This is a genomic window from Mesorhizobium sp. ES1-4, from assembly GCF_020164745.1.
Lineage (GTDB): Bacteria > Pseudomonadota > Alphaproteobacteria > Rhizobiales > Rhizobiaceae > Mesorhizobium.
This window is the reverse complement of the sequence record NZ_JAIUGV010000003.1, coordinates 284,687-478,820: the sequence shown is the minus strand read 5'-3', so window position 1 is coordinate 478,820 and position 194,134 is coordinate 284,687. Positions and strand designations below refer to the sequence as shown.

The 194,134-nt window shown below is 62.8% G+C and carries 190 protein-coding genes, 1 tRNA gene and 3 pseudogenes (1 of these 194 only partly in view); 88 read left to right on the top strand and 106 right to left on the bottom strand.

Going from position 1 to position 194,134, the window contains the following annotated elements; all coding sequences use genetic code 11:
• Nucleotides 1-201: 201 nt before the first annotated feature.
• Nucleotides 202-2,370 (top strand): malate synthase G, encoded by a 2,169-nt coding sequence (locus tag LB556_RS08280; RefSeq protein ID WP_224565914.1) that lies wholly within the window; start codon nucleotides 202-204, stop codon nucleotides 2,368-2,370.
• An 84-nt stretch (nucleotides 2,371-2,454) separates the two neighbouring features.
• On the opposite strand, the gene LB556_RS08275 is transcribed toward LB556_RS08280, so the two are convergent.
• The 4 genes from LB556_RS08275 to LB556_RS08260 form a co-directional block, all read right to left on the bottom strand.
• Nucleotides 2,455-3,987: a YifB family Mg chelatase-like AAA ATPase gene (locus tag LB556_RS08275; RefSeq protein WP_224565986.1), complete on the bottom strand. Its 1,533-nt coding sequence runs from the start codon at nucleotides 3,985-3,987 to the stop codon at nucleotides 2,455-2,457.
• A 186-nt stretch (nucleotides 3,988-4,173) separates the two neighbouring features.
• A complete protein-coding gene (gene gshB / locus LB556_RS08270) occupies nucleotides 4,174-5,115 on the bottom strand; it encodes a glutathione synthase (RefSeq protein ID WP_224565912.1) in 942 nt (313 codons plus the stop codon).
• Between the two features lie 122 nt (nucleotides 5,116-5,237).
• On the bottom strand, nucleotides 5,238-5,612 hold the full coding sequence (locus tag LB556_RS08265; RefSeq protein WP_224565910.1) for a GtrA family protein: 375 nt from the start codon (nucleotides 5,610-5,612) through the stop codon (nucleotides 5,238-5,240).
• A 3-nt stretch (nucleotides 5,613-5,615) separates the two neighbouring features.
• Nucleotides 5,616-6,617: a glycosyltransferase gene (locus LB556_RS08260; RefSeq protein ID WP_224565908.1), complete on the bottom strand. Its 1,002-nt coding sequence runs from the start codon at nucleotides 6,615-6,617 to the stop codon at nucleotides 5,616-5,618.
• Between the two features lie 164 nt (nucleotides 6,618-6,781).
• Between LB556_RS08260 and LB556_RS08255 the strand changes: the two genes are divergently transcribed.
• The 7 genes from LB556_RS08255 to LB556_RS08225 all read left to right on the top strand — a co-directional run bounded on the left by LB556_RS08255 (nucleotide 6,782) and on the right by LB556_RS08225 (nucleotide 14,728).
• Nucleotides 6,782-8,575, top strand: coding sequence for a GtrA family protein (locus LB556_RS08255; protein WP_224565906.1), 1,794 nt, complete (start codon nucleotides 6,782-6,784; stop codon nucleotides 8,573-8,575).
• Nucleotides 8,576-8,785: 210 nt separating this feature from the next.
• Entirely contained in the window at nucleotides 8,786-10,135 is a 1,350-nt protein-coding gene (locus LB556_RS08250) for a putative bifunctional diguanylate cyclase/phosphodiesterase (RefSeq protein ID WP_224565904.1), read from the top strand.
• Between the two features lie 167 nt (nucleotides 10,136-10,302).
• Nucleotides 10,303-11,070 carry an SDR family NAD(P)-dependent oxidoreductase gene (locus LB556_RS08245; RefSeq protein WP_224565902.1) on the top strand — a complete coding sequence of 256 codons (768 nt, stop codon included), beginning with the start codon at nucleotides 10,303-10,305 and terminating at the stop codon, nucleotides 11,068-11,070.
• Complete coding sequence (locus tag LB556_RS08240) at nucleotides 11,067-12,026, top strand: 2-dehydro-3-deoxygalactonokinase (RefSeq protein ID WP_224565900.1); 960 nt, start codon at nucleotides 11,067-11,069, stop codon at nucleotides 12,024-12,026. Before LB556_RS08245 ends, LB556_RS08240 begins: the two co-directional genes overlap by 4 nt.
• Entirely contained in the window at nucleotides 12,023-12,661 is a 639-nt protein-coding gene (locus LB556_RS08235) for a 2-dehydro-3-deoxy-6-phosphogalactonate aldolase (RefSeq protein WP_224565898.1), read from the top strand. The genes LB556_RS08240 and LB556_RS08235 overlap by 4 nt, the downstream gene beginning before the upstream one ends.
• Complete coding sequence (locus tag LB556_RS08230; protein WP_224565984.1) at nucleotides 12,661-13,536, top strand: SMP-30/gluconolactonase/LRE family protein; 876 nt, start codon at nucleotides 12,661-12,663, stop codon at nucleotides 13,534-13,536. The genes LB556_RS08235 and LB556_RS08230 overlap by 1 nt, the downstream gene beginning before the upstream one ends.
• Nucleotides 13,537-13,669: 133 nt before the next feature.
• Nucleotides 13,670-14,728 (top strand): D-alanine:D-lactate ligase-like protein, encoded by a 1,059-nt coding sequence (locus LB556_RS08225; RefSeq protein ID WP_224565896.1) that lies wholly within the window; start codon nucleotides 13,670-13,672, stop codon nucleotides 14,726-14,728.
• Nucleotides 14,729-14,781: 53 nt separating this feature from the next.
• On the opposite strand, the gene LB556_RS08220 is transcribed toward LB556_RS08225, so the two are convergent.
• The 6 genes from LB556_RS08220 to dnaK all read right to left on the bottom strand — a co-directional run bounded on the left by LB556_RS08220 (nucleotide 14,782) and on the right by dnaK (nucleotide 20,428).
• Nucleotides 14,782-15,069 (bottom strand): DUF1330 domain-containing protein, encoded by a 288-nt coding sequence (locus LB556_RS08220; protein WP_224565894.1) that lies wholly within the window; start codon nucleotides 15,067-15,069, stop codon nucleotides 14,782-14,784.
• Between the two features lie 29 nt (nucleotides 15,070-15,098).
• Nucleotides 15,099-15,797 (bottom strand): orotidine-5'-phosphate decarboxylase, encoded by a 699-nt coding sequence (gene pyrF, locus LB556_RS08215; RefSeq protein ID WP_263485164.1) that lies wholly within the window; start codon nucleotides 15,795-15,797, stop codon nucleotides 15,099-15,101.
• Nucleotides 15,798-15,808: 11 nt separating this feature from the next.
• Complete coding sequence (locus LB556_RS08210) at nucleotides 15,809-16,405, bottom strand: NADPH-dependent FMN reductase (protein ID WP_224565890.1); 597 nt, start codon at nucleotides 16,403-16,405, stop codon at nucleotides 15,809-15,811.
• 45 nt (nucleotides 16,406-16,450) lie between these two features.
• Entirely contained in the window at nucleotides 16,451-17,056 is a 606-nt protein-coding gene (gene pmtA, locus LB556_RS08205; protein WP_224565888.1) for a phospholipid N-methyltransferase PmtA, read from the bottom strand.
• Nucleotides 17,057-17,160: 104 nt separating this feature from the next.
• Complete coding sequence (dnaJ, locus tag LB556_RS08200) at nucleotides 17,161-18,291, bottom strand: molecular chaperone DnaJ (RefSeq protein WP_149908401.1); 1,131 nt, start codon at nucleotides 18,289-18,291, stop codon at nucleotides 17,161-17,163.
• Between the two features lie 220 nt (nucleotides 18,292-18,511).
• A complete protein-coding gene (dnaK, locus tag LB556_RS08195; protein WP_224565886.1) occupies nucleotides 18,512-20,428 on the bottom strand; it encodes a molecular chaperone DnaK in 1,917 nt (638 codons plus the stop codon).
• 485 nt (nucleotides 20,429-20,913) lie between these two features.
• Here dnaK and LB556_RS08190 point away from each other — a divergent pair, with 485 nt between their 5' ends.
• The 5 genes from LB556_RS08190 to LB556_RS08170 all read left to right on the top strand — a co-directional run bounded on the left by LB556_RS08190 (nucleotide 20,914) and on the right by LB556_RS08170 (nucleotide 30,341).
• A complete protein-coding gene (locus LB556_RS08190) occupies nucleotides 20,914-22,896 on the top strand; it encodes a hypothetical protein (RefSeq protein ID WP_224565884.1) in 1,983 nt (660 codons plus the stop codon).
• A 10-nt stretch (nucleotides 22,897-22,906) separates the two neighbouring features.
• A complete protein-coding gene (locus LB556_RS08185; protein WP_224565882.1) occupies nucleotides 22,907-26,770 on the top strand; it encodes a DUF11 domain-containing protein in 3,864 nt (1,287 codons plus the stop codon).
• 186 nt (nucleotides 26,771-26,956) lie between these two features.
• Nucleotides 26,957-27,634 (top strand): ribulose-phosphate 3-epimerase, encoded by a 678-nt coding sequence (rpe, locus tag LB556_RS08180; RefSeq protein ID WP_224565880.1) that lies wholly within the window; start codon nucleotides 26,957-26,959, stop codon nucleotides 27,632-27,634.
• Nucleotides 27,635-27,929: 295 nt separating this feature from the next.
• Nucleotides 27,930-28,673, top strand: a complete 744-nt coding sequence (locus tag LB556_RS08175) for a GntR family transcriptional regulator (RefSeq protein ID WP_224565878.1) — start codon at nucleotides 27,930-27,932, stop codon at nucleotides 28,671-28,673.
• A gap of 153 nt (nucleotides 28,674-28,826) precedes the next feature.
• Nucleotides 28,827-30,341 (top strand): malonate--CoA ligase, encoded by a 1,515-nt coding sequence (locus LB556_RS08170; protein WP_224565876.1) that lies wholly within the window; start codon nucleotides 28,827-28,829, stop codon nucleotides 30,339-30,341.
• Between the two features lie 57 nt (nucleotides 30,342-30,398).
• Here the strand turns inward: LB556_RS08170 and LB556_RS08165 are convergent, their stop codons facing one another.
• The 6 genes from LB556_RS08165 to LB556_RS08140 all read right to left on the bottom strand — a co-directional run bounded on the left by LB556_RS08165 (nucleotide 30,399) and on the right by LB556_RS08140 (nucleotide 37,521).
• The gene (locus LB556_RS08165; protein WP_224565982.1) at nucleotides 30,399-32,471 is read right to left on the bottom strand and encodes an ABC transporter ATP-binding protein/permease; all 2,073 of its coding nucleotides are present in this window, start codon (nucleotides 32,469-32,471) and stop codon (nucleotides 30,399-30,401) included.
• Between the two features lie 69 nt (nucleotides 32,472-32,540).
• Complete coding sequence (locus LB556_RS08160; RefSeq protein WP_224565874.1) at nucleotides 32,541-33,653, bottom strand: NAD(P)/FAD-dependent oxidoreductase; 1,113 nt, start codon at nucleotides 33,651-33,653, stop codon at nucleotides 32,541-32,543.
• Between the two features lie 10 nt (nucleotides 33,654-33,663).
• Nucleotides 33,664-34,836, bottom strand: a complete 1,173-nt coding sequence (nagA, locus tag LB556_RS08155) for an N-acetylglucosamine-6-phosphate deacetylase (protein ID WP_224565872.1) — start codon at nucleotides 34,834-34,836, stop codon at nucleotides 33,664-33,666.
• Nucleotides 34,833-35,867, bottom strand: a complete 1,035-nt coding sequence (locus LB556_RS08150) for an SIS domain-containing protein (RefSeq protein WP_224565869.1) — start codon at nucleotides 35,865-35,867, stop codon at nucleotides 34,833-34,835. The genes nagA and LB556_RS08150 overlap by 4 nt, the downstream gene beginning before the upstream one ends.
• On the bottom strand, nucleotides 35,864-36,646 hold the full coding sequence (locus LB556_RS08145; protein ID WP_224565867.1) for a GntR family transcriptional regulator: 783 nt from the start codon (nucleotides 36,644-36,646) through the stop codon (nucleotides 35,864-35,866). The genes LB556_RS08150 and LB556_RS08145 overlap by 4 nt, the downstream gene beginning before the upstream one ends.
• Nucleotides 36,643-37,521, bottom strand: coding sequence for a BadF/BadG/BcrA/BcrD ATPase family protein (locus LB556_RS08140; RefSeq protein ID WP_224565865.1), 879 nt, complete (start codon nucleotides 37,519-37,521; stop codon nucleotides 36,643-36,645). Before LB556_RS08140 ends, LB556_RS08145 begins: the two co-directional genes overlap by 4 nt.
• Nucleotides 37,522-37,720: 199 nt before the next feature.
• Between LB556_RS08140 and LB556_RS08135 the strand changes: the two genes are divergently transcribed.
• The 6 genes from LB556_RS08135 to LB556_RS08110 all read left to right on the top strand — a co-directional run bounded on the left by LB556_RS08135 (nucleotide 37,721) and on the right by LB556_RS08110 (nucleotide 44,158).
• On the top strand, nucleotides 37,721-38,671 hold the full coding sequence (locus LB556_RS08135) for an N-acetylmuramic acid 6-phosphate etherase (protein WP_224565863.1): 951 nt from the start codon (nucleotides 37,721-37,723) through the stop codon (nucleotides 38,669-38,671).
• 117 nt (nucleotides 38,672-38,788) lie between these two features.
• The gene (locus LB556_RS08130) at nucleotides 38,789-40,048 is read left to right on the top strand and encodes an ABC transporter substrate-binding protein (RefSeq protein ID WP_224565861.1); all 1,260 of its coding nucleotides are present in this window, start codon (nucleotides 38,789-38,791) and stop codon (nucleotides 40,046-40,048) included.
• Between the two features lie 239 nt (nucleotides 40,049-40,287).
• Nucleotides 40,288-41,217, top strand: a complete 930-nt coding sequence (locus tag LB556_RS08125) for a carbohydrate ABC transporter permease (protein ID WP_224565859.1) — start codon at nucleotides 40,288-40,290, stop codon at nucleotides 41,215-41,217.
• A gap of 10 nt (nucleotides 41,218-41,227) precedes the next feature.
• Entirely contained in the window at nucleotides 41,228-42,067 is an 840-nt protein-coding gene (locus LB556_RS08120) for a carbohydrate ABC transporter permease (protein WP_224565857.1), read from the top strand.
• On the top strand, nucleotides 42,064-43,143 hold the full coding sequence (locus tag LB556_RS08115) for a Gfo/Idh/MocA family protein (RefSeq protein WP_224565855.1): 1,080 nt from the start codon (nucleotides 42,064-42,066) through the stop codon (nucleotides 43,141-43,143). Before LB556_RS08120 ends, LB556_RS08115 begins: the two co-directional genes overlap by 4 nt.
• Nucleotides 43,144-43,159: 16 nt before the next feature.
• Nucleotides 43,160-44,158, top strand: coding sequence for an ABC transporter ATP-binding protein (locus tag LB556_RS08110; protein ID WP_224565854.1), 999 nt, complete (start codon nucleotides 43,160-43,162; stop codon nucleotides 44,156-44,158).
• 191 nt (nucleotides 44,159-44,349) lie between these two features.
• Here LB556_RS08110 and LB556_RS08105 read toward each other — a convergent pair whose 3' ends face one another.
• The 7 genes from LB556_RS08105 to gcvA form a co-directional block, all read right to left on the bottom strand.
• A complete protein-coding gene (locus LB556_RS08105) occupies nucleotides 44,350-45,828 on the bottom strand; it encodes a mannitol dehydrogenase family protein (protein WP_224565853.1) in 1,479 nt (492 codons plus the stop codon).
• 174 nt (nucleotides 45,829-46,002) lie between these two features.
• The gene (locus tag LB556_RS08100; RefSeq protein ID WP_224565851.1) at nucleotides 46,003-46,773 is read right to left on the bottom strand and encodes an L-iditol 2-dehydrogenase; all 771 of its coding nucleotides are present in this window, start codon (nucleotides 46,771-46,773) and stop codon (nucleotides 46,003-46,005) included.
• Nucleotides 46,774-46,785: 12 nt separating this feature from the next.
• Nucleotides 46,786-47,790: an ABC transporter ATP-binding protein gene (locus LB556_RS08095; RefSeq protein WP_224565849.1), complete on the bottom strand. Its 1,005-nt coding sequence runs from the start codon at nucleotides 47,788-47,790 to the stop codon at nucleotides 46,786-46,788.
• A 51-nt stretch (nucleotides 47,791-47,841) separates the two neighbouring features.
• Nucleotides 47,842-48,666: a carbohydrate ABC transporter permease gene (locus tag LB556_RS08090; protein WP_224565847.1), complete on the bottom strand. Its 825-nt coding sequence runs from the start codon at nucleotides 48,664-48,666 to the stop codon at nucleotides 47,842-47,844.
• 11 nt (nucleotides 48,667-48,677) lie between these two features.
• Complete coding sequence (locus tag LB556_RS08085) at nucleotides 48,678-49,550, bottom strand: carbohydrate ABC transporter permease (protein ID WP_224565844.1); 873 nt, start codon at nucleotides 49,548-49,550, stop codon at nucleotides 48,678-48,680.
• Between the two features lie 122 nt (nucleotides 49,551-49,672).
• Nucleotides 49,673-50,983: an ABC transporter substrate-binding protein gene (locus LB556_RS08080; protein WP_224565842.1), complete on the bottom strand. Its 1,311-nt coding sequence runs from the start codon at nucleotides 50,981-50,983 to the stop codon at nucleotides 49,673-49,675.
• Nucleotides 50,984-51,211: 228 nt separating this feature from the next.
• A complete protein-coding gene (gcvA, locus tag LB556_RS08075) occupies nucleotides 51,212-52,117 on the bottom strand; it encodes a transcriptional regulator GcvA (RefSeq protein WP_224565840.1) in 906 nt (301 codons plus the stop codon).
• 110 nt (nucleotides 52,118-52,227) lie between these two features.
• Here gcvA and LB556_RS08070 point away from each other — a divergent pair, with 110 nt between their 5' ends.
• Entirely contained in the window at nucleotides 52,228-52,413 is a 186-nt protein-coding gene (locus tag LB556_RS08070; protein WP_224565980.1) for a hypothetical protein, read from the top strand.
• Nucleotides 52,414-52,438: 25 nt separating this feature from the next.
• Here the strand turns inward: LB556_RS08070 and LB556_RS08065 are convergent, their stop codons facing one another.
• On the bottom strand, nucleotides 52,439-53,398 hold the full coding sequence (locus LB556_RS08065) for a sugar-binding transcriptional regulator (RefSeq protein WP_224565838.1): 960 nt from the start codon (nucleotides 53,396-53,398) through the stop codon (nucleotides 52,439-52,441).
• A 244-nt stretch (nucleotides 53,399-53,642) separates the two neighbouring features.
• On the opposite strand from LB556_RS08065, the gene LB556_RS08060 reads away from it, so the two are divergent.
• Entirely contained in the window at nucleotides 53,643-54,275 is a 633-nt protein-coding gene (locus LB556_RS08060; protein WP_224565836.1) for an HAD family hydrolase, read from the top strand.
• A 3-nt stretch (nucleotides 54,276-54,278) separates the two neighbouring features.
• Here the strand turns inward: LB556_RS08060 and LB556_RS08055 are convergent, their stop codons facing one another.
• From LB556_RS08055 to ureC, 8 genes are all read right to left on the bottom strand, one after another.
• Nucleotides 54,279-55,046, bottom strand: a complete 768-nt coding sequence (locus tag LB556_RS08055; protein WP_224565834.1) for a class II aldolase and adducin N-terminal domain-containing protein — start codon at nucleotides 55,044-55,046, stop codon at nucleotides 54,279-54,281.
• 79 nt (nucleotides 55,047-55,125) lie between these two features.
• Entirely contained in the window at nucleotides 55,126-55,767 is a 642-nt protein-coding gene (gene ureG / locus LB556_RS08050; protein WP_224565832.1) for an urease accessory protein UreG, read from the bottom strand.
• Nucleotides 55,764-56,204, bottom strand: a complete 441-nt coding sequence (locus LB556_RS08045; protein ID WP_224565830.1) for a DUF3995 domain-containing protein — start codon at nucleotides 56,202-56,204, stop codon at nucleotides 55,764-55,766. The genes ureG and LB556_RS08045 overlap by 4 nt, the downstream gene beginning before the upstream one ends.
• The gene (locus LB556_RS08040; protein WP_224565828.1) at nucleotides 56,201-56,872 is read right to left on the bottom strand and encodes an urease accessory protein UreF; all 672 of its coding nucleotides are present in this window, start codon (nucleotides 56,870-56,872) and stop codon (nucleotides 56,201-56,203) included. The genes LB556_RS08045 and LB556_RS08040 overlap by 4 nt, the downstream gene beginning before the upstream one ends.
• Complete coding sequence (locus tag LB556_RS08035; protein ID WP_224565826.1) at nucleotides 56,865-57,440, bottom strand: urease accessory protein UreE; 576 nt, start codon at nucleotides 57,438-57,440, stop codon at nucleotides 56,865-56,867. The genes LB556_RS08040 and LB556_RS08035 overlap by 8 nt, the downstream gene beginning before the upstream one ends.
• Nucleotides 57,437-58,042 carry a glutathione S-transferase family protein gene (locus tag LB556_RS08030; RefSeq protein WP_224565824.1) on the bottom strand — a complete coding sequence of 202 codons (606 nt, stop codon included), beginning with the start codon at nucleotides 58,040-58,042 and terminating at the stop codon, nucleotides 57,437-57,439. Before LB556_RS08030 ends, LB556_RS08035 begins: the two co-directional genes overlap by 4 nt.
• A 44-nt stretch (nucleotides 58,043-58,086) precedes the next feature.
• Nucleotides 58,087-58,680: a hypothetical protein gene (locus LB556_RS08025; protein ID WP_224565822.1), complete on the bottom strand. Its 594-nt coding sequence runs from the start codon at nucleotides 58,678-58,680 to the stop codon at nucleotides 58,087-58,089.
• A gap of 98 nt (nucleotides 58,681-58,778) precedes the next feature.
• Nucleotides 58,779-60,491, bottom strand: a complete 1,713-nt coding sequence (gene ureC / locus LB556_RS08020) for an urease subunit alpha (RefSeq protein WP_224565820.1) — start codon at nucleotides 60,489-60,491, stop codon at nucleotides 58,779-58,781.
• Nucleotides 60,492-60,658: 167 nt separating this feature from the next.
• Here ureC and LB556_RS08015 point away from each other — a divergent pair, with 167 nt between their 5' ends.
• Together LB556_RS08015 and LB556_RS08010 are read left to right on the top strand one after the other, a co-directional pair.
• Nucleotides 60,659-61,051, top strand: coding sequence for a hypothetical protein (locus LB556_RS08015; RefSeq protein WP_224565818.1), 393 nt, complete (start codon nucleotides 60,659-60,661; stop codon nucleotides 61,049-61,051).
• Between the two features lie 114 nt (nucleotides 61,052-61,165).
• Entirely contained in the window at nucleotides 61,166-61,678 is a 513-nt protein-coding gene (locus tag LB556_RS08010) for a hypothetical protein (RefSeq protein ID WP_224565817.1), read from the top strand.
• 68 nt (nucleotides 61,679-61,746) lie between these two features.
• On the opposite strand, the gene LB556_RS08005 is transcribed toward LB556_RS08010, so the two are convergent.
• Genes LB556_RS08005 through LB556_RS07985 form a run of 5 tightly spaced genes read right to left on the bottom strand, consistent with a single transcriptional unit; the run spans nucleotide 61,747 to nucleotide 64,100 of the window.
• Complete coding sequence (locus LB556_RS08005; RefSeq protein ID WP_224565815.1) at nucleotides 61,747-62,052, bottom strand: urease subunit beta; 306 nt, start codon at nucleotides 62,050-62,052, stop codon at nucleotides 61,747-61,749.
• Between the two features lie 6 nt (nucleotides 62,053-62,058).
• Entirely contained in the window at nucleotides 62,059-62,646 is a 588-nt protein-coding gene (locus tag LB556_RS08000) for a HupE/UreJ family protein (RefSeq protein ID WP_224565813.1), read from the bottom strand.
• A gap of 15 nt (nucleotides 62,647-62,661) precedes the next feature.
• Nucleotides 62,662-62,916: a DUF1272 domain-containing protein gene (locus tag LB556_RS07995; protein WP_224565811.1), complete on the bottom strand. Its 255-nt coding sequence runs from the start codon at nucleotides 62,914-62,916 to the stop codon at nucleotides 62,662-62,664.
• 10 nt (nucleotides 62,917-62,926) lie between these two features.
• Nucleotides 62,927-63,229 (bottom strand): urease subunit gamma, encoded by a 303-nt coding sequence (locus LB556_RS07990; protein WP_224565808.1) that lies wholly within the window; start codon nucleotides 63,227-63,229, stop codon nucleotides 62,927-62,929.
• Between the two features lie 28 nt (nucleotides 63,230-63,257).
• Entirely contained in the window at nucleotides 63,258-64,100 is an 843-nt protein-coding gene (locus LB556_RS07985) for an urease accessory protein UreD (protein WP_224565806.1), read from the bottom strand.
• Nucleotides 64,101-64,300: 200 nt separating this feature from the next.
• Between LB556_RS07985 and LB556_RS07980 the strand changes: the two genes are divergently transcribed.
• From LB556_RS07980 to LB556_RS07970, 3 genes are all read left to right on the top strand, one after another.
• Nucleotides 64,301-64,555 (top strand): acyl carrier protein, encoded by a 255-nt coding sequence (locus LB556_RS07980; RefSeq protein ID WP_224565804.1) that lies wholly within the window; start codon nucleotides 64,301-64,303, stop codon nucleotides 64,553-64,555.
• Nucleotides 64,556-64,559: 4 nt separating this feature from the next.
• Nucleotides 64,560-65,768: a beta-ketoacyl-[acyl-carrier-protein] synthase family protein gene (locus LB556_RS07975; protein WP_224565802.1), complete on the top strand. Its 1,209-nt coding sequence runs from the start codon at nucleotides 64,560-64,562 to the stop codon at nucleotides 65,766-65,768.
• Nucleotides 65,769-65,944: 176 nt separating this feature from the next.
• Nucleotides 65,945-66,649, top strand: a complete 705-nt coding sequence (locus LB556_RS07970; RefSeq protein WP_224565800.1) for a glutathione S-transferase N-terminal domain-containing protein — start codon at nucleotides 65,945-65,947, stop codon at nucleotides 66,647-66,649.
• A gap of 27 nt (nucleotides 66,650-66,676) precedes the next feature.
• On the opposite strand, the gene LB556_RS07965 is transcribed toward LB556_RS07970, so the two are convergent.
• From LB556_RS07965 to LB556_RS07955, 3 genes are all read right to left on the bottom strand, one after another.
• Nucleotides 66,677-67,018 (bottom strand): hypothetical protein, encoded by a 342-nt coding sequence (locus LB556_RS07965; protein WP_224565798.1) that lies wholly within the window; start codon nucleotides 67,016-67,018, stop codon nucleotides 66,677-66,679.
• A gap of 95 nt (nucleotides 67,019-67,113) precedes the next feature.
• A complete protein-coding gene (locus LB556_RS07960; RefSeq protein ID WP_224565796.1) occupies nucleotides 67,114-67,725 on the bottom strand; it encodes a nucleoside triphosphate hydrolase in 612 nt (203 codons plus the stop codon).
• 127 nt (nucleotides 67,726-67,852) lie between these two features.
• Nucleotides 67,853-68,962 (bottom strand): hypothetical protein, encoded by a 1,110-nt coding sequence (locus tag LB556_RS07955; protein WP_224565794.1) that lies wholly within the window; start codon nucleotides 68,960-68,962, stop codon nucleotides 67,853-67,855.
• 238 nt (nucleotides 68,963-69,200) lie between these two features.
• Here LB556_RS07955 and LB556_RS07950 point away from each other — a divergent pair, with 238 nt between their 5' ends.
• The 8 genes from LB556_RS07950 (at nucleotide 69,201) to LB556_RS07915 (ending at nucleotide 76,039) form a co-directional block, all read left to right on the top strand.
• Complete coding sequence (locus LB556_RS07950; RefSeq protein WP_224565792.1) at nucleotides 69,201-70,094, top strand: D-alanyl-D-alanine carboxypeptidase family protein; 894 nt, start codon at nucleotides 69,201-69,203, stop codon at nucleotides 70,092-70,094.
• 173 nt (nucleotides 70,095-70,267) lie between these two features.
• Nucleotides 70,268-71,191: a DUF1003 domain-containing protein gene (locus LB556_RS07945; protein WP_224565790.1), complete on the top strand. Its 924-nt coding sequence runs from the start codon at nucleotides 70,268-70,270 to the stop codon at nucleotides 71,189-71,191.
• 300 nt (nucleotides 71,192-71,491) lie between these two features.
• Nucleotides 71,492-71,568 (top strand) — tRNA-Arg (locus LB556_RS07940).
• Nucleotides 71,569-71,880: 312 nt separating this feature from the next.
• Nucleotides 71,881-72,138, top strand: a complete 258-nt coding sequence (locus LB556_RS07935; RefSeq protein WP_224565788.1) for a helix-turn-helix transcriptional regulator — start codon at nucleotides 71,881-71,883, stop codon at nucleotides 72,136-72,138.
• 185 nt (nucleotides 72,139-72,323) lie between these two features.
• The gene (locus tag LB556_RS07930; RefSeq protein ID WP_224565786.1) at nucleotides 72,324-72,989 is read left to right on the top strand and encodes a conjugal transfer protein TraG N-terminal domain-containing protein; all 666 of its coding nucleotides are present in this window, start codon (nucleotides 72,324-72,326) and stop codon (nucleotides 72,987-72,989) included.
• A gap of 151 nt (nucleotides 72,990-73,140) precedes the next feature.
• A complete protein-coding gene (locus LB556_RS07925; RefSeq protein ID WP_224565784.1) occupies nucleotides 73,141-74,862 on the top strand; it encodes a DUF927 domain-containing protein in 1,722 nt (573 codons plus the stop codon).
• Nucleotides 74,863-74,980: 118 nt separating this feature from the next.
• A complete protein-coding gene (locus LB556_RS07920; RefSeq protein ID WP_224565782.1) occupies nucleotides 74,981-75,583 on the top strand; it encodes a hypothetical protein in 603 nt (200 codons plus the stop codon).
• A 12-nt stretch (nucleotides 75,584-75,595) separates the two neighbouring features.
• Nucleotides 75,596-76,039 carry a hypothetical protein gene (locus tag LB556_RS07915; RefSeq protein ID WP_224565780.1) on the top strand — a complete coding sequence of 148 codons (444 nt, stop codon included), beginning with the start codon at nucleotides 75,596-75,598 and terminating at the stop codon, nucleotides 76,037-76,039.
• 165 nt (nucleotides 76,040-76,204) lie between these two features.
• Here the strand turns inward: LB556_RS07915 and LB556_RS07910 are convergent, their stop codons facing one another.
• Nucleotides 76,205-77,437: a hypothetical protein gene (locus tag LB556_RS07910; RefSeq protein ID WP_224565778.1), complete on the bottom strand. Its 1,233-nt coding sequence runs from the start codon at nucleotides 77,435-77,437 to the stop codon at nucleotides 76,205-76,207.
• Between the two features lie 155 nt (nucleotides 77,438-77,592).
• Between LB556_RS07910 and LB556_RS07905 the strand changes: the two genes are divergently transcribed.
• The 4 genes from LB556_RS07905 to LB556_RS07890 all read left to right on the top strand — a co-directional run bounded on the left by LB556_RS07905 (nucleotide 77,593) and on the right by LB556_RS07890 (nucleotide 79,940).
• Nucleotides 77,593-78,123 carry a hypothetical protein gene (locus tag LB556_RS07905; protein ID WP_224565776.1) on the top strand — a complete coding sequence of 177 codons (531 nt, stop codon included), beginning with the start codon at nucleotides 77,593-77,595 and terminating at the stop codon, nucleotides 78,121-78,123.
• Between the two features lie 310 nt (nucleotides 78,124-78,433).
• Nucleotides 78,434-79,042 (top strand): hypothetical protein, encoded by a 609-nt coding sequence (locus LB556_RS07900; RefSeq protein ID WP_224565774.1) that lies wholly within the window; start codon nucleotides 78,434-78,436, stop codon nucleotides 79,040-79,042.
• Nucleotides 79,043-79,104: 62 nt separating this feature from the next.
• Nucleotides 79,105-79,512, top strand: coding sequence for a DUF3768 domain-containing protein (locus LB556_RS07895; protein ID WP_224565772.1), 408 nt, complete (start codon nucleotides 79,105-79,107; stop codon nucleotides 79,510-79,512).
• A complete protein-coding gene (locus tag LB556_RS07890) occupies nucleotides 79,512-79,940 on the top strand; it encodes a hypothetical protein (protein ID WP_224565770.1) in 429 nt (142 codons plus the stop codon). The genes LB556_RS07895 and LB556_RS07890 overlap by 1 nt, the downstream gene beginning before the upstream one ends.
• A 91-nt stretch (nucleotides 79,941-80,031) precedes the next feature.
• On the opposite strand, the gene LB556_RS07885 is transcribed toward LB556_RS07890, so the two are convergent.
• The gene (locus LB556_RS07885) at nucleotides 80,032-80,295 is read right to left on the bottom strand and encodes a helix-turn-helix transcriptional regulator (protein ID WP_224565768.1); all 264 of its coding nucleotides are present in this window, start codon (nucleotides 80,293-80,295) and stop codon (nucleotides 80,032-80,034) included.
• A gap of 184 nt (nucleotides 80,296-80,479) precedes the next feature.
• On the opposite strand from LB556_RS07885, the gene LB556_RS07880 reads away from it, so the two are divergent.
• From LB556_RS07880 to LB556_RS07865, 4 genes are all read left to right on the top strand, one after another.
• Nucleotides 80,480-81,475, top strand: a complete 996-nt coding sequence (locus tag LB556_RS07880; protein WP_224565766.1) for a hypothetical protein — start codon at nucleotides 80,480-80,482, stop codon at nucleotides 81,473-81,475.
• Nucleotides 81,476-81,558: 83 nt separating this feature from the next.
• Nucleotides 81,559-82,236: a DUF4339 domain-containing protein gene (locus LB556_RS07875; RefSeq protein WP_224565764.1), complete on the top strand. Its 678-nt coding sequence runs from the start codon at nucleotides 81,559-81,561 to the stop codon at nucleotides 82,234-82,236.
• Between the two features lie 8 nt (nucleotides 82,237-82,244).
• A complete protein-coding gene (locus LB556_RS07870; protein WP_224565762.1) occupies nucleotides 82,245-82,754 on the top strand; it encodes a superinfection immunity protein in 510 nt (169 codons plus the stop codon).
• A gap of 996 nt (nucleotides 82,755-83,750) precedes the next feature.
• The gene (locus LB556_RS07865) at nucleotides 83,751-84,353 is read left to right on the top strand and encodes a hypothetical protein (protein ID WP_224565760.1); all 603 of its coding nucleotides are present in this window, start codon (nucleotides 83,751-83,753) and stop codon (nucleotides 84,351-84,353) included.
• A gap of 1,363 nt (nucleotides 84,354-85,716) precedes the next feature.
• Here the strand turns inward: LB556_RS07865 and LB556_RS07860 are convergent.
• The 6 genes and pseudogenes from LB556_RS07860 to LB556_RS07840 form a co-directional block, all read right to left on the bottom strand.
• Nucleotides 85,717-85,980, bottom strand: a complete 264-nt coding sequence (locus tag LB556_RS07860; RefSeq protein WP_224565758.1) for a hypothetical protein — start codon at nucleotides 85,978-85,980, stop codon at nucleotides 85,717-85,719.
• Between the two features lie 186 nt (nucleotides 85,981-86,166).
• On the bottom strand, nucleotides 86,167-86,289 hold the full coding sequence (locus tag LB556_RS31590) for a hypothetical protein (protein ID WP_263485134.1): 123 nt from the start codon (nucleotides 86,287-86,289) through the stop codon (nucleotides 86,167-86,169).
• Between the two features lie 12 nt (nucleotides 86,290-86,301).
• Nucleotides 86,302-86,649: a hypothetical protein gene (locus LB556_RS07855; RefSeq protein ID WP_224565756.1), complete on the bottom strand. Its 348-nt coding sequence runs from the start codon at nucleotides 86,647-86,649 to the stop codon at nucleotides 86,302-86,304.
• 5 nt (nucleotides 86,650-86,654) lie between these two features.
• Entirely contained in the window at nucleotides 86,655-86,864 is a 210-nt protein-coding gene (locus LB556_RS07850) for a hypothetical protein (protein ID WP_224565754.1), read from the bottom strand.
• An 11-nt stretch (nucleotides 86,865-86,875) separates the two neighbouring features.
• The gene (locus LB556_RS07845; protein WP_224565752.1) at nucleotides 86,876-87,331 is read right to left on the bottom strand and encodes a hypothetical protein; all 456 of its coding nucleotides are present in this window, start codon (nucleotides 87,329-87,331) and stop codon (nucleotides 86,876-86,878) included.
• 140 nt (nucleotides 87,332-87,471) lie between these two features.
• Nucleotides 87,472-88,176, bottom strand: a pseudogene (locus LB556_RS07840) (SOS response-associated peptidase).
• A 101-nt stretch (nucleotides 88,177-88,277) separates the two neighbouring features.
• Here LB556_RS07840 and LB556_RS07835 point away from each other — a divergent pair.
• A complete protein-coding gene (locus tag LB556_RS07835; RefSeq protein ID WP_224565750.1) occupies nucleotides 88,278-88,520 on the top strand; it encodes a hypothetical protein in 243 nt (80 codons plus the stop codon).
• Between the two features lie 241 nt (nucleotides 88,521-88,761).
• Entirely contained in the window at nucleotides 88,762-89,772 is a 1,011-nt protein-coding gene (locus tag LB556_RS07830; protein ID WP_224565748.1) for a patatin family protein, read from the top strand.
• Here LB556_RS07830 and LB556_RS07825 read toward each other — a convergent pair.
• From LB556_RS07825 to LB556_RS07750, 16 genes and pseudogenes are all read right to left on the bottom strand, one after another.
• Complete coding sequence (locus LB556_RS07825; RefSeq protein WP_224565746.1) at nucleotides 89,756-91,852, bottom strand: protein kinase domain-containing protein; 2,097 nt, start codon at nucleotides 91,850-91,852, stop codon at nucleotides 89,756-89,758. The genes LB556_RS07830 and LB556_RS07825 overlap by 17 nt on opposite strands.
• A 313-nt stretch (nucleotides 91,853-92,165) precedes the next feature.
• Nucleotides 92,166-92,714: a recombinase family protein gene (locus tag LB556_RS07820; protein WP_224565744.1), complete on the bottom strand. Its 549-nt coding sequence runs from the start codon at nucleotides 92,712-92,714 to the stop codon at nucleotides 92,166-92,168.
• Nucleotides 92,715-92,850: 136 nt separating this feature from the next.
• A complete protein-coding gene (locus tag LB556_RS07815; protein WP_224565742.1) occupies nucleotides 92,851-93,873 on the bottom strand; it encodes an NAD-dependent epimerase/dehydratase family protein in 1,023 nt (340 codons plus the stop codon).
• Between the two features lie 477 nt (nucleotides 93,874-94,350).
• Nucleotides 94,351-95,379, bottom strand: a complete 1,029-nt coding sequence (locus LB556_RS07810) for a hypothetical protein (RefSeq protein WP_224565740.1) — start codon at nucleotides 95,377-95,379, stop codon at nucleotides 94,351-94,353.
• A gap of 848 nt (nucleotides 95,380-96,227) precedes the next feature.
• Nucleotides 96,228-96,893: an HNH endonuclease gene (locus LB556_RS07805; protein ID WP_224565738.1), complete on the bottom strand. Its 666-nt coding sequence runs from the start codon at nucleotides 96,891-96,893 to the stop codon at nucleotides 96,228-96,230.
• Nucleotides 96,890-98,131 (bottom strand): AAA family ATPase, encoded by a 1,242-nt coding sequence (locus tag LB556_RS07800; protein WP_224565736.1) that lies wholly within the window; start codon nucleotides 98,129-98,131, stop codon nucleotides 96,890-96,892. The genes LB556_RS07805 and LB556_RS07800 overlap by 4 nt, the downstream gene beginning before the upstream one ends.
• A 54-nt stretch (nucleotides 98,132-98,185) precedes the next feature.
• Nucleotides 98,186-98,539 (bottom strand): annotated as a pseudogene (locus tag LB556_RS07795) (aldehyde dehydrogenase family protein); the annotation flags it as partial.
• A gap of 137 nt (nucleotides 98,540-98,676) precedes the next feature.
• Nucleotides 98,677-99,456 carry a TIM barrel protein gene (locus LB556_RS07790; protein ID WP_224565734.1) on the bottom strand — a complete coding sequence of 260 codons (780 nt, stop codon included), beginning with the start codon at nucleotides 99,454-99,456 and terminating at the stop codon, nucleotides 98,677-98,679.
• 6 nt (nucleotides 99,457-99,462) lie between these two features.
• Nucleotides 99,463-99,771 (bottom strand): MocE family 2Fe-2S type ferredoxin, encoded by a 309-nt coding sequence (locus tag LB556_RS07785; RefSeq protein ID WP_224565731.1) that lies wholly within the window; start codon nucleotides 99,769-99,771, stop codon nucleotides 99,463-99,465.
• 10 nt (nucleotides 99,772-99,781) lie between these two features.
• Entirely contained in the window at nucleotides 99,782-100,741 is a 960-nt protein-coding gene (locus LB556_RS07780; RefSeq protein ID WP_318011263.1) for a sugar phosphate isomerase/epimerase, read from the bottom strand.
• Nucleotides 100,738-101,742 carry a Gfo/Idh/MocA family oxidoreductase gene (locus LB556_RS07775; RefSeq protein ID WP_224565729.1) on the bottom strand — a complete coding sequence of 335 codons (1,005 nt, stop codon included), beginning with the start codon at nucleotides 101,740-101,742 and terminating at the stop codon, nucleotides 100,738-100,740. Before LB556_RS07775 ends, LB556_RS07780 begins: the two co-directional genes overlap by 4 nt.
• An 89-nt stretch (nucleotides 101,743-101,831) precedes the next feature.
• Complete coding sequence (locus LB556_RS07770) at nucleotides 101,832-102,677, bottom strand: ATP-binding cassette domain-containing protein (protein ID WP_224565727.1); 846 nt, start codon at nucleotides 102,675-102,677, stop codon at nucleotides 101,832-101,834.
• 66 nt (nucleotides 102,678-102,743) lie between these two features.
• Nucleotides 102,744-103,766 carry an ABC transporter permease gene (locus LB556_RS07765; RefSeq protein ID WP_411908572.1) on the bottom strand — a complete coding sequence of 341 codons (1,023 nt, stop codon included), beginning with the start codon at nucleotides 103,764-103,766 and terminating at the stop codon, nucleotides 102,744-102,746.
• On the bottom strand, nucleotides 103,763-104,707 hold the full coding sequence (locus LB556_RS07760; RefSeq protein WP_224565974.1) for an ABC transporter permease: 945 nt from the start codon (nucleotides 104,705-104,707) through the stop codon (nucleotides 103,763-103,765). The genes LB556_RS07765 and LB556_RS07760 overlap by 4 nt, the downstream gene beginning before the upstream one ends.
• A 207-nt stretch (nucleotides 104,708-104,914) precedes the next feature.
• A complete protein-coding gene (locus LB556_RS07755) occupies nucleotides 104,915-105,880 on the bottom strand; it encodes a sugar ABC transporter substrate-binding protein (RefSeq protein ID WP_224565725.1) in 966 nt (321 codons plus the stop codon).
• A 94-nt stretch (nucleotides 105,881-105,974) separates the two neighbouring features.
• On the bottom strand, nucleotides 105,975-107,021 hold the full coding sequence (locus LB556_RS07750; protein WP_224565723.1) for a sterol desaturase family protein: 1,047 nt from the start codon (nucleotides 107,019-107,021) through the stop codon (nucleotides 105,975-105,977).
• A 194-nt stretch (nucleotides 107,022-107,215) separates the two neighbouring features.
• Here LB556_RS07750 and LB556_RS07745 point away from each other — a divergent pair, with 194 nt between their 5' ends.
• The gene (locus tag LB556_RS07745; protein WP_224565721.1) at nucleotides 107,216-108,250 is read left to right on the top strand and encodes a LacI family DNA-binding transcriptional regulator; all 1,035 of its coding nucleotides are present in this window, start codon (nucleotides 107,216-107,218) and stop codon (nucleotides 108,248-108,250) included.
• 522 nt (nucleotides 108,251-108,772) lie between these two features.
• Here LB556_RS07745 and LB556_RS07740 read toward each other — a convergent pair.
• Nucleotides 108,773-109,003: a hypothetical protein gene (locus LB556_RS07740; RefSeq protein WP_224565719.1), complete on the bottom strand. Its 231-nt coding sequence runs from the start codon at nucleotides 109,001-109,003 to the stop codon at nucleotides 108,773-108,775.
• A gap of 344 nt (nucleotides 109,004-109,347) precedes the next feature.
• On the opposite strand from LB556_RS07740, the gene LB556_RS07735 reads away from it, so the two are divergent.
• From LB556_RS07735 to LB556_RS07725, 3 genes are all read left to right on the top strand, one after another.
• Entirely contained in the window at nucleotides 109,348-110,112 is a 765-nt protein-coding gene (locus LB556_RS07735) for an SDR family NAD(P)-dependent oxidoreductase (protein ID WP_224565717.1), read from the top strand.
• Nucleotides 110,113-110,268: 156 nt separating this feature from the next.
• Nucleotides 110,269-110,580 (top strand): ArsR/SmtB family transcription factor, encoded by a 312-nt coding sequence (locus LB556_RS07730; RefSeq protein ID WP_224565714.1) that lies wholly within the window; start codon nucleotides 110,269-110,271, stop codon nucleotides 110,578-110,580.
• A gap of 2 nt (nucleotides 110,581-110,582) precedes the next feature.
• Nucleotides 110,583-111,068 (top strand): SRPBCC family protein, encoded by a 486-nt coding sequence (locus tag LB556_RS07725; RefSeq protein ID WP_224565712.1) that lies wholly within the window; start codon nucleotides 110,583-110,585, stop codon nucleotides 111,066-111,068.
• Nucleotides 111,069-111,102: 34 nt separating this feature from the next.
• On the opposite strand, the gene LB556_RS07720 is transcribed toward LB556_RS07725, so the two are convergent.
• Nucleotides 111,103-111,903 carry a class I SAM-dependent methyltransferase gene (locus tag LB556_RS07720; RefSeq protein ID WP_224565710.1) on the bottom strand — a complete coding sequence of 267 codons (801 nt, stop codon included), beginning with the start codon at nucleotides 111,901-111,903 and terminating at the stop codon, nucleotides 111,103-111,105.
• A 124-nt stretch (nucleotides 111,904-112,027) separates the two neighbouring features.
• Complete coding sequence (locus tag LB556_RS07715) at nucleotides 112,028-113,161, bottom strand: LacI family DNA-binding transcriptional regulator (RefSeq protein ID WP_224565708.1); 1,134 nt, start codon at nucleotides 113,159-113,161, stop codon at nucleotides 112,028-112,030.
• 641 nt (nucleotides 113,162-113,802) lie between these two features.
• On the opposite strand from LB556_RS07715, the gene LB556_RS07710 reads away from it, so the two are divergent.
• The 3 genes from LB556_RS07710 (at nucleotide 113,803) to LB556_RS07700 (ending at nucleotide 117,475) form a co-directional block, all read left to right on the top strand.
• A complete protein-coding gene (locus tag LB556_RS07710) occupies nucleotides 113,803-114,765 on the top strand; it encodes a sugar-binding protein (protein WP_224565706.1) in 963 nt (320 codons plus the stop codon).
• Nucleotides 114,766-114,888: 123 nt separating this feature from the next.
• Entirely contained in the window at nucleotides 114,889-116,427 is a 1,539-nt protein-coding gene (locus LB556_RS07705; RefSeq protein WP_224565972.1) for a sugar ABC transporter ATP-binding protein, read from the top strand.
• A 52-nt stretch (nucleotides 116,428-116,479) separates the two neighbouring features.
• Nucleotides 116,480-117,475, top strand: a complete 996-nt coding sequence (locus tag LB556_RS07700) for an ABC transporter permease (protein WP_224565704.1) — start codon at nucleotides 116,480-116,482, stop codon at nucleotides 117,473-117,475.
• A gap of 8 nt (nucleotides 117,476-117,483) precedes the next feature.
• On the opposite strand, the gene LB556_RS07695 is transcribed toward LB556_RS07700, so the two are convergent.
• From LB556_RS07695 to LB556_RS07625, 15 genes are all read right to left on the bottom strand, one after another.
• Complete coding sequence (locus LB556_RS07695) at nucleotides 117,484-117,699, bottom strand: hypothetical protein (protein ID WP_224565702.1); 216 nt, start codon at nucleotides 117,697-117,699, stop codon at nucleotides 117,484-117,486.
• Complete coding sequence (locus tag LB556_RS07690) at nucleotides 117,696-118,451, bottom strand: COG4280 domain-containing protein (protein ID WP_224565700.1); 756 nt, start codon at nucleotides 118,449-118,451, stop codon at nucleotides 117,696-117,698. The genes LB556_RS07695 and LB556_RS07690 overlap by 4 nt, the downstream gene beginning before the upstream one ends.
• An 81-nt stretch (nucleotides 118,452-118,532) precedes the next feature.
• Complete coding sequence (locus LB556_RS07685) at nucleotides 118,533-119,576, bottom strand: ABC transporter ATP-binding protein (protein WP_224565698.1); 1,044 nt, start codon at nucleotides 119,574-119,576, stop codon at nucleotides 118,533-118,535.
• Complete coding sequence (locus tag LB556_RS07680; protein WP_224565696.1) at nucleotides 119,573-121,402, bottom strand: ABC transporter permease; 1,830 nt, start codon at nucleotides 121,400-121,402, stop codon at nucleotides 119,573-119,575. The genes LB556_RS07685 and LB556_RS07680 overlap by 4 nt, the downstream gene beginning before the upstream one ends.
• A gap of 16 nt (nucleotides 121,403-121,418) precedes the next feature.
• Nucleotides 121,419-122,423, bottom strand: coding sequence for an ABC transporter substrate-binding protein (locus tag LB556_RS07675; protein WP_224565694.1), 1,005 nt, complete (start codon nucleotides 122,421-122,423; stop codon nucleotides 121,419-121,421).
• A gap of 75 nt (nucleotides 122,424-122,498) precedes the next feature.
• Nucleotides 122,499-123,401, bottom strand: a complete 903-nt coding sequence (locus LB556_RS07670) for a MurR/RpiR family transcriptional regulator (RefSeq protein WP_224565692.1) — start codon at nucleotides 123,399-123,401, stop codon at nucleotides 122,499-122,501.
• Between the two features lie 222 nt (nucleotides 123,402-123,623).
• On the bottom strand, nucleotides 123,624-124,253 hold the full coding sequence (gene phnN / locus LB556_RS07665) for a phosphonate metabolism protein/1,5-bisphosphokinase (PRPP-forming) PhnN (RefSeq protein ID WP_224565690.1): 630 nt from the start codon (nucleotides 124,251-124,253) through the stop codon (nucleotides 123,624-123,626).
• Complete coding sequence (locus LB556_RS07660) at nucleotides 124,250-125,389, bottom strand: alpha-D-ribose 1-methylphosphonate 5-triphosphate diphosphatase (RefSeq protein ID WP_224565687.1); 1,140 nt, start codon at nucleotides 125,387-125,389, stop codon at nucleotides 124,250-124,252. The genes phnN and LB556_RS07660 overlap by 4 nt, the downstream gene beginning before the upstream one ends.
• A gap of 28 nt (nucleotides 125,390-125,417) precedes the next feature.
• Entirely contained in the window at nucleotides 125,418-126,125 is a 708-nt protein-coding gene (locus LB556_RS07655) for a DUF1045 domain-containing protein (protein WP_224565685.1), read from the bottom strand.
• 253 nt (nucleotides 126,126-126,378) lie between these two features.
• Complete coding sequence (iolB, locus tag LB556_RS07650; RefSeq protein WP_224565683.1) at nucleotides 126,379-127,191, bottom strand: 5-deoxy-glucuronate isomerase; 813 nt, start codon at nucleotides 127,189-127,191, stop codon at nucleotides 126,379-126,381.
• Between the two features lie 3 nt (nucleotides 127,192-127,194).
• Nucleotides 127,195-127,413 carry a DUF3329 domain-containing protein gene (locus LB556_RS07645; RefSeq protein WP_224565681.1) on the bottom strand — a complete coding sequence of 73 codons (219 nt, stop codon included), beginning with the start codon at nucleotides 127,411-127,413 and terminating at the stop codon, nucleotides 127,195-127,197.
• 43 nt (nucleotides 127,414-127,456) lie between these two features.
• On the bottom strand, nucleotides 127,457-128,374 hold the full coding sequence (iolE, locus tag LB556_RS07640; protein WP_224565679.1) for a myo-inosose-2 dehydratase: 918 nt from the start codon (nucleotides 128,372-128,374) through the stop codon (nucleotides 127,457-127,459).
• Nucleotides 128,375-128,415: 41 nt separating this feature from the next.
• Nucleotides 128,416-130,257, bottom strand: coding sequence for a 3D-(3,5/4)-trihydroxycyclohexane-1,2-dione acylhydrolase (decyclizing) (gene iolD / locus LB556_RS07635; protein WP_224565676.1), 1,842 nt, complete (start codon nucleotides 130,255-130,257; stop codon nucleotides 128,416-128,418).
• Nucleotides 130,258-130,291: 34 nt separating this feature from the next.
• On the bottom strand, nucleotides 130,292-132,226 hold the full coding sequence (locus LB556_RS07630) for a bifunctional 5-dehydro-2-deoxygluconokinase/5-dehydro-2-deoxyphosphogluconate aldolase (RefSeq protein ID WP_224565674.1): 1,935 nt from the start codon (nucleotides 132,224-132,226) through the stop codon (nucleotides 130,292-130,294).
• Nucleotides 132,227-132,380: 154 nt separating this feature from the next.
• Nucleotides 132,381-133,226 (bottom strand): MurR/RpiR family transcriptional regulator, encoded by an 846-nt coding sequence (locus LB556_RS07625; protein WP_224565970.1) that lies wholly within the window; start codon nucleotides 133,224-133,226, stop codon nucleotides 132,381-132,383.
• A gap of 155 nt (nucleotides 133,227-133,381) precedes the next feature.
• On the opposite strand from LB556_RS07625, the gene LB556_RS07620 reads away from it, so the two are divergent.
• Nucleotides 133,382-134,491 (top strand): Gfo/Idh/MocA family protein, encoded by a 1,110-nt coding sequence (locus tag LB556_RS07620; protein WP_224565672.1) that lies wholly within the window; start codon nucleotides 133,382-133,384, stop codon nucleotides 134,489-134,491.
• A 3-nt stretch (nucleotides 134,492-134,494) separates the two neighbouring features.
• Here the strand turns inward: LB556_RS07620 and LB556_RS07615 are convergent, their stop codons facing one another.
• On the bottom strand, nucleotides 134,495-135,193 hold the full coding sequence (locus tag LB556_RS07615) for a helix-turn-helix transcriptional regulator (protein ID WP_224565670.1): 699 nt from the start codon (nucleotides 135,191-135,193) through the stop codon (nucleotides 134,495-134,497).
• Between the two features lie 127 nt (nucleotides 135,194-135,320).
• Here LB556_RS07615 and LB556_RS07610 point away from each other — a divergent pair, with 127 nt between their 5' ends.
• Nucleotides 135,321-135,956: a LysE family translocator gene (locus LB556_RS07610; protein WP_224565668.1), complete on the top strand. Its 636-nt coding sequence runs from the start codon at nucleotides 135,321-135,323 to the stop codon at nucleotides 135,954-135,956.
• A gap of 51 nt (nucleotides 135,957-136,007) precedes the next feature.
• On the opposite strand, the gene LB556_RS07605 is transcribed toward LB556_RS07610, so the two are convergent.
• Complete coding sequence (locus LB556_RS07605; RefSeq protein ID WP_224565665.1) at nucleotides 136,008-137,099, bottom strand: 3-deoxy-7-phosphoheptulonate synthase; 1,092 nt, start codon at nucleotides 137,097-137,099, stop codon at nucleotides 136,008-136,010.
• Nucleotides 137,100-137,176: 77 nt separating this feature from the next.
• Here LB556_RS07605 and LB556_RS07600 point away from each other — a divergent pair, with 77 nt between their 5' ends.
• Both LB556_RS07600 and LB556_RS07595 read left to right on the top strand, forming a co-directional pair.
• Nucleotides 137,177-137,614, top strand: a complete 438-nt coding sequence (locus tag LB556_RS07600) for a type II toxin-antitoxin system VapB family antitoxin (RefSeq protein WP_224565663.1) — start codon at nucleotides 137,177-137,179, stop codon at nucleotides 137,612-137,614.
• On the top strand, nucleotides 137,611-138,036 hold the full coding sequence (locus LB556_RS07595; protein ID WP_224565661.1) for a type II toxin-antitoxin system VapC family toxin: 426 nt from the start codon (nucleotides 137,611-137,613) through the stop codon (nucleotides 138,034-138,036). Before LB556_RS07600 ends, LB556_RS07595 begins: the two co-directional genes overlap by 4 nt.
• Before the next feature lie 37 nt (nucleotides 138,037-138,073).
• Here the strand turns inward: LB556_RS07595 and LB556_RS07590 are convergent, their stop codons facing one another.
• From LB556_RS07590 to LB556_RS07560, 7 genes are all read right to left on the bottom strand, one after another.
• Nucleotides 138,074-138,868 carry an SDR family oxidoreductase gene (locus LB556_RS07590; protein ID WP_224565659.1) on the bottom strand — a complete coding sequence of 265 codons (795 nt, stop codon included), beginning with the start codon at nucleotides 138,866-138,868 and terminating at the stop codon, nucleotides 138,074-138,076.
• Between the two features lie 29 nt (nucleotides 138,869-138,897).
• Nucleotides 138,898-139,893, bottom strand: a complete 996-nt coding sequence (gene iolG, locus LB556_RS07585) for an inositol 2-dehydrogenase (protein WP_224565657.1) — start codon at nucleotides 139,891-139,893, stop codon at nucleotides 138,898-138,900.
• A 116-nt stretch (nucleotides 139,894-140,009) separates the two neighbouring features.
• Nucleotides 140,010-140,777 (bottom strand): ATP-binding cassette domain-containing protein, encoded by a 768-nt coding sequence (locus tag LB556_RS07580; RefSeq protein WP_224565655.1) that lies wholly within the window; start codon nucleotides 140,775-140,777, stop codon nucleotides 140,010-140,012.
• A gap of 2 nt (nucleotides 140,778-140,779) precedes the next feature.
• Nucleotides 140,780-141,856 carry an ABC transporter permease gene (locus LB556_RS07575; RefSeq protein WP_224565653.1) on the bottom strand — a complete coding sequence of 359 codons (1,077 nt, stop codon included), beginning with the start codon at nucleotides 141,854-141,856 and terminating at the stop codon, nucleotides 140,780-140,782.
• Nucleotides 141,857-141,965: 109 nt separating this feature from the next.
• A complete protein-coding gene (locus LB556_RS07570; RefSeq protein ID WP_224565651.1) occupies nucleotides 141,966-142,907 on the bottom strand; it encodes a sugar ABC transporter substrate-binding protein in 942 nt (313 codons plus the stop codon).
• Nucleotides 142,908-143,260: 353 nt separating this feature from the next.
• Nucleotides 143,261-143,860: a hypothetical protein gene (locus LB556_RS07565; RefSeq protein WP_224565649.1), complete on the bottom strand. Its 600-nt coding sequence runs from the start codon at nucleotides 143,858-143,860 to the stop codon at nucleotides 143,261-143,263.
• Between the two features lie 270 nt (nucleotides 143,861-144,130).
• Nucleotides 144,131-145,162 (bottom strand): LacI family DNA-binding transcriptional regulator, encoded by a 1,032-nt coding sequence (locus LB556_RS07560; protein WP_224565648.1) that lies wholly within the window; start codon nucleotides 145,160-145,162, stop codon nucleotides 144,131-144,133.
• A 137-nt stretch (nucleotides 145,163-145,299) separates the two neighbouring features.
• Between LB556_RS07560 and LB556_RS07555 the strand changes: the two genes are divergently transcribed.
• The 3 genes from LB556_RS07555 to LB556_RS07545 are packed head-to-tail and all read left to right on the top strand — an operon-like array spanning nucleotide 145,300 to nucleotide 147,977.
• A complete protein-coding gene (locus LB556_RS07555) occupies nucleotides 145,300-146,391 on the top strand; it encodes a fatty acid desaturase family protein (protein WP_224565647.1) in 1,092 nt (363 codons plus the stop codon).
• A gap of 36 nt (nucleotides 146,392-146,427) precedes the next feature.
• Nucleotides 146,428-146,742, top strand: coding sequence for a MocE family 2Fe-2S type ferredoxin (locus tag LB556_RS07550; RefSeq protein ID WP_224565644.1), 315 nt, complete (start codon nucleotides 146,428-146,430; stop codon nucleotides 146,740-146,742).
• Nucleotides 146,739-147,977, top strand: coding sequence for an NAD(P)/FAD-dependent oxidoreductase (locus LB556_RS07545; RefSeq protein WP_224565642.1), 1,239 nt, complete (start codon nucleotides 146,739-146,741; stop codon nucleotides 147,975-147,977). Before LB556_RS07550 ends, LB556_RS07545 begins: the two co-directional genes overlap by 4 nt.
• Nucleotides 147,978-148,055: 78 nt before the next feature.
• On the opposite strand, the gene LB556_RS07540 is transcribed toward LB556_RS07545, so the two are convergent.
• The 5 genes from LB556_RS07540 to hslV form a co-directional block, all read right to left on the bottom strand.
• Nucleotides 148,056-149,015 carry a DUF1402 family protein gene (locus LB556_RS07540; RefSeq protein WP_224565640.1) on the bottom strand — a complete coding sequence of 320 codons (960 nt, stop codon included), beginning with the start codon at nucleotides 149,013-149,015 and terminating at the stop codon, nucleotides 148,056-148,058.
• Nucleotides 149,016-149,188: 173 nt separating this feature from the next.
• On the bottom strand, nucleotides 149,189-150,499 hold the full coding sequence (gene hslU / locus LB556_RS07535; protein WP_224565638.1) for an ATP-dependent protease ATPase subunit HslU: 1,311 nt from the start codon (nucleotides 150,497-150,499) through the stop codon (nucleotides 149,189-149,191).
• 4 nt (nucleotides 150,500-150,503) lie between these two features.
• On the bottom strand, nucleotides 150,504-151,103 hold the full coding sequence (locus LB556_RS07530) for a DUF2585 domain-containing protein (protein WP_224565636.1): 600 nt from the start codon (nucleotides 151,101-151,103) through the stop codon (nucleotides 150,504-150,506).
• A gap of 8 nt (nucleotides 151,104-151,111) precedes the next feature.
• Entirely contained in the window at nucleotides 151,112-151,627 is a 516-nt protein-coding gene (locus LB556_RS07525) for a GNAT family N-acetyltransferase (protein WP_224565633.1), read from the bottom strand.
• Between the two features lie 86 nt (nucleotides 151,628-151,713).
• Entirely contained in the window at nucleotides 151,714-152,265 is a 552-nt protein-coding gene (gene hslV / locus LB556_RS07520) for an ATP-dependent protease subunit HslV (RefSeq protein WP_224565631.1), read from the bottom strand.
• A gap of 233 nt (nucleotides 152,266-152,498) precedes the next feature.
• On the opposite strand from hslV, the gene hisB reads away from it, so the two are divergent.
• The 9 genes from hisB to coaA all read left to right on the top strand — a co-directional run bounded on the left by hisB (nucleotide 152,499) and on the right by coaA (nucleotide 158,274).
• Nucleotides 152,499-153,098 carry an imidazoleglycerol-phosphate dehydratase HisB gene (gene hisB, locus LB556_RS07515; protein ID WP_224565629.1) on the top strand — a complete coding sequence of 200 codons (600 nt, stop codon included), beginning with the start codon at nucleotides 152,499-152,501 and terminating at the stop codon, nucleotides 153,096-153,098.
• Between the two features lie 4 nt (nucleotides 153,099-153,102).
• Nucleotides 153,103-153,579: a DUF2628 domain-containing protein gene (locus LB556_RS07510; RefSeq protein ID WP_224565627.1), complete on the top strand. Its 477-nt coding sequence runs from the start codon at nucleotides 153,103-153,105 to the stop codon at nucleotides 153,577-153,579.
• A 1-nt stretch (nucleotide 153,580) separates the two neighbouring features.
• Complete coding sequence (gene hisH / locus LB556_RS07505) at nucleotides 153,581-154,231, top strand: imidazole glycerol phosphate synthase subunit HisH (protein WP_224565625.1); 651 nt, start codon at nucleotides 153,581-153,583, stop codon at nucleotides 154,229-154,231.
• 5 nt (nucleotides 154,232-154,236) lie between these two features.
• On the top strand, nucleotides 154,237-154,527 hold the full coding sequence (locus LB556_RS07500) for a DUF1330 domain-containing protein (RefSeq protein ID WP_224565623.1): 291 nt from the start codon (nucleotides 154,237-154,239) through the stop codon (nucleotides 154,525-154,527).
• Nucleotides 154,528-154,531: 4 nt separating this feature from the next.
• On the top strand, nucleotides 154,532-155,281 hold the full coding sequence (gene hisA / locus LB556_RS07495; protein WP_224565621.1) for a 1-(5-phosphoribosyl)-5-[(5-phosphoribosylamino)methylideneamino]imidazole-4-carboxamide isomerase: 750 nt from the start codon (nucleotides 154,532-154,534) through the stop codon (nucleotides 155,279-155,281).
• The gene (locus LB556_RS07490; protein ID WP_224565619.1) at nucleotides 155,278-156,114 is read left to right on the top strand and encodes an arginase family protein; all 837 of its coding nucleotides are present in this window, start codon (nucleotides 155,278-155,280) and stop codon (nucleotides 156,112-156,114) included. Before hisA ends, LB556_RS07490 begins: the two co-directional genes overlap by 4 nt.
• Nucleotides 156,111-156,905 carry an imidazole glycerol phosphate synthase subunit HisF gene (gene hisF / locus LB556_RS07485; RefSeq protein WP_224565968.1) on the top strand — a complete coding sequence of 265 codons (795 nt, stop codon included), beginning with the start codon at nucleotides 156,111-156,113 and terminating at the stop codon, nucleotides 156,903-156,905. Before LB556_RS07490 ends, hisF begins: the two co-directional genes overlap by 4 nt.
• Before the next feature lie 61 nt (nucleotides 156,906-156,966).
• On the top strand, nucleotides 156,967-157,290 hold the full coding sequence (locus LB556_RS07480; RefSeq protein WP_224565617.1) for a phosphoribosyl-ATP diphosphatase: 324 nt from the start codon (nucleotides 156,967-156,969) through the stop codon (nucleotides 157,288-157,290).
• Between the two features lie 24 nt (nucleotides 157,291-157,314).
• The gene (gene coaA, locus LB556_RS07475; protein WP_224565615.1) at nucleotides 157,315-158,274 is read left to right on the top strand and encodes a type I pantothenate kinase; all 960 of its coding nucleotides are present in this window, start codon (nucleotides 157,315-157,317) and stop codon (nucleotides 158,272-158,274) included.
• Between the two features lie 89 nt (nucleotides 158,275-158,363).
• Here the strand turns inward: coaA and LB556_RS07470 are convergent, their stop codons facing one another.
• From LB556_RS07470 to LB556_RS07455, 4 genes are all read right to left on the bottom strand, one after another.
• A complete protein-coding gene (locus LB556_RS07470; protein ID WP_224565613.1) occupies nucleotides 158,364-159,911 on the bottom strand; it encodes a DegQ family serine endoprotease in 1,548 nt (515 codons plus the stop codon).
• Between the two features lie 187 nt (nucleotides 159,912-160,098).
• Nucleotides 160,099-160,818 (bottom strand): MBL fold metallo-hydrolase, encoded by a 720-nt coding sequence (locus LB556_RS07465; protein WP_224565966.1) that lies wholly within the window; start codon nucleotides 160,816-160,818, stop codon nucleotides 160,099-160,101.
• Between the two features lie 35 nt (nucleotides 160,819-160,853).
• On the bottom strand, nucleotides 160,854-162,020 hold the full coding sequence (locus tag LB556_RS07460; protein WP_224565611.1) for a diphosphate--fructose-6-phosphate 1-phosphotransferase: 1,167 nt from the start codon (nucleotides 162,018-162,020) through the stop codon (nucleotides 160,854-160,856).
• Between the two features lie 211 nt (nucleotides 162,021-162,231).
• Complete coding sequence (locus tag LB556_RS07455) at nucleotides 162,232-163,002, bottom strand: L,D-transpeptidase (protein WP_224565609.1); 771 nt, start codon at nucleotides 163,000-163,002, stop codon at nucleotides 162,232-162,234.
• Between the two features lie 273 nt (nucleotides 163,003-163,275).
• On the opposite strand from LB556_RS07455, the gene LB556_RS07450 reads away from it, so the two are divergent.
• The 3 genes from LB556_RS07450 to xylB all read left to right on the top strand — a co-directional run bounded on the left by LB556_RS07450 (nucleotide 163,276) and on the right by xylB (nucleotide 166,904).
• Nucleotides 163,276-163,899: a LysE family translocator gene (locus LB556_RS07450; RefSeq protein ID WP_224565607.1), complete on the top strand. Its 624-nt coding sequence runs from the start codon at nucleotides 163,276-163,278 to the stop codon at nucleotides 163,897-163,899.
• A 149-nt stretch (nucleotides 163,900-164,048) separates the two neighbouring features.
• Nucleotides 164,049-165,371 carry a tetratricopeptide repeat protein gene (locus LB556_RS07445; RefSeq protein ID WP_224565605.1) on the top strand — a complete coding sequence of 441 codons (1,323 nt, stop codon included), beginning with the start codon at nucleotides 164,049-164,051 and terminating at the stop codon, nucleotides 165,369-165,371.
• Between the two features lie 78 nt (nucleotides 165,372-165,449).
• Complete coding sequence (gene xylB / locus LB556_RS07440; protein ID WP_224565603.1) at nucleotides 165,450-166,904, top strand: xylulokinase; 1,455 nt, start codon at nucleotides 165,450-165,452, stop codon at nucleotides 166,902-166,904.
• Nucleotides 166,905-167,089: 185 nt separating this feature from the next.
• Here the strand turns inward: xylB and LB556_RS07435 are convergent, their stop codons facing one another.
• Nucleotides 167,090-167,452, bottom strand: coding sequence for a nuclear transport factor 2 family protein (locus tag LB556_RS07435; protein ID WP_224565601.1), 363 nt, complete (start codon nucleotides 167,450-167,452; stop codon nucleotides 167,090-167,092).
• Between the two features lie 113 nt (nucleotides 167,453-167,565).
• On the opposite strand from LB556_RS07435, the gene xylA reads away from it, so the two are divergent.
• Together xylA and LB556_RS07425 are read left to right on the top strand one after the other, a co-directional pair.
• The gene (gene xylA / locus LB556_RS07430; RefSeq protein ID WP_224565599.1) at nucleotides 167,566-168,891 is read left to right on the top strand and encodes a xylose isomerase; all 1,326 of its coding nucleotides are present in this window, start codon (nucleotides 167,566-167,568) and stop codon (nucleotides 168,889-168,891) included.
• 209 nt (nucleotides 168,892-169,100) lie between these two features.
• Entirely contained in the window at nucleotides 169,101-169,310 is a 210-nt protein-coding gene (locus LB556_RS07425) for a hypothetical protein (protein ID WP_224565597.1), read from the top strand.
• A 7-nt stretch (nucleotides 169,311-169,317) separates the two neighbouring features.
• Here LB556_RS07425 and LB556_RS07420 read toward each other — a convergent pair whose 3' ends face one another.
• The gene (locus tag LB556_RS07420; protein ID WP_224565595.1) at nucleotides 169,318-170,298 is read right to left on the bottom strand and encodes a GlxA family transcriptional regulator; all 981 of its coding nucleotides are present in this window, start codon (nucleotides 170,296-170,298) and stop codon (nucleotides 169,318-169,320) included.
• Between the two features lie 77 nt (nucleotides 170,299-170,375).
• Between LB556_RS07420 and LB556_RS07415 the strand changes: the two genes are divergently transcribed.
• From LB556_RS07415 to LB556_RS07385, 7 genes are all read left to right on the top strand, one after another.
• The gene (locus LB556_RS07415) at nucleotides 170,376-171,293 is read left to right on the top strand and encodes a 3-keto-5-aminohexanoate cleavage protein (RefSeq protein WP_224565593.1); all 918 of its coding nucleotides are present in this window, start codon (nucleotides 170,376-170,378) and stop codon (nucleotides 171,291-171,293) included.
• Between the two features lie 24 nt (nucleotides 171,294-171,317).
• On the top strand, nucleotides 171,318-171,947 hold the full coding sequence (locus LB556_RS07410; protein WP_224565590.1) for an HD domain-containing protein: 630 nt from the start codon (nucleotides 171,318-171,320) through the stop codon (nucleotides 171,945-171,947).
• On the top strand, nucleotides 171,944-173,038 hold the full coding sequence (locus LB556_RS07405; RefSeq protein WP_224565588.1) for a carnitine 3-dehydrogenase: 1,095 nt from the start codon (nucleotides 171,944-171,946) through the stop codon (nucleotides 173,036-173,038). Before LB556_RS07410 ends, LB556_RS07405 begins: the two co-directional genes overlap by 4 nt.
• Before the next feature lie 4 nt (nucleotides 173,039-173,042).
• Nucleotides 173,043-174,206, top strand: coding sequence for an acyl-CoA dehydrogenase family protein (locus tag LB556_RS07400; protein WP_224565586.1), 1,164 nt, complete (start codon nucleotides 173,043-173,045; stop codon nucleotides 174,204-174,206).
• 2 nt (nucleotides 174,207-174,208) lie between these two features.
• Entirely contained in the window at nucleotides 174,209-176,287 is a 2,079-nt protein-coding gene (locus tag LB556_RS07395) for an acetate--CoA ligase family protein (RefSeq protein ID WP_224565584.1), read from the top strand.
• Entirely contained in the window at nucleotides 176,280-177,062 is a 783-nt protein-coding gene (locus LB556_RS07390; protein WP_224565582.1) for a carnitinyl-CoA dehydratase, read from the top strand. The genes LB556_RS07395 and LB556_RS07390 overlap by 8 nt, the downstream gene beginning before the upstream one ends.
• Nucleotides 177,063-177,137: 75 nt before the next feature.
• On the top strand, nucleotides 177,138-178,079 hold the full coding sequence (locus LB556_RS07385) for an alpha/beta hydrolase (RefSeq protein WP_224565964.1): 942 nt from the start codon (nucleotides 177,138-177,140) through the stop codon (nucleotides 178,077-178,079).
• A gap of 18 nt (nucleotides 178,080-178,097) precedes the next feature.
• Here LB556_RS07385 and LB556_RS07380 read toward each other — a convergent pair whose 3' ends face one another.
• Nucleotides 178,098-178,799, bottom strand: a complete 702-nt coding sequence (locus LB556_RS07380; protein ID WP_224565580.1) for a GntR family transcriptional regulator — start codon at nucleotides 178,797-178,799, stop codon at nucleotides 178,098-178,100.
• A gap of 224 nt (nucleotides 178,800-179,023) precedes the next feature.
• Here LB556_RS07380 and LB556_RS07375 point away from each other — a divergent pair, with 224 nt between their 5' ends.
• From LB556_RS07375 to LB556_RS07345, 7 genes are all read left to right on the top strand, one after another.
• The gene (locus tag LB556_RS07375; RefSeq protein ID WP_224565578.1) at nucleotides 179,024-180,064 is read left to right on the top strand and encodes an ABC transporter substrate-binding protein; all 1,041 of its coding nucleotides are present in this window, start codon (nucleotides 179,024-179,026) and stop codon (nucleotides 180,062-180,064) included.
• A gap of 74 nt (nucleotides 180,065-180,138) precedes the next feature.
• Complete coding sequence (locus LB556_RS07370; RefSeq protein ID WP_224565576.1) at nucleotides 180,139-181,224, top strand: ABC transporter ATP-binding protein; 1,086 nt, start codon at nucleotides 180,139-180,141, stop codon at nucleotides 181,222-181,224.
• Nucleotides 181,221-182,147, top strand: coding sequence for an ABC transporter permease (locus LB556_RS07365; protein WP_224565574.1), 927 nt, complete (start codon nucleotides 181,221-181,223; stop codon nucleotides 182,145-182,147). Before LB556_RS07370 ends, LB556_RS07365 begins: the two co-directional genes overlap by 4 nt.
• Nucleotides 182,144-182,944 carry an ABC transporter permease gene (locus LB556_RS07360; protein ID WP_224565572.1) on the top strand — a complete coding sequence of 267 codons (801 nt, stop codon included), beginning with the start codon at nucleotides 182,144-182,146 and terminating at the stop codon, nucleotides 182,942-182,944. The genes LB556_RS07365 and LB556_RS07360 overlap by 4 nt, the downstream gene beginning before the upstream one ends.
• Nucleotides 182,945-182,989: 45 nt before the next feature.
• Nucleotides 182,990-184,576, top strand: a complete 1,587-nt coding sequence (gene ggt / locus LB556_RS07355) for a gamma-glutamyltransferase (protein WP_224565570.1) — start codon at nucleotides 182,990-182,992, stop codon at nucleotides 184,574-184,576.
• A gap of 76 nt (nucleotides 184,577-184,652) precedes the next feature.
• The gene (locus tag LB556_RS07350; RefSeq protein ID WP_224565569.1) at nucleotides 184,653-186,179 is read left to right on the top strand and encodes an acyl--CoA ligase; all 1,527 of its coding nucleotides are present in this window, start codon (nucleotides 184,653-184,655) and stop codon (nucleotides 186,177-186,179) included.
• A 253-nt stretch (nucleotides 186,180-186,432) separates the two neighbouring features.
• On the top strand, nucleotides 186,433-187,413 hold the full coding sequence (locus LB556_RS07345) for a 2-dehydropantoate 2-reductase (protein ID WP_224565566.1): 981 nt from the start codon (nucleotides 186,433-186,435) through the stop codon (nucleotides 187,411-187,413).
• A gap of 766 nt (nucleotides 187,414-188,179) precedes the next feature.
• Here the strand turns inward: LB556_RS07345 and LB556_RS07340 are convergent.
• Nucleotides 188,180-189,346 (bottom strand): sulfite oxidase, encoded by a 1,167-nt coding sequence (locus LB556_RS07340; protein ID WP_224565564.1) that lies wholly within the window; start codon nucleotides 189,344-189,346, stop codon nucleotides 188,180-188,182.
• Nucleotides 189,347-190,097: 751 nt separating this feature from the next.
• Nucleotides 190,098-191,597 carry a winged helix-turn-helix domain-containing tetratricopeptide repeat protein gene (locus tag LB556_RS07335; protein ID WP_224565562.1) on the bottom strand — a complete coding sequence of 500 codons (1,500 nt, stop codon included), beginning with the start codon at nucleotides 191,595-191,597 and terminating at the stop codon, nucleotides 190,098-190,100.
• A 123-nt stretch (nucleotides 191,598-191,720) separates the two neighbouring features.
• Here LB556_RS07335 and LB556_RS07330 point away from each other — a divergent pair, with 123 nt between their 5' ends.
• On the top strand, nucleotides 191,721-191,978 hold the full coding sequence (locus LB556_RS07330; RefSeq protein WP_224565560.1) for a DUF1127 domain-containing protein: 258 nt from the start codon (nucleotides 191,721-191,723) through the stop codon (nucleotides 191,976-191,978).
• Between the two features lie 16 nt (nucleotides 191,979-191,994).
• Nucleotides 191,995-192,192, top strand: a pseudogene (locus LB556_RS07325) (integrase); the annotation flags it as partial.
• 325 nt (nucleotides 192,193-192,517) lie between these two features.
• Here LB556_RS07325 and LB556_RS07320 read toward each other — a convergent pair.
• Nucleotides 192,518-194,134: the 3' portion of a putative bifunctional diguanylate cyclase/phosphodiesterase gene (locus LB556_RS07320; RefSeq protein WP_224565558.1), read on the bottom strand. It continues 126 nt past the right edge of the window; the window shows 1,617 of its 1,743 coding nt (coding positions 127-1,743); the start codon falls outside the window, past its right edge; its stop codon occupies nucleotides 192,518-192,520.

Genomic DNA, 194,134 nt, shown 5'->3' with positions numbered 1-194,134 from the left:
CTTCATTGGACTGCCTTCCCAAAGAATCTCTTCTCAGGCCAATTTCAAGCCCAAAAACCCCATATGCGATTCCCCTGCCCTCGAGGGGGGAGATATGCAGTTCCGCCGCAGCAAAATATCCCCTTCATCTTTAGCCGAATTGACCCTGGCGCCCTGACATGCCAAAGGCCCGGCCAAGCCTTTCGCCTGGAGAAAGCCCTGATGACCGATCGCGTCGAAATCGCTGGATTGCGGATTGCCCGCGAGCTGCATGACTTCGTCGTCGACGAAGCGCTGCCCGGTACCGGCATCGAAGCCGACGCGTTCTGGGGCGGCTTCTCAGCGATCGTCCATGACCTCGCGCCCAGGAACCGGGCGCTGCTGGCTAAACGCGATGCCATGCAGGAAAAGCTCGACGGCTGGTATCGCGACAATGGCGCGCCCGTCGACATGGAGGTCTATAAGGCGTTCCTGAAGGAGATCGGCTATCTCGCCCCGGAAGGGCCGGCCTTCAGCGTGTCGACCGACAATGTCGACCCGGAAATCGCCGTCGTCGCCGGGCCGCAGCTCGTCGTGCCGGTGATGAACGCGCGCTATGCGCTCAATGCCGCCAATGCGCGCTGGGGCTCGCTCTACGACGCGCTCTACGGCACCGACGCCATCGCCGAAACCGATGGAGCGCAGAAGGGCAAGGTGTTCAACCCGGTGCGCGGCGCGAAGGTGATCGCCTGGGCCAAGGACTTTCTCGACCAGTCGGTGCCGCTCACCTCGGGCAAATGGGCAGGGGTTAACGGCCTGTCGGTGGCCAACGGCACGTTGCGGCTCGGCGAAGGCGCCGGCTCCACCACGCTCGCCGACCCGAAACAGTTCGTTGGCTATCGCGGCGACGCCGCCAACCCGGAAACCGTGTTGCTGGTGAGGAACGGGCTGCATGTCGAGATCGTCATCGACCGCGCCAACCAGATCGGCCGCACCGACCCGGCCGGCATTGCCGATGTCATCCTGGAATCGGCGCTGACCACCATCCAGGACTGCGAGGATTCGGTCGCGGCGGTGGATGCGCAGGACAAGGTCGTCGTCTACCGCAACTGGCTCGGCCTGATGAAGGGCGACCTGGCCGAGGAAATCACCAAGGGCGGCAAGACTTTTACCCGCAAGCTCAACCCCGATCGCGCCTACACGGCGCCGGCCGGCGGCACGCTCACCGTGCCCGGCCGCTCGCTGATGCTGGTCAGGAATGTCGGCCACCTGATGACCAATCCGGCGATCCTCGACCGCGACGGCAGCGAGGTGTCGGAAGGCATCATGGACGCAGCCATGACGGCGCTGATCGCGCTGCATGACGTCGGCCCGAAGGGCCGGCGTGCCAATTCCCGCGCCGGCTCGATGTATGTCGTGAAGCCCAAGATGCACGGGCCGGAGGAAGTCGCCTTCGCCGTCGAGATCTTCGATCGTGTCGAAGCGCTGCTCGGCATGGCCCGGAACACCATCAAGATGGGCATCATGGACGAGGAGCGGCGCACCACGATCAATCTCAAGGAGGCGATCCGCGCCGCACGCGAGCGCGTGGTGTTCATCAACACCGGCTTCCTCGACCGCACCGGCGACGAGATCCACACCTCGATGGAAGCCGGCCCGATGATCCGCAAGGGCGACATGAAGCAGGCCGCCTGGATTTCCGCCTACGAGGCCTGGAATGTCGACACCGGGCTCGAATGCGGCCTCGCCGGCCACGCCCAGATCGGCAAGGGCATGTGGGCGATGCCCGATCTGATGGCGGCCATGCTGGTCGAGAAGATCGCCCACCCCAAGGCCGGCGCCAACACTGCCTGGGTGCCCTCGCCGACAGCGGCGACGCTGCACGCCACGCATTATCACAAGGTCGATGTCCACGCCGTCCAGGCGGCGCTGAAGAACCGGCCGAAGGCGAAACTCGACGATATCCTGTCGGTGCCGGTGGCCGTGCGGCCGAACTGGACGCCCGACGAGATCCAGCGCGAGCTCGACAACAATGCGCAAGGCATTCTGGGCTATGTCGTGCGTTGGATCGACCAGGGCGTCGGCTGCTCCAAGGTGCCCGACATCAACGATGTCGGCCTGATGGAAGACCGCGCCACGCTACGCATCTCCTCGCAGCACATAGCCAACTGGCTGCGCCACAAGGTCTGCTCGGAAATCCAGGTCAGGGATTCCCTGCAGCGCATGGCCGCCATCGTCGATCTGCAGAATGTCGGCGATCCGCTCTACCGCCCGATGGCGCCGGATTTCGACCAATCGATCGCCTTCCAGGCCGCCTGCGACCTGGTGTTCAAGGGGACGAGCCAGCCCAACGGCTACACCGAGCCGGTGCTGCATAGGCGGCGGCTGGAGCTGAAGGCGAAACAGGGCTGAGCTGGCGCAAACGCGACCGGCATTGGTATCCAGCCGCGCCGATCAGAAGGGCGTGGCGACCCGCGTGACCGCCGCGGACAAGGCCTACGCCGCCTGCGCCATCCGCTCCGAGCTCATGCGATAGGAAATCGCCTCGGCCAGATGGATGCGGCCGACGGTCTCGCTGGCGTCGAGATCGGCCAGCGTGCGCGCCACTTTCAGCACGCGATGATAGGCCCGAGCGGAAAAGGCGAGCTTTTCGCTGGCATCCTTGAGCAGCGACAGCCCGGCGGCGTCCGGCATGGCTATGGCCTCGATGACTGCCGGAGAACAATGCGCGTTGGTGGTGGCGCTGTTGACGCCGAGCCGTTCGAAGCGCTCGCGCTGGATATTCCTGGCGCGCGCCACGCGCAGCGCGACATCGGCGCTCTTCTCCGCCCGGTCGGGCCGGATCAGGTCGCTGGCCGAGACCGCCGGCACTTCGATCCTGAGATCGATGCGGTCGAGCAGCGGGCCCGAGATGCGCGCCTGGTAGTCGGTGCGGCAGCGCTCGCCGCGCAGGCAGCGATAACCCGGCTCGCCGGCCATGCCGCAGCGGCACGGGTTCATCGCCGCGACCAGTTGGATGCGTGCCGGATAGGTGACGCGGTGGTTGGCGCGCGCGATCATGCAGTCGCCGGTCTCAAGCGGCTGGCGCAGCGCATCGAGCGTCTGCGGCGTGAATTCGGGGAACTCGTCGAGAAACAGCACGCCGTGATGGGCCAGCGACACCTCGCCCGGCCGCGCCCGTATGCCGCCGCCCACCATAGCCGCCATCGAGGCCGAATGGTGCGGTGCGCGGAATGGCCGCCGGTCGGTCAGCTTGCCTTCGCCGAGCTCGCCCGCAACCGAGGCGATCATCGAGACTTCGAGCAATTCCTTCGGCGCCAGCGGCGGCAGGATCGAGGGCAGGCGCTGCGCCAGCATCGACTTGCCCGAGCCAGGCGGGCCGACCATCAGGAGGTTGTGGCCACCGGCGGCCGCGACTTCCAGTGCCCGCTTCGCCGTCTCCTGGCCCTTGATGTCGGCAAGGTCGGGCAGGTCGCGGGCCGAGGCGTGGACGCCGGCCTCGGGGCGTGACAGCACCTGCGTGCCGCGGAAATGGTTGGCGATGGCAATCAGGCTGCGCGGCGCGAGGATATCGAAGTCCTTGCCGGCCCAGGCCGCTTCCGGCCCGCAGGCGAAGGGGCAGATCAGGCCTTTGCCCTCGGCATTGGCGCCGATCGCCGCCGGCAGCGCCCCGGCCACCGCCGTGATGGTGCCGTCGAGCGACAGTTCGCCGAGCACGACATAGCCGGCCAGCATGTCGCCCGGAATGGCGCCAAGCGCGGCCATCAGGCCAAGCGCGATCGGCAGATCGTAGTGGCTGCCTTCCTTCGGCAGGTCGGCGGGCGCCAGATTGACGGTCACCTTCTTCGACGGCATCGACAGGCCCGATGCGTGCAATGCGGCCTGCACCCGCTCGCGGCTTTCGGCCACCGCCTTGTCGGGCAGGCCGACGATGTGCATGTTGACCTTGCCGGGCGCGATCATCACCTGCACGTCGACCGGCACGGCCTCGATGCCCTGGAAAGCGACCGTACGAACCCGCGCCACCATCGTGTTGCCCCCGATATGAGCTGGCCCCCAGCCCCATGCGATCAGACCAGCAGTGGCCTTCTCGGCAGACAATCACAGTTCTTTGATCAGATCAAGAACATTTCGGGAACATGTAGTCGTGGAAGTTGCAGCCGAATTGTATCCGGTTGCAAAACCGGAACATGGTTAACGCAAACTGAAAACAGGTTAGGTCCGCTTCTCTTCCACCACATCCCAGAACAGGCTGGCGATGTCGGCGCCGCCGAAGCGTTGAACTTCGCGCACACCTGTCGGCGAGGTCACGTTGATCTCGGTCATGTAGTCGCCGATGACGTCGATGCCGACCAGGATGAAGCCGCGCTCTCTCAGCGACGGACCGATGCGGGCGCAGATTTCGCGCTCGCGTTCGGTCAGCTCTGTCTTCTCGGCGCGGCCGCCGACATGCATGTTGGAGCGGGAATCATGGTCGGCCGGCACGCGGTTGATGGCGCCCACCGGCTCGCCGTCGATCAGGATGATGCGCTTGTCGCCCTTGCGCACGTCCTTCAGATAGCGCTGCACGATATAGGGCTCGCGAAACAGCTGGCCGAACATTTCGAGCAGCGAGGCGAGGTTGCGGTCGGCCTCGTGCAGATGGAAGATGCCGGCGCCGCCATTGCCGTAGAGCGGCTTGACGATGATGTCGCCGAACTCCTTGCGGAAGGCGGCGACCTCGAGCGGATCCTTGGTGATCAGCGTGTCCGGCATCAGGTCGGAAAACTCGGTGACGAAAATCTTTTCCGGGCTGTTGCGCACCCAGGCCGGGTCGTTGACCACCAGCGTCTTCGGGTGGATTCGCTCCAGTATATGCGTCGTCGTGATGTAGTTCATGTCGAAGGGCGGATCCTGGCGCAGCAGCACCACGTCCATCTCAGACAGGTCGGTGCGCACCTGTTCGCCCAGCGCGTAGTGGCTGCCCTTCTCGTCGCGCACCTGCATCGCCTCGATGCGGGCAAACACCTTGCCGTCGCGCAGCGACAGCCGGTCGGGCGTGTAGTGGTAGAGTTCGTGGCCGCGGCGCTGCGCTTCCAGCGACAGCGCGAACGAGGTGTCGCCGGCGATCGACACGGTGGAGACATGGTCCATCTGGACGGCGATTTTCAATTTCATGGCGGGTCCCCGGCGCGATTGGAGCGGCGTGCATCCCCTTGGATGCACAAACTACGCTCCAACACTCTTGAATTGACAGCGATATAAGGGTCGCGGCGCCTTCTGCCAATCGGGCCACGCCGTTAACGGTCGAAGACCAGCCGCGAGTAACCCAGGAAGGACAGCGCCATGGCCACGAGCGACGCGATGGCAAGCGCGCCCAGGGGCGTCGCCGCCGGCAGCACCAGCAGGATAGCCGAGTAGACGGCGTAGTTGACGATGCTGGTGGCGATGCCGACGCCGCCATAGCGGGCGCCTTCCTGTGTCATTCCCCTGCTCGAGGGCGAGAACGTCAGATGCCGGTTGATCTGCCAGGTGACGCAGAGCGCAAAGCCGATCGACAGGATGCGGCCGATGAAGGGCCCGAGCGGCGTGACGGCCAGCAGCAGCCAGAGTGCCGCCGCGTCGGCGACGAAGCCGATGCCGCCTGCGAAGACAAAGCGGACGAGGCGTTGCATCGGTCAGGCCGCGCGCGAGGCCTTGCGCCGTTCCGGCTTCTGAACCAGGTCGCCCGTGCGGCGCTCGACACGGCCCGGCGGCATGGAGAGATAGAAGATCCGCTTCTGCTCGGCGCGCCCGCGCGAGACCGAATCGAGGATCAGCCCGGTCACCGCCGCCAGCATCGACAGAAGCAGCAGGCCGACCGACAGCACCCATGTCGGCATGCGCGGGACAAGGCCGGTTTCGGCGAATTCGACCAGCACCGGGGCCATCAGGAACAGGCTCGAGGCCAGGAAGAACAGCGAAAAGGCGCCGAAAAAGCGCAGCGGCTGCGTCTCCTTCATCAGCATGGCGAACATCCACAGGATCCTGGCGCCGTCGCGGAAGGTCGACAGCTTCGACGACGAGCCTTCCGGCCGGCGGCCGTAGTCGAGTGCGATTTCGCTGACCGGCAGTTTGAGCTGCGAGGCGTGCACCGACATCTCGGTCTCGATCTCGAAGCCGCCGGAGACGGCGGGAAAGCTCTTGACGAAACGCCTGGTGAAGACGCGGTAGCCGGAGAAGATGTCGGTGAAATCGCTGCCGAACAGCCCTTTGTAGAGGCTGTTGAACACGCGGTTGCCGAAGGCATGGCCGGCCCGGCCGGCATCGTCGGTGACGCCGCGCCTAGTGCCCACCACCATGTCGCATCGTTCGGTCAACAGCGTGTTGATCAGCTGCGGCGCGTCTTCGGGGGCGTAGGTGCCGTCGCCATCGGCCATCAGGTAGATGTCGGCGTCGATGTCGGCGAACATGCGCCGCACCACATTGCCCTTGCCCTGGCGCGGCTCGCGAATCACGATGGCGCCGGCCGCGCGGGCGCGCAGGGCCGTCAGGTCCTTCGAATTGTTGTCGTAGACATAGATGGTTGCCGCGGGCAGCGTCTCGCGGAACCGCCGCACCACCTCGGCGATGGTCAGCTCCTCATTGTAGCAAGGCAGGAGCACGGCGATGACGGGTTCATGGCTGATGTCTTGCGGCATTTTCGTCTCCGAATGCCCTTTCGACCATGCGGTCGCGCTCCGGAAGCCGGCCGCGTTCAGGCGGTTTTACTATTTATTGAAGCCGTTAAGGCTAGGTTTAAGACCGACTTCATGAGTGCCGATTGGCCTGGAAAGGCCCGGCATTCCCGCCAAGGGCGATCGGGATGGGCACAGCAAGGGGAACTTCCACCTGGAAGTCCGATATCGCGTTCGCGCTGCTTGCCGCCTTGCTGCTGCTGGCGCTCGAGGCCTTGCAGGGATTCCCGCAACTGGCCAATCCGGCGGGCGACAATGACAGCCTGCTGCAACTGGTCGAAGTCCGCGACCTGCTGGCGGGCCAGGGCTGGTTCGACCTGCACCAGTACAGGATGGGCCTGGAAGGCGGCTTCGTCATGCATTGGTCGCGGCTGCTCGATGCGCCGCTGGCGCTGAGCATGCTCGCGGTCACTCGCCTGACCGGCAGCCCCGCCCTGGCCGAACAGATCGTGCAAATCGTCTGGCCCACCTTGCAATTCTGGCTGGCGATCTTCTTCCTCGTCCGCGCCGCACGGGCTTTTGCCGGCGCCCCCGCCGTGCTGCCCGCCGCCGTCGTCGGCGGCGCGGCCCTGTATTACATCGGCATTTTTTCTCCCGGCGCGCTCGACCATCACAATGTCCAGCTGATGCTGACGCTGGCGAGCCTCGCCTTGCTGCTCGAGGCGCCCACGCATCGGCCGGCCGCGCTTGTCGCCGGCGTCTGCACCACGCTAAGCCTGGCCATAGGCATGGAAAGCGCGCCCTATGCCGGCGCCCTCGGCACCGTCGTCGCGCTGTTGTTTCTTGGCAAGGGTGACGGCGAAAGGCTGATAGCCAGGGATTTCGGCCTCGGCGTCACCGGCGTCTCGGCTCTCGTCTTCGCCGCCACCATCCCCGTCTCGTCCTGGGGCCAGGCCCAGTGCGACACCTTCTCGATCGTGCAGTTCGCCGTCACCGGGCTGGCCGGCACCGGTCTGGCAATCATTGCTTCATGGCGGGCCGCCAACGCGACCGCCGCCCGGCGCCTGATCTCGCTTGGCCTGCTTGCCGTCACGCTCGTCCTCGTCGTGGCGTTGCTGTTCCCGCAATGCCTGGCGGCGCCCTATGCCCATCTCGACCCGCGTCTGCAGCGGATGTGGCTTGGCTATATCGAGGAGGCCCAGTCGATCGTTCAGCTGGTCTCCGATGATCCCGCCCGGGCCGTGGCGCGTTTTGCGACGCCGCTGCTGGCGATCATCCTGATGGCGCTCCGCTTCAGCGGTGGCGGCTGGCGGCGGCAGGACAGCCTCGTCGCCGCGCTGCTGATGGTTGCGGTCCTGGTCAGCGCCTGGGAAGTGCGCGGCTCGACCTTCTCCATCGTCTTCGCGGCGATCCCGCTTTCGGCCTGGATCGCCAAATGGCGGCAGCGGGCCGAAACCAGTCCGTCCAACGGTTCCATGCTCAGGATGGCCGCGGCCTGGCTGGTCTCGGTCAATGCCATCTGGGCGGGTGCCGCCCAAGCCGCATCGAGCGTCTTCGAAACCGCTGCCCCCGCCAGGGCGGCCGGCATCGACGCACCCTGCAACAGCAAGGCCTCGTTCGCCGTGCTTGGCGCGATGGCACCCACCACGGTGCTTGCCGTCTCCAATCTTGGCTCGCCGATCCTCGCCTTCACCGGTCACCGCGTGTTCGCCGGCCCCTACCATCGCAACGTCGCTGGAAACCTGCTCGTCTTCGATGCCTTGCTGGGTTCGGCCAGCGATGCCAAAACCATCGTCGAGAGCCATCATGTCGGCCTTGTCGCGCTCTGCCGCGACAACCCGGAAAGCCGGCTGTTCGCAACCCGGGCGCCGGACGGCTTTCTGGCCGCACTGATGCGCGGCAGCGTGCCCGATTGGCTGGAACCGGTGGCTGAGACCAGCGGCACCCCCCTGGAACTCTATCGCGTCAGGCCAAGCGGTTGAAAATACACGTGATTTACACACCGTGTAGCCGGCTTCACAAAGGTTTCCGACTTCCTGTTTGGGCACGGTTTCAAGGCGAAAGCCGGATGCCATTTTCCGGGATTGTACTTCGGCTACAAAAATCGGTTCACGCGATACGTTTCCTAAAGGGTTTGCTGCCAGTCTCGCAATAAATTCCGACGACAAGAGCAGGGACGAACAGGGACACCGATGCAAACTCCGTTTGGCACCGGTCAGGCAAACAGGGAAAGCACGGATCTGGCATTCACCGATCCGTTGACCGGGCTTGGCAATCATCGCCGCTTCTTCGACAAGGTCGATCGCCTGATCAGTGATCGCGCCGACGATCCCGCGCCCTTCACCGTCGGCATCCTCGACCTCGACGGATTCAAGCCGATCAACGACCTGTTCGGCCACAAGGCCGGCGACGACATCCTTGTCCAGGTCGCGATGCGGCTGCGCGCCTCGATGGACGGCCATTCGACGGTCTGCCGCATCGGCGCCGACGAATTCGCCTTCCTCTACCCGCTGGTGTTCTCGGAGGATGCGGCGGCCGAAAAGTCCCGCATGCTGATCGAGATCCTGTCGGCGCCCTACGATGTCGGCGAGCGCACCGCCAGGCTCTCGGCCTCGGTCGGCTGCTCGCTGTTCTATTCCGGCGACGAGACCACCGAGATCCTCATCAACAAGGCCGAAACGGCGCTCTACCATGCCAAGCGTTCCGGGCGTGGCCGCGTCGTCGTCTACACCCGTGAGATGGAAGAGGCCGCCAAGCGCGTCACCCGCATCGAGCAGGCGCTGCGCCGGGCCGTCTCCGCCGGCGAGGTGGAGCCGCATTTCCAGCCGATCGTCGACCTCACCACGCGCCGCACCATCGGCTTCGAGACGCTGGCGCGCTGGACCGATCGCGACCTCGGCGCGGTGCCGCCGAGCGTCTTCATCCCCATCGCCGAGGAGCGCGGCATCATCGGCCCGCTGTCGCAACTGGTGCTGCGCAAGGCGACCGAAGCCGCCAGGAGCTGGCCGAAGGATCTGTTCCTGTCCTTCAACCTGTCGCCCTCGCAGCTCGTCGACCAGAACACCGGCCTGCATATACTGGCCATCCTCGACCGCACTGGCTTCGATCCGCGCCGGCTCGAAATCGAGATCACCGAGACCGGTCTGATGAACGACCCGGCCTCGGCCGCGCAGATCGTCGAGGATCTGCGCCGCGTCGGCATCCGCGTCTCGCTCGACGATTTCGGCACCGGCCAGTCCTCGCTCGGTCGTTTGCGGGAATTCCATTTCGACAAGCTCAAGATCGACCGCGCCTTCGTCTCTTCCATTCTCGACGACCGGCCGTCCGAACACATCATCCGCGCCATCCTCGCGATGTGCGAAGGGCTCGGCATGGACGTCGTCGCCGAAGGCATCGAGGAGGAGGCGCAGGCCGACCGGCTGGTCCAGTTCGGTTGCGCCGGCGGGCAGGGCTACCTGTTTGGCAAGCCGGCCGATGCCGACGCCACATTGGGCTACCTCCGGGATTCCTTCCGCGGCGCCTTGCGTGCCAAGGCGATCTGAGCGGCGAGAACCGGTGCTGCCCCGCCATGTGATGATGCTGCGTGGCGGGTCGCGCGCGGCGCCATCGCGTTTTTGTCAGACATAAGCCCGGAAATCCGTCGTTTCGCCCTTGCCCGCCGGACGTGTCTGGCTAGGATGCGCGCCGGTTGACCCGGGAGACGAAAATCATGATGCCATCGGCGCGTTTTGCCGACCTCGAAGGCGCTTCGGTGCTGATCACCGGCGGCGGCTCCGGCATCGGCGCGGCGTTGACCGAAGGATTCATGCGCCAGGGCGCCAAGGTCGCCTTCATCGACATCGCCGACGCGCCGAGCACGGCGCTCGCCGACCGTATCGAAAAGGAGCTCGGCCGGCGTCCGCTCTACCTCAAGACCGATCTGCGCGACGTCGAGGCCTTGCGCGCTGCCGCGGCAAGGGCCGCCGAGGCGCATGGCGACGTCACCGTGCTGGTCAACAACGCCGCCTGGGATGAACGCCATGCCGTCGAGGACGTCACCGTCGAGTTCTGGGACAACAACCTCGCCATCAACCTGCGGCCGCATTTCTTCACCGCGCAGGCCGTGGCATCAGGCATGAAGCGGGCCGGCGGCGGCTCGATCATCAATTTCACCTCGACCTCCTATCTGATCAACCATCCCGACCTGCCGGCCTATACCGCCGCCAAGGCCGGCATTCTCGGTCTCACCAAGGGGCTGGCCGGCAAGCTCGGGCCCGACCGCATCCGCGTCAACGCCGTCGCGCCTGGCTGGGTGATCACCGAGCGGCAGCAGGAGCGCTGGGTGACGGAAGAAGCACTCGCCGCTCACGTCGCCAAGCAATGCATCAGGGACGTCATGCGACCCGACGACATCGTCGGCACCGTGCTGTTCCTGGCCTCGGATGCCTCGCGCATGCTGACGGCGCAGATGCTGATCGTCGATGGAGGCTTCCTGTGAGCCCAGCGTTTGCCAGCAACGGTCCGGCGGTCGCGGCGCTCGACTGGGGCACGACCCGGCTTCGGGCCTGGCTGATCGACGGCGGCGGCAAGGTGCTTGCCGAGCGCCGCGGCGACGATGGCCTGATCACCGCGCGCGAAAAGGGCTTCGCCAACGTGCTCGAAGGCCACCTCGTCGCCATGGGGGCGCCGGAGACATTGCCCGTCATCGTCTGCGGCATGGCCGGTTCCCGCCAGGGCTGGATCGAAGCGCCCTATGTGGCCGTGCCCGCGCCGCTCGGGGCCATCCTGCGCGGCGCCGCCCAGGTGCCCGATCCGAAACGCGATATCCGCATCGTTCCGGGCCTCGCCCAGCGCCTGGCCGAGGTGCCGGATGTCATGCGCGGTGAGGAAACACAGCTTGCCGGCGCTGGTTTGCCGGCAAAGGGGCGACATCTCGTCTGCATGCCCGGCACGCATTCAAAATGGGTCGTGGTCGAGGATGGCGCGGTTGCCGGCTTCGGCACATGGCCGACCGGCGAACTGTTTTCGGTGCTGGCCGAGCATTCGATCCTGAAGCATTCGCTGGGCGAGCATCCGGCTCCGGTCGCGGCGGACAATCCGTACTTCCGGCAGTGGTGCGAACGGGCGCTCGGCGAGGGCGGCGACGTCACTTCGAGGCTATTTGCCATCCGCGCGGCCGGGCTCCTGCAGGACCTGACGTCGCAGGATGCGGCGGCCTGCCTGTCCGGGCTTTTGATCGGCGGCGAGATCGCATCGGCCAGGCGCCGCTATGGCGCCGGCGATGCGGCGGTCGTGTTGATCGCTTCGGGCTCGCTCGCATCGCTCTATTCGGCCGCACTCGACCTTGCACGGCTTGCCTTCCGCGCCGTCGATGCGGATGAAGCGGTGCGCGCCGGCCTCATCGAAGCCGCGCGCGAGAACGGCATGATCGCCAGAACCGGAGCCGCCATATGAGCCAGACCGCACCTTTTCCCCAGCTCAAGCGCGGGCTGGTCGCCATCCTGCGCGGCCTGAAGCCCACCGAGGCCGTTGCCATCGGCCGGGCGCTGTTCGACGCCGGCATCGAGGCGATCGAGGTGCCGCTCAATTCGCCCGAGCCATTCTCGTCGATCGCCAGGATTGTCGAAGTGCTGCCGGAAACCGCCCTGGTCGGCGCCGGCACGGTGCTCACGGCGGCCGATGTCGACAACCTTCACCAGGCCGGCGGACGGCTGCTGGTCAGCCCCAACATAGATGCCGAGGTCATGGGCCGCGCCAGGACATACGGCATGGTCACCATGCCCGGCGTGTTTACCCCCACCGAGGCTTTCCAGGCGATCCGGCTCGGCGCATCGGCGCTGAAATTCTTTCCGGCGAGCGTGCTAGGCGCATCGGGCATTTCCGCGATGCGGGCCGTATTACCGGCGCAGACGCTGGTCGGCGCGGTCGGCGGCGTTTCCGACAAGGACTTTGCCGGCTACAAGGCGGTTGGCGTGACGGTGTTCGGGCTTGGCTCCAGCCTGTTCAAGCCAGGCATGAGCGTCGACGACGTGGCGGCGCGCGCGCACGCCGCGGTCGCCGCCTGGGACGCAGCGTTCGGAGGCGCATGATGAGCGAGGTTTCGGTTTTCTCTGATCATATCTGCCAGCTCGGCGAAGGGCCAAGCTACGATCCCGCCACCGACGCGCTGTTCTGGTTCGACATCGTCAACGGCCGGCTCCTGGAAAAACCGGTGTCCGGCGGCGCGCTGAAGATCCACGAGCTTGGCCAGATGGCGAGCGCCATCGCCATCATCGACGACAGGCGCCAGATGATCGCCACCGAAACCGGCCTTTTTGTCCGCGAGGTCGCGACCGGCAGGATGACGCTGCATACGCTCATCGAGGGCGACAATCCGCTCACCCGCTCCAATGATTCCCGCGTCCATCCCTGCGGTGCGCTGTGGACCGGCACGATGGGAAAGAAGGAGGAAAAGGGCGCCGGTTCGATTTACTGGTTCTTCAAGGGAGAATTGCGCCGCCTGTTTTCGGACATCACTGTCCCCAACTCGATCTGTTTCTCGCCGGATGGCGCGCTTGCCTACTACACCGACACCTCGACCGGCCTGCTGATGCGCCTCGCCTGCGATCCGGCGACCGGCCTGCCCGCCGGGGAGCCGAATGTGTTCGTCGATCACCGCTCGGCCAAGGGCTATGTCGACGGTTCGGTCGTCGACCGCGACGGCGTGCTGTGGAATGCCGTCTGGGGCGGCAAGGCGGTCAAGGCCTATTCGCCCGACGGCACGCTGCTGCGCGAGGTGGCGATGCCGGTGACGCAGCCCTCCTGCCCGGCCTTTGTCGGCAGGAACGCCGGCCGGCTGGCTGTGACTTCCGCCTGGTCGGGCAAGGATGAGAAACAGCGGCAGCTCGATCCGCAGGCGGGCATGACCTTCCTGCTCGATATCGACGTCAACGGCCGGTTCGAGCCGCGCGTGCTGATCGCCTGAACAGGCCGGGCGATCCGCGCTGCTCATCCTGGCGTGCTGTCACCCAGGCGTCTGGCTTGGGTCGGTTTCGCGAAAGCTGTTTGCGTCGACCGTGCGATGGTAGGCGATCACAGCGCCGGGAATCATTCATCGCATGTCCAGCCACAAGCCAAAGCTGATCCTTGTCTATGAGCCCGAAAAGGCTTGCTTCGACCGTCTGATCGCCGACGGCTACGCGCCACAGCGCGCCACTGAAATCTCATCTTATTTGGCGCAGTCGACGGACCTCGCCCCTGAATTCGGTGCGCTTGCCGACGCCTGCGCGGGGCGCGGCCTGTCCTTTGTACCGGTGGCGCTCGACGATGCAGCCGCAGCGCTTGACGATGAGGACCCGCAAAGCACGCTGGTCTGGACACTGTCCGACGGCATCGCTTATTTCCGTGGCGGCGCGTCACCGGCGCTGGCGAGGCTGGGCGGGTTCAAAACGATCGGCGCCGACGATTCGCTCTTCGCGCTCTGCCAGGACAAATTCCGCTCCGGCGCCGTGCTTGGCGCGCTCGGCCTGCCGGTGCCGCCGGCGGGTCTTGCCCGGAATGGAAACTGGCTGGTCGAGCCGCCGGCCTCCGCCGCCGGCTGGTTCGTCAAGCCCAACCGGCTCGGCGCCAAGATCGGCATCTGGCCGGATTCGCGCGTAACCGATCTCGGCCACGCGCTGGAGCTTAGCCGGCGTGTTTTCGCGGCCTATCGCGACGATGTCGTCGTCCAGCCCTATGTCGCCGGCCGCAATGTGCGCGCCAGCTTCCTCGGGCTGATGCCGGAGGTCGGTGTTGAAGCGCTGGGCGTTTCCTTTGTCGATTCAGGCGCGGATTTCCAGACCATGGCCGACAGCCTGGCGCTTTATGGCGACACCGGCGAGGCGGCGAAGGCAGCCGGGCACTATGCCGAGCCCGAACTCGCTCCGGTCGCCAACAGCCAGCCAGCGGCCGATGTCAGGATACGCGCGATTGCCGAACGCTTGATGGGCGGGCTGGGCCTGCGCGACGTGTTTTCGGTCGACCTGCGCGTCGAGGCCGACGACACCGTTCATCTCATCGAGTTCGAGGTCTGCCCGGGCCTGCCGTGCTTCGATTTCCGCGCCTATTGCCGTCAGCAATGGGGGCTGGAACTGGCCGACGCCATGGCCGAAACCGCGGCGAACAGGCTCTTTCGCTAAAGCATGATGCCGAAAAGTGTGAAGCGGTTTTCGGACGACATCATGCTCTACCTCTAGACTCCTTCCACCAGCACGATCTCGCCATCGGCGACCTTCTGGCGGATGGCGACGGCGCGCTGATATTCCGGCGAGTGGTAGCAGTCATGCGCGGCCGCAAGCGATTCGAATTCGATGATGACGTTGCGCCCGCGACCAGGCCCTTCGGCCTTTTCATGCGCACCGCCGCGCGCCAGGAATTTCGCGCCGAAACGGTCGAAGGCCAGCTTCGAAGCGGCGACATAGTCTTTGTAGCCTTCTGTGTCGCGCACATCGACACGAGCGATCCAGTATCCCTTGGGCATGTTTTTTCTCCGGGTTTGTATCGGGGGCGTCAGGCCGCGCGCATTTCCTCAAGGATGGCTTCGGCCGCTTCGCGTTTATTGGCCGCGGCGACGATCGGTCGGCCGACAACGAGGTGGCTGGAGCCGTTGCGGATCGCCTGTCCTGGCGTCACGACGCGCTTCTGGTCGCCATGGTCGCTGCCTGCCGGCCGGATGCCGGGCGTCACCACCGCCATGTCGGGGCCGACGATACGGCGTACCGCTTCGGCTTCCGCGGCCGAGCACACGATACCGCCCATGCCCGCATGCAGCGCCTGCTCCGAGCGCCTGAGCACCAGCGTGTGCGGATCATACTCATAGCCGACATCGATCATGTCCTGCTCGTCCATCGATGTCAGCACGCTGACTGCAAGCAGGCAAAGGTCGCTGCCCCTAGCCGCTTCCACCGCCGCTTGCATCGCCTTCGGATAGGCGTGGATGGTCAGCATGGTCATGCCCATCTTGACGATGTTCTCCACGCCTTTTGCCACCGTATGATCGATGTCGAGCAGCTTCATGTCGAGGAAGACCTTCGTTCCACCGCTGGCCAGTTCCCTGGCGAAGTCGAGCCCGCCGGCGAAGGCCAGCTGATAGCCGATCTTGTAGAAGGAGACGATGCCGTCGAGCTCGCGCACCGCCTGCTCGGCTTCTTTCACGGTCGGCACGTCGAGGCCGACGATCAATCTTTCCTGCATGGATTGGGCCTCCATGGTTACGGCATTCACGCCTCGATCCGCGTGGACAGCATGCGCGAGGTTTCGATCAGCGTGCGGCATAGGTGCTCCATCGATTTGTGCAGTCTTTCGTCTCGGAAATGGCCGTCCCCGTCGAAGGCGTCGCCACCCTCCGGCACCGAGCATTCCGGCGTCACCACTTCCATCTGGCAGCGCACCAGCACGGCGCGCAGATGGTTGATGCAGCGGATGCCGGCAAAATGGCCGTTGGAGGACGAGCAGAGGCCGGCGACCTTGCCGCCAAGCGGCCTGACCGACCGGCCGCCGTCCCTGCGCACGCGGCTCACCCAGTCGATCGTGTTCTTGAGCAACGGCGGGATGGAGCCGTTATATTCCGGCGTGGCGATCAGCAGCCCGTCATGGACGGCGATCAGCCGGGCCAGTTTCAGGGCGTTTTCGGGGACGCCCTTTTCCTTCTCCAGGTCTTCGTCGAGGATCGGCAAGGGATAATCGGCGAGCGAAATGCGGGTCACCTCGGCGCCTTGCACGGCAAGCTCCTTCTGCGCCACGTCGGCGGTCCGGCCGCTATAGGCGCCGCTACGCACCGAGCCGGCGAAGACGAGGATTTTCGCGATCACTGCCATTGGCCAACCTTGTTCCGGGACAGGTATAGCCAAGGCCCGCTCAAATCAATGCGCCTCGCGCCGGTAGATCCACAGCTGCGTCGGCGGGATGTTGCGGAAGATGAAGTCGAAATGCTTGACCGTATAGTCGCCACGCCCGGGCGGGATCGGTGACATCGGACCGTAGGTCAGCTGCACGATCGGCCGTCCGGCTGGGATGCGGTCGAGCAGGCTTTCGATATAGGCGATGCGCTGGGCGACCGGGAAGTTGAGCAGCGGCACGCCGGAAACGACGCTATCGAAGATCATCCCGCTCCGCTCGCCAAGCGTGGCGTTGAGGTTGAAGGCATCGCCTTCGATGACGTTGACGCCGGGATAGAGCCGGCGCAGATGGCGCACGAAATCTGTATTGTACTCGACCGCGTAGAGGTTCTCGGGACGCACGCCCTGCGCGAGGATGGCTCGGGTGATGACGCCGGTGCCGGGGCCCACCTCGAGCACCGGCAGGCCGGACTTCGGGTTGACGATCGAGGCCATCTTGCGGGCGGTGATCGAGCTGGTCGGAACGATCGAGCCGACTGTCTTCGGCTTGTCGATCCAGCCCTTGAAGAATTTGAGTTCGTCGTCGAACTTCTCGGCAAACGCCTTCCGCAGTCCGTGACCACGTGCCATGCAAGCTCTCCTCAGCGCTCCCGTGGAAGCTACTTAACACTTGGGCGACGCAAGGCAAGGCGCGGCCATGCCTATGTCGTGTACAAGACGGCTCTGGTCGCGTCTCAACGCTCCCCGAAAGACTCGAAAAAATCCTTCATGCGGGCGAAAAAGCCGCTCGATTGGGGCGAATTGTCCTGCGAGGAGAGCTGCTCGAACTCCTCCAGCAGCTCGCGCTGGCGGCGCGACAGGTTCTGCGGCGTCTCGACCGCGGTCTGGATGTAGAGGTCGCCGACATTGGGCTGGCGCAGCACCGGCATGCCTTTGCCCTTGAGGCGGAACTGGCGTCCGTTCTGCGTGCCTTCGGTCACCTTCACCTTGGTCTGCGTGCCGTCGAGCGTCGTCACCTCGAAGGAGCCGCCAAGGGCCGCCGTCGTCATCGAGATCGGCACCTTGCAGTAGAGATCGGCGCCGTCGCGCTGGAAGAATTCGTGCGGCTTCACCGCCAGGAAAATATAGAGGTCGCCCGAAGGCCCGCCGCGCAGGCCGGCTTCGCCCTCATTGGCCAGGCGGATGCGGGTGCCGTCCTCGATGCCGGCCGGAATGTTGACCGACAGCGAGCGTTCCTCGGTGACGCGGCCCTGGCCGGCGCATTTCGGGCACGGATCCTTGATGGTCTGGCCGCGGCCCTGGCATTGCGGGCAGGTCCGCTCGATCGAGAAGAACCCCTGCGTGGCGCGCACCTTGCCGTGGCCGTTGCACATCGAGCAGGTGACCGGCTGGGTGCCCGGCTTGGCGCCGCTGCCCGAGCACTCGGTGCAGGATATTGAGGCCGGCACGCGGATCTGCGCGGTTTTGCCCGCGAACGCTTCCTCCAGCGAGATTTCCATGTTGTAGCGCAGGTCGGCGCCGCGCTCGCGGCCGCCGGAAGAGCGGCGCTGGCGCCCGCCCATCATGTCGCCGAAAATATCCTCGAAGATGTCGGCGAAGCCGCCGGCGCCAAAGCCCTGCGCGCCGCCATTCATGCCGCCCTGCTCGAAGGCGGCGTGACCGAAACGGTCATAGGCCGCGCGCTTCTGCGGGTCCTTCAGCGTCTCGTAGGCCTCGTTGATCTCCTTGAACCTGTGCTCGCAGGAATGATCGCCGGGATTGCGGTCGGGATGGAACTGCATGGCGAGCTTGCGAAAAGCGCTCTTGAGTTCCTTCTCGTCGGCGCCCTTTTGCACGCCCAGCGTTTCGTAGAAATCAGCTTTCATTTTTTCCCGCAGTCCGGATCAACGCCTTGATGCATGTTGTGCGTCGTTTGCCGGCACGTTGTTCGATTTAGGAGCGGTGCCGCCCGTATGCTAGGGCCGGCGCGAACTTGTCCGTGGTTTTCAGTGACTTTTTTCGGCAGTGCCCGCACTTTTTGCGCGAGGGTTGCAAAAAAGCCCGGCCTTGCGCCGGGCTTTTCGCATTATCTTGCCGTCAAGCCGTTCAGGCCGACTTCTTCTTGTCGTCGTCTTCGTCGATTTCTTCGAAATCGGCATCGACCACATCGGAGTCCTTGGCGGCATCCGCCTTGGCGTCGGCTTCCGCCGCTTCTTTCTGCGAGGCCTCGTACATGGCCTGGCCGAGCTTCATGGAAGCTTCGGCAAGCACCTGGCTCTTGGCCTCGATGTCGGCCGGGTCATCGCTCTCGGCAGCGGTCTTCAGCGCGGCGATCGCGTCCGAAATCGCCGTCCGCTCGGCTTCGGAGACCTTGTCGCCATATTCCTTCAGCGACTTCTCCGACGAATGCACCAGGGCTTCGGCCTGGTTGCGGGCCTCGACCACGGCGCGACGCTTCTTGTCGGTATCGGCATTGGCCTCGGCATCCTTGACCATCTTCTCGATGTCGGCGTCCGAAAGACCACCCGAGGCCTGGATGCGGATCTGGTGCTCCTTGCCAGTGCCCTTGTCCTTGGCCGAAACGTTGACGATGCCGTTGGCGTCGATGTCGAACGTGACCTCGATCTGCGGCACGCCGCGTGGCGCCGGCGGGATGCCGACCAGGTCGAACTGGCCGAGCGCCTTGTTGTCGGCGGCCATTTCACGCTCGCCCTGGAAGACGCGGATGGTCACGGCCGACTGCGAATCCTCGGCCGTCGAGAACACCTGGCTTTTCTTGGTCGGGATCGTCGTGTTGCGCTCGATCAGCCGGGTGAACACGCCGCCCAGCGTCTCGATGCCGAGCGACAGCGGCGTCACGTCGAGCAGCAGCACGTCCTTGACGTCGCCCTGCAGCACGCCGGCCTGGATGGCGGCGCCGAGTGCGACGACCTCATCCGGGTTGACGCCCTTGTGCGGCTCCTTGCCGAAGAACTGCTTCACGATCTCCTGGATCTTGGGCATGCGGGTCATGCCGCCGACCAGCACCACTTCGTCGATCTCGCCGGCCTTCAGGCCGGCATCCTTGAGCGCGGCCTTGCACGGTTCGATGGTGCGCTGAACGAGATCCTCGACCAGGCTTTCGAACTTGGCGCGGGTCAGCTTCAGCGTCAGGTGCTTCGGGCCGGTCGCGTCGGCGGTGATGAAGGGCAGGTTGATTTCGGTCTGCGTCGTCGACGACAGCTCGATCTTGGCCTTCTCGGCCGCTTCCTTGAGGCGCTGCAGGGCAAGCTTGTCGGCCTTCAGGTCGATGCCCTGTTCCTTCTTGAACTCTGCCGCCAGATACTCGACCAGGCGCATGTCGAAATCCTCGCCGCCGAGGAAGGTGTCGCCATTGGTCGACTTCACCTCGAACACGCCATCGCCGATCTCGAGCACCGAAATGTCGAACGTGCCGCCGCCAAGGTCATAGACTGCAATGGTCTTGCCTTCCTTCTTGTCGAGGCCGTAGGCGAGCGCGGCCGCGGTCGGCTCGTTGATGATGCGCAGCACTTCCAGGCCGGCGATCTTGCCGGCGTCCTTGGTCGCCTGGCGCTGGGCGTCGTTGAAATAGGCCGGAACGGTGATGACCGCCTTCTCGACCTTCTCGCCGAGATAGGCTTCCGCCGTTTCCTTCATCTTCTGCAGGATCATGGCCGAGATCTGGCTAGGCGACTGCTTCTTGCCGCCGGCCTCGACCCAGGCATCGCCATTGTCGCCCTTGACGATCTTGTAGGGGACAAGCTTCTTGTCCTTCTCCGTCACCGGATCGTCATAGCGGCGGCCGATCAGGCGCTTGACCGCGAAGATTGTGTTTTCAGGATTGGTGACCGCCTGGCGCTTTGCCGGCTGGCCGACCAGACGTTCGCCGTCGCCCGAGATGGCGACGATGGAAGGCGTCGTGCGCGCGCCTTCCGCATTCTCGATCACTTTCGGTTCCTTGCCATCCATGATGGCGATGCAGGAGTTGGTGGTGCCGAGATCGATACCGATTACTTTTGCCATTTTTCTATTCTCTCCGCTAAGCAGGCTCTCAGGACCCGGTAAGGCGTTCCGACGAAAGCCCCTGTTCACAAGAATTCCCGTTTGGCACCGGTGTTCCGGCACCGCAGGGCTGGCGCGTATATAAGAACAGCCGGGATCGCGCGCAAGCATTCTGCGCAAGGCTTCCATGAACCTTTCCACCACCGCACGCGACTGACGCTCAGGTGCCGCATGGTGCGGACCGGAAAGGAAGCCCCATGACCAGCAACCCAGAGGCTCCATGGTCTCCGGGACCAATGGGAGCTCGGCGCGACCACCGCCTTCGGGACGGGATCGATGCGCTGGGCTTTCCGCTGATTCCGTTGACCCTGCGCAGGCGCAGGCGTATCGTAAAAATGAGGAAAGCAGACAATTCGATCAGGGAAGAACGTGCCGGACCACCGCGCCTTGCCCTGATTTGCGCGGCAACTCCAGACGTCTCTCCCTTGGACTACGGGGGTAGTGTCATGTCTCGCGTCCGCGGCACGTTCGTGCGTTCATTTGACTTTGACAGCCGTTTGCGCGGGGCATTGCAGGCCGGCGGCTTGCTGGCGCTGGCGCTTGCCGCCTGCCTGTGGCTTGGCGCCGCCGCCCGGGCACAGGAAACCCAGATCATTTATCCCGGCTCGATGGCGGTCACCGGCTTCCCGGGCACCGTCATCCCCCATGTCGACGAGGGCTTGCCGCCCGGCGTCGATCCGGTCGATGAAACCTTCATAGACACCACACGCGCCACGTTGCGCGTGTTCGATGTTTCGCACCTGGGCGGTCCGGCCTCGGGCCAACTCGTCTTCACGCCGCCGCCTTTCGAGGTGACATCGGGCCAGATCGGCGAGGTGTTCGGCCTCACCTATGATGACGGCGTGCGCGACGGTGTGCCGTCGGGCATCCCCAATCTCTATGCCGCCGCCACCTCGCTGCATGGCATCGAGATCGTCACCCCGGATGCCGACAAGGACGGCAGGCCGGAGCGGCAGCGCCGCGGTATGGCGGGCGCCACCTTCATGGACGGCCAGTTCGGCACCGAGAACGGCGGCGGACCGGGTACCATCTGGAAGATCGACGGCATCACCGGCCAGGTCGCCAAATTCGCCGACATCGACACCAACAGCGGTCCCGGCATAGGCAATATCACCTTCGATCCCGTCCACCGCCAGTTCTTCGCCTCCGACCTCGATACCGGCCTGATCCATCGCATCGACGCCAACGGCAGTCTGATCGACACGTTCGACCATGGCGTCGCCGGACGTCCGGCGCATGGGCTGGCTCCCGTCGCCGACGATGGCGCGGTGATGGACATAAAGGGCGCGGCCTTCGACACCGAAGATCCCGGGACCTGGGGCTACACCCAGGACGAGCGCCGCGTCTGGGCCGTCTCCTATCATGGCGGCCGGCTTTACTATTCGGTTGGCGAGAAGTCGGAAATCTGGTCGGTGGGCATTGCCCGCGACGGCACCTTCGCCGGCGATCCGCGCTGGGAACTGACGGTCAAGGCCGACAAGGACTACGCCGTCACCGACATTGCCTTCGACAACAGCGGCTTCATGTATCTCGCCCAGCGCGGCCCGCTCGAAAACCGCTACGACTACAGCCGCTTCGCCGATTCCGGCAAGGGCGAGGTCATCCGCTACTTCAGGGAAAATCCCGACGATCCCTCGACGGAATCGGTCTGGGTGGAAGCGCCGCAGGAATACGCAGTCGGTTTCCCGCAAGGCAACAGGCAGTCGGCTGGAGGCCTCGACCTGCAATATGGCTATGACGCCGATGGCAATCTCGACACCTCGGTCTGCACCCAGACTTTGGTCAACACCGGCGACAAATTGCGCGACAACCCCGAGCTTGCCGAACAGCTCGCGGCTGGCGGGCCGCTCGCCGTCCACGGCGTGCAGATCACGCCCAAGGACCTCGTCAAGCCGGCCAACGTGCCGCCCTTCGGCTCCTGGTTCCTCGATTTCGACGGCTATTTCGAGGACCCCGAAGTGGAAGGCCATGTCGGCGACGTCGCCGTCTGGCATCCCTGCGAAGGCCGTGCCGGCTACTATGAAGAAATCCCGGGCGGCTACGAGCCTCCGTTCTACCCGCCGGACTTCCCCCCGCCCGGCAATCTGCCTCCGTGTCTCGATGTCGAGGACGTCCAGTATTACTGCACGCCCTCGGGCCTCGAGGCGGATCTCTATCTCCATGACCATGCCGGCTTCGGCGGCGATTCGATCAAGGCCCAGCCTTCGAATGAGACAAAGTCCAGGACGCCAGGCGTCGGGGTGACCTCACCCATGTCGCATGTACCTGGCAAGCCGTACACGATCGACATCACCGGCCACCATCCGGGCGACAGAGTGGAGGTTGGACTTTGCTTCTACAGGAAGTCCGACAAGGACAAGGGTGGCTACTACCCTTGCTGCAAGATGACCTTGCCGCTCCGGACCCCAGCCGTCAGCTGCGAACGTTGAGGAGGGGAAGATGAACAGTCTTGCTCCATCCCCGCTCGCCACCGAAACGCGGAAAACCGTCATGGAGACGATCATGAAACCCCTGTCATATGCCAGGCGCGGTGCGCGCTGGCTGATGGCGGCCGGTATCGCGGTCGCCCTTGCGCCCGCACTGCCGGCATCCGCCGCCCAGACCATCCAGGCCGCCAGCCAGGATGTGCAGCCTGTGCAATTCGACAATCCGCGCGTCATAAATCCCGAGCCCGGACGTGTCGTGCCGTTCTTCACCAAGACCGGCGGCCAGCGCAGCTGCGACTATGTCTACTATACCTTGACCTTCGGACTGCGCGGCGATCCGCGGGGCTTTGCCGACCCGAACCTCGAGGCCGCGCTGAAGAAAGCCCAGCTCGACTTCAAGGACCAGCTTCCGCACGGTCTTTCCATCGTCGGCGTGACCGTCTCCGGCGACGGCACCGATCCGTCCGGCGGGCCTTTGCCTGCCGCCGTCATCAGCAATTCGGCGGGTCCCAACGACACGGCAACGGTTTCCGATTTCCGGATTTCCGCTTCCGATCTCGACGGGTCGGGGGCGCCGAACGAGCGTACCATCACCTTCCGCCTCACGGCCAAGATCGACCACGCGGCATTTCCAGCGCCGACGACGGTCGACAACCAGGGCCTGATCAAGGTCACCGCCGGCACCGGCACGGGAACCATCATCCCGTCGCAGGATCCGGGCAAGCCGGACGACGGCAACATCCTGACAGGGGAAAAGACCTCGATCCGGATCGACGTCACCAAATGCGACAAGCAACCTCCGCCTCCAACCGACCATGAATGCTTCAAGGTCGAACGCGGCACGGTCGACTGTGTGCCCGGTGGCGGCGCCTTCATCTATCACATGCCGGTCGGCCCGGAGATGGGCGGCAAGTGGGTGCAGGTTTCGACGGCCTCGCCCGGCATCACCATCATCCCCGACACCCAGAAGGTGCCGGCGGGCGGCGGCGTGCTCGATTGGAAGATCGTCGGCGCGTCGCCCGGCGACGTCATCCATCTCATCGTCACCGGCATCAACACCTATGCGGGCCCAAAGGAGGGCTGGGGCCTGTGCTGCACCCAAACCATCGACATCGTCATCCCGCGCGACTTGAGATGCCCGCCCAGGGACAAGGAACCGGACCTCAAGGTTGAAAAGCATGCGGATGTCACACGCTGCACGATGGGTGGTGGCTGCGACTTCACCATCAGGGTCACCAATGTCGGCACGGCGCCCTACAACGGCAAGATCGTGCTCGACGAGGTGACGCTGCCGGCCGGCTCGACGCTGAGTTCAGGGCCCAATCCGCCCTGGGTCTGCGTGCCGGGAGCCACCCCGATGACGTGCACCTATCCGGTGACGACGCTCAACCCGGGAGCCTTTGTCGACCTCAAGCTCGGCTTCAGGCCGGCGGGCGGCTGGCAAGGCAGCGTGCTTCGCAACTGCGCCACCTACAATTACGGCGCCAGCGGCAAGCCGCTGTTCGGCAGCCAGGCCAACGACCGTGGCTGTGCCTCGATCCCGATCTGCCGCCGCGGCGACCGCAACCCGGACTGCCAGCCGCCGGTCGAGAAGAAGTCCGACCTGATCCTCAAGAAGCGTGCCCGCACCGAAGTCTGCACCGCCGACGGCGTCTGCACTTTCATCATCGACATCATCAACAACGGCACATCGACCTATAGCGGGCCGTTGACGGTGATCGACAATTACCCAAGCGGGGCGCCGACGTCCTCGACGTTCGGGCCGAGCCCGCCCTGGACATGCGGCCCGAACGGCCCCGGCCAGTTTCGCTGCGACAATGCCGGCATCTCGCTGCCCGCTGGCGCCTCGACGCCGATCTTCGTCAAGGCGGTCGTGCCGGCCGGCTACCGGTCGGACACGGTCGAGAACTGCGCCGAGGTGAAGGCCATTCCCGGTGAGGTCGACCTCACCAACAACAAGGCCTGCGCCAAGGAGCGCATCCGCCATCCCAATGGCGGCCAGCCGGCCTTGCGCATCACCAAGGTGTGCAGCGGTTCGCTGGCCGGAGCCGCGACCGTCTCCTGCCGCATCACCGTCACCAGTGTCGGTGCGGCTGCCCCAACCGGTCCGGTGCGGGTCAACGATGCCGCCACGCTTGTCTCTGGCGGCGCGCCGGTCCAGGTCCAGACCGTCACCCCTGACGGCGCGGAATGGGCGTGCGGACCGGTTCCGGCCAATGCGGTGTCGTGCCAGATACCAGGCGCCGTCATGACGCCTGGAACCTCCAGGCACTTCGATGTCACGGTTTCGGCCAATGGCGAGTTCGAGAACTGCGCGCGGGGCTCCTACGGCCCGGCGCAGGGCGACGACGTCGTCTATCCGATCGGCCAGGCCTGTGCCAAGGGCGGCGGCTCCTCGACCATCCGTGTCGAGAAGACCGGCGACCGCGAATGCCGGCTCGGCCAACCCTGCTCTTTCGACATCACCATATCGAATGATGGGACGACCCCCTTCTCGGGTCCGGTCCGCATCGGTGATGCGGTCGGCGTGGACGGTCTCGGCCGGCTGGATGGCGTTGCGATCACCTCGATCGACCCGCCCTTCGGCTGCTCGCCGGAGCCGACGACGCTGCCGGCCTCCTGCATCGCCAACCTGACGCTCGGCGCCGGCGAAAGCCAGTCGCACCATGTGACGGTGGTTATCCCCGACGATGGGCGTCTCGCCAATCTGCAGGGCGACGTCAATGGCCAGAACTGCGTCGGCGTATTGTCTCTCGACACGCGGGTGCAGGGCGGCGACGTACTGTCCAGGGATGCGGCCAACGTCCAGGGCGATCGCGGCAAGGCCTATGCGTGCCATCCCTTCACCATCATGCATGAGGTGAAGAACCAGTGCTCGCCGGGCTTCGTCATGAACGACGCCGGCCGCTGCGTCTGCCCGGAGGGCACCACCTTCCGCAACGGCCAGTGCACCGGTGGCGGCACCAACCTTCTGCCGCTGCCACCGCCGCCGCGGCGCTGCGTGTTGCTCGAAGGCCAGATCCGCACCGAGGACGGACGCTGCGTCTGCCCGCGCGGGACCGGGCTGGAGAACGGCGCCTGTGTCAGGATCGACAAGCCGGGCTGCGCCATGCCGGGCTCGGTTCCGACCCCGGACGGCAACGGTTGCACCTGCCCGGATGGCACGCATCTCGACAGGAAGGCCAATGCCTGCGTCCGCGACAGGTCGAGGCCCGAGCCGTGCACCATCCGTGGCCAGGTCCACGACGCCGACGGCTACTGCATCTGCCCGCAGGGGACCGAGGTGCGGGACGGTGCCTGCCGCCAGATCCGGCCAAAACCTCGGCAGTGCCGCATCACTGGCCAGATCCGCGATGCCAATGGCGATTGCGTCTGCCCGCAAGGCACCGAGCTGCGCAACGGCACCTGCCGTCCGGTCCAGCCGAAGCCCGACCAGTGCACCATCCGTGGCCAGCTCCATGACTCCGACGGCAAGTGCGTCTGCCCGAGGGGTACCGAGGTGCAAGGCAATGCCTGCCGGCGCAAGCAGCCCGATGTGCAGCAGTGCGACATACGCGGCCAGGTCCACAACAAGCGCGGCGAATGCATCTGTCCGCGCGGGACCGAGGTGATCGACGGCGCATGCCGCAAGCCCAGGCAACAGAGCGAATGCGCGCCGGGCTCGCAGATGATCGATGGCCAGTGCCAGCCGGTCTTACGGCGACGGTGCCCGGAGGGTACGGTCGGGCGGTATCCGAACTGCAGGCCGATGCGCGGGCAGCCGTCGCTGGAGATCAACCCTGGGATTCTGCTGCAGCAGGTCCTGCCGCGGCGCAGGCAGCCGATCGACCAGCAACCGGACCCGGTTCCGAACCGGATCCTGAAACTCCAGCAGTAACCGTCTGCGCGACGCCAGACAACCCGCCGGAGCAATCCGGCGGGTTTCGTCGTCATAGCCGGGGCAGGCGGTGATTGGCCCTGGCTGTGGAACCGCCGTACTTGCGCCCTCGACAAGTCGCCGGGAGCGCTTTAGGCAGTCGGTCCGGAGCACCCGTATGAAAGAGGCGCCCGGAAAGGCCGCGAGATGAGCAAAAAAACCCTGATCGCACCGTCGGTGCTGGCATCGGATTTCTCGAAGCTCGGTGACGAGGTCGAGGCGGTGGCGGCGGCCGGTGCCGACTGGATCCATCTCGACGTGATGGACGGGCATTTCGTGCCAAACATCACTTTCGGCCCGCCTGTCATCAAGGCGATCCGCAGCCGCACCAAGGCCTATTTCGACTGCCATTTGATGATCGCGCCCGCCGATCCCTATCTGGCCGCCTTCGCCGATGCCGGCTGCGACGGCATGACGGTGCACGCCGAGGCCGGGCCGCATCTCGACCGGTCGCTGCAGACCATCAGGAATCTCGGCAAGAAGGCCGGGGTCTCGCTCAATCCGGCGACGCCGGAAAGCGCCGTCGAATATGTGCTCGACCGGCTCGACCTGATCCTGATCATGACCGTGAATCCCGGCTTCGGCGGACAGGCCTTCATTCCGGCAATGGTCGACAAGGTGAGAAGGGTCAAGGCGTTGATCGGCGACCGGCCGATCCGCATCGAGATCGACGGCGGTGTTTCGCCGGAAACCGCGCCGCTGGTCACATCGGCCGGCGCCGATGTCCTGGTGGCTGGCGCCGCGATCTTCAAGGGCGGCAGCGTCGATGCCTATCGCGCCAACATCGAGGCCATCAGGACCGCGGCCGACAAGGCCGCCGGCTAACACAGCGCTGCCGTGCGGAGAGCCTTTCGGCGCCAGGGCCGGATCATGTCTGTACAGAAGGCCGATTCGGCCGAGCCTGCCATTTGTTCGCGCGCGACAGAAAAGATGATGTCACGGGCACACAAGGACAGATAATCCTGCGTGCATGCCAAACACGTTGATGTTTTCCTTTGTTCTTAAGTACAATGGCGGTGGCTTTCTGGTTGAGCGTCGCGGTGGGCGCGATATGGTACATGTACGTTGACAGGATTTGGACTCGAATTGCCCAAGATGGAAGTTGGGACAAGGAGTCGCTTTGACGTACGGAGCCGCCAATCTGAACGACGATGGCAAAGGAGCCAAGAGCACGCTTGCCAGCACGGTCTATCACCGATTGCGGGATGATCTTCTGGGCGGCGCTCTGGAAACCGAAAGCAAGCTGCGCGTCGAGTGGGTTGTTTCCAAGTATGGCGCCGGCGCCTCTCCGGTCCGCGAAGCTCTCAATCGCCTTGCCTCCGAAGGTCTTCTTGGCCGCCACGACCAGCGTGGCTTTTTCATCATGCCGGTCAGCGCGGTGGAGCTCGAGGAACTGACGCGCACCCGTTGCTGGCTTGAGGAGCGGGCGCTGCGTGAAACCATCGCCCACCGCACCGCCGAATGGGAAGAGCAACTGGTGCTGGCGCTGCACCGGCTGGGTCGCGCCTCACGCCTTTCGCCGCAGGGCTTCTTGTCGCTCAATCCGGACTGGGAGAAATTGCATCGTACCTTCCATCGGGTGCTGATCTCGGCCTGCCGGTCGCACTGGCTGGTAGGCTTCTGCGACCAGCTTTCCGATCACGCCTACCGCTATCGCCAGATGGCCAGTGACGGCGAGAGCGTTCAGCGAGACGATTTCGCCGAGCATCGGCTGATCGCCGAGTGCGCGCTGGACGGCAACGCCGACGGCGCCGTCCAGGCATTGATCGATCACTACCAGCTGACCGCGGCCATGTGCACGGAGCGCTTCAAGCAAGGCGAGGATTCAGAGTTCCCCGCTCCGGGCCAGCGCGTCCACCCTTGACGGCTGTTTTGATCATTGCGCTTTGCTGTCCGGTCCTTCGCATCTTTTCAGTAGACAGGTGCGGCCTTGACGGCAGGGCCGGGAAACGCGAACTCTTCGCCGCATGCCAGACCACGGCCGGCGTGGACATTGCCGTCACCCCAGGAAGATTTCATGAGCAATCACCTGTTCGATGCATTCCGCTCCAGCATGCCGGCGCCTGGGCATCTGTTGATGGAAACCGACGACGGACGCTCGCTCACCTATGGCGACATGCTGGCGCGGTCGGCGCAACTCGCCCATGCGCTGCTGCAAATGGATGTCGCGCCCGGCGACCGGGTCGCCGTGCAGGTCGAGAAGAGCCCGGAGATGGTTCTGCTCTATCTCGCCTGCGTGCGCGCCGGCGCCGTCTTCCTGCCGCTCAACACCGCCTATACGCTGGCCGAGCTCGGCTATTTCTTCGACGATGCCGCACCTCGGGTCATTGTCTGCGATCCGGCACGGTCGGCGGATATCCGGGGGATGGTCGAGCCGTCCGGTGCCGTCGTGGTCACGCTCGACCGCGATGGCCACGGATCCCTTGCGGACCAGGCATCGCGTCAAGCCGCCGATTTCCACGATGTCGAGCGCGGCGCGGACGACCTCGCGGCGATCCTCTACACGTCGGGGACGACCGGCCGTTCCAAAGGCGCCATGCTCAGCCACGGGAACCTCGCCTCGAACGCGCGGGTGCTGGTCGGCCAATGGCGCTTCACCAGGGATGACGTGCTGATCCACGCGCTGCCGATCTTCCACACGCACGGCCTGTTCGTCGCCACCAACGTTGTCCTGATGGCCGGCGCCTCGATGCTGTTCGAGCAGAAATTCGACGCGGGCCGCATCGTCTCGCTGCTGCCGCGCGCCACGGCGCTGATGGGCGTGCCGACCTTCTATACCAGGCTGCTTCAGCAGGAGGGGCTGGACCGACAGGCAGCGAAGAACATCCGGCTGTTCGTGTCCGGCTCGGCGCCGCTGCTTGCCGAGACGCACCGGGCCTGGCGGGAGCGCACCGGCCACGCCATCCTCGAGCGTTACGGCATGACCGAGACCAACATGAACACCTCCAATCCCTATGAGGGCGAGCGGCGCGCCGGCACGGTTGGTTTCCCCTTGCCCGGTGTGTCGCTGCGTATCGCCGATCCCGACAGCGGCAAGCCGCTTGCCCGCGGCGAGGTTGGCATCATCGAGGTCAAGGGTCCGAACGTATTCGGCGGCTACTGGCGCATGCCGGAAAAGACCAGGGCGGAATTCCGCGCCGACGGCTTCTTCATCACCGGCGATCTCGGCATGATCGACGCCGACGGCTATGTCCACATCGTCGGCCGCGGCAAGGACCTGATCATTTCTGGCGGCTACAACATCTACCCGAAGGAACTCGAGAACGAGATCGACGCGCTCGACGGGGTCGTGGAAAGCGCGGTCATTGGCGTTGCCCATCCCGACTTCGGCGAAGGGGTCACCGCTGTCGTCGTGCGCTCGCCCGCGTCGCGGATCACCGAGGCCGGAATCCTTGGCGCCATCGCCGGGCGCCTGGCAAAATACAAGCACCCGAAGCGGGTGATCTTCGTCGAGGAATTGCCGCGCAACACCATGGGCAAGGTGCAGAAGAATCTTTTGCGCGATGCCTATAAGGATCTTTACGCATCCTAGGGCAATTCCAGGAAAACCGCTTCACGCTCTTCCTGGAATTGCTCGCACGGGACCGCCTTACTTCTTTTCGGTCCGGCTACCGGAGCCCCACAAGGCACGCTGGAACAGGCTGCGTTTGCGCCTGCGCGGCACGAGATTGATATCGCTGACCAGTTTTGCGCCGTCCTTTCGCCGTTCCAGGGTGATCTTGCGGGTGTGGAAGGCTTCGAGCTCGACGCGGTGCGCCACGCTGACGATGGTGACATCGGGCAATTCGCCGATCACCGTCTTCATCATCTGGTCCTGGCTCTTTTCGTCCAGCGCCGAGGTTGCCTCGTCCAGCACGACGATATCGGGGCCGTGCAGCAAGAGGCGCGCGAAGGCGACCCGCTGCTTTTCGCCGCCGGACAGGGTCTGGTCCCATGGGGCCTCTTCCTCGAGCTGTCCGGCAAGGTAGCCCAGGCCAACCTTGTCGAGGGCGGCCTTGACATGCTCTGCCGTCCAGTTGTCGGCTGGGGCGGGATAGGCGACCGCGCGACGGAGCGTCCCGGTCGGGATGTAGGGGCGCTGCGGCAGCATGAACAGCCGGCGGTCGGGGTGGAAATTGACGCTGCCGCTGCCCCATGGCCACAAACCGGCGATCGCCCGCACCAGCGTCGACTTGCCCGAGCCGGATTCGCCGGACACCAATACCCGCTCGCCCGGTTCGACCGCCACCTCGGTTTCCTTGACCACGGAGGTCCCGTCGTCGAGCGTCACGGATAGGTTGTCGAGGCTGAGCATCGCGTCGCCCTTGGTCTCGCCGTGCTTGATGCGCCCCAGTTCGTCGTTCTGCTCGGCGCGCTCCAGCCCGTCGAGCGACGTCATCAGCGAGGCGATGCGGTGAGCCGAGGCATTCCAGTCGGCAAGACGCGGGTAGTTGTCGACCAGCCATCCGAACGCGCCCTGCACGATGGCGAAGGCGGAAGCCGCCTGCATCACCTGCCCGAGCGACATCGAGCCTTCGAGAAACTTCGGCGCGCACAGCAACACCGGAACCACTGGCGCGAACAAGCTGGACCCTTGGGAGACCAGCGCCGTGCGCATGTGCTGGCCGGTCAGCAGCGCCCATTGCTTCAGCACGCCGGCAAAGGTCTTGTCGATGCCGGTGTTCTCCTCCTCCTCGCCGCCCAGCAAGGCGATGCTCTCGCCGTTTTCACGCACCCGCGTCAGGACGTAGCGGAATTCGGCCTCCGCCTGGTTCTTCTTCTCCGAGAGCTGCACGAAATCGCGGCCGATGATGAACATCGAGGTCGAGGTGATCGCGGCATAGATTACCGCGGTGATGACCAGGAAGCCGGGCACGGTGACGGTCGAGCCGCCGAAGGTGACGCTGAGCGCCCCGCCGATCGTCCACAACACCACGATGAAGGTCGAGGCCGACAGGAAGGCCGATGTGACGCCGGCGACGAAATCGACCGGCGACTCTGTCGCGACTCGAAGGTCCTCCGACAGGCGAGCCTCCGGATTCTGGTGGTCGCCCTTGACTAGGTTCAGTTGGTAATACCGTCCGTGATCCAGCCAGCGTGCGATGACCGAGGTGGTGACCCAGGAGCGCCAGCGGCGCTGCATCGTCATCCGCAGATAGACCTGCGCGACGACAAGGCTGATGCTGCCGGCCACGACCGGCAGGAAAATGCCGCTCAGGTAATAGACCGTATTGGCGTCCCGCTTCTCGATGGCGTCGAAAATCGCCCGGTTCCAGACATTGATACCGTACTGGAAGCCGACATTGACGCCGATCAGGATCAACAGCCCGATCGTCAACGGCCAGGCAAGCTTGTCGCCGTGCCGCCCCCAGTAGCCGCGCCCGTCCATCCAGAAGCGTCTCAGCAAGTATTTCCTGCGCGCCCGCTCCGCCTCCTCCGGCGTCAGTTCCGGATCGGGCTCAACGTCGTCCGGCGGCGGTGGCGCGGCGACGCCGATAACCTCCGATGCGGCTTCGGTGGGCGATGTCTTCTGTTCGGGTGGCTTTTCTTCGCGGGGCTTCTCTTCGCTCGTCCTCTCGTCACGCGGCTTGTGTGAGTGCGCCGCTGCTTGTCGCGGCTTCGGGTCGCCGCGCAGTTCGACGCGATCGACGGCCGGTTTTGATTTGGGTTTCGCGTCGGACATACGCCCGACAACGGCTTCAAAATCAAAAGGTTTCATGAGGTCGTTTGATGGCGGCTCCGGCAGTGCCTATCATTCCCGACACAGCAATCCGACGACATGGTCGGCGATCGCCAGGCTTGCCGTCAGGCCGGGGCTCTCCATGCCGAACAGATTGACGATCTGGCCGGCGCCGTGATCGGACGGTCCCTGTATGACGAAGTCGGCGGCGGGCTGGCCTGGGCCCGACAGCTTCGGCCGGATGCCGGCATAGGCCGGCTGCAGGGCGCCATCGCCAAGAGCGGGCCAATAGCGCCGGATCGCCTCGTAGAAGACGGCGCTTCGGTCGGGATCGACCGTATAGTCCACATGGTCGATCCACTCGACATCGGGCCCGAAGCGCGCATTGCCGGCGAGGTCGAGCGTCAGGTGGACACCGAGGCCGCCTTCGACCGGAACCGGATAGATCAGGCGCGAAAACGGAGACCGCCCCGGAAGCGCGAAATAATTCCCGCGCGCCAGCCACCGCCGGGGGATGAAATCCCTGGGGAAACCATCGATCCGGCTGGCCACGGCCTGTGCGTCGAGGCCCGCGGCATTGATGAAGGCACCGGCTCTCAGGGCGAAAGTCTCGCCATTGGCGTCGCGCGTGTCGATGCGGATCCCGTCGGCTTCGATCTTGGCTCCCGCAACAGCCGTCAGGAAGGCGAAGGATGCGCCGGCCGCTTCGGCGTCGCCGCGCAGGGACACCATCAGCGTATGGCTGTCAACGATGCCTGTCGATGGCGACAGCAACGCGCCGGCGCATGTCAGTGCTGGTTCCAGGTTTTCGGCCTGCTCGTGCGTCAGGAGCTCGAGATCGTCCACCCCGCAGCTCCGCGCATTGGCCTGAATCGCCCGCAATCCGTCGATCTGGCCGGGCTCGCTGGCAACGATCAGCTTGCCGGTGCGGGCATGGGCGATGTTGCGGCCGGCGCAGTAGGCGTAGAGCTGTCGGCGCCCTTCGACGCAGAGCCGCGCCTTCAGGCTTCCCGGCGCGTAATAGAGCCCGGCATGGATGACTTCGGAATTGCGCGAACTGGTGCCGGTGCCGATGGCGTCGGCCTGCTCGACCACCACCACCTCACGGCCCGACAAGGCAAGCGCCCTGGCGACGGCCAGCCCGACGACGCCTGCTCCGGCGACCACACAATCGATTGTCTGCATGGCCTCGCTTTCAGCGGGACGCGCCGGCCTCGAACACCTTGTCGCCGCCGATCCAGACGCTTCCTATGCCAAGATCATCCGACAGTGCAACGATGTCCGCCGCCGTGCCGTTGGCGAAGCGGCCAAGCCGGTGCGACTGGCCGATCGCCTGAGCCGGGTAGAGCGAGGCCATGCGCAGGGCCTCGGACAGCTCCAGTCCGACGGTGCGGTGCATGAACCGGATCGCCGAGATCATGTCGAGGTCGGCGCCGGCCAGCGTGCCGTCGGCAAGCCTGAGGCTCCCGTCCTTGCGGTAGATGGTGCGGCCGTTGAGCGTGAACGAGGTCATGTCGGTGCCGATCGTCGCCATCGCGTCGGTGACCAGCACGATCCTGCCCGGTCCCAGCTTGGCGTCGAGCGCGATCCTGATCGTGGCGGGATGGACATGGATGCCGTCGGCGATCAGCCCGGCGGACAAGGCACCGGTGTCGATGGCCGCACCAGCCAGCCCGGGCTCGCGGTTGCCGATCTGGCTCATCGCGTTGAACAGGTGGGTTACGACGCTGGCTCCGGCCTCGGCGAAGGTTCTTGCCATGGCATAGCCCGTGTCGGAATGGCCGAGGCTGACGACGATCCCGGCCTCGGCCAAGGCCGTGACGCGGGCCGGGTCGACGGATTCCGGCGCGATCGTAGTGAGCAGCACCGGCATCTTCTGCCGCGCCGCGACCAGCATGGCCTGGTCGGCGTCCGTCATCGGCCGGATCAGTGCCGGGTCATGGGCGCCCTTGCGGGCGATCGACAGATGCGGACCTTCCAGATGCAAGCCGAGGAAGCCCGGCACCTTTTGCCGGGCAGCCGCTTCGCCGGCGGCGATTGCGGCGGCGGTGATTGCGGGTGTGTCGGTGATCAGCGTCGGCAGCAGCGCCGTCGTGCCGAATGGCGCGTGCGCCCGGCAGATGGTTTCGATCGAGGCGTCATCGGGATGGTCGTTGAGCATCACCCCGCCGCCGCCATTGACCTGGATGTCGACGAAACCCGGCACCAGCATGCCGCCACCGGTGTCGAAGGCGCGGATGTCCCCGGCAAGTGCGCCTTGCGGCAGCATGGCTTCGACGAGGCCATCGCGCACGACAAGGGCGTGGCCTTCATGCCAGTCGTCGCCGTCGAAAATGCGGGCGCCGGTCAGGGCGAAACGATCGCTCATACGGTCTCCGTCACCTTGCGAAGGTTGCGCGGCGCGTCCGGATCAAGGCCGCGATGGCGGGCAAAGGCCTCGACGAACATGTAGAAGGAGACGATCAGCGTCAGCGGATCGGTCAGCGGATGACCGGTTGCGACATGCGGCAGGCGCGTGGCGCGGTTGGCAAGGGCGGAAGTGACGAACACCGGCGCGCCCTTGGCCGCCAGGCTGTCGGCGGCTTCGGCGACCGAGGGCTCGGACGCGTCGCGCGCGGCCAACGCCAGCACCGGAAAGTCGGGGCCGATCAGCGCCAGCGGGCCATGCATGACTTCGGCCGCGCTGTAGGCCTCGGCATGCATGCCGCAGGTCTCCTTGAACTTCAGCGCCGCCTCGTTGGCCATCGCCGCCGATGGCCCGCGGCCGAGAATGAACAGCGACCTCTGCCTCTCGATCGTTTCGGCCAGCACGCCCATCCAGTCGCAGGCGATCGCCTTGCCGAAATGCTCGGGCAGGCGGGCAAGTGCCGCGAGAAGGGCTTCATCGCCGGTCGAATGCGCCATCAGGGCGAGACCGGCGACGGCGGAGTTGATGAAGGTCTTGGTCGCCGCGACGCTGCGCTCCGGGCCGGCCAGGATGTCGATCGCATAGTCCGAGGCCCGCGCGAGCGGCGAATCGGCGGTGTTGGTCACGGCGATGGTCAGCGCGCCGCCGGCCCGGGCGGTTTCGGCCATGGCGACGATGTCTGGGCTCTTGCCCGACTGCGAAATCGCCAGGCATGCCGCGCCGTCAAGCCGGAGCTTGCGGCCATAGATCGAGGCGATGGAGGGGCCGACAGAAGCGACGGCAAGGCCCGCGGTCAGCTCCACGGCATATTTCATGAAGGTGGCGGCATGGTCGGACGAGCCACGCGCCACGGTGACGACGAAATGCGGGTCGCGTTGCCTGATACCGCGCCCGGCTTCGGCCAGTAGCGTTCCCGAGCCGTCGAGCAGGCGGGCGACGGCTTGCGGGATCTCCTCGATCTCTCGTTGCATATGCGTGGTGTTGGGGGTCATGGTCTGTTGTCCTCTCCCGGCCCGGTCAGCCGGAGTTCAGCGACGAAGTCGTAAGCGTCGCCCCTGTAGATGGAGCGGGTGAATTCGATCACCTTGCCGCTCGCCAGATAGGAAATACGCTCGATGTGCAGGCCGGCAATGCCCGGCGGAACTTCGAGCAGGCGCGCATCGCCATCGCCGAGATTGGCGGCGGAGATGCGCTGCACGGCGCGCACCGGTCGGTTGCCGGTCAGTTCCAGTGCCGCGTAAAGCGAGGAGCCGATGCCGGCCGGATCGGGCAGCACTCTGGCCGACAGAGAGGCGCGTTCGATTGCCAGCGGCGTTTCGTTGGCGATGCGCAGGCGCGCCACGCGCGCCACGAGCTCGGTCGACGACAGGCCGAGCACCATCATCTCGTCGGGCGAGGGCGGGTACAGGCCGCGGTCGAGCCATGCCGAGCGCACCGCCATGCCGCGCCGCGCCATGTCCTCGGTGAAGGAGGTCAGCCTGGACAGCGACTGCTCGACGCGCTCCATGCGCGGCGCCACGAAGGTGCCGGAGCCGTGGCGCTGCACCAGTATGCCGCCCTTGACCAGGTCCTGCACCGCCTTGCGCACGGTGACGCGCGAAATGTCGGCCTTGGTGGCGATGTCGCGCTCGGAAGGCAGGGCGTCACCCGGTCCGATCAGGCCGCGATTGACGGCGTCCTCGATGCTTTTGCGCAGCTGCAGGTAAAGTGGCGCGCCGCTTTGCGAGGATTGTTTCAGCGCGGCAAAGATCTGGTCGGCAGCGTCGGTCATCGAGCCGCCTCCTTTCCGGCGAACAGACGGGCCGCCATCTGCACGGCGCCACCCAGCGCATCGTCGAGCGGCTCCCTCAGCAGAGCGTTGTAGCGCGCCGACAGGCGCGGCGCGTAGAGCGGCGCCAAACCGCCGAGCAGGCAGAGCGGCGCGTCGTCTGAAAGGCCGAGCGCGCCGAGCGAAGCCTCGACATCCGAGACCGCCTTGTCGACGATCCAGTTGGCGACGGCATCGCCCTTAGCCGCATGCTCGAAAACCATGGGTGCGAAGCCGCCGAAATCGCCGGGCTTGGCGTTGGTGGTGAACTCGACCACGTCTTCGGGATTGTTGCGGAAGACCGCCATCATGCTGTCGGTCAGCGGCGAGGCCTGGCGCACGCCATCATGCGCCAGCAACGTCTGCTCAAGCAGGTCGCGGCCGATGCGGGCGCCGCTGCCCTGATCGCCGACTTGAAACCCCCAGCCGCCAATGGCGCGCGATTTGCCGTTCTTGCGCGCCATATAGGCGGTGCCCGTGCCCAGGATCGCCATTGCGCCGTCACCGGAACCGACCGCACCTTCGAGCGCGATCTCCGCATCGGTCTCGACGCGGCTGGTGCTGAACGGCAGGATCGCTTCCAGCTGCTGCCGGTAGGTTCCGACATTGGCGCCGGCAAGGCCGAGAATGGCGGGTGTTTGCGCAATCAGGTCCGGGTCTTGCCCGGCTGCGATGAAAGCCTGCCGCGCCGCGTCGACGATGTTGGAGCGGGCGCCGGTGAGGTCGGTGCGGATGTTGGCGGCGCCGCTTTTGGCGCGGCCGACGACGACGCCGTCCGCTGTAGCCAGTGCGGCCCTGCAGCTGGTGCCGCCGCCGTCGATGCCGAGCACGAATTTCACGCGATTTCTCCTCCGGACCGATAATACCAATAAAATACCAATAGCCAAGGCTTAATTTGTCTTTCAAAAAGATTAAGCCGTATCTTATTGAAAAGCTCCGTCATTTTGCCGGCGAAGCGAATTCTGGCCGACGAATTCGTTAATGAGTGTGGACAAGTGGTATTTTTTTGGTATTGTTTTCGGAGTTGGAGGAACTGGGATGGCCGAAACGCGCACCGAAGCGCAGCATGGGAATGCCGAGGGGCTGGATATCCAGGCTCCCGAAGCAATCCTCGGCTCGCTGGCCGATGCGCAGGTCGAGGCCGCGAAGGCCGTCCGCAACGCCATTCCCTCCATCGCCAGGGCAGCCGAGATCATTGCCGGCAGTCTGAGCGGCGGCGGCAAGCTCGCCTATGCGGCGGCTGGCAGCTCCGGCCTGATGGCGCTGGCCGACGCGCTGGAACTGCCCGGCACCTTCGGCATCCAGCGCGATCGTATCGCCATCCTGATCGCCGGCGGCGACGAAGCTTTCAGGACACTGGCCGGCGGCCCCGAGGACGATACCGAGGAGGCCTCGACGGCGGTCGCCAATGCCGGGATCGGCGCGGGCGATTGCCTGATCGCCCTTTCGGCCAGCGGCACGACACCCTATGCGGTCCGTGCTATCGAAGACGCACGGCGCCGGGGTGCCGCCACCATCGGCATCGCCAACAACAAGGACTCGGCTCTGCTCAAGCGGGCCGACACCGCCATCCTGCTCGAAACGCCCCCGGAAGTCATTGCCGGCTCGACCCGCATGGGTGCTGGCACGGCCCAGAAGATCGCGCTCAACATGCTGTCGACGCTGACGGCCGTCCATCTCGGCCACGTCCATGACGGCTACATGGTCAATCTGATGGCCGACAACATCAAGCTGCGCGACCGCGCGGCGCGCATCGTCGCCGCCGTCAGCGGCCGCGACAGGGACGAAGCGGTCCGGCTGCTCGATAAGAGCGGCGGCGCGGTCAAGACCGCCATTCTGCTCGCCGCAGGCGCCGACAGCGCCGACGCGGCGCGGCAAATACTGGAAAGGACAGGCCAGAAACTGCGGCCGGCCCTTTCCGCGCTGGGGCATGATCCCGAAAAGTGGAAACCGCTTTTCGGAAAAGATCATGCTCGAACAAAGAGATAGAGCCTGTTTCATCCCGATTTCGGTCGGGGTGAAACGGGCTTGCGAGGGGAACAAGGGCTCCAAAGCCTAGGTTCTCATCAAAACCGAACCTGAAAAAGGTCAACAGGGAGACTGAGCATGACAACGAAACTACTGACGGCACTGCTTCTGGGCACAAGCATTCTCGGCTCGGCCGGGCTGGCTCACGCCGAGGACGTAACGCTCAACATCGAAAGCTGGCGCGGCGACGATCTTGCCATCTGGAAGGACAAGCTGATCCCGGCCTTCGAAGCCAAGAACCCCGGCATCAAGGTGGTGTTCGCCCCCTCGGCTCCGACCGAATATGACGCCGCGCTCGGCGCCAAGCTCGCCGCCGGCTCGGCGGGCGACCTGATCACCTGCCGCCCGTTCGACAAGTCGCTCGAACTGTTCAAGAAGGGCAACCTTGCCGATCTCTCGGCACTGCCCGGCATGGAAAACTTCTCGCCCGTCGCCAAGTCCGCCTGGCAGACCGATGACGGCAAGTCGAGCTTCTGCGTGCCGATGGCGTCGGTCATCCACGGCTTCATCTACAACAAGGACGCCTTCGACAAGCTCGGCATCAAGGTTCCGGAAACCCGCGACGAGTTCTTCGCCGCCCTCGACAAGATCAAGGCCGACGGCACCTACATCCCGATGGCGATGGGCACCAAGGATCTGTGGGAAGCCGCGACCATGGGCTACCAGAACATCGGCCCCAACTATTGGAAGGGCGAGGACGGCCGCAAGGCGCTGATCAAGGGCGATCAGAAGCTGACCGACAAGGACTGGGTCGCGCCCTTTGAGGAACTGGCCAAGTGGAAGCCTTATCTGGGCGACGGTTTCGAAGCCCAGACCTATCCGGACAGCCAGAACCTGTTCACGCTCGGCCGCGCCGCCATCTATCCTGCCGGCTCGTGGGAAATCGGCCTGTTCAACACCCAAGCCCAGTTCAAGATGGGCGCCTTCCCGCCACCGGTCGAGAAGGCGGGCGACACCTGCTACATCTCCGATCATACCGATATCGGCATGGGCCTGAATGCGGCTTCCAAGCATGCGGACGCGGCCAAGACCTTCCTGTCCTGGGTGGCCTCGCCGGACTTCGCCACCATCTACGCCAACGCGCTGCCGGGCTTCTTCAGCCTGAACTCCTCGCCGGTGAAGATGGAAGACCCGCTGGCGCAGGAATTCGTCTCCTGGCGCGGCAAGTGCAAGTCGACCATCCGCTCGACCTACCAGATCCTGTCGCGCGGCACGCCGAACCTCGAAAACGAGACGTGGGTCGAATCGGCCAACGTCATCAATGGCACCGACACGCCCGAGGCTGCTGCCAAGAAGCTGCAGGATGGCCTCGACAGCTGGTATCATCCGGCGAAGTAAGAGCTCAGGCAACGGAGCCGGCTGGGCGCATGCCCGGCCGGTTCCGGATTAGATACGCTCGTTCAGATAGCGATTGTCGGCACCGCCTCACGGCCTTACCCTTGCTCCTTATTGGGGAAGGCTAGCTGGATCAATCGCAGGCCTTTCTTGCTACATCGGCAAGAATGTCTGGGCGTCGCATCGAGGCACCATCTGGCATCGATATCGTCTGGAACCGAGAGACGGTGGGGACCGAACTCATGGCCGTACAAGCACGACCGAAAAGACCGTTTCGCTGGCACATCGCCGTCTTCCTGGCGCCCGCCGTGCTCGTCTATACGGCGATCATGATCTTGCCGCTCGCCGGCACGCTGCAGTTGTCGCTGTTCCGCAATGTCGATCAGCACCAGGTCTTCGTCGGCCTGGACAATTTCCGCACCCTGTTCGGCGACCCGAACTGGTCGGTCAATTTCTGGAACGCGCTGCGCAACAATGTCTGGTTCTTCATCATCCACATGCTGGTGCAGAACCCGGTCGGCGTGCTTTTGGCAGCCCTCCTGTCCAGCCCAAGACTGAGGTTCTCGGCCTTCTACCGCACGGCGATCTTCGTCCCGACCATCCTGTCCTTCGTCATCGTCGGCTTTGCCTGGAAGCTGATCCTGTCGCCTCTCTGGGGTGTGGCGCCGCATCTCATGGATATCGTCGGGCTCAGAAGCCTGTTCACGCCATGGCTCGGCAAGGAGCAATACGCGCTGACGGCGCTCAGCCTGATCTCGGTGTGGCAGTTCATCGGCATCCCGATGATGCTGATCTATGCCGCCCTGCTGTCGATCCCCGACGAGGTGATCGAGGCGGCCGAATGCGACGGCATCACCGGCCTGTCGCAGTTCTGGAAGATCAAGCTGCCGCTGATCCTGCCGTCGATCGGCATCATCTCGATCCTCACCTTCGTCGGCAATTTCAACGCCTTCGACCTGATCTACACGGCGCAAGGCGCGCTCGCGGGGCCGAACTATTCCACCGATATCCTCGGCACCTTCCTCTACCGCGCCTTCTTCGGCTTCCAGTTGCAGGTCGGCGACCCCAACATGGGCGCGACCATCGCCACGATGATGTTCCTGATCATCCTCGGCGGCGTCTGCGTCTACCTCTTCCTCATCCAGACGCGCCTGCGTCGCTACCAGTTCTGAGGGGCAAGAGATGAGCATCGCCACACGTTCGCTGCCCCGCACCATCGGCGCTCACGCGATCCTGTTGACCTACACGGTGATCGCGCTGTTCCCGGTGGTTCTGGTCATCATGAACTCGTTCAAGTCCCGTGCGGGCATCTTCGGCGCGCCGCTGACGCCGCCGACGCCGAAAACCTTCGACCTGATCGGCTACACCACGGTGATCGGCCAGGGCGATTTCTTCCATTATTTCCAGAACAGCCTCGTCGTCACCGTCGGCTCGCTGTTCTTCGTGCTGCTGTTCGGCGCCATGGCCGCGTTCGCACTGTCGGAATACCGCTTTCGCGGCAACACGCTGATGGGGCTCTACCTTGCGCTCGGCATCATGATCCCGATCCGGCTCGCCACCGTCGCCATCCTGCAGTTGATGGTGGCGAGCGGGCTGGTCAACACGCTGACGGCGCTGATCCTGGTCTACACCGCGCAGGGCCTGCCGCTGGCGGTCTTCATCCTGTCCGAATTCATGAAGCAGGTGTCGGACGATCTGAAGAACGCCGGCCGCATCGACGGCCTGTCGGAATACACGATCTTCTTCCGGCTGGTGGTGCCGCTGGTGCGACCGTCGATGGCGACCGTCGCCGTCTTCACCATGATCCCGATCTGGAACGACCTGTGGTTTCCACTGATCCTGGCGCCGTCGGAAGAAACCAAGACGGTGACCCTCGGCGCGCAGCTTTTCCTCGGCCAGTTCGTCACCAACTGGAACGCCATCCTGGCGGCACTGTCGCTGGCGATCCTGCCGGTGCTGGTCCTCTACGTCATCTTCTCGCGGCAGCTGATCCGCGGCATTACTTCCGGAGCCGTCAAGTGAGTTCAGAAGCACCTCTTCAAGTCCCAAATCCCCTCCGGGTAATCGTCGCCGGTCTCGGCAATATGGGCCGCAGCCATGCACTGGCCTACCACACCAATCCTGGTTTCCAGATCGCGGCGCTGGTCAACCGCTCCGACGTGCCGCTGCCGGACGGGCTGGCGGGTTATGGCATCAGGCGCTCCTTCGATGACGCCCTACGTGACGAGAAGCCAGACGTTGCCTGCATCGCCACCTATTCCGACAGCCATGCCGACTATGCGGTGAAAGCGTTCGAGGCCGGCTGCCATGTCTTCGTCGAAAAGCCCCTGGCAACGACCGTGGCCGACGCCAAGCGCGTCGTCGCCGCAGCCAAGGCCAACGGGCGAAAACTGGTGATAGGCTACATCCTGCGCCATCACCCGTCCTGGATCCGGCTGATCGCCGAAGCACGCAAGCTCGGCGGCCCCTACGTCTTCCGCATGAACCTCAACCAGCAATCCTCTGGCCATACCTGGGACACGCACAAGCAACTGATGCGGACGACGTCGCCGATCGTCGATTGCGGCGTGCACTATCTCGACGTGATGCTGCAGATCACCGACGCCAAGCCGGTCGAGGTGCGCGGCATGGGCGTGCGGCTGACCGACGAGGTCGCGCCCACCATGTACAATTACGGCCATTTGCAGGTGCTGTTCGATGATGGCTCCGTCGGCTGGTACGAAGCCGGCTGGGGTCCGATGATTTCCGAGACGGCTTTCTTCGTGAAGGACGTCATCTCGCCCAATGGCTGCGTGTCGATCGTCATGAAGGAAGGTGTGAAGTCGGACGACATCGACACCCACACCAAGACCTCGACCATCCGCTTGCACAGTGCGGCGACCGGCGCCGACGGCAAGTTCGCCAGGCCGGACGAGATGCTGTCGATGGCAGGCGAACCCGGCCATCAGGATCTCTGCGATCTCGAACAGGCTTTTGTCCTCAAGGCGATCCGCGAGGATATCGATCTCACCAGACACATGGACGACGCCGTGAAATCGCTCGCCGTCTGCCTTGCCGCCGACGAGAGCGTGCGCAGCGGCGCAGCCGTCAAACTCTAACGACAGGAACGAAGCCGTGGGCTCGCTGAAGATCGAGAATGTGAAGAAGGCTTTCGGGCCGGTCGAGGTGCTGAAGGGCATCGACCTCGAGGTGACCGATGGCGAGTTCGTCGTCTTCGTCGGACCTTCGGGCTGCGGCAAGTCGACCTTGCTCAGGGTCATCGCCGGGCTGGAGGATTCGACCTCGGGCCGGGTGCTGATCGATGGCGAGGATGTCTCCGCCACGCCGCCGGCAAAACGCGGCATCGCCATGGTGTTCCAGACCTATGCGCTCTACCCGCATCTGACGGTGAAGAACAATATGGGCCTCGGCCTCAAGCAGGCGAATACCCCGCCCGCGGAGATCGACCGCCGCATCGGCGTTGCCTCCGCCATGCTGTCGCTGGAACCCTATCTCGAAAGGCGGCCGGCCGAGCTGTCCGGCGGCCAGCGCCAGCGCGTCGCCATCGGCCGCGCGGTCGTGCGTGAGCCAAAACTGTTCCTCTTCGACGAGCCGCTGTCGAACCTTGACGCGGCGCTGCGCGTCAACACGCGGCTGGAAATCGCGCAGCTGCACCGCCGGCTCAAGGCGACAATGATCTACGTTACCCACGATCAGGTCGAGGCGATGACGCTGGCCGACAAGATCGTGGTGCTCAATGCCGGTCGCATCGAGCAGATCGGCGGTCCGATGGAGCTCTACAATTCGCCGGCAAACGAGTTCGTCGCCGGCTTCATCGGTTCGCCCAAGATGAACTTCATCGACGGCGCCCGTCTTGGCGAGACGGCCAGGACCATTGGCGTGCGGCCGGAGCACCTGACCGTCGATCCGAAGTCAGGCGCTTGGAAAGGCACGGTTGTGCATGCCGAGCATCTCGGAGCCGACACCAATCTCTATCTCGATTGCGAGAAAGCCGGCCTGATCACCGTGCGGATATTCGGAGTGTATGACGCGGAGGCTGGCGCCACGCTCTATGCGACGCCGGATCCGGCCAAGACGTACAGGTTCGGGGCTGACGGGAAGACCATTGGCTAAACTGGAAACAAGTCGGCGCCGCCCCTTGGCTCTTCATGCTCTTGCCGAGGAAATGTGGTAGGCGGCGTCTTCGCCGATGCTGCCGCCGACAAGTTCGATCATGCCGGGCGGCGCCGGGACGGAGAGCGGCTCGCTGTCGACCAGCACGCCGTCGCGGTCGACGATAACCAGCTCATCATGCCGGCTGGCTCTCAGAGCTTGCCGGCAAGGTAGCGCGTCAGCGTGGCGCGCGTGCCATTGGCCCAGAGCACGTTGAGCGCGTGGGCGAAGGCCTCGACGAAGGCGCTGGCGCGGCCGACATCGCCATAGATGTCGTCCATGGCAAGCCACGCGGCGGGCGCGTCCTTTGCCGCCTTTGCCGTCGCCTGCAGCCGGTCCCAGCTCGGATCGTTGGGCTCGATGACGGCGCCGCTGTCCGTGGTGCCGAAGCAGTAACGGCACCAGAGAGCCGATTCCAGCGCCAGTCCGGCGACACTCTTTCCAGCCTTCAACCGGTCGGCGATGGTCGGGATGATGAATTTCGGCTGGCGGTTGGAGCCGTCGAGGCAGAGCCGGCGCACCGTGTCGCCAATCTTGGGATTGGAGAAGCGCTTCTCTATGAGCTGGTAATAGTCTTCCAGCACCGTGTCCGGCACTGGCGGCACTGTCGGGATGATCTCGTCATGCTCGAGCTTGTCGAGGAACCCGCGCACCAGCGGCTCCTGCATCGCCTCGTGGACGAAGTAGATGTCCATCAGCCCGGCCGGATAGGCAATGGTGGCGTGGCCGCCATTGAGGATGCGGATCTTCATCACTTCGTAAGGGGCGACATCCCTGACGAACTGCACGCCGACCTTTTCCAGCGGCGGGCGGCCATCGGTGAAATGGTCTTCCAGCACCCATTGCCGGAACGGCTCGCAGAATACCGGCCAGTTGTCCTCGAGGCCGAAATCGTCGGCGAGGATCTTGCGCTCGCGGTCGCTGGTCGCCGGCGTGATGCGGTCGACCATGGCGTTCGGAAAGGCGACATGGTCGCTGACCCAGTTCGCCAGGTCCTCGTCGATCAGGCGGGCAAGGCCGATAACGCCATCCGACGTGACATGCCCGTTATGGGGAATGTTGTCGCAGGACATGACCGTGAACGGCACGATGCCATCCTGGCGGCGGCGCACCAGCCCGGCCAGGATGATGCCGAACACGGTCTTCGGCGTGGCGCCCGGCCGCGCGTCGGCGACGATGTCAGGGTGGGTCGGATTGAACACGCCGGAGGCCGGATCGATGAAATAGCCGCCTTCGGTGATGGTCAGCGATACGATCCTGATCGCCGGATCGGCCAACCGGTCGATGATGGCGGCGGCGTCTCCCGGCATCAGGAAATCGATCATCGCGCCAGTGACGCGGGCGCTCATGTGGCCTTCGTCCTGCTCGACCACGGTGGTCAGCCAGTCCTGCTCTTCGAGCTTGCCGCGGCCGATCTTCTCGCCGTCGAACACGCCGGCGCCGACCAGCGCCCAATCGTGGCCGATGCCCTGGCCGAACAGGTCGTCGAGATAGACGGCCTGATGCGAGCGGTGAAAATTGCCGACGCCGAAATGCACGATGCCGGCCTTCAATTTCGAGCGGTCGTATTTCGGACCGGCGACCTTGGCGGGCAGCTTGGAGAGGTTGGAGGAGGAGAGTTTCACGGTCATTTGCTTTACCCTTTTGGCCGGGCTACGGCCTTGATCATTCTCCCTTCCCCGTCCTTCACGGGGGAGGGTAAGGGTGAGGGGCAGCGCGCCAACGCTTCCGATGTCTGCGATGCCCGTCATTTGCTTGCCGGCATCTTCTCCCCGTGAAGGACGGGGAAAAGAGCGCCTTCCCCCTCAACTCATCCACTGACCGCCATCGACATTGTAGGTCTGGGCAACGATATATTCGGCCTCGTCGCTGGCCAGAAACACCGCCATGCCGGTGAGATCCTGCGCCGTGCCCATGCGGCCGTAAGGCACACTCGCGCCGACTAGTTTCTTCTTTTCGCCCCTCGGCCGGTTCTCGTATTTGGCAAACAGCGCATCGACGTGATCCCAGTGCTCGCCATCGACGACGCCGGGCGCAATGGCGTTGACGTTGATGCGGTGCTTTATCAGGTCGAGCCCCGCCGACTGGGTCAGCGAGATGACGGCGGCCTTGGTGGCGCAGTAGACCGCGACCAGCGGTTCGCCGCGACGCCCGGCCTGGCTCGCCATGTTGATGATCCTGCCGCCCTTGCCGCGCGCGATCATCGAGCGGCTTGCCGCCTGCAGCATGAACACCGTGCCGGCGACATTGACGGAGAAAAGCTTTTCGTAGCTCGCCCGCGATATCTCCACGATCGGCGCTAGGTCGAACAGAGCGGCGTTGTTGATCAGGATGTCGAGGCCGCCGGTGTTGCTCTCCACCGCTTTGACGGCGGCATCGATGGACGCCTGATCGGCGACGTCAAGCTTTACCGCATAGGCATGGTCGCCGATCTCAGCCGCGGTCTGGCGCGCGGCGTCGAGATTGATATCCGCGATCGCCACCGTGGCGCCTTCGCGCACATAGGCTTCGGCGAAGGCTCTGCCGATGCCGCGCGCCGACCCGGTGATCAGCGCCGATTTGCCTTTCAACCTCACTGTCCCATCCCCTCACTGGGCCATCGCTTTTCCGTCAGATCCGAAGCGGTGCAGCTTGGCCGTGTCGGGCGTGAGATATATGGTATCGCCATGGCGGACGCTGAGTTCGCCGTCGGCGCGCACGGTCAGCGGACCGACGCCATCGGCCTGGACATGCAGGAAGGTGTCGGAGCCCAGATGCTCGGCAACGCCGACGGTGGCTTTCCAGTCGCCAGCCGTGGTCGAGATCTGCAGATGCTCGGGTCGGATGCCGATGGTCTTGGCGCCGTATTTCGCTGCCGGCGCGCCCTCGATCAGGTTCATCTTCGGCGAGCCGATGAAGCCGGCGACGAACAGGTTGCGCGGTGTCTTGTAGAGCTCCATCGGCGAGCCGACCTGCTCGATGTTGCCGCCGTTCAGCACGACGATCTTGTCGGCCATCGTCATGGCCTCGACCTGGTCGTGGGTGACGTAGATCATCGTCGTCTTGAGCTGATGGTGCAGTTCGCTGATTTCGAGCCGCATGGTGCCGCGAAGCGATGCGTCGAGGTTGGACAGCGGCTCGTCGAACAGGAAGGCCGAGGGCTGGCGCACGATGGCGCGGCCGATGGCGACGCGTTGGCGTTGGCCGCCGGAGAGCTGGCTGGGCCGGCGTTCGAGATAGTTGGTGAGGTTGAGCACGCGGGCGGCGTCCTTCACCTTCCTGTCGATGGTCGCCTGGTCCTCGCCCGCCATTTTCAAGGGAAAGGCGATGTTCTTGGCGACCGTCATATGCGGGTACAGCGCATAGGACTGGAACACCATGGCGAGCTTGCGCTTGGCCGGTGCCTCGCCGGTGACGTCACGGCCATCGATGTTGATGGTTCCGCCGCTGGTATCCTCCAGCCCGGCGATCAGCCTGAGCAGCGTGGACTTGCCGCTACCCGACGGGCCGACGAAGACGACGAACTCGCCATTCTCGATCACCAGGTCGAGGCCGGGGATGATAGACGTCGATCCAAAGGATTTGGAGACGTTCTTGAGTGTGATGTTTCCCATGATTTCCTCCCCGAGGGCTGTTTTCCGCCGATTGCTTCACGCCAGCGTCCGCTACTTCACCGCACCAAATGTCAGGCCTCGCACCAGCTGCTTCTGGCTGAACCAGCCCATGATCAGGATTGGCGCGATGGCCAGCGTCGAGGCCGCCGAGAGCTTGGCCCAGAACAGGCCTTGCGGACTTGAGAAGGAACTGATGAAGGCGGTGAGCGGCGCGGCGTCCGTGGTGGTCAGCCGGATGGTCCAGAAAGCCTCGTTCCAAGCCAGGATGATGTTGAGCAGCATGGTCGAGGCAATGCCGGGCACCGCCATCGGGGTCAGCACATGGATGATCTCGTTCCACAGCGACGCGCCGTCCATGCGGGCCGCTTCCAGGATCTCGCCGGGGATCTCGCGGAAGTAGGTGTAGAGCATCCAGACCACGATCGGCAGGTTGATCAGCATAAGCATGACCATCAGGCCGATGCGCGAGTCCAGCAGGTCTAGATCGCGGAAGATCAGGTAGATCGGGAACAGCACGGCGACAGCCGGCATCATCTTGGTGGACAGCATCCACATCAGGATGTCCTTGGTGCGCTTGGTCGGCGAGAACGCCATCGACCATGCCGCCGGAATGGCGACCAGCAGGGCCAGGATGGTCGAGCCGACGGACAGGATCACCGAGTTCAGGAAGAACTTGAAGTAGCCGCTCTGCGCCTGGACTTCGGCATAGCTTTCAAAGGTCCCCGACGGGATCAGGTTGAAACCCTGGATCGCTTCCTGCTCCGACTTGAACGAGGTGATGATCGTATAAAGGATCGGGAAGAAGATCAGCAGGGCGACGATCCAGGCCGCAACGGTCGCGATTGTCTTGTGCCGGGTGGTGACTGAGCGTGCCATCTTGACCTCCCTTACTTGTCCAGGTTCTTGCCGACGGCGCGCATGGCGAAGAAGGCGACGATGTTGGCGAGAATGACCGCGATGATGCCGCCCGCGGATGCCTGGCCGATTTTGAATTCCAGCAACGCCTTCTGGTAGACGAGGAAGGGCAGGTTGGTGGAGGCGTATCCAGGGCCGCCATTGGTGGTGACCAGGATCTCGGCATAGACCGACAGCAGGAAGATCGTCTGGATCAGGATGACGACGGTGATGGCGCGCGACATGTGCGGCAGCGTCAGGTAGATGAAGCGGCTGATGAAGCCGGCGCCGTCCATCTCGGCGGCTTCCTTCTGTTCGCCGTCGAGCGATTGCAGCGCGGTGAGCAGGATCAAGGTCGCGAAAGGCAGCCATTGCCAGGCGACGATGATGATGATCGCCAGCATCGGGTATTGCCCGAACCAGTCGATCGGTTGTGCGCCGAAGAAGCGCGCTATATCGGCGAACACGCCATATTGCGGATGCATGATCATGTTCTTCCAGACCAATGCGGCCACCGGCGGCATGACGAAGAACGGCGAGATGACGAGAATGCGCACGATCCCTTGTCCCCACATCGGCTGATCGATGAGAAGCGCCAGCAGGATGCCGCCGATCACTGTGATCAGCAGCACGCTCACCACCAGGATAAGCGTGTTGAGGATCGACTGCAGGAAAGCGGGGTTGGAATAGAACAGCGCGTAGTTGGAGAGGCCGACAAAGCCGTCGCGAACCGGATTGAGCGGATTGTATTGCTGGAAGGAGAACCACAGCGTCAGCGCCAGCGGAACAACCATCCAGACCAGCAGCAGCACCACGGAAGGCGCCATCATGAATCGGGCAAGCGAACGGGTCTGCTGAGTAGCCATGACGGTCACCCTTCAAGGATCGACGGGATTTTCAGAGGCGTTGAAGGCGGCCGCCCGAACTGGGTTTCGGGCGGCCGTTGCCGGTCATGGTCGTCGGCCGGCATTCGGCACCGGGAGGAGCCTTACTTGATATAACCGCCCTCGGTCATCGTCGCGGTCGCGGCGTCCTGGGCCTGCTTCAGCGCGTCGTCGACGCTCGACTGACCGGCAAGGGCCGCCGAGAAGAGCTGGCCGACGGTGGTGCCGAGGCCCTGGAATTCAGGGATGGCGACGAACTGCACGCCGACATAAGGCACCGGCTTGACGGTCGGATGCGTTGGGTCGGCGGCGTTGATGGAGTCCAGCGTCATCTTGGCGAACGGAGCCGCCTTCTGGTACTCCGGATTGGCGTAGAGCGAGGAGCGCGTGCCCGGAGGTACATTGGCCCAGCCTTCCTTCGATGCGACGAGTTCGGCGTAATGCTTGCTTGTCGCCCACGACACGAACTTCTCTGCGGCGTCGGCTTTCGTGGTGCCGGCGGGAATTGCCAGCGACCACGCCCACAGCCAGTTGCCGCGCTTGCCCAGTCCATTGTCCGGCGCCAGCGCATAGCCGACCTTGTCGGCGACGGTGGAGTTCTTCGGATCGGAGACGAAGGAGGCGGCGACGGTGGCGTCGATCCACATGCCGCACTTGCCCTGCTGGAAAAGCGCCAGGTTCTCGTTGAAGCCGTTCGACGAAGCGCCTTCGGGACCATCGGCCTTCATCATGTCGACATAGAACTGCAGCGTCTTCTTCCACTCGGGCTGGTCGAACTGCGGCTTCCAATCCATGTCGAACCAGCGGGCGCCGAAGGAATTCGACATGGCGGTCAGGAAGGCCATGTTTTCGCCCCAGCCCGCCTTGCCGCGCAGGCAGATGCCGTTCACGCCATTGGCGCGGTCGGTCATCTTGTCAGCGGCCTGGCGGATGAAGTCCCAGGTCGGCGCGTCGGGCATCTTGAGTCCCGCCTTCTCCATCAGGTCCTTGCGGTACATGACGAAGGAGCTTTCGCCGTAGAAGGGCGCGGCATAGAGCTTGCCGTCGACCGAAAGGCCACCGGCGATGGCCGGGATGATGTCCTTGACATCGTAGTCGGCGCCGAGCTTCTCGAGCGGCAGGAGCCAGCTCTGCTTGGCCCAGATCGGAACCTCGTAGGTGCCGATGGTCATTACGTCGTACTGGCCGCCCTTGGTGGCAATGTCGGTGGTGACGCGCTCGCGCAACACGTTCTCTTCGAGCGTGACCCAGTTGAGCTGGATGTCGGGGTTGGCCTTGGTGAAGTCGTCGGTCAGCTTCTGCATGCGGACCATATCGCCGTTGTTGACGGTGGCGATGGTGATGGATTCGGCATGTGCAGCGAACGCCAGCGCGCTGGCCGAGCACAAGCCCAGGATGAGCGTACGAAGTTTCATCAAATTCCTCCCATGGACCAAGATGAGCATTTGCCTTGGCTGTGGGCAATTACTCACTAAGTGTGAATTATGTCAAGCCGGATTCGATGCTGCAGCGCAGCACACGAGCAGCGAATGGCGCGGGAGGATCGGCCACAGGGCTGGGATTGCCGCCGTCCCGGGCCCGGGGGCGGCCGAAAACCTCTCCGAACGGGACGTGATTTCTTGCCCGGCCTGCTGGTCCGCCGGTCAGCAGGCGATCTCGGCCAGCAGCCAATCGCGGAAGGCGCGGATCTTGGGCACGTTGCGGCGCGCCTCGGGGTAGACCAGCCAGTAGGCATGGCCGTCGTCGCCAACGAGGTCGAACGGCTGGACCAGCCGGCCATCGGCGAGTTCGGCCTTGAACAGCGCCCGGGTCAGGATCGCCACGCCATGGCCCGATATGGCCGCGTTGGCTTCATAGGCCTGGGCGCCCATGCTGCTGCCCGGCCGCCCGGCAAGATCGTGGCTGTGCACGCCGGCGGCCTCGAACCATTGCGTCCACCAGATATCGCTGGGATCGAGGATCGGCAGCTTGAGCAGATCGGCCGGTTCTTTGATGCCGCCGATGCTCGCCGCGAGCTTGGGGCTCAGCATCGGCGTGAAATCGGCATCGAGCAGCTTGTGGGCTTCCAGCCCCGGCCACTTGCCGCCGCCCGAGCGGATGGCGAGGTCGACATCCTCGCGCGCGAAATCCGTCAGCCGGCTCGACGTCTCGAGCCGCACGGCAAGCGACGGATGCGCGATCTGGAACGCGCCAAGATGGTGCGCCAGCCAGTTGGAGGCAAAAGTCAGCACCGTGGTGACACACAACAGCCCGTCCGCGCCGCCGCGCGCGGCGGCATAGGCCTGGCCGAGAATGGCGAAGGCTTCGCTGACGGCCGGCGCCAGGCGCTGGCCCGCCTCGGTCAGTTCGATCTGTCGCGGCCGGCGCAGGAACAGCGGTGCGCCGACGCGCTCCTCCAGCACCTTGATCTGATAGCTGACGGCCGCTTGCGTCATGGCGAGCTCCCCGGCGGCCTTGGTGAAGGAAAGATGCCGTGCCACCGCCTCGAACACCCGGATCGCCTGCAACGGAGGCAATTGCGAAACCTGCGGCGCGCTGAGGTCAGGCATAAAGCCTCCTTATGGGTCGTTATCGACGTTCGATTGGCAAAGGCGGCCGGCAAGGCCGACATTCATCCTCAACCCGTCGTTCGGGTTCAGGATAGCGAAGGTTGACCATCATGACCATGACGCAGCAAAAATGCACTCCCGCTCCCGATCACCGCTGGATTTCGTGGCTCACGGACGGATTCGGCTGGTTCGCAATCAGAAAAAAGGCGCATCTCGACATCAGGGACCTGTCGCCGCATCTGCAGCGCGACCTCGGTTTCCTCGATGGCAACGACCCTTTCGGCCGGCACCAATAGCCTTGCTGGCTTTATCGCCAAGCCGTCAAATGCTGGCGAGCAGGGAGGCCGCCGTCCGCTCGTCGGTGATGAGCCCGTTGACCAGCCGGCGGTTGACGGCCGCCAGGATGCCGGGCAGCTTGCGCTCGCCCATGGCGAGCGCGATGACCAGCGACTTCTCGCGCGACGGCAGCGCCGCCGACGACACCCGGTCATTGGTGATGCCTTCGATCATGCGGCCTTCGCGATCGAACACCCAGCCGACGATTTCGGCGACGCCGCCGGCCTTCTGCAAGGCTTTCAGCTCGCTTTCGGAAATGAAGCCGTCCTCGTAGAGCGGCGCCTTCGGGCCGAGGTCGCCGATACCGATGAAGGTGACATCGGCCTCAGCGGCAAGCACCAGCGTTGGCTGGATCATCGGCTGGTTGAGCAGCATCTCGCGCTCCTGCGGCGAGGACGCGATGACCGGCAGCGGCATCGGGAAGGACCGCGCCTTGACCCTGTCGGCCATGGTGAAGATGACGTTGTAGAAGGCGGCGGAGCCGTCCGGCGAGATGTTGCCGGTCAAGGACACCACCTTGTGCTGCGGGCATTCCATGGGCGGCAATTGTTCGATCGCCGCCTTCAGCGTGCGTCCGGTGCCGATGCCCATGACGATCGGCGTCGGCGACCGCAGCCGCCGCTCGATCTCGGCGGCCGCCGCCTCGGCGATGCCGATGGTGGTGGAGGATGAATTGGGGTCGCTCGGCACCACCTCGACCAGATCGAGCGCGAAGCGCGATTTCAGCCGTGCCGCGAGGTCCAGGCAGTTGGCGATCGGATGATCGACGCGGACCTTGATCAGGCCTTCCGATACCGCCAGCGACACCAGCCGCTGCGCCGTCTGCCTCGATACGCCGAGCGTGGCGGCGATCTGGTCCTGTGTGTTGCCGGCAACATAATAGAGCCACCCGGCGCGCGCCGCGTCGTCCAGCCTGTTGCTGCCGCCATCCTGCCGGGTATTCACGTCTGCCTCCCGAACCCGCCGGTCATCAGGCGGTCCGCATCAGTTTCGCAGGGAATGGCCGCCTGCGCAATTGCCAATCTCAAGAGCAAATGCTTACTTCGACGCAGCGGCGGTTTTCTCCGCCAACATTGGACCGGAGCAAGCGCGGCGGGTTCCATTTTTCCAGCGGAAGCCGTGTTCCATGGCCGCCAAAGGTTTATCTCCCGCCGCAAACCCTTTAAGGGATCGCAAAAAGGAGCGCTGCATGACACCGAAGGCGGTTTTCTGGGACATGGACGGCACGCTGGTCGACAGCGAACCGCTGCACGCGGCAGCCCTCGTTGCAGCGATGCGAAATGCCGGCCTCACGCCGCCGGCTGATCTGCATGAGCGCGTGCTCGGCGTCGCCGCCTGGCCGGTCTACGAAATGATGCGCGACGAGTTCGGGCTGCAACTGCCTTTCGACGAATGGATCGTCCACAAATACGAGCATTACCTGCCGCTGGTCGAAGGGCTGAAGCCGCGGCCCGGCGCCATCGAGATCTTCAATGAATTGCGCTCGCTCGGCGTCCAGCAGGCTGTGGTCTCCAACTCGGACCGGATGATCGTCGATGCCAACCTGCGCATGGTCGGCCTTACCTACCCCGGCATGAAGACGATCAGCCGCAACGACGTGCGCGAAGGCAAGCCGCACGCCGAGCCTTTCCTGCGCGCCGCCTATCTGGCCGACGTCGATCCCCTGCATGCCGTCGCGGTCGACGACAGCTGGCCCGGCGCCATGGCGGGCCTGGCGGCTGGAATGAAGACGATCTTCTGGCCGGAAGCGCCGATGGAAGGACCGCCCGGCGCCATCGTCATCAACAGCGCCGAGGAATTGCGGGCCCAGCTCGGACTGTAATCCTCAGTTCCGGTAAACCGGCTCCTGCTCGTCGAGGATCGCCTTCAACTCGGCGAGGTGACGCTCGGCCTGGCCGGGATAGTCGTCCATCTCGCTTGCCGCCTTCTCGGCGATCGCGTCGGAGAGGGTGCGCAGCGGCCGGCCGGTCCACAGCGCCTTGATGTAGGTCTCGGCGGCGCGCTCGAAGTAGAACATGCGGTTGAAGGCATCGGCGACGGTGTCGCCGATGACCAGCACGCCATGGTTGCCCATCACCATCACCTTGACCTTGGGGTCGGCGAGAAGCTGCGAGCAGCGTTCGCCCTCTTCCTCGAAGGCCAGCCCGCCATAATGCGCGTCGACCACGTGACGGTTGAAGAACATCGCCGAGTTCTGGTCGATCGGCGGCAGAGTCGAGTCGGCAAGCGAGGCCAGCACCGTGGCGTGGATCGAATGCACATGCATGACGCAGCGCGCGTGCGGTACATTGCGATGGACCGCGCCGTGCAGGCCCCATGCCGTCGGGTCGGGCGCATTCGGTCCCGAAAGCGTGTCGGGGTCGTTGGCATCGATCTCGATCAGGTCGCTCGCCTTGATGCGCGAGAAATGCACCTGGTTCGGGTTCATCAGGAACCTGGTGCCGTCGTCGTTGACGGCCAGCGAAAAATGATTGGCCACCGCTTCGTGCATGTTGAGCCGCGCCGTCCAGCGGAAGGCGCAGGCGAGATCGACGCGCTCTTCATAGAAGGGCAGGTTGGTCAGCGTTTCCTTCTGCAGGCGGGCGATGCTCATCTGAAAAATCCTCCGGTTTCCGCGACAATGCCGCGCTGCGCTGGTGCCCGCAACCGCTTTCGCTTGGTGCAGAAGCCAGCTATGCCGCCGTGCTTGCGGCGCCAACTGTCCCCAGTCCGCCGTGCTCGACGATGAAATCGATCACCTCCTGCAGCCCCTTGCCGCGCGAAAGATCCGTGAAGCCGAACGGACGCTTGCCGCGCATGCGGGTGGCGTCGCTCTCCATGACATCGAGGTTGACGTTCACATAGGGCGCGAGGTCGCTCTTGTTGATGATGAGGAAATCGGATCGCGTGATCGCCGGGCCGCCCTTGCGCGGGATTTCTTCGCCCTGGCAGACCGAGATGACATAGAGCGTCAGGTCGGCAAGATCCGGCGAGAAGGTTGCGGCCAGGTTGTCGCCGCCGGATTCGATGAAGATGATGTCGAGATCGGGGAATTTGCGATTCAGCTCGGCGATGGCCTGCAGATTGATCGAGGCGTCCTCGCGAATGGCGGTGTGCGGGCAGCCGCCGGTCTCGACGCCGACGATGCGGTCCTCCGGCAGCGCCTGCAGCCGGGCTAGCATCATGGCGTCTTCCCTGGTGTAGATGTCATTGGTGACGACGGCGATGGAAAACTCGTCGCGCAGCGCCTTGCAGAGTTTTTCGGTGAGCGTCGTCTTGCCGGAGCCGACGGGACCGCCAATGCCGATGCGAAGAGGACCGTTGGCTTGTGTCATGTCGGGAACCCCATGATGGCAAGGACCGTGAAGCCGAGCCCGATCAATAGGCACAGCGGCGAATAGAGACTTGTATCGAGCCGCGCGAAAGGCTGTTGCGGCGCCAGCCGGCGCCACCAGGGCGTGAAACCGGCGATGCCGCGCCCCAGGAACACCAGACCGATCAGCATCGACGTGGCGGCAAGGCCCTCCTTTGGAAAAGGCGAGGCAAAGAAACCGATGAGCGCCAGCGGCCACAGCGTTGCCAGCCCAAGGCAAGCGGCAACGGCGAAACTGGCGAACGGGGTCGGCATTTCGTCGACCCCGCGAAAGCCCACGACGGCGTGGGCGCAGGACGCGGCATCCCTACCCGGCCAGATGCCGCCGATGCCCCAATAGACATGCAGTGCCGTAATCAGCAGCAGGACGAATGAGAGGACGAAGGCGAGGAGGATCATGAGCGGAACAATCGCGAATATTGGGTTTCGTGCTTCATCGCCGTGATGTCGGAGACGAGGGCGCAGCCGCCGAGATCGTCCGGTGTCGATCCGGACGCGCGGGCGGCGGTTGCCAGCGCCAGGGGCTCGAAACCTGCGAGCAGCGCCGTGGCCTCGTTCTGGCCGATCACGCCGAGCCGGATCGCGGCCTGGACGAGGTTGGAGAAGAAGGCTTGCAGGAAGGCGGCCAGCGCGTCCTGCAGCGCAATGCCGTTGCCGCCAGCGACAGCGCCGACAGCGATGCAATAGGCGCATTCGGCTGGCAAGCGCTGCATTACGGGATTGGGCCAGGGGCCGGCCGCCTTAAGGAAGGCCGCGCCTTGCAGCATGGTCTCGGTGTGGCGTTCGCGCGAGCCGGCCAGTGCCTCGGCCAGTGCGGCGATTTCGTCCAGGTCGCCGCCTTCGCGGGCGCGGCGCCAGCTCTCGGCGAACAGCACGGCATCGTTCCAGCCCGAACCCATCTCGACCAGGGTCTCCAGCCAGGCAGCGAGGCTGTTGCCGTCGCGCACCAGCCCGTCATGGACGGCGCGCTCGAGACCATGGCTGTAGGAGAAGCCGCCCACCGGAAAGACCGGCGAAAGCCAAGCCATCAGCCGCAGCAGGGCGATGCCGGAGGGCTGGTCAGTCATGATGATGATCGTGATGCGAATGCGCGTGGCTGTGCGAATGGGATTCGTCATGGCCATGGCTGTGCGCCTCGGCATGGCTGTGCGCATGGCCGTGATCGTGGCCGCCGGAATAGGCGCCGCGCACCGGCTTGAACGGCTCCGAGACCTCACGCACCGTGGCGCCGAGCCCCTCCAGCATCGTCTTGATGACATGATCGCGCAGGATGAGGATGCGGTGCGCCTCGATGCCGGCGGCGAGATGGCGGTTGCCGATATGCCAGGCGAGCTCGGCCAGATGCACGGCGTCACGGGCGCGGATGTCATAGACCTCTTCCGGCGCCGCGCCGATCTCGACATGGCGGTCATCCTCCAGCACCAGCCGGTCGCCGTCGTTGAGGACAACCGGCTCGGGCAGGTCGACCAGCACCTTGCCGCCATCGGCGAGCTCGATGGCGCGGCGGCGCAGATGCCGCTCGTCATGGGCAAGCACAGCCTTGGCAAACGGGGCGGACGCTCCTGCCTCGCCGGCGGGCAGCACGGAAACGGCGCGCGGGAACTTTGTGAAATCGGTCTTGATATCGAGCTTCATTTCATGGCTCCGCCATTGGCTTGCGCCCGCGCACGGGCAGGGCGCGAAAGCACCCGGTCGAGATAGGCGTTGACGCGCTCGGACCCGATCGGGAACCGGCCGGCACGCGCCCAGCCGCCCATGTCGCCGAGCAGCACGTCGACGGCCGAAAACCTGTCGCCCAGTGCGAACGGCCTGTCGCCCAGCCGCCGGTCCAATGCCTTGACTTCCGAGGCGAAGTCATAGGCCGCGGCGGGACCGACATCGACCCGCACCTCTTTCGGCAACAGGAAGCGGTGGCGCAGCTTGTTCCACAGCGGCGCCTCGAACTCGCTCTGGGCAAAATGCATCCAGGAATCCATCTCGGCACGGCCGGCGAGACCGGGATTGGCGCCCATCCCCGCGTCGGCGTGCTTCTCCGCCAGATAGACGCAGATCGCCGCCGAATCCGTAACCGTCAGCTCGCCATCGATAAGGATCGGCACCTTGCCCGACGGATTGAGTTCGTAGGCTTCCGGCGAGCGGAGCTTGACCTCGACGAATTCATAAGGCTGCCCGAGTTCCTCCAGCATCCAGAGGACGCGGCTGACCCGTGATCCGCGCGACCCGACCGCCTTGTACATCGTTGAACCTGCCTTTCCCCGGCACTCTAGATCATCGGCCGGTGTCATACGATCGTGTCGAAGAGCCGCAGGATGAACGATACCTGATAGATCAGCGCCGCCGTGACGAAGGCGATGTGGAAGCGGCGGTCGCGCACCAGGATCGCGGCGATGCAGAACGCGACGAAGATCGGCGTCCGGAACAGATATTCGCTGCCGAAGCGGGCGAAGTGCTCCGGACCTTTCAAAAGCGTGTCGATGACATCGAGAAGATAGGTCGCGGCCAGCAGGCCGAAGAACCAGGCGCGGCGCGAATAGAAGAAGTCCTCGTAGCTGGTGTAGTCCAGCATCGAATCCGGAAACAGCAGCGCGCAGAGCAGGAACAGCGTGATGGCGTAAAGGATGATGAAAAGGTATTTGCCGAAGGTCCAGGTTTCGATGGCGTAGAGGCCGAACTCCCACCACCAGAAATGCACCAGCATCAACAGCACCGAGGCGACCCACGCCAGATGCACCGGATAGAGCCGGTACTGGCCGGGATGTTGGACGATGCGCGCCACCCCCGACAGCAGGCGGGCGACACCAAGCCCGATCACCATGCCCATGACGATGCGGATATGCGGGAAGATGTCGTGGGCGGAGGCTATTTCAGTTGCCATACCTGATCACAATGCGGCTTTTCGTGACCGCATATTGCGGCGTAGAGTCCCCTGCCGCAACGGATTTTGCACCACCCGACGCGACGGCCGATTTCGCCTCAGAACAGAAAATACCGCTGCGCCATCGGCAGCACGGTCGCCGGCTCGCAGGTCAGCAACTCGCCGTCGGCGCGGACCTCGTAGGTTTCCGGGTCGACCTCGACATGCGGCGTGGCGTCGTTGAGCACCATTGAGCGCTTGCCGATGCCGCCGCGGGTGTTTTCGACGGCGACGAACTGCTTGTCGACGCCAAGCCGGCCATGCAGGCCTGACTCAAGTGCGGCTTTCGAGACGAAGGTCACGGATGAATTGGTCCTGGCCTTGCCATAGGCGCCGAACATCGGCCGGTAATGCATCGGCTGCGGCGTCGGGATGGAGGCATTGGGATCGCCCATCGGCGCGGCCGCGATCATGCCGCCGATCAGCACCATGTCGGGCTTGACGCCGAAGAAGGCCGGGTTCCACAGCACCAGGTCGGCACGTTTGCCGACCGCCACCGAACCGATCTCCTTCGACAGGCCGTGGGCGATAGCCGGGTTGATGGTGTACTTGGCGATGTAGCGGCGGACGCGGAAATTGTCGTTGTCGCCCGTCTCCTGCGGCAACGATCCGCGCTGTCGCTTCATCTTGTCGGCGGTCTGCCAGGTCCGGATCGCCACCTCGCCGACACGGCCCATGGCCTGGCTGTCGGACGAGATGATCGAGAAGGCGCCGATGTCATGCAGGATGTCCTCGGCCGCGATGGTCTCCTTGCGGATGCGGCTTTCAGCGAAGGCGATGTCCTCGGGGATCGACGGCGACAGATGATGGCAGACCATCAGCATGTCGAGGTGTTCGGCCAGCGTGTTGACCGTGTAGGGCCGCGTCGGGTTGGTCGACGAGGGGATGACGTTGGGCAGGCCGCAGACCTTGATGATGTCAGGCGCATGGCCGCCGCCGGCGCCTTCGGTGTGGAAGGCGTGGATGGTGCGGCCCTTGATGGCCGCGACCGTGTTCTCGACGAAGCCGCTCTCGTTCAGCGTGTCGGTGTGGATCATCACCTGCACGTCGTAGTCGTCGGCGACCGACAGGCAGCAGTCGATCGCCGCCGGCGTCGTGCCCCAATCCTCGTGCAGTTTCAGCGAGCAGGCGCCCCCCAGCACCATTTCCTCGAGTGCTGCCGGCAGCGAGGCATTGCCCTTGCCCGACAGGCCGATATTCATCGGGAAAGCGTCGAAGGACTGGATCATGCGTGCCATGTGCCACGGTCCTGGCGTGCAGGTCGTGGCCAGCGTGCCATGCGCCGGGCCGGTGCCGCCGCCGAGCATGGTGGTGATGCCCGACATCAGCGCCTCCTCGATCTGCTGCGGGCAGATGAAGTGGATATGCGCGTCGAAGCCGCCGGCGGTGAGGATCTTGCCTTCGCCGGCGATGATCTCGGTGCCGGGGCCGATGACGATGGTGACCCCGTCCTGCATGTCCGGATTGCCGGCTTTTCCGATCGCGGCGATGCGGCCGTCCCTGAGGCCGATATCGGCCTTGAATATGCCGGCACCCGCATCGATCACCAGCGCGTTGGTGATGACGGTATCGACCGCTCCTGCAGCGCGGGAAACCTGGCTCTGGCCCATGCCGTCGCGGATGACCTTGCCGCCGCCGAATTTCACCTCCTCGCCATGGACGGTGAAATCCTTCTCGACCTCGATGATGAGCTCCGTGTCGGCAAGCCGCACTCTGTCGCCGACGGTCGGGCCATACATCTGGGCATAGGCGGCGCGGGTTATCCTGGCCATCGGCGATTGCTCCCGAAATGCGATGTCGTTGAAGCCGGCCTGCACATTGCCGCCATCCAATGGTCACGCAATGACCCGCCGGGCGACACCTTCTGATCCCATTTGGCGGTTGAGCTTGGCAGGTCACCCCAAGACGACCGTTTGCCAAATCGATGGAAGGAAAATCCATGCGCAAATCGATACTTCTTGCCGCCGCCGCCGCCGGCCTGATGCTCGCTGGCCCCGCCAGTGCCCAGCAGCAGCCTGCGCAACAGCCCGGACCGGCTACGACCGCCCCCGGGGCGAAAACGCCGGCCCCTGGCGGCCAGCAGGCCGCGCCGGCGATCCAGAGCGTCAATATTGTCGACATCACAGACCTGCCGAAGGACACCCAGACGCAGGTCAATCAGGTGATCGCCCAGCGTGGCGATGCCGGCCTTCAGAAGCTGCGCAGTTCGATTGACGCCACGCCCAAGGTGAAATCCGCCCTTCAGGCCAAGGGAATGACCTCGGCGCAGGTGGTCGCGGCCAGCATGGAGCCAAACGGCGCGCTGACCCTGATCACCAAGAAAGCGAGTTAAAGACCCGGCGCGGCGGGCCGGTATCCGGTCCGCCCGCCGAAATAGGAAGGGAACCGGGACAGGGCTGGGGGCGTTTCGTTTTCCAGGTGTTGGAGCAAACTGCGAAAGCGAACGATGGCCCCCATCACTCTTCCCGATGCCCGCTTGCTGCCCGACGCCCGATGGTTGCACGCCATTGCGGCGGCTGCGTTTCTGGCGGCGAGCGTTCCCCAGGCGGCAGTGAACGCGCAGGGGCTGGATAGTCCGGAGACCGTCGACCGCATCGTCGGCTCGCAAGTCAATCAGGAAGAGGCCAAGACGGCCGCGGAGATCGGCAAGGTCAGTTCCGCGATCGACCGCACGCGCGAAAATATCAGCACGGTGCGCAAGACGTCCAAGCTCGACAAGGTCGATATCGTGTTCCTGACCGATGCGGCACGCAGCGAGGGCGGCCCGCCGCCGGCCATCGAGAACAAGGTCCGGCAGCACCAGGAGGACGTCACCGAATTGCGCAAGGAGATCGAAGCCAACGCTTTGCTCTTCAATGCCATCGCTTCGCGGCGCGTGCTGGCGGATGACGTTCTCGCCGTCGAATTCGACAATCCCGGGAAGATCGTCATCTATGCGGCGGCCAAACCGTCGGACTGAGCCGGCAGCGTCTGCTCTCGTGCTTGTCCCCACGCGGGGCGCCCGCCGCGCATGAGACGCCACCGGCCTCACAGCTTGCCCATCACCTTCTGCTGGAACCCGTAGACCTCGCGCTTGCCGCCAAGAGGCACCAGCGTGACGTCGCGTTCCTGGCCGGGCTCGAAGCGCGTGGCCGTGCCGGCGGCGATGTCGAGGCGCATGCCGCGCGCCCGCTCGCGGTCGAATTTCAGCCCCTCATTGATTTCGAAGAAATGATAGTGGCTGCCGACCTGGACCGGCCGGTCGCCGCTATTGGCCACTTTCAGGGTGACGGTCGGCAGACCCTTGTTGAGTTCGATATCGCCTTGGGCGGGGATGATTTCGCCGGGGATCATCTGACCTCACACGACGCCAAAGACGAAGCCGACGCCGATCGCCGCGCAGGCGGCACCCGCGATGCGAGCCACGGCGCGGAACCGCATGCCAAGGCCAAGCCCGGCGGCGATGCCGATGGCATGGAGCAGCACGGTGGCGACGGCGAAGCCGGCCATATATTCGAGCCCGCCGGCATTTTCCGGCACTTCCGTGCCATGGGCATGGCCGTGAAACAGCGCGAACAGGCCGAGAATGGCGACACCGGCCGAAACAGGCAAATCGACCGCCAGCGCCACCAGCAGCCCGAGCGCCACGACCGAGGCCAGGATCCCCGGTTCGACGAAAGGCAGCGGCATGTGGGCCATGCCAAGGGCAGCGCCGCCCAGCATCACGCCGACAAAGGCCGCCGGCCACGCCCAGATCGCTCCGCCGCCCTTGAGCGCCGCCCACAGCCCGACCGCGATCATCACAGTCATATGATCAAGGCCGGACAAAGGATGCATGAAGCCGGCGGTGAACGAAGAGGTCGTGCCGATGCCGACATGGGCGTAGGCGGGCATGGCTGCCGCCAAAAGCAGGCTCGCCGAGAGGCACAGGCGTTGGACAGGGATCATTTTACTTGCCTTTCGTCAGGCGGCTTGGCGGGGGCCGCAGCCCTCGGCCTTGAGCACGCGTTTGGTCGAAGCCGGATATTTCTTCAGCATCGCTGCGGGGCGGATCGGCCGGGCTGTAAAATTGCCGCCGCAGTTCGGGCAGACGCCCCCGAGCACAGTGTCCACGCAGCCGGCGCAGAACGTGCACTCGAAAGTACAGATCCGCGCATCCCGCGCGTCCGGCGGCAGGTCCTTGTCACAGCATTCGCAGTTCGGGCGCAGCTCAAGCATGTCGGTCTCCTCACCTGATGGGTTCGTGCACGGTCACCAGCTTGGTGCCATCGGCAAAGGTTGCTTCCACCTGCACGTCATGGATCATCTCGGCGATGCCTTCCATCACCTGGGCGCGGCTGACGACATGGGCGCCGGCCTCCATCAGTTCGGCCACCGGGCGGCCATCGCGGGCGCCCTCGACGACGAAATCGGTGATCAGCGCGATCGCCTCCGGATGATTGAGCTTGACGCCGCGCTCCAGCCGCTTGCGCGCCACGACCGCCGCCATGGCGATCAGCAGCTTGTCCTTTTCCCTCGGCGTCAGGTTCATGCGGCTTCCTGAAATGATGCGGACACAGTCACAGTGACCATAATTTGGGCAGCCCCGCCCTTCCATTGAGCAATCCGACGAGCGGGACCAGCCGCTGGCGCAGCCGGTAGCCGTCCTCGGCGTAAAGCCTCGCAAGAAGCTTGCCAGATGTCTTCACGCTCCAGAGGCTGGCGCCGCCCCGGGCGCCAATGATCTCCCGGACCGGGTCGAGCAAGGCTTCTGCCCGCGGCGACACCAGCAGCAGCGTAGCCATGGCGATCGCGCCACCTGATATCGCCGTACGGGCCAGCGTGCCGGCAATCGCGGGTCCGATGCGGAAATCCTCGGCATGAATGAGGGTTCCTTCCCTGCGGACACGCCAGCGGTCGCGAAAAGTGCCCTGCGCGGCACGTTCGCCCATGGCCAGGCGGCCGAAGACAGTGGCTTCCAGCACCAGGGCTTCGGCGCCGGCCTCTAGCTCGACATCGAGCGTGCGGGCAAAGGCGGCGCGGTCGAAGACGATGGTTTCCTGCGGCAGCCAGGCGATGCTGCCATTCTCGCCGACAGTCAATCTGACCTGGACTTCGGCATGGTCCGATACGGCGCGATAGACTTTTTCGCAGGCCTGGGTCGTTATCGCGGCGCTGGCATCCGCGCCGACATCGACATCCCAGCCGAGGCGGTCGCCGCCGGTCAGCCCGCCGGCGGTATTGATCAGGACGGCCTCCAGCGGCCCGGCCGAAACGGCGGGCAGCCGGATCTTGGCGGAGCCGTCCTGATACAGGCGCCGCAGCCGCGTGCGGCCGTCGATGCTGGCGCAACCAAGCTGCGCCTTGCCCGCCGCGCGCTGGGCCAGCTGAGCTGAAAACTTCGTACTTTCGATCGTATCCACGCCGTCAGGTTAAGCACTGTGGTGCTTTTGTCGACATATAGCTTGTTGCTTGATGGCGTTTCCGTTTCTATAGAGGGAACCACCTTGGTACGGTCAGGCGCGCTTGACGGGGGTATAAGGCGAAGGTCGCGGCCTGCTATCGAGGACAAGAAGGCGCTTTTCAGTTGGCGTCGGGAAACGACAAGTGGGGAAGAAACCGAATGGCTGACCAGCTGGCAACGGACATCATCGAGAAGATCAAGGCCCATGCCGAGCCGGGCGGCGAGGAAATCACCACCGCTACCGAATTGACGGCGCTCGGCATCCATTCGCTGGAGCTGACCGAGATCATCTTCGACCTCGAGGAGCAATATGGCATCGAGATCGAGATGAACACGGTCGATGCCTGGAGCAATCTGAAGAATGTCGGCGACATGGTCGAGGCCGTTCGCGCGCTGATCGCGAAAAAAGCCTGACCGAATGCAAAAACGCGTCGTCATCACCGGCCTTGGCGGGATATGCGGGCTCGGCACCAATGTCCCGGCGATCTGGGATGAGATGCGCGCCGGCCGTTCGGCGATCGGCCCTATCGACAATCCCTTCCTGCACGATCTGAAGGTCAAGACCGGCTGCGAGATCAAAGCACTGCCCGACCATGGCATCGAGCGCAAGCAGCTGGTGTCGATGGATCGCTTCAGCCTGCTGGCTGTGCTCGCGGCCAAGGAAGCCATGCAGCAGTCCGGACTGGCTCCGCACGCCGAGAATAGCTATCGGATGGGAACCATTGTCGGCGTCGGTGTCTGCGGCTTCGAGACGATCGAGGAGAACTACCGCGCCATCCTGATCGAGGGCAAGAATCGCGCCGGCATCTTCACCGTGCCCAGGGTCATGCCGGGCGCCGCAGGCGGCCAGGTCAGCATGCATCTGGGTTTGCGCGGCCCCGTGTTTGGCGTCACTTCGGCTTGTTCGTCGGCCAATCATGCCATCGCATCGGCGGCCGACCAGATCAGGCTCGGCCGCGCCGACGTCATGGTGGCCGGTGGCACCGATGCGCCGCTGGTGTGGGGCGTGCTGAAGGGCTGGGAGGCGCTGCGCGTGCTGTCGCCAGACACCTGCCGTCCGTTCTCGGCTGACCGCCAGGGCCTGGTGCTGGGCGAAGGCGCCGGCATGGCGGTCCTGGAAAGCTACGAACACGCGATGGCGCGCGGCGCCACCATCTTGGCCGAGATCGCCGGCGCCGGCCTTTCGGCCGATGCCTCCGACATCGTCGCGCCGACCGTCGAGGGACCGGAAGCCGCGATGCGCTTCTGCCTGGCCGACGCCGGGCTCAATCCCGAGGATATCGACTACCTCAACGCGCACGGCACCGGCACCAAGGCCAACGACCAGATCGAGACGCTCGCGATCAAGCGCGTCTTCGGTGACCATGCGCGCGCTCTTTCGGTGTCCTCGACCAAGTCGATGCACGCCCATTGCCTGGGCGCCTCGGGCGGACTGGAGATGATCGCTTGCGTCATGGCGATTCGCGAAGGCGTCGTGCCGCCGACGGCGAATTACCGCGAGCCTGATCCCGATTGCGATCTCGACGTGACCCCCAATGTCGCGCGCGAGCGGAAGGTGCGCGCCGCCATCAGCAATGGTTTCGCCTTCGGCGGCACCAATGCGGTGCTGGCCTTCAAGGCGATCTGATCCCGGGCGGTCAAGGTAGCTCCCACGGTTCCGAACCGATTGACTGTCCCTGTATGGCGAAACCGTCGCCGCCATATTGATCCGGCCGCGCCGCGACCCTAGGTCTTGGCCGACCCGCCGACCCGCCGACCCGCCGCCGCGCCGCTTGGCGCAAATCCCCCGCCCAGGAGTTCTCGATGGCCGACCTGTCCGCCTTTCCGATCGCAACCCGTTGGCCGGCCAAGCATCCCGACCAGCTCCAGCTCTATTCGGCAACGACGCCGAACGGCGTGAAGATATCGATCGCGCTGGAGGAACTCGGCCTGCCTTACGAGCCGCATCTGATCAACATCGGCCAGAACGAGAGCTGGACCCCGGAATTCCTGTCGCTCAATCCCAATGGCAAGATCCCGGCGATCATTGATCCCAACGGACCCGGCGGCACGCCGATCGGCCTGTTCGAGTCCGGCGCCATCCTGCTCTATCTGGCGGAAAAGACCGGCCTGCTCATGCCCATCGACGCGGCGCGGCGCTACGAGACGATCCAGTGGGTGTTCTTCCAGATGGCCTCTGTCGGGCCGATGTTCGGCCAGGTCGGTTTCTTCCACAAATTCGCTGGCCGCGAGATTGCCGACAAACGGCCGCTGGAGCGCTACCGCGACGAATCGCGGCGCCTGCTCGGCGTTCTCGACGTCAGGCTGAAGGGCCGCAGATGGATCATGGACAATGACTACACCATCGCCGACATCTCGCTGATCGGCTGGGTGCGCAACCTGATCGGCTTCTACGAGGCGCGCGATCTGGTCGGCTTCGACGATTTCACCAACCTGGCGGCGTGGCTGGAGCGCGGCCTGGCGCGGCCTGCGGTGCAGAAGGGCCTGACCATCCCGGCGCGGAGCTGAACCCGCCGGCCCGGAAGCAACGCTGTCCTACTTTGCTTTCGCCTTGGATCCGCCTTTGCCGACCACGGAGGCGGCGAGGGACGCCACGCCTCGCGCCGTGGCCACCACCGCTCCGGCGGCGATGTTGGCTGCCGTGCGAACCTTCGAGTCGCCGGCCGCGGCCGGCTTCCTTGCTTGTGCGGTCCTGGCGGCTGCTTTCGGCGCGGCCGCTTTCGACGCGCCAGCCGGCATGACTTTTTTCGGCGGCGCCTTGCCAAAGGCGGGCTTGGCATCCTTGGAGCGCTGAGCGACCGCCGGACCTGCCCCGGCCTTCGCTTGCGTCGCCTGGGTTGGCTTGCCCTTGACGGGCTTTCTTGCCTTGGTTGCCATGGGACGGAATCCCTCTTGCGGCATGATTGCCTAGCAGGGATAACGCCCTTGAAAGTCTTAAGGTTCCCGTCGAAAAATGCCGACAATTATGCAGGTTAACCAACGACCAGGTCGGCCGCCCGCCGCCGTGCCAGCACACGTTCGATGTTGGGCATATCATTGGAGGCGATCCATGCGCGCGCGTCGGCTTCGGAACGGCCATGCTCATGCCAGCGTTCCATCAGGCGGCGTTCGAGCTCGTTGCGCGGCACGTCGACGAAAATCGAGAAATCGAACAGCGGCGCCAGGCGAGACCACGGCTCCTCGTCGAGCAGCAGGTAATTGCCTTCGACCAGGATGAACTTGGTCTCGGCGCCGACGATCGCCGCGGCGGCGCGCGACAATTCCATGCCGCGGTCGAAGACCGGAACGGCGATCTCGGCCTCGCCGGCGCGGATGCGCTTCAAAAGCGCCTCGAAGCCGCCGAAGTCGAACGTGTCAGGGGCGCCCTTTCGCGCGCGCAGGCCGCGCGCGTTGAGCACGATGTCGTCATAGTGGAAGCCGTCCATGGGTACGACTTCCACCGCGCCTTCCGGCAAAAGGTCATGCAGGCTTGTCGATAGTGTCGACTTGCCGGCGCCCGGCGGCCCGGCAATGGCGACGATGAAGCGCTTCGCCTTGCCGGCGCGCTTGAAGATGGTGGCGGCGAGGTGGGCGATTTCGGACATTTCTTGGCTCCTTCCGCACGACTTTGGGCGCATCTTGTCGGCAGTCGCTGGAAATTTCAAACCGCGATTTGCACGATCTAGAGCGAACGGTCATGGAAGCCAGCGCTGGCGAACACGATTGGTTCCCTTAGGCCTGCCCTTCAGCTTGCGCCGGCCGGCCGATGCGCAGAAATTCGCTGTCGAACGGCACCTCCGACGCCGTGGCGCCAGCCAATCGCAGGCGGCCATGCGACGTGGTGATCGCGTGCGGGAGTTCGCCACCCGACAGCGGCAATGCACCGATGACATGGCGGAACGAGACGGCGCGGCCCTCGCCGAGCGCGAATGCCGTCGCCACGCCCTCGCGTTTCAGCCAGTTGTCGCCGAGCGAGGCGGCGTGGCCGATCGCGGTGCGCCCATCCTCGATGCCGAGCACGCCGAGATGGCGGCCGCTCCACGGCGCGTAGTCGCGCCCGCCATTGCTGAACCACAGCATGGTGACCGGCAGCTCGGCCGGGTTCTTCAGCACCAGCACCAGATCGTCTTCGGCCTTGCGCGCAAGCGCGGTCCAGCCGGGTCCGCCATGATCGGCCTCGACCAAGGTGAGGAAATCCTCGCGCCGATCCTCCATGCGGTAGCTCGTGAGATCCAGAGTGCCGCCGCCGGCGGCGGGAAAATGCTCGAGGTCGGACGACCGACCGGGATAGGCCAGCACGAAGCGGCCGCGCGCGGGATCCGGCTCCAGCGGATCGGCTGGCGTGGCGGCAAACCGCTTCGGCGAGAAAGCCAGCCTGCCGCCGCCTTTCATCGCCGTCATCGGGTGATGGGCAACGGAAATCGCGCCGGATCCGCCGGAAAATATATGTTCCTGGTAGAGGAAGGGATGATCGTCGCGCAGCGTGAAAATCTTGTCGACGCTGGCGCCCATCACCTTGCGCCGCAGCCGGAAGACCGTCCGCCAGCCATCATCCGTCGCGCCGCTTTGGGTGACATCCCAGGCACTGTTGGCCGGCCAGCCATGCAGCGGCGCCTCCTCGACATCGCTGCGCGAAAACGGCGCGCAGAGAAAGTCGCCGGAAAGCCGGACGGTGCCCCGCGGCAGGTCTGGCGGCAGCATCTCGCCTGCATCGACCCAGGGCGCGCGGTGGAGTGGCCGCAACTGGCGCCCGCCGCTCTCGACGGTCATGTCGGCGATGTGGCCGACCGTGAGGTCGAGCGAAACCGAAATGCCCTTGGCTTTGATCGTGATGAAATCCATGGCTGCACTCGCCGATTCTGATGCCCGCACCAGAACCCGTTCGCGGTGGTTTGCGCAAGCGGGGCGTCAGGCATTTTGCATCAGGTGCCCGGCGACGTGGAGGTGAGCGAGGTGGAGGTAAGGTGGTCCGTGCCTCGACATTCCAGGGGCTAACCGGCATTAACCAAATGGACGCATCCGCCGCGTTACGTTAGCTTCGCTTCATCTCAGCAACCGCATCGCCAGAACAGTTCAGCCCTTGTCCTTTCCGCGCCTTCTTCCGCTCTTCCAGAAAATCATCGCTGCCCTCGCCCTGGCGGCCTTCGTTGCCGGCTGCTCGACCACGACCCCGCCCGACTCGGTGCTGGCCGTGCCGGCGCCGCCGCAGAAATACGCGGCCATCGTTGTCGACGCAAAAACCGGCAAGCAGCTGTTCGAGGTCAATTCGACAGTGCAGCGTTATCCGGCGTCACTGACCAAGATGATGACGCTCTATTTGCTGTTCGAGGCGATGGAGACCGGCCGCGTCACCAAGGAAACGCAGATCCCGGTTTCCGGTCACGCCGCCTCGCAGCCGCCGACCAAGCTGCGCTTCCGCCGCGGCGAGAGCATCGACGTCGATTCCGCCATTCGCGCCATCGTCGTCAAATCGGCCAATGACGTGGCGGTGGCGGTGGGCGAATATCTCGGCGGCTCGGAGGACCAGTTCGCCGCCATGATGACATCCAGGGCCCGCGCGCTCGGCATGACCAGCACCACCTTCCGCAACGCATCCGGCCTGCCCGACGACGGCCAGGTGACAACCGCGCGCGACATGGCGGTGCTCGGCATGTCGTTGCAGCGGCGCTTCCCGCAGCACTTCCATTATTTTTCCGAAAGCGACTTCATGTTCCGCGGCAGGCTGGTGCGCGGCCACAACGACATGCTGGGCCGCGTGCGCGGCGTCAACGGCATCAAGACCGGCTACATCAGGGCCTCCGGCTTCAACATCGTCACCTCCTACGACGCCGACGGCCGCCAGCTGATCGTGGTGGTGATGGGCGCCGACAGCGCCCGCCAGCGCAACGACCATGTCGAGGCGCTGATCCAGCGCAGCCTGTCGCCGACGATGGCCGACACCAAGACCAGGCTGATGTTCGCCGAACAGCAATGAGCTGGGAGAAGCCGGGGCGCTTCGGCCAACCCATAAAACCCCGCAGCCGGCTATCGTCTTGCCGGTGTCACGCAATCGTGCGGAAGACGTGGCATAGGCTGCGGAATCCGACAGTGGATATGCCCCGCCGCCATGGCGTATTCTAGACTACAGCGCGACAGCAGGAGCCCATCATGAGCACCGTTCCCAAGGCATCCGAGCAGAAGTCGGCCGACAATGAGAACGACAGCGGCGGCGAGTATTTCGAGGCGCCGACCACGCAAGCCGACCTGCACGAGGTTTCCGACGAGCATTTCGATACCCCCGAAGTGCCGGATTCCGAACCGGGCGGACCCGGCGCGTCGCGGCTGAAGCCGAAGAAGAAACCGTCGGCGATCTCGGGCCGCAAGTTCCGCAAGCGCGACCTGGTGCGCATCGACGATCTGCGCCCGAGCCTTGGCGACCGCATCCGCTCCGACCATCCGGATCTGCCCAAGGGCGCGCGCATCAGCCGCGACGAGCTCGGCCGCTACCGCATGCGCTACATGGAGGAGCTGCTGCAGCAGGAGCACGGCGAATTTTCCGAGCTCGACCGCCAGGTGGTGGAATCGATCGCCCGGCAGGACACGATTTCGGAAAACAGCGAAGAAGAGTTCGAGGAGCACCGGACGTTCGCCGACCGCGTCTCCGACGGCATGGCCGCCTTTGGCGGCAGCTGGTGGTTCCTGATTTCGTTCGGCAGCGTGCTTCTGGTGTGGATCGGCATCAATCTGTTCGAGGGCATGGCGGGCGCCTTCGATCCCTACCCCTTCATCCTGCTTAACCTGCTGCTCTCCTGCATCGCCGCCATCCAGGCGCCGATCATCATGATGAGCCAGAAGCGCCAGGAGGTGAAAGACCGCCTGCGCTCCTTCAACGACTACCGCGTCAACCTCAAGGCCGAGCTCGAAGTGCGCCATCTGCACGAAAAGCTCGACTACCTCATCTCGCGCCAATGGACGCGGCTGGCGGAGATGCAGCAGATGCAGCTCGATGCCATGCACGAACTGGCGAGCGCGAAGAAGGCGAAGCGGACCGCGCGCGCGCGACGGACGGTGAAGAGCCCGGCGGGGCAGTGAGGTTGGTGGAGTGGTCCGCGTAGCGGACGAAAAGCCAACGGCCTGGCTTTCGAGCTTCGAACGGTGAAGTGCCGGTCCGCCTTCGGACGGATCAAAAAGTCCAGCGGACCTTTTAAGGCGCTGAACGCCCGAAGGGCAGGGAGCCTGCGAGGGGCAGGACGCCGTACGGCAGGCCCGGACGCATCAAGCCAAGTTCGCAACGCCCCCAATTGCCCGTTGAAGCCCGCGCCAGCTTCCGCTAAGAAGCCGTGACTTGCCGGTTCACCGGCTGGTTCGTTTTCCGGGCTCGTTGCCCTGAAAGCACCCGTAGCTCAGCTGGATAGAGCGCTGCCCTCCGAAGGCAGAGGTCACAGGTTCGAATCCTGTCGGGTGCGCCAACAAAATCAATAATTTGCAGTTCAGCTAGCGAACTTCTCGGTTCGCTAGCAACCACCTAGCAATCACCATTTTCATACTTGACCCCGTTGCCAGTTATGATGCATCGTTGAATTCGCGCTGCCGTTTGGCAGAGGGCGCAACTCAGGACATACCCGAAATCGTCATTGGCAAGCTGGCTTAGCCATTGCCCGAGTGACTCCGTTTCGGCTTTGAAATTTCACCGATTTGGTGAGGTTCTGAGGTTGCGCGGCGTCTTAGCTCAAAGACGACTGAATCAGCTCCAAGACCTTGCCGAGCGCAAGGAGTCTGGGATGTTGAAAAGTGAACATATAAAAGTTGACGATGGAGAAGTGGAAGTCGGCCATAGCGTTCTGCTTCGTCCGAACGAGGTGGCCGCTGCCTTGTGCATCAGCCCGAAAACACTTGCGAATTGGCGGGTGGCTGGTGGCGGTCCTAAATTTGTCAAGCTCGGCTCGCGGGTCGCCTACGCCGTATCCGATTTGGACCAATTCATCCGCGCGAACAAATTCGGGTCGACCACCGAATTTGATGCACGAGATGACAAATGAGGATCCAGTGGCTTAAATATTTGCCGAACTTTGACCCGATCTCGATCATACGCAAGGAACAGAGGGATACCTCTAACGCCTTGCGGTGGCTGGGCCTTGACCACCTCCCCATGCGGGAGTCCTCGGATATCTATCCTTGTCGAGGCGGTCTTTGCCCACGTTGCATACGGCAGCTCCGCATCAACTTGCTCGACTTCCTGTATGACGAGCGCCTGCATTATGTCGCTTGGCACTTCGTCACCATCCGCGTTGCGGGCTGGACCGTTCCGCCCGGCGGCGACCGCCCTTTCGGGCAGCTTCGCGATCAGCCCTGCATCTACGCCCTGATGGCCAAGTTCCGGCGTATGAAGATCGACGACCTGCTGATCTTCGGTTCTCTCGAGACCGTCTACGTTACGGTCGACAACGTTCCTGCGGGGAAGCCCTTCCATATCCACCTTATGGTTTCGGGGGCCTCCGAAGCCGAGATCACCAAGGCTGTCAACACATCCATAACCTTGGACTTCTCGGTTCCACGCCCTCTTCGGGTTGATCCTGTTCTTCCGACGGATAAGGACTTCTTCCGCTGCGCCTCTTACGCCTTCAAGCAGCCTCTGGCCAAAAAGTCGAAGGCATCGATGGATGATGACGGCGTACGGCAACTTCTTAAACCTGCCGAGCGCCGTGAAATCATCCTGAATTATGGAGTGCACGGGTGGCGGGACCGTCTGATCCTGCTGGGCATACGTTGCGACAACGGCCCATTTAGGCTCATCGCCAATTTGTCGACGACGGCACGAAGCGCGATTTCTACGAGGTTGCGCAAACTGCGACCGGGACAGTCACGGCGACCGCCTACGGGGCAAGGATGACCATGTCACCGCTACGCCCTCACCGTGGAAACAGGCAACACTGCGTTACCCTCTCAGGGCCAAACCTAAGCCATGCTCACCATAAAGCCGTGTATCGCCAGCCCGTGAGGCAGGTGAGGCAGGTGAGGCAGCCGCAGCACAGAAGATGGAAATGGGCATGAAAAAAAGCCACCGAAAACCTGCGTTGATTCCGCTATCCAGGCCTAACGCTACTGTCATGCCGCAGGCCATAGCTTGGACAGCTTATCGCTGGCGCGACCAAATCTCGGGCACCGACCTTCTAGAGGTACGATTTCCCGCTGCCGGTGGGGGTGAAGGCTCGGCACTGTTTCCGATTTCCGTGGTTGATGCTCGGCAGCGGCTGATAGCGGGGTTAAGGGATAACGGAGCGCTGTTGCCGATGGATCAGCAGTCGCGCGATGCTATCATTGGTGGCATCCTCGCTGCCATTCCTGATGAGCCGGGACTGCAGGCAGGGCGCTCCGGATGGCACGACAACGTATTCTTGTACGCCGAGGATCCCATCAATGGCGCCGCCAACAAGATCCGGCTTCGCGACGATATAGCTTTGAAGGTCTCTGAACTCGGTGTTACCGGCGGGACACTATCTCGCTGGCAGGCGAAGGTTGCAAGGCCTGCGGCGAAATCCACCTACGTGTCCTTTGCCATCGCGGCCGCATTGGCGGCTCCCATATCGGGGTTTGCGGAGTTGGACGAAGGCGCGGTCTTCAATTTCCACAGCAAAAGTTCGACTGGGAAGACGACTGCTTTGCTTGCCGCGTTATCGGTTGCTGGCAAGGCGAAAAAGTTGCCGGACTGGAACGCGTCGGGGCGCGCACTACACGAGCGCTCAGCCGCCCATAGTGATCTTCCGATGGTCTTGGATGATCTTGAACGTTTTAGGGCCGATGAGGGCGGTCGCGTTCGTTCATTGTCAAACCGCCTACATACCATCACAGGAGGACGGTCGAGTTCTTTGTCGACGGTAGTGCGGGATAGCCTGCCAGAGCTCGAGTGGTTCGCTTGGGTGTTGAGTTCGGGTCCCCTTAGCCTACGAGAAGAGTTCGAACGTGAGCGTCTTGAACCAAGTCTTGGCGACGAAAGGCGGTGGATCGACATCAAAGTGCCTCCTGAGGAAAGCGGTGGCATTTGGGATCGGGTCACGCCCGGTGAGACACCTCGGCAGCTGGCAGAGCGTTCTGAAGCTGTCAAGAGCGCATGCCGTAGTAACTATGGCATACCGATGAAACGATGGCTCCGGCATCTGACCGCTAATTACACGACCATCTCCGGCGAAGTGCGGGCTCACGTTGATCAATATGTCGCGCTCGCCTGTCCCCGTGCTTCCGGTCCAGAACGTAGCATTGCTAGAAAATTTGGGGCGGTCTACGCCGCTGGACAGATCGCTGTTCAAATTGGCCTGTTGCCTTGGACTCCGGCCTTTGTCTTGGACGTATGTCGTGACTTGCGCGCCAGCAATGCCTTAACGGCCAGCAGGCGCGACGTGGCTGTTTCGCAAGCTAGATCCGCATTGAAGGCAGCGGTCATCGACCGGCAGCGTGTGCCCGTACTTGGATCCGGCCAGCCATCATTCCTTAGCGACGATAGCTTCGACGGGTTTCGTCAGGTGCGAAATGGCGTGGAGGTATTATTCCTCCGCTGGGAAACCATCGACCGGGTGTGCGGCGCAGCCAGCGAGAAAATCCTTCGGGACTTGAGGGATGCAGGCGCTCTTCGCGGGGGGCAGGGCGGCAAGAAAACACTTCAGGTGCGGCTCATGCTGAACGGGCAGGAATCGAAGCTGAGATTTCTCGCCTTCGACCCCCACCTATTCGCGGCAGCTCTTTCACCTCAGGCACCCGGCGTTCAGTGAACCACGCGCGGCTGGCCTCCATGGCCTTCATCGGCCTGTGCTACCGACATATGGATGCACTATTGACAGGTGTTCTGTAAAGGCGCATATATGACAGGTGTCAAAAAGAGAGGATGTTATGCCCGACCAGCTGAGGAACCTAGCCTACCGGCCACAGAATTTTCGAGATCTCGCTGAAACCGACCTTGGTCGCGCGATCTGGTCCTATTTAAAAGAGCACGACAACCAAATCCGGATGGAAACGGCTACTTTGCTGGAGCGAGCAGCCGTTGAACCATTGGCGGCGGGCCTCGTTGCCGAGTTCGGAGAAGACATCTCCGACGACCGCACGAAGCAGATGATCGGTCACATGGTTAGGCAGGTTATGGAGGCGCTCGGTTATGAGATAGCTCGTACAGCGCTTCGTATAACGCGTCCAAGCCTCTTCACCAGCGGGACCACCTATCGTCCAGTAGGAAGCGATCCTCGCTCCATGAAGATCACAAGGGAGCAGCGTGAAGCTTGGGTGAAGAACACCAAGCACAGCGCCTTCAACGTGTGGCTAAACAAGCAGGTTCGAGACGAAAACGGCGACCTACTTCTGGAGCGGCTTTATGCGGTGGCCAAAAAGTACGGCATCGAAAAGCGCTATGACAAACTCAATCCCGGCCAACAGCGGATGAACATCGGCGTTCAGCTGCGCAAGCTGGTTGACCCTAAGGAATACGAAGCCACGGTCTGAGGGGAGCCAAAAATGTACACCGTCGAAAAATTGAAAACCAAGACGCTTGAAGAGCGCGACCAGATCTACCGAAACTGCCTGAACAAGGGCGGGCCTGAAGCGGAAGCGATAATCGAGATGCTAAAGGCAACGGGGTTGCCCTACCAAAAGGATCGATCACTTGCCCATGGCGATCCGACGTATCGGGCAATGGAGATCGTCATCAACAATCCTGAGAACGTCGAGAAAATGTTAGACGCCGCGGTGAAAGGTCGGCCTCCGCTTGAAGCGGTCGACCCTCTCATCAAGGCGAAGCTCGGCAAAGACTATGGCTCCCACAATGATGGGACCGTGACGGCAGGCTATCTGGTGGGGCAGAAGATGTATGCGTTGGATTATGAGAAGACCGGCGCACTGCCTCTGGTCGGGTGCGTGGCTAAAACTGCAGCAACGTTCCGCAAACGAAAGGCGACGTGACTTTCGTCAGCATGTTTATTGATGACGATCCGCTTCCAAACAAACCTGTGACGGCAGCGAAAAACCCAAGAAGCTCGCGCCCGGATACAACCAATTAAAGGCCCGGGTTGGTCTGCGGGATTGATACGAGGAATGTGTACGACCCTGCTGAATCGGCGCGCAAGCTCAAGGTTCAGTCGGAATATCAAATATCATAAGGGTCACGATCACCTCGCGGTTTGCGTCCCCGGGATTGCCTAGGACATATCGAAATCGGGTTTCTCCTTCGGCTGTCGGACCGCGCTTATATTGGGAATGCGCCTTCATTGTCGCTTTGGCCGTTTCGATGACGCCGGAAAGGTTTTTATTGCGATTGAAGATCACAACCGCCGTTTTGGTATCGCGCCAGCTTAAATATGAAAGCAGCTGGTCAACGGTCTCGGTGAAACCCTTTTCACCGTGCCAAAATTTGCACTCGGCGATGAAGATGTTACGCCCTTCCGAGCGAATGAGGATGTCTGTCTTCCCCTCGTAGTTAAACGTTTCGCCGCTGGCTTGGCCTTCATACTGGCTGTTCAATTGCACAAGGTAGTGCTGGCGGATGTCCTCCTCACCCATGTTTATGAAGGTGTGAGGGCTGCGCTCCATTACCTTCGTCATGTTCTCCATGATATTCAGGATGTTGGCGTATTCCTTTTCATCAAGGGCCGGTTCCGGTATAAAAGGAGCCGTGGTCGCCGGTCGGACAGGAACGACCTTCCGACGCACTTCGGGAGCGACGAACGTTGTCGGGGCATCTGGCCTTCGCTTCATCGGAAAGCCAAGCGACGCCACCAATCCCTTTCCACGGAGAAGTTCTTCCTTACGTTTGTCAAAGAAGGCACGTGCGGGATTTTCTATCTGAGAGCCGACATGGGCGAGGTCCGCCTTCGCGGTCGCCATGTGTTCTTTGATACTCGTCACAACGCTTTGGAAGTCGGCCTTAACCTGCTCTGGTGTCCTATTGCCTGTCTGTATCGTTATCAGCAGCTCGTTTCTTTGGACGGTGGCCTTCGGTCCGGGATAGGAGGCCCTCGAAGGCTGAAAGCGGAAAAATCCGCCGTCCCCACTGAAAGGCAAATGGAACACCACCACATGAAACCGTTGGGGTTCGGGCGTTCCGAAGCGGTCTTGGAAATAGTCGCGCCGGTCGTGGCGGGGATCGTAGGTCTGTTCCTTCTCTTCGACCCACACGCCGCCTTCGTCCAACAGCGGAACTTCTGGATGGTATTTCTCCACCAAGGCTGCGACGGTATCTTCGACGGAAGTTGAGAGAAATACGTTCTCTGGATACGCCCTCAATTCCTCCATTGCTTTCTGGGGTAGTTGGCGGGCCAAATCCAAAGTTGAGCCTTCGTTGAAAAGGTATTCGCCGGGCATTCTCGACCTCTGAAAAACAAAGTCGCAATACTACTATCATAAGGTGTCCCTTGCACCGGTACGACGCGTCAATTCACTGAAATTTAAAGGCCTCCTATTCGGCCAGCTTGCGGGGCTGATACAACTACGCTTCAGGGCAGCGGAAGGACAATAGCATGGGCAAAGACACGAGAATTCCCGACGAGGTCATTCTCGGCCAGTTCTCCAAAGCTGTGAGGGAAATGCTGGCCGATGACGATCTGGTCAAAGCTGCGCCGGAGGAGTTCTCCATTTCCACCGACCTTGCCATCAAGATGGTGCCTTATTTCCCTGAGTGGCGGGTGAGTCCGGAATGGACCCGCCGTGAGGATGAGGAAAAGCGGTTGGCGTGGAATGACGAGGCGGGCAAGGAACGGTTAAAGAAAATCCGACCTGATATCATCGTGCATCGGATGCACCTTCAGGATGAAAACATTCTGGTGGTCGAGGCCAAGCGGGCACAGAATAAGGATTATGCGGACGATATCCGCAAGCTGACAATGATGACCTTGGAATACACTCCAAATCCCGATTATCACTACGGCTACCTGCTCGGGGTACATCTCATCGTGGATTTGCCAAAGCGGACAGTCGTAGGCAACAACGTCTACCGGAATGGAGAGGTTGACTCCAAGTTGACGGAACTGCTTCGCCGCATGCTGCATTAGCTTGTTAACGCTGATGTTGGTCTGCAACTCGGCAGGCCTCTAATGAGGTGCAGCTGGCCACAAAGACGCTAACTATTTGATATAAAACAGAAATTCATTGACAGACGGCATGTTTTCTGATATTGTACAGTTGTTCAGATGGTAATTTTCGCTGTCAAAACGTGCAAAAAGGCTGGTTATGGCTGACTTGACGACAGGGCTTCGAGCCCGGCTTGTGCCGCCTTCGGGTTCATGCCGACGCCGCCGATCATCATCTGAAAATTCAACCATGAGGCCCCATCTCGGGGCCTTTTTCTTTTTGGAGACATGAATGACGAACGCAGCAGTTTCAACCGCTTCCCCGGCCGCCTTGCCAGCCCTGATCGTCCTGGGCCTCGATGACGGCGGCAAGGCGCATGCATCATGGTTCGGCGAGGCCGAAACCGACGTTGCCGAAAAAGCGGCTGGCATGATGGGCATGGCAGCGGTTCGAGCTTCCACCGACGAGCTGCGCGATCTTGCAGGTAAGCTGCCACAAGGCCGCGTGTTCGCCAGCGGCAAGGCCTTCGTGCCGTTCGTGAAGGCAGCAACGTTCGACATGATCGCCGACCACTTGCCGAAGTCGTATGTATGGCCGGTGAGAGCCGCCAAGCCTGCTGTCGAGAAAATCAAGCCCGGCAAAAGGGCCTCAGGCACCGGCGCGCCAGAGAGCGGCCCAAGGCGCCCCGAACCGCATTGGCCGACCGACTGGGAGAAGATTGAAGTCGGCAGCCTCGTGCTGGCGACCGAAGGGGCCTTCCAAGGCTGGTTTGAGGCACAAGTCGTGAAGATTAGCCCCGAAGGTCTCTACACCCTGCGCTGGCGGGACTGGCTCGACGTGCCGGTGTTCACCCGTCGCCTGATCCATATCGCCCTGCTTCATCCCGAACACACCGACTGACGCCTACCTGTCACCGGGCGGTGTAGCTCAGGCTGCCGCCCACCTCTTCTAACATCATCGGTATGACCACGGACGCGGCAGCGGCCAGGATGAAGGATTCGCATATGACTTTGGACTGTAGCTTCAGTCAGAATTGCGCGCTCGGCAGTCGGCAGCAGCGTATCGCGCAACTAAACGACAGCTTGCGCAGAACGGGACAAGGTGGGCGCGTCGTTCTGACCGCCGGGGTCGCTGCGCTGCAGGCAACGGTCATTGCAGATATCGTCGCGACCGTCGCCCGCTTCGACAAGTTCGACGGCGACAACGACCCATACGGTGAGCACGACTGCGCAGTGCTGGAGGTCGGCGGCAAGGCCATCATCTGGAAGGTCGACTATTACGACCGGGCGATGCAATTCGGTTCGGATGATCCGGCCGACCCGGCGGTTACCACCCGCGTTCTTACGATTATGCTCTCGGAGGACTACTGATGCGCCGCCTGTTGTCACGTCGGGCGTTGATCAGAGCTTTATCTGCGCTGGGGCTCGCGCCCGCTCTGGCGTTGGTGCGCAACCCGCCAAGCGAAGCTGCCACCAGTTCCTTCGAGGAAGGCTGGCAAGATGTGGCTCCGGCGCTGATGAAAGCCATGTGCGAGCACTGCGCTGCGTTCTCGGACCTCGGACGCGTCAGTCGTGAAACCAACCCCGTCAAACTCGGGCGCGCTGCCACCTTGGATGAAATCCGGCGATTGGATGAAGCAAGCGATCTTGAGGACCAACTGTTGCTGGCAGTTTGTCGGTATCCGGCTGGGAACGACGCCGAGCGACACGACAAGGCAACATACTTGCTCGGGATTTTTAACGGCAATCAGCCTGAGACCGATTTGGTAACGACTATTCTCCGGTCGATGACTCGGTAGTCGGCTCGGCCGGTGGACCATGATCGACGCGGTTGACATCTTCATATTCGGTCGCAAAAGCCCGCAGTGTCGGAGCGGCACAGTGCCGTTGTCACTTGCCGGGCTTTCGCCCGGCGTTCAATGGCTTTGGCCTCTCGCTGCCGGGTGGTGGCACGAGCAAAAAGTCAGCGACATCCACTGCCAGCGCGGACGCCAAGCGGTCAAGAAGATCGATCGACGGGTTAAATTTCAGGCTCTCGATTTCGCTTATCGTACCGCGATCAATTTCGGCTTCAAGGCCGAGGTTTTCCTGACTGATACCCTTTGCGGCACGAAGACGTCGAAGATTCCAAGCAATGCGGCTGCGTCCATCCATGTGATGGACGCGACCAACTTGCTGGCCACTAATCTATCGGATATAGCCGACATATTAGACAAATATGCCGTCAGATTGGCAACGACGCGGCGACATGTACGGCATTTGAAACGCGACTTGGGGAACGTGAATGACAATTCTGGCAGTGCTAATGTCTTTCGCATGGCGAACAGGGTGGCGCTCAATGTCCACCGAAGCTGAGCGTTCGAGCGAGACAGTTGCAGCCGACAAAGGCTCAGTTGGGAACAATCCAAGGCAACTGGGGCTAATGGCGATAGCCTTGATTGCTGCGTGGCTGTATCCGACCGACGCAAGTATGGCGCAGACAAGCGACTGCTATTCCTACGGTGAAGCCGGTAGCCAGCTAATGGAACTCCGCCAACGGCTTTCATCTGGCAGCCCTGATGAACTCGATGAATGGGTCGATATCACAGATCAGTATCAGGCCAGAGCCGCGATGCTGGCAGCCGCACCGAATTTCGATAAGGCAGCTCTCTATCAATTGGAACAGGTACATCTGCTGAAGCTGGCAACCGGTAACTATCGCCTGATATATGCCGCGAACTCGATGGTTTGCGGCTTTGCACAAGCTAGGTTTGCGAGGCCTGAGATCGCGGAGAAGATGTTAAAGGCTGCCGCCGTCGTTCGTGAAACGCAACGGCAGGAACCGACGCCAGAACAATACCCGGGTAGTCCTGAGTTTGAAGCGTTGTACCAGTTCACAATGAGCGCTCAACCAGCGATGCCCGACTATCCGCATGACGAATGCGTTGCATTTGATCCACAACAAGGGTTTGAGCCTCAGGAACCCCTCCAAAAAAGCACCTTCAATGGCGAGCCTGTGGTATATCTCTCCCACAGATCGATGGCGAATCCAGCGGAAGGCCTGCTTTTCCACATATTCGGCCCAAATAAATACAAAGCTTTTGTTTGGCTTGATGGCATAATGCTGCGGGAGCGCGGAGACATAACGGACCTAATTTTAATCGCAAATTACAATGCTTGCGGATTCGACGGCAGAGTCTCTTTCCCAACCTCCCAGATCCAAAAATGGCTCAATACCAGACCTGACAATCAAGTGACTCTTGAGCCGGGCGACCCCACCGCTATGAACCCGCAAGAACGGCGGGATCTGCAGAGGTTTATGGACAATCCTCCATTGTCGATTGGCAAACCTTAGCCGACCGACCAACCGCTTGCAGCGGCCTACCATGGCTGCCGTGAGATGCCGCCGACCCCCAGCCGCGCACGGAGGGACAGACTATGGCTGAATGGTATTTTGAGGAGAATGGCGCCCAACGGGGGCCGGTGTCGGAGGGCGACCTCAACACCATGCTTGTCAATCACCTATTGCCGCCCGGGACGTTGGTTTGGACGGCAAGCTTAGGCACAGTGTGGAAGCCCGCGTCGCAAACACACCTGGAGGCCGCGCCGCAGCGGCTCCGACCACCGCCCCTACCTCAGGTCGCAGTCGCGCCACCTCCGCTGCCTGCTGCCCACCGCTCAGCGTTGCTGCAAAACCCGGGAGGCGTAGTAAGTGCCTCATCCAGTGAATGGCCTAGCGACTACCGGCCCGAGCAGGTGGCTCCTCACGATGACTATGCCAAGTGGCTGGCATTCTCTCCCCTGCTGTTGCTGGTGATCGACCTAGTCCTGTTTGCCAACGGCAACGATGTGGTGGACGGGCCCTTCGCTGGCGCAACTCCCTTTCTAGGGGCATGGGGAAGCCTGATCTTCGCGAGCCTCGATGCTCGCAACATTTATCGCAGCTGGCGCAATCCGAAACATCGGGCGTTGATACCTTTCGTGTTGTTGAGCCCAATCGGGTATTTCTGGCGCAGGGCGTGGCTGCTCAAAAAAGGGTTCGGCTACCTTTGGGTTTGGTTGGCTTGCGCGGCGTTTTACATGGTCGTCCTCGGCGCGATGATGCAGCGGGCGTGACGGTAGATATGATGAAAACGACCAGATCGGTGGTACCCATCTTGGCTATTGCATTAGCCATGTCATCGCTGCCGAGCGCGGCCTTTGCAGCGACCGATGTCGATCCCGGCTACGCCATAATAGCTGTGTTTCTGCTTATCGTGGCGATCATCTATGAATTGCCTGCGATCATAGCCTTTTATAGAGGCCACCCGAACAGGTGGCTCATTCTTGTGCTGTGCACCGCGCTCGCTGGCACCGGCATCGTTTGGCTCGGTTGTCTCATATGGGCCTTCATGGCCGTCCACATCAGCAAAGACCCTCAGGGCTCCAATGGCGGGGAGTCCGGACTGAACCCTCTCGCCAACGATGTTCAACGGGTTCGGATCGAGAACCCTTCAGGCATCCAACGATCAATTGTTCAGCCAGCGCACCTTGATACAGTCGACAAACTGGAGCGTTTAAAAAAGCTTCTCGATGATGGCGTCATTGACGACGCCCAGTTTCGGCGCATGCGCGACCTGATCGCGGGGGGCTGACGCGCAAGGTTGCAATGTGCATCAAGGCACGTGAAGGTTGCAATCGTTAAACCGCGAAAAATCACCCCAGCCTTGGCGCCTCAATAGGTGTTTTCAGGCCATACAGGGGCCGCCAGCGCGCGAAATCGCCTGCGGGCCTAGGTCAGGGCCAGCCGACACGCTGCCGTGGCCGCGCCGCAGCAATCAAAGTCGAAAAATCGACGAAAGCGGCTCACCCATGCCCTATTAACAATCGCTACATTAGACAATGAATACGTGATTTGACTGGAAAGAGCCGTAAGGCAATATAAGCGTTGCAGCTGTTTTATAGAGGAGTGTGAGATGCGATTTCATGCGTTAGCACTGATTCTTATCGTCTCGGGTTCAGCCTCCATGGCACAGGCAGCGGCCCCATCTGTGTTGGGGGCTTGGCATCCTAACATTCTTATCTCGGTTCCGATGACGCCAATCCCTCCCAAAGTCCAAACCGGAGACATGCCTGTCTGTGGATTCGTGGGTTGCTGCGAAAGAAGAGAGTGTGCATCTGAGCGTAACAATGCGACAGGAACTTGCGAGGCATGCTCCGCCAAATAGGCCTGGAACTTTGGCCAGCTGAGCTTTCTACCGAAATGCATAGGAATTCTTGAGCTTACTGTAGACCATTCCACGTAACTCATTGATTGTGAGGCTCATGCAATGAAACGAATGTTGTTCATCCTTATACTGTCCTCCTTCAGTGCCTCGTCTGCAATGGCAACTTGCGACAAAGATACCGACGTAGCCCAAAACTGCATGGATGAGGCGACTGATGCTCTGAAGACGATATTGAAATCCAACGATGACACCGAGAAGTCAAAATCTGCCGGTGAGGCAGTAGGAAATTGTATTCAATGCGCGTCTGAAGCTTTGAGCGACGAGATTCATCAACTGCAGCCAAATTCGGGAGACGAATCCCAAGGAAATTGACATCGCAGCCTAGGGGCTGCCAGCCGGTTCACACACAATGGACACAATGAAGTGTACGGAACGCTGAAGCTATTTGTTGCTTGTGTTGCGTCGGTGTCTGCAAGCGCTGCGATGGCTCAGACCGTGAGCTGTGTTGTTGCCGATCCAACAGGAACTTCTCTTGCAATCAGGGACGCACCGCGAGGTACCAAGACGGGTTCGCTCGTGAACGGCGATAATGTCCAGATTGAGCAAGTCGCGAATGATAATCGAGGGCTTCCGTGGGCAAGGATTTCGGGAGCAGCGGCGGGGTGGGTTTTTCGTAACTACCTGAATTGCAAAGGCGACGTTCCTAAAGCGGCCGAAGCCTCCACCGACAAATTCGATTGTTCTAAGCAGATCGGTTTCTTCAACTGGTTTCACGTCGGCATGACGATGGAAAAGAGAAAGCTATCGGCTAGGTTGGACGAAATGACCGGGGATTCTTTCTGGGTCACAGTAAAACGCGGGTCCGACGTTCTACTAAATGACTATCGCATCCGGTTCGGAAATGAGAGTCGCAGCGAAATCCCCAATTGCGGACGGCTTTATGTGAAGTTGTCCGGTCGCAATGACGCCGCTGGGGCCGTCGAATTAGTGCTTTGGTTTATACCAACAGCTGATCTGCCCAAATGAGGGCCCGAATAACAGGCGTTTGTTGTGAGAGTTTTGGCTGTATCAGTTCTGAACTGGAGGGATCCACGGCATGACAGCCAAGCAATACTCCGCCTACGTCTTTCTCTTGTTTTCGGCAGCATCAATTTCAATGGCGCGCGCTGAACAGTGTACTGTCGCCGATCCAACAGGAACTTCTCTTGCAATCAGGGACGCACCGCGAGGTACCAAGACGGGTTCGCTCGTGAACGGCGATAATGTCCAGATTGAGCAAGTCGCGAATGATAATCGAGGGCTTCCGTGGGCAAGGATTTCGGGGGCAGCGGCGGGGTGGGTGTTCAAAAACTATTTGGCCTGCGGTGACGGTAGACCTAGTAGTCCCGCAAAATCTTCTGCCGGGCAGATAATGCTCAGCTGTAGTGGCACCTTCGTTTGCAATCGAAAGTTGGGCGGAAGCTGGTTTTCCTGCGATCATTCACCTAGGCAAGATACGCTAGAATACCTTGTGGATTTCGATAGATCTACATTGACCCGTGGCGGCGGGACTGGTGCCGTAGAAAATGTTCGTATCACCGAGAATGTGATTGAGACGAGCTCTGCTCGAAGTAACACGACCTTTAATCGAAAGACGGGACGTGTTGAATCTTTCGATCTCGGGGACACCTTGCAATTTTCATTCAGCGGATTCTGCAAGGCGGTACATGACAACAGATTTTAGGCACAGCTGATATCTTGCGGGCGGCACTGTTTGCCCGACCGTACGTCCGCTTGGCTCGGTCGGTATCGCAGGCTCGCCAAGGATTCGAGGCCGCCATCGAAAGCGAGTTCACAAGCGTGAGGGAGGCGAAGAGGTGAGCGTGTGGTGGACGACCTTAGTGGTCTGCTCGGGGTATTCGGCCCGATGCCTTCACCGCGGACGATCCGTTCCGTGCCGCGACGAGGAGGCAACGTGAATGAGCATGAACCGTAAGCGCTGTTCTGGTGGCACCTTTCGCGCGTGGTCGTGAGGGAACGATGTTCGGAGCCTTGAGGGCTTCGACACATGACGATTTCAAAGCTTACGCTTAAATCCGACGATCTTGAGCCCGAGCGCCGTTTCGAGGTGTTCACGGGTTCCGGTCGGCGGCGCAACCCAAGCAGGAGCTTAGGTCGCGTCACTGGTGATTTGCCGCGCTATGTCTCGGCAACTTCGTTGCGCGAAGCGCGATTGATGCAGGGTTTGCTATCGACTTCGACACGGCCGTTCCTTGATCGCGTGCTCGGCCGCGCTACCCCCGAACCCATCTGCAAAGAAAGCACCCGCTTCAGCACCTTTCCTGTCGGCGCTGTTCAAGTCGTCGCTGGCCGACGAAAGCCTACGGCGTGTCATCACATCAGTCCTGCGTCACTCCATGTCGGGCACGTCGCCACCGACATAGAGAGTGACGGGCTCTCCGTATTCGCCAAGCGAAGGGTTGGCATCACGCGACCACGCTATGACACCCGCATGCTTGCCCGCCAGTCCCTTCGCGGTCCGTATCGCCCGATCTTCAGATTGCTGCTCGGCTGGCCCAAAGACTGGCTGAAGCTCGCCGGTCTCATCACGGTCGAACGCGGTGACGACGATCAGCTTCGGTGCTTTCTGTTGAGGCAGCAGGTTATCCGACATGTCGTTTCTCTTTCCGCTGGATTAAGAGTCGGTCGAAGGTGAGCGGTGCAGGAGGAAGGATCTCGGTCATCTCGAAAAGCGGCACCAAAGGTACTCCCGGCTCAGCTGTTTTCTGCTTGGCTTTCAGGTCGGTGATCTCCTCGTCGCGCCTCGCAATCCGGCTTTCCAGATTGGCAATGCGCTCCGTCAGGAAATAGCGCCCGACGGCAAATCCGCCGCATCCAAATAGTATGCAAACGAGGCAAAGGCGGCCGGGTTGGCAACCACCAGCGCCGCATTACTCTGTATGAAAGCGATCAGGTCATGCATGGGCAAACCCCGTCATGATGCCGTGAACAGCTCAAGCTGTCGCTGGTCCCGCGGTAGATCGTAGTAGCCCGGCACTCTCCGTTCCGCGTACTGCTCCGCAAGCCTGCAGGGCTCGTAGAAAGCGACACGCAAGACGGGAACGATGCGCTCCTCATAGAGGTCAAGCTCTTCGTCGGTGAGTTCATCCAAATCGCATCCGGCCAGCTTGTAGGCTACGTCGTCCTCTGGCCGGTTGTCGCCGAAATGCCCCGCCTTGCGAAGCGCCGCAAGGACCTCGAGACATGCCTCCTCGAAGGTCTCGCTCCATTCATCCGCGCTGTCGTAGCCAAAAGGCGGCACAGCAATCGGTAGCAACTTCACGACCGTCACCCGACAACAGGCGGCGTATCGTCGTAGCCAATGGAAACTATTCCCGGATTCCGGTGGGCTATGGCGAGGATCTGGGTCTCGAGCTCGCAATTGTAAGCCATGAGCGCCTTCACAGTCTCAAGCGGGCTATCATAGCGAGCGATTAGCTTCACTGCTTCTGAATGCAGCTCAGCTTTGGCCTCGGCGTCGAAGTACATCGTGCCCATTGAGCTTCCTCCTAGCGTGTCGCGCGGCGTGGCGCAGTGAGCGCGTCGAGCCGTTCCTGCAGGTGCCCGTTGAGCACGATCATTTCCTTGAGCGCCTTCATTACATCGCCCTTGTGGACAGCCACGAAATCATCAGCGTGAGCCTGAAGGGCGGCTTCTTGGCGGCTGTTAAGCGTCACCATGTGATCCACAGCTATTGCTCCAAAACGCTCCATAGCCTTAGTGAACAAAAAGGGAACGAAAAAGTCAAGGACGAATTGACTCGACGAGGAACCCATTCCTATTTTTCGACCATGCCGGAACAAAGCAGAAGACCACGCCGCCTTGTGCAGACGCTTTGCCGAGCGCATGAGGTTGGCCAGCTGATCCGTGTGCGCTGCATCAACTGCAATATCACCCGTCACTATCTGCCGGGGGACCTCGCCAAGCTTATCGGAGACATTCCGTTTTGGGACGTTGATCGCCACATGCGGTGCGAGCGATGCAGGCGGCGTGATCTCGACGTGGACATCCTGCTGCCAAGCGCCTCGGAGGGCATGAAGATACGCGTCCGGCGCCTTGTCGAAGTCCGTATGGTGCGTCGCGTGATCTGGCGGGATGACGGGTCCTAAAACAGGGAGCCTTGTGCCGGTCCTGGCGCAGGCACCTTGATCTGTGTTGCTGGCTTATCGACGATGATCAGAGCATCGTCTCGCGCCGTGCGCTGCAAATGCTTCGCATCCGACCATGGCGCTGTGAGCCACGACTCTGTCTCCTCTTGTGTGGTCAGGATCACCGGCATGGCTTTCTCGTGAATGGGGGCAATCAAAGCGTTGGGCTTAGTCGTCATGAAGCCATAGACCTCGTGATCGCCGGGGCCTTCTTTCACCTTGCGCACCCCGTGCCAAGGCGTCCACAGACCGGCAAAGAAAAACAGTGGGCGCTCCTCGTTGAGCGCGAACCAGAAGTTTCGCTGAATGCCGGTCTCCGGATCTTTGTCGTTTGGCTTCGGGCTCGGCTCCGCAAAGCTCGTTACCGGCACAACGCACCGGTGCTCCACGCCCACATATTGCTGCCAGTGAGCGTATTGAGGGTTGCGAACATTAGTGGTACCGGAGTCAGCATTGCCTCTGACCCGTTCCAGTGGCGTCGGCATTCCCCATCGGAGGTTGGCAAGCTCACGCGCGCCGTCCTGAGCGTTGCGCACTACGGGGCCGAACTAATTGGGATAGATGTCAATGGACGGCAAAAGGTTGCCCGAGAGATCCCGCAAAGTCCGGGTCCACTGTCGGATGGCTTCCTGCGATGTGGTAATGTTGTAGAGGTTGCACATGGCGCTAGAATTGCGGAATTAGCGCGTCTGTGCAACCAAACATGCCAGCGGCTCTCTACGTCCGAAGCAACGCAACAGCTTTCCTGCTCAGGAGGTTCAAAATGCAACGGTTCAATGCTTTCACGATGACGCAAGCCGTTGAACGGATAGGCGATACCGGTAAGGGCAATAGGATGGCTGCAAAAGTTAAATTGGCAGCGGCTCGTCCGGTGCTTCTGGCGTCGGTGATTTTGCTATTGGATCGGTTGGAGGCAAGTCAGTGCTTTGATATATCTACGGCGCAGCCTGATTATCTATCGGCCTTCTCACCTATCAGATATTTCCGTGGTTCTGTCACGCGGTAACTCCTCGGGATAGGCAGGAACCTCTAGGAACTTTTAAACGGAATAACGAAGTGGGCGTCCGCTGTGTCGGCCATATCTAAATTACGGTCCTCGGTCGCGTTGCGAGCGCGTTGGTGCTCGATTGATCTTGAATGCAACGTATGCGATGCCTGCCGAGTGCCGCCCACCCGACACACTGAGATGCAGCGGTGGCGTCTCCGTTTGAATGACACATCGATTTGCTAATTGCGGAATGTCAAAATTGGCCAGTTTTCGAAACTCAGAACCGGACAGCGGCGGTAAAGCCTCTCCTGTGGCGAACCTTCTTATCGAAAGACAACGTACAGGCAGCAAGCCCGGCCATCGCACCGATGGTAGACGTCTTTCCTTGATAATTGAAGGCGGCGCAATGCGTGGCGTAGTTTCGGCTGGAATGGTATCGGCCCTTGAGCAACTTGGCCTCCGTGATTGTTTCGACGAGGTATATGGCTCGTCTGCAGGGTCAATAACCGGTGCGTATTTTATAGCAAACCAAGCCCGCTTTGGGACAACGATCTTTTACAACGAGATAAATAACAGCCATTTCATTGATCTGGCGCGCGTGGTTTCGTCTAAGCCTATTGTTTCACTTTCATACCTTCTTGATGAAGTATGCCGAACAAAAGTACCACTATCCGTTCCAGCGGTTTTGGAATCCGACATTCCACTTAAGATAATTTCCGCATCGGTAGAGCGACGGGAGGCCGCGGTTCTTGGCAATTTCCGCGATGCCGACGAATTGTTCACAGCAATGCGGGCTAGTGCAAACATCCCTTATTTTGCTGGCTCTCCAGTTTTATTCAGAGGAGAGCATTATCTCGACGCCTCTCTTTATGCATCCATACCGTTTGCTCAGGCAATGCTTAATAATCCAACTGATCTAGTTGTATTGATGACGAGACCGAAAGGGCAGAAGCGATCCGATCCAAACTGGATAGACAAGCTTGTGGTGGCTCCGCAACTGCGCAGAATTGATCCGCAGCTGGCTTCTCATTATCTAAGCCGCGCAGCCGAGTACCAGAAGGAGCTGGACTACATAACACAAGGATCTCAACGTGAGTCTGGGCCGAATATCCTTCCCATACAGACTGCCGTTGGCACCCATAAAATTTCACCGTTTGAAAAGTCCCGCGAAAAACTTGTTTCCGCCGCAATCAGCGGATTTGCAGCCGTGTATGATGCGCTGGGGAGGCCTCATTCTCGAATTGCAGAAATCATTACAGTTTATGACTGATTGCTGCCTTCTTGGCCTGAGAACGACGAATGGCGAAAAACAGACGCGACAAATTTCCAGCTATGAATGGCGCCTCCGACGCGCAATTGTTGCGGTAGACTTTAAAAATATTTAGCAAGCAGACCCCGGCCGCATATATCGCCTCGTCCTTGGCAATTCCGAGCTGGAGTAAGATCCCGATAGCTCCGATCCCGGCGCTATATGCTGCCCACAATATCCACCATTCTCTATATATTCTCAAGAAACGCTCAGTTTCGGCGTAATGGTAGCCCTCAACTGAAAATCGGCCTTTGGCTTTCGCGCCAGCAGACCTCGCGACTAACCAGCACATAAGGTTATTAATGGCGGGAAATACCGTCCCAACAAACGCGCAAAAAGGCCACCAGACTGGCCTATAAACAATTGCAATAATAATCGGTAGAAAATAGGATATGGCGTTTAGCCGGAGTAGTAGATTTGTTCCTGTTTGAAGAGCGCCCGGCATATCCGTCACGCGAAGGGGGGCAAATATATTAGCGTAGTAGCGGGCGGCCACAAGCCCAAACGTCAGCGCAACGCATCGGCCGGGAAGGTTGCCCCAGAAGTCACCAATCACGAATGCCTTGGGTAGCATGCTGACAATTTGAACGAAAAGGCTGCTGAACGGGATATCTATGTTCGGCAGAAACGCAAACTTTATATCTAAAGAGGTATACAATACAAAAGAAAAAACAATAAACGACTGAAAGACAACATTAAGATCACCCGAGAGACTTTGGATTCGAGAAATATTATTAAAATTGATGTCGTCAGATTTCATAATTCTCCGGATGTTCTTTGCGGATTTCCAAACATCAGGAAGAAAACGGCGGGACGCCTGAGATTGAATATCGAGCGCTCCTTTTGAATTAGCCACCAAGTCACGATAGATCTGAACGTGATCTTGGATGGCGTGGTCCAAGGCCAAATAGATGCGTCTGCCCTCATCCTGACGCAGGATTAGCGCTCTGTTGTCGGGATTTTCATCCACGAGATCCTCTATTATCTCTGCTATTCCGATGCTCGCCGGGTTCTGCCAAATCTCTCTTAAGCGAGTGCCAACGGAATCTTTTCTAAGTGGCTCTGCACTAAGCATATCTAAGCCACTCATTCCAAGAGAGTACAAATCCGAAGCAAGAGACGCATCTCGTTTGCCGGAAACAACTTCCGGCGCGGTAAATAGCTCTGTTCTGGAGAAGGCCTCAACAAATGTGCGTCGAGTCCCGACCCGGTCTTTCAAGACGTAATTCTGACCAAAATCAATAAGTTTAACTGCAACAGGCGACAGTGCCTCATGAACAACCATGATGTTGAAAGGAGTCAAATCCCCATGGATCATCGACGGTTTCTGAGATTGGTAGTAATCTAGCGCCTCATTCAGGAGGTGAAAGAGATTAGAGGCATGCGCTATATATGAATCACCAAGAAAAGTTTCTTTAAGGCGGAGCATGGCCATATATTCATGCAAGTTGCATCCATCGATAAAGTCCATCACGATCCAAGTATCGGAAGAATCATGCACCCTCGGCGAGTGCTTTATGTGGATACCGTAATTCGTAGCATAGCTTAGAGTAGAGCGGCGAATAGACGGTATTCGTACATATGGCGCCTGTATTACTTTTAATGCACACTGCCCATATTGCTTCGTCAAGGCCTTGAAGATAAACGAGGTAGTACCAGCGGCATAGAAGGCGATGCTCTTCAAGCCAATAGCTTCGGGTACTGCGTAGAAGTCACAAAAAAATGTCAGGAAATCAGGGTCGTTTATCAATCTGGAAATTGCATCGTAGTCTCGCTGGTCGTCGGGTAGTGTCGCCAACTGATGCAGCATGAAGAATTGGAGACAACCGCGGATTGGTGGTGATTGGGCCTTGTCTCGCGGGATTTCCGGATCGAAGAGGGAGGCAGGATCACCCACTGCGAGCGAGTACTGGGCTGTCAGTTCCTCGGAGAGTAGGACGTCAACTACAGCATCAGTCAGGGTATCGCCCGCTTTTGTGAGCGATGCGATAGCCTCCTTGATCGAATTAGTTCGAAGGCGTGAAGGGAGTTCGATATCCATAGGCCTGTTCCTGTGGAATGCAGCGTCCGGAAGACTTTTAGGTGAGTTTGGTGAGCGTGCAAGACCCTACGGCACAAGAGTCGCGAAGTCTTCTAGCCTACGCCCACCTTTGGTGCGCAGACTCTATCGGAGGGAGGTCCAAGGCCTCTTCGAGCTTCTGAGGCGACCGTCGCCCATCAGCTCCCAGCGTCTAGCAGGTTGATGAAAAAGTCCCGGAGATACCTGTTTTGAATCGGGTTTGTACCCTGTCTGACTCTGATACGTTCCGTGAACAAAACAGTTTTTCAACAGCCTGCTAGTGCCTTAATATCACCTAGGCCTTTTCTTGGAGTATTCGATAGATCTGCATTCTTGAGCAACCTACCAGCTTCGCGATCTGTGCCGCGCCTTTGCCGTCAGCACAAAGCGCTTTTACGCGGCTCCGATCTAGCCGCTGCTTGCCGCCCTTATAAATGCCCTGACGTTTCGCCTGCTCGATGCCTTCTCGCTGTCTCTCTTTGATGAACCGGCGCTCCATTTGAGCAACCATGCCCAGCACGGTTAGCACCACATGGCCCATCTCGCCACGCGTTGAAACGTGCGGATCAAGCACGGTGACGAAGGCGCCCTTCTGCTCGCACTCATAAATCAGGTTCAGAACGTCGCGCGTGTCGCGGCCTAGCCGGTCGAGGCGCGTGACCATCAACTCATCACCAGGACGAAGGAATTCCAAGACCGTTGCCAGTTCGGTGCGGCCGTCACGGCTGCCGCCCGACACCTTTTCTGAACGAATGACCTCGCACCCTTCGGCCTTCAGCTTCGCGAGCTGCGTTTCGAGGTCTTGGTCAGCGGTGCTGACGCGAGCGTAACCGATTCGAGCCATAGCCTGTCACCTCAAGGTTTAGGCCTGACGCTACCCTGTCACAAATAGTCGATGTCAAGCCGGATCGCTGCAGGCGATAAAGACTATTGCGGTGGTGGTAAGAGCCTGAGGACGAAAGTCGCTCCTGACCATAGGTTCATCTGCCCGCGAGCCATGCGTCTTCCGCTTTGTAGTCGAAGGAATCATAGCCGTATTGAGTGAAGGCCGAGAAGTGGTGCCTCCAATCTCCTTTTCTGGCCGTATCCACGAGCCAGCGGCAGACGTCCAAAACATGGTTTGCGTATTCGCCGCCATACCAGCCCAAATCCGTGGCCCGCGAGGTATCCAGGACGTACGGTCTCTCAACTGACCAAGGTGTTGAGCCGACAAAGGAAGGGCCAGAGGGTCGGCCTTCGAAAGGAATAAGGTTGATTGGCAAGTTGATGGCCCTTTCTATCGCGGAAGCAATTTCCGATACGGTCAAGGGTGTCGCGTCCGCCACATTCAGGATTCTTTGCGCCGGAGACGACATGCAGATTTCCGCCAACTCCGCGATACCGCGCGCGCTGCTTGTGTGGAAGACGCTCTTAGCCCCAAACGACACAGGGATCCGGTGTCGCCCATCCAGCGTCCGTTTCACGAACCACCATTCGCGCGGATGTCTTGCGAGCCGACCGTAGATGGCACAAGGTCTAAGGATCGTGATTGGGAAGCCGGACGCGAGCAAGGAATGCTCCATGGCGACTTTCCGCGTCGAATAGGTTTGTTGTCCTGGCTCGACGGTGCGGGTTTCCTCGCTGATCGGTCCGTCGAAAACCGGAAACCCGGTATCCCCAGCCTCGTCCAGTGACCTGCCCTCGCTATCGGCGTAAACGCTGGACGACGAGACGACGACGAGGGACCCGACCCGCTCTCGGGCAGAAAGTAAATCCCTCGCATCCAGTTCGTCATAGGCGGTGGGAACGAAAGCGGTATCTACCGGAAACCTAAGGCTTCGAATGATGCCCGCGAAACTGTCGTTTGTCCCCTTCATCACGTGAAGGCCCCGTTGCAGCAGGTGAGCAGGCGGAATCCTGTTGCCGCGCGTTGCCCCCCAAACCTGCCATTTGGCCCCGAGCAGTCGTTCGGCAACCGACGCGCCAAGTTGACCTGTCACACCGAAAACCAGCGCCTTGTTCATGAGGGTAGTTTAGGCGACAACGTGTTTAGATCAACGACCGTCGCGAACGTGAAACGCTTCGAGTGTCACTTCAAGGTTTAGGCCCGAGGCCATCTTGTCACAAATGGTCGATGGCAAGCGCGATGTTACGCCTGCCGATGAGAAGCTTGTTACGTCACGCCGGGGTATACCCTGAAGTGCGCCCATACCTGTGCTGTGGCGCATATCGGAAAACTTCGTGTTTAGCCTCATCCTGCTGCATGGTTTTGCCAACGTATTCGTCGCGCGAGACGATCTCGCCTTCGCGGTCGTCGCTGAATTGGTTAGGCCAAATGTATGCCATAGCGCAGGGAGGAAGGGCTACCTCCGACCTCTCGACCGTCCAATAGCGTACACCACGGCGCCGACCACTCGGGCCAAGGCCAGTATCGGATCCACTATTGGTCAGGCTGGTAACCAAAGGCCTGTGAGCGGTGCAAGGCTAAGCGCGAGCTGGGCTTACAGGAAGTCCTTGGGCGAGACGCTGGCGTTGAACGAAAACCTGTTGAGTAACTTGCTGAAAATGCTCTCGCTCGGCCGGACTTTAACCGACTGTCGGATGGTCTGGCCCGCCGGTGTCAGCTCCATCGTAAACTCCCCATCGGCCAAGTAGCCCATTTCCTTTAACTCTTGCAGAAGGTGCGGCAATCCTTGGATATCAGGCACCAGTGCGTTGTTTGAGACCAGGTGCCCGTCAGTGTTAGCGGCCGAGATAGCCGTGCTAATTTCAGGCTCGGACGCGGCTCCATGCTCGATCAACCCCAGCGCAAGGCTGTCAGCCGGTGGAAAAAAGTACTGGAAGATCTCCAGCGCCTTCAATCGTTCCTGAACCTCATCGATACGCTTGCCACTCCCAAGCAGGTCCCAATCGGCCTCCGTCAACTCATAGGTGGGGATTGGGCAAATGCCCTGTTTGCGGTCGCCTTCTAGGTTGTCCAGCGTCAACAACGTATCGAGCGCAGTCATAACTCGGTCGGGTACGCTGAGGCCGGGGGAGAAAATCTTCTCGTAGTCCAAGACGGCAGCCTGTTGGACAAGGTCTAGGATCTGCGAGAGTGGTGGCAAGTCGCTCTTCGTCACGCCCTGCAACAGTGGGAGGAGCGCCGCGCCATACCGCTCACTGAAAATCTTGTTGTCCTGTTTGCTGTCCTCAAGGGCGGTAGCAAACTCCGAGAGTTTGCTGAGGTCGACTTTTCCCGCCGCAGAAGCAAATAGGGCTTTGGCCGCATGCGATAGGTCGAACGCGATGGGTCTTGCGACCAGTACACGCGCTTCCGGCATGGTGAACTGGATGTCGACACGCATCAGGGAGGCTATTCGAGGATTGTGCTCGGCCGCGACCACGATGACACGGTTCGACTTGTCGTCCACAGCGATGGCCTGAACCACGTGTGTGAGCCCGCTGATACCCTGAATTTCCTTGGCTGGTCGGTATTCGGCGCCCAGCGCTTTGCTGAACGATTCCCAAATTGGCGGCTTGTCGTTCATATATTCCTCTCGCAATCGGCTCGGTTTCTGCCGGAGTCTATCTCGGCCAGCATTGCAGCGCCACGTTCCGGCATGCCATGGTGCAACATTACGGGGGAGAATACATGAAACGGGCGCTTGTCGGCCTGCTGTTGTTTGCGACACCAGCAATGGCAATGGAAAAAGACGCAAAAACAGACTCAACACGCTTGCAACTTTAAAAGTCTACCGGGAGCAGTGCCCGGAAGGCGAGGTTGTCGCAGATTTTTACAATCGACTCCGAATTGAGCTGGTGAAGCAGAACGCCGATGGCCTGCTGCCCAAGATCAACGCAAGGGATGCCGCCAACTCCGGCCGCATTAATAATTTCATCGAGTTTGGCATCATCGGCGCCATTGGGGGATCCTTGACACGGTGGTCGGCTACGCCATCAAATTGGTCACACGGAAGGATGTCTTCGCACTGCGCTGGTGGATACCGGTGTGGGTGGTCGGCGCCATTGGCGCTTCACGGGCACTCGTTATAATTTTTCAGCACTGAATATTATCTGACAACTAAGAGATGGAGGAAGACACAGGGGTTGGACGGACTATCTCACTGCTAATGAAATCAGGGAGCAGACACCGATGCAGGTGGTAGAATCTCAGACTGTACTCGACGAATCGGCACCGCCGCTTGAGGCTCGTGACAAAATCCCTCTTGAGACCAAGACTCATAATCGTGTTGCGAGCGCCTAAGGTCTCTGACCCAGTGGTCAGCGTTGCTCGGCAGAAACCCGATTAGGCCGGGCCGATCATGTCGCGCTGACTTTCCCCATACTGCATGTTCGGTGCCTTGGGTGCGGGGCATTCCAAAATGAACTCCAAGAATTAAACCAGATCGGCAGGCAGGATCGGCTTCATAGCAGCCATTACGCATCTGGCCATGGCTGCGTATGGGGCATGTGGCACCCCCTCTCTAGCCGTTAAATCATCATATAGAGCCTGCCGAACAACCCTAGGGAGGGTCGTGTCTAAGATTTGCGCATAGATACCCATGATCTTCTCGACATGCCTGTCACGCATCTCAACCAATTCCGCACGATGCAACTTCAGCAAAGCCAAAGTGGCTACCCCTTCGGGTGTTCCGCGGGCGAAAACTAGGCCACCGTGGAAAATCAAATGTCCCTCAGGATCCAATGCATAAGGATCAATAATGTGTTCAAGATACGGGTCAAGATCGCTCTTGTTCTGATTGCATATCTCACATGCAAGGGTAAGGTTCTGCCAAACGAACGTTTGTTCTGGGTCTAGAGATTTTGGGTATATATGCTCAACATCGCCGTGATGGATGTGTTGAAGCTTGCTTTCACAGTAGGCACATTTACCGTGGGTCTCGGCCACCAATGAATTCTTGATTTGCGGGTTGCGATACCGTGTTTTCTCGGCAGGCGTGGGCACTTCTCCGGCAGCCAGTTTGTCCGTCAGCACCTCAGTCCAGGTTGCAGCGTTTGCGGCTAAGATAGCGGGCTCGATGCCCTTGATAAGCTGAATCATCGCCTTCGAGCCATGCTAGTAAGAACATCAGAATAATATTCACCCAATCCCTCTTGTTCTAATCTATTCCGAATCTGGCCTATAGAGCTCGCCTCAAGTGTCTCGATATTAAAGTCCGATGCTATGCGCTCTACCCCTTCTTCGGCCCACAGCGGCAATGTCACGGGTACGCCGAGTACACTTCTCAATATTTCGCTGGCGTTTCCCGCCTTGTTGATATTGTCGAGCTTTTGAGAAACCACTGAACTCGCAACCCCGGGGGCATCGTCGTTTAAATACCTAAGAACGTACACGTTGGAGTCTCGAACTGACGAGACTACAAACGGGCTGTGAGTAGCCACTATCATCTGCGATGTTGGGAAAGCCTCTAGGAGGCTGCCGATTATTGTTCTCTGCATCGAAGGGTGAAGGTGGTTCTCCGGTTCATCTATAACCGCGACAAAATGATCTTTACCTCTTGAATAGAGAAACATCTGCCAAGCTAGATCCACCAAAGCCATTAGCCCGCCGGAGGCTGCGTCAAGCACGAACTCGCCAGTTTTGGTTACAAGAACTACGTCGGGTATCCTGACGCTAATGTCAAGAAAACCTATTGAGGGGGGAAGAACCTTTCCAAGCATGGCCTTGAAGTCGTCATAGGTCTCATCCAGCGCAGCATTCCTCTGCACATTTCGATTGCCGGGGCCGAAGGTCGCCATGGAAACAATGGCCTCTTTAATGCGATAAGCCGGGCTATATTGACTAAAAGAGTTATTATATTTAATCTGAACCTCTTGATTATATGATTGGTAGGCCTGCTCTGCCGTGATAGCATTTGCCGGTATCGACGATATGGCTTGATATCCACTCACAGGTCGATGTGAATTGATGAATAGGCCGGGGACATGTTGAGCATTCGGGATCTGCACTGAATAGCTCACCTGCCCCTCAGAAGGCACGGATAAGCTGGTTTCCGCTCCACCAGTATAAGTCAATGAGCCAACAGACCGTTGCGATGCTTCGGGCGAAGTCTGGCCCAATGACAATATCCCAGAAAGATATCGACGTATGCCGGACTTCGAAACTACGGGCGTCGATAAAAGGTTATTCTGAAAGCCAAAATGTTGTGAAAGCAATCTAAGAATAGTGCTTTTGCCAGCCCCGTTTGATCCTGCAATGACGGTTAAGCGGGGATGAAAATCGATTGATACCTCCGAAAATTGCCGCCAGCCGTGGATCTTGAGCTTCTCGAACGCCATTGTCTAATCCTTCGAAATGGTGGCCGACTGACCTTCGCGCAACGCTACCATATGCGTGGCGCCGCCATGGGCGACAGAAAGCTTTTCGGTCTTCACGTCGGTGAGGAAGGACTTCACCTTCTCGAAATGGCTCTTGCTGACAAGCGCGCCGATGCGATTTTCCGGGTCGAGCGGATCGCCCGTCTTCCACTCGCGCATGTAGGCGCCGATCCGCTGCAGCAACTCGTTCTTGATGCTGGCGTGGACAATGAGCCGTGACGTGGCCGAGCAGTTCTCGCCCATGTTCCAGAATGCGCCGTTGACCACTTGCTCGGCGACGAGGTCGAGGTCCTCGGCATCCTCGAGAACCACTGCAGGGTTTTTGCCGCCGCATTCCAGCACGACGCGCTTGAGGTTGCCCGCTGCCGCTGCTGCGGCCGCTTCGTCGGGCGTGCTGACGAAGAGCATGGAAATCTTCTGCCCATTCCTCTTCATCTTTCGGATGTCCTCGACATGAGGACGGTTGTGATACATGCCCATGGTCAGCCTCCGCTACAGTTTATCGCTCACACCGTGAACGCCCGCCGGAAGGCGTCCAGCGCCGCTTCCGGATCGTTCTTGGCAAAGGCCTCCAAACCCACCGGCCCGCGATATCCCATGTCGAACAGGGTTCTTCCGATGTAGGGCCAGTTCATCTCGCCCGTTCCCGGCTCGCAGCGACCCGGATTGTCGGCGACCTGCACCTCGCCGATGAACGGGAGGCACCTCTGACACCAGCGCACGATGTCGCCCTCCCCGATCTGCGTGTGATAGAGGTCGAGGTTGATCCGCAGTTGAGGCCTGTTGATTGACGACACCAATGCCAGCACCGATGCCGTCGAGCCGAACGGGCAGCCAGGGTGGTCAAGCAGGTTCAGATTTTCGAGCGTGAAGATGACATCCTCGGCCTCGGCCATGTCGCAGATGCGGTTCAGCGTGTCGCGCGCCTTCAGCCACATCGGGCCGGTCTCGACGTCGGCCTTGACGATGGGAATACCGCCCTCGCCGAGCCCGGTGCCATGCAGGTTCAGTCGGGCCACGCCGAGCCGCTTTCCGACCTTCGCGGTCTCGAAAGCCGACTTCAAGAGCATGTCGGCGCCCTCCTTGTCGGCGAGCCTTCCTTCCAGGTAGCCGTTCATGATCGTGAATGTCGCGCCCGTTTTCTCGAGCGCTGCGAGGTCATGGTCGGGCCAATTCCACAACCCGACGCCGAAACCCATCTCATGCAGGCGTGCGACACGCCAAGCCATTGGACGATCGCGCCAAAGCATCTCAGCGCAGGCTGCCAGTTGGAATGGTTGGCTCATGACGGCTCAGACCTCGACCATGACACGGCCGTTCTCGATCTTGGTCTTGTAAGTCCTTAGATTCTCGCAGGCCGGTGGCGTCTCTACTTCGCCGGTCGTGAAATCGAAAACGGAAGCATGCTTGGGGCACTCCACCGTGTTGCCCATGACGAGACCGTCGGCGATGTGGATCGCCTCATGTGTGCAGAGCCCGTCCGTGCAGTAATATTCATCCGCGTTGTTGCGGAAGATAGCGAAGGTCCGGCCGCCATTGTCGAAGCGCTTCGCTTCCTCGGCTTCGATTTCATCAGCGGCACAAGCGTCCACCCAGGGCATGCGTTTCTCCTTAGATATCTTGCAGTTTGAAGTCTGCGGGAGCAGACGGCATCACGCCCTGGAGGAGCGCGACGGACTTTTCGAGCCCCTCCAGCGAATTCAGGAGCACGTCCTCGTGCTCGATGGAAAGCCAGCCGTCATAGCCGGCCATTTTGAGCCGATAACAGAACTGCCGCCACCATTCCTCGCTATGGCCGAAGCCGAGCGTGATGTAGCTCCAGGAGCGGGCCGGGATGTCCATCAGGCTGCCATTCTCAAGCAGCGAGGTCGTGGCCTGAACGGGCCGGTTGAGCAGCGTGTCCTTGGCATGGACGTGGTAGACGGCCTCGCCCAGCGCTTCGGCGGCAGCGAGAGGATCGGCGCCCATCCAGAACAGGTGCGAGGGGTCCAGATTGGCGCCCACGACGGGCCCGACTGCTGCTCGAAGTTTCAGGAGCGAAGGCACATTGTAGACGCACTGATTGCCGTGGAGTTCGAGCGCGATGCGATCGACGCCGCTCTCCTTTGCCAGCGCCGCAACCTCGGTCCAGAAGGGAATCAGCTTCTCTTCCCATTGATACTTCAGAATGGTCTGCGTTTCCGGTGGCCAGGAGGAGACAACCCAGTTGGGCATGCTGTCGCCGGCGCTGCCCGCTGGCAGGCCGCTCATGGTGCAGACGGTGCGAATGCCCATCTCGCCGGCGACGCGTATCGTATCCATCAAGCCTTCGGCTTGAGCATGGTCGGTTGGATGCAACGGATTGCCGTTTGCGTTCAGGCTGATGATCTCCAGCCCGCGTTCCTCGAACGCCCCAACGAAGCGCCTTTGGGCTTCCCTGTTGCCTAACATGGACGACAGCCGGAAGTGCGGCGCCGTCGACCAGCCGCAAGTGTTTACCTCGATGCCGGATACTCCCACGCGCCGGGCGTGATCGAGCACCGCCTCCAACGTCAGATTACCAAGGCTGTCTGAAACGAAACCCAGCTTCACGCGTAGAACTCCGGCTTTGCAATCATCTGGACGGGTGTGCGGCGTGCTTCCTTCAACGCCCTCACGCCGGCTTCGGCGACGATGGCGGCGCAATAGCCGTCCCAGCAATCCGAGGCGGTCGCGGGGAACTCGCCAGTCATCACGAAGCGCAGGAAGTCGCGGTTCTGGCGGCGGTAGGCATCGTAATAGCGGGCCCGCCAGTCCGCGTCGTAGCCCGTGCTTTGGGTAAACGATGATTCCATACGGGTGTAGGCAACATTGTTGGTCGCAACAGTGCCCAGTTCACCGACCAGTTCGGCGCGGACGTCGTAGCCGTAGACGGCGTTGTTGTTGATCTCGATGTTGACGAGCTGGCCATCCACCGTTTCCAGCACCATGACGACGGGTGCTACGCGCGCGTCGGAGCGGCTCGGCTGGAATGCGGAAATGGCAGCGTATTCCGTCCCCAGCACATAACGCACAACGTCGAATTCGTGCGGAGCGGAATTGGTGATGGCCATCGCGCCGGTGAAATCGGCAGCCGGCGTTTCGACGTTGCGGTGGAAATTATGCATCATCAGCGCCCGGCCGAGCCGGCCGTCGTCCAGCGCCCGCTTCATTTCCTGATAGGAACGGTCGTAGCGCCGCATGAATCCGAGCTGAACGAATTTCGCTCCCGCCTGCTGTTCGGCATCCATCACCGCGATGCAGTCAGCCGAGGCTTGTGACAGCGGCTTTTCGCACAGAACCCGCTTGCCGACGGCAATGCAGGCCATCGAAAGCGGTGCATGCGTGGAATCGGGACTCGCAATGATCACGGCGTCCACGTCTTGCCGGGCGATGGCGCCCTCGGGATCGGTGGCAATATCGAAGGCTCCGCACGCTTCGGCGATGCGGCGGGCGCGCTGCCCATCCATGTCGCAGACCAGTTGAAGGGTTGCGCCGGGCATTTCCTCGGCGACTATCTTGGCATGGTCGGCGCCCATCAAGCCGGCGCCGATCACTGCAATGCGAATTGTCATTTCTGTCCTGTTCTTGCTTTTCGAGTTTACGGGGCCACGACAAGCGGTGAGAAGAAGCCGCGCCGGACTGGATAGCCTTCCAAGGAAGTCTAGTGAGCGGCTGGGGCCTCCAGCACCTTCGGGGACGGCGGATGCCCCTCATGGGTTTCCATGTAACCCTCGACCTGGGCTTCGAGGTCAGCCATGGTCTCGCCGCCAGCCATCAGATCCGTAATCTCTTCGCGGGACTTTTCGCCCTTACGGAAATCGGCGGCGATGGCGCCGCGGATCAGCACCGCGAAATGATCGCCGACGGCCATGCCGTGCATGACCTGGTGGGTGATGAAGACCACCGCCAGGCCACGCTTCTTGGCCTCGTTGACGATGCGCAGCACATGCGAGGCCTGCTTGACGCCGAGCGCCGCGGTCGGCTCATCCAGGATCAGCACGCGCGCTCCAAAATGCACGGCTCGCGCAATGGCGAGCGACTGGCGCTCTCCACCCGACAGGCCCCCTACCAGGCGGTCGCCGTCATCAATGCGGGTGATGCCGAAATCCCGGACCGCTTTCACCGCGATCTCGTTGGCGCGCTTGCGGTCGTAGATCTTGAACGGTCCCCAGCCTTTGGTCGGCTCGACGCCGACGAAGAAGGAGCGCCCGATGCTCATCAGCGGGAACGTGCCGCCGAACTGATGCACCGTGGCGATTCCGCGTCCCTGCGCGTCGCTCGGTCCGGTGAAGGCCACCGGCTGACCATCCATCAGGATCTGACCGCTGGTGGGCTTGTGGACTCCGGCCAGGGTCTTGATGAGCGTGGACTTGCCGGCGCCGTTGTCGCCGAGCAGGCAAAGCACTTCGCCGGCGCGCACCCTCAGCGAAATATCATGCAGGACGTCGATCGGTCCGAAGGACTTGTTGACGTTCTTCAGTTCGAGAATGGCAGGTTTGTCGTTCATGGCGTCATCTGCATCCGGCTGCGCGAAGGTACTCAGCGAAGCGAGGGTTGATCTGAAATTCGTTTCTCATGGGTTTGCCGGCTCTCGCGGCAGGCCTTGTTTGCGCCGCGGGCGGAAGTACAGGGCCAGGTCGCGGAACGATTGGTTCATCAGCACGGCCAGCAGGAGCATCACGCCGATGATCAGGTTCGACCAGTTCCGGTCGATCTGGGTGAAGTAGATGCCCTGGCTGACGATGGCGAAGGTGATGGTGCCCACGAAGATACCGACAACCGACCCGAAACCGCCGGTCAGCAGCACACCGCCCACCACCACGGAGACGATGGCGTTGAAGATGAAGTTCATGCCGCCGGAGACCTGGGCGGAATTGAACAGGATCGCCTGGCAAATACCGACAAATGTGGCGCTGACCGCGGACAGCACGAACAGCGCAATGGTCATGCGGTCCGTCGGAATGCCGGCGTTGCGGGCGCTGACCTTGTCACCGCCCATAGCAAAGAGCCAATTGCCGTAACGCGTCTTGTGCAGGACGAAACCCGTGACGGCCGCGAACGCGATCCACCAGACGATGATGACTTGGTGGCTGCCACCGATCAGTTGTCCGAACAGGAATTTTGCCCAGTCCGGCGCGGTGAGCGCCACGCTGGCATTGCCGGTCAGGAGCACGGAAGCACTGAGCACCACGCCCTGCATGGCGACGAGCGTGGCCAGGGTGATGATCAGCGACGGCACTGAGGTGCGGATGGTCAGCAGGCCGTTGACCAGGCCGACCGTGACGCCGACCATCAGCGCTCCGGCAATGCCCACCGTTGTGGGCAGTCCGTAGTAGCCGGACAGGATGGCCGTGGTCATCGAACCCGCCGGGATCAAAGCGCCGATGGAGATGTCGAGTTCGCCGGCGATCATCAGCAGCCCGACCGGAATGGCGACAATGCCGAGATTGGCCGCGAAATTGACCCAGCTCGCCGCGCCAACCAGCGTGGCCAGATTGGCGCCGCCGAACAGAACAAAGAACAACACCACGCCGACGAGGCTGAGGATCGAGCCGGCTTCGGGACGGCGCAGCAACGACTTGATTGCGTCCATCATGACTGTCCTCCCCTCTTCGACGAATAACTGAGCGCCAGCTGCCGGAACGTGTCGTTGGTCAGCACTGCGATCAGCAGAAGTGCGCCGATGATGATGCTTCCGACATTGGGATCCAGGCTGGTGAAATAGATGCCTTGGTTCACGATCGAGAAAGTGAGCGTGCCGAATACGATGCCCACGATCGAGCCGAAACCCCCCGTGAGCAAAACGCCGCCAATGACAACGCACATGATGGAATTGAAGATGAAGGACTGGCCCGCCAGAACCTGCGCGCTCTGGTAGACCATCACCTCGCTGACACCGACGAAAGCGGCGCTGAAGCCGGACAGCATGAACAGGCCGATGGTCAGGCGCTTGGTCGGGATGCCGACATTGCGCGCGCTCTCCTTGTCGCCGCCGAGCGCATAGATCCAGTTACCGATCGGCGAGACGTGCAACAGCCAGAACAGGCCAGCGATTAACACCACCCACCACAGGATCGTTACCTGGAACATGCCGTCGAGATAATCGCCCAAGATTTCTTTGGTAAGCGGGTCCGGCACCAGCGAGACGCCGGTGCTGCCGGCGATCTTGACGGTGAGGCCCAGGGTCAGACCCATCGTGCCGAACATGGTGCCGATGGTTATTATGAGCGACGGAATGGTTGTCTTCGTCACGAACAGGCCGTTGATGAAGCCGACCGCGAGGCCAAGGCCAAGTGCTGCCGTTATGCCGAGCCAATCGGGCAGGCCATAGTGGCCCGAGACGATGGCAGCGGTGAGTGACGCCGCAGGGATCACCGCGCCGACCGAGATGTCCAGTTCCCCGGCGATCATCAGCAGCCCTATCGGCAGAGCGATGATCCCGATCTCGGAAGCGATGTTCAGCCAGCTGGCCGCACCTGCCGCCGACATGAAGCTGCTGCCGCCAAACACGCCGAAGAAGAGAAGGACTGCGACCATGCCGAGGAACGAGCCTGACTCTGGTCGACGCGCGAGTCGGCCGAGGGCCAGTCCGGGGTGCGTGCGTTCGAGCGCAGGCGTTGATGTGGATGCGACGGGATGTGCCATTGGGTAATCCGCGAGCACGCGGCTGGCCGTAATGTGCCGCCGCAGAGAAAGGGAAAAAGGGCCGCCCGCTGTAAAGCGAGGGCGGCCCAGGCGGGAGGATTATCGCGTCCCTGCTTTCACGCCAGCGATGGTGGCGTCGACGTTCGTCTTGTCGATGATTCCTGGTCCCGTAAGGATCTCGCGGGTGGGCACCGCCAAGCCATAATTGACGTGGCCATTCAGAATCGCGACGGCCAGGTATCCCTGCAGGTAGCCTTGCTGGTCGATGGCGCAGGCCTGCTTGCCATCCTTAATGTTGTTCAGGATGGTTTCGTCAAAGTTCATGCCGCAGAGTTGCACTTTCCCGACCTTGCCGGCCTGGGTGAGGCCGTTCATGGCCGAGTTGGCGTCGACATTGCCGATGGTAAAGACGGCGTTGACGTCCTGGTGCTGCAGCAGATAGGCCTTCACTGCCTGGGCGACGGCCGTCGCCGAGCCGAAGGATGTAGCGGGCAATGGCAGGACGTCGGCTTCGCCACCGCCGTTCTTCATCCCCTCCTTGAAGCCGCCGCAGAAGGCCTCGATATTGGCAGCGCCTGGCAGCGTGTTGATGCAGACGCCCTTCTTGTTCCCGGCCTTGGTGAGGTACTCGCCAGCCGCGACACCGCCTTTGTAGTCGTCCGAGCCGACATAGTTCATAGCGCCAAGACGATCGGCCGCTTTCAGCCCGCCGGCATTGTAGATGATCAGGGGAATGCCAGCATCTTTCACTGCCTTGAACGCAGGGTCCATCGCTTCCGGCACCCAGTCCGGGCCGACAATGGCGTCGGCCTTCTGGTCGATCGCCTGGCGGATCAACTCGGCGGCGTCGACACCGAGATTGTCGTAGTTCTGCGGTCCGAGCCAGGTGACCTTGCCGCCCTGAGCCTCGACGACCTTGCCGGCGTCTTCGGCACCGCGCTTGACGATCGACCAGAACGGATCGTCGGGCTTGCCGCCGACGACGAAGATGTTGGCGGCGAGCGTCGCGCCGGTGCTGAACCCGATCAGCACCGCTGTCGACACCAGTGTTTTGAAAAGCTTCATGGTATTCCTCCCAGATTACCCCGCAGGGTTCGACAAAAGTCCTCCTGTCCCGGGTCCGCTCCTCACGGGCTCAGCCGAAACAGCGTTTGGTTCGTTATTCCGCAGGCATTCCTGATGCCGGATCGCCGCGGCCTTCCTGCCGGCTCCGCACCTTTTCCTTTTTCTTGCGGAAGCGGCCCTTCATGACTTCGTCGGCTTCCTTGCTGCCGTCGTGCCAGGTGCCGAACAGCTTATCGAGTGGCACCAGCCCGTCGCCGCCGTAGTTCACCTCGAAGTACTTGTGGTGCAGGTAGTGCACGTAGGAATGGCTATCGAGATTGACCTTGTCGGTGATCTCGAAGGTCTCGAAACCGAGATGGCCGTTGACGGCGCCAAATCCTGCGCCATGAAGCGTGAAGTAGGCGCAGACCGGGTTGGATGGGATTAACAGGTGGAGCCAGGCTTCGGCATGATAGAGGAAGCCTTCGACCGGGTGCATCGACAGCGACGACCACGGGCTTGGGTTGATCGAATTGTGATGGACCGAATGCACCCATTTATAGAGCGGCGGCCAATGGATCGCCCTGTGCAGGAAGAAGAAATAGACCTCATGCACCGCCGGCGCGATAAGCACCAGGAACGAAAGGTATAGCCAGTTCGTCGTCCATGGCAGCCAGACTGCCCAGCTGTTCGCATAGACCCACAGCATCACGATCTCGACCACCGTCCACAGCGGTATCGTGACGAAGAATGAGCGGGCGAAATTGTCGATGTTCTGGTTTTGGAACCAGAACACGTCGGACGGCGCGTCTGACGGAAATTTCGGATTGTACTTGAAGCGGTTCTGCTGTTTGCGCTGAATGTAGTAGCGCAGCTCGAAGAAGCCGTAGAACAGAAAAATCCCGGCGGCGTTGAGGCCGTACAGCCAAAGGTAGTTAAGCAGCGAGAAGCTCGCGAGGCTCTGCCAGCTCGGGATAAGCAGATTTACCCAAATGAGCGCCGTGGCGAGATGAAACGTGTTCCACGGCCAGAAGAACTCAGGAATCCATTTCACCACCTTTTTTGCATCGAACGGACGGTGCCAGATCGGCGCCGGCTCGGCGCGCCGGTGCGGGGCCCAATTGCCGCGCTTGTCGCGTGTTCCATACTGAAGGTCGTCCATCGTAACAGCGCCTCCTCGCCCGGTTCATTCTGGTGCCTATGGGGTTCGGACCCGCCCTAGGCTCAGCCGATTGATCCCCTGTTCGGCGCAATTCATATCGGAGGGTTGATATTTGGAGAAGGCAGAAATAATATCAGAATTGCATTTGTATCATTTTATTTCAATCATGATGATACGCCAAGGAATGGGTGTTCATGAAGCGGCCGACAATCCACGATCTCGCTACTGCGGCAGGCGTATCGGTGGCGACGGTGAACAGAATTTTGGGCGGCACCGTCTCGGTGCGGCCGAAGACGGTTCAACGCGTGCAGAGCGCGGCGGAGGAAATCGGGTTTTACGGCGTCGGGGCGATCGACGATCGGGCCCGCAAGATATCGCCGCATTACCGATTGGGTTTCCTGCTCCAGCAGTCGACCCGTGACCTCTACCAGCTGTTCGGCAAGAAGATCGTCGCTGCCTGTCGCGAGCGTCGGGACGAGGTCATCGACCCTGTCGTCGACTTCGTCGATATTTTGACGCCGGAGACTATTTCTAACCGTCTTATCGCGCTCGGCGAGGAATGCGACGCTGTCGCGGTCGTCGCGGCCGATCACCCAATCGTTGGTCAGGCCATCCGTGCCCTGAAGGAGATGGGAAAGCCGGTCATCTCATACATCACGGATCAATCCGCACCGGAAAGGGCGGCTTATGTGGGCACTGACAATTGGAAGCTGGGGCGGACCGCGGCCTTCCTAATCACGCAAACCACCCAAGGCCCAGGCCGCATTGCGGTTTTCATCGGCAATCATCGGTATCAATGCCAGGATGTGTCCGACGCCAGCTTCCGTTCCTATCTGCGCGAGCACGCGCCTCGTCTCACAGTCGAGGAGAGCCGCCCTACCCATGAGGAGTCGAGCGAGGCCTACCGAATGGTGGCTGAGTTGCTGGCGACGACGGATGATCTCGTGGGGATTCTGATCGTGGGCGGTGGCATCACAGGCGTGCTCCGTGCCTTAAGGGAAGTGTCTGCCGAGAGGCGAGCGGGGATCAAGGTGGTGTGCCGCGATATTGGCCCGGAGACCCGGAAGGGATTGTCCGAAGGGCTGATCACCGCGGCGCTCTGCCATCCGCTCGAGGCGACTTCCGCCCTTCTCGTGCAGACGATGATCGATGTCAGCGGACCGCAGGCACCGCTCGCAACCCTTCAGCGGTCCATACCGTTCGAAATCGTTACGCCGGAGAACATTTAAGACGAGATTTTCAGATGCTGGGTACTTCGCACGCCCGAATTTGAATGGCCGCTTTCGGGCGTGGTAGGGGGGCTGCCGCGAGGGCCGACATTGCGGCCAAAGCTGACTAGGCAAACTTTGCCTGAAGCGGGGCCGGGAGCGGTCAGTCTGGTTTGAATCTCAAACAGAAGAGCTGCTGTGGCCAAGGCTGCTAGCTGGCGGACTCCGCGGAAGGTTCGGATCAGTCCCGGGATACCGACGCCTGCCCTTTCACAGACGGAGGCAAAGCAATTGAGCAGAGTTTGTGAATGCTGGAGCAGACGTTGAAGCCAGCCAGTTCACAGCCACTGCTCCTGAACGAGGCAATTGAGGTGGCGATGTCGGAGCTCAAGTTCCGCACCCGGTCGAGCGAGAGCTAGGCAGCGCTCAACCTCAAGGTCTGGATGGACGTCTGCTCAGCCTTCCCACTGTGGGTCATTCAGAAGGCGGCGCGGTGGTGCCGCGGTGCCCGCCAAGGCACCGGCCGGGGAGCTGGGCAACTTCCTAGCCGACGTGCAACTGGCTGTCGGCCACAACGTTCTGGGGCGGAAGCTGATGCTGGAGCGGCTGCTTTAGCCCTCCGGCCCGGTTCCTCTCGGCGTCCAGCAGTTCCTCCTCGGTTATCAGGCCGTTCATAAACAGCTTAAGCAGGTGGGACGCGATGCGCTGGGCCTGCTGCGATTCAAGGGGTGTGCCGTTCTCGTTGCATACAATGCGGCACACGCGAGAGAGCATATCGATCTCGCACGGCCCCAAGCACTGACCAGGGTACAACATAGCCTTTCCTCCTCGAAAGCTACGAAACCCGGACAGTGCGACAGGCGTGTGAATTCCGCAATTGATTTTGGCGTGATCGAGCGTGCTGTCAGGCGCGGCCCGTGTGCACTCGGTAAGCGTGGTGAGTTGACTCTTCTAACCTTCCCATTTCAGAATCTTCCGAGGGGCGCACTCCAGTGTCCGGTACAAATCGCCACCTATGTCTCGGGTCGCTCATCCAATGGTCCGTTCTGGGCACATAGGTTATGGTTTGCCGGAGACATGGGCAACACTTTCCGCCCGAACGTATTTTGGAGCCTGATTTGGCAACAACCATCAGCAAAACCAGGCGTGTCCTGATCACCGGCGCCGGCGCTTCTGACGGCATCGGCTTTGCCATTGCCCGCCAGTTTGGCCAGGCCGGGCATGCTGTTTTCCTGACCGGCGCCAGTGCGCGGGTGCTGGATCGTGCCGGCGAGCTTCGCGGCGAGCGCATCGACGCCATGGCCGCTGTCGCCGATCTCACCGTTGCAGCGGAGGTGGAGCGGCTGCGGGCCGAGGTCGGCGCTATCGATATCCTGGTCAACAATGCCGGCATGGGATCGCTGGCCTCGCCCTCCGTCGGCAAGACGTTCCTGACGATGAGCGAGGCCGAATGGGACCAGGGCATCGAGACCAGCCTGAAGACCGCGTTTCTCGTCACCAGGGCGTTTCTGCCGGCGATGGTCGAAACGGGGTATGGGCGCATCGTCAATGTCGCATCGGTGACCGGGCCGCTGGTCTCCTACCAGGGCACCGCCGCCTATTCCGCGGCGAAGGCCGGGATGGTGGGCCTGACCCGTACCTTGGCGCTGGAAGTGGCGCGCCATGGGGTCACCGCCAATGCCGTTGCGCCTGGCTGGATCGAGACAGGCGCGTCGAGCGAGGCGGAGCGGGTCGCGGCCCGGCATGCGCCGCCGGGCCGCGCCGGCCGGCCGGATGAGGTCGCGGCGGCGGTCGTGTTTCTGGCCTCCGAAAGCGCCAGCTACATCAACGGCGCCTTGCTGGTGGTCGATGGCGGCAACAGCCTTGAGGAACGCAAGGGATAGACGCGGCCCTTAAGCTTGAATGGATTTCGACCCTCTGGCGTAGTTCCTTCCAAGCAGAATGAAGTGTGATCTCGCTCTCGGGAGATTCTTTCCTCGCCACCAGATCAGGCGCCGCCTCCGCTTGACTCAATAATCAGTCTGCACTAATCATAAGTCATGACTGTTGATAGCGCACAGCTTGCCGCCTTGGGCGATCCGACCCGAAGGCGGATTTTTGAGTTGATCGCGGAGCGGCCGCGCTCGGTGGCGGAGGTCACGCGGCAGGTCAGCGTCTCGCAGTCCGCGGTGTCGCAGCATCTGAAGGTGCTTCGGGATTCGCGGCTGGTGCGCGCGGAGCCCAAGGGCGCCAGCAACGTCTACCACATCGATCCGCACGGGCTTGGCCAGATGCGCGCCTGGCTTGACCGGTTCTGGAGCAAGACGCTCGCGGCCTACAAGCTGGCCGTCGAGACCCCACCAGAGGAGTAACCATGAACACCCAAGTCCCCATCGCCTCCGTGAAACAGTTCGTCGTGGTCGAGGTGCCGATCGAGCGCGCTTTCAAGGTTTTCACTGAGGATTTCGGAAGTTTCAAACCGCCCGAGCACAATCTGCTTGTAGCCCAAATCGCCGAGACGGTGTTCGAGCCTCGGGTCGGCGGCCACGTTTATGACCGTGGCGTCGACGGCAGCGAGTGCCGCTGGGCACGCGTGCTGGCCTATGAGCCGCCCAACCGTGTGCTTCTGAGCTGGGACATCAGCCCGCAATGGCGCATCGAGAACGACCCGGCCAAGACCAGCGAGTGGGAGGTGCGGTTCACCGCCGAAACGGCGCAGCGCACCCGCGTCGAGATCGAGCACCGGAACCTGGAGCGCCATGGCCAGGGCTGGGAAGGCGTCCGCGGTGCCGTCGGCGGCGATCAGGGCTGGCCGCTCTACCTGCGGCGCTATGCCGATCTGGTTGCACGGCCGGCCTGACCGCAGTTTTAAAGGTGCTTCGCCGGATGCGCGGTCAGGGCACCACGCCCCTGCACGCCCGGGCCACATTGGCGAACGACCTCGGTCCGTCCGGTCGCCCGGCCTCGTAGGCATCGCGGACGGCAGCCTCGGTGCGCTCGCGCTCGGCCGGGCCCAGCGTGGTCATGTATTTGCCGAGCGAGCCCTCGCCGGCTGATATCGGCGCCCAATAGTCAGCGAAATCCTGGTACTCCATGCGGATCATCAGCTCGGTTTCGGTGACATCGGCCAGCCCCTGGTCCACGAAAGTCCGCTTCATTTCGCCAGGCTGCGTCATCGGCTGGAAGCAATAGCGGCTGCGCATCTGGCGCCCGCCTTCGCTGAGTGCCGCCACCGTGTCGATCATCATGCGCATGGCAGTCATGCCGCCGAGATGGTCCCACACCACGGCCGCGACCACGCCGCCCGGTCGCGTGACGCGGCGCATTTCGGCAACCGCTTTGCCAGCCTCCGGCACGAAGTGAAGCACCAGCATGGCCAGCGTGCGGTCGAACGCATCATCGGCGAACGGCAACGCCGTGGCGTCCGCCTGTTTGATGTCGATGCGCGGATCGGTATTGCGCCGCTTTGCCGCCTCGACGAAAACTGCCGAAAAGTCGACCGCCGCGATCGCCGCGAGTTCGGCGGATTTCGCCAGCTCGAACGTCAGGCTGCCGGTGCCGCAGCCGACGTCGAGTATTCTTTCGCCGGGTCCGAGCCCGGCGAAGTCTATGAACTTGGGCGCGAGCTTTCGGCTCCATCGGCCCATGAGTTGCTCATATCCGGACGCATCATGAACGGTGAAACTCGACGTCATATGCCCCTCCCTTGGCTGTCGGCGCAGGCTAGACCTCAATCGGGATGAAGCCAAGACGCGGGAGCACGGTGAATGCCGGCATCCGGGGCGGGTCAAGAAGGCCGACCGGCAGTTCTGCCCGTCTCTATGCGACGCCCTTGAACGTCGCCACGCTCTCCCTTTCCACCAGCGGGCACTCCAGCTTGGTGATCGGATAGCGCCCGCGTCCCACCGCCGCCGGCGCCTCGAGCTGCTCGATCGCCCACTGGCCCATCGCCATGTGCGGCAGGATCGAGGTGGTCAACGGCGGGAACAGGTGCCGGGCGATTTCCTCGTCGTCGTAGCCGACGACGGAAATGTCGGCGGGGATGTGCAGGCCGGCTTCCTTCAGCGCTTCGTAGCAGCCGATGGCGGTGCGGTCGTTCTGGCAGAAGATGGCGGTCGGGCGGTCCTTCAAAGCCAGCAGCTTGACCGTCGCGGCGTAGCCGGCGCTCGCCGACCAGTCGCCCTCGACCACCAGTTCGGGGTCGAAGGGGATGTCGGCGGTGGCGAGCGCGCGGCGGTAGCCTTTCAGGCGGTCTTGCGCGGCCTGCATCCAGGGTTCGCCGGTGATGGTGGCGATGCGGCGGTGGCCGTGGCTTATCAGGTGCCGCGTCGAACTCTGGCCGCCGGCGATCTCGGAAGGCACCACGGCGGGAAAGGCATAGTCCGACGTGTAGCAGTTGAGCAGGATGACCGGGATGTCGAGGCCGTAGAGGAAGTCGGGCGCCGTGATCTCGCGGGTGAAGATGGTCATGTAGATCAGCGCCGAGATGCCGCGCTTGGTGAGGGCGGCGATGGCACGCGGCTCCATCACGGCGTCGCCCATGGTCTGAGCCACCAGAAGCACGTTGCCGGCGTTCCACGATGCCTGGCGCGCGCCCTCAATGGCGACGACCGCCTCCGGGCTGGTGGCGAGCTGGTCGACGGCAAAGCCGATCACGCCGTCAAGTCCGTCGAAGGCGGGCCCATCGAAGGCCCCCTCGAAAGCTGCAACCGGCTGCTTCAACGCCGAGAAGGCGGGGGCGCTGTAGCCGAGCGCACGCGCCGCTTCGATCACCCGCTCGCGGGTCTGCCGCGAAAGGCGGATGCCAGGGGTGTTGTTGAGCACGAACGAAACCGTCGCCTGCGAGCAGCCGGCGGCGCGCGCAATGTCGGTCATGGTGACGCGGCCCTTCGGCTTTGCCGGCGCCTTGCGGCGCTTCGCGGTTGCGATGGCCGGATCCGTCGTCTGGCTCATGCGGCAGATATCCCCCGATCCCCAGCCTGTCTAGCGATGGCTTGGCCGACCGACAAGATGGCGTGATGCCGCCGGTTCGCGGGCACATCGAGTTCGTTTATAACTATTATCATGCTTGCGATCCATGCTTTGTCGGTTTGGGTCTCTCAAGAATCCCGAGATCGCACGGTCCCGTCTGGATGGGGCGGAGGGACCTGCATCGGCGGATCTGTTCGGAGGTGACACCCGCGTGCCGCGACAGCGCTCCTTTGCTAATAGTGTTTACTAATACAAAAATGCGCTGTACCGTCAATCCATCGCATCCGGCGCCGGTCGGGTCCGGTTGCGGTGGGAGGGTCTGTGAATGGTCCGATGGAGAGCGGATATTTGCCTCGCGGACCCCATGTCCCGGCTATGTGATATGTCAGACAAATCGGACTATTTACGAACGAAGAATGGTTGTCTAAAGTCCGTGGCCGCGGCTGGAAACGACGCCATTCCTTTCTGTGCCGGGAGCCCTTGAGGAGGAGGGGCGTCCAAGCCGCGAACGGCAATTCAGGTGAGCAAGGCAATTCTAAGTGAGCAAGACAATCTAGTGAGCAAGACAATCTAGTGATCAAGACGGGTCAGCCCGACGGCTGGGCCAAAACGGGAGGTTGAACATGAAATCCTTGATACGCAATGCATCCGTCGCCGCCGCGGCCCTGGCTATCGGCCTGACGGCGACGGCTATCGCGCGCGCCGCCGACAAGCCGACGCTGGCCTTCGTCGTCAACGGCGCTTCCGACTTCTGGAAAGCGGCCGAGGCCGGCGTCAAGAAGGCGCAGGCCGAACTGCCCGACTACACGCTCGAACTCAAATATCCCGAACAATCCTCGGTCGCCATCCAGCAGCGGCTGATGGACGATCTGGTGACCGCCGGCGTCAAGGGCATCATGGTCTCGGCCGTCGATCCCAAGACCTCGACCGACGGCCTGAACAAGATCGCCTCGGAAACGGCGCTGTTCACCACCGACAGCGATGCCCCGCAGACCAAGCGCGTCGCCTATATAGGCTCGTCCAATGTCGACGCCGGGAAGCAGGCGGCCGAAATCGCCAAGAAGGCGATGCCGAACGGCGGCAAATGCCTCGGCTTCGTCGGCCTGCTCGGCGCCGACAATGCCAAGGAGCGCATCCAGGGCATGAAGGACGGCCTCGCCGGCACCAAGATCGAGCTCGTCGACGTGCGTGGCGACGATATCGACCAGGCGCGCGCCAAGAAAAATGTCGAGGACGCGCTGGTGGCCAGCCCCGACGTCACCTGCATGGTCGGCTTCTACTCCTACAACACGCCGCGCATCTACGAAGCGCTGCGCGATGCCGGCAAGCTTGGCTCGATCACCGTCGTCGGCTTCGATGACGATCCGATCACGCTGGGCGGCGTCAAGGAAGGCACCATTGCCGCCACCGTGGTGCAGCAGCCCTTCGAATGGGCCTATCAGGGCATGAAGCTGATGGCCGCCTATCTCAAGGGCGACAAGTCGGGCATTCCGGCCAATGGCCTGATCATCATCCCGACCAAGATCATCGGCAAGGATGATGTCGACGCCTATGCAGCCAATCTGAAGGCTATGGCTGGAAACTGAGACCACAGGCAGGTCAGCCGGCTCAACTTCGGTCGAGCCGGCTGCTCTCGCATTGACGAACCCTGCCGGGGCCGTCAGTCTGCAGAACGGGCCGCTTCGGCCCACCGGCTGCTGTCAGGCATGATGAATTATTCCGACACATCCATCGCGGCGACCACTCCGTTCCTCAGCCTCGAGAACGTGCGCAAGACCTATCCGGGCGTCGTGGCGCTGGACGGGTTTTCCATGGAGGTCAGGCCGGGCGAGGTCATCGGCCTGGTCGGCGAGAATGGCGCCGGCAAATCGACCCTGATGAAGATCCTCGGCGGCGTCACCACGCCCGATACCGGCACCATCACGGTCGACGGCGCCGCCCGCAAGGGCCTCACGGTCGAAGCTAGCCTCGGTTCCGGCATCGCCTTCGTCCACCAGGAGCTCAACCTGTTCGACAACCTCGACGTCGCCGCCAACATCTTCTTCGGCCGCGAGCCGCTGCGCGCCGGGCCGCTGCGGCTCGTCGACCGCTCGAAATTGCGCGAAATGGTGGCGCCGCTGCTGAAGCGGGTCGGCGCCAATTTCTCGGCCGACACGCAGGTCGCCGATCTGTCGCTGGCGCAGCAGCAGATGGTCGAGATCGCCAAGGCGCTGTCGATCAAGGCAAGGCTGGTCATCCTCGACGAGCCGACATCGAGCCTGCCGATCGCCGAAACCGACAAATTGCTCGACGTCATCAAGGCGCTGAAGGCCGACGGCATCAGCGTCATTTTCATTTCGCACCGCCTGCATGAGATCGAGCGCGTCGCCGACCGCGTCGTCGTGCTGCGCGACGGTATGCTGGCCGGCACGCTGGGCAAGCGCGACGTCAACCACGACCAGATGGTCAAGCTGATGATCGGCCGCATGCTGAAGGAGCGCGAGAAGGCTTCCGAGGCCGCGCGGGCGCCGGGCGCAGTGGCGCTTTCGGCCAAGGCCGTCCGCACCCCCACCTATCCCGGCCGGCCGGTCGACCTCGACGTCCAGCACGGCGAAATCCTCGGCCTTGCCGGCCTCGTCGGCTCCGGCCGCACCGAACTGGCGCGCGTCTTCTTCGGCATCGACAGCTGCCTTGGCGGCACGCTTGAACTCGACGGCAGGCCGCTTGCGCTGGCTTCTGCGGCCGATGCCGTGGCGCACGGTATTTTTCTCGTGCCCGAAGACCGCAAGCTGACCGGTATCCTGCTCGACCTGTCGATCGCGCAGAACATCTCGCTGCCCAATTTGCCGGCGCATGCGAAGCGCTCGTTGGTTTCGGCAAGCGCCGAAACGGCGACCGCCGAGACGCAGAAGAAAAATCTCGGCATCAAGGCGCCTTCGGTGCAGACGCGCACCGGCACGCTGTCGGGTGGCAACCAGCAGAAGGTGGTGCTCGGCAAGTGGCTGGCCATGAACCCCAAGGTGATGATCCTCGACGAGCCGACGCGCGGCATCGACATCGGCGCCAAGGCCGAGATTTATGGCCTGATGCGGGCATTGGCGGATGCGGGCGTCGCCGTGCTGATGATCTCCAGCGACATGGAGGAGGTGATCGGTGTGTCCGACCGTATCGCCGTCATGCATGAGGGCCAGATCTCGGGCATTCTCGACAAGGACCAGTTCAGCCAGGAAAACGTGCTGCTGCTGGCGGTGGGCAAGCCGGCAAACTAGCCGGCTTTGCCTGCCCAGGGCTCGGAAGCAGGCACGTATTGGGGATACGACGATGAACAAGAAAGATCTCGGCCTGCTGATCCTGATCCTGGTGGTCGGCGCGATCGTCGCCATCATCAATCCGCGCTTCCTCTTGCCGATCAATCTCGCCAACACCTCGAACCTGATCGGCCTGTTCGGCATCCTCTCCATCGGCCAGGCCTTCGTCATCATCACCGGCGGCATAGAGCTGTCCGTCGGCTCCGTCGTCGCGTTGCTGGGCACGCTGTTCATCGACTTCATCGCCGTGCGTGGCATGGGATGGCCGATCGCCTTCGTACTCATCCTGGTGCTCGGCGCCGTCATCGGGCTGGCGCATGGCTGGCTGATCACGCGGCTCAAGCTGCAGCCCTTCGTCGTCACCTTGTGCGGCCTTTTGATCTATCGCGGCGTCGCGCGTTTCTACACAGCCGACGGCACCGCCGGTTTCGCCTTCGGCCAGAATTTTCCCGATCTCGAATTCCTGACCGCCGGCCGCTCCTGGGGCGTGCCGAACTCGTTCTTCGCGCTGATCGTCATCGCCATCGTCATGTGGGTGGTGCTGCACCGCTCGGTGTTCGGCCGTTATCTCTACGCCATCGGCAAGAACGAAGAGGCGGCGAAATATTCCGGCATACGCACCGGGCGTGTCGTCATGGCGGCTTACGTCATCTGCGGCGTGCTCACCGCGCTGTCGGCGATCTACTTCGCCATGTACACGCGCTCCATCTCGCCGGCCAGCCACGGCCAGTTCTACGAGCTCTATGCCATTGCCGCGGCCGTTCTCGGCGGCTTCTCGCTGCGCGGCGGCGAAGGTTCGCTGATCGGCGTCATCCTCGGTACGGTGCTGCTGCAGGAGCTGCAGAACCTCGTCAACCTGCTCGGCATCCCCTCCTCGCTCAACTTCGCGGTGATGGGCGGCGTCATCCTGATCGGCGTGCTGGTCGACCAGCAATGGGGCGTGTTCCGGGCGCGCCGCCGGATGGTCGATGCCGCCCGCAAGGGCGCGGTCGGCGCGGCCGCGGAATAAGTCCTTGGCTACCTGCGGTTCGTGCGTGCCGCGCGGCGAACGCTTAGCAGGAGGATGGCAAGACAGCCGACCAGCAGCAGCGCGCCGCCAAGCAGCGGCGGCAGGGCCAGGAGCTTCACCCACGCGGTGACGGCGGCCACAAGGACCAGCGCCAGCAGCGCCAGATTGCCGTCATCGACGAACATGCCGAAGAATTCCATGGCAATGAGACGAATGACGTTCATCGGGCGAGCCCTCCAGCGGCTTGGGGATAGGTGCCGCGCAGCCAGCGGACCATGGCAAAGGACGCCAGCGCGACGATGGCGAAGATGGCGAGCAGAGCAAGATCGGCGCCCGGCCAGTCTGCGCCGATGCCCTCGCCGGTCCAGAAGATGCCGAAGCTGGTCAGCATCAGCCCGACCACGAATTTAAGGGCGTTCTCCGGCACGCGCGCCAGCGGCCGGTGGACGGCCAGGCCGACAAGCATCACCAGGACGAAGGCCGCCAGCGCGCCCATGCTGGCGTACAGCGTCTGCCCGTGCGCGGCGCCGACGGCGATGACGATGAACACCACCTCGACCCCTTCGAGCAGAACCGCCTTGAAGGACGCCAGTCCGGCGAGGTAGTCGGCGCGCCGATCGCCGGCCTGCCGGTGCAACTCGGCGGTCTCCTTGGCGAAGGCCGCTTCCTCGTCATGCAGGGCAATGACGCCGACGCTGCGCAGGATGGCCTTTCGCAACCAGCGCATGCCGAACAGGATCAGCAGCACCCCGACGGCGAACTGCAGCGTCGTGATCGGGACCAGCGCCAGCAGCGGGCCGAACGCCAGCACCAGGGCCGCCAGCACCGCCAGCGCCAGCGCGGCGCCCGTCAGCGCCGGACGCCAGCTGCGTGTCACCCCGACCGCGAGCACGATGGTGAAAGCTTCGACGACCTCGACAAGGGAGGCGAGGAATGCCGCCGTGATTGTCGAGAGGATGGGTGTCAGTGTCTGCATCGAGGCTTCCTGTCTTGTCCTGTTCGACCATGATCTTTCTGGCCGGTCATTTCCAGCTTCGGGTTCGCGAACCGGGAATCACTACGCGGTCAGCACCACACAGCGCTCCGGCGGCAACGAAAAGGCAAGCGCGGCGCCGATCGCAGGCGCTTCGGGCCAGTCGAGCCGGACGCGTTGTTGTCCGAGATCGACCGCCAGCCGCCAGCATCGGCCCTGGAAAGCGCTCGACAGCACCTTGCCCTGCAGTCGATTGCCGGGATAGGCGTCCGCCGGCCGGGCGTCCTCCGGACGGATGACCAACATGCCGGCGCCGGATCGGGCGCCCGGCGTGCGCACCGTTTCGGCATCGCTGTCGGCGATCCTGAAGTGCTCGTCCTGGACCTGCCCGCGAACGATCGAAAAGCCGCCGATGAAGCTCGCCACGAACGAATCGGCCGGTGCTTCATAGATGGCGCGTGGCGTGTCGAACTGGACGATTTCGCCGGCCCGCATGATGGCGATGCGGTCGGAGACCGCCATGGCCTCGGCCTGGTCATGCGTCACATAGACGACGGTGATGGCTTCGCGGCGCACCATCTCCATCATCTCGATGCGCATGTCCTCGCGTAATGCCGCATCGAGATTGCTCAGCGGTTCGTCGAACAGCATCAGCGCCGGACGCGCGGCGAGGCAGCGCGCGATGGCGACGCGCTGCTGCTGGCCGCCCGACAATTCCGTGGGATAGCGATCCTTGTAGGGAGCAAGGCGGGTGACGTCGAACGCATGGTTCACCCGCTGGGCGATGTCCTGCTCTGAAAGCCGCTGCGCGCGCAGACCGAAGGCGAGATTGTTGGCCACCGTCATATGCGGCCACAGGGCGTAGTCCTGGAAGACCATGCCGATCCGCCGTTTTTCGGGAGGTATGACCGACGCCTCGCTCCACACGACCCGTCCGTCCAGCGTGATCGATCCCTTTTCGGGTGCGACCAGCCCGGCGATGATGCGCAGAAGCGTGGTCTTGCCGGAGCCGCTGGCGCCGAGAAGCGACACCACTTCGCCGGCATCGATCTTGAGGTCCAGGTCGGTCAGGATGGGGCGCCCGCCGAGCGACTTGCAAATGCCGGCACAATGCAGGGATGCGGTCATGACAAGGGTTCCGCTCTGACTGTCTGGTGGTGGCCCGCATCGGCGAACGCCGCACTCCGGCGCGGTCCGACGAAGCGCCGAAGCGGATACCAGACCAGCGCCGCCCCCATGCCCGCGGCCGCCATGGCGACCAGGGCGATCGCCGAGGCCAGCCCGTCCCGGTCGTGGCTGAACAGTTTCAGGATGAGCGTCGGCGCCGGCGGGCCGCTCCGGGGAATGAGCATTTGCGAGATCGGCAGTTCGAACACGGTGCGAATGAACGTCAGCAGGAAGGCTGTCATCACGCTCAGCAGGATCAGCGGCAAGGTGATTGCCAGCAACCGGCGGGTCGCCCCGACACCATGCAGGCGCGCCGCGTCCGTCAGGCCCGGCGCCAGTTGGCCGATGGCCGAAAGGATCACCACCAGACAGTAGGGAAGCGCTGCCGCGACATAGCCCATGACCAGCAGCGAGCCATCGCCGTAGTGGGGGAACGGCCAGTCGCGAAAGCCCGGCAGGCGGTTCCACACAAGGATATAGCCGAAGCCGAGCACGATTCCCGGTATCGCCACCGATCCCAGCGACAGACCGACGACGGCGCTGCGCAGAACCGGGCCGGCGCGGTCGAGTTGCGCCGACAGGAGCAGGGCAAGCGAACTGGCGATGAGCGCCGTCAGCCCGGCATAGAAGAGGCTGCGCAACAGGCCGTCATTGGCCGCGGTGTTCAGGCTGAGCGCCGCCACGACGTTGACACTGGTGAAGTTGCTCCAGATAAGCCCATGGCCCAGCGTCTGCGTCAGGGCACGCGCCGCGATCGCCGCCAGCGGCAACGCCAGCGCCAGGATTGCGATGGCAAGGGCCGCCGCCATGGCGACCCAGCGCCATCCGCCGAGGTTGTACAGCCTGGCCGGCCTGGCGCGGCCCGAAATCAGGCGCGGGTCGGCGCGGCGCCGCAACAGCCGGTCCGCCACCACGACGAGCAGGACGAGACTGAGCAGGACGAGCGCCTGTGCGCCGGCGGCGGGAAAGTCGACCGGATAGTCGCTGGCGGCGGCATAGATGCCGTAGGTCAGGACACCGAAATTCGACATCCTGGCGATGGTCGAGGCCAGGCCGAAGTCCGACAGCACCTCGGCGAAGGTGGCGATGAAGCTCAAGGCGATGGCCGGCGCCAGCAAGGGGCCGTTGATGCGTAGCCAGATCCTGAGCGGAGCGGCGCCGGAAAGCCGCGCGGCATCCTCCAGTTCGCTGCCCAGTCCGGCCAGCGCGCTGCCGATGATGAAAGCCGACAGCGGAAACAGGCTGAGCGTGTGGACGAATACCAGGCCGGTCAGGCCGAAAAATGCCGAGCCCAGCCAGGCAGGCAGCAGCCCGAATTGCGTCAGGTAACCGCCGGAAGACATCAGCAGCACCCAGGCTAGCGCCTTCAGATAGGATGGCGTCAGGAAAACCAGCCACGGCACCATCGAGATTGCCGACCGCCCCGGTATGTCGCAGCGCTGCACCAGGACCGCGAAGGCGCCGCCCAACATGGTTGTGGTGCAGGCGACGAGCACGCCGAGCTCAAGCGAATGCAGGACCGAGGCCGCGACATAGGGAGAGTTGAAGACACGGCTCAGCGGCTCGAGGCTCAGGCTGTTGCTGGCGTCTTGCGCGGCGAACAAGCCGGGCATGACCGCCTGGACCAGCACCAGGGCAAGCGGCAATCCGATCAGCAAGGCAAACACGGCGTAGACGGCAAATGGCCCGCCGTGGCGTGCGAGCGCCGACCGGCGGCGCAGCGGCGGCTTTCCAGCGCCAACGCCGCGGGCAAAAGCCGCGGCGTTGGAAAGCTGAGCGATCGTCATGTCCCAAACAGCCGGATCACTGGACGAAATTGGCCTTGTACCACTGCTTCCACTCGGTCTCGTGAGCCGAGGCCACGGCGTCGTCGAGATGCGTGTAGGTGATGTTGGTCTCGCGGCCTGGCTTGGCGTTGATGCCCTTGATGATCGGGATATAGAAGAAGTCGGTGTCGTCGCCGTTCTGCATGGCGGCCTGGCCCTCGGCGCTGGTGACGAAGTCGATGAACTTCCGAGCCGCGTCCATGTGCTGCGTCTTTGCGCTGATGCCGAGGCCTTGCGGCAAGGCCACGGAGCCTTCGCTCGGGTAGACCGCGACGACGGGTTCGCCGGCGGCGATCTTCGAGAAGATGGCGCTGTCCTGATTGACGCCGACCGAGGCATCGCCGGTCAGCACGGCCTTGTTCACCTTGCCGCCGCTCGACAGGCCCGACAGGGACTTGTTGGTCAGCGTCTTGGCCAGCAGGGTCTTGCCGGCGTCGACGCCGTTGGTCTGGAAGAAGCCGGCCAGCCATTGATAGGCAGGGCCCGACAAATTGGGATCCTTGGCGGCGACGCCGCCGGCGAAGGACTGGAGGTCGGCCCAGGATTTGGGCATCTTGCCGGCGGGCACTTTCTTGGTGTTGACCTCGATGGCCGTGGTGCTGGTGCCGGTCGGCAGGAAGGCGTGGCTTTGTGGGATCAGCGACTTGCCGAGATCGGTGAAGGCGACCTTGTCGTAGGCGGCGGCGGGAACGGCCTGCAGCACGTGGTCTGCCGCCATCCGTTCCATGACGGCGGAGCCGTCGAGCCAGACGATGTCGAACTGCGGATTGCTGCCTTCGGCGGCGATCTTGCCCAGCGTCTCGCCGGTGCTGCCGGGTTCGACCACGTCGACGGTAAGGCCGGTCTTGGCCTCGAAGGCCTTGGCCACCGGGCCGGCGAAATCGAGCGCGTCATAAAGCACCAGGTCGGATGCCGATGCGGGTGCTGCCATGGCAAGCGCGCTCAAGCCAATTGCCAAGTAGAAAGTTGTACGTGTGTTCATCTTGCTCTCCAGTGGATTTGCCATGGGCACAGTAAGCCCCATCGTATCATGCATGAACAGGTTGAATGTTTTGTGTCATTTGTATGGATTGCTTGTTTTATTGTATTTATTCTTTCGGACGCCGCGCTTTATCCAGGCTCTATCGATCGATCCCCGAACCGTGCTCAGCCGATCGAGGGCATCAAAGGCGGCTTCGCTGTTTCGTTTCGCCAGCCCGATGATCATCGCCTCGATGAGGACGATCGTGCCGCCATGCATGGCCAGGTGATCGGCCCTGCCGCGCGGAACCGGCAGGCTTTCCGCCACCTTGCCGGGAACCAGGGGAGCCAGATTGTCGCTGATCAGCACCACCGGAACGTCGAACCGCATGGCATGGTCGAGGACGACTTCCACCTCGCGGTAGAGCGGCGCGTAGGCCATCATCAGAACGGCGTCGCCCTTGCCGAGCCACAGCAAGCGGTCGGCGAGCGCAATTCCTGACACCGACAGCGCGCTGGTCGGCAGGCCGATCCGGTTGAACTGCAGGCTGGCATAGTCGGCCATGGCGCCCGATGGACCTATGCCGAAGACGTGGCGACGATTGGCCCGCGCCAGAATGTCGACGCTGCGCTCGAATGCCGCCGCCATCTCCGGACGCTTGAGCACATCGAGCACGCTCTCATGGAGGTCGATCACATGCCGCAGTGCCCCGGCACTGTCGTCGCCGGTCTCCTGCAAGGTGCGCGCCAGGCGCTTGCCGGGGGATGGCGTGCCGGTCAGGTCCGACAGCAGCATCTGGCGAAGCGCCGAGAGGCTTTCGAAACCAAGCGAGCGCGCCGTCCGAACCACGGTCGCGTCGCTGGTGCCGGCGAGTTCGGCGATCTCGGCCGCCGATCCCAGCAGGACCGACCGCTTCTGGTCGACGAAGAACCGCGCCATACGCTGCTCGGCCGGCGGCAGGCTTTCGAGTGCCGCGTGAACCCGGGCATCGACCGTCATTCTCCGGTCTTCCGAGGCATCATAGCTCATGGTGGCCGGCCCGCTCCGTCGTCTGTAGTGATTACAACGGGAGCCACAATCCGAAATGTCTGTTACAGGGATGTGACGGCGCCGGCAGGCGCACGCGACCGAGTCGCCCGCTCCAGGACGAGCGGCCATGGACCGCTGCAAGCAGCGGTCGCGGCACGTGATGTGCCGAAATCGGAGCTACAGGATCTTGGCTTAGATCAAGCCCGACATGTCGGAGAAGGCCATCGCCTTGCGCAGCAGCTCGGCGAAGCGCTCGCCGGCCACCTCGCGCGGACCGCTGTTGTCGATCGACGTGACGCCAGGGCCGGACAAGGTCACACTGGCGCTGCGCGCCAGCCGCGCCAGCACTTCGCCGCGCGACTCGCGGCCGCGCATCGCCAGCCGCTCGGCCAGTACCTCGGGCGAGGCGGTGATCTCCACGATCGCCAGATTGGCATAGCGTTCGCGCAAGGTGGGGATGATCGCGCGCGAGACGTTGGCGACGGCCACGTGTCCATTGGAAACAGACCAGTCGACGTCGGCAGGCAGGCCGTAGCGCAGGCCATGCGCTTCCCAGGAAATGGCAAAGGCGCCGTCGGCCTCGGCCTCGGCGAAAGCGGCGTCGGCCAGCGTGTCGTGATCCTCGCTCGTGACATCGCACGGCCTGGTGATGACGCGGCGCACGAACTCCAGCTGCGTCTCTTCGGCGAAAAGCGCCTTGGCGTAGCCGATCACCGTGTCCTTGCCGGCACCGCTTGGGCCGACGACAGCGACAAAGACGCCGTGACGGATCGGAAAGGTTTCGGCGGACAGTTCGCGTTCGATCGAGGCCGACACCATCATGCCACCCGGCGTCCCTGCCGCCAGACGGTGCGCACGACCGGAACATGATCGTCGACGCGCACGCGCACCAGGTCGGCGCGGCGTCCCTGCTCTATGACGCCGCGGTCTTCAAGGCCGACGGCCTGCGCCGGGTTCTTCGAAACCATGGCGACGGCCTGCGGCAGCGAAATGCCCTCGACCATGTCGCCGAGGAAGAAGGCCGACTGGATCAGGCTGAAGGGGATGTAATCGGACGACAGGATGTCGAGCAGGCCGTCACTGGCCAGGGTGCGGGCCGAAACATTGCCCGAATGCGAGGCGCCGCGCATGACATTGGGCGCGCCCATCAGCACGCCGAGCCCGGCGGCCTTCGAGGCGCGCGCCGCTTCCTCGGTGGTCGGGAATTCGGCGACCCGCACGCCCTGCTCGATGGCCTCGTCGACATGAGCCGACGTGGCGTCGTCGTGGCTGGCGAGCACGATGCCGCGCTCATGGCAGGCGGCCGCGATGAAGACACGGTTTGGCCCGGAATTGCGTGCCGATTCGCCCATCCGCTTCTCGCAGAACTTCTGAAAATCATGGTCGCTCAGCTTGAGCTTGCGCTGATAATAATAGGCATAGGTCTCGAGATTGACGAACTGGCGCTGGCCCGGCGCATGGTCCATCAGCGACGCCAGTTTCACCCTGTCGTCGGTCTCGAAATTGGCGAAGGCCCTCAGACAATCCGGTGCCGAGACCTCGCAGCGCAGATGAATGAAATGGTCGGCCCGCAGCCGCTCCTGCTGGACACTGTCCTCGATCGCGTCGGCGAGCTTGCGGATATCGTCCGAGGTGAGATCGGCATCCTCGTCCATGCCGACACGCAAGGCATCGAGCACGGTGGTGATGCCGGCGGTCGCCACCTGCGCGTCATGGGCAAGCACCGCGGCGATCGGGTTCCAGCGCACTTTCGGCCGCGGCGCATAATGGCCCTCGAGATGATCGGTATGGAGTTCGACCAGCCCTGGAATGATGAAGTCGCCGCCCATGTCCTCGCCGGTCCGGGCAGCACCGGCGTCGATGCCGGCGATTAAGCCGTCGCGCAGTACAAGCGACCCTTCGACGATCTCGTCGGCAAGGACGATGCGGGCATTGGAAAGAACAGTTTCGGCGGTCATTGCGGGTAGTCCTTGCTTTCGGCGCCTGTCAGGCGGTCTTTCTGGCCGGGCGGCGTCCAAGCGCGTGCTGGGAAAGCACCATGAACGGCGCACCGGGTTCGGGTTCGACAAACAACGTCAGCGCATCCACCAGCACGGGCTGGCGCAACACATCGGCGAAAAGGCTTTCGATGGCCGCGCGCAGGCGAGGGCTTTCCTGTGGCCCGGCCCGGCCGGACAGGGTCATGTGGAAGCGGAAGGTCTCGAAAACATAGGGATATCCCCACTGGCAGAGATTGCGAAACTCGGCCGGCTTCAGCGAATCCGGGCTGCGCCGCTCGATCTCGGCCTCGCTCAAGGGCGCGCGAAACCGGTCGAAATCACGCACCACATTATCGGCGAAGCGGTTGAGCGGAGGCAGCGGGCCTTCAGGAACCAGCGCGAAGAAGCTGTCGATCTGGCTGACGACGAGACGCGGGATCGTCACCACAGGCGTTGCCTCGGCAAAATGATCGAGCGCCGCGCGCAGCGAAGCCTCTGTCTCGTTGGCGGCCAGCTGGAAAGGCGCTTTCAGTGTCGCGTGAAAGCCATAGCGGCGCGCCGAGGCGGTGTGGAAGGCCACTTCCGCTGCCGACAGGCCGGCCACGGCCTCAACCGGCCTGGTCGCGGCACCGAAAGGGTCGCGGCCCAGCCAGTTGGTGGCGATCCTCGCCAGCGGCTCGTCCTGCCGGGGGGTGAAGTAAATGGCATAACGCATGGGAAGTCCTCGTTAAAGCGCGCCGCGTTTGAAGCGATGGTGCGACGCGCCTTAAGTCTTCGTTTGGTGCATGTCGTCGCCCCAAAACCGCTACGCACTTTTGGGCAACATGCGCTAATCCCGTTGCCATAGGTGATTTGCATGACGGATTGACGAAGCTTTGAAGGGTTTTCGAAGGCAAATCGGCCCTCAGGGTCGTTAGCCGACGATTTTTCCAAACTGGACCAATAAGTTCAGCCGGAAACGCGAACGGTCATGCCTTCATCAACCATTCGTGCTCGGGCGCATTGTGGAATTTCCATGTCCGCTTCGGCCCTGCCATCACATTCAGATAATAGAGGTCATAGCCGTGGCAGGCGGCACAGGGGTGATAGCCCCTGGGCACCAGCACGACATCGCCATCCTCGATCGCCATGGCTTCGTCCAGCGCGCGATGCCCATTCCCGTCGGCGTCGGTATAGACGCGCTGGAAGGCAAAGCCCTGCGGCGGGTTGAGGCGATGGTAATAGGTCTCCTCGAGGTAGGATTCGGTGGGCAGGTTGTCCTGGTCGTGCTTGTGCGGCGGGTAGCTCGACGTGTGGCCGCCCGGCGTGATGACCTCGACCACCAGCAATGAGTCGGCTGGCTGGCCTTCGGGCAGGATGTTGGTGACGTAGCGCGTGTTGGTGCCCTTGCCGCGCACCTCCTGGCCGAGATCGTCCGGCCCGATCACCCGCACCGGCAGGCCGCCGCCAAGGCCAGGCGCCGAGCACACCGCGAGTTCCAGTTCGGTATCGGCAGTCACCGACCAGTCCGATCCTTCGGGGATATAGACCGACCACGGCTTGCCCGCGAAGGGCGACATGCGCTCGCCGAGCAGGCCGAGATCCTTGCCGCCGGCTCTCGCTGTACCCTTGCCGGTGACGAACACCAGGCAAACCTCGCGGTCGTCCGTCCTTCCCGAGGCGCTTTCGCCCGGCTTGAGCCGATGCAGGTCGAAACCGACATAGGTCCAGCCGGCGCTTTCGGGCGTCACATGCGCGACGCGGCCGTGCCCCTTGTCGGCTTTGACGAGCAGCTTCGACATTGGTCACTCCTTCGGTTCGGCTTCGGCCGTCGCTTTGCTCTCGTCGGCCGGCTTGTAGAGATAAAAAAACTGCCAGACGCCGTAGCCGGCGAAGCCTAGCGCGATGACGCCCCAGAACGGCGTGCCGGTGGCGAATTCGATGACCGACCAGATCAGGCAGACCGCGACGACGGCGACACGGCGCCAAAGCGGGCGGAAAAACGGGTGTTCATAATCTTTCATCGGGCCAATCTACAGCAACCGGCTTCGCCGTGAACCCATCGCTTCAAGCATTCGGAAAACCTTGCGTCTCGACCGTGTAACCGGCCGATGTCATCACCCGCATCAGTTCCTTGTGGCCAACCTGCGCCATCCTGAGCGGTGGGCTCTTCCTCGGATCCTGCTCGGCCTCGACGACGAACCAGCCTTCATAGCCATGGTCGGCGAAGCGCTGCACGATGGCGCCGAAATCGAGCGAGCCATCGCCTGGCACAGTGAAGGCGCCGAGCGCCACGGCGTCGAGGAAGGACTGCTTCGTGCGGTCGAGCTTGTCGATCACAGCCATGCGCACGTCCTTCACATGGACATGGCTGATGCGCTTGTGGTGGTTATCGATGGCGCGCAGCACGTCGCCGCCGGCAAACGCCAGATGCCCGGCATCAAGCAACAGCGGAATGCCTTCACCGGAATGGCGCATGAAGGCATCGAGCTCCGGCTCGGTCTCGACCACCGCCGCCATATGGTGATGGTAGGAAAGCGGCATGCCTTGCTCCGCGCACCATTCGCCGAATTCCGTCAGGCGCCGCGCATAGGCCTTCATCTCGTCGCCCGAAAGCTTCGGCTTGCTGGCGAGCGGCTTGGAGCGGTCGCCCTGGATCGAGCGGCCGACCTCGCCATAGACGATGCAGGGCGCATCGACCGCCCTGAACAGGTCGATCATCGGCTGGATACGGTCCTTGTTGGCGGCCATCTCCTCGTCGACCAGCGTGCCCGAAAACCAGCCGCCGCATAGGGTCACGTCGGCGGCCTTGAGGATCGGCAGCATGATGGCGGGGTCGTTGGGGAAGCGCCGACCCATTTCCATGCCGGTGAAGCCCGCGGAGCGCGATTGGCGCAAACATTCCTCCAGCGACACGTCATCGCTCAATTCCGCGAGATCGTCGTTCCACCATGCAATGGGGGACATGCCCAGTTTGGCTTTCAAGTCGTCACTCCAGGTTCAGTTCGTTGGTGTCGCGCAAGCGGTCACTGCCGCTCCTGCAACGCGTCTTCGTATTTCTTGCGCGCGGCGTTGACTTCGCGTCGCGCCGACACTTCCGGCACCGCGACATCCCACCAGTGACCGCCGGCCTCGGTCGAGGCAAGCGGATCGGTGTCGATGACCAGCACGGTGGTGCGGTCGTTCTGCCTCGCTTGCGCCAATGCAGTCTCCAGCCCGGCGATCGACGAGACCTTTTCGGCAATCGCCCCCATGCTTGCCGCATGCGCGGCGAAGTCGATGTCGGGCAGGATCTCGTGGCGCGAGTCCTTCAGGAGATTGTTGAAGTTGGCGCTACCGGTCGCCATCTGCAGCCGGTTGATGCAGCCGAACCCCCTGTTGTCGAGTAGCACGATGGTCAGTTTCAGACCGAGCATCACCGAGGTGGCGATCTCGGAATTCAGCATCAGATAGGAGCCGTCGCCGATCATGACGACGACGTCCTCGTCGGGCTTGGCCATCTTGGTGCCGAGCCCGCCGGCGATTTCGTAACCCATGGTCGAGAAGCCATATTCGGCATGATAGGAGCCGGGCGCGCCGGCCTGCCAGAGCTTGTGCAACTCTCCCGGCAGCCCGCCGGCGGCATGCAGCAAGGTCACGCCGGAACCCATGGCACGCTGTACCGCGCCGATCACCTGCGCGTCCGAGGGGAAAGCGGCATTGGTGGAGGCCGTCACCTTGCTGGCATCGGCCTGCCAATCCTTCTTGCCCTTCAGCGCATTGTCGGTCCAGGCGGCAGGCGCCTTCCAGCCTTGCAGCGCCGCACCCAGTTCGGCAAGCCCTTCGGCCGCGTCCGCGACGAGCGGCAGGGCCCAGTGCTTGCCGGCGTCGAAAGCCTGCGTGTTGAGCCCGATGATGGTCCTGCCGGAGTTCTTGAACAGCCCCCACGATCCGGTGGTGAAATCCTGCAACCGCGTGCCGACGGCCAGCACGACATCGGCCTCTTCCGCCAGCCGGTTGGCGGCCGAGGTGCCGGTAACGCCGACGGCCGCCATGTTGAGCGGATGATCGTCCGGCAGGGAGGATTTGCCGCCCTGCGTTTCGCAGACCGGAATGGCCGCGCCTTGCGCGAATTTGGCCAGTTCTCCGGACGCCTGCGAATAGAGCACGCCGCCCCCGGCAATGATCAGCGGCTTCTTCGCGCCCTTGAGCGCGGCGACCGCCGCCGCCAGTTCGCCGCGGTCCGGGCGTGGCCGGCGCTGGTGCCAGAGCCGCTCGGCAAAGAAGCTCTCGGGATAGTCATAAGCCTCGGCCTGCACATCCTGGCAGAGCGACAAGGTCACCGGCCCGCATTCGGCCGGATCGGTCAGCACCTGCATGGCGCGATTGAGCGCCGGGATGATCTGTTCCGGCCGCGTGATCCGGTCGAAATAGCGTGATACCGGGCGGAAGCAGTCATTGACGGTCGCCGTGCCGTCGGAAAAATCCTCGGCCTGCTGCAGCACCGGGTCGGGAATGCGGTTGGCGAAGACGTCGCCCGGCAAAAACAGGATGGGCAACCGGTTTACATGGGCAAGGGCGGCGGCCGTCACCATGTTCAGCGCGCCGGGTCCGATCGAAGAGGTCGCGGCCATGAAGCGGCGACGGAAGTTGGCTTTGCCATAGGCGATCGCGGCATGCGCCATCGCCTGCTCGTTATGGGCGCGGAAGGTCGGCAATTCGTCGCGCACCTGGTAAAGCGCCTCGCCGATGCCGGCGACATTGCCGTGGCCGAAGATCGCCCAGACGCCGCCGAAAATCGGCGTTCTTTCCCCGTGCATCTCGGTCATCTGCTTGCTGAGAAAGCGGGTCAGCGCCTGCGCCATCGTCAGGCGGATTGTCTTGGTCATCTCGGTTTCCTCCGCAGTCTTATGCCGCGCCTTGTTATGCCGCCTTGCGGCCGCGCGCGGCAAGCCACGCTTCGGTCAGCTTTTCGAAGCGCGACGCCATGTCGGCGACAGCCTCGTCATCCGACATCCTGCCGGCCAGCCATTGTTCGGCCGCATGGACGAAGATGGTGCGGCCGACCGCAAAGCCTTTCACGATGGGCGCCTCGGCGGTGGCCGCAAAGGCGGCTTCCAGCTCGTCCTGCGGCGCTTCCAGGCCAAGCAGCACGACGCCACGGCACCAGGGGTCGTGCTTCAGGATCACCGCCTCGATTTTGGCCCAGGCGCCCCTCGATGCCTGCGGCTCAAGCTTCCACCAGTCCGGCTTGATGCCGAGCGCATAGAGTTCTTCAAGCGCGCGCGGGATGGTGGTGTCGTCGAGCTTGCCGTTCTTGCCGGCGATGATCTCGACCAGCAATTCGCGGCCGACTTTGCGCGCGGCCTCGTAAAGGCTCTTGAGTTTCTGCTGCTGCTCTTCCTTGAGATCAGCCGGATCGTCGGGATGGTAGAAGCACAGGCACTTGATGCAGTGATCGACCGGCCATTCGACGAGCTGCGAGCCGATATCCTGCGAGAATTCAAAGCGCAGCGGCCGCGAGCCCGGCAGTTCCACCGGCCGGCCGAGCCAGGCGAAGGAATGCCTGGCGAATTCGAACATCGCCTCGCGGCCGTGCTTTTCGTCGATCAGCATGCCATAGCCGTCGCGGCCGGCGGCGACCTTGGCCGCGGCCTTGACCGCCAGCACCTTGAAATCGCGGATGCGTGCCGGATCGGCGCCGGCCTTGGCCGCCACATCCTCGAGCTGCACACGGTGATCGCATGCGAGCGCCATCAGCGAAGGGATGTCGCGCCGGCGGGTGGTCGCCCAGTGGATGTGGTTGATCGCCTCGTCCTTGCGCAGCGCACGATGCTTGCTGCCGTTCTTGAGGAAGAACCGCAGCTCCTCGAAGGTCGGATATTCAGGCGCGCATAGCAGCCGCGACACGGCGAAGGCGCCGCAGGCATTGGCCCAGGTTGCCGCTGTCGCAAGGCTTTCACCGCCCAGCCAGCCGCGCAGAAAGCCGGACATGAAGGCGTCACCGGCGCCCAGCACATTGTAGACCTCTATCGGGAAACCCTCGCCGACGATGCCGTCCTCGAGATCGTCGCTGATCGCTCCGTCGTAGACGATGCAGCCCATGGCGCCGCGCTTCAGCACAATGGTCGCCGAGGACAGCGCGCGGATCGTCTTCAGCGCGCTCAGGCAATCGTCGGCGCCCGACGCGATCATGATCTCTTCCTCGGTGCCGACGATCAGATCGCAATCGGGCAGCACCGTCTTCAACCGGGCCGAGACCCGGTCCGACTTGACATAGCGCTCGAACCCTTCGGCATGACCGGCGAGACCCCAAAGGTTCGGCCGGTAGTCGATGTCGAAGACCACCTTGCCGCCCTTGGCCTTCATGATGCGGATCGCCTTGCGCTGGGCGGCATCGCTGTTGGGGCGGGAAAAATGCGTTCCGGTGACGACGATCGCGCGGGCCGAGGCGATGAAGGCCTCGTCGACATCCTCTTCGGCCAGCGCCATGTCGGCGCAGTCCGAGCGGTAGAAGATCATCGGCGAAACGCCTTCGCTCTCGACCGAAAGCAGCACCAGCGCTGTCAGCCGTTCCTTGTCGGTTTTCAGCCCGTCGACATTGACGCCTTCGCGTTTCAGCTGCTCGCGGATGAAGCGGCCCATCTGCTCGTCGCCGACGCGCGTCAGCAGCGCCGAGCGCAGGCCGAGCCGCGCCGTGCCGACCGAAATGTTGGCCGGGCAGCCGCCGACCGACTTGGCGAACGACGTGATGTCCTCGAGCCGCGAGCCGATCTGCTGGCCGTAGAGGTCGACGGAAGCGCGGCCGATGGTGATGACATCGAGCGGCGCATGCCTTGCGTCCACGGCTTCGCTCATTGGAACCTCCCGTCGGCCTTGTCGTCATGGACAACATTGTTTGGGTAACACGCGCGAGCGGCGGCGTGGTGCCGGGAATATGAAATAATAATTCCAATCCATAGTCAATATGGAATGAGCATTCCCCGATTGAAATTGCCTTGTGAGGGCGCGATCAGGCCTTGCGCTTGCGACTGGCGTCACGCCGCTTCTCGCCGACGCCGACGGTCAGCGCCATGGCCAGCGCCATCGTCGCCGACAGCGAGCGGAAACCGGCGAAGTCGGCCTCGGCAACCTCGAACCAGACACTGGCGAACTGGGCGAGCGGCGAAAACGAGCTGTCGGTTATGGCGACGATCGGGACGCCTTGCTCGGAAATGGCGCGCGCCTCCTCGATCGTGGCCGGCGCGTAAGGTGAGAAGCTGATGGCGATGACGGCGTCGGCCGGGGTGGCGAAGGCGACCATCTCGGCATTCAGGCCGGCGGCCGATTCGATCAGCTGGTTGCGTATCTTCAGTTTGCCAAGCGCGTAGGCGATGTAGGTCGCCACCGGATAGGAGCGCCGCTTGGCCAGCACAAAGATGGTCTGCGCCTTGGCCAGCAGCGAAATCGCGTCTTCCAGATGCGCGTCATCGAGCGTGCGGGAAATGTCGTTGAGCGAGGTGCTGGCAGCGGCGACGAACCCGTCGAAGATTGCCCGGTGGCCGGCGCCGGCATCTGCCTTGGCGCGCAGCGCCTGCAACCGCTCGTCATAGGAAGAGTTGCGCTCGCGCAGCCGTTCGCGGAACACCTGCTGCAGGCTGGTGAAGCCGTCGAAACCGAGTTGCTGGGCAAAGCGGATCAGCGTCGACGGCTGCACGCCGGCCGAAGCGGCGATGCTGGCAGCAGTACCGAAGGCGATGTCGTCGGGATTGTCGAGCGCATAGGCGGCGACCTGGGCGATACGCTTGGGCAGGCTGTCGCGCCGGTCCAGGATCGTGGCGCGCAGTGTCTCGAAGTCGCGAGGTACTCGTTCGTCCATCGTCGGCCCGTCCAAGCTCATCCGTGAGGCGTCCTCTCTGCCCCATCATAGCGAGCCTGCGCAAGAACGCCATAAAAAATGAGGCAGACATTCCATTCCGGGGAAAAATGGACTAATTCATCCAATCGGCACTTCCGGCAATGGAGAAATCGCGGATGGTTGGCGTAGGTCTTATCGGCACGGGCTTCATGGGAAAATGCCATGCCATCGCGTGGAGCGCCGTCGGCGCCGTCTTCCCCGACGTGGCCAAGCCGCGGCTCGTCCATCTCGGCGAGGTCAATGAGGATCTCGCCAGGCGCAAGGCCGGCGAGTTCGGCTTCGCCAAGGCCTCCGGCGACTGGCGCGCCGTCGTCAACGACCCGGAGGTCGATATCGTCTCGCTGACCACGCCCAACCAGTTCCATCCGGAAATGGCCATCGCCGTCCTCGAAGCCGGCAAGCATCTGTGGTGCGAAAAGCCGATGGCGCCGAGCTTTGCCGAGGCCGAGGCGATGGCGGCCGCGGCCAAGACATCAGGCAAGGTCGCCGCTCTTGGATACAACTACATCCAGAGTCCGGCCATACGCCACATCGGCGCGTTGCTGGAGGAAAAGATCATCGGCGATGTCAACCATCTGCGCATTGAGATGGACGAGGATTTCATGGCCGATCCGGAGGCGCTGTTCTTCTGGAAGCACGAAGCCGCTTCCGGCTACGGCGCGCTCGACGATTTCGCCGTGCATCCGCTGTCGCTGGTCTCGGTGCTGTTCGGACGTGTCGCCAGCGTCATCTGCGACATGGCCAAGCCCTATGCCGACCGCAAGCTGGCATCAGGCGGGCGCCGCGCGGTCGAAACCTACGACATCGCCAGCGTGCTGATGCGCCTGGAAAACGGCATTGCCGGCACGCTTCAGGTCAACCGTTCGGCCTGGGGCCGCAAGGGCCGCATCGCCATCCAGATCTTCGGCTCCAAGGGGTCGATCCTGTTCGACCAGGAGCGCATGAACGAATTCCAGCTCTACCTCACATCGGACCGGCCGACCGAACAGGGCTATCGCACCATCCTGGTGGCGCCGCATCACAGGCCCTATGATGCCTTCCTGCCGGCGCCCGGCCATGGCCTCGGCTTCAACGACCTCAAGATCATCGAGTGCCGCGAATTGCTGACGCGGCTCGCCGGCGAGCCCGCCCGGCTCATCGAGTTCGCCGAAGGGCTGGAGATCGAGCGCACCGTGCATGCCATGGCGCGTTCATATGAGCAAAAGCGCTGGGTGGAGGTGAGGTAACAGTCAGCCGCCGACAACCGCATTCGTTTCCCAGCCATTGACCCAGACCTGCCGCAAGCGGTCGCCTTCGCCCTTGAACCATAAGCCGGTCGGCCGGCAATCCTCGATGCGGTCGCTGCGGAAATTGCGGATCGCCTGGCGCAGCTCGCACCAGGCGACGATGTTGGCGGTCTCGGCATAGTAGATCAGCGCGATTGGGCGGATCAGGCGTGTCGTAGGCCGGCCTCGTTCGTCGCGGTAGGAAAGGTCGAGCTTTTTCTCGTCGCGGATGGCGCGGCGCACCAGCGCCAGGTCGATCGCGCCGGCGGCGGGCGCGGCAAAGCCCCAGGCATGCAAGGCATTGGCGTCGAGCGTCTGGCGCAAGGGCGGGGGCACCGCGCCGGCGATTTTGGCGCCGACGCGCTTGGCCGCCTGTTTGAGCTCGTCGTCTCCCGTGCGCTCGAGCAACGCCAGCGACAGCACGATCGCCTCCATCTCCTCGATCGAGAACATCAGCGGCGGCAGGTCGAAGCCGGGGCGCAGGATGTAGCCGATGCCACGGCCGCCCTCGATCGGGACACGCATCGCCTGCAGGGCCGCGATGTCGCGATAGATCGAGCGTATCGTCACTTCCAGCTGCCCGGCCATTATAGCCGCCGTCACCGGCTTCCTGGCCAGCCGCAGGATCTGGATGATCTCGAACAGGCGCGAGGCCTTGCGCATTTTTTACTCGGTTCCCGTTCGCTACTGACACACCATCGTCAGTTGGGCTGACCTATAGGACTGCCTATTGGCATGAAAATCAACGGCTTCCTCAATGGATTGCCGGGAAGGCTGACAGGCAACTGACATGGACTACGCGCTCAATCTCTGGCTTTTCTTTCTGCTCCTGTTCGGCATCATCATCGTGCCCGGAATGGACATGCTGTTCGTGCTTGCCAATGCGCTTACCGGCGGCATCAACCGGGGGCTTGCGGCAACCGGCGGGATCATGCTGGGCGGCCTGGTCCATACGTTGAATGGCGCGGTCGGCGTTGGCCTGCTGATGCATTTCGTGCCGATCCTGTTCACGCCATTGCTGATTGCCGGCGCCGCCTACATGGCTTTTATCGGCATCACCTTGATGCGCAGCTCCATCACGGTCGACAATCACGGGCCAACCGGCAGCCGCTCGGCATGGAAAGCCTTCCGCCAGGGCGCCGTGACCTGCCTGATCAATCCGAAAGCCTATCTCTTCGTGTTGGCTGTCTATCCGCAGTTCCTCAAACCGGCTTACGGCCCGATCTGGGCGCAAGCGACCATTATGGGGCTGCTTACGGTCCTTACGCAGTTCGCCATCTATGGCGGGCTCGCGATTACCGCCGGCCGGAGCCGGGACTTGCTGGTCGCCAATCCTCGCGCCACGGCTTTTGCAGGCCGCGCCGCCGGCCTGCTGCTGTTCGCCGTCGCGCTGTTCACCGCCTGGGAAGGTTTGAGGGCGGCGTGAGTCCGGTCCGAATCCGGCGACCACCGCCCTTTCTTTGCAGACACGGCCGTGTCAGGCAGCGCCCTGCCGGCTTTCCAGCATGGCGCGGCGTGCCGAGCGGCGCCATTCGACGGCGCCGGCAAGCCCGTGCAGCACGGTCTCGGTGGTCGCCCAGTCGATGCAGCCGTCGGTGATGCTCTGGCCGTAGACCAGCGGCATGCCTGCCACAACGTCCTGCCGGCCGGCGACGAGATTGCTCTCGATCATGATGCCGATGATGCGCTCGTCGCCCGCCGCCAGCTGGCCTGCCACGTCGGCCGCCACTTTCGGCTGGTTCTCGGGCTTCTTGGCCGAGTTGGCGTGGCTGACGTCGATCATCAGACGGGGCGCGATACCGATGCGGGCGAGTTCGACGGATGCGGCCTCGACGCTTGCCGCGTCGTAGTTGGGCTGAACACCGCCACGCAGGATGACATGGCAATCCTCGTTGCCCGTGGTCGTTGCGATGCCGCTGCGTCCGCCCTTGGTCACCGCCATGAAATGATGCGGCTGGGCGGCCGACTTCACCGCCTCGCCGGCGATCCTGAGATTGCCGTCGGTGCCGTTCTTGAAGCCGACCGGGCAGGAGAGGCCCGACGCCAATTCGCGGTGGATCTGGCTCTCGGTCGTGCGCGCGCCGATGGCGCCCCAGGCGACGAGGTCGGCAATATATTGCGGCGTCGTCATGTCGAGGAATTCGGTCGCCGCCGGCAGGCCGAGATTGTTGACGGCGGACAGCACGTTGCGCGCCATCCGCAGCCCCTTGTCGATGTTGAAGCTGCCGTCGAGATCCGGATCGTTGATCAGCCCCTTCCAGCCGACCGTGGTGCGCGGCTTCTCGAAATAAACCCGCATCACGATCTCGAGCCGGTCGGCCAGGGCCTCGCGCAGCGCCGCCAGACGGCTGGCATAGTCGACGGCCGCGACCGGATCGTGGATGGAACAAGGGCCGACGATGACGAGCAGCCTGTCGTCGGTCCCGTTCAAGACAGCGTGGATGGCATTGCGTGACGCGCTGACGGTGCGCGTTGCCGTCAGCGTGCGCGGGATCTCCCGCATCACCTGGTCCGGCGTGCTCAGTTCTCTGATTTCCTTGACCCGAAGGTCGTCTGTGGTGGTCAACACGGCTTTCTGCTCCTGTTAGAGCAATTCCAGGAAAGGTGCGTAGCGGTTTTCCGTCCGGAATTGCGTAAAACTATGTTTTGGGAGACCTGCCGGCTGAAACAAAAAAGCCGCCAGATCTGGCGGCTGTTCGGACTTGGTGCTGCAATCTTCAGATCGAGCGCAATCCTCCCGCCGCCAGCGAGCTGCTAAAGTACCAATACGTGGCGGTCAGGTTGATCATGAGTGGGCATATAGCTGAAGTCGCGTTGGATGTCACGCATCCGATGGCAGTCTTGTATAAATATGTAAGAACGCATATCGACCGGTTGGTCCTTGAGGTGCAGCGCCTCACAAAGGCGCCGAGCAAGGTCGAGGCGGTTCGCCGCGCTCTGACGCATGAAATCGAGCGCGCCCGCAGTGTCCAATCTGTGTCGGAGCGCTTGGCGGAGGCGGTCAGAATGGCTGGCGAAATCGGAGCGGATAATCCTGACTTCGATATGAAAGCCTATTCGGACGAGCTTTCAGGCGGGCTATGAGCTTGTTCATTGACGCGTCGGCAGTTGTCGCGCTGTTACGCCCGGAGCCGACGGCAGGAGAACTCGCCGCCCGGATGGATGCCCACGGCGGGCCTTTCTTCATTTCGGCGGTCGTTCGTTTCGAGACCTCAATGGCCTTGGCGCGTTCAAAGACCCCCCTGCCTTCACCCGTAGAACCGGCGGCAATCACAAAGGCGAATGCCGCCGTTGACCGTTTCGTACAGGATTTGGGAGTGGGCGAGGTCCTCATTTCGGCCGAGGTCGGGCGGCTCGCTGTCGAAGCGGCGCGCAGCCACGGCAAGGGTGTCAATTCGCCGGCGCAGCTCAACATGGGCGATTGCTTTTCCTATGCCTGTTGCAAGGCATATAATTTGGCTTTGCTCTACACCGGTCAGGATTTCACAAAGACCGACCTACGATAGGTGCTAAAGCATGATGCCGAAAACTGCTCGCATGAACCTACTCCGGCGATGAACCCGCGACGCTCTGGTCGTAGTCGACCAGCGATCCGGTCATGACGCCCGATTGCGGGCTGACCATGTAGCTGATCAGCCGCGCGAGCTGGTCCGGCTTGACCAACTGGCCCATTGGCTGCGCCGCCTCGGCCTTCGCCAGCCAGTCGTCGGGCGCGTCGTGCCATTTCTTCTGGACGATGTCCTCGCCTTCGGTGTCCATCCAGCCCGGCAGCACGGCGTTGCAGCGGATGCGGTTGAAGCGATAGGCGTTGGCGACGTTCTTGGTCAGCGTCATCAGTGCGCCCTTGCTGGTCGAATAGGGCGTCAGGAAGGACTGGCCGGTATGCGCCGACATCGACAGCACGTTGACGATCGAGCCTGGGGTCTTCTTCTGCAGCAGATGCGCCACCACGCCCTGCATCAGGAAAAACGGGCCGCGCACATTGGTGTCGAAGATCTGATCGAACAGCTCTTCGCTGGTCTCGACCAGCGAGCCGCGCGCCGAGGTGGCGGCGGCGTTGACCAGCGCGTTGATCGTACCGAAATGGGAGAGCGCGTTGGTGACCGCGCGCTTGCAGTCGGCCACCTTTGAAACGTCGGCGCTGATAAAGATCGCGTCGACGCCCGATTTCTTGAAATGGGCGACAGCCTTGTCGCCCTTCTCCTGCGAGCGGCCGATCAGCGCCAGCGCGCGGCAACCTTCGTCGGCCAGCGCCTCGGCGACGGCAAAGCCGATGCCTTGCGCACCGCCGGTGACGATGGCGCGTGTGTTCGAATTGCGGTCGGCGGATGCGCTCATCGCCCTGCTCCTGTGCCTTGGGTCTGTTCTTATTTGTCGAGACGCACGGTCTTGCCGGATGTCGCCGACTTCAGCGCGGCGTCCGCCAGCTTCAGCGCGACAAGGCCGTCCGCGCCGCTCGGCGCCGCCTTCTTGCCTGAAGTCGCAGCGGCGATGAAGGCGGCGATCTCATTGGCATAGGCGTCGAGATAGCGGGTCATGAAAAAGTCGTGCAGCGGCGGGCGGGTGTAGCCCTTCTCGTTGGCCAATTCGATCGACACCGGCCGCTGGTTTTCGGCCGCAACCATGCCTTTCGAGCCATGCACCTCGATGCGCTGGTCGTAGCCATAGGTGGCGCGGCGCGAGTTGGAGATGACCGCCTGCTTGCCTGACGCGGTTTCGAGGATGACGCTGACCGAGTCGAAATCGCCGGCTTCGCCGATCTTCTTGTCGACCAGCACCGAGGCATGCGCGCTGACCGCGACGGGCTCCTCGCCGAGCAGGAAGCGCGCCATGTCGAAATCATGGATGGTCATGTCACGGAAAATGCCGCCGGAGCGCGCGATGTAGTCGAGCGGCGGGGCGCCGGGATCGCGCGAGGTGATGGTGACCATCTCCACCGTGCCGATGGCGCCGTCGTCGATCGCCTTGCGCACGGCGGCGAAATGCGGATCGAAGCGCCTGTTGAAGCCGACCATCAGCGTCGCCTTGGCCTTGTCGACCACGGCAAGGCATTTCTCCACCCGCTTGACGTCGAGGTCGATCGGCTTCTCGCAGAAGATCGCCTTGCCGGCCTTGGCGAAGCGCTCGATCAGATCGGCATGCGTGTCGGTCGGCGTACAGATGACGACGGCGTCGATGTCATTGGATTTCTCGATGGCGTCGATGGTCCGCACCTCGGCGCCATAGGCGCTCGCCAGTTCGCTCGCCGCCTTCTCGAAAGCATCGGCAACGGCGACCAGTTTTGCCTGCGGGTTTGAGCCCACGGCGCGGGCGTGGACCTTGCCGATGCGGCCGGCACCGAGGAGGGCGAAGCGAACAGTCATGGATATGTCCTTTGGGGATGGGTTCGAGAGAGTTGTGTCCGCACCTTCCTGTCGAGGAAAGGTGGCAAGGTTATTTCCCGGTGTGGCGGATCGTCCTAGAGCCGGGTAACCACCGCCTAGGCCGCGAGTTCCGCCTCGCCAGTCTTGGCGCCGGTGATGTACGATACGATATCCTGGCCGTCGGTATTCTCCTTGCGCAGATTGGCGACGATGCGGCCGCGCCGGAACACCACGATGCGGTCGCAAAGGTCGAACACTTGGCGCATGTTATGGCTGATCAGGATCATCGGCTCGCCATTGTCCTTCAGCGTGCGGATGATGTTTTCGACCTGCGCCGTCTCCTGCACACCGAGTGCCGCCGTCGGCTCGTCCATGATGATCAGCTTGGAAGCGAAGGTGGCCGTCCTGGCAATCGCCACGCACTGCCGCTGACCGCCCGACATATGGCGTATCGTGTTGGAGAGGTTGGGTATCTTCACCGCCGTGCGCACCAGCGCCGCCTCGGTCGCCTTGCGCATGTATTTGCGGTCGAGGATCGAGAACGGGCCGAGATTGAACAGCACCTTTTCGCGGCCAAGGAACAGGTTCGACGGCACGTCGAGATCGTCGGCCAGCGCCAGGTTCTGGAACACTGTCTCGATGCCTGCCTCGCGGGCCTCGATCGGGCCGGCGAAATTCACTTGCCTGCCGTCGAACCAGATCTGGCCGCTGGTGCGTTGTTCGACAGCGGTGATCTGGCGCACGAAGGTCGACTTGCCGGCGCCGTTGTCGCCCATGATGGCGACATGCTCGCCCTTGCGCAGCTCGAAGTTGGCGCCCTCAAGCGCATGCACGCCGCCATAGCGCTTGGTGAGGTTTTCGGTCTTCAGCACGATGTCCGACATGGTCAAGCCCTCAATGCCCGCATGCGTTGGCGCCACTGGTCGAGAACGACCGCGCCGACGATGATCACGCCCTTGACCATCTCCTGGTAGTAGGCGTCGAGGCGCAGGAAGGTGAAGCCGGAGATGATGACGCCGAAGATCAGCGCGCCGATCACCGTGCCGATGATGGAGCCGCGTCCGCCCGACAGCGAGACGCCGCCGATGACCGCCATGGCGATGGCGTCGAGTTCGTACATCACGCCCATGCCGGCCTGGGCGGTGAGGTTCTTGGACGAGAGCACCACGGCGGCGAGCGCGGCCAGAATGCCGGCGATGACGTAGACGAGGATCTTGTGATTGGCGATCTTGATGCCCGACATGCGCGCGGCATCCTCGTTGGAGCCTATCGCGTAACAATGCTTCCCGTACCTGGTGTAGGTCAGGATGAGCTGGAACAGCACGGCCAGCGACAGGAAGATGATGACAGGCATCAGGCCCTTGCCGATCGCCGCGAAACTGTCGGTCGGAAACGAGATCGGCTGGCCCTTGGACCACCATTTGGCGATGCCGCGCGCCGTCACCATCATGCCGAGCGTGGCGATGAAGGGCGGGATGCGCGTGTAGGCGATCAGGGCGCCGTTGACCAGGCCGGCGAGCAGGCCGCAGCCGATCGCCACCAGCACCGGCACGATCACCGGCAGGTCGGTCCAGCCCTGCGCCAGGAACATCGCCTTGGGGTTGGGATTGCCGTTGACGGTCGCGACCTGGGCGAAGCTCATCGCGATCATGGCGGTCGCGCCGACGATCGAGCCCGAGGACAGGTCGATGCCACCCGTAATGATCACCTGCGTGACCCCGATGGCGATGATGCCGACGATCGACACCTGCAGGATGATGATCTGCAGCCGCGCCTCGTTGAAGAGCCCGGAAACGTCGCTGCGGGTGTTGAACAGAAAGCTGTCGCCGAGAAAGACGCGGCCGATCAGTTCGAAGACGACGACGAGAATGACGAGCGCCAGGAAGACGTTGAATTCGGCCGGCCATGTGCGCTTCTTGGCGTCATAGCTTACTTCGCCGACGCCGTGGGATGTCTGTGCCAATCTTCTTTCCTCCGTCAACCGCGGTCGTTCCTCGGGCCGCCTTTCAGGCGCTGGAGGAAAGAGGGCGGCGCTGTCATATGCGCGAGAGCGCCGCCCGTATGTCCGTGGCTCAGTTCTTCTTCAGGAACTTGTCGATGTTCGCGGGCGTGACCAGCTGGAACGGAACATAGACCTTGCGTTCGACTTTCTCGCCCTTGGCGAGCTTGAGCGCCGCATCCAGCGCGCCCGCGCCCTGGCCAGCCGCGTCCTGGAACACGGTGGCGTCGAGGTCGCCTGCCTGCATGGCGGCAAGCGCGTCCTGGGTGGCGTCGACGCCGCCGACGACAACCGACTTCATGTCGATGTTGGCGGCCTTCATCGCCTGGATGGCGCCGATGGCGCTTTCGTCATTGTTGGCGATGACGCCGTCGAACGGCTTGCCGGTCGACAGCCAGTTGGTCATCAGGTTCTGCGCCTGGTCGCGGTCCCAGTTCGAGGTCTGCTTGTCGATGATCTTGATGAAGCTGCAGTCCGGCGTGGCGATGACATCGTCGATGTCCTTGGTGCGCTGCACGGCGGCCTGGTTGGAAAGCTCGCCCATGATCACATAGACATTGGCTTCCTTCTTGCCGGCTTCCTTGAACAGGCGGCAGACTTCCTTGGTTTCGAGCGTGCCGGAATCGGCTTCGTTGGAAGCGACGAAAGCCTGGTTGTCGGGCAACGTGTCGACATTGACCGGCTGGCGGTTGACGTAGACCAGCGGAATCTTGGCGGCTGCCGCGGCATCCGACATCGCCTGCGTGGCCGAGGTGTCGACCGGGTTGACGATGATGGCGTCGACTCCCGAGGCGGCGAAGTTCTTGATCTGGTCGAGCTGCTTGGCGACGTCGTTCTGTGCATCCTCGACCTGCAGGTCGACGCCACTCATGCCCTTGGCCTGCTCGATCATGCCGTTGCGCAGCACGGTGAGGAAATTGTCGTCGAATTTGGCCATCGAGACGCCGATCTTGGCGGCCATGGCCGATGAACTCATCAGCGCCGCGAAGGCGACGCCCAGAAGCAGTTTCTTCATTGTAATCTCTCCTCCACTTTTGGTGTCCGGTTGCACCGATCTCTCCGGAATCCCCGATCTGCCTGGGGAATCTCTCCCGATTGTCTTCTCTCCCCGGGTGGCGCCTGCCGTTTGCTGGAACGCCAAAGCCTCTGTTTGAAACAGATGTTCCGGAACGAAAGAACCAAAATACATGACTGGTGAAATATTTATTCCATTTCGTCGGGAGGCGTCAAGGGCGATTCCAAAACCGGACGTGCGATTTTGCCCGACGCGTCGATGCCGTGCGATGCTGCAGCGCGAATGCCGCTGCCGGCGGCTATGGCGCGCCGGGTCCATTTCCTTGATGTCGTCGACAGTCGATGGCGTTGCGTTCAGAAATGCCAGATGTCCCTCTGCAGCAAGAGATCGAGCGGCGTTCTCCAGACCCTGTATCGCGCCGCCTGCCTCACCTGCTGTTCGACACAGAGCTTGCCGTTGAGATCGAAGAAAGCTCCAATTCGCTTTCGGGCGTGAAGCTTCTTTCCCCTGGTATTGTAATTGCCGATCGGCATCCGGTGTCTGCTGATGGTTCGCCCATCCTGTGATAACGCGACCCCGGTACAGAATTGTTCCGGGGTGTGCGCACGCACGATTTCGCTGACTTTCTCGCTGGCGGCGTGCGCTCGCTCCAGAGCCGGAATGTTATCATGATGAACGCCAAGCACGCCGCTCGCCCACATCGTCTCATCTCCGGTCAGAATGTGGCCTCCAATTGAGAGCCCCTTGCCTTCGAGCGCGCGATAGGGATCCTTCGGGCGTCCTTCGCACCGCCACATTATGGACGACTGGGCTGAAATTCTTTTGAAAGATCGCGATATGTCGCCGGTCGGATACATGTCCGTGTCCATGAAGAACAGACGCTCGCAACGCTGCAGCAGATCGATAATACCGGCGGCCTTGATGCCAAACCTGTATCGATCGCCGAAGGACATCTCAGCCTGTCTCTGGGCCGTGAGTTCGATCGTTTCGATGGGATAGCCATCGAAAATGCCGGGCCTGTCGGTGAGGACAGCAATCCTGGCGCCCGGGCAATAGTGAAGCAGGCGAAGGGCGCTGAAGAGCGCGCCACGCGCATAGAACTCATCGCTCCCAAAAGCGATGTAGCCGAACCCATCCCCGTCCATCAGGCATGTATATATTAGCGGCAATTAATGCGTCAATTTGGATGCGCGTCGGGCGCGATTGCCGAAGGTCCAAGGTCGCTAGATGTTTTCGGGCAGGTAGATGTCGAACGGCAGGAAGGTCTGGCCGGGCGCGTTGGCCGCGCCCGTCTCGATGGCGTGCGCCATGAGATCGAGCAGTTCGCGGCACAATGCCGCCAGCGGCGTGGAGATCACCATGGTCAGCACCCCATCCGCCAGGGCGGACCGCGAGACTGCCGATATCTCGTTGCAGACCACCGCCGGCATCGCGGCCGGCTTGGCCTGCCTCAGCGCCGCGACCGCGCCTTCCATGCCGCCGCCGGCGACATAGCAGCCGACGAGATCCGGGTGGCGGCCGAGCAGGTCGAGCAGCGTGTCCTGGGTGATCTGGTTGGCCTCGAGGTTGACCAACGTTTCGAGCAGGGTGAAGTCCGGCGCCTGTTCGCGGAAGAAGGAGCGGAAGCCGATCTCGCGCAGTTCGTGGCCGTGGAAGCGGTGGCTGCCGACGAAGAGCGCGACCTTGCCCGGCCGCCTCGCCGCCTTTGAGATCATCCAGGCCGCGGTGCGGCCGACCTTGCGGTTGTCGAGGCCGACATAGCCTTCGCGGATGCCGGCCGCGAAGTCGGACAGCAGCGAGAAGACCGGCAATCCCCTGGCCTTCATGTCCTCGACGGTGACCGTCAGCGCCGGGTGATCCGGCCCGACCAGGGCGACGGCCCTGCATTTTGCCGCCAGCCTGCGCGTGCGCTCGACGATTTCGTCTGGCGTCAGCGAACTGGCGAAGTCGATGATCGCGACGCCGCGGAAGCGCTGCGATTGCGCCACTGCGAGTTCGAGCTGCCGCGCGAACTCCGTGTAGAAGACATCATTGCCTCTCAAGAGCAGGAAGCCGAGCCGGTATTCCGGCAACTCGTGGCGCATACGCTGCTTGATCAGGCCGGCCGCGTGATAGCCGATCTCGGTCGCGGTCTCGTAGACGCGGCGCGCGGTCTCGGCGCGCACCGGCAGGCGATTGTTGAGCACGCGGTCCACCGTGGCAACGCTGACGCCGGAGACGCGTGCCAGATCGGTGATGGTCGGCCGTTTCGCCATGATCGCCCTCGTTCGATTGCCCGCACCGATACACCATTCTGATGGGAAATGATAGAAACTATCTTTGTGATGTTGAGTCTATCATGGCTTGGCGCTATTTCTGAGCATGGAGCCAGTTGGCGATCAGGGAGGCAATCATGACCGCAGCGCCGTCCCGGCGTGACTACAGCCTGATCGGCCGCGACGCCCGGCTTGCCGTCGAAAACGGCCTGTCGGCGGCCGAGTGGTATCACACCGACATCCCTCGCAAGCAGATGAAGGAACTGATGCAGCGTTCCGATGGCCCGGCGATCCGCGACACCGCGATCTGGCTGGCCGCCCTCCTCATCAGCGGTGCCGGCGGCGTCTGGTTCTGGGGCACCTGGTGGTGCGTGCCATTCTTCTTCGCCTATGGCGTGCTCTACGGCTCGTCCACCGATTCGCGCTGGCACGAATGCGGCCACGGCACGGCGTTCCGCACGCAGTGGATGAATGATGCGGTCTATCAGATCGCCTGCTTCATGATCATGCGCAATCCGGTGACCTGGCGCTGGAGCCACACGCGCCACCACACCGACACCATCATCGTCGGCCGCGATCCTGAAATCTCGGTCATGCGGCCGCCGGACCTTGTGCGCCTCGTCCTCGGTTTTATCGGCGTGCTCGATGCCTGGCGCGCGATGTCGGACATGCTTCGCAACGCCGCCGGCAACATCAGCGCGGCCGAGAAGACCTTCATTCCCGAACAGGAGCAGCCCAAAGCAATCCGTATTGCCCGCATCTGGACCGCGATCTATGCCGCGACCATTGCGCTGGCGCTCTACAGCGGATCGTTCCTCCCCCTGATGCTGGTCGGCCTGCCCAGGCTCTATGGCGCCTGGCATCACGTCATGGTCGGCCTGCTGCAGCATGGCGGTCTCGCCGACAACGTCACCGACCATAGGCTCAACAGCCGCACCGTCTACATGAACCCGATCAGCCGCTTCATCTACTGGAACATGAACTACCATGTCGAACATCACATGTTCCCTATGGTGCCCTACCATGCGCTGCCGAAGCTGCATGAACTGATCAAGCATGACCTGCCGGCGCCGACGCGATCGATCCTGGCCGGCTATCGCGAGATGATCCCGGCCTTCCGCCGCCAGTTGCGCAACGAGGACTATTTCCTCAAGCGCGAGCTGCCGGCGACCGCCAGGCCGTACCGCGAGGAATTCCACAACGACAGCGCGGCGGTCGCGGCTGAATAGCCACGCGCCGCCACGCGATCTCCAGGGGAGGATTGAATGAGCGATTGGGTCGAGGCCTGCGCCGCCGGTGACATTGATGAAGAGGACGTGATGCGCTTCGATCATGGCGGCCGCACCTTCGCCATCTATCGCAGCCCGGACGACGAATATTTCGCCACCGACGGCTTGTGCACCCATGAGAAGGTGCATCTCGCCGACGGGCTGGTGATGGACGAGATCATCGAATGCCCCAAGCACAATGGCCGCTTCAACTACAAGACCGGCGCGGCCAGGGGAGCGCCGGTCTGCGTCAACCTCAGGACCTATCCGGTCAAGGTCGATGCAGGCAAAGTCCTCGTTCAGATCGGATGACCGGCATGGCACGCGGGGTGGTGATCATCGGAGCCGGCGAATGCGGCGGGCGGGCAGCACTTGCCTTGCGTGAACTGGGCTATGCGGGTCCGGTGACGCTGGTCGGCGACGAGCCGCATCCGCCCTATGAGAGGCCGCCCCTGTCCAAGGCGGCGATGGCCGGCGACGCACCCGCGATCAAGGCGATCGCCAGTGACGAGGTCCTGGCCGAAAAGTCGATCCGGCACGTCCATTCCGTCCAAGCCGTGGCGATCGATCGCGTGGCGCATAGGGTGCGCCTGTCGGACGGTTCGGTACTGCCCTACGACAAGCTGCTGCTGGCCACCGGCTCGACGCCGCGCAAGCTGCCGATGCCTGGCCTTGGCAGGCGCTGCGTCTATCTCAGAACCTTCGCCGACGCGCTGGCCATTCGCGTCCATCTCAAGGCCGGCAACCGCATCGCCGTCATTGGCGGCGGGTTCATCGGTCTTGAGCTTGCGGCAGCAGCCCGCAAGCTCGGCGCTGCGGTCACCGTCATCGAAGCGCAGCCCCGCATCCTGATGCGTGGCGTTCCGGCCGAGATCGCCGAAATCATCCATGAAGCCCATGTCGCCGAGGGTGTCGACATGGTCTGCGGGGACGGCATCGCCTCCATCGCCGACGACGGCGAGGAGGTGCGGGTGAGGCTTGCCGGCGGCCGGGAGATATCAGCCGATCTCGCCGTCATCGGCATCGGCGCCGTGCCGGTCAGCGGGCTCGCGGCCGAAGCCGGCCTGGCCATCGAGAACGGCATAGCGGTCGACGCCGAACTGCGCAGCAGCGATCCCGACATCTTTGCCGCCGGCGATTGCTGCTCGTTCCCGCTTGCTGTCTATGGCGGCCGCCGCGTGCGGCTGGAAGCCTGGCGCAATGCACAGGAACAGGGCGCTCTTGCCGCGAGGAACATGCTTGGCGCCGGCGAGGCGCATACGGCGGTGCCGTGGTTCTGGTCGGATCAGTATGATCTGTCCCTGCAGATCGCTGGTCTCTCCGACGAAGGCCGCACGGTGGTGCGCCGTGACCTTGGCGCCGGCGCCTTCATCCTGTTCCACCTCACCGAGGACGGCAGGCTGGTGGCGGCCAGCGGCATCGGCCCGGGCAATGCGGTCGCCCGCGACATCCGGCTGGCAGAGATGCTGATCGGCAAACAGGCCAAGCCGGCCCCGGAGGCGCTGCGATCGCCTGAAATCAAGCTGAAGGCATTGCTGGCGGCGTAGGGCCAATTGTGGAAATCGGCGTAGACGCTGAAAGCCGTGCGAACACCGATTCCCCGCAGCACGGAACTTCACTGGACTCTAAAACAGCGCCTTCAGCTCGTCCAACTTGTCGTTGACCAGCCAGCCGTAATAGTTCTCCTCCGGCAGCTTTTCCGGCTCGCCGGCGGCGCGGCGCTTTTCGTTCTCGGCCTTCAGCGCATAGGCGCGCTGCTCCGGATTGCCGACATTGTAGAGCGTGGCGGTCAGCCCCGGATTGCCCGAAATGTCGAAGCCGGCGATGTTCCTGTAAGCGTCGATCGATTTCTTGATCGTCGCCGCGACATAGGGCAGCGTCAGGTCCGGATCCATGATGGTCTTGTAGACTGAATTGGGATCGGAAACGTCGAGCTCCGGCAGGCCGGACACCTTATGCACGAGATCGCTCATCTGCAGGGCGGTCAGCGGGTTGAGCTGGCCGAGGCCGAAGGTCTGGCCGGCATAGTAGGGCTGGAAGAAGGTGGCGCCGAAACGATTGTCGGGGAAATCCTCGCCGCCGACGGTCTTGCCACGAAACGAATGGTTCCAGACCTGTTCGCGGCATTCCCACAGATCGTAGCTGTCCGAAATCGCGGCGCATTTCTTGAATTCCGGCCGCTGCACGAAATCGCTGACGTCCTCGCCGTCATAGGCGAAGGACAGCTTGCTCGAGAGGTATGAGATCGCCTTGACGTAATAGGTCTGCAACCGGTCGTAGGCGTCGACATTATAGGTATGCTCACCGACGATGGCGCCGACGATGTGCATGGGGTCGATGCCATAGGCGCTTGCCGCCTTCTTGATCTTGGCGCGCAGATCGGCGTCGTTCCGCAGCAGCGCATAGACCTTGCGATACTTCGCCTGGAAGGTGGTGTTGGTCGCCTGCGTGCGCCGGCTGGAGGCGCCGGGAATGTCGGGCTGCTCGGCATTGCGGTTTCCCGCCGGCACCAATGTCGCCGCGTCGGCGGCGAACAGCGTCGCCGCCAGCGTCAAGCCGAGAATGACCAGGATGAGTTTTTTCATGCGCCGCCGCCTGCAGATCTTGCGGGCAAACTAGGTAAAGCTCTCAATCGAGTCGAGAGCGCGCCTTCCGCCAGCGAGGCGAAAGGTGGCCGGATGATACCATCCGGCCACACATGGTTCAGTCGCGGGACCGCACTGCCTTAACCAGCGCCGGACCGCACCGGCGCCCACATTCAAAGGATGAATCGCGACAGATCCGTGTTTCTGGAGAGGTCGCCGACATGCTTCTGGACATAGGCGGCGTCGATGGTGACGGCCGTGCCGTGGCGGTCGGGCGCATCGTAAGAGATATCGTCGAGCACCCGCTCCATCACCGTCTGCAGCCGCCGCGCGCCGATGTTCTCGATGCTGGCGTTGAGGTCGACGGCGACGCCGGCGAGCGAATCGATGGCGTCGTCGGTGAAGGTGAGCTCGACGCCTTCGGTCTTCATCAGCGCGATATACTGCTTGATGAGGCTCGCCTCGGTCTCGGTCAGGATGCGGACGAAGTCCTCCTTCTCCAGCGCACGCAACTCAACGCGGATCGGCAGGCGGCCCTGCAGTTCCGGCAGCAGGTCGGATGGCTTCGAGACATGGAAGGCACCCGAAGCGATGAACAGGATGTGGTCCGTCTTCACCGGCCCGTACTTGGTCGCCACCGTCGTGCCTTCGACCAGCGGCAGCAGGTCGCGCTGCACGCCTTCGCGGGACGGGCCGCCGGAAATGTCCGACCTGGCCGCGATCTTGTCGATCTCGTCGAGGAACACGATGCCGTCATTCTCCGTCGCGTCGAGAGCCCGCCGCACGACCTCGTCCTGGTCGAGCAACTTGTCGGACTCGTCGCTGACCAGCAGGTCGTAGGACTCCTTCACCGTGGTCTTGCGCTGCTTGGTCTTCTTGCCGCCCATCGCCTTCGACAGCATGTCGTTGATGTTGAGCACGCCGATATTGGCGCCGGGCATGCCGGGAATCTCGAAGCCGGGCATGCCGCCATTGCCGGTGTCGGCCACCTCGATCTCGATTTCCTTGTTGTCGAGTTCGCCCTCGCGCAGCTTCTTGCGGAAACTGTCGCGCGTCGCCGGGCTTGCCGTCTTGCCGACCAGGGCTTCCAGCACGCGTTCCTCGGCGTTGACATGTGCGCGCGCCTTGACGTCCTCGCGCATCTTCTCGCGCACGAGGCCGATGGCGATCTCGACAAGATCGCGGATGATCTGCTCGACGTCGCGGCCGACATAGCCGACTTCGGTGAACTTGGTCGCCTCGACCTTGACGAAAGGCGCGCCGGCGAGCCGCGCCAAGCGACGCGAGATCTCGGTTTTGCCGACGCCGGTCGGGCCGATCATCAGGATGTTCTTCGGCATCACCTCTTCGCGCATCTGGCCTTCGAGCTGCTGGCGGCGCCAGCGGTTGCGCAAGGCGATGGCCACGGCGCGCTTGGCGTCCTTCTGGCCGATGATGAAGCGGTCGAGTTCCGAAACGGTTTCGCGGGGGGAGAATGTGCTCATATCACTAAATTCCACTTTGCCACTGCTTGATGGCCTCGAACGGATGCAGCAGCATGATCACGTTGAGTGTCAGATTGTCCCGGATGAGATAGCCGGTGCCCAGTTCGAAGAGGATGGCGAGGCTGACGATCACCCATATAGGTAACCTTCGCGCCATCACAAATCCCAGCACCATGGCCAGTGTGTCGGACACCGAATTGATGATGCTGTCGCCGTAATAATCGAGCGAGATGGTGCCGGCGCGGTAGCGGTCGATGATGAACGGGCTGTTCTCCAGCAACTCCCAGCCACCCTCGATCAGGACGGCGAATGCCAGCCTCAGGCCGACCGGCGAACGCGGGAACAGGAACCGTGCCAGCGCATAGAACAGGAAACCATGAATGATATGCGAGAACGTGTACCAGTCCGAAATATGCTGGGAGTTCTCCGAACTGTTCACCACGCCATGCCAGAGTTTGACGTAGCCGCAGGTGCAGATTGGCGGATGGCCCATCAGGTAGAGCGTGACGGCCTGGACGACGATCAGGCCGGCCACGATCAGCAAGCCCATCCGCCAGCTGCTTTCATAGGCCGAGAGGTTCTTGTCCTCGCTGGATGCGACCATGCCTTGGATTACCCTTCCTGCGCGTCTTCGGCGTCGATGGCCATCAACACGACGTTGCCATAAATCGATTGCCTGCGATCTATGGCCCGGAACCCGGCTTTTTCATAGGCGCGGATGGCTCTGACATTGGCGGGGTCGGGGTCGATGATGACGCGCGGCACGCCTTCCTCGAACAGGTCTTCGACGAACTGGCGCACGATCGCCGGGCCATGGCCGATGCCGACCAGTTCCGGCCGGCCGATCGTGACATCAATGCCCAGCGTGCCGAAAGGCTGATCCGCGTAGGGATGGTCGTCCTCCATATGCGGATCATAGCTCTGCAGATAAGCGATCGGCTTTCCGTCGAGCTCGACAATCAGCGGCTCGACAGAGATGCTGTCCATGTGATCGGCAATCTCCGCGATTTCCGTCTCGGGATCGTCCCACCATTGCGCAACATGCGGCTCGGCCAGCCAGCCCGCGATCATCGGCAGGTCCTTTTTGGTCACCGGCCGAAAATCGTAGCTATTTTCTTGTCTGGCCATGGTCTTTTCCGAAAACCGGCGTCCACTTTTCGCTTTCGCGGTCCTGCGGTTCGGGACCATGATCGGCCTGATCAAGCCGCATCGAGTCAGGCCGCATCCAGCGTTTCGACAACGAAATTGTTGTTGGTGTAGACGCAGATATCGGACGCGATCTGCATCGCCTTGCGGGCGATCTCCTCGGCATCCTTGTCGGTGTCCATCAGCGCACGCGCCGCGGCCAGCGCGTAGTTGCCGCCCGAACCAATGGCCATGACGCCGTGTTCGGGTTCGAGCACATCGCCATTGCCGGTCAGCGCCAGCGAAACCGACTTGTCGGCAACCAGCATCATCGCCTCCAGCCGGCGCAGATAGCGGTCGGTGCGCCAGTCCTTGGCGAGCTCGACGCAGGCGCGCGTCAACTGGTCGGGATATTGTTCGAGCTTGGCTTCGAGCCGCTCCAGCAGAGTGAAGGCATCGGCGGTCGCACCCGCGAAACCGGCAATCACATTGCCGTCCTTGCCGATGCGACGCACTTTGCGGGCGTTGCCCTTCATGATGGTCTGGCCAAGGCTGACCTGGCCGTCGCCGGCGATCACCACCTTGTTGCCCTTGCGCACGGTCACGATCGTCGTGGCGTGCATGGTCAATTCATTGGACATTTCCTGCTCCGATTCGCGCCATCCCTCTAAAAGGCGATTTGGCGCGGTACGAGTGACTTTGATCGGCCATATGTATGCATGGAGCCAATGATTGCAAACCGCTCGATAGCGCCCGGTATCGCAACTGGCAATCGCCGGATCATGCTGCTAGAAGGCTCTCGTTTTTCAAGCCCGCGAGCGCTTGAAGCCCGTGAACCGGTCACGATCTGAACCACTGGCACAAGGATAGAGTGATGGCGCCTCGTTCCGCCGACGCAAGCCGCAAGACCAGGGAAACCGACATCTCGGTGTCGGTCCATGTCGACGGCTCCGGCCAATCGGATATAGCCACCGGTGTCGGCTTCTTCGACCATATGCTCGACCAGCTTTCGCGCCATTCGCTGATCGACATGACCGTCAGGGCGACGGGCGATCTGCACATAGACGACCACCACACGGTCGAGGATACCGGCATCGCGCTTGGCCAGGCCTTGACCAAGGCGCTTGGCGAGCGGCGCGGCATCATGCGCTACGCCTCGATCGACCTTGCCATGGACGAGACCCTGACGCGCGCGGCGATCGACGTGTCGGGCAGGCCTTTCCTGGTCTGGAACGTTTCGTTCTCTTCGCCCAAGATCGGCACGTTCGACACCGAACTGGTGCGGGAATTCTTCCAGGCGCTGGCGCAGAATGCCGGCATCACGCTGCATGTCACCAACCATTATGGCGCCAACAACCATCATATCGCCGAGACCTGCTTCAAGGCGGTGGCGCGCGCGCTGCGCGCCGCAATCGAGCGCGATCCGCGCCAGCCTGACGCGGTTCCCTCCACCAAGGGTTCCTTGAAGGGATAGCTCCATGGCCGCCTATATCGTGATGGAGCCGCCTGGCCGCAGTGAGAAAGTCGACACGACGGCCTTTGTCCGCGACGGCTTCGCCTGGCTTGGCCTGCTGGTGCCGCCGCTCTGGCTTGCCTGGCACCGGCTGTGGATCGAAGCCGTGCTCGCCTTCGTGGTCATGGGTGTGCTTTCGATGCTTGGCGAGGGGCTTGGCCTCGGTGTGGCCGGCTCGCTTTTGTCGCTGCTCGTCTCGCTCTATGTCGGGCTGGAGGGCCAGGGATTGCGCGTCGCGGCACTGCGCCGCCGCGGGTGGCATGAATGGGGCGTCGTCGAAGCCGGCAGGATCGGGGAGGCCGACATGCGCTATGCCCTTGAGGCCGAAGGGCTTCCGGCTGAAGCAGCGCCGCCGCCGCGCATCGTTCCGGACGCCGCTCTGGCGCGCCCGGCGCAGCCTGGCATGGCGCTCGGGCTGACCCACATTCCGGGACGGCGCTGAGATGCGGGTTGCGATCATCGATTACGGTTCGGGCAATCTGCGTTCGGCCACCAAGGCTTTCGAGCGCGCCGCGCGTGAAGCCGGCATCGCAGCGCAGATCGACCTGACGGCCGACGCCGACCGTGTGCGCACCGCGGACCGCATCGTCCTGCCCGGCGTCGGCGCCTATGCCGACTGCGCGGCCGGCCTGCGCGCCGTCGAGGGCATGTGGGAGGCGGTCGAGGACGTCGCCATCGCCGAGGGCCGGCCATTCCTTGGCATCTGCGTCGGCATGCAGCTGATGTCGCAGCGCGGCCTCGAAAAGACCGTCACCAACGGTTTCGGCTGGATATCGGGCGACGTCAAGGAGATCACGCCGGCCGATCCGGCGCTGAAAATCCCGCAGATCGGCTGGAACACGATCGAATTGAAGCGTCAGCACCCGCTGTTTTCCGGCATTCCGACCGGACCAACCGGGCTGCATGCCTATTTCGTCCACTCCTACCATCTCGATGCGAAAAAGCCGGACGAGGTCCTTGCCGTTGCCGACTATGGCGGCCCGGTGACAGCCGCGGTCGCGCGCGACAACCTCGCCGGCACGCAGTTCCATCCTGAAAAGAGCCAGGCGCTGGGCCTGGCGCTGATCGCCAATTTCCTGCGCTGGAGGCCCTGAACACCATGAGCAAGAAGGGCTACTGGATGGCGATGATCGATGTCCGAGACCCCGAATTGTACAAACGGTACATCGAGGCGAACGCGGCGGCGTTCGCGAAGTATGGCGCGAAATTCGCCGTGCGGGCCGGCCGCCATGAAAATCCGGAACGGCCGACCGGCAACCGCCACGTGCTGGTCGAGTTCGAGTCTTTCGACAAGGCGGTCGAATGCTATCATTCGCCTGAATACCAGCATGCTTCGCAGTTCCGGCTTGCCGCCTCATCAGGCCATTTCGTCATCGTGGAAGGCGCTTGAGCGGATGATCCTCTTTCCAGCCATCGATCTCAAGGACGGCCAATGCGTGCGCCTCAGGCACGGCGACATGGCCACCGCGACCGTCTACAATGATGACCCCGCCGCGCAGGCAAAAGCCTTCGAGGAGCAGGGCTTCGAGTGGCTGCATGTCGTCGACCTCAACGGCGCCTTCCAGGGCCAGAGCGTCAACAGCGCCGCGGTCGGCGCCATTCTCAAGGCGACGAAGAGCCCGGTGCAGCTCGGTGGCGGCATCCGCACGCTGGATGAGATCGAGGACTGGCTCGATCGTGGGCTCGCCCGCGTCATCCTCGGCACGGTTGCGGTGCGCGATCCCGATCTGGTCAGGCAGGCCTGCAAGGCCTTTCCTGGCAAGGTGGCCGTCGGCATCGACGCCAAGGGCGGCAAGGTGGCGGTCGAGGGCTGGGCCGAGGCGTCGAGCCTGGGCGTCATCGAACTGGCCAGAAAGTTCGAGGGCGCCGGCGTCGCCGCCATCATCTACACCGATATCGACCGCGACGGCGTGCTGACCGGCATCAACTGGGACGCCACCATCGACCTCGCCGATGCTGTGTCGATCCCGGTCATCGCCTCGGGCGGGCTGGCTTCGATCGCCGACATCGTGCGCATGACCATGCCCGACGCGCAAAAGCTCGAGGGAGCGATTTCGGGCCGCGCCCTCTATGATGGCCGCATCGATCCCGCCGAGGCGCTGGCGATCCTGCAAGGCAGGGCAGCGATGGAGGCGCGGTCGTGAAAGTCTCGCTCATCCTGGCCTCCTATGACAGCGGCCATTATCACGGCGGCATGGGCCAGGGGCCCGACGCGCTGATATCAGGCGGGCTGGTCGATGCCCTGACCCTTGCCGGCCATGACGTCACGGTCGAGGATATCGGCAGGGTCGGCGACGACCAGGAGCGCGAGATCGCCACGGGTTTTGCCGTCTGCAACGCCGTGTCGGGCGAGGTCCGCATTGCCCGCGACAGGGGGCGGTTCCCCATCGTGCTGGCCGGAAACTGCCTGACGTCGGCGGGCGCCGTCGCCGGCGAGGGCGCCGATGCCATCATCTGGGCGGACCAGCACGGCGACCTCAACACGCCCGAGACTTCCGTGCATGGCTTTCTCGACGGCATGGCGCTGGCGACGGTGCTTGGCCTGTGCTGGCGTCCGATGGCATCGGCCATTCCCGGCTTCAAGCCTATAGATCCGGCGCGCTGCGTGCTCGTCAACGCCCGCGATCTCGATCCGGCGGAGGAGAAGCTTCTCGAAACATTGCCGGTCATCCGGACGGAATGTCCGGGCGTGGCGCAAGCGGCGGAAAAACTGAACGCAGCCGGCGCCAGCAGCGTGCACATTCATCTCGATCTCGACGTGCATGACCCCGAGGAGCTGCAAGCCAACCGTTACGTCACCCCTGGCGGGCCGAACCCGGAGCAGCTGCGCGATGCGGCCTGCGCCATGGCGCTTGCCGTGCCGGTCGTCGGCATCACCGTTTCCGCTTACAATCCGGCCTTCGATGCCCAGGCCGACGTGCCGCCGCTGGTCGGCCAACTGCTGACCGACCTGCTTGCCACCATAGAGGGCCGCTGATGCTGAAAGCCCGCGTCATTCCTTGCCTCGACGTCAAGGACGGCCGTGTCGTCAAGGGCGTCAATTTCGTCGACCTCATCGACGCCGGCGATCCGGTGGAGGCAGCCAAGGCCTATGACGCCGCCGGCGCCGACGAGCTCTGCTTTCTCGATATCACCGCTTCGTCGGACAATCGCGAGACCATCTTCGACGTCGTCGCCCGTACCGCTGAACAGTGCTTCATGCCGCTGACCGTCGGCGGCGGCGTGCGCCAGATTGCGGACATCAGGAAATTGCTGCTGGCCGGCGCCGACAAGGTGTCGATCAACACGGCGGCGGTGAAGAACCCGGATTTCGTCGCCGAAGCCGCCGACAAGTTCGGCAACCAATGCATTGTCGTCGCCATCGATGCCAAGAAAGTGTCCGGCGCCGGCGAGGCCGACCGCTGGGAGATATTCACCCACGGTGGCCGCGAGAAGACCGGTATCGACGCGGTCGAATTCGCGCGCCGCATGGTCGATCGCGGCGCTGGCGAGATCTTGTTGACGTCGATGGACCGCGATGGCACCAAGGCCGGCTACGATATCGCGTTGACGCGGGCAGTATCGGACGCGGTGCGCGCGCCGGTCATAGCATCGGGCGGTGTCGGCACGCTCGACCACATGGTCGAAGGCATCCGCGACGGCCATGCGGGTGCGGTTCTGGCGGCGTCCATCTTCCATTTCGGAACCTACACGATTGCCGAAGCCAAGGCGCATATGGCCAAGGCCGGCCTGCCGATGCGGCTGGACTCGCTGGGCAACAGGTCCTAGAGCATGTTCCCTGAACCGGCTTTTCGGAAAAGATCGGCCTTAGACAAGAAGATAGACGGATATGGCCGAATTTTCGCTCTCCGACCTGGAAAAAATCGTCAGCGACCGCGTCCATTCCGGCGATCCGGACTCGTGGACGGCCAAACTGTTCGCGCGCGGCATGGACAAGGCGGCGCAGAAGCTCGGCGAAGAAGCGGTCGAGACGGTCATCGCCGCCGTCAAGGGCGACAAACAGGGCCTCGTTTCGGAAAGCGCCGATCTAATGTATCATTGGCTCGTCGTTCTCGGCATAGCGGGCGTTCCGCTGGACGACGTGCTCAAGGAGCTCGAAAGCCGTACCGGGCGTTCGGGCATCGCCGAGAAGGCGTCACGGCCCAAGGGCTGACCGCGAGGGAGGGCAGGTATCTCGATGGATCAGCTCGCGCCAACCGAGAAATATTCCCCCTTTCGCTTCTTCTCGGCCGAGCAATGGTCGCAGTTCCGCGCCCAGACGCCGCTGACGCTGACCGAGGACGAATTCCGCCGCCTGCGGTCGCTCAACGATCCCGTCGACCTCGAAGAGGTCAAACGCATCTATCTGTCATTGTCGCGGCTTTTGTCGGCGCATGTCGAGGCGAGCCAGCTTCTGTTCCGGCAGCGCCAGGCCTTTTTCAATGCCGTCGATATCGTCAAGACGCCGTTCATCATCGGCATCGCCGGTTCCGTCGCGGTCGGCAAATCGACCACGGCGCGCGTGCTGAAGGAACTTCTGGCGCGATGGCCGTCGAGCCCCAAGGTCGACCTCATCACCACGGACGGCTTCCTGTTGCCCAACGAGGTGCTGCGCCGCGAAAACCTGATGGAACGCAAGGGTTTTCCCGACAGCTACGATGTCGGCGCGCTGCTGCGCTTCCTTTCCGGCATCAAGTCGGCGTTGCCCGACGTCCGCGCACCGGTCTATTCGCACCTCACCTATGACGTCATCCCCGGCGAGTTCGTCACCATCGACCGGCCCGACATCCTGATCTTCGAAGGCATCAACGTGCTGCAGCCGGGCAAGCTGCCGCAGGACGGCAAGATCGTGCCCTTCCTGTCGGACTTCTTCGACTTCGCCATCTATATCGATGCCGACGAAAAGCTGATCCACCAGTGGTATATTTCCCGCTTCATGCGGCTGCGCGAGACCGCCTTCCGCGATCCGGACTCCTTCTTCCACCGCTACTCGCAGCTGTCGGAGGATGCGGCGAGGGCAATCGCCGAGGGTCTGTGGACCAACATCAACCTGAAGAACCTGCGCGAAAATATCCTGCCGACGCGCGCCCGCGCCGACCTGATCCTACGCAAGGGCGCCGACCACCTGGTCGAGGAAGTTGCGCTGCGCAAGCTCTGAAGCGCGTCGCGTCGGAACGGATCCATTAGGCGTGGTGGCGGGACCGTCGCCGGCAAACCCGCCACAGGATGTTAAGTCAGCGTCACGGCTCAGCCATTGGCGAACGGGACGGCGACATAGATCTGGCTGCCGTCGCGTTCCACCAGCAGCAGCACCGATTTGCGGCCTGACTTGCTGGCCTGCGCGATGGCCTGCGTGACCTGCCTGGCGTTCTTCACCGGCGCCTGGTTGACAGCGACGATGATGTCGCCGGGCTGGATGCCGGCGCTGCCCGCGGCCTTGTTCGGGTTGACGGTTGCGACCACCGCGCCCTGCTCGTTGTCGGCCAGGTTCATCTGCTGGCGTATATCGGGCGTGATGTCCATCAGGCCGAGGCCGATGGCCGGCGCGCGGGGGCCCTGTTCGGGGCTCGGCGCGCCGGAACCGCCGGTCGATGCCGTCTTCGCATCGTCCTGGTTGCGCCCGACATCGACGGAGATCTGCATGGCCTTGCCCTTGCGCCAGACAGCCACCGGTTCCTTGGATCCTGGCGCGACGTCCGCGACGGCCCGCGACAGATCCTTCGGATCCTTGATGTCCTGGCCGGCGAAGCCGGTGATGACGTCGCCGGTTTCGATGCCGGCCTTGGCAGCGGGCGACCCATCATTGACCTGCGAGACCAAGGCGCCGCCTGGATGGTCGAGCCCGATGGCGTTGGCGACGTCCGGGGTGACGGGCTGGATCTCGACGCCGAGATAGCCGTATTCGATGTTGCCACCCTTCATCAGCTTGGCGACCACCTTCTGGGCCTGGTCCGACGGGATGGCGAAGCCGACGCCGACGCTGCCACCATTGGGCGAATAGATCGCCGTGTTGATGCCGACGACATTGCCATTGATATCCACGAGCGGACCGCCGGAATTGCCGTGGTTGATCGGGGCGTCGATCTGGATGAAGTCGTCGAACGGCCCGCTATGCAGATCGCGGCCGCGCGCCGAGACGATGCCGGCGGTGACCGTGGTGCCGATGCCGAACGGATTGCCGATCGCCAATACCTGATCGCCGGTCATCAGCTTGTCGGAGTCGCCCCACTTGATGGTCGGCAAGGCCTTGTCGGCTTTGATCTTCAAGACAGCGAGATCGTTCTTGGCGTCGCGGCCGACCAACTTGGCCGGAAGCTCCGTGCCGTCGTCGAGCGTGACCTTGATCGAGGATGCGCCGTCGACGACGTGGTTGTTGGTGACGATGGTGCCGTCGGCATTGACGATAAAGCCTGAACCAAGTGCCTCGGCGTGCGGCGACTGTTGCTGCGGAGGCGTCTTGGGAGCAGGCATGCCCTGATCGCCGAAGAACTGGCGGAAATAGTCATCGAAAGGAGAATTGCCGCCGAAGGGCGAACCTTGGCTCATGATTTGCGGCTGCCCCTTCATGACGCTCGTGACGGTGACGACAGCGGGCTTGGTCGACGCCACGATCGGCGCGAACGATCCGTTCGGAGCCGTTGTTCCGGCGGCTGGGGTCTGCGTTGTCGCAACGACTTTGCTCAAGCTGGCATTGCCAGTGCTTTGGGCGACTGCGCCGACGACGGGGGAGATGATCAGCGCAGCGCCCAGCAGGGCGGCGACGCGATGCCTGCGAAGAATACCAATGGGTGACATGGTCGTTCTGTCCGGGCGAGGGTTGATCCGGCGCCGCGAGCGGCTCTTGGGAGAAGGCGCCCGTCAGCGTGTCGACGACCGGGGGCCTGTCTCGCCGTACATGGCAGCCGGCCGGATCGACAACCAGCTATCTAGGGTCCGGATCGGCCTGGATCAGGGCTTTTGCCCGACCTTACGAAGATTTAATTCAGAGCGCGCTTACGGATCGTAGATAGGCCGACGCAATTTCACGCATGCGATTGCCGTCGAAGCTTGGTCCGTGGCCGCCGTGGCCGATGCGGACCGGCAGGTCGAGCAGGCGCCGCATCGTGCTGATGTAGGCCCCCCTGTCGGAATCCGGCAGATCGTCGATCAGCGTGTCGTCATAGATGGCGTCGCCGCTGAACAACAGGCCATCCGCCTCGTCGAACAGCGCGATCGAATCCGGCGAATGCCCGGGCAGGTGCAGCACCCGAAACCGGCGGTCGCCGAGATCGACCACGTCGCCTTCGTCGAGCGTGCGCGTCAACGGCGCCGGCGCTATCGCATAGTCCGCCGATTTCCAGCCCGGCGCCGGCAATCTTGAGACAGCGCCTTCGAGATCGTGGAACATGTAGGCGTAGGTCGCGGCCTCATCCATGCTCTCGAATTGCGCCGCGCTCATGCTTGGACCGGCCCGCAGCGGAAATTCGTGCAGCGAGCCGACATGGTCGAGGTGGATATGGGTGGCGACGACCAGAAGCGGCTTGCCTTCGGGCGTCGTTATCTGCGGCGCCAGCGGACAGATGCCCATGCCGGTATCGACCAGAAGGTCAACGTCGCGGCCGGTGAAATGCCAGATGTTGGCACGCACATAACCGTGCACGAACGGCTCGGTCAGCATCGTCGTCTTGTCGTCGACGATGCGTCTGCTGAACCAGTTTTCCATCAGGTGGGAGCCGGGCACCAGGTGTGAGTCTGGCATCAGACGAACGGTTTTCCGACCTTGTATTTCTCCGGCACCAGTCGCTTGAGATAGGCCATGCCGGTTGCGGACAGCTGGTTGGCGTCGCGCTCCATGAAATCGTCGGGCATGTGGCGGGTCTTGCCGGCGACGTTCTTCAGCGGCACCTTCTTCAGCACTGTCTTGCCGCCATCATATTGCAGCGCCACCGAGCCGCCGCCTTGTTCGGCCACGCCGACGGCAAAGGCGCCGGCATCGAAGGCCTCCTGTGCGTCGACGGCGCTGATGGCGCCGACATAGCCGCGCGGCATGTAGCCGAGCGCGTCGACGCGGGCACGCTTGCCAGGCAACCCCTCGGCCAATGCCCGTTCGAGCGCCGCCGGCAGGTCGCTGCCCGACAGTTTGACGTTGCCGTGCTGGTCCCGTTCGAGCTTGTCCGCGGGCACCAGGCTTTCGACCAGCGCCTTGCCGTCGGCGGTGCTGACGCCTTCCGACACGGCGACGATGCAGCGCTTGTGGCGGTCGAGCGTGGCGCGCACGTCGTCGATGAAGCCGGCGGCGGAGAACGGCCGCTCCGGCACGTAGACGAGATGCGGGCCGCTGTCGGGGTCGAGTTGCCAGGCCGTCGCCGCCGCGGTCAGGAAGCCGGCATGGCGGCCCATGACGATGCCGACATAGATGCCGGGCAGCGCACGGAAATCGAGGTCGACGGACAGGAAGGCGCCGGCGACGAATTCGGCCGCCGACATGAAGCCCGGCGTATGGTCGTTCTCCTCGAGATCGTTGTCGATGGTTTTCGGCGCATGGACGAAAGCAATCTTGCCGCCCGCGGCATCGGTCAGGATTTGCTGCGTGCCGGAGGTGTCGTTGCCGCCAATATAGATGAAGGCGTCGGCGCCCGCTTTCTGCAGGCCCTTCAGGATGACCTCGCAATAGGCGGCGTCAGGCTTGTCGCGCGTCGAGCCCAATGCCGCGCTCGGCGTTCCGGCGATCAGCCGCAGCCGGTCCTCCGGAATGGCGGAAAGGTCGACATAATTGCCGTCGCGGATGCCGCGCACGCCGTGGATGGAGCCCAGCACCTTGGCGCCGGGATGCCGCTTGCGGATCTCCAGCGTGGCGCCCACAACCGTCTGGTTGATGACGGCGGTCGGGCCGCCGCCCTGCGCGATGACAAAAGTTCCGGCCATTCCTGACGTCTCCCTAAAGCATGATGGCGAAAAGTGTGAAGCGGTTTTCGGACGACATCATGCTCTAATTCTTGATTTAGAGACGGATTTAGATTTCAGGTCGAACGGACCTGAAATCACCCGGCTCTAGGCGATGATTTTCAAGGTACCTTGGCCTGTCTTTGGCCATCGCGCAACGGAAGAGTCTGGCGGTCGCGAACCGCGGCCACGATCACATGACGACGACGGGGTTTTTCTTCGACACCCGGCTGTAGAGGTCGATGATGTCCTGGTTGATCAGGCGCACGCAGCCCGACGACATCGCCTGGCCGATGCTCCACCATTCGGGCGAGCCGTGGATGCGGTAGCCGGTGTCCTTGCCGTCCTGATAGATGTAGAGCGCGCGGGCGCCGAGCGGATTGGTGAGGCCGCCGGGCTGGCCGCCCTGCCACTTCACCAGTTCCGGCTTGCGCTGGATCATCTCGGGCGGCGGCGTCCAGGTCGGCCATTCCCGGCCGTACTGGATGTTGGCGCGGCCGGACCAGCGGAAACCGTCCTTGCCGATGCCGACGCCGTAGCGGATAGCATCGCCACCAGGCTGGACCAGATAAAGCATGCGTTCCTTGAGATGCACGACGATGGTACCGGGCGCCTCGCCTGTCGTATCGACGACGATCTGGCGGCGGAACTCCGGCTTGACCTTGAGATAGGGCACCTCGGGCACGTTGAAGCCGTTGTCCGTCAAGGCGGCATACATGACGTCCGGGCTGGTGATGTTCTTGTCGACGCTGATCGAGGGCCGGATCGGCCGCACCGAACCGGTGACCGTATCGTCGAGTTGAAGCGCCGGCAGGTCGCCGCCCCCCGAGGTCGAGCAACCGGCGACGCCGAGCAAAGCCAATGCGCCCGCCCCGGACAGGACGGCGCGGCGGGAGAATAGAAGATCGGTTTCGGTTGCGTCGCCGTTTCGTGGCGGCGTCAGACCTTGCGGCAACTCACGCATATACCCAAACCCTACGCTGTCGGCGGGAAGCACGGTCCGGCCGGATCGCGGGCATTTTCATCATTCATGGTTGATAAAGCGTGAATGGGTTGCACCGCTTGCGTTTGAGCACGCTGAGCGGCGTCAACCGATGCCGAGTTGCCGCTGGCGATATCACGGCGCTTCCAGGAATGTGCGCCGTGATCCGAAACTGGGCAAAACCAAAAATCAAGCCTCTTTACATTCTCCCAAGGCTCAGGATTTATCCTTTTCTTTAACCCAAGGGAGACAGACATGTCCTTCGAAAACTGGGCCGCCTTCGCCGCCGCATCGACCATCCTCCTTGTGATCCCGGGCCCGACCATTCTTCTGGTCGTGTCCTATGCACTGGGTCAGGGCTGGCGTACCGCCCTGCCGATGGCCGTCGGCGTGGCCCTCGGCGATTTCACCGCCATGACCTTGTCGATGCTGGGGATCGGCGCGCTGCTGGCGGCTTCCGCTGGTGTCTTCACCGTCCTGAAACTGATCGGCGCCGGCTACCTGATCTTTCTCGGTGTGAAGCTGTTCCGCGCCGGCGGGACGCTGAAGGCAGAGCCGCGCACCGACGCGGTGTCGTCGTCCAGGATGATGGCGCATGCATGGCTGGTCACCGCGCTCAACCCGAAGAGTATCACCTTCTTCGTTGCCTTCCTGCCGCAGTTTCTCGACCGGCATGCCGATTTCTGGATGCAGATGCTGGTTTTCGAGATAACTTTCCTGGGGCTCGCGTTCGCCAATGCCTTCGGCTACGCGCTGATCGCGGCACGCGCCCGCAACGTCGTGCGCAACCCCAGGGCGATCCGCATCTTCAACCGCACCGGCGGCACGCTGCTGGTCGGCGCCGGCATCGCCACGGTGGCCATGCGGTCGGGCAATTGATAAACGCCGGCGCGGCTCAAGGCGTGTCGAGATTCAGGTCAGGCCCGTGAGCCCCGGAGGCACGGAAAGCCGCCGTTTGCAGGCCCCTGGTTGGCGAGCACGCTGTTGATGCTCTAGGATCGGGCTTGTTCGCGATCACGGGACAAGAGATGCCGACCCTGGACGAATTCGGGCTGACTCTTTCGGGCGCCACGCAGGCTGGGTTTTCGCCCTACAGCCAGGCCGTGCGCGAGCTGCAGTGTTTCATCGGCGACCCGGTCGGTTCCGCCGACCGTGCGATTGCCGAGAACCCCGGCTTCGTCATGGCACATGTGTTCAAGGGCTATCTGTTCGGCCTTGCCACCGAGCGCGAGGCGAGCGCGGTGGCAAAGGCGTGTCACGAGACGGCGCTGCCGCTGGCCGCCACCGCGCGCGAGCAGGCGCATGTCGCTGCTCTTGGCCATCTCGCAGCGGGGCGCTGGCATGACGCTTCCCGCATCCTCGAGGATATCGCCATCGACCATCCGCTCGATCTCGTAGCGCTGCTGACCGGGCATCAGATCGACTTTTTCACCGGCAATTCGCGCATGCTGCGCGACCGCATCGGCCGCGCGCTGCCGGCCTGGCAAAGCGGCATGCCTGGCTATCACGCCGTTCTCGGCATGCAGGCCTTCGGGCTGGAGGAGATGGGCGATTACGCGCGGGCCGAGGCGCTCGGCCGTGCGGCTGTCGACATCGAGCCGCGCGACGGCTGGGCGCGGCATGCGGTCGCCCATGTCATGGAAATGCAGAGCCGGCAAAAGGATGGCATCGCGTGGATGCGCGCCAATCCCGAAGCGTGGACCAGGGAAAGCTTCCTTCAGGTGCACAATTGGTGGCATCTGGCATTGTTCCACTACGATCTTGGCGAGACCGGCGAGGTGCTGGCGCTCTTTGACGGCCCGATCTACGGCACCCCGTCGACGATGGCCCTCAACATGGTCGACGCCTCGGCGATCCTGTGGCGGCTTCACCTTGGCGGCGTCGACGTCGGCGATCGCTGGACGAAGCTCGCCGACAACTGGTGCAAGATCGGCGCCGGCAATTATGCCTTCAATGATGCGCACGCGATGATGGCCTTTGTCGGCTCCGGTCTAGACGGACAGGCAAACGACTTGCTCGACGCGCAGCGCGAGGCGATGCGCGCCGAAGACGACAATGCCGCTTTCACCCGCGATGTCGGCCATCCCCTGACGCTGGCGATCAAGGCCTTCGGCGACGGCAACTACGCGGAAACAGCGCGGTTGATCCGGCCCATTCGCGCCATTGCGCACCGTTTTGGCGGCAGCCATGCCCAGCGCGACGTCATTGATCTTACACTGATCGAGGCTGCCCTGCGGACCGGCGACAACGCCCTGGCAAGGGCGCTGGCGGCCGAGCGTTCGATGGCACGGCCGGACAGTCCGCTGTCGGCGCTGTTTTCGCGGCGCGCGGCCGATTTGTCGGAGAATTGACCCGGAGCGGATCTTGTCTTAAAACTGGCTCAAACATATTTTTCGAGTTCCGAAAAAATAAGGACGTGGGAGGAAACCATGTATCTCGGCCTCGACCTGGGCACGTCTGGCGTCAAGGCGCTGCTGATCGATGCCGGGCAAACCGTCATCGGCTCCGGCCATGGCTCGCTCGACGTTTCGCGCCCGCATCCAGGCTGGTCAGAGCAGGACCCGTCGCACTGGATACGCGCCTGCGAAGACGCGATCGCCGAGCTCAGGGCTTCCCATCCGAAAGAGCTCGCTTCGGTCAAGGGTATCGGCCTGTCCGGCCAGATGCATGGCGCGACGCTGCTCGATGCCGGCGACAAAGTGCTGCGTCCGTGCATTCTGTGGAACGACACGCGCAGCCACGCGGAAGCTGCGGTGCTCGATGCCGATCCACGTTTTCGCGAACTTATCGGCAACATCGTCTTCCCCGGCTTCACCGCGCCAAAGCTTGCCTGGGTGAAGAACAATGAGCCGGCTCTCTTCGCCAAGGTGGCGAAGGTGCTTTTGCCAAAAGATTTCCTGCGGCTTTGGCTGACCGGCGAACATATTTCGGAAATGTCGGACTCTTGCGGCACGTCCTGGCTCGATGTCGGCAAGCGGCGTTGGTCGGCGGACCTGCTCGCCGCGACATCGCTTGACGAGAAGCACATGCCAGCGCTGGTCGAGGGCACCGAGAAGGCCGGCGGCCTGCGCGCCGAACTTGCGTCGAAGTGGGGCATCGCGGGCAGCATTCCTGTCGCCGGCGGCGCCGGCGACAATGCGGCTTCCGCCTGCGGCATGGGCACGGTCGGCGCCGGCCACGCTTTTGTCTCGCTCGGCACATCGGGCGTGCTTTTTGCCGCCAATGCGTCCTATCTGCCCAACCCGGCAAGCGCGGTGCACACCTTCTGCCATGCGCTACCCAACACCTGGCACCAGATGGGCGTCATCCTGTCGGCGACCGATTCGCTCAACTGGCTGTCGGAAATCACGGGCAAGGGCGCCGGCGAACTGACATCGGAACTCGGCGATTCCCTGAAAGCGCCGACCGGCGTATCTTTTCTGCCCTATCTCTCGGGCGAGCGCACGCCGCACAATGATTCCGCCATTCGCGGTTCCTTCACCGGCCTTGCGCATCAGTCGGACCGAGCCGTGCTGACCCAGGCCGTGCTTGAAGGCGTCGCCTTCGCCTTCCGCGACAGCCTCGAAGCGTTGAAGACGGCAGGCACGACATTGACGCGTGTGACGGCGATCGGCGGCGGCTCGCGCTCGCGCTATTGGTTGAAGGCGATCGCCACCGCGCTGCAGGTGCCGGTGGATATCCCGGCCGACGGCGATTTCGGCGCTGCCTTTGGTGCAGCCCGGCTGGGCCTGATTGCCACGACGGGGGCCGATCCGCTCAGCGTCTGCACGGCGCCGAAGACCGATGCCACGATCGAGCCGGATGCCGCGCTCGGCGGCGCTTACGCGGATGCCTATCGTCGTTACCGCGCGCTCTATCCCGCGATCAAGGCCGTAACCGCGTGAGCCGGAGCTTGGCCCACAACCGGTTTCCGGACGTCGGCGCTGCCCCTCACCTGCCTGCCGGCATCCTCTCCCCGTATAGAGACGGGGAGAGGGGCGCTGTCGTCATCGGTTTCGCCATTCACCAGCGTAGGGGCGGCGCCGACTTTGGCGATTGGTGTTCTCCACCACGTCTTGACGACGTGCCCTCACTGCGCCGGGACCTTGTCAAGGAAGCCGGTGACGCTCTTCAGGCGGCCGTTCTCGATGACGCCGATATCGGTGCCCTCGATGACGGAAGGGACACCCTCCGGCCCGAGGTTCCAGGAGAAGCGGATCTTGTCGGCGAAGCCGTCCGGCGTGCCCCTCAGCGAGAAGCGGAAGCCGGCAAAGCGTTGCTGCACACCGTCGATCAGCGCCGCGACGCCTGCATGGCCGTCGCCCTGCATGAGCGGATCGCGATAGCTGACATCTTCGGTGAAGGCCGCCCTGAGCAAGGCCGCCCGGCGGTCGGCATCGCTTTCGTTCCAGGCGGTGATGTAGTTTTGGGCGATCGTGTCGAGGTCGGTCATGGTCTGTCTCCTTCGTTTGACGGTTTTGACAGGACCGTTTTCGGCCAGCGCCGGCGTGAAACCAATTACGCCTGAGGTAATCGGGCAACAATATCTCGGAGAGGAACAGAACCATGAGCAGCGGCTTTTTCGGCGACATCCAGAAAATCAAATATGAAGGACCCGATTCGACCAATCCGCTGGCCTACCGGTTCTACAATCCCGATGAGGTGGTCGCCGGCAAGCGGCTGGAGGACCATCTGCGCTTTGCCGTCGCCTACTGGCATTCCTTCGCTTGGCCGGGCGGCGACCCGTTCGGCGGCCAGACCTTCGACCGCCCCTGGTTCCCCAAGGCTGGCGGCGTCGACACCATGGAGCTGGCGAAACTGAAGGCGGATGTCGCCTTCGAGATGTTCTCGCTGCTCGGCGCGCCTTATTTCTGCTTCCACGATGCCGATGTGCGGCCCGAGGGCAAGGATTTCTCCGAAAGCGCCGCCCGGCTCGATGAAATCGCTGACTATTTCGCTACCAAGATGAAGCAGACCGGCGTCAAGCTTCTCTGGGGCACGGCGAACCTGTTCTCAAACCGCCGCTTCATGTCGGGCGCCGCGACCAACCCCGATCCGGACGTCTTTGCCTACGCGGCCGCGACAGTGAAGAGCTGCATCGACGTCACCAAGCGCCTGAAGGGCGAGAACTACGTGCTATGGGGCGGGCGCGAAGGCTATGAGACGCTGCTCAACACCGACCTTGCCCGCGAGCAGGAACAGGCCGGCCGCTTCCTCAACCTCGTCGTCGACTACAAGCACAAGATCGGCTTCAAGGGCACGATCCTGATCGAGCCGAAGCCGCAGGAGCCGACCAAACACCAGTACGACTATGATGTCGCGACCGTTTATGGCTTCCTAAAGCGCTTCGGCCTGGAGAAGGAAGTCAAGGTCAATATCGAGCAGGGCCATGCCATTCTCGCCGGCCATTCCTTCGAGCACGAACTGGCGCTGGCCAACGCCCTCGGCATCTTCGGCTCGATCGACATGAACCGCAACGACTACCAGTCGGGCTGGGACACCGACCAGTTCCCCAACAACGTTCCGGAGATGGCGCTCGCCTATTACCAGGTCCTGCAAGGTGGCGGCTTCAAGACCGGCGGTACCAATTTCGACGCCAAGCTGCGCCGCCAGTCACTCGACCCGCAGGACCTGCTGATCGCCCATATCGGTGGTATGGATTGTTGCGCGCGCGGCCTGAAGGCGGCGGCCAAAATGATCGAAGACAAGGCGCTGTCGGGTCCGCTGGCCGAGCGCTACGCCGGCTGGAACACGGCAGAGGCGAAGGCGATGCTGTCGGGCAAGCGCACGCTTGAGGAGATCGCCGAACGCGTGGTGAAAAAGAAGATCGAGCCGCAGCCGCGCTCCGGCCGTCAGGAACTGCTCGAGAACATCGTCAACCGCTACGTCTGACGCTGCCTGACCCGTCGGCAATCCAGGCCGGCGCACTATGCGATCCGAAAGCTTGGCGCGCGGAACCATTTTGCGCGCCAAGCTGAGATCGGTGACAAGGTTTTGCCCCTTGCCGCCTCTCAATGACCTCGCTCTTGCCTTCAAACTGCCGTCACGAATCTCGTATAAGTGTCCCTCGTGGCGGAAGAGGAAGAAGGAGGCGAACCGATATGCAGCACGAACGTGAAATCGACGCCCTGCTCTCACCTGGCGAGGCCGGATCGATCATCGACCGGCTGATGGCGCTGCCGCATCCAAGGCAGGGCGCGCGCGGCGCCAATGAATGGGACCGCGCCGTTGCCAGCCGCTTCGAGACCCATCTCGCGCGGCAGATGCGCTCGCAGATCGACGGCGGCGGCGACCGGCAGAACGCCGCCTGAGCCTGGATCAACCTCGGCGCAGCCTGACTGGGGCCTCGCCGAAAGCTCTCGAAAACGCTCTGGAAAATGCCGCGGCGGACGAGAACCCCGTCCGCCCGGCAATATCCGCCATGGGGATTCGCGTGTCGACCACGAGCCGGCGCGCGGCGCCCAGGCGCAGCCTGAGATAGTAGGCCCCCGGCGTCTCCCCGATCGACTTGCGAAAGATGCTCTCCAGTGTCCGCGCCGTGACGCCGGCGCGCTTGGCAACCGCTTCTATGGTCAGCGGCTGGTCGACATGTGATTCCATCAGCCGGATGGCTTGCGCAAGGCGCGGATCATAGCCGTCGAGCCGGCCGAGCGAGACCAGCGGCTGCGCGTCAGTCGCGGCACGCGCCTGGTCGTAGATGAAGACGCTGGCGACATCGAGCGCCACGGCCATGCCGAGACGCGTGCGAATGAGATGCAGCATCAGGTCGAAGGTCGGCGAAGCGCCGCCCGAGGTGAACACCGGCCCGTCGATGACATAGCGATCCGGCCGCACGTCGACGCCGGGGAAGGCGGAGGAAAAATCCTCCATGTCTTCCCAATGGGTGGTGGCACTGCGTCCCTCCAGAAGGCCGGCGCGCGCCACCAGCCAGGTGCCTGCCTCGACGCCACCGCACGCACGGGCCGCACGGGCCGCCCTTCGCAACCCTGCGAGCAGAGCCGACGTCGCGTAATTCTGGGTGCCGAAACCGGCAACGACGACGAGAACGTCGGTTTGTTCGGCCGCGTCAAAACGGCCGCTGACCGCCACCGGCAGACCGCAGGTGGTGACCGGCGCCTCACCGGTCACCGAAACCAGCTTGAAATCGAACAGCGTCTCGCCGGAAATGCGATTGGCGGCGCGCAGCGGATCGACAGCGGAGGCCACGCACATGATCGATGAGCCGGAAAACACCAGCAGCGTCACCTTGAGCGGTACGCGCTCGGCGCGAAAGATATCAGATTTTTCGCTTTTGATCATATCACCTTCGTAAAATGCAAACCAGTTTCCCGCAAGTCCGTCATTGTTGGCCTACAATCTGTTCTGGGAGGACTACGATGCCGCTCGCGATGAACCGTGAGGTTTTCATTACCTGTGCCGTGACCGGTTCCGGCGGGTCGCAGGATCGTTCCCCGCATGTGCCGCGCTCGCCCAAGCAGATCGCCGATTCGGCGATCGACGCGGCCAAGGCAGGTGCTGCCATCGTCCATTGCCATGTGCGCGACCCCGAAACCGGCAAGCCGCGCCGCGACGTCCATCTCTACCGCGAGGTGACCGAACGTATCCGCGCGGCGGACGTCGATGTCATCCTGAACCTGACCGCCGGCATGGGCGGCGACGTGGTTTTCGGTTCTCCGGAAGCGCCGCTGCCGCTCAACGAAAAGGGCACCGACATGGGTGGCGCCACCAACCGCATGGAACATGTGCGCCAGTGCCTGCCGGAAATCTGCACGCTCGACTGCGGCACCATGAACTTCGCGGAGGCCGACTATGTCATGACCAACACGCCCGGCATGCTGCGCGCCATGGGCGGCATGATGACGGCGCTCGGCGTCAAGCCCGAGATCGAGGCCTTCGACACCGGGCATCTGTGGTTCGCCAAGCAACTGGTGGAGGAAAAAGTGCTCAACCCCGACGCGCTGGTGCAGCTCTGCATGGGGGTGCCGTGGGGCGCGCCTGATGACCTCAACACCTTCATGGCGATGGTCAACAACGTGCCGTCGACCTGGAACTGGTCGGCCTTCGCCATCGGCCGCAACCAGATGGCCTATGCCGCTGCCGCGGTGCTCGCCGGCGGCAATGTCCGCGTCGGCCTTGAGGACAATCTGTGGCTCGACAAGGGCGTGCTGGCGACCAATGCACAACTGGTCGAGCGTGCCGCCTCCATCGTCACCAATCTCGGCGCCAGGATTCTTGGACCGGAAGAAGTGCGCAAGAAGCTGAACCTGACCAAGCGGGCGCCGATGGCTGCGTAATTCGATCGCTGGGAGGAGATCGGCATGACTACTGTCAAATTCACCGCGATGAAGGATGGCGACAGGGACGACTACGAGTTCCTGACCGCGCACGAGATCGACTATGCGGCCAAGACCGGCGAGCGGCTGCTCGACGCGCTGGTGCAGCTCGACGAGGGCCTGTCGGGCTACAAGATCACCCGGCTCGGCCATTCGCTGCAGGCGGCGACACGCGCCTGGCGCGACGGTGCCGACACCGACTGGATCGCTTGCGCCGTGCTGCACGACATCGGCGACATCTATGCGCCCTACAATCATGACGAATACGCCGCCGCGATCCTGAAGCCGTTCGTGCGCGAGCAATGCACCTGGGTGGTGGAGAAGCACGGCGATTTCCAGCGGCTCTATTATGCCCATCATCTCGGCGGCAACCGCCATGCGCGCGACCGCTTCGCCGGGCACCTCTATTTCGACGACTGCGACCAGTTCTGCGAGCGCTGGGACCAGTCGAGCTTCGACCCCGATTACGACACGCTGCCGATCGACTTCTTCCGGCCCTTCGTGCTCGAAGTCTTCGCGCGCAAAGCCTACGACCCGTCAGTGATCCGCGCCGGTGAGCGCGTGCCCCTCATCGATCCCGAAATCGCCAGGACAAGAACCGGAGCCTCCAAATGAGCATCATCAACAAGGCGGCCGCCATCGGCGGCGGCGTCATCGGCGCCGGCTGGGTCGCGCGGCTCTTGCTCAACGGCATCGACGTCTCGATCTTCGATCCCGATCCGGAGGCCTCGCGCAAGGTCTCGGAAGTGATGAAGGGCGCGCGTCGCGCCTACAAGCAGATGGTCCCTGGCGGCCTGCCCAAGGAGGGCAAGCTGACCTTCGCCAAGACGATCGCTGAAGCGGTGGCCGACGCCGATTTCATCCAGGAAAGCGTGCCGGAACGGCTCGACCTCAAGCATCGCGTGCTGGCCGAGATCGACATCCACGCGCCGGCCAATGCGATCGTCGGCTCGTCGACCTCCGGCATCAAGCCGACGGACATGCAGGTGGCGATGAAGAAGCATCCCGAGCGGCTGGTCGTCGGCCACCCGTTCAACCCGGTCTACCTCCTGCCGCTGGTCGAGATCGTCGGCGGCGAACAGACTTTTCCGGAAGCCATCGAAGTGGCCAAGGAAGTCTATGCCTCGATCGGCATGAAGCCCGTCGTCATCCGCAAGGAGATCGAGGCCTTTGTCGGCGACCGCCTGCTCGAAGCCGCCTGGCGCGAGGCCCTGTGGCTGATCAAGGACGGGATCTGCACCGTCGAGGAACTGGATGACATCATGCGCTACGGCTTCGGCCTGCGCTGGGCGCAGATGGGCATGTTCCAGGTCTACCGTGTCGCCGGCGGCGAGGCCGGCATGCGCCACTTCATGGCGCAGTTCGGGCCCTGCCTCAAATGGCCGTGGACCAAGCTGATGGACGTGCCGGAATTCAACGACGAGCTGGTCGACCTGATCGCCACCCAGTCGGACGACCAGGCGCACGGCCTGTCGATCCGCGAACTGGAAAAGATCCGCGACGACAATCTGGTCGCCATCATGGACGCGCTGTCGAAGCAGAACAGGGGCAAGGGCTGGGGCGCCGGCGCGCTGCACAAGGACTATACCAAACAGCTCGCCAAGCTGGCGGCGAAGAAGCCGACAGCCTCGAAGGCGGCCGAGAAGGCCAAGGCCTCCAAGCCGGTGAAGAAGGCCGATAAGCCGAAGAACAAGAAGAAAGGCTGAGGCCATGGATTTCGGTCTTTCGGAAGAGCAGAAGCTCATTGTCGAGACGACGCGCGCCTTCGTCGAGAACGAGCTTTATCCGCATGAACGCGAGGTCGAGCGCACCGGCGTGCTGCGCCGCGAGCTGATCGAGGAGATCAAGGCCAAGGCGATCGAGGCTGGCCTCTATGCCGCCAACATGCCGGCCGATGTCGGCGGCGCGGGGCTCGATACGGTAACCTGGCTGCTTTACGAAAAGGAACTCGGCCGCGCCAATTACGCGCTGCACTGGACCTGCGTGGCGCGGCCCTCCAACATCCTGCTCGCCGGCACGCCGGAGCAGCGCGAAAAGTATCTTTTCCCCTGCATCCGCGGCGAGAAATGGGATTGCCTGGCGATGACCGAGCCCGGCGCCGGCTCCGACCTGCGTGGCATGAAGGCAACGGCCGTACAGGACGGCGACGACTGGGTGCTGAACGGCACCAAGCACTTCATCTCGCATGCCGATCTCGCCGATTTCGCCATCGTCTTCATGGCCTCGGGTGAAGAGGATTCACCGCGCGGAAAACGCAAGAAGATCACCGCCTTCTTCGTCGACAAGGGCACCAAGGGTTTTGCCGTGCGCGACGGCTACCGCAACGTCTCGCATCGCGGCTACACCAACGCCATTCTCGAGTTCGACGACTGTCGCCTGCCTGCGTCCCAGGTTCTGGGCGAAGTGCACAAGGGCTTCGATGTCGCCAATTCCTGGCTCGGCGCCACCCGCCTGCAGGTCGGCGCCACCTGCCTCGGCCGAGCCGAGCGTGCCCTTGGCCATGCCGTCGAATACGCCGCGCAGCGCCAGCAGTTCGGCCAGCAGATCGGCAAGTTCCAGGGCGTGTCGTTCAAGCTCGCCGACATGGCGACGGAACTCAAGGCCGCCGACCTGATGGTGTTCGAAGCCGGCTGGAAGTACGATCAGGGCACCGTCACCGACCAGGACATGGCCATGGCCAAGCTGAAAGCCACTGAAATGCTCGCCTTCGTTGCCGACGAAGCGATCCAGATACATGGCGGCATGGGGCTGATGGACGACCTGCCGCTGGAGCGCATCTGGCGCGACGCCCGCGTCGAGCGCATCTGGGAAGGCACGTCCGAGATTCAGCGCCACATCATTTCAAGGGCGCTGCTGCGTCCGTTCGGGGCCTGATCATGCATAAATTGGAGCGTCTCCTGCGGCCGAAATCGATCGCCGTCTTCGGCGGCGTGCAGGCCGCCGCGGTCGTCGCGCAATCGATCAAGATGGGCTTTGCCGGCGAGATCTGGCCGGTGCATCCGACCAAGGACGAGATCGCGGGCCGCAAGGCATATCGTTCGGTGGCCGATCTGCCCGGCGCGCCCGACGCCGCCTTCGTCGGCGTCAACCGGCACTTGACCATCGAGGTGATCAAGGCGTTGGCCGAACGCGGCGCCGGCGGCGCCGTCTGCTTTGCCGCCGGCTTCCTCGAGACCGAGGCCTATGACGAGGATGGCGAACGGCTGCAGGCCGAACTGGTCGCCGCTGCCGGCCAGATGCCGATCATCGGGCCGAACTGCTACGGCCTGATCAACTATGCCGACGGCGCGCTGCTGTGGCCCGACCAGCATGGCGGCATCAGGCTGGACGAAGGCGGCAAGGGCGTCGCCATCATCACCCAATCGTCCAACATCGCCATCAACATGACGATGCAGAAGCGTGGCCTGCCGATCGCCTTCCTGATGACCGCCGGCAACCAGGCGCAGACCGGACTCTCCGAAATGGCGCTCGGCCTGATCGAGGACGAACGCGTTACCTCGCTCGGCCTGCACATCGAGGCCTTCGATTCGGTAGCCGGCTTCGAGCGCCTGGCCGCCAGGGCGCGGGAGCTCAGAAAACCAATCATCGCCATGAAGGTCGGCCGCTCCGAACAGGCGCGTCAGGCGACCGTATCGCACACCGCCTCGCTTGCCGGCTCGGACGCGGCTTCCGGCGCCTTCCTCAGGCGGCTCGGCATCGCCCGCGTCGATTCGATCCCCGCCTTCATCGAGGCGCTGAAGCTGCTGCACATCACCGGTCCGTTGCCTGGCTACACGCTCTCATCGATGAGCTGTTCGGGCGGCGAGGCGTCGGTCATGGCCGACAGCGCCGAAGGCCGTTGGGTCAACTTCCCGGTGCTGACCGACACCCATCGCGCCCATGTCAAATCGACGCTCGGGCCGTTGGTCGCGGTCGCCAACCCGTTGGACTACCACACCTTCATCTGGAACAACGAGCCGGCGATGACGGCCACCTTCACCGCCATGGTATCGGGCGGCTTCGACCTCAACATGCTGGTGCTCGACTTCCCACGCCCCGACCGCTGCTCGGTCACCGACTGGTGGGCGACGCTGCGCGCTTTCGAATCGGCGCTGAAGACCAACAAGGCGCATGGCGCCATCGTCTCCTCGCTGCCCGAGAACCTGCCGGAGGAATACACGGCCGAGTTGATGGCGCGAGGCATGGTGCCACTGTTCGGCATTTCAGAAGCGATGGACGCCGCCCAGGCGGCGGCCTTCATCGGCTGGGCCTGGCGCGAGCCGCAGGCGCAGCCGGTCGATACGAGGGCCGCCGGCGCATCCGACGCGCCGCGCGTTACGCCCGATGAAGCCGAAGCCAAGGCACGGCTGATCAAGGCCGGGCTTTCCGTGCCGAAAGGCGAGCGCGCCGGCAATGCGGTCGAGGCGGTGATCTCGTCGATGGCGCTTGGCTTCCCCGTCGCCCTGAAAGCCCTTGGCGTCACCCACAAGTCGGAAGTCGGCGCCGTCAGGCTAAACCTCAAGGACGCCGAATCGGTCAGCACGGCGGCGCACGACCTCTTGCCGCTCGGCACCGGGCTCTATGTCGAGCGCATGGTGCGTGATGGCGTCGCCGAACTGATCGTCGGCTTCACCCGCGATCCAATGTTCGGCGCGGTGATGACGTTGGGCACCGGCGGCGTGCTGGTCGAGTTGCTGCGCGACAGCGTCACACTGATGCTGCCGGCGACCCGCGACGATATCGAGGCCGCGTTGCGCGGCCTCAAACTGTTCCCGCTGCTCGAAGGCTATCGCGGCCGGCCAAAGGCCGATGTACAGGCCGCCATCGACGCCATAGCGGGCATCGCCGGTTTCGTGCAGCAAAATGCCGGCGAGATCGAGGAACTCGACATCAATCCGCTGATCGTCTGCACGCAAGGCAAGGGCGCCTGGATCGCCGACGCGCTGCTGGTTTTGGGAGAGAACAAGAATGTCTGACGTCATTTCCACCCGCCGCGAGGGCACGATCCTCGAGGTCACGCTCGACCGTCCCAAGGCCAACGCGATCGACCTGAAAACCTCGCGGCTTATGGGCGAGACCTTCAAGGCGTTCCGCGACGACCCGGAGTTGCGCGTCGCCATCGTCAAGACCGCGGGCGACAAGTTCTTCTGCGCCGGCTGGGACCTGAAGGCCGCCGCCGGCGGCGACGCGGTCGACGGCGACTATGGCGTCGGTGGCTTTGCCGGCCTGCAGGAACTGCGCGACCTCAACAAGCCGGTCATCGCTTGCGTCAACGGCATGGCGGTCGGCGGCGGCTTCGAACTGGCGCTTTCCTGCGACCTCATCTACGCCTCCGATCATTCGTCCTTCGCGCTGCCCGAAATCCGCGCCGGCACGCTGGCGGACGCCGCGACGATCAAGCTGCCGAAGCGCATCCCCTATCATGTCGCCATGGACCTGCTGCTCACCGGCCGCTGGATGGATGTCGCCGAGGCGCATCGCTGGGGCCTAGTCAACGAGGTACTGCCCAAGGAAAAGCTCGAGGACCGGGTCTGGGAGATCGCCCGGCTGCTCGCCAGCGGCCCGCCGCTGGTGTTCGCGGCGATCAAGGAGACGGCGCGGGTGGCAGAATCGCTGACTTTCCAGGATGCGATGAACAAGGTGACGCGCCGGCAGTTGCCGACTGTCGACGCGCTTTACGGCTCGGAGGACGGCATGGAAGGTTTCCGGGCTTTTGCCGAAAAGCGCGAGCCGGTGTGGAAGGGGAGATAACCCGGCGATGATGGCGTTCCGTCACACCCTCCTCTGTCCTGCCTGGGCTCGGTTCTGGCAATGTACCCGGCACCCATGACCGACTACGCAAAACTCATCGATGCCGAGACCTGGGCTTTCATCGAGCGGACCAATTCCTACTATCCGCCCGACACCATCGATTATACGATCGCCCAGCAGCGCGAAATCTATGACCGCATGTGCCGCGAGTTCTTTGCCGGCTACCCCGAGGGCGTCGCGGTCGAAACCTCCGCTATAGCGACACCCTCGCACGATATCCCGATCCGCATCTATCACAACGCGACGCCAAACGCGGCCGCCATGGTGGTCTACATCCATGGCGGCGGCTTCATCCTCGGCGGGCTGGACAGCCATGACGATGTCTGCGCCGAGCTTTGCGGCCGCACCGGCCATGAGGTGGTCTCGGTCGACTACCGGCTGGCGCCGGAGCACCTGCATCCGGCTGCTTTCGATGATGCGATGAGCGCCTTCGAATGGGCCGCCGGGACCTACGACTGCCCTGTCATACTGTGCGGCGACAGCGCCGGCGGCAATCTTTGCGCCGCCGTTGCGCACGCCACGCGTGGCCGTGCGAGGAAGCCGGTCGGCCAGGTGCTGGTCTATCCCGGCCTCGGCGGCGATCGCTCGCGCGGCTCCTATGTGACACACGCCGAAGCGCCGATGCTGACAGTGCGCGACCTCGAATTCTACAAGCACATCCGCACCGGGGGCGTGGACCGGACCGGTGACGTCACGCTGTCGCCGCTGGCCGATGCCGATTTCGCCAATCTGCCGCCGACCGTGCTGATTACCGCCGAGTGCGACCCGCTGTCATCCGATGGCGAGGCTTATCGCGACCGCATCGTCGCGGCGGGCGGGCGCGCCACCTGGTTCGAGGAGCCGGGCCTTGTACATGGCTATCTCAGGGCCAGGCATACCGTCGGTCGTGCCCGCGCGAGCTTCACCCGTATCGTCGGCGCGGTGACCACGCTCGGAAAGGGCAGCTGGGCCTGGTAGAGGCAGCGGCCGTCCCGCTCAGGAGGCCTTGGCCAGAAAACTCCGGTAGTCCGATTTCGCCTGCAGCAGGCGCAGCACGTTCTCGCGCGAGCCGCGTACATGCGCACGGGCAAGGGCGCCGGCCTTGACGGCGTCGCCGGCGCAGATCGCCTCGACGATCTCGGCATGCTCGTCGCGGGCGATCTTCCACTCATCGAGCCACAAAAGTTCGGTCCAGACGTAATGCTGGCACTTGTCGAGGATGCCGCACAGCATGCCGTGCAGCATCGCGTTGCCGCTGATTTCGGCAATGACGCGGTGCAGGTCGATACCGACCTCCAGTTCCTGGAATTTTTCGCGCGTCGTGCGGTCCGGAAGGGCGGCCAGCCGCTCGCACTCGGCCAGCATGGCGCGCAGCCGCGCCTTGTCTTTCTCGGTCGCGGCCGCGGCCGCGAGTTCGGTCGCATGGCCGTCGAGAAGTTCGCGGATGTCGAAGGCTTCGCGGAACATGTTGATGTCGAATTCGGTGACCGCATAGCCCTGGCGCGGTCGGCCGGTGACCAGTCCGTCGCGCTCGAGCCGGTTGAAGGCTTCGCGCACAGGCGTGCGGCTGACATTGAGTTTCGCGGCGATGTCGCTTTCGGTGACGCGCGAACCCGGCGGAATCTGGCCGGTCACGATCATCGCCTTGAGCGCGGAATAGACAGAGTCGCGCAGCGTGTTTTTCGGTTCCTTGGCCAAATTCCGTTTCCAGTTCCCCGGTCCTTGCACCGGAAGTCGATATGTTCTCAGGCGTAGCTGTAGTCAAAGTCGGCGCGCTTTGCCACGCCCCTGCTCGTTGCCCACCGCCGATCCTGGCCGCAGCAAGCGGTGTTGACATCGACGCTTCCGAAGCTACACTCAAAATTGTATACAAAATCGCATGCTAAATCAAAACAAATGGGAACACCGGTCGGAGAACCGAAATGAACAGGACCACCAGCTTCAGAACCATCGCGATAGCCGGCCTCGTTGCTTCCGTGGCAGTGCCCGCCGTCGCCGCGGACACGATCACCGTCGCCTCATGGGGCGGCACCTATCAGGAGGCGCAGGCCAAGGCCTTCTTCAAGCCGACCGCCGATGCGCTTGGCATCACCATCAAGGAAGACACCACCAACGGCCTCGACGACGTGCGGCTGCAGGTGACCGGCAATGCCGTCAAGTGGGACATCACCGAACTCGGCGCCGACGAATGCGCGCGCGGCTCCAAGGAAGGGCTGTTCGAGAAGCTGGATTACGGCGTCATCGACAAGAGCGGCATCAACCCGAAGCTGGTGCATGACGACTGGGTCGGCATTTCCTACACCTCCGTCGTGCTGATCTACCGGACCGATGTCTTCGGCGACAAGGGCCCGAAGACATGGGCCGACTTCTGGAATGTCGAGAAATTTCCGGGACGGCGCGCTCTGAGCGGCAGCCAGGCGACGGAGACGCTGAGCGTCGCGGCGCTCGCCTCGGGCCTGCCGATCGACAAGGTCTATCCCGTCGACATCGACGGCGCGCTGAAATCGGTCGACAAGATCCGCGGCCATGTCGATGCCTGGTGGACGTCAGGCGCGCAGGCCATGCAACTGGTGAAGGATGGCGAAGTCGACATGGCGAGCATCTGGAACGGCCGCGCCGGCACCCTGAAGAAGGAAGGCGCGCCAGTCAGCTTCTCCTTCGACCAGGGTGTGCTGACCGCGGACTGCATGGTCATCCCCAAGGGCGCCAAGAACAAGGAGGCGGCGATGAAGGCGCTGGCCATGTTCGTCAGCCCGCAACTGCAGGCCAATCTGCCGCTCTATGTCGACAATGGTCCGGTCAACGAGAAGGCTTTCGAGACCGGCAAGATCCCGCCCGAAAGGATCAAGGACATCAACTCGGCGCCCGAAAACGTCAAGAAGCAGGTGCTGCAGGACGCTGAGTTCTGGCGCGACAACCTCGTCGAGGCGACGGAAAAGTTCAGCAACCTGATCCAGCAATAGGCCGAAACCCTGACACTGCGGGGCGGCGGCAGCGTCGCCCCGCTCCTTCAGTCTTTGCCCGGGAGAATACAATCTTGTCCATTGCACCATCCGCGCTGCCGATCAGCATGCGTCGGATCGAGAAACGATTTGGCAGCATGGCCGTGCTGCGCGACCTGAACCTCGATGTCGAGGCCGGCGAGTTCCTGACGCTGCTTGGGCCTTCGGGATCGGGAAAGACGACGCTGCTGATGATCCTGGCCGGTTTCGTCCGGGCCAATGCCGGGAGCATCAAGGTCGGCGGCGACGAGATCATCACCACGCCGCCGCACAGGCGCAACATCGGCATGGTGTTCCAGAACTACGCGCTCTTTCCGCATATGAACGTCTTCCACAACATTGCCTTCCCGCTGAAGCAGCGCGGCGTCGGGGCCGCCGAAACCGCCGAACGGGTGGGAAAGGCGCTGGAGCTGGTGAAGCTGCATGGGCTGGGCGAGCGCCGTGTCGACCAGCTTTCCGGCGGCCAGCGCCAGCGCGTGGCCCTTGCGCGCGCCATTGTCTTCGAACCGCGCATCGTCTTGATGGACGAACCGCTGTCGGCGCTCGACAAGGGCCTGCGCGAGCATATGCAGATCGAGCTGCGCGCGCTTCATCGCCGTCTTGGCATGACGACGGTCTATGTCACACACGACCAGCGCGAAGCCATCACCATGTCGGACCGCATCGCCGTCATGAACGGCGGACGCATCGAACAGCTCGACCGGCCCGAAACCCTCTATGCCGCGCCGAAGACGCAATTCGTAGCCGGCTTCATCGGCGAATCGAATTTCATCCCGGTCGAAAGCCGCAACGGGTCGGTCTGGTATGGGGACAGGCGGATCCAGACCGGCGCGCCGACGCCGCCGGCTGGTCAGCATCTCATGGTGGTGCGACCGGAGAAGCTGCGGCTGGTCATGGCTGGCGAGGCGTCGACCGGCATCAATGTGCTCGATGCGACGGTCGGCGACATCATCTACCAGGGCGACAGTTTCGTCTGCTATGCCAGCCTGAGCGACGGCCGCCAGCTGACGCTGCGCGACTATTGCCGCAGCGATGTGCTGGCCAGGCTGCCGGCGCCCGGCCAGCCGATCATGCTCGGCCTCGACGCGAAGGACACGATCCTGGTGGCGGCCGAGGGATGAGCGTGCAATCCGCCCTCCTGAACGAGGCTGCCGGCCCGGCGGGGCAGCATCTCAACGCGCAAGTGCTGCGCGCCGATGCGCGGCGCGAGCAGCTCAGGCTGATGGTGCTGCTGGCGCCGAGCCTGTTCCTTGTCTGCGCCATCATCATCGTGCCCATCGGCTGGCTGTTCTGGCTGTCGCTGTTCGACGAGTCCGGTGCCTTGAGCGCCGCCAATTACGCGCGCTTCTTCGAGCAGGCCTCCTACATCAGGACCTTCGTCACCACGTTCAAGGTCGCCTTCATCGTCACCGGCGCCTGCGTGCTTCTTGGTTATCCCCTGGCCTATATGCTGTCGCAGTTGCCGCGTCGGGCGGCATCGATCTGCCTGATCTTCGTCATCCTGCCGTTCTGGACGTCGGTGCTGGTGCGCACCTATGCCTGGCTGGTGATCCTGCAGCGCAAGGGCCTGATCAACAGCTGGCTTATCGACCTCGGCGTGATCAGCCAGCCGCTGTCGCTCGCCAACAATTTTTCAGGCGTCGTCATCGGCATGACCCACATATTGCTGCCGTTTCTCGTTTTGCCGCTCTATGCCTCGATGAAGACCATCGACACCGACTGCCTGCGCGCCGGCATGAATCTCGGCGCCGGCCCGGCCGCCACCTTCCGGCAGATATTCTTTCCGCTGTCGCTGCCCGGCCTCGCCTCCGGCGTGGTCATCGTCTTCGTGCTGTGCCTCGGCTTCTTCGTCACGCCGGCGCTGATGGGCGGCGGCAAGGTGGTCATGTGGGCGATGCGCATGGAACAGACCACCAGCCTCTATTCCAACTGGGGCGCCGGCGCGGCGCTCGGTGTGGTGCTGCTGGTGGTCACGCTGGCGCTTCTGGGCCTGTTCCAGTGGCTGCTTGGCGCGCGCGCCACCGGCGTATGGAGTTCGCGATGAGTGCAGATATCGGCCTGCCGATCTCGCACCGGCAACGCCTTTGGCTTTACGGCCTCGGCGGGCTCGTGCTGTTGTTCCTGATCGCGCCGTCGGTCATCATCGTCATCATGTCGTTTTCGGATTCGACGCTGCTGCAATTCCCGCCGCGGCAATGGTCGCTGCGCTGGTACCAGAGCTATTTCCAGTCGCTGGAATGGCGCGACGCCACGATCGTGTCGGTGAAAGTGGCCATTATGACCGTGCTGATGGCGACGCCGCTCGGCACCGCGGCGGCCTACGCGATCAACCGGGGCACGCTGCGCTTCAACGGCACCATCAACGCGCTGCTGACAGCCTCGCTCATCATCCCGGTGATCCTGATCGGCATCGGCACCTTCTTCCTCTATGCGCGCATCGGCCTCAACAACACGCTGACCGGCCTTGTCGTCGCGCATACCGTGCAGGCGCTGCCGCTGGTGGTGCTGACGGTGCTTTCGGGCCTGCGCTCCTACGACATGAACCAGGAGCGCGTGGCGCGCAGCCTGGGCGCGGGACGCGTCGCCGCGTTCTGGCAGGTGACAATGCCGCAGATCCGCTTCTCCATCGTCTCCGGGGCGCTGTTTGCCTTCATCACCTCCTTCGACGAGGTTGTCGTGTCGCTGTTCATCTCGGGCGGCGAGACCACGACCTTGACGCGCCGCATGTTCAGCGCGCTGCGCGACCAGATCGACCCGACCATCGCCGCCATCTCGACCTGCCTGATCGCGCTATCTGTCCTGCTGTTGTCGCTGGCGCAGATCTTCGGGCGGCGGCATTGATTTCGGACCCATTCGCAGAAGTGACCAGGGGATACCCAGACCAAAATGCGTGATTTCCAGTTTCCCGGCCGCTCGCCGGTTCGTGCCACGGAAGCGATGGCCGCGACATCGCATCCGCTCTCGACGCTAGCGGCCATCGAGATGCTGCGCGCCGGCGGCAATGCCATGGATGCCGCCATCTGCGCCGCCGCCGTGCAAGGTGTGGTCGAGCCGCAATCGACCGGCATCGGCGGCGATTGCTTCGTGCTGTACTGCCCCAGAGGACAGAGCGAAGTGCTCGCCTTCAACGGCTCCGGCCGGGCGCCGGCGGCCGCGACCGTCGACTGGTATCTGGAGCAGGGTTTCAGCGAGCTTCCCAAACAGGGGCCTCACGCGGTGACCGTGCCGGGGGCCATCGACGCCTGGTGCCAGCTGCTGGAAGACCATGGCAGCAAGAGCCTGGCGGAAGTGCTGGCGCCGGCGATCCACTATGCCGAGAACGGCTATGTCGTGCACGACCGCGTCGCCTTCGACTGGGCCGACCCGGAAACCGACCTTTCCGCCGACGAACATGCGGCCCGCGCCTTCCTGCCGGGCGGCAAGGCGCCGAAGGCGGGCGACGTCCACCGCCAGCCGGAACTCGGCGCCACCTTGCGGATAATCGCGAAGCACGGCCGCGCCGGATTCTACGAAGGCGCGGTCGCTGACGACATGGTGCGCCGGCTCAAGGAATTGGGCGGGCTGCATTCGCATGAGGATTTCGCCGCCACCCGGGGCGGCTACATGGCGCCGGTCAGCACCTCCTATGGCGGGTTCGAAATCCATCAAATGCCGCCGAACAACCAGGGCCTGACGGCGCTTCTGATGCTGAACGTGCTGTCGGGGTTCAAGCTTGGCGGCCTCGAGCCCAACGGCGCCGAGCGCCTGCACCTGGAGATCGAGGCGGGGCGGCTGGCCTACCGCGATCGCGACCGCTTCGTCGGCGACCAGGACCATGTCCCGGTGCCGGTGAAGGAGCTCCTGTCGGCCACCTATGCCGACCGGCTGCGCGCCGAGATCGACCGCGAGCACGCCATGACCCACCTGCCGGACGTGCAATTGCTGGGCAGCGACACGGTCTACATCTCGATCGTCGACCGCGACCGCAACGCGGTCTCCTTCATCAACTCGACCTACTATTCCTTCGGCAGCGGTGTCGTCGGTCCGAAGACCGGTGTGGTGCTGCAGAATCGCGGCTCGAGCTTCCGCCTCGATCCGGAGCACCCCAATGCCATCGCGCCCGGCAAGCGGCCGATGCACACGATCATGCCCGGCATGGCGACGAGGAACGGCCGCGTGGTGATGCCGTTCGGCGTCATGGGCGGCGGCTACCAGCCGTTCGGCCATGTCCATCTTCTGACCAACATGATCGATTTCGGCATGGACCCGCAGCAGGCGCTCGATGCACCGCGCGTGTTCTACAATGAGGGCATGGTGGAGGCCGAGCGTAGCGTGCCTACTGAGGCGGTCGAAGGCCTGCGCCGGCGCGGCCACTCCGTCACCGAGCCGCAGCATCCGCTCGGCGGCGGCCAGGCGGTTCTGATCGACTGGGAAAAGGGCACGCTGACCGGCGCCTCGGATCCGCGCAAGGATGGGATGGCGCTGGGATATTGAGGGATAGATGGGCGCGGTGCCAACGTCGACACTTGGCGCGCTGGACTTTCACAAGCAGTCACATGAAACATGGCCGATGAACATGACCCGGACCCACACAGACCTCTCCCATCGCCTCGTCGCAGGCGCCGATGATGCGCCGGCGATCCTGGCTCCCGACAGGCCCACGCTGACCCATGGCGGGCTGCGCGCGCTGATCGCGACGACCGCCACGCAACTCCATGCGCTCGGTATCGGCCGTGGCGACCGGGTGGCGATCGTGCTGCCGAACGGGCCGGAGATGGCGACGGCCTTCATCGCGGTGGCGGCCACAGCCTCGACGGCTCCCCTCAATCCCGCCTACCGGGCCGACGAACTCGATTTCTACCTGACGGACATCGGCGCCAGGGCGATCCTCGTCGCCGAGAACGAGACTGGTCCGGCGGTGACGGTGGCCGAGCGCCTCGGCATCGGCGTGCTGCGGCTGATCGCGCCGGCTGGCGCGCCGGCCGGCAGCTTCACCATCGAGGGCGCGGCGGTCGGTCCGCGGGCGGGCCCCGACATGGCTGGGGACGGCGACATCGCGCTGCTGCTGCACACGTCGGGGACCACGTCGCGGCCCAAGCTGGTGCCGCTCAGCCACGCTAATGTCGCGGCCTCCGCCCGCCATATCGGCGCGACGCTTGGCCTGACGGCCAACGACCGCTGCCTTAACATCATGCCGCTGTTCCACATTCACGGTCTGATTGCGGCGGTGCTGTCGTCGCTGGCATCGGGCGGCAGCATTTACTGTACGCCGGGCTTCAACGCGCTGCGCTTCTTCCAATGGCTCGGCGACGCCAGGCCGAGCTGGTACACGGCCGTGCCGACCATGCACCAGGCGATCCTGGCGCGCGCGCCGCGCAATGCCGAAGCGCTGGCGGCAGCGTCGCTGCGCTTCATCCGCTCGTCCTCGGCCTCGCTGCCGGCGCAGGTGATGGCCGAACTGGAAGCGACCTTCGGCTGTCCGGTCATCGAATCCTACGGCATGACCGAGGCCGCGCACCAGATGGCGTCGAACCGGCTGCCGCCGGGCCTGCGCAAACCGGGCAGCGTCGGCGCCGCCGGCGGACCCGAGGTCGCCGTCATGGCGCCGGACGGGCGGCTGCTCGAGCCAGGCGAGACCGGCGAAATCGTCATTCGCGGCCCCAATGTCACCTCGGGCTACGAGAAGAACCCGGACGCCAACGCCACGGCCTTCGCGCATGGCTGGTTCCACACCGGCGACCAGGGCGTGCTCGACGACGAAGGATATCTCCGCGTCACCGGGCGGCTGAAGGAGATCATCAATCGCGGCGGCGAAAAGATCTCGCCGCTGGAGGTCGACGATGTGCTGATGGACCACCCGGCGGTGGCGCAGGTCGTCACCTTCGCCATGCCGCATGACAAGCTGGGCGAGGAGGTGGCGGCGGCGGTGGTGCTGCGCGAAGGCATGAGCGCCACCGAGGGCGATATCCGCGCCCACGCCGCGGCCCGGCTCGCCGACTTCAAGGTGCCGCGCAAGGTGCTGATCCTGGACGAGATCCCCAAGGGCGCGACGGGCAAGCTGCAGCGCATAGGGCTGGCCGCCAAGCTCGGGTTCTAGAGCATGATGCCGAAAAGTGTGAAGCGGATTTCGGACGACATCATGCTCTATCCTTTTGATTTAGAGACGGATTCAGATTTCAGGTCGACTCGACCCGAAATCATCCGGCTCTAGAGCAATTCCAGGAAAAGTGCGTAGCGGTTTTCCGTCCGGAATTGCGTGAAAACGAATGCATGTCGCTTGGAAGTGTCCTCGGTTCCGAGATGGCGACATGCCGAGATAACGACATGCATAGGATCAAAGGCTCACTACGATGAAGATCACAATCTTCGGCGCCGGCGCCATCGGCGGCTATCTCGCGGCCAAGCTGGCCATCGCCGGCCGCACCGACCTGTCGATCGTCGCCCGCGGCGCGCATCTCGAAGCGATCGCGGCAAATGGCCTGCGCCTGATCGAGGACGGCAAGGAAACGACCGCCCCCGTCCGCGCCGCCGCCCAGGCGGAAGAGCTTGGCGCGCAGGACTACGTCGTGCTGGCGCTGAAGGCGCATTCCGTCGCGCCCGCGCTCGACCAGATCGCACCGCTGCTCGGCGACCACACATCGGTCCTCACCATGCAGAACGGCGTGCCCTGGTGGTATTTCTACAAAACAGGCGGCGCGCTCGAAGGCAACAGGCTGCATCAGGTCGACCCCGGCGGCACGATATGGGATCGGCTCGGCCCGCGGCGCGTCATCGGCTCGGTCGTCTACCCCGCCGTCGAGGTCGACGCACCCGGCCTCATCCGCCATGTCGAGGGCAGGCGCTTCTCGCTCGGCGAACCCTCGGGCGAGAAGAGCGAACGGGCAACGCTCCTGGCCGGCGAGATGGTCAAGGCCGGGCTGCAGGCGCCGGTGCGCGACGACATACGCGCGGAGATCTGGATAAAACTGTGGGGCAACCTCTCCTTCAACCCGATCTCGGCGCTGACCGGCAGCACGCTTGCCGCGATCGTCGCCGACGAAGGCACCCGCACGCTCGCCCGCGCCATGATGCTGGAAGCGCAGGCAATCGGCGAAAGCCTCGGCGTGCGCTTCCCCATAGACGTCGACCGCCGCATCAGGGGCGCCGGCGACGTCGGCGAACACAAGACCTCGATGCTGCAGGACCTGGAACGCGGCCGCCCGATGGAGATCGACGCGCTGGTGGGCGCGGTGCAGGAACTTGGCCGGCTGACGGGCAAGCCGACGCCGGCGATCGATGGGGTGCTGGCGCTGGTGAGAAGGTTGGGGGTGGAGCGGGGGTGCTATGGGTGAGCGCGATTGTCTAAGCCCGAAGCGACGGCCGCTCTGATATGCGCGATGCGGGTTGGTTGGCTAACAACCATTTTTTGAACCAAAGCCGAACTTCGCCTTTGAGGCTGTGATGGCAGCTTTGCGCCTCATGTCGGACGTTCGAAGTGGCGGTCGCGGCCCCCGAAAGCAGCCGTTCATTCACTGCGGCAAAGAATGGCTGCCGCCTCCGGCTGGGTTCGACCGAGCTTGCAAGCTCGCAAGGGGAAACTAGGTCGCGTCGTGACACAAGTGGTGCCGCAGAGACGGAACGCGCTTGCTCGCGGGGCTGTCACCGTCTGACAACGATACCGTACCGCGGGGCCGCTCCGCGCGACCCGCAAGGATGCCGAGGCCACGCTCGCTTCGGCGAAACAGAACGCAAGACCGTTCTCGTTGGTCGATCCTGGGGCGGATTGTCACCAATCAGGTGACAATCCGAGGGTCTCGGGGGGACGTGCCGACAGGCCGAACTGGCGGCGCTGTTGTCCCGCTTGTGTATACCTTCCCTGCATTAGACGGCCACTCTCCCAGTTGAGTTTGGCCACAATGTTAGCGAGAGGCGATCCAAGGTCGGCCTTTGGTCATAATGAGCCTACCTATTCGCTACAGGCAGCGCAGCTTTGCGCGTCCAAGCGGAAGTCATCCCGCACACGCGAATACGCTTGCTTGACAGTGACGAAATGACCCCATGTTCCGCATGAGGTCAAATCGATCCTCGATGAGGTGGCACGGCCGACTGGTAGACTTCTCAAACAATGCCGATCCGACGCGTGACCTGGCCGTTGCTTTCCCAGTATGTATGTTTCCTGGTAATCCATGGATCATCCATGGCAGGCTGGATTTGTCCCGCCATATCAGTGGCACGCGAGGTGACCGTGTGCTCGCCCTTTGCTGGGTCTTTCCAGTCGAGGTACCACACCTTCCAGGCGAATTCAGCTTCTTCACCATGGTCTATCGTCGCTTCAAGCCATGGGCCGTTATCAACCTTCACTTCGACCTTGGCGATTGGGGCCCCCCAGGCTGCACCGCTGATCCGGTATCCGGCATCGCTACGCGTCACTCTGGCAGGCGCCGACTTCAGCAATGCACGGCCGACCGAGGTCTCGGCCCACACCGTCTCGCCATTGTGCTCTTCCTCGCGGATGGTGACGTAGTCTCGTGCCATCAATTGGCTCATGAAGCGCGTGTTGCGTATCTCAATGCGCTTGAGCCACTTGACGTTGGCGATGCCATACCATCCGGGGGCGATGAGTCGCACCGGGGATCCGTTGGGTGGCGGCAGCGCGGCCCCATTCATCTCGTAGCAGAGGATGTTGTTGGGGCTCATCGCGTCGGCGAGCGACATGCTGCGGGCGAAATTCTGATGCATCTTGACGTCGCGGTTATTGTCCTTGAGAGCGATGTCACCGACGTCAGTGCCCCAGAAAACAACTTCGATGCCGTTGTCGTTGACCCCTGCCTCCTCAAGTATGGCGGCGAGCGGCGTGCCAGCCCAGCGGGCGTTGCCAATGCCGCCGGTAAAGAATGGAAAACCATGATTGCCCGAACATTCCACCGTGAAGGCCACTTCTTGGCGCGGCCGCGCCTTGAGGTCGGCGAGCGACAGGCTCAGAGGCTTCTTCACCAACCCATCAATTTCCAGCTTCCAGGCATTCACATCGATGTTTGGCCGATCAAAATGAGCGATGCTGAAGAACTTGTTATTAGGCGTCACCCATGAATCCATATCCTCCCAGACAAGCTGGCTCTGGATGACCGCGGGAACAGGATTGGGTTGCGGCTGGTCCAGCCACGGGATCACGCTCTCACCCGCCCGGCTTGGAAAGGCTTGGGCAAACTGTGAATTGAAGACCGCCAGTGCGGCAACGGCCGCGCTACCTTGAACGATGAATTCGCGGCGTGCAAGATGATGCATAATGGTTCCTCCTCCAGTGTGAAAAGCTGTTTTCTCCTCCAGGCATAAAAGTGACAGCGGCCGGAATCGTACAAGGGAGAGGCCGGCCGAGGCGGGCAAATCTTGAGAGCGCTCGGAATCTGGCGAGTTAGAAGCGCGCCGTCTCTTAGGCGGATTCTCCCGCTCTCAGTCGCAGGCTCTATCAGGTCCCAGCCAGCGATCCGCAAACGTACGCCTTATGTGCGTTCGTGGCGAGGGCAAACGTAAGGATACGCTAATTAAGATTGTGACCATCAAGATGGGTCTGTCCGCCGATTGCGGCCTTCCCGTTCGGTGAGATCAGCGCTGGTTTGGTTGTTGCACCAGCTATTCTGGAGAGACCTCCTGGTTAATCACCCATCTCGTAGCTGCCACTAGCTCCTGCGCCGCAGTTCAACGCAATATACGCTACCGGGCGACAGACTCGCGTCGGGTCGAAAGCGGAATGGCGGCTTCTGGCTAGTTCGCTCCAGAGCCGATCGTCGGCTTCCGCGAACCAAGCCACCGGACCGCAACGCGCCCTCATCTCGGAGGCAAACATTACCTTCGCTCGAAAGCGGACGGTCCGCCGAACTAACATGAGCGCATGCTCGACGATGGGCCTGATCCAGCAATGACCCCGATGTCAGGTTCCTACAGTATGGGAGGTTGTTATGGCGATGATCATCGCCGTCGTCTTCCTACTGCTCACATGCACCGAAATGCAGCGATGAGTTCTCGGACCGACTGGATCCTATAAAAAGCCGGCCTTTCTGAAGCCGGAGAGGAAGAGCTCGAAGGATGCCGGGTCTGCGAAGGGAAGGTAGGCAAGGTAGCCAAGCGAGAGGTCCGGTTGCCGGCTCAGTGTAGCCTTGACCGCGACATGCGCGTTTTCCATCTCGCCCAGATGTGCGTAGGCCGCCGCAAGAAAGGCATGGATGAAGAACTGGTCGCCGGCCTTCCGATAAACGTCGATGGCCTCGGCATATCGGCCGAGCAGGAAGAGCGCGCTGCCCTTCACCTCCCAGAACCAGACCGGGGGCAACGGGTCGAGCAGTATGGCCCTTTCGAGGACCGCCAAGGACTGCTGAGGTTGGCCGCCGTAGTTGAGCCAGCTTGCATAGTCTCCGGCAATGTTGACGTCGTGCGGATTGAGCGTACGGGCCTGCTGGAAATGCAGTCCGGCATCACCGTGCAGGCGCATATGTACGAGCACGAGACCCATGCTCTGGTTGCAGATGCCGTCATTCCGGTCGAGCAGGAGCGCCGTGCGCGCAGACTGCAAGGCACTTTGCAGCGTACGAGGATCGCGGTCGTACCAGAATCGCGCAACCAGGCACTGCGCCAGATAGGCATGACCTTGAGCAAAAGCCGGATCGAGTTCGGCGCTCCGGGCGAACATGGATTCGCCCTTGTCCATTTCATACTGATGGTAGTGCGCGCGACCCTGCAAGTAGTAGTCGTAGGCGGCCCAATCGGCCGGCGGGGTTCGCCGCGAGCGGCTAGTCGCATCTGCCTCGGCAGCGCCTTGGACGGTTGAAGCCACGAGGGCCGCCACCTCCTCCTGAACCGAAAAGATGTCCTCAAGCGCCCTGTCGTAGCGTTGAGCCCACAAATGGAAGCCGCTGGCGCCGTCGATCAGTTGCGCTGTGATCCGGATGCGGTCCCCGAGCCGTCGCACGCTGCCCTCGACGAGGTAGCGCGCGCCGAGTTGCCGGTGGACTTCCGCGGAATCCGGCGCTGGCCCACGAAACTGAAAAGATGAATTGCGCGCGATCACCACGAGCGACCGGTATCGCGCCAGTTCGGTAATGATATCTTCGGTGATGCCGTCGCTCAGATATTGTTGGTCCTGATCGCCGCTCAAATTGGCGAAGGGCAGCACGGCAATGGTGGGTTTGCCGGACGGCGCGATCGCTCGCTGCACTGAACCTTCCACGCGCTCGACAGGCGCGGTGAAGCGGTAGCCGACGCGAGGCACGGTGGCGATCCAGTCGCCACCTTGGTCGGTAGGGCCGAGTGCCTTCCTCAGCGTCGCAATCTGGACGGTGAGATTGCTTTCCTCGACCGCCAGGTCCGGCCAGGCAGCTTCCATCAGCTCGGCCTTGGTCAAGATGTCGCCGGGCCGCGCTGCAAGCGTGGCGAGCAGCGTGATGCCGCGATGCCCGATGGAGATCGGTAGCTCTTGCCGCAGGAGCGTCCCCTTCTCAGGGTCGAGCACGAACGGACCAAAGGCGAGGTGAACCCGTTGCATCCAGCCATATTAGACGTTTCGGAATTTTTCGGAACAGTTTCGGCCGCGCTTTAGTACGCAGGTCCGCTCATCCGCCAAAGTAGCGTCATCGATTTTAGCAGCACCAAGAAAAGGACGAGCCAAATGAGCACGCAGCTTTCTCTTACCTCAAGATTCTACCAATCTTTCTGCAGCGAACAGCCGACGTGGACGATTGGACCGGCATCGGTCTGGGCGAGACTCATCGCCCTGCGCGGCCTTGTCGCGGTCTGGCGCGAGCGCATGTACTATCGCAAGGAGCTGAAGCGACTGGCGGAACATGGGCCTCAGCGGATCGACGACGTCGGTCTCACCCTGGCTGGCGTCGAGGCGGAACTGCAAAAGCCGTTCTGGCAGGCATGATTTGCATCCATAATACACTGCCATTGGGCTTCGAGCATCGGATTATGGCACGCATTCTCTGCGCAGAACAAAGGCTCCAATGATCTGCAAGGCGACGGGCAACCTGCACGCGATTCAGATCCTGCTCGGGCATACCAAGATCGAGAATACAGTGCGGTATTTGGGCGTCGATATCGAAGACGCTTTGCTCTTGGGAGAACGAACTGAAATCTGACGCCGTAGGGGGGCATTCGTGTACGGCGGATGACCTCTTCGCGCGACGGTATTGTTGTGCTGCGAGTTCGGGCTGGGGGGTGGGAAACGGGCTCCCGGGTTTCGGGCTGCGACGCCGCGCAAGCCGCCTTTCACCGAGTCATCGAGCTTCGACGGCAATGCGCCTCTATTCGGACGTTGCGAAACCGAGACCTCCATCCCAAGATCTGACATCGTCTCACGCTCGACTCGACGTCGCTCTGCGCCGGAAACAAGCTCTGAACGGGCGATCTTGATCTCTTCCCACCTCGACGCCGTGGCTGGGGTGCGCTCGGAGCGCCACGATCTTAACCTTCTCCAACCCTACTCGAGAGTGAGGTAAAGGTCGCGGCGTCCACGGCCTTGCCAAAGAAAAATCCCTGTCCGAAGGGACAATTCATGTCCCGCAGACGTGCGCAATCCTCGTCCGTTTCGATTCCCTCCGCCACAACACGAAATCCGAGTTCGTTCGAGATCCTGATGATCGATTCGACAATGATCTGCTTGGAGCGGCTTTCTTGAAGGCCTGTGACGAAGGTGCGATCGATCTTGATCTCCGTAATAGGAAGCTCTTCGAGATAGCGCAGGTTCGCGTAGCCCGTCCCAAAGTCATCAATTGAGAGGCCAACCCCAAGCTGACGAAGATCCCTCATTATCGACAGCATTTCTCCCGAGCTTTCGACCATCAAGCTCTCGGTGAGCTCAAGGGTGATCCACGCGGGATTGACCCCGCGCTCGGACACCACCTCGTGAACCAATTGCGGCATGTCGCGAAGCTTGAATTCGACGGCCGAGACATTCATCGAAAACTTGAGCGCGGTCGCCCGGCGGTCGTTTGTCAATTGCGCATAGTCGACGATCGCCCGCAAACCGCGGGACCCGATGTCAAGTATCAGACCGGTGTCTTCGGCGTGCTCGATGAATTTTCCGGGCTGCTGGGTTCCAAACAGGCCGTGATGCCAGCGCAGCAAAGCCTCTGCACCGACCAGAGTTCCCGCGTTCAGCTCGACCTGCGGCTGATAATAGAAGCCGAACTCGTCATTGGCCAGTGCCTGCTGCATTTCGCGGGTCAGGCGTAGTCGATTACGCGCTTGCCGCTCATCCTCGGGTTTGAATTCACGAACCTCAAGGAAGGCCGATGACTTTGATCTACGCAAGGCGACGCCGGCTTGGCGGACCAGAGTCATCGCGTCGGCCATTGGGGAACCGACGACATAGCCCATGGCGAACCGCATGTTGATCGTGGCTCCGGCAACGACGAAGCTCTGTGACAGGACCGATCGGATTGTCGCGTTGACAGCCTGGGCACTTTGGCCTGGCGTTAGCGGATGCGCAACGCCAAATTCGTCTGAGCCGGTACGTGAGACTACGGCAATGCCCGCTCTGGCGAGCCGCTGTGCAATCTGTTTCAGGACCTGATCGCCGATGTCGTAGCCGTAACCTTCGTTGATGTCATGGAAACCTGCCATGTCGATCTTGGAAATCAGGATCTGCTCCTGCCGGCCAATCAGGAGATTTCCAATTTCCTCTATGAAGGCATACCGATTGAGGGCGCCTGTCAGAAGGTCCGAACGTGCACTATGCTCGATCTGCTCTGCGGCATTTTTTCCCGCCGTCACGTTGCGGATCAACCCGATGTAATGCGTTGCCTCTTGCCCGTCTGCACTTACCGGCACAAGTCGGAAATCATTCCAGAACAGACTGCCATCTTTGCGATAATTCCTCAAAGTGACGGATATGCTCGTCCGCCTCGCAATTGCCTCGCTAACAGCATGTATTTCAGGCTGGAGCCGGTCGCTACCTTGCAAAAAGCGGCAGTTTTTCCCGACTAGCTCATTGGTGACGTATCCTGTAATCTCTTGGAAAGCGCGGTTGACGTAAACTAGCGGGCAATCCTTGTCGCGCAGGTCACTAACGGCCACGCC

Coding starts and splice junctions, on each gene's coding strand:
- LB556_RS08280 (WP_224565914.1), top strand. CDS start 202: ATGACCGATCGCGTCGAAATCGCTGGATTGCGGATTGCCCGCGAGCTG.
- LB556_RS08275 (WP_224565986.1), bottom strand. CDS start 3,987: ATGGTGGCGCGGGTTCGTACGGTCGCTTTCCAGGGCATCGAGGCCGTG.
- gshB (WP_224565912.1), bottom strand. CDS start 5,115: ATGAAATTGAAAATCGCCGTCCAGATGGACCATGTCTCCACCGTGTCG.
- LB556_RS08265 (WP_224565910.1), bottom strand. CDS start 5,612: ATGCAACGCCTCGTCCGCTTTGTCTTCGCAGGCGGCATCGGCTTCGTC.
- LB556_RS08260 (WP_224565908.1), bottom strand. CDS start 6,617: ATGCCGCAAGACATCAGCCATGAACCCGTCATCGCCGTGCTCCTGCCT.
- LB556_RS08255 (WP_224565906.1), top strand. CDS start 6,782: ATGGGCACAGCAAGGGGAACTTCCACCTGGAAGTCCGATATCGCGTTC.
- LB556_RS08250 (WP_224565904.1), top strand. CDS start 8,786: ATGCAAACTCCGTTTGGCACCGGTCAGGCAAACAGGGAAAGCACGGAT.
- LB556_RS08245 (WP_224565902.1), top strand. CDS start 10,303: ATGATGCCATCGGCGCGTTTTGCCGACCTCGAAGGCGCTTCGGTGCTG.
- LB556_RS08235 (WP_224565898.1), top strand. CDS start 12,023: ATGAGCCAGACCGCACCTTTTCCCCAGCTCAAGCGCGGGCTGGTCGCC.
- LB556_RS08230 (WP_224565984.1), top strand. CDS start 12,661: ATGAGCGAGGTTTCGGTTTTCTCTGATCATATCTGCCAGCTCGGCGAA.
- LB556_RS08225 (WP_224565896.1), top strand. CDS start 13,670: ATGTCCAGCCACAAGCCAAAGCTGATCCTTGTCTATGAGCCCGAAAAG.
- LB556_RS08220 (WP_224565894.1), bottom strand. CDS start 15,069: ATGCCCAAGGGATACTGGATCGCTCGTGTCGATGTGCGCGACACAGAA.
- pyrF (WP_263485164.1), bottom strand. CDS start 15,797: ATGGAGGCCCAATCCATGCAGGAAAGATTGATCGTCGGCCTCGACGTG.
- LB556_RS08210 (WP_224565890.1), bottom strand. CDS start 16,405: ATGGCAGTGATCGCGAAAATCCTCGTCTTCGCCGGCTCGGTGCGTAGC.
- pmtA (WP_224565888.1), bottom strand. CDS start 17,056: ATGGCACGTGGTCACGGACTGCGGAAGGCGTTTGCCGAGAAGTTCGAC.
- dnaJ (WP_149908401.1), bottom strand. CDS start 18,291: ATGAAAGCTGATTTCTACGAAACGCTGGGCGTGCAAAAGGGCGCCGAC.
- dnaK (WP_224565886.1), bottom strand. CDS start 20,428: ATGGCAAAAGTAATCGGTATCGATCTCGGCACCACCAACTCCTGCATC.
- LB556_RS08190 (WP_224565884.1), top strand. CDS start 20,914: ATGTCTCGCGTCCGCGGCACGTTCGTGCGTTCATTTGACTTTGACAGC.
- LB556_RS08185 (WP_224565882.1), top strand. CDS start 22,907: ATGAACAGTCTTGCTCCATCCCCGCTCGCCACCGAAACGCGGAAAACC.
- rpe (WP_224565880.1), top strand. CDS start 26,957: ATGAGCAAAAAAACCCTGATCGCACCGTCGGTGCTGGCATCGGATTTC.
- LB556_RS08170 (WP_224565876.1), top strand. CDS start 28,827: ATGAGCAATCACCTGTTCGATGCATTCCGCTCCAGCATGCCGGCGCCT.
- LB556_RS08165 (WP_224565982.1), bottom strand. CDS start 32,471: ATGTCCGACGCGAAACCCAAATCAAAACCGGCCGTCGATCGCGTCGAA.
- LB556_RS08160 (WP_224565874.1), bottom strand. CDS start 33,653: ATGCAGACAATCGATTGTGTGGTCGCCGGAGCAGGCGTCGTCGGGCTG.
- nagA (WP_224565872.1), bottom strand. CDS start 34,836: ATGAGCGATCGTTTCGCCCTGACCGGCGCCCGCATTTTCGACGGCGAC.
- LB556_RS08150 (WP_224565869.1), bottom strand. CDS start 35,867: ATGACCCCCAACACCACGCATATGCAACGAGAGATCGAGGAGATCCCG.
- LB556_RS08145 (WP_224565867.1), bottom strand. CDS start 36,646: ATGACCGACGCTGCCGACCAGATCTTTGCCGCGCTGAAACAATCCTCG.
- LB556_RS08135 (WP_224565863.1), top strand. CDS start 37,721: ATGGCCGAAACGCGCACCGAAGCGCAGCATGGGAATGCCGAGGGGCTG.
- LB556_RS08130 (WP_224565861.1), top strand. CDS start 38,789: ATGACAACGAAACTACTGACGGCACTGCTTCTGGGCACAAGCATTCTC.
- LB556_RS08125 (WP_224565859.1), top strand. CDS start 40,288: ATGGCCGTACAAGCACGACCGAAAAGACCGTTTCGCTGGCACATCGCC.
- LB556_RS08120 (WP_224565857.1), top strand. CDS start 41,228: ATGAGCATCGCCACACGTTCGCTGCCCCGCACCATCGGCGCTCACGCG.
- LB556_RS08105 (WP_224565853.1), bottom strand. CDS start 45,828: ATGACCGTGAAACTCTCCTCCTCCAACCTCTCCAAGCTGCCCGCCAAG.
- LB556_RS08095 (WP_224565849.1), bottom strand. CDS start 47,790: ATGGGAAACATCACACTCAAGAACGTCTCCAAATCCTTTGGATCGACG.
- LB556_RS08090 (WP_224565847.1), bottom strand. CDS start 48,666: ATGGCACGCTCAGTCACCACCCGGCACAAGACAATCGCGACCGTTGCG.
- LB556_RS08085 (WP_224565844.1), bottom strand. CDS start 49,550: ATGGCTACTCAGCAGACCCGTTCGCTTGCCCGATTCATGATGGCGCCT.
- LB556_RS08080 (WP_224565842.1), bottom strand. CDS start 50,983: ATGAAACTTCGTACGCTCATCCTGGGCTTGTGCTCGGCCAGCGCGCTG.
- gcvA (WP_224565840.1), bottom strand. CDS start 52,117: ATGCCTGACCTCAGCGCGCCGCAGGTTTCGCAATTGCCTCCGTTGCAG.
- LB556_RS08070 (WP_224565980.1), top strand. CDS start 52,228: ATGACCATGACGCAGCAAAAATGCACTCCCGCTCCCGATCACCGCTGG.
- LB556_RS08060 (WP_224565836.1), top strand. CDS start 53,643: ATGACACCGAAGGCGGTTTTCTGGGACATGGACGGCACGCTGGTCGAC.
- LB556_RS08055 (WP_224565834.1), bottom strand. CDS start 55,046: ATGAGCATCGCCCGCCTGCAGAAGGAAACGCTGACCAACCTGCCCTTC.
- ureG (WP_224565832.1), bottom strand. CDS start 55,767: ATGACACAAGCCAACGGTCCTCTTCGCATCGGCATTGGCGGTCCCGTC.
- LB556_RS08045 (WP_224565830.1), bottom strand. CDS start 56,204: ATGATCCTCCTCGCCTTCGTCCTCTCATTCGTCCTGCTGCTGATTACG.
- LB556_RS08040 (WP_224565828.1), bottom strand. CDS start 56,872: ATGACTGACCAGCCCTCCGGCATCGCCCTGCTGCGGCTGATGGCTTGG.
- LB556_RS08035 (WP_224565826.1), bottom strand. CDS start 57,440: ATGAAGCTCGATATCAAGACCGATTTCACAAAGTTCCCGCGCGCCGTT.
- LB556_RS08030 (WP_224565824.1), bottom strand. CDS start 58,042: ATGTACAAGGCGGTCGGGTCGCGCGGATCACGGGTCAGCCGCGTCCTC.
- LB556_RS08025 (WP_224565822.1), bottom strand. CDS start 58,680: ATGGCAACTGAAATAGCCTCCGCCCACGACATCTTCCCGCATATCCGC.
- ureC (WP_224565820.1), bottom strand. CDS start 60,491: ATGGCCAGGATAACCCGCGCCGCCTATGCCCAGATGTATGGCCCGACC.
- LB556_RS08015 (WP_224565818.1), top strand. CDS start 60,659: ATGCGCAAATCGATACTTCTTGCCGCCGCCGCCGCCGGCCTGATGCTC.
- LB556_RS08010 (WP_224565817.1), top strand. CDS start 61,166: ATGGCCCCCATCACTCTTCCCGATGCCCGCTTGCTGCCCGACGCCCGA.
- LB556_RS08005 (WP_224565815.1), bottom strand. CDS start 62,052: ATGATCCCCGGCGAAATCATCCCCGCCCAAGGCGATATCGAACTCAAC.
- LB556_RS08000 (WP_224565813.1), bottom strand. CDS start 62,646: ATGATCCCTGTCCAACGCCTGTGCCTCTCGGCGAGCCTGCTTTTGGCG.
- LB556_RS07995 (WP_224565811.1), bottom strand. CDS start 62,916: ATGCTTGAGCTGCGCCCGAACTGCGAATGCTGTGACAAGGACCTGCCG.
- LB556_RS07990 (WP_224565808.1), bottom strand. CDS start 63,229: ATGAACCTGACGCCGAGGGAAAAGGACAAGCTGCTGATCGCCATGGCG.
- LB556_RS07980 (WP_224565804.1), top strand. CDS start 64,301: ATGGCTGACCAGCTGGCAACGGACATCATCGAGAAGATCAAGGCCCAT.
- LB556_RS07975 (WP_224565802.1), top strand. CDS start 64,560: ATGCAAAAACGCGTCGTCATCACCGGCCTTGGCGGGATATGCGGGCTC.
- LB556_RS07970 (WP_224565800.1), top strand. CDS start 65,945: ATGGCCGACCTGTCCGCCTTTCCGATCGCAACCCGTTGGCCGGCCAAG.
- LB556_RS07965 (WP_224565798.1), bottom strand. CDS start 67,018: ATGGCAACCAAGGCAAGAAAGCCCGTCAAGGGCAAGCCAACCCAGGCG.
- LB556_RS07960 (WP_224565796.1), bottom strand. CDS start 67,725: ATGTCCGAAATCGCCCACCTCGCCGCCACCATCTTCAAGCGCGCCGGC.
- LB556_RS07955 (WP_224565794.1), bottom strand. CDS start 68,962: ATGGATTTCATCACGATCAAAGCCAAGGGCATTTCGGTTTCGCTCGAC.
- LB556_RS07945 (WP_224565790.1), top strand. CDS start 70,268: ATGAGCACCGTTCCCAAGGCATCCGAGCAGAAGTCGGCCGACAATGAG.
- LB556_RS07935 (WP_224565788.1), top strand. CDS start 71,881: ATGTTGAAAAGTGAACATATAAAAGTTGACGATGGAGAAGTGGAAGTC.
- LB556_RS07925 (WP_224565784.1), top strand. CDS start 73,141: ATGGGCATGAAAAAAAGCCACCGAAAACCTGCGTTGATTCCGCTATCC.
- LB556_RS07920 (WP_224565782.1), top strand. CDS start 74,981: ATGCCCGACCAGCTGAGGAACCTAGCCTACCGGCCACAGAATTTTCGA.
- LB556_RS07915 (WP_224565780.1), top strand. CDS start 75,596: ATGTACACCGTCGAAAAATTGAAAACCAAGACGCTTGAAGAGCGCGAC.
- LB556_RS07910 (WP_224565778.1), bottom strand. CDS start 77,437: ATGCCCGGCGAATACCTTTTCAACGAAGGCTCAACTTTGGATTTGGCC.
- LB556_RS07905 (WP_224565776.1), top strand. CDS start 77,593: ATGGGCAAAGACACGAGAATTCCCGACGAGGTCATTCTCGGCCAGTTC.
- LB556_RS07900 (WP_224565774.1), top strand. CDS start 78,434: ATGACGAACGCAGCAGTTTCAACCGCTTCCCCGGCCGCCTTGCCAGCC.
- LB556_RS07895 (WP_224565772.1), top strand. CDS start 79,105: ATGACCACGGACGCGGCAGCGGCCAGGATGAAGGATTCGCATATGACT.
- LB556_RS07890 (WP_224565770.1), top strand. CDS start 79,512: ATGCGCCGCCTGTTGTCACGTCGGGCGTTGATCAGAGCTTTATCTGCG.
- LB556_RS07885 (WP_224565768.1), bottom strand. CDS start 80,295: ATGGATGGACGCAGCCGCATTGCTTGGAATCTTCGACGTCTTCGTGCC.
- LB556_RS07880 (WP_224565766.1), top strand. CDS start 80,480: ATGTCCACCGAAGCTGAGCGTTCGAGCGAGACAGTTGCAGCCGACAAA.
- LB556_RS07875 (WP_224565764.1), top strand. CDS start 81,559: ATGGCTGAATGGTATTTTGAGGAGAATGGCGCCCAACGGGGGCCGGTG.
- LB556_RS07870 (WP_224565762.1), top strand. CDS start 82,245: ATGATGAAAACGACCAGATCGGTGGTACCCATCTTGGCTATTGCATTA.
- LB556_RS07860 (WP_224565758.1), bottom strand. CDS start 85,980: ATGTCGGATAACCTGCTGCCTCAACAGAAAGCACCGAAGCTGATCGTC.
- LB556_RS31590 (WP_263485134.1), bottom strand. CDS start 86,289: ATGCATGACCTGATCGCTTTCATACAGAGTAATGCGGCGCTGGTGGTT.
- LB556_RS07850 (WP_224565754.1), bottom strand. CDS start 86,864: ATGGGCACGATGTACTTCGACGCCGAGGCCAAAGCTGAGCTGCATTCA.
- LB556_RS07835 (WP_224565750.1), top strand. CDS start 88,278: ATGCAACGGTTCAATGCTTTCACGATGACGCAAGCCGTTGAACGGATA.
- LB556_RS07825 (WP_224565746.1), bottom strand. CDS start 91,852: ATGGATATCGAACTCCCTTCACGCCTTCGAACTAATTCGATCAAGGAG.
- LB556_RS07820 (WP_224565744.1), bottom strand. CDS start 92,714: ATGGCTCGAATCGGTTACGCTCGCGTCAGCACCGCTGACCAAGACCTC.
- LB556_RS07815 (WP_224565742.1), bottom strand. CDS start 93,873: ATGAACAAGGCGCTGGTTTTCGGTGTGACAGGTCAACTTGGCGCGTCG.
- LB556_RS07810 (WP_224565740.1), bottom strand. CDS start 95,379: ATGAACGACAAGCCGCCAATTTGGGAATCGTTCAGCAAAGCGCTGGGC.
- LB556_RS07805 (WP_224565738.1), bottom strand. CDS start 96,893: ATGATTCAGCTTATCAAGGGCATCGAGCCCGCTATCTTAGCCGCAAAC.
- LB556_RS07800 (WP_224565736.1), bottom strand. CDS start 98,131: ATGGCGTTCGAGAAGCTCAAGATCCACGGCTGGCGGCAATTTTCGGAG.
- LB556_RS07790 (WP_224565734.1), bottom strand. CDS start 99,456: ATGAGCCAACCATTCCAACTGGCAGCCTGCGCTGAGATGCTTTGGCGC.
- LB556_RS07785 (WP_224565731.1), bottom strand. CDS start 99,771: ATGCCCTGGGTGGACGCTTGTGCCGCTGATGAAATCGAAGCCGAGGAA.
- LB556_RS07775 (WP_224565729.1), bottom strand. CDS start 101,742: ATGACAATTCGCATTGCAGTGATCGGCGCCGGCTTGATGGGCGCCGAC.
- LB556_RS07770 (WP_224565727.1), bottom strand. CDS start 102,677: ATGAACGACAAACCTGCCATTCTCGAACTGAAGAACGTCAACAAGTCC.
- LB556_RS07765 (WP_411908572.1), bottom strand. CDS start 103,766: ATGATGGACGCAATCAAGTCGTTGCTGCGCCGTCCCGAAGCCGGCTCG.
- LB556_RS07760 (WP_224565974.1), bottom strand. CDS start 104,707: ATGGTCGCAGTCCTTCTCTTCTTCGGCGTGTTTGGCGGCAGCAGCTTC.
- LB556_RS07755 (WP_224565725.1), bottom strand. CDS start 105,880: ATGAAGCTTTTCAAAACACTGGTGTCGACAGCGGTGCTGATCGGGTTC.
- LB556_RS07750 (WP_224565723.1), bottom strand. CDS start 107,021: ATGGACGACCTTCAGTATGGAACACGCGACAAGCGCGGCAATTGGGCC.
- LB556_RS07745 (WP_224565721.1), top strand. CDS start 107,216: ATGAAGCGGCCGACAATCCACGATCTCGCTACTGCGGCAGGCGTATCG.
- LB556_RS07740 (WP_224565719.1), bottom strand. CDS start 109,003: ATGCTCTCTCGCGTGTGCCGCATTGTATGCAACGAGAACGGCACACCC.
- LB556_RS07730 (WP_224565714.1), top strand. CDS start 110,269: ATGACTGTTGATAGCGCACAGCTTGCCGCCTTGGGCGATCCGACCCGA.
- LB556_RS07725 (WP_224565712.1), top strand. CDS start 110,583: ATGAACACCCAAGTCCCCATCGCCTCCGTGAAACAGTTCGTCGTGGTC.
- LB556_RS07720 (WP_224565710.1), bottom strand. CDS start 111,903: ATGACGTCGAGTTTCACCGTTCATGATGCGTCCGGATATGAGCAACTC.
- LB556_RS07715 (WP_224565708.1), bottom strand. CDS start 113,161: ATGAGCCAGACGACGGATCCGGCCATCGCAACCGCGAAGCGCCGCAAG.
- LB556_RS07710 (WP_224565706.1), top strand. CDS start 113,803: ATGAAATCCTTGATACGCAATGCATCCGTCGCCGCCGCGGCCCTGGCT.
- LB556_RS07705 (WP_224565972.1), top strand. CDS start 114,889: ATGAATTATTCCGACACATCCATCGCGGCGACCACTCCGTTCCTCAGC.
- LB556_RS07700 (WP_224565704.1), top strand. CDS start 116,480: ATGAACAAGAAAGATCTCGGCCTGCTGATCCTGATCCTGGTGGTCGGC.
- LB556_RS07695 (WP_224565702.1), bottom strand. CDS start 117,699: ATGAACGTCATTCGTCTCATTGCCATGGAATTCTTCGGCATGTTCGTC.
- LB556_RS07690 (WP_224565700.1), bottom strand. CDS start 118,451: ATGCAGACACTGACACCCATCCTCTCGACAATCACGGCGGCATTCCTC.
- LB556_RS07685 (WP_224565698.1), bottom strand. CDS start 119,576: ATGACCGCATCCCTGCATTGTGCCGGCATTTGCAAGTCGCTCGGCGGG.
- LB556_RS07680 (WP_224565696.1), bottom strand. CDS start 121,402: ATGACGATCGCTCAGCTTTCCAACGCCGCGGCTTTTGCCCGCGGCGTT.
- LB556_RS07675 (WP_224565694.1), bottom strand. CDS start 122,423: ATGAACACACGTACAACTTTCTACTTGGCAATTGGCTTGAGCGCGCTT.
- LB556_RS07670 (WP_224565692.1), bottom strand. CDS start 123,401: ATGACGGTCGATGCCCGGGTTCACGCGGCACTCGAAAGCCTGCCGCCG.
- phnN (WP_224565690.1), bottom strand. CDS start 124,253: ATGATGGTGTCGGCCTCGATCGAACGCGAACTGTCCGCCGAAACCTTT.
- LB556_RS07660 (WP_224565687.1), bottom strand. CDS start 125,389: ATGACCGCCGAAACTGTTCTTTCCAATGCCCGCATCGTCCTTGCCGAC.
- LB556_RS07655 (WP_224565685.1), bottom strand. CDS start 126,125: ATGCGTTATGCCATTTACTTCACCCCCCGGCAGGACGAGCCGCTGGCG.
- iolB (WP_224565683.1), bottom strand. CDS start 127,191: ATGTCGAAGCTGCTCGTCAAAGCCGACAAGGGGCACGGCCGCGTCGCG.
- LB556_RS07645 (WP_224565681.1), bottom strand. CDS start 127,413: ATGAAAGATTATGAACACCCGTTTTTCCGCCCGCTTTGGCGCCGTGTC.
- iolD (WP_224565676.1), bottom strand. CDS start 130,257: ATGACCAAGACAATCCGCCTGACGATGGCGCAGGCGCTGACCCGCTTT.
- LB556_RS07630 (WP_224565674.1), bottom strand. CDS start 132,226: ATGAGCGAAGCCGTGGACGCAAGGCATGCGCCGCTCGATGTCATCACC.
- LB556_RS07625 (WP_224565970.1), bottom strand. CDS start 133,226: ATGGACGAACGAGTACCTCGCGACTTCGAGACACTGCGCGCCACGATC.
- LB556_RS07620 (WP_224565672.1), top strand. CDS start 133,382: ATGGTTGGCGTAGGTCTTATCGGCACGGGCTTCATGGGAAAATGCCAT.
- LB556_RS07615 (WP_224565670.1), bottom strand. CDS start 135,193: ATGCGCAAGGCCTCGCGCCTGTTCGAGATCATCCAGATCCTGCGGCTG.
- LB556_RS07610 (WP_224565668.1), top strand. CDS start 135,321: ATGGACTACGCGCTCAATCTCTGGCTTTTCTTTCTGCTCCTGTTCGGC.
- LB556_RS07595 (WP_224565661.1), top strand. CDS start 137,611: ATGAGCTTGTTCATTGACGCGTCGGCAGTTGTCGCGCTGTTACGCCCG.
- LB556_RS07590 (WP_224565659.1), bottom strand. CDS start 138,868: ATGAGCGCATCCGCCGACCGCAATTCGAACACACGCGCCATCGTCACC.
- iolG (WP_224565657.1), bottom strand. CDS start 139,893: ATGACTGTTCGCTTCGCCCTCCTCGGTGCCGGCCGCATCGGCAAGGTC.
- LB556_RS07580 (WP_224565655.1), bottom strand. CDS start 140,777: ATGTCGGACATCGTGCTGAAGACCGAAAACCTCACCAAGCGCTATGGC.
- LB556_RS07570 (WP_224565651.1), bottom strand. CDS start 142,907: ATGAAGAAACTGCTTCTGGGCGTCGCCTTCGCGGCGCTGATGAGTTCA.
- LB556_RS07565 (WP_224565649.1), bottom strand. CDS start 143,860: ATGTCCTTCGGCGATCGATACAGGTTTGGCATCAAGGCCGCCGGTATT.
- LB556_RS07560 (WP_224565648.1), bottom strand. CDS start 145,162: ATGGCGAAACGGCCGACCATCACCGATCTGGCACGCGTCTCCGGCGTC.
- LB556_RS07555 (WP_224565647.1), top strand. CDS start 145,300: ATGACCGCAGCGCCGTCCCGGCGTGACTACAGCCTGATCGGCCGCGAC.
- LB556_RS07550 (WP_224565644.1), top strand. CDS start 146,428: ATGAGCGATTGGGTCGAGGCCTGCGCCGCCGGTGACATTGATGAAGAG.
- LB556_RS07545 (WP_224565642.1), top strand. CDS start 146,739: ATGACCGGCATGGCACGCGGGGTGGTGATCATCGGAGCCGGCGAATGC.
- LB556_RS07540 (WP_224565640.1), bottom strand. CDS start 149,015: ATGAAAAAACTCATCCTGGTCATTCTCGGCTTGACGCTGGCGGCGACG.
- hslU (WP_224565638.1), bottom strand. CDS start 150,499: ATGAGCACATTCTCCCCCCGCGAAACCGTTTCGGAACTCGACCGCTTC.
- LB556_RS07530 (WP_224565636.1), bottom strand. CDS start 151,103: ATGGTCGCATCCAGCGAGGACAAGAACCTCTCGGCCTATGAAAGCAGC.
- LB556_RS07525 (WP_224565633.1), bottom strand. CDS start 151,627: ATGGCCAGACAAGAAAATAGCTACGATTTTCGGCCGGTGACCAAAAAG.
- hslV (WP_224565631.1), bottom strand. CDS start 152,265: ATGTCCAATGAATTGACCATGCACGCCACGACGATCGTGACCGTGCGC.
- hisB (WP_224565629.1), top strand. CDS start 152,499: ATGGCGCCTCGTTCCGCCGACGCAAGCCGCAAGACCAGGGAAACCGAC.
- LB556_RS07510 (WP_224565627.1), top strand. CDS start 153,103: ATGGCCGCCTATATCGTGATGGAGCCGCCTGGCCGCAGTGAGAAAGTC.
- hisH (WP_224565625.1), top strand. CDS start 153,581: ATGCGGGTTGCGATCATCGATTACGGTTCGGGCAATCTGCGTTCGGCC.
- LB556_RS07500 (WP_224565623.1), top strand. CDS start 154,237: ATGAGCAAGAAGGGCTACTGGATGGCGATGATCGATGTCCGAGACCCC.
- hisA (WP_224565621.1), top strand. CDS start 154,532: ATGATCCTCTTTCCAGCCATCGATCTCAAGGACGGCCAATGCGTGCGC.
- LB556_RS07480 (WP_224565617.1), top strand. CDS start 156,967: ATGGCCGAATTTTCGCTCTCCGACCTGGAAAAAATCGTCAGCGACCGC.
- coaA (WP_224565615.1), top strand. CDS start 157,315: ATGGATCAGCTCGCGCCAACCGAGAAATATTCCCCCTTTCGCTTCTTC.
- LB556_RS07470 (WP_224565613.1), bottom strand. CDS start 159,911: ATGTCACCCATTGGTATTCTTCGCAGGCATCGCGTCGCCGCCCTGCTG.
- LB556_RS07465 (WP_224565966.1), bottom strand. CDS start 160,818: ATGGAAAACTGGTTCAGCAGACGCATCGTCGACGACAAGACGACGATG.
- LB556_RS07460 (WP_224565611.1), bottom strand. CDS start 162,020: ATGGCCGGAACTTTTGTCATCGCGCAGGGCGGCGGCCCGACCGCCGTC.
- LB556_RS07455 (WP_224565609.1), bottom strand. CDS start 163,002: ATGCGTGAGTTGCCGCAAGGTCTGACGCCGCCACGAAACGGCGACGCA.
- LB556_RS07450 (WP_224565607.1), top strand. CDS start 163,276: ATGTCCTTCGAAAACTGGGCCGCCTTCGCCGCCGCATCGACCATCCTC.
- LB556_RS07445 (WP_224565605.1), top strand. CDS start 164,049: ATGCCGACCCTGGACGAATTCGGGCTGACTCTTTCGGGCGCCACGCAG.
- xylB (WP_224565603.1), top strand. CDS start 165,450: ATGTATCTCGGCCTCGACCTGGGCACGTCTGGCGTCAAGGCGCTGCTG.
- LB556_RS07435 (WP_224565601.1), bottom strand. CDS start 167,452: ATGACCGACCTCGACACGATCGCCCAAAACTACATCACCGCCTGGAAC.
- xylA (WP_224565599.1), top strand. CDS start 167,566: ATGAGCAGCGGCTTTTTCGGCGACATCCAGAAAATCAAATATGAAGGA.
- LB556_RS07425 (WP_224565597.1), top strand. CDS start 169,101: ATGCAGCACGAACGTGAAATCGACGCCCTGCTCTCACCTGGCGAGGCC.
- LB556_RS07420 (WP_224565595.1), bottom strand. CDS start 170,298: ATGATCAAAAGCGAAAAATCTGATATCTTTCGCGCCGAGCGCGTACCG.
- LB556_RS07415 (WP_224565593.1), top strand. CDS start 170,376: ATGCCGCTCGCGATGAACCGTGAGGTTTTCATTACCTGTGCCGTGACC.
- LB556_RS07410 (WP_224565590.1), top strand. CDS start 171,318: ATGACTACTGTCAAATTCACCGCGATGAAGGATGGCGACAGGGACGAC.
- LB556_RS07405 (WP_224565588.1), top strand. CDS start 171,944: ATGAGCATCATCAACAAGGCGGCCGCCATCGGCGGCGGCGTCATCGGC.
- LB556_RS07400 (WP_224565586.1), top strand. CDS start 173,043: ATGGATTTCGGTCTTTCGGAAGAGCAGAAGCTCATTGTCGAGACGACG.
- LB556_RS07395 (WP_224565584.1), top strand. CDS start 174,209: ATGCATAAATTGGAGCGTCTCCTGCGGCCGAAATCGATCGCCGTCTTC.
- LB556_RS07390 (WP_224565582.1), top strand. CDS start 176,280: ATGTCTGACGTCATTTCCACCCGCCGCGAGGGCACGATCCTCGAGGTC.
- LB556_RS07385 (WP_224565964.1), top strand. CDS start 177,138: ATGACCGACTACGCAAAACTCATCGATGCCGAGACCTGGGCTTTCATC.
- LB556_RS07375 (WP_224565578.1), top strand. CDS start 179,024: ATGAACAGGACCACCAGCTTCAGAACCATCGCGATAGCCGGCCTCGTT.
- LB556_RS07365 (WP_224565574.1), top strand. CDS start 181,221: ATGAGCGTGCAATCCGCCCTCCTGAACGAGGCTGCCGGCCCGGCGGGG.
- LB556_RS07360 (WP_224565572.1), top strand. CDS start 182,144: ATGAGTGCAGATATCGGCCTGCCGATCTCGCACCGGCAACGCCTTTGG.
- ggt (WP_224565570.1), top strand. CDS start 182,990: ATGCGTGATTTCCAGTTTCCCGGCCGCTCGCCGGTTCGTGCCACGGAA.
- LB556_RS07350 (WP_224565569.1), top strand. CDS start 184,653: ATGAACATGACCCGGACCCACACAGACCTCTCCCATCGCCTCGTCGCA.
- LB556_RS07345 (WP_224565566.1), top strand. CDS start 186,433: ATGAAGATCACAATCTTCGGCGCCGGCGCCATCGGCGGCTATCTCGCG.
- LB556_RS07340 (WP_224565564.1), bottom strand. CDS start 189,346: ATGCATCATCTTGCACGCCGCGAATTCATCGTTCAAGGTAGCGCGGCC.
- LB556_RS07335 (WP_224565562.1), bottom strand. CDS start 191,597: ATGCAACGGGTTCACCTCGCCTTTGGTCCGTTCGTGCTCGACCCTGAG.
- LB556_RS07330 (WP_224565560.1), top strand. CDS start 191,721: ATGAGCACGCAGCTTTCTCTTACCTCAAGATTCTACCAATCTTTCTGC.